At 70.9% G+C, this 230,686-nt stretch carries 194 protein-coding genes, 5 tRNA genes, 4 pseudogenes and 2 riboswitches (2 of these 205 cut by a window edge); of the genes and pseudogenes, 145 read left to right on the plus strand and 58 right to left on the minus strand.

Annotation, left to right across the window (positions count from 1 at the left end; genetic code table 11):
• Positions 1–296 carry the 5' end (the start) of a GNAT family N-acetyltransferase gene (locus tag AVL59_RS08225; protein ID WP_067300962.1) on the minus strand. Its footprint begins 364 nt before the window's first position, so only the first 296 of its 660 coding nucleotides appear in the window; its start codon is at positions 294–296; the stop codon falls past the left edge of the window.
• 304 nt (positions 297–600) lie between these two features.
• Between AVL59_RS08225 and AVL59_RS08230 the strand changes: the two genes are divergently transcribed.
• Complete coding sequence (locus AVL59_RS08230) at positions 601–813, plus strand: EF-hand domain-containing protein (protein WP_067300965.1); 213 nt, start codon at positions 601–603, stop codon at positions 811–813.
• Between the two features lie 63 nt (positions 814–876).
• Here the strand turns inward: AVL59_RS08230 and AVL59_RS08235 are convergent, their stop codons facing one another.
• A complete protein-coding gene (locus AVL59_RS08235) occupies positions 877–1,839 on the minus strand; it encodes an AraC family transcriptional regulator (RefSeq protein WP_067300968.1) in 963 nt (320 codons plus the stop codon).
• A gap of 116 nt (positions 1,840–1,955) precedes the next feature.
• Between AVL59_RS08235 and AVL59_RS08240 the strand changes: the two genes are divergently transcribed.
• Both AVL59_RS08240 and AVL59_RS08245 read left to right on the plus strand, forming a co-directional pair.
• A complete protein-coding gene (locus AVL59_RS08240) occupies positions 1,956–2,948 on the plus strand; it encodes a zinc-dependent alcohol dehydrogenase family protein (protein ID WP_067300971.1) in 993 nt (330 codons plus the stop codon).
• 103 nt (positions 2,949–3,051) lie between these two features.
• Positions 3,052–3,729: an NADPH-dependent F420 reductase gene (locus AVL59_RS08245; protein WP_261340677.1), complete on the plus strand. Its 678-nt coding sequence runs from the start codon at positions 3,052–3,054 to the stop codon at positions 3,727–3,729.
• A gap of 16 nt (positions 3,730–3,745) precedes the next feature.
• Here AVL59_RS08245 and AVL59_RS08250 read toward each other — a convergent pair whose 3' ends face one another.
• A complete protein-coding gene (locus tag AVL59_RS08250) occupies positions 3,746–4,303 on the minus strand; it encodes a GH25 family lysozyme (protein WP_067300975.1) in 558 nt (185 codons plus the stop codon).
• Positions 4,304–4,396: 93 nt separating this feature from the next.
• Entirely contained in the window at positions 4,397–5,428 is a 1,032-nt protein-coding gene (locus AVL59_RS08255) for a phosphatidylinositol-specific phospholipase C domain-containing protein (protein WP_067300978.1), read from the minus strand.
• A 461-nt stretch (positions 5,429–5,889) separates the two neighbouring features.
• Between AVL59_RS08255 and AVL59_RS08260 the strand changes: the two genes are divergently transcribed.
• The 3 genes from AVL59_RS08260 to AVL59_RS08270 all read left to right on the plus strand — a co-directional run bounded on the left by AVL59_RS08260 (position 5,890) and on the right by AVL59_RS08270 (position 12,150).
• Complete coding sequence (locus AVL59_RS08260; RefSeq protein ID WP_067300981.1) at positions 5,890–7,659, plus strand: exonuclease/endonuclease/phosphatase family protein; 1,770 nt, start codon at positions 5,890–5,892, stop codon at positions 7,657–7,659.
• Between the two features lie 29 nt (positions 7,660–7,688).
• Positions 7,689–9,641 (plus strand): phosphocholine-specific phospholipase C, encoded by a 1,953-nt coding sequence (locus AVL59_RS08265; protein WP_067300984.1) that lies wholly within the window; start codon positions 7,689–7,691, stop codon positions 9,639–9,641.
• Positions 9,642–9,753: 112 nt separating this feature from the next.
• Positions 9,754–12,150 carry a tetratricopeptide repeat protein gene (locus AVL59_RS08270; protein WP_237281459.1) on the plus strand — a complete coding sequence of 799 codons (2,397 nt, stop codon included), beginning with the start codon at positions 9,754–9,756 and terminating at the stop codon, positions 12,148–12,150.
• 3 nt (positions 12,151–12,153) lie between these two features.
• Here the strand turns inward: AVL59_RS08270 and AVL59_RS08275 are convergent, their stop codons facing one another.
• Positions 12,154–13,950, minus strand: a complete 1,797-nt coding sequence (locus AVL59_RS08275; RefSeq protein WP_067300989.1) for a hypothetical protein — start codon at positions 13,948–13,950, stop codon at positions 12,154–12,156.
• A gap of 555 nt (positions 13,951–14,505) precedes the next feature.
• On the opposite strand from AVL59_RS08275, the gene AVL59_RS08280 reads away from it, so the two are divergent.
• From AVL59_RS08280 to AVL59_RS08345, 14 genes are all read left to right on the plus strand, one after another.
• A complete protein-coding gene (locus AVL59_RS08280; protein WP_067317032.1) occupies positions 14,506–14,919 on the plus strand; it encodes a MerR family transcriptional regulator in 414 nt (137 codons plus the stop codon).
• A 70-nt stretch (positions 14,920–14,989) separates the two neighbouring features.
• Positions 14,990–16,804, plus strand: coding sequence for an FAD-dependent oxidoreductase (locus AVL59_RS08285; RefSeq protein WP_079146577.1), 1,815 nt, complete (start codon positions 14,990–14,992; stop codon positions 16,802–16,804).
• A gap of 106 nt (positions 16,805–16,910) precedes the next feature.
• On the plus strand, positions 16,911–17,570 hold the full coding sequence (locus AVL59_RS08290) for an O-methyltransferase (protein ID WP_067300995.1): 660 nt from the start codon (positions 16,911–16,913) through the stop codon (positions 17,568–17,570).
• A gap of 93 nt (positions 17,571–17,663) precedes the next feature.
• Entirely contained in the window at positions 17,664–20,462 is a 2,799-nt protein-coding gene (locus tag AVL59_RS08295) for a LuxR C-terminal-related transcriptional regulator (protein ID WP_159399879.1), read from the plus strand.
• Positions 20,463–20,478: 16 nt separating this feature from the next.
• Positions 20,479–21,507, plus strand: coding sequence for a ketoacyl-ACP synthase III family protein (locus AVL59_RS08300; protein ID WP_067301001.1), 1,029 nt, complete (start codon positions 20,479–20,481; stop codon positions 21,505–21,507).
• A gap of 242 nt (positions 21,508–21,749) precedes the next feature.
• Positions 21,750–26,060 carry a non-ribosomal peptide synthetase gene (locus AVL59_RS08305; RefSeq protein ID WP_067301004.1) on the plus strand — a complete coding sequence of 1,437 codons (4,311 nt, stop codon included), beginning with the start codon at positions 21,750–21,752 and terminating at the stop codon, positions 26,058–26,060.
• 4 nt (positions 26,061–26,064) lie between these two features.
• The gene (locus tag AVL59_RS08310) at positions 26,065–33,540 is read left to right on the plus strand and encodes a hybrid non-ribosomal peptide synthetase/type I polyketide synthase (RefSeq protein ID WP_067301006.1); all 7,476 of its coding nucleotides are present in this window, start codon (positions 26,065–26,067) and stop codon (positions 33,538–33,540) included.
• Positions 33,541–33,559: 19 nt separating this feature from the next.
• A complete protein-coding gene (locus AVL59_RS08315) occupies positions 33,560–36,706 on the plus strand; it encodes a non-ribosomal peptide synthetase (protein ID WP_067301008.1) in 3,147 nt (1,048 codons plus the stop codon).
• Positions 36,699–37,889, plus strand: a complete 1,191-nt coding sequence (locus tag AVL59_RS08320; RefSeq protein ID WP_067301011.1) for an FAD-dependent monooxygenase — start codon at positions 36,699–36,701, stop codon at positions 37,887–37,889. Before AVL59_RS08315 ends, AVL59_RS08320 begins: the two co-directional genes overlap by 8 nt.
• On the plus strand, positions 37,879–39,063 hold the full coding sequence (locus AVL59_RS08325) for an acyl-CoA dehydrogenase family protein (RefSeq protein ID WP_067301013.1): 1,185 nt from the start codon (positions 37,879–37,881) through the stop codon (positions 39,061–39,063). Before AVL59_RS08320 ends, AVL59_RS08325 begins: the two co-directional genes overlap by 11 nt.
• Positions 39,060–39,830 carry a thioesterase II family protein gene (locus tag AVL59_RS08330; RefSeq protein WP_067301015.1) on the plus strand — a complete coding sequence of 257 codons (771 nt, stop codon included), beginning with the start codon at positions 39,060–39,062 and terminating at the stop codon, positions 39,828–39,830. Before AVL59_RS08325 ends, AVL59_RS08330 begins: the two co-directional genes overlap by 4 nt.
• The gene (locus AVL59_RS08335; RefSeq protein ID WP_159399880.1) at positions 39,827–40,858 is read left to right on the plus strand and encodes a methyltransferase; all 1,032 of its coding nucleotides are present in this window, start codon (positions 39,827–39,829) and stop codon (positions 40,856–40,858) included. Before AVL59_RS08330 ends, AVL59_RS08335 begins: the two co-directional genes overlap by 4 nt.
• 2 nt (positions 40,859–40,860) lie before the next feature.
• Positions 40,861–42,120, plus strand: a complete 1,260-nt coding sequence (locus AVL59_RS08340) for a metal-dependent hydrolase family protein (protein ID WP_067301021.1) — start codon at positions 40,861–40,863, stop codon at positions 42,118–42,120.
• Positions 42,121–42,232: 112 nt separating this feature from the next.
• Positions 42,233–43,804, plus strand: coding sequence for an MFS transporter (locus AVL59_RS08345; RefSeq protein ID WP_067301023.1), 1,572 nt, complete (start codon positions 42,233–42,235; stop codon positions 43,802–43,804).
• A gap of 40 nt (positions 43,805–43,844) precedes the next feature.
• Here AVL59_RS08345 and AVL59_RS53970 read toward each other — a convergent pair.
• From AVL59_RS53970 to gcvT, 5 genes and pseudogenes are all read right to left on the minus strand, one after another.
• Positions 43,845–44,138: pseudogene (locus AVL59_RS53970) on the minus strand (type II toxin-antitoxin system VapC family toxin); the annotation flags it as partial.
• Positions 44,139–44,411: 273 nt separating this feature from the next.
• A complete protein-coding gene (locus AVL59_RS08350) occupies positions 44,412–45,779 on the minus strand; it encodes an L-serine ammonia-lyase (RefSeq protein ID WP_067301025.1) in 1,368 nt (455 codons plus the stop codon).
• Positions 45,780–45,874: 95 nt separating this feature from the next.
• Positions 45,875–47,140, minus strand: coding sequence for a serine hydroxymethyltransferase (gene glyA, locus AVL59_RS08355; protein WP_067301028.1), 1,266 nt, complete (start codon positions 47,138–47,140; stop codon positions 45,875–45,877).
• Between the two features lie 14 nt (positions 47,141–47,154).
• Complete coding sequence (gene gcvH / locus AVL59_RS08360) at positions 47,155–47,535, minus strand: glycine cleavage system protein GcvH (protein ID WP_067301030.1); 381 nt, start codon at positions 47,533–47,535, stop codon at positions 47,155–47,157.
• Positions 47,536–47,650: 115 nt separating this feature from the next.
• On the minus strand, positions 47,651–48,778 hold the full coding sequence (gene gcvT / locus AVL59_RS08365; protein ID WP_067301033.1) for a glycine cleavage system aminomethyltransferase GcvT: 1,128 nt from the start codon (positions 48,776–48,778) through the stop codon (positions 47,651–47,653).
• Between the two features lie 43 nt (positions 48,779–48,821).
• A riboswitch (glycine riboswitch) is annotated at positions 48,822–48,934 on the minus strand.
• A riboswitch (glycine riboswitch) is annotated at positions 48,935–49,032 on the minus strand. It lies immediately after the preceding riboswitch.
• A 178-nt stretch (positions 49,033–49,210) separates the two neighbouring features.
• Here gcvT and AVL59_RS08370 point away from each other — a divergent pair.
• The 10 genes from AVL59_RS08370 to AVL59_RS08415 all read left to right on the plus strand — a co-directional run bounded on the left by AVL59_RS08370 (position 49,211) and on the right by AVL59_RS08415 (position 60,588).
• Positions 49,211–49,885, plus strand: a complete 675-nt coding sequence (locus tag AVL59_RS08370) for an AAA family ATPase (protein WP_067301035.1) — start codon at positions 49,211–49,213, stop codon at positions 49,883–49,885.
• A 90-nt stretch (positions 49,886–49,975) separates the two neighbouring features.
• Entirely contained in the window at positions 49,976–50,770 is a 795-nt protein-coding gene (locus tag AVL59_RS08375; protein ID WP_067301037.1) for an enhanced serine sensitivity protein SseB, read from the plus strand.
• 168 nt (positions 50,771–50,938) lie between these two features.
• Complete coding sequence (locus AVL59_RS08380) at positions 50,939–51,718, plus strand: enhanced serine sensitivity protein SseB C-terminal domain-containing protein (RefSeq protein WP_099053024.1); 780 nt, start codon at positions 50,939–50,941, stop codon at positions 51,716–51,718.
• Between the two features lie 351 nt (positions 51,719–52,069).
• Positions 52,070–53,068 carry an ABC transporter permease gene (locus AVL59_RS08385; protein ID WP_067301041.1) on the plus strand — a complete coding sequence of 333 codons (999 nt, stop codon included), beginning with the start codon at positions 52,070–52,072 and terminating at the stop codon, positions 53,066–53,068.
• A gap of 53 nt (positions 53,069–53,121) precedes the next feature.
• Entirely contained in the window at positions 53,122–54,876 is a 1,755-nt protein-coding gene (locus tag AVL59_RS08390; RefSeq protein ID WP_443732249.1) for an ABC transporter substrate-binding protein, read from the plus strand.
• Positions 54,877–54,948: 72 nt separating this feature from the next.
• Positions 54,949–55,956, plus strand: a complete 1,008-nt coding sequence (locus AVL59_RS08395) for an ABC transporter permease (RefSeq protein WP_067301045.1) — start codon at positions 54,949–54,951, stop codon at positions 55,954–55,956.
• Positions 55,953–57,047 carry an ABC transporter ATP-binding protein gene (locus AVL59_RS08400; RefSeq protein ID WP_067301048.1) on the plus strand — a complete coding sequence of 365 codons (1,095 nt, stop codon included), beginning with the start codon at positions 55,953–55,955 and terminating at the stop codon, positions 57,045–57,047. Before AVL59_RS08395 ends, AVL59_RS08400 begins: the two co-directional genes overlap by 4 nt.
• Complete coding sequence (locus tag AVL59_RS08405) at positions 57,044–58,393, plus strand: ABC transporter ATP-binding protein (RefSeq protein ID WP_067301051.1); 1,350 nt, start codon at positions 57,044–57,046, stop codon at positions 58,391–58,393. The genes AVL59_RS08400 and AVL59_RS08405 overlap by 4 nt, the downstream gene beginning before the upstream one ends.
• Positions 58,394–58,489: 96 nt before the next feature.
• Positions 58,490–59,881 (plus strand): M1 family metallopeptidase, encoded by a 1,392-nt coding sequence (locus AVL59_RS08410; RefSeq protein ID WP_067317034.1) that lies wholly within the window; start codon positions 58,490–58,492, stop codon positions 59,879–59,881.
• Positions 59,882–59,928: 47 nt separating this feature from the next.
• Positions 59,929–60,588 (plus strand): trimeric intracellular cation channel family protein, encoded by a 660-nt coding sequence (locus AVL59_RS08415; protein WP_067301054.1) that lies wholly within the window; start codon positions 59,929–59,931, stop codon positions 60,586–60,588.
• Here the strand turns inward: AVL59_RS08415 and AVL59_RS08420 are convergent.
• Entirely contained in the window at positions 60,497–61,780 is a 1,284-nt protein-coding gene (locus AVL59_RS08420; RefSeq protein ID WP_067301057.1) for an alpha/beta hydrolase, read from the minus strand. The genes AVL59_RS08415 and AVL59_RS08420 overlap by 92 nt on opposite strands.
• 206 nt (positions 61,781–61,986) lie before the next feature.
• On the opposite strand from AVL59_RS08420, the gene AVL59_RS08425 reads away from it, so the two are divergent.
• Complete coding sequence (locus AVL59_RS08425; RefSeq protein ID WP_067301059.1) at positions 61,987–62,883, plus strand: thioesterase family protein; 897 nt, start codon at positions 61,987–61,989, stop codon at positions 62,881–62,883.
• 25 nt (positions 62,884–62,908) lie between these two features.
• Here AVL59_RS08425 and AVL59_RS52025 read toward each other — a convergent pair whose 3' ends face one another.
• The gene (locus AVL59_RS52025) at positions 62,909–63,082 is read right to left on the minus strand and encodes a hypothetical protein (RefSeq protein ID WP_159399881.1); all 174 of its coding nucleotides are present in this window, start codon (positions 63,080–63,082) and stop codon (positions 62,909–62,911) included.
• Positions 63,079–63,678: a TIGR03086 family metal-binding protein gene (locus AVL59_RS08430; RefSeq protein ID WP_067301061.1), complete on the minus strand. Its 600-nt coding sequence runs from the start codon at positions 63,676–63,678 to the stop codon at positions 63,079–63,081. The genes AVL59_RS52025 and AVL59_RS08430 overlap by 4 nt, the downstream gene beginning before the upstream one ends.
• A 104-nt stretch (positions 63,679–63,782) precedes the next feature.
• Here AVL59_RS08430 and AVL59_RS08435 point away from each other — a divergent pair, with 104 nt between their 5' ends.
• Both AVL59_RS08435 and AVL59_RS47580 read left to right on the plus strand, forming a co-directional pair.
• On the plus strand, positions 63,783–64,763 hold the full coding sequence (locus AVL59_RS08435) for a helix-turn-helix transcriptional regulator (protein ID WP_067301064.1): 981 nt from the start codon (positions 63,783–63,785) through the stop codon (positions 64,761–64,763).
• A 141-nt stretch (positions 64,764–64,904) separates the two neighbouring features.
• Positions 64,905–65,276 (plus strand): hypothetical protein, encoded by a 372-nt coding sequence (locus AVL59_RS47580; protein WP_079146581.1) that lies wholly within the window; start codon positions 64,905–64,907, stop codon positions 65,274–65,276.
• Positions 65,277–65,309: 33 nt separating this feature from the next.
• On the opposite strand, the gene AVL59_RS08440 is transcribed toward AVL59_RS47580, so the two are convergent.
• Positions 65,310–65,939 carry a TetR family transcriptional regulator gene (locus tag AVL59_RS08440; protein ID WP_067301067.1) on the minus strand — a complete coding sequence of 210 codons (630 nt, stop codon included), beginning with the start codon at positions 65,937–65,939 and terminating at the stop codon, positions 65,310–65,312.
• A 147-nt stretch (positions 65,940–66,086) separates the two neighbouring features.
• Here AVL59_RS08440 and AVL59_RS53175 point away from each other — a divergent pair, with 147 nt between their 5' ends.
• The 3 genes from AVL59_RS53175 (at position 66,087) to AVL59_RS08450 (ending at position 68,005) form a co-directional block, all read left to right on the plus strand.
• Positions 66,087–66,254, plus strand: coding sequence for a hypothetical protein (locus AVL59_RS53175; protein WP_099053025.1), 168 nt, complete (start codon positions 66,087–66,089; stop codon positions 66,252–66,254).
• 33 nt (positions 66,255–66,287) lie between these two features.
• Positions 66,288–66,566, plus strand: a complete 279-nt coding sequence (locus tag AVL59_RS08445) for a DUF4190 domain-containing protein (protein WP_067301070.1) — start codon at positions 66,288–66,290, stop codon at positions 66,564–66,566.
• A gap of 269 nt (positions 66,567–66,835) precedes the next feature.
• Entirely contained in the window at positions 66,836–68,005 is a 1,170-nt protein-coding gene (locus tag AVL59_RS08450; protein ID WP_067301072.1) for a cysteine desulfurase family protein, read from the plus strand.
• 309 nt (positions 68,006–68,314) lie between these two features.
• Here AVL59_RS08450 and AVL59_RS08455 read toward each other — a convergent pair whose 3' ends face one another.
• A complete protein-coding gene (locus AVL59_RS08455; protein ID WP_067301074.1) occupies positions 68,315–68,998 on the minus strand; it encodes an N-acetylmuramoyl-L-alanine amidase in 684 nt (227 codons plus the stop codon).
• A 59-nt stretch (positions 68,999–69,057) separates the two neighbouring features.
• Between AVL59_RS08455 and mnmA the strand changes: the two genes are divergently transcribed.
• Positions 69,058–70,185 carry a tRNA 2-thiouridine(34) synthase MnmA gene (mnmA, locus tag AVL59_RS08460; RefSeq protein WP_067301076.1) on the plus strand — a complete coding sequence of 376 codons (1,128 nt, stop codon included), beginning with the start codon at positions 69,058–69,060 and terminating at the stop codon, positions 70,183–70,185.
• 100 nt (positions 70,186–70,285) lie between these two features.
• Here the strand turns inward: mnmA and AVL59_RS08465 are convergent, their stop codons facing one another.
• Positions 70,286–71,068, minus strand: coding sequence for an alpha/beta fold hydrolase (locus AVL59_RS08465; RefSeq protein WP_067301079.1), 783 nt, complete (start codon positions 71,066–71,068; stop codon positions 70,286–70,288).
• Between the two features lie 37 nt (positions 71,069–71,105).
• Positions 71,106–71,429, minus strand: coding sequence for a DUF427 domain-containing protein (locus AVL59_RS08470; protein ID WP_067301081.1), 324 nt, complete (start codon positions 71,427–71,429; stop codon positions 71,106–71,108).
• A gap of 52 nt (positions 71,430–71,481) precedes the next feature.
• Between AVL59_RS08470 and AVL59_RS08475 the strand changes: the two genes are divergently transcribed.
• The 5 genes from AVL59_RS08475 (at position 71,482) to AVL59_RS08495 (ending at position 78,515) form a co-directional block, all read left to right on the plus strand.
• Positions 71,482–72,021 (plus strand): LOG family protein, encoded by a 540-nt coding sequence (locus AVL59_RS08475; RefSeq protein ID WP_067301084.1) that lies wholly within the window; start codon positions 71,482–71,484, stop codon positions 72,019–72,021.
• 7 nt (positions 72,022–72,028) lie between these two features.
• A complete protein-coding gene (locus tag AVL59_RS08480) occupies positions 72,029–72,727 on the plus strand; it encodes an SDR family oxidoreductase (protein ID WP_079146582.1) in 699 nt (232 codons plus the stop codon).
• A gap of 69 nt (positions 72,728–72,796) precedes the next feature.
• Entirely contained in the window at positions 72,797–73,804 is a 1,008-nt protein-coding gene (locus AVL59_RS08485) for a methionine synthase (RefSeq protein WP_067301088.1), read from the plus strand.
• Between the two features lie 15 nt (positions 73,805–73,819).
• Positions 73,820–76,018, plus strand: a complete 2,199-nt coding sequence (ligA, locus tag AVL59_RS08490; protein WP_067301091.1) for an NAD-dependent DNA ligase LigA — start codon at positions 73,820–73,822, stop codon at positions 76,016–76,018.
• A 262-nt stretch (positions 76,019–76,280) separates the two neighbouring features.
• Positions 76,281–78,515 (plus strand): putative bifunctional diguanylate cyclase/phosphodiesterase, encoded by a 2,235-nt coding sequence (locus AVL59_RS08495; RefSeq protein ID WP_067301094.1) that lies wholly within the window; start codon positions 76,281–76,283, stop codon positions 78,513–78,515.
• A gap of 88 nt (positions 78,516–78,603) precedes the next feature.
• Here the strand turns inward: AVL59_RS08495 and AVL59_RS08500 are convergent, their stop codons facing one another.
• Positions 78,604–79,182 carry a TetR/AcrR family transcriptional regulator gene (locus AVL59_RS08500; RefSeq protein ID WP_067301096.1) on the minus strand — a complete coding sequence of 193 codons (579 nt, stop codon included), beginning with the start codon at positions 79,180–79,182 and terminating at the stop codon, positions 78,604–78,606.
• 87 nt (positions 79,183–79,269) lie between these two features.
• Here AVL59_RS08500 and AVL59_RS08505 point away from each other — a divergent pair, with 87 nt between their 5' ends.
• The 6 genes from AVL59_RS08505 (at position 79,270) to gatB (ending at position 83,832) form a co-directional block, all read left to right on the plus strand.
• Positions 79,270–79,641 carry a DUF4267 domain-containing protein gene (locus tag AVL59_RS08505; RefSeq protein ID WP_067301098.1) on the plus strand — a complete coding sequence of 124 codons (372 nt, stop codon included), beginning with the start codon at positions 79,270–79,272 and terminating at the stop codon, positions 79,639–79,641.
• 32 nt (positions 79,642–79,673) lie between these two features.
• Positions 79,674–80,168 carry a cupin domain-containing protein gene (locus AVL59_RS08510; protein WP_067301101.1) on the plus strand — a complete coding sequence of 165 codons (495 nt, stop codon included), beginning with the start codon at positions 79,674–79,676 and terminating at the stop codon, positions 80,166–80,168.
• Between the two features lie 104 nt (positions 80,169–80,272).
• A complete protein-coding gene (gene gatC, locus AVL59_RS08515) occupies positions 80,273–80,569 on the plus strand; it encodes an Asp-tRNA(Asn)/Glu-tRNA(Gln) amidotransferase subunit GatC (RefSeq protein WP_067301103.1) in 297 nt (98 codons plus the stop codon).
• Positions 80,570–80,571: 2 nt separating this feature from the next.
• Positions 80,572–82,065, plus strand: a complete 1,494-nt coding sequence (gene gatA, locus AVL59_RS08520) for an Asp-tRNA(Asn)/Glu-tRNA(Gln) amidotransferase subunit GatA (protein WP_067301106.1) — start codon at positions 80,572–80,574, stop codon at positions 82,063–82,065.
• Positions 82,062–82,301 (plus strand): hypothetical protein, encoded by a 240-nt coding sequence (locus tag AVL59_RS08525; protein ID WP_020942391.1) that lies wholly within the window; start codon positions 82,062–82,064, stop codon positions 82,299–82,301. The genes gatA and AVL59_RS08525 overlap by 4 nt, the downstream gene beginning before the upstream one ends.
• Positions 82,302–82,317: 16 nt before the next feature.
• Positions 82,318–83,832: an Asp-tRNA(Asn)/Glu-tRNA(Gln) amidotransferase subunit GatB gene (gene gatB, locus AVL59_RS08530; RefSeq protein WP_067301109.1), complete on the plus strand. Its 1,515-nt coding sequence runs from the start codon at positions 82,318–82,320 to the stop codon at positions 83,830–83,832.
• Positions 83,833–84,027: 195 nt separating this feature from the next.
• On the opposite strand, the pseudogene AVL59_RS08535 reads toward gatB, so the two are convergent.
• Positions 84,028–84,445 (minus strand): annotated as a pseudogene (locus AVL59_RS08535) (SAM-dependent methyltransferase); the annotation flags it as partial.
• Positions 84,446–84,628: 183 nt separating this feature from the next.
• On the opposite strand from AVL59_RS08535, the gene AVL59_RS08540 reads away from it, so the two are divergent.
• From AVL59_RS08540 to AVL59_RS08570, 7 genes are all read left to right on the plus strand, one after another.
• Positions 84,629–84,994 (plus strand): hypothetical protein, encoded by a 366-nt coding sequence (locus AVL59_RS08540; RefSeq protein ID WP_067301111.1) that lies wholly within the window; start codon positions 84,629–84,631, stop codon positions 84,992–84,994.
• 203 nt (positions 84,995–85,197) lie between these two features.
• Positions 85,198–87,429, plus strand: coding sequence for an MMPL family transporter (locus tag AVL59_RS08545; RefSeq protein WP_067301114.1), 2,232 nt, complete (start codon positions 85,198–85,200; stop codon positions 87,427–87,429).
• Positions 87,407–87,982: a GNAT family N-acetyltransferase gene (locus AVL59_RS08550; protein WP_067301117.1), complete on the plus strand. Its 576-nt coding sequence runs from the start codon at positions 87,407–87,409 to the stop codon at positions 87,980–87,982. The genes AVL59_RS08545 and AVL59_RS08550 overlap by 23 nt, the downstream gene beginning before the upstream one ends.
• Before the next feature lie 35 nt (positions 87,983–88,017).
• Positions 88,018–88,611, plus strand: a complete 594-nt coding sequence (locus AVL59_RS08555; protein WP_067301120.1) for a hypothetical protein — start codon at positions 88,018–88,020, stop codon at positions 88,609–88,611.
• A gap of 197 nt (positions 88,612–88,808) precedes the next feature.
• Positions 88,809–89,000 (plus strand): hypothetical protein, encoded by a 192-nt coding sequence (locus tag AVL59_RS08560; RefSeq protein ID WP_067301123.1) that lies wholly within the window; start codon positions 88,809–88,811, stop codon positions 88,998–89,000.
• A 158-nt stretch (positions 89,001–89,158) separates the two neighbouring features.
• Positions 89,159–92,197, plus strand: coding sequence for a helix-turn-helix transcriptional regulator (locus tag AVL59_RS08565; protein ID WP_099053026.1), 3,039 nt, complete (start codon positions 89,159–89,161; stop codon positions 92,195–92,197).
• A 36-nt stretch (positions 92,198–92,233) separates the two neighbouring features.
• Positions 92,234–92,431, plus strand: a complete 198-nt coding sequence (locus AVL59_RS08570; protein ID WP_067301126.1) for a DUF6191 domain-containing protein — start codon at positions 92,234–92,236, stop codon at positions 92,429–92,431.
• A gap of 9 nt (positions 92,432–92,440) precedes the next feature.
• Here AVL59_RS08570 and AVL59_RS08575 read toward each other — a convergent pair whose 3' ends face one another.
• Positions 92,441–93,589 (minus strand): PQQ-dependent sugar dehydrogenase, encoded by a 1,149-nt coding sequence (locus tag AVL59_RS08575; RefSeq protein WP_372450388.1) that lies wholly within the window; start codon positions 93,587–93,589, stop codon positions 92,441–92,443.
• Between the two features lie 101 nt (positions 93,590–93,690).
• Positions 93,691–94,689: an aldo/keto reductase gene (locus tag AVL59_RS08580; protein ID WP_067301130.1), complete on the minus strand. Its 999-nt coding sequence runs from the start codon at positions 94,687–94,689 to the stop codon at positions 93,691–93,693.
• Between the two features lie 74 nt (positions 94,690–94,763).
• On the opposite strand from AVL59_RS08580, the gene AVL59_RS08585 reads away from it, so the two are divergent.
• The 6 genes from AVL59_RS08585 to serA all read left to right on the plus strand — a co-directional run bounded on the left by AVL59_RS08585 (position 94,764) and on the right by serA (position 104,860).
• Positions 94,764–95,714, plus strand: coding sequence for a 2-hydroxyacid dehydrogenase (locus tag AVL59_RS08585; RefSeq protein WP_067301133.1), 951 nt, complete (start codon positions 94,764–94,766; stop codon positions 95,712–95,714).
• Between the two features lie 222 nt (positions 95,715–95,936).
• The gene (locus tag AVL59_RS08590; protein WP_245383607.1) at positions 95,937–99,158 is read left to right on the plus strand and encodes a putative bifunctional diguanylate cyclase/phosphodiesterase; all 3,222 of its coding nucleotides are present in this window, start codon (positions 95,937–95,939) and stop codon (positions 99,156–99,158) included.
• Positions 99,159–99,509: 351 nt separating this feature from the next.
• The gene (locus tag AVL59_RS08595; protein WP_208870335.1) at positions 99,510–101,357 is read left to right on the plus strand and encodes an acetolactate synthase large subunit; all 1,848 of its coding nucleotides are present in this window, start codon (positions 99,510–99,512) and stop codon (positions 101,355–101,357) included.
• A gap of 30 nt (positions 101,358–101,387) precedes the next feature.
• Positions 101,388–101,912 (plus strand): acetolactate synthase small subunit, encoded by a 525-nt coding sequence (gene ilvN / locus AVL59_RS08600; RefSeq protein WP_055708145.1) that lies wholly within the window; start codon positions 101,388–101,390, stop codon positions 101,910–101,912.
• 124 nt (positions 101,913–102,036) lie between these two features.
• Positions 102,037–103,035, plus strand: coding sequence for a ketol-acid reductoisomerase (ilvC, locus tag AVL59_RS08605; RefSeq protein ID WP_067301141.1), 999 nt, complete (start codon positions 102,037–102,039; stop codon positions 103,033–103,035).
• A gap of 235 nt (positions 103,036–103,270) precedes the next feature.
• Positions 103,271–104,860: a phosphoglycerate dehydrogenase gene (gene serA, locus AVL59_RS08610; RefSeq protein WP_067301143.1), complete on the plus strand. Its 1,590-nt coding sequence runs from the start codon at positions 103,271–103,273 to the stop codon at positions 104,858–104,860.
• 74 nt (positions 104,861–104,934) lie between these two features.
• Here serA and AVL59_RS08615 read toward each other — a convergent pair whose 3' ends face one another.
• Positions 104,935–106,500, minus strand: a complete 1,566-nt coding sequence (locus AVL59_RS08615) for an MFS transporter (RefSeq protein WP_067301146.1) — start codon at positions 106,498–106,500, stop codon at positions 104,935–104,937.
• 97 nt (positions 106,501–106,597) lie between these two features.
• Here AVL59_RS08615 and AVL59_RS08620 point away from each other — a divergent pair, with 97 nt between their 5' ends.
• Positions 106,598–107,173: a TetR/AcrR family transcriptional regulator gene (locus tag AVL59_RS08620; protein ID WP_067301149.1), complete on the plus strand. Its 576-nt coding sequence runs from the start codon at positions 106,598–106,600 to the stop codon at positions 107,171–107,173.
• A 343-nt stretch (positions 107,174–107,516) separates the two neighbouring features.
• Here AVL59_RS08620 and AVL59_RS08625 read toward each other — a convergent pair whose 3' ends face one another.
• Positions 107,517–108,740: an MFS transporter gene (locus AVL59_RS08625; protein WP_067301151.1), complete on the minus strand. Its 1,224-nt coding sequence runs from the start codon at positions 108,738–108,740 to the stop codon at positions 107,517–107,519.
• Between the two features lie 47 nt (positions 108,741–108,787).
• Here AVL59_RS08625 and pdxR point away from each other — a divergent pair, with 47 nt between their 5' ends.
• Positions 108,788–110,191 carry a MocR-like pyridoxine biosynthesis transcription factor PdxR gene (pdxR, locus tag AVL59_RS08630; RefSeq protein WP_067301154.1) on the plus strand — a complete coding sequence of 468 codons (1,404 nt, stop codon included), beginning with the start codon at positions 108,788–108,790 and terminating at the stop codon, positions 110,189–110,191.
• On the opposite strand, the gene AVL59_RS08635 is transcribed toward pdxR, so the two are convergent.
• A complete protein-coding gene (locus tag AVL59_RS08635; RefSeq protein WP_067301157.1) occupies positions 110,188–111,408 on the minus strand; it encodes a PucR family transcriptional regulator in 1,221 nt (406 codons plus the stop codon). The genes pdxR and AVL59_RS08635 overlap by 4 nt on opposite strands.
• A 182-nt stretch (positions 111,409–111,590) precedes the next feature.
• Between AVL59_RS08635 and AVL59_RS08640 the strand changes: the two genes are divergently transcribed.
• The 3 genes from AVL59_RS08640 (at position 111,591) to AVL59_RS08650 (ending at position 114,854) form a co-directional block, all read left to right on the plus strand.
• Complete coding sequence (locus AVL59_RS08640; RefSeq protein ID WP_067301160.1) at positions 111,591–112,517, plus strand: proline dehydrogenase family protein; 927 nt, start codon at positions 111,591–111,593, stop codon at positions 112,515–112,517.
• A gap of 39 nt (positions 112,518–112,556) precedes the next feature.
• On the plus strand, positions 112,557–114,188 hold the full coding sequence (gene pruA, locus AVL59_RS08645) for an L-glutamate gamma-semialdehyde dehydrogenase (RefSeq protein WP_067301163.1): 1,632 nt from the start codon (positions 112,557–112,559) through the stop codon (positions 114,186–114,188).
• Between the two features lie 126 nt (positions 114,189–114,314).
• On the plus strand, positions 114,315–114,854 hold the full coding sequence (locus AVL59_RS08650) for a GNAT family N-acetyltransferase (protein WP_067301165.1): 540 nt from the start codon (positions 114,315–114,317) through the stop codon (positions 114,852–114,854).
• A gap of 7 nt (positions 114,855–114,861) precedes the next feature.
• Here AVL59_RS08650 and AVL59_RS50320 read toward each other — a convergent pair whose 3' ends face one another.
• Positions 114,862–115,047: a hypothetical protein gene (locus tag AVL59_RS50320; RefSeq protein WP_067301168.1), complete on the minus strand. Its 186-nt coding sequence runs from the start codon at positions 115,045–115,047 to the stop codon at positions 114,862–114,864.
• Between AVL59_RS50320 and AVL59_RS53975 the strand changes: the two are divergent.
• Positions 115,040–115,424 (plus strand): annotated as a pseudogene (locus tag AVL59_RS53975) (hypothetical protein); the annotation flags it as partial. The gene AVL59_RS50320 and the pseudogene AVL59_RS53975 sit on opposite strands and share 8 nt — an antisense overlap.
• A 197-nt stretch (positions 115,425–115,621) precedes the next feature.
• Positions 115,622–115,753 (plus strand): hypothetical protein, encoded by a 132-nt coding sequence (locus tag AVL59_RS55525; RefSeq protein WP_015493350.1) that lies wholly within the window; start codon positions 115,622–115,624, stop codon positions 115,751–115,753.
• A gap of 89 nt (positions 115,754–115,842) precedes the next feature.
• Here AVL59_RS55525 and AVL59_RS08660 read toward each other — a convergent pair whose 3' ends face one another.
• The gene (locus AVL59_RS08660) at positions 115,843–117,429 is read right to left on the minus strand and encodes a purple acid phosphatase family protein (RefSeq protein WP_067301171.1); all 1,587 of its coding nucleotides are present in this window, start codon (positions 117,427–117,429) and stop codon (positions 115,843–115,845) included.
• Positions 117,430–117,572: 143 nt separating this feature from the next.
• On the opposite strand from AVL59_RS08660, the gene AVL59_RS08665 reads away from it, so the two are divergent.
• Together AVL59_RS08665 and AVL59_RS08670 are read left to right on the plus strand one after the other, a co-directional pair.
• On the plus strand, positions 117,573–118,616 hold the full coding sequence (locus AVL59_RS08665; protein ID WP_067301174.1) for a 3-isopropylmalate dehydrogenase: 1,044 nt from the start codon (positions 117,573–117,575) through the stop codon (positions 118,614–118,616).
• A 240-nt stretch (positions 118,617–118,856) separates the two neighbouring features.
• Positions 118,857–119,945 (plus strand): branched-chain amino acid aminotransferase, encoded by a 1,089-nt coding sequence (locus AVL59_RS08670; protein WP_067301177.1) that lies wholly within the window; start codon positions 118,857–118,859, stop codon positions 119,943–119,945.
• On the opposite strand, the gene AVL59_RS08675 is transcribed toward AVL59_RS08670, so the two are convergent.
• Positions 119,942–121,441, minus strand: a complete 1,500-nt coding sequence (locus tag AVL59_RS08675; RefSeq protein ID WP_079146584.1) for a cytosine permease — start codon at positions 121,439–121,441, stop codon at positions 119,942–119,944. The genes AVL59_RS08670 and AVL59_RS08675 overlap by 4 nt on opposite strands.
• Positions 121,442–121,587: 146 nt before the next feature.
• Here AVL59_RS08675 and ureA point away from each other — a divergent pair, with 146 nt between their 5' ends.
• From ureA to cimA, 5 genes are all read left to right on the plus strand, one after another.
• Positions 121,588–122,295, plus strand: coding sequence for an urease subunit gamma (gene ureA / locus AVL59_RS08680; protein WP_067301180.1), 708 nt, complete (start codon positions 121,588–121,590; stop codon positions 122,293–122,295).
• Positions 122,292–124,016, plus strand: a complete 1,725-nt coding sequence (locus AVL59_RS08685; protein ID WP_067301183.1) for an urease subunit alpha — start codon at positions 122,292–122,294, stop codon at positions 124,014–124,016. The genes ureA and AVL59_RS08685 overlap by 4 nt, the downstream gene beginning before the upstream one ends.
• An 11-nt stretch (positions 124,017–124,027) precedes the next feature.
• On the plus strand, positions 124,028–125,068 hold the full coding sequence (locus tag AVL59_RS08690; protein ID WP_067301186.1) for an agmatine deiminase family protein: 1,041 nt from the start codon (positions 124,028–124,030) through the stop codon (positions 125,066–125,068).
• Positions 125,069–125,086: 18 nt separating this feature from the next.
• On the plus strand, positions 125,087–125,698 hold the full coding sequence (locus AVL59_RS08695) for a TetR/AcrR family transcriptional regulator (RefSeq protein ID WP_067301189.1): 612 nt from the start codon (positions 125,087–125,089) through the stop codon (positions 125,696–125,698).
• 300 nt (positions 125,699–125,998) lie between these two features.
• Complete coding sequence (gene cimA / locus AVL59_RS08700) at positions 125,999–127,609, plus strand: citramalate synthase (RefSeq protein ID WP_067301192.1); 1,611 nt, start codon at positions 125,999–126,001, stop codon at positions 127,607–127,609.
• A 6-nt stretch (positions 127,610–127,615) separates the two neighbouring features.
• Here the strand turns inward: cimA and AVL59_RS08705 are convergent, their stop codons facing one another.
• From AVL59_RS08705 to AVL59_RS08715, 3 genes are all read right to left on the minus strand, one after another.
• Positions 127,616–128,230: a GPP34 family phosphoprotein gene (locus AVL59_RS08705; protein ID WP_067301195.1), complete on the minus strand. Its 615-nt coding sequence runs from the start codon at positions 128,228–128,230 to the stop codon at positions 127,616–127,618.
• A gap of 22 nt (positions 128,231–128,252) precedes the next feature.
• Positions 128,253–128,543: a muconolactone Delta-isomerase family protein gene (locus AVL59_RS08710; RefSeq protein ID WP_067301198.1), complete on the minus strand. Its 291-nt coding sequence runs from the start codon at positions 128,541–128,543 to the stop codon at positions 128,253–128,255.
• 1,023 nt (positions 128,544–129,566) lie between these two features.
• Positions 129,567–131,432 carry a ricin-type beta-trefoil lectin domain protein gene (locus AVL59_RS08715; protein ID WP_067301200.1) on the minus strand — a complete coding sequence of 622 codons (1,866 nt, stop codon included), beginning with the start codon at positions 131,430–131,432 and terminating at the stop codon, positions 129,567–129,569.
• Between the two features lie 126 nt (positions 131,433–131,558).
• Between AVL59_RS08715 and AVL59_RS08720 the strand changes: the two genes are divergently transcribed.
• Both AVL59_RS08720 and AVL59_RS08725 read left to right on the plus strand, forming a co-directional pair.
• Positions 131,559–134,570: a glycoside hydrolase family 3 protein gene (locus tag AVL59_RS08720; RefSeq protein WP_067301202.1), complete on the plus strand. Its 3,012-nt coding sequence runs from the start codon at positions 131,559–131,561 to the stop codon at positions 134,568–134,570.
• 59 nt (positions 134,571–134,629) lie between these two features.
• Entirely contained in the window at positions 134,630–135,985 is a 1,356-nt protein-coding gene (locus AVL59_RS08725; protein ID WP_067301205.1) for a hypothetical protein, read from the plus strand.
• A gap of 69 nt (positions 135,986–136,054) precedes the next feature.
• Here AVL59_RS08725 and AVL59_RS08730 read toward each other — a convergent pair whose 3' ends face one another.
• The gene (locus AVL59_RS08730) at positions 136,055–136,495 is read right to left on the minus strand and encodes a MarR family winged helix-turn-helix transcriptional regulator (protein ID WP_067301208.1); all 441 of its coding nucleotides are present in this window, start codon (positions 136,493–136,495) and stop codon (positions 136,055–136,057) included.
• A gap of 107 nt (positions 136,496–136,602) precedes the next feature.
• Here AVL59_RS08730 and AVL59_RS08735 point away from each other — a divergent pair, with 107 nt between their 5' ends.
• Positions 136,603–137,595: an FUSC family protein gene (locus AVL59_RS08735; RefSeq protein WP_067301211.1), complete on the plus strand. Its 993-nt coding sequence runs from the start codon at positions 136,603–136,605 to the stop codon at positions 137,593–137,595.
• On the opposite strand, the gene AVL59_RS08740 is transcribed toward AVL59_RS08735, so the two are convergent.
• Positions 137,568–137,786, minus strand: coding sequence for a hypothetical protein (locus AVL59_RS08740; protein WP_067301214.1), 219 nt, complete (start codon positions 137,784–137,786; stop codon positions 137,568–137,570). The two genes, AVL59_RS08735 and AVL59_RS08740, sit on opposite strands and share 28 nt — an antisense overlap.
• 233 nt (positions 137,787–138,019) lie before the next feature.
• Positions 138,020–138,628, minus strand: a complete 609-nt coding sequence (locus tag AVL59_RS08745; RefSeq protein ID WP_067301217.1) for a YceI family protein — start codon at positions 138,626–138,628, stop codon at positions 138,020–138,022.
• Positions 138,629–138,896: 268 nt separating this feature from the next.
• Here AVL59_RS08745 and AVL59_RS08750 point away from each other — a divergent pair, with 268 nt between their 5' ends.
• From AVL59_RS08750 to AVL59_RS08760, 3 genes are all read left to right on the plus strand, one after another.
• The gene (locus tag AVL59_RS08750) at positions 138,897–141,248 is read left to right on the plus strand and encodes a polysaccharide lyase 8 family protein (RefSeq protein WP_067317038.1); all 2,352 of its coding nucleotides are present in this window, start codon (positions 138,897–138,899) and stop codon (positions 141,246–141,248) included.
• A gap of 154 nt (positions 141,249–141,402) precedes the next feature.
• A complete protein-coding gene (locus tag AVL59_RS08755) occupies positions 141,403–142,998 on the plus strand; it encodes an acyl-CoA carboxylase subunit beta (protein ID WP_067301220.1) in 1,596 nt (531 codons plus the stop codon).
• 57 nt (positions 142,999–143,055) lie between these two features.
• Entirely contained in the window at positions 143,056–143,250 is a 195-nt protein-coding gene (locus tag AVL59_RS08760; RefSeq protein WP_067301222.1) for an acyl-CoA carboxylase subunit epsilon, read from the plus strand.
• A gap of 394 nt (positions 143,251–143,644) precedes the next feature.
• Here AVL59_RS08760 and AVL59_RS08765 read toward each other — a convergent pair whose 3' ends face one another.
• The 8 genes from AVL59_RS08765 to AVL59_RS08800 form a co-directional block, all read right to left on the minus strand.
• Positions 143,645–144,226 (minus strand): GTP-binding protein, encoded by a 582-nt coding sequence (locus AVL59_RS08765; protein WP_026248371.1) that lies wholly within the window; start codon positions 144,224–144,226, stop codon positions 143,645–143,647.
• Entirely contained in the window at positions 144,207–144,776 is a 570-nt protein-coding gene (locus tag AVL59_RS08770) for a DUF742 domain-containing protein (RefSeq protein WP_067301224.1), read from the minus strand. Before AVL59_RS08770 ends, AVL59_RS08765 begins: the two co-directional genes overlap by 20 nt.
• Before the next feature lie 96 nt (positions 144,777–144,872).
• Complete coding sequence (locus tag AVL59_RS08775) at positions 144,873–145,286, minus strand: roadblock/LC7 domain-containing protein (RefSeq protein ID WP_003993185.1); 414 nt, start codon at positions 145,284–145,286, stop codon at positions 144,873–144,875.
• A gap of 10 nt (positions 145,287–145,296) precedes the next feature.
• The gene (locus AVL59_RS08780; protein WP_208870337.1) at positions 145,297–148,566 is read right to left on the minus strand and encodes a nitrate- and nitrite sensing domain-containing protein; all 3,270 of its coding nucleotides are present in this window, start codon (positions 148,564–148,566) and stop codon (positions 145,297–145,299) included.
• Positions 148,567–148,943: 377 nt separating this feature from the next.
• On the minus strand, positions 148,944–149,519 hold the full coding sequence (locus tag AVL59_RS08785; protein ID WP_067301226.1) for a GTP-binding protein: 576 nt from the start codon (positions 149,517–149,519) through the stop codon (positions 148,944–148,946).
• Positions 149,500–149,898 carry a DUF742 domain-containing protein gene (locus AVL59_RS08790; protein WP_067301228.1) on the minus strand — a complete coding sequence of 133 codons (399 nt, stop codon included), beginning with the start codon at positions 149,896–149,898 and terminating at the stop codon, positions 149,500–149,502. Before AVL59_RS08790 ends, AVL59_RS08785 begins: the two co-directional genes overlap by 20 nt.
• A gap of 110 nt (positions 149,899–150,008) precedes the next feature.
• A complete protein-coding gene (locus AVL59_RS08795; protein WP_023546525.1) occupies positions 150,009–150,422 on the minus strand; it encodes a roadblock/LC7 domain-containing protein in 414 nt (137 codons plus the stop codon).
• 9 nt (positions 150,423–150,431) lie between these two features.
• The gene (locus tag AVL59_RS08800; protein WP_099053029.1) at positions 150,432–154,229 is read right to left on the minus strand and encodes a sensor histidine kinase; all 3,798 of its coding nucleotides are present in this window, start codon (positions 154,227–154,229) and stop codon (positions 150,432–150,434) included.
• A 566-nt stretch (positions 154,230–154,795) separates the two neighbouring features.
• Between AVL59_RS08800 and AVL59_RS08805 the strand changes: the two genes are divergently transcribed.
• The 10 genes from AVL59_RS08805 to AVL59_RS08850 all read left to right on the plus strand — a co-directional run bounded on the left by AVL59_RS08805 (position 154,796) and on the right by AVL59_RS08850 (position 159,362).
• Positions 154,796–154,984: a hypothetical protein gene (locus tag AVL59_RS08805; RefSeq protein ID WP_067301230.1), complete on the plus strand. Its 189-nt coding sequence runs from the start codon at positions 154,796–154,798 to the stop codon at positions 154,982–154,984.
• A gap of 189 nt (positions 154,985–155,173) precedes the next feature.
• On the plus strand, positions 155,174–155,959 hold the full coding sequence (locus AVL59_RS08810; RefSeq protein WP_067301233.1) for a fumarylacetoacetate hydrolase family protein: 786 nt from the start codon (positions 155,174–155,176) through the stop codon (positions 155,957–155,959).
• Positions 155,952–157,436, plus strand: coding sequence for a glutamate--tRNA ligase (gene gltX / locus AVL59_RS08815; RefSeq protein WP_079146586.1), 1,485 nt, complete (start codon positions 155,952–155,954; stop codon positions 157,434–157,436). Before AVL59_RS08810 ends, gltX begins: the two co-directional genes overlap by 8 nt.
• A 92-nt stretch (positions 157,437–157,528) precedes the next feature.
• Positions 157,529–157,864 carry a hypothetical protein gene (locus tag AVL59_RS08820; RefSeq protein ID WP_067301239.1) on the plus strand — a complete coding sequence of 112 codons (336 nt, stop codon included), beginning with the start codon at positions 157,529–157,531 and terminating at the stop codon, positions 157,862–157,864.
• 212 nt (positions 157,865–158,076) lie between these two features.
• Positions 158,077–158,808 carry an HAD family hydrolase gene (locus tag AVL59_RS08825; protein ID WP_067301242.1) on the plus strand — a complete coding sequence of 244 codons (732 nt, stop codon included), beginning with the start codon at positions 158,077–158,079 and terminating at the stop codon, positions 158,806–158,808.
• Between the two features lie 92 nt (positions 158,809–158,900).
• A tRNA-Gln gene (locus tag AVL59_RS08830) sits at positions 158,901–158,972 on the plus strand.
• Between the two features lie 21 nt (positions 158,973–158,993).
• Positions 158,994–159,066 (plus strand) — tRNA-Glu (locus AVL59_RS08835).
• Between the two features lie 29 nt (positions 159,067–159,095).
• A tRNA-Glu gene (locus AVL59_RS08840) sits at positions 159,096–159,168 on the plus strand.
• A gap of 21 nt (positions 159,169–159,189) precedes the next feature.
• Positions 159,190–159,261, plus strand: a tRNA-Gln gene (locus AVL59_RS08845).
• 28 nt (positions 159,262–159,289) lie between these two features.
• Positions 159,290–159,362 (plus strand) — tRNA-Glu (locus AVL59_RS08850).
• Positions 159,363–159,415: 53 nt separating this feature from the next.
• Here the strand turns inward: AVL59_RS08850 and AVL59_RS08855 are convergent.
• Positions 159,416–160,060, minus strand: coding sequence for a MerR family transcriptional regulator (locus AVL59_RS08855; protein WP_067301244.1), 645 nt, complete (start codon positions 160,058–160,060; stop codon positions 159,416–159,418).
• Positions 160,061–160,141: 81 nt separating this feature from the next.
• Here AVL59_RS08855 and AVL59_RS08860 point away from each other — a divergent pair, with 81 nt between their 5' ends.
• Complete coding sequence (locus tag AVL59_RS08860; protein ID WP_067317043.1) at positions 160,142–160,660, plus strand: DUF4188 domain-containing protein; 519 nt, start codon at positions 160,142–160,144, stop codon at positions 160,658–160,660.
• Positions 160,661–160,774: 114 nt separating this feature from the next.
• On the opposite strand, the gene ndgR is transcribed toward AVL59_RS08860, so the two are convergent.
• The gene (gene ndgR, locus AVL59_RS08865; protein ID WP_067301246.1) at positions 160,775–161,491 is read right to left on the minus strand and encodes an IclR family transcriptional regulator NdgR; all 717 of its coding nucleotides are present in this window, start codon (positions 161,489–161,491) and stop codon (positions 160,775–160,777) included.
• Positions 161,492–161,684: 193 nt separating this feature from the next.
• Between ndgR and leuC the strand changes: the two genes are divergently transcribed.
• The 4 genes from leuC to AVL59_RS08885 all read left to right on the plus strand — a co-directional run bounded on the left by leuC (position 161,685) and on the right by AVL59_RS08885 (position 164,993).
• Positions 161,685–163,115 carry a 3-isopropylmalate dehydratase large subunit gene (leuC, locus tag AVL59_RS08870; RefSeq protein ID WP_067301249.1) on the plus strand — a complete coding sequence of 477 codons (1,431 nt, stop codon included), beginning with the start codon at positions 161,685–161,687 and terminating at the stop codon, positions 163,113–163,115.
• Between the two features lie 5 nt (positions 163,116–163,120).
• Complete coding sequence (gene leuD / locus AVL59_RS08875) at positions 163,121–163,714, plus strand: 3-isopropylmalate dehydratase small subunit (protein ID WP_067301253.1); 594 nt, start codon at positions 163,121–163,123, stop codon at positions 163,712–163,714.
• Between the two features lie 264 nt (positions 163,715–163,978).
• Complete coding sequence (locus AVL59_RS08880; RefSeq protein ID WP_067301256.1) at positions 163,979–164,209, plus strand: SCO5555 family protein; 231 nt, start codon at positions 163,979–163,981, stop codon at positions 164,207–164,209.
• Between the two features lie 136 nt (positions 164,210–164,345).
• The gene (locus tag AVL59_RS08885; protein WP_067301259.1) at positions 164,346–164,993 is read left to right on the plus strand and encodes an HU family DNA-binding protein; all 648 of its coding nucleotides are present in this window, start codon (positions 164,346–164,348) and stop codon (positions 164,991–164,993) included.
• A gap of 112 nt (positions 164,994–165,105) precedes the next feature.
• On the opposite strand, the gene AVL59_RS08890 is transcribed toward AVL59_RS08885, so the two are convergent.
• Positions 165,106–165,309, minus strand: a complete 204-nt coding sequence (locus AVL59_RS08890; protein ID WP_067301261.1) for a hypothetical protein — start codon at positions 165,307–165,309, stop codon at positions 165,106–165,108.
• A gap of 9 nt (positions 165,310–165,318) precedes the next feature.
• Complete coding sequence (gene cofC / locus AVL59_RS08895; protein WP_067301263.1) at positions 165,319–165,957, minus strand: 2-phospho-L-lactate guanylyltransferase; 639 nt, start codon at positions 165,955–165,957, stop codon at positions 165,319–165,321.
• A gap of 199 nt (positions 165,958–166,156) precedes the next feature.
• Here cofC and AVL59_RS08900 point away from each other — a divergent pair, with 199 nt between their 5' ends.
• The 3 genes from AVL59_RS08900 (at position 166,157) to AVL59_RS08910 (ending at position 169,345) form a co-directional block, all read left to right on the plus strand.
• On the plus strand, positions 166,157–167,110 hold the full coding sequence (locus AVL59_RS08900) for a lysophospholipid acyltransferase family protein (RefSeq protein ID WP_079146587.1): 954 nt from the start codon (positions 166,157–166,159) through the stop codon (positions 167,108–167,110).
• Positions 167,107–168,117, plus strand: a complete 1,011-nt coding sequence (locus tag AVL59_RS08905; RefSeq protein WP_067301266.1) for an NAD(P)H-dependent glycerol-3-phosphate dehydrogenase — start codon at positions 167,107–167,109, stop codon at positions 168,115–168,117. The genes AVL59_RS08900 and AVL59_RS08905 overlap by 4 nt, the downstream gene beginning before the upstream one ends.
• A 70-nt stretch (positions 168,118–168,187) precedes the next feature.
• Complete coding sequence (locus tag AVL59_RS08910) at positions 168,188–169,345, plus strand: D-alanine--D-alanine ligase family protein (protein ID WP_067301268.1); 1,158 nt, start codon at positions 168,188–168,190, stop codon at positions 169,343–169,345.
• Positions 169,346–169,360: 15 nt separating this feature from the next.
• On the opposite strand, the gene AVL59_RS08915 is transcribed toward AVL59_RS08910, so the two are convergent.
• Both AVL59_RS08915 and AVL59_RS08920 read right to left on the minus strand, forming a co-directional pair.
• Complete coding sequence (locus tag AVL59_RS08915; RefSeq protein WP_067301271.1) at positions 169,361–169,876, minus strand: DUF3515 domain-containing protein; 516 nt, start codon at positions 169,874–169,876, stop codon at positions 169,361–169,363.
• A gap of 20 nt (positions 169,877–169,896) precedes the next feature.
• A complete protein-coding gene (locus AVL59_RS08920; RefSeq protein ID WP_003997603.1) occupies positions 169,897–170,130 on the minus strand; it encodes an Lrp/AsnC family transcriptional regulator in 234 nt (77 codons plus the stop codon).
• A 205-nt stretch (positions 170,131–170,335) separates the two neighbouring features.
• Here AVL59_RS08920 and AVL59_RS08925 point away from each other — a divergent pair, with 205 nt between their 5' ends.
• Entirely contained in the window at positions 170,336–171,301 is a 966-nt protein-coding gene (locus tag AVL59_RS08925) for a thiamine-phosphate kinase (protein ID WP_067301273.1), read from the plus strand.
• Entirely contained in the window at positions 171,298–172,089 is a 792-nt protein-coding gene (gene thiD, locus AVL59_RS08930) for a bifunctional hydroxymethylpyrimidine kinase/phosphomethylpyrimidine kinase (RefSeq protein WP_067301275.1), read from the plus strand. The genes AVL59_RS08925 and thiD overlap by 4 nt, the downstream gene beginning before the upstream one ends.
• A 219-nt stretch (positions 172,090–172,308) precedes the next feature.
• On the opposite strand, the gene rpmB is transcribed toward thiD, so the two are convergent.
• Positions 172,309–172,494: a 50S ribosomal protein L28 gene (rpmB, locus tag AVL59_RS08935; RefSeq protein ID WP_009190838.1), complete on the minus strand. Its 186-nt coding sequence runs from the start codon at positions 172,492–172,494 to the stop codon at positions 172,309–172,311.
• 257 nt (positions 172,495–172,751) lie between these two features.
• On the opposite strand from rpmB, the gene AVL59_RS08940 reads away from it, so the two are divergent.
• Complete coding sequence (locus AVL59_RS08940; RefSeq protein ID WP_067301277.1) at positions 172,752–174,494, plus strand: DAK2 domain-containing protein; 1,743 nt, start codon at positions 172,752–172,754, stop codon at positions 174,492–174,494.
• 48 nt (positions 174,495–174,542) lie between these two features.
• On the opposite strand, the gene AVL59_RS08945 is transcribed toward AVL59_RS08940, so the two are convergent.
• Positions 174,543–177,677: a hypothetical protein gene (locus AVL59_RS08945; RefSeq protein WP_067317045.1), complete on the minus strand. Its 3,135-nt coding sequence runs from the start codon at positions 177,675–177,677 to the stop codon at positions 174,543–174,545.
• The gene (locus AVL59_RS08950; RefSeq protein WP_067301279.1) at positions 177,677–179,503 is read right to left on the minus strand and encodes an HSP90 family protein; all 1,827 of its coding nucleotides are present in this window, start codon (positions 179,501–179,503) and stop codon (positions 177,677–177,679) included. Before AVL59_RS08950 ends, AVL59_RS08945 begins: the two co-directional genes overlap by 1 nt.
• A 224-nt stretch (positions 179,504–179,727) precedes the next feature.
• On the opposite strand from AVL59_RS08950, the gene recG reads away from it, so the two are divergent.
• The 8 genes from recG (at position 179,728) to mutM (ending at position 187,225) form a co-directional block, all read left to right on the plus strand.
• A complete protein-coding gene (gene recG, locus AVL59_RS08955; protein ID WP_067301282.1) occupies positions 179,728–181,950 on the plus strand; it encodes an ATP-dependent DNA helicase RecG in 2,223 nt (740 codons plus the stop codon).
• A 136-nt stretch (positions 181,951–182,086) separates the two neighbouring features.
• Entirely contained in the window at positions 182,087–182,674 is a 588-nt protein-coding gene (rsmD, locus tag AVL59_RS08960; protein ID WP_067301285.1) for a 16S rRNA (guanine(966)-N(2))-methyltransferase RsmD, read from the plus strand.
• A gap of 26 nt (positions 182,675–182,700) precedes the next feature.
• A complete protein-coding gene (gene coaD, locus AVL59_RS08965; RefSeq protein ID WP_067301286.1) occupies positions 182,701–183,180 on the plus strand; it encodes a pantetheine-phosphate adenylyltransferase in 480 nt (159 codons plus the stop codon).
• 56 nt (positions 183,181–183,236) lie between these two features.
• Positions 183,237–184,370, plus strand: coding sequence for an ATP synthase F0 subunit B (locus AVL59_RS08970; protein ID WP_067301289.1), 1,134 nt, complete (start codon positions 183,237–183,239; stop codon positions 184,368–184,370).
• 163 nt (positions 184,371–184,533) lie between these two features.
• Positions 184,534–185,187, plus strand: coding sequence for a YceD family protein (locus AVL59_RS08975; protein WP_067301291.1), 654 nt, complete (start codon positions 184,534–184,536; stop codon positions 185,185–185,187).
• Positions 185,188–185,189: 2 nt separating this feature from the next.
• Positions 185,190–185,363, plus strand: a complete 174-nt coding sequence (rpmF, locus tag AVL59_RS08980) for a 50S ribosomal protein L32 (RefSeq protein ID WP_003951102.1) — start codon at positions 185,190–185,192, stop codon at positions 185,361–185,363.
• A gap of 7 nt (positions 185,364–185,370) precedes the next feature.
• Positions 185,371–186,195, plus strand: coding sequence for a ribonuclease III (rnc, locus tag AVL59_RS08985; protein ID WP_067301294.1), 825 nt, complete (start codon positions 185,371–185,373; stop codon positions 186,193–186,195).
• A gap of 169 nt (positions 186,196–186,364) precedes the next feature.
• A complete protein-coding gene (mutM, locus tag AVL59_RS08990; RefSeq protein WP_067301295.1) occupies positions 186,365–187,225 on the plus strand; it encodes a bifunctional DNA-formamidopyrimidine glycosylase/DNA-(apurinic or apyrimidinic site) lyase in 861 nt (286 codons plus the stop codon).
• On the opposite strand, the gene AVL59_RS08995 is transcribed toward mutM, so the two are convergent.
• Positions 187,198–187,608, minus strand: a complete 411-nt coding sequence (locus AVL59_RS08995) for a winged helix-turn-helix transcriptional regulator (protein ID WP_067301297.1) — start codon at positions 187,606–187,608, stop codon at positions 187,198–187,200. The genes mutM and AVL59_RS08995 overlap by 28 nt on opposite strands.
• A 126-nt stretch (positions 187,609–187,734) precedes the next feature.
• Here AVL59_RS08995 and AVL59_RS09000 point away from each other — a divergent pair, with 126 nt between their 5' ends.
• The gene (locus AVL59_RS09000; RefSeq protein ID WP_067301299.1) at positions 187,735–188,319 is read left to right on the plus strand and encodes a flavodoxin family protein; all 585 of its coding nucleotides are present in this window, start codon (positions 187,735–187,737) and stop codon (positions 188,317–188,319) included.
• A 25-nt stretch (positions 188,320–188,344) separates the two neighbouring features.
• On the opposite strand, the gene AVL59_RS09005 is transcribed toward AVL59_RS09000, so the two are convergent.
• Positions 188,345–189,487, minus strand: a complete 1,143-nt coding sequence (locus AVL59_RS09005; protein ID WP_067317046.1) for a CAP domain-containing protein — start codon at positions 189,485–189,487, stop codon at positions 188,345–188,347.
• Between the two features lie 185 nt (positions 189,488–189,672).
• On the opposite strand from AVL59_RS09005, the gene AVL59_RS09010 reads away from it, so the two are divergent.
• The 5 genes from AVL59_RS09010 to AVL59_RS09025 all read left to right on the plus strand — a co-directional run bounded on the left by AVL59_RS09010 (position 189,673) and on the right by AVL59_RS09025 (position 196,485).
• Positions 189,673–189,954 (plus strand): acylphosphatase, encoded by a 282-nt coding sequence (locus tag AVL59_RS09010; RefSeq protein WP_067301301.1) that lies wholly within the window; start codon positions 189,673–189,675, stop codon positions 189,952–189,954.
• 383 nt (positions 189,955–190,337) lie between these two features.
• Positions 190,338–190,541 carry a hypothetical protein gene (locus tag AVL59_RS09015; RefSeq protein ID WP_023546484.1) on the plus strand — a complete coding sequence of 68 codons (204 nt, stop codon included), beginning with the start codon at positions 190,338–190,340 and terminating at the stop codon, positions 190,539–190,541.
• Positions 190,542–190,786: 245 nt separating this feature from the next.
• On the plus strand, positions 190,787–192,091 hold the full coding sequence (locus AVL59_RS56270; protein ID WP_418361201.1) for an AAA family ATPase: 1,305 nt from the start codon (positions 190,787–190,789) through the stop codon (positions 192,089–192,091).
• Positions 192,092–192,354: 263 nt separating this feature from the next.
• Positions 192,355–194,865: an AAA family ATPase gene (locus AVL59_RS56275; protein WP_418361214.1), complete on the plus strand. Its 2,511-nt coding sequence runs from the start codon at positions 192,355–192,357 to the stop codon at positions 194,863–194,865.
• A 201-nt stretch (positions 194,866–195,066) separates the two neighbouring features.
• Positions 195,067–196,485: a sugar porter family MFS transporter gene (locus tag AVL59_RS09025; protein ID WP_067301303.1), complete on the plus strand. Its 1,419-nt coding sequence runs from the start codon at positions 195,067–195,069 to the stop codon at positions 196,483–196,485.
• Positions 196,486–196,649: 164 nt separating this feature from the next.
• On the opposite strand, the gene AVL59_RS09030 is transcribed toward AVL59_RS09025, so the two are convergent.
• The gene (locus tag AVL59_RS09030; RefSeq protein WP_067301306.1) at positions 196,650–197,027 is read right to left on the minus strand and encodes a hypothetical protein; all 378 of its coding nucleotides are present in this window, start codon (positions 197,025–197,027) and stop codon (positions 196,650–196,652) included.
• Between the two features lie 53 nt (positions 197,028–197,080).
• A complete protein-coding gene (locus AVL59_RS09035; RefSeq protein ID WP_067301308.1) occupies positions 197,081–198,052 on the minus strand; it encodes an LLM class flavin-dependent oxidoreductase in 972 nt (323 codons plus the stop codon).
• Positions 198,053–198,144: 92 nt separating this feature from the next.
• Here AVL59_RS09035 and AVL59_RS09040 point away from each other — a divergent pair, with 92 nt between their 5' ends.
• On the plus strand, positions 198,145–198,345 hold the full coding sequence (locus AVL59_RS09040; RefSeq protein WP_067301310.1) for a hypothetical protein: 201 nt from the start codon (positions 198,145–198,147) through the stop codon (positions 198,343–198,345).
• A 6-nt stretch (positions 198,346–198,351) separates the two neighbouring features.
• Here the strand turns inward: AVL59_RS09040 and AVL59_RS09045 are convergent, their stop codons facing one another.
• Positions 198,352–199,806, minus strand: a complete 1,455-nt coding sequence (locus AVL59_RS09045; RefSeq protein ID WP_067301312.1) for a cytosine permease — start codon at positions 199,804–199,806, stop codon at positions 198,352–198,354.
• A gap of 173 nt (positions 199,807–199,979) precedes the next feature.
• On the opposite strand from AVL59_RS09045, the gene ftsY reads away from it, so the two are divergent.
• Positions 199,980–201,191, plus strand: a complete 1,212-nt coding sequence (gene ftsY / locus AVL59_RS09050) for a signal recognition particle-docking protein FtsY (RefSeq protein ID WP_067301315.1) — start codon at positions 199,980–199,982, stop codon at positions 201,189–201,191.
• Between the two features lie 96 nt (positions 201,192–201,287).
• Here the strand turns inward: ftsY and AVL59_RS09055 are convergent, their stop codons facing one another.
• On the minus strand, positions 201,288–201,950 hold the full coding sequence (locus tag AVL59_RS09055; RefSeq protein WP_067301318.1) for a bifunctional DNA primase/polymerase: 663 nt from the start codon (positions 201,948–201,950) through the stop codon (positions 201,288–201,290).
• A 489-nt stretch (positions 201,951–202,439) separates the two neighbouring features.
• On the opposite strand from AVL59_RS09055, the gene nsdA reads away from it, so the two are divergent.
• The 6 genes from nsdA to ftsH all read left to right on the plus strand — a co-directional run bounded on the left by nsdA (position 202,440) and on the right by ftsH (position 212,125).
• Positions 202,440–203,918 (plus strand): transcriptional repressor NsdA, encoded by a 1,479-nt coding sequence (nsdA, locus tag AVL59_RS09060; RefSeq protein ID WP_067301320.1) that lies wholly within the window; start codon positions 202,440–202,442, stop codon positions 203,916–203,918.
• Between the two features lie 333 nt (positions 203,919–204,251).
• Positions 204,252–205,595, plus strand: coding sequence for an ammonium transporter (locus AVL59_RS09065; RefSeq protein WP_067301323.1), 1,344 nt, complete (start codon positions 204,252–204,254; stop codon positions 205,593–205,595).
• Positions 205,592–205,930, plus strand: coding sequence for a P-II family nitrogen regulator (locus AVL59_RS09070; protein WP_030990174.1), 339 nt, complete (start codon positions 205,592–205,594; stop codon positions 205,928–205,930). The genes AVL59_RS09065 and AVL59_RS09070 overlap by 4 nt, the downstream gene beginning before the upstream one ends.
• Before the next feature lie 27 nt (positions 205,931–205,957).
• Positions 205,958–208,459 (plus strand): [protein-PII] uridylyltransferase, encoded by a 2,502-nt coding sequence (locus tag AVL59_RS09075; RefSeq protein WP_067301325.1) that lies wholly within the window; start codon positions 205,958–205,960, stop codon positions 208,457–208,459.
• A gap of 83 nt (positions 208,460–208,542) precedes the next feature.
• Positions 208,543–210,093, plus strand: coding sequence for a signal recognition particle protein (gene ffh, locus AVL59_RS09080; RefSeq protein ID WP_067301328.1), 1,551 nt, complete (start codon positions 208,543–208,545; stop codon positions 210,091–210,093).
• 94 nt (positions 210,094–210,187) lie between these two features.
• Positions 210,188–212,125: an ATP-dependent zinc metalloprotease FtsH gene (gene ftsH / locus AVL59_RS09085; RefSeq protein ID WP_079146589.1), complete on the plus strand. Its 1,938-nt coding sequence runs from the start codon at positions 210,188–210,190 to the stop codon at positions 212,123–212,125.
• Between the two features lie 94 nt (positions 212,126–212,219).
• Here ftsH and AVL59_RS09090 read toward each other — a convergent pair whose 3' ends face one another.
• Positions 212,220–213,080, minus strand: a complete 861-nt coding sequence (locus tag AVL59_RS09090; RefSeq protein WP_208870338.1) for an SAM-dependent methyltransferase — start codon at positions 213,078–213,080, stop codon at positions 212,220–212,222.
• A gap of 500 nt (positions 213,081–213,580) precedes the next feature.
• Here AVL59_RS09090 and AVL59_RS09095 point away from each other — a divergent pair, with 500 nt between their 5' ends.
• The 17 genes and pseudogenes from AVL59_RS09095 (at position 213,581) to AVL59_RS09170 (ending at position 226,630) form a co-directional block, all read left to right on the plus strand.
• A complete protein-coding gene (locus AVL59_RS09095) occupies positions 213,581–214,183 on the plus strand; it encodes a hypothetical protein (protein ID WP_067301333.1) in 603 nt (200 codons plus the stop codon).
• 337 nt (positions 214,184–214,520) lie between these two features.
• Positions 214,521–214,940: a 30S ribosomal protein S16 gene (rpsP, locus tag AVL59_RS09100; protein WP_061925778.1), complete on the plus strand. Its 420-nt coding sequence runs from the start codon at positions 214,521–214,523 to the stop codon at positions 214,938–214,940.
• A gap of 5 nt (positions 214,941–214,945) precedes the next feature.
• Positions 214,946–215,185: an RNA-binding protein gene (locus tag AVL59_RS09105; RefSeq protein ID WP_003973401.1), complete on the plus strand. Its 240-nt coding sequence runs from the start codon at positions 214,946–214,948 to the stop codon at positions 215,183–215,185.
• An 82-nt stretch (positions 215,186–215,267) separates the two neighbouring features.
• Positions 215,268–215,810 (plus strand): ribosome maturation factor RimM, encoded by a 543-nt coding sequence (rimM, locus tag AVL59_RS09110; RefSeq protein WP_067301336.1) that lies wholly within the window; start codon positions 215,268–215,270, stop codon positions 215,808–215,810.
• Complete coding sequence (gene trmD, locus AVL59_RS09115) at positions 215,810–216,643, plus strand: tRNA (guanosine(37)-N1)-methyltransferase TrmD (protein ID WP_067301340.1); 834 nt, start codon at positions 215,810–215,812, stop codon at positions 216,641–216,643. Before rimM ends, trmD begins: the two co-directional genes overlap by 1 nt.
• Before the next feature lie 135 nt (positions 216,644–216,778).
• Entirely contained in the window at positions 216,779–217,129 is a 351-nt protein-coding gene (rplS, locus tag AVL59_RS09120) for a 50S ribosomal protein L19 (RefSeq protein ID WP_067301343.1), read from the plus strand.
• A 45-nt stretch (positions 217,130–217,174) separates the two neighbouring features.
• Positions 217,175–217,885: a signal peptidase I gene (lepB, locus tag AVL59_RS09125; RefSeq protein ID WP_067301346.1), complete on the plus strand. Its 711-nt coding sequence runs from the start codon at positions 217,175–217,177 to the stop codon at positions 217,883–217,885.
• Positions 217,878–218,966, plus strand: a pseudogene (gene lepB / locus AVL59_RS47605) (signal peptidase I); the annotation flags it as partial. The gene lepB (AVL59_RS09125) and the pseudogene lepB (AVL59_RS47605), both read left to right, overlap by 8 nt.
• The gene (gene lepB / locus AVL59_RS09130; protein WP_067301349.1) at positions 218,857–219,846 is read left to right on the plus strand and encodes a signal peptidase I; all 990 of its coding nucleotides are present in this window, start codon (positions 218,857–218,859) and stop codon (positions 219,844–219,846) included. The pseudogene lepB (AVL59_RS47605) and the gene lepB (AVL59_RS09130), both read left to right, overlap by 110 nt.
• Before the next feature lie 66 nt (positions 219,847–219,912).
• Positions 219,913–220,686, plus strand: a complete 774-nt coding sequence (gene lepB, locus AVL59_RS09135; RefSeq protein ID WP_067301352.1) for a signal peptidase I — start codon at positions 219,913–219,915, stop codon at positions 220,684–220,686.
• Positions 220,676–221,212, plus strand: coding sequence for an NUDIX hydrolase (locus AVL59_RS09140; RefSeq protein ID WP_067301355.1), 537 nt, complete (start codon positions 220,676–220,678; stop codon positions 221,210–221,212). Before lepB (AVL59_RS09135) ends, AVL59_RS09140 begins: the two co-directional genes overlap by 11 nt.
• Positions 221,213–221,268: 56 nt before the next feature.
• On the plus strand, positions 221,269–221,577 hold the full coding sequence (locus AVL59_RS09145; RefSeq protein ID WP_003965949.1) for a DUF2469 domain-containing protein: 309 nt from the start codon (positions 221,269–221,271) through the stop codon (positions 221,575–221,577).
• A gap of 115 nt (positions 221,578–221,692) precedes the next feature.
• A complete protein-coding gene (locus AVL59_RS09150; protein ID WP_067301356.1) occupies positions 221,693–222,058 on the plus strand; it encodes a YraN family protein in 366 nt (121 codons plus the stop codon).
• 1 nt (position 222,059) lies between these two features.
• Complete coding sequence (locus tag AVL59_RS09155) at positions 222,060–223,685, plus strand: YifB family Mg chelatase-like AAA ATPase (protein ID WP_067301358.1); 1,626 nt, start codon at positions 222,060–222,062, stop codon at positions 223,683–223,685.
• Complete coding sequence (dprA, locus tag AVL59_RS09160) at positions 223,682–224,842, plus strand: DNA-processing protein DprA (RefSeq protein WP_067301361.1); 1,161 nt, start codon at positions 223,682–223,684, stop codon at positions 224,840–224,842. Before AVL59_RS09155 ends, dprA begins: the two co-directional genes overlap by 4 nt.
• Positions 224,843–225,164: 322 nt before the next feature.
• Positions 225,165–226,007: an RNA polymerase sigma factor WhiG gene (gene whiG, locus AVL59_RS09165; RefSeq protein ID WP_030649029.1), complete on the plus strand. Its 843-nt coding sequence runs from the start codon at positions 225,165–225,167 to the stop codon at positions 226,005–226,007.
• A gap of 65 nt (positions 226,008–226,072) precedes the next feature.
• Positions 226,073–226,630 (plus strand): TetR/AcrR family transcriptional regulator, encoded by a 558-nt coding sequence (locus AVL59_RS09170; RefSeq protein ID WP_067301362.1) that lies wholly within the window; start codon positions 226,073–226,075, stop codon positions 226,628–226,630.
• Here the strand turns inward: AVL59_RS09170 and AVL59_RS09175 are convergent.
• Positions 226,627–227,289: a M23 family metallopeptidase gene (locus tag AVL59_RS09175; protein ID WP_079146590.1), complete on the minus strand. Its 663-nt coding sequence runs from the start codon at positions 227,287–227,289 to the stop codon at positions 226,627–226,629. The genes AVL59_RS09170 and AVL59_RS09175 overlap by 4 nt on opposite strands.
• 272 nt (positions 227,290–227,561) lie before the next feature.
• On the opposite strand from AVL59_RS09175, the gene rpsB reads away from it, so the two are divergent.
• The 4 genes from rpsB to frr all read left to right on the plus strand — a co-directional run.
• On the plus strand, positions 227,562–228,479 hold the full coding sequence (gene rpsB, locus AVL59_RS09180) for a 30S ribosomal protein S2 (protein ID WP_067301365.1): 918 nt from the start codon (positions 227,562–227,564) through the stop codon (positions 228,477–228,479).
• A 153-nt stretch (positions 228,480–228,632) separates the two neighbouring features.
• Positions 228,633–229,469, plus strand: a complete 837-nt coding sequence (gene tsf, locus AVL59_RS09185) for a translation elongation factor Ts (protein WP_067301370.1) — start codon at positions 228,633–228,635, stop codon at positions 229,467–229,469.
• A 203-nt stretch (positions 229,470–229,672) separates the two neighbouring features.
• Positions 229,673–230,431 carry a UMP kinase gene (pyrH, locus tag AVL59_RS09190; protein WP_067301373.1) on the plus strand — a complete coding sequence of 253 codons (759 nt, stop codon included), beginning with the start codon at positions 229,673–229,675 and terminating at the stop codon, positions 230,429–230,431.
• A gap of 184 nt (positions 230,432–230,615) precedes the next feature.
• Positions 230,616–230,686 carry the 5' portion of a ribosome recycling factor gene (gene frr, locus AVL59_RS09195; protein ID WP_067317050.1) on the plus strand. 487 nt of this gene lie beyond the right edge of the window, so only the first 71 of its 558 coding nucleotides appear in the window; the start codon lies at positions 230,616–230,618; its stop codon lies beyond the right edge, outside the window.

Below are 230,686 nucleotides of genomic sequence, written 5' to 3' on the forward strand. Positions count from 1 at the left end.
GGGGACCCGGCCAGCATCACGTCGATCGTGTCCGCGCGGCGCCCCGTGCGGTCCATCAGGGCGGTCAGGAAGCGTGCGTTCATCGTGGCGGACAGCGCGTCGCACTCGTCACCGGTCCCGCGCAGCGTCTCGCGCACCCAGTCCGGATCCTCGTCGGTGAAGACGACCGAGTGCGCGGTGAAGGCGAGAACGCCGGCGTCCCGGGGCGAGGGCTGGGACACCACCGTCGTGCCGCCGTCGGCCGGCGGAAAGACACCGCGAGTGGCCGCGTCGAGAATGCCCCGCAAGGTCTCCAAACCGCGCTCCTCGAGTCTCCGCCGACCGGACGGCCCAGACTCGCAGACGTGACCGGCGACGGCACCCGACTTCTCACCATCGGCGAGCCGGCTCACACCATGCGGTACCGGTCCGACGAGGGCGCCCACGAGGTCACCCGACCGCGAGCCGGCGGCCGCGGTCAAGGGGGTGGAAGAGCCCCCCGAGGCACCAGGAGGGGTTCAGCCGGGTGGGCGCTGCGCTCGCAGCCCGGCCGGGCCGTTAATCTGACCTGCGACAGTACGCCGGCACGGCATGAGAAACGCGAATAAAAGGGGCGGATCGGTGGCGGACATCGAGGAAGCACGCGAGCAGTTCAAGCGGATCGACGCGGACGGTGACGGGTTCATCACCGCCGCCGAGTTCAAGTCCGCCCTGGCCCAGGAGGGTGACTGGAACGTCACCGAGACGGTCGCCGCGGCCATCATCAAGCAGCGGGACCTCAACGGCGACAAGGTCCTGTCGTTCGACGAGTTCTGGGCCTACCTGAACAAGTGACGCGACCGAAGGGGGTGCCCGTCCCGTGGGGAGGGGCACCCCCTTCGTCGTGCCGTCACGCCGTCATGCGCGGGAGCGGACGTCCGGGTCCGTCCGGTGCGCCCGCGCCGCCCCTCGCCGGTACTGCCCCGGCGCCACCCCGTACTCCCGCTTGAAGGCCTTGGCGAAGGCGAACTCCGAGGTGTAACCGGTGCGCCCGGCCACCTGGCGCATCGTGAGGTCGTCGTGGCGCAGCAGCCGTCCGGCGACCGTCATCCGCCACCAGGTCAGGTACGTCAGCGGCGGCTCGCCCACCAGTGTGCTGAAGCGGCGGGCGAAGGCCGCCCGGGACAGTCCGCCGGCCGCGGCGAGTTCCGCCACCGTCCAGGCGCGCGCCGGATCGCCGTGGACAGCGCGCAGGGCCGCGGCGACCGCCGGGTCGGCCAGCGCGGACGCCCAGCCCCCCGCCCGGCCGGCCGCCCGCTCGCTCTCCCACCAGGCCCGCAGGATGTACAGCAGCAGGGTGTCCAGCAGCGAGGTGACGATCGCGTCCGTCCCGGGCCGCAGCTCCTCCAGCTCCATCCCGAGCAGCTCCACGGCCGCCCGCAGCGAGCGGTGGCTGCCGACCCTGGCCGGCAGATGCATGACCTCGGGCAGTTCGGCCAGGAACCGGTGGGCACGCTCCCGGTCGAGCCGGTAGGTCCCGCACACCGTGACCGTGTCCGGGCAGTCCGACCGCGGCTCGCCCGAGTCCGGGGGGCCGATCCAGGTGCCGTCGGGCAGCAGCCGTACCTCCCTGAGCGGCACGTCGAGCGCGCTGGCCAGCGCGTGCCGCTGCCCGTGTGCGAGGAAGACGACATCGCCGGGCGCCAGCGCCACCGGCTCGCCGTCCTCGGGGATCAGCCAGGCCGAGCCGCGCAGCACCACATGGAACCCGGCCTCGTCGGTCGCGGCGAACCGCAGCCCCCAGGGCGCGTACTTGTCCCGGCGCGCGGAGTGCGGGCGCCCGGTGCGCATGGCCGCGACGACATCGCTGAGTACGTCCATGACGCCAGCGTAGGCGGGAAGTTCCGCCGCTGAGGATGTATGGGAAAGACGTACGGACATGAGACCGAGACAGGAGGACATGGATCGTCTTCCCACCGGGTCCTAGCGTCGACGGCATGACAACTTCCGCACGCACAGTGCTCTTTCACGAACTCGGCGGCCCCGACGTGCTCACGGTCGAGGAGGTCGAGCTGCCGGATCCCGGGCCGGGCGAGGTCCTGGTGAAGGTCGAGGCGCTCGGGCTGAACCGGGCCGAGGCGATGCTCCGCTCCGGGACCTACTTCTACCAGCCGACGCTGCCGGGTTCCCGTAACGGCTACGAGGCCGCGGGCGAGGTGGCGGCGGTCGGCGCGGGCGTGACGGCGTTCGCGCCCGGCGACCCGGTCCTGACCGCCGCGAACTTCAACCTCAGCTCCCACGGCGTGTACGGCGACCTGGTGCTGCTGCCGGAGACCTCGCTCGTGCCGCGCCCCGCCGGCGTCGACGCCGTCACCGCCGCCGCCGTCTGGCTCACCTATTCGACGGCGTACGGCGCCCTGGTCCAGCGGGCGGGCCTTGCGGCCGGGGACCGAGTGCTGATCACCGGGGCGTCCAGCGGGGTCGGTACCGCGGCGATCCAGGTGGCCCGGCGCGCCGGAGCGGTCCCGATCGCCGCCACGCGCACCGAGGCCAAGCGGCGGACGCTGCTCGACCTGGGCGCCGAGCACGTCATCGTCACCGACCGGGAGGACATGGTCAAGGAGACCCGGCGGCTGACCGACGGCCGGGGCGCCGACATCGTCCTGGACGCGATCGGGGGTCCCGTCTTCCGGGAGCTGGGCGGAGCGGCCGCCGAGGACGCCACCATGATCAGCTACGGCTGGCTGTCCGAACAGCCCATCGAACTGCCCAGGAACTGGCCGGTCACCGTCCACGGTTACAGCAACCTCGCCGTGACCGGCACCGCCGACGGCCGCCGCCGCGCGGCCCACTACATCGGCTCGGGTCTCACCGACGGCACGCTCCGTCCGGTCGTCGGCGAGGTCTTCGAGGGCCTGGACCGGACCCGGGACGCCCACCGTCTCATGGAGTCCAACCGGCACACGGGCAAGATCGTGGTACGGGTCTGATGCGTCCATGCGTGAGGGGGTTGCTTCTTTTGCCGTAGCGCCGGAATAGCCCCGCTTCCCGTGAGGTTGTCGCCCACGACGGAAGCATGCACGTGCATCGATCCTGGAAGGGTCTGTCATGAAGATCGGCATCATCGGCGCGGGCAACATCGGCGGCAACCTCACCCGGCGGCTCACCGCCCTCGGCCACGACGTGTCCGTGGCCAACTCCCGAGGCCCCGAGACCCTCGAAGGGCTGGCCGAGGAGACCGGCGCGACCCCGGTCCCGGCGGCGGAGGCCGCCAAGGGCGCCCAGGTCGTCGTGGTCACCGTCCCGCTGAAGCGGGTCCCCGACCTCCCTGCCGGACTGCTGGACGGCGCGGCCGAGGGCGCCGCGGTGATCGACACCGGCAACTACTACCCGCAGCAGCGGGACGGCCGGATCGCCGGCATCGAGGACGAGGGCCTGACCGAGAGCCGCTGGACGGAACGGCACCTCGGCCACCCCGTGATCAAGGCGTTCAACGGCACCTACGCGCAGGACATCCTGGAGCGGCCCCGCCCGGCCGGCGACCCCGAACGCCTGGCCCTGCCGGTGGCCGGCGACGACGCGGCCGCCAAGCGGATCGTCCGCGATCTCATCGACGAGCTGGGCTTCGACACGGTCGACGCGGGCGGCATCGACGACTCCTGGCGCCAGCAGCCGGGCACCCCGGTGTACGGCCTGCGGGCGGGCGCCGAGGCCGTGCGGAAGGCCCTGGCGGACGCGTCCCCGCAGCGGCCGGCGGACTTCCGGGGCTAGGCCGCCGAAGAACGGTTCAGGCGTCCTCGGCCCACGCCCGAAGGGCCGCCTTGCTCTCGAAGGCGGCCAGGTCCTTGTCGTGGGGCTCGCTGCTGTACTGGTGGAAGCGCCACTTGGCCTTGATGCGGGGCTTGCCCGCGGTGACGTAGTCGGCGATCCACAGGCCGTCGCCCGCGTAGGAGGTCGTGTCGATGTTCAGCCAGTAGTCCCGGTTCGTGTACAGGATCACCTGGTTGTTCGGCCGGAGCTCCTTGAGCGTCCGGATGAACATGTCCTTCTCCGCGTTGCTGGCGTGCGTGCCCTCGCTGGTGGTCTCCCAGTCGACGGCGAGCAGGTCGCCCGCCTTCTCCGGGGCGTGTTCGACGAAGTACTCGGCCTGGGCGGTGATGTGGCCCGGCCACAGAAAGTGGTAGAAGCCGACGACGAGTCCGGCGTCGCGGCCGTGCTTGGTCTGGGCGGTGAGCCTCGGGTTGATGTACGAACGCCCCTCCGTCGCCTTGACGAAGACGAAGGAGAGGCCGTCCGTGTCGTACGACGACGACTGGAACGCGCTGACGTCAATGCCGTGGATCATGGGGGGACTCCCGGAAGTGTCAGTGGGGGTACAGGAGTTGACTGATATATGCCCCACCCTGGCACGCGGGATCCGCCCGTGTACCCGGAATTGTCAGCCTCGGACTGTCACCGACCCCAGCACCGACGCGGGCTTGGCCGACCAGTCCGAGGTGATGATGCTCGCGTGGTCCTTGGCCAGCAGGGCGAGCCGGGCGGCGACTTCGGCGTCCGTGGGGTTGGTCGAGGAGATCGCCGGGGACACGCCGTCGGCGCCCGTCGTGATCAGGATGTAGTGGTTCGCGGAGTAGAAGGACGTGGCGTAGCCGTTGTTCACGTACGTCGCCGCGTCACCGTCGAAGAACACGAACCACGGGCGGATCGAGGCGTCGTAGCGGCTGGTGCGCGGGTCCCCGTTCTCCGCGCCCAGGACGGCCGGGAAGGCCTGCGCCTCGCCGGTCTTCCCCGCCGCGTACAGGTCGCGCAGGTGGTCGCCGTACTCCTGGTCCGTCCAGTAGTGGTCGAACGGGTTGGCCTGCTCCACCGTGCCCGGGATCAGTTCGAAGAGGAACTTGCCCTTGAGGGAGTCGCGCGAGGGCCAGGCGTTCGCCCTGGCCGCCGCGTCCAGGGAGGAGTACGTGCCGCCCAGCAGGTCGGCCGGCTTGTAGACGCTGTTGCCGAGCTTCTGTGACACCAGGGTGTCGAACTCGTCCGGGCCGAGGCCCGCGTTGTTGTTGAAGCCGACCTTCATCTCGACCTTGAACACGATCGGCGGGTGGTCGGGGTGGAGCTGGTTCCAGGCCGCGATGTTGTCCAGGCAGCCGCCGAGGTCCTGGTTGCGGCTCTTGCTGTACAGCTCGCCCGGGGTCTTCGCGGCCTCGCAGTTGTTGTCGTTGCCGAACGGGTTGCTGTGGCTGACCCGCCACCGGTGGGTCAGGCTGTCCACGTACACGTCCAGCTCCAGCAGCGAGGCGCCGGAGTCCAGCGCCTGTGCGAAATACGTGTACTTGGCCTTGTCGTAGGCGTTGTGCGTGCCGATCGCCGTCGTCTCGGAGAACCTGGGCGCCGCCGCCTGGGCGTGCGCCGGTATCACCGCCAGCAGGGCGGCGGCGCCCACGAGCGCCGCCAGCCGTCTCACGATGCGCATGTCTCAATTCCCCTTCTCTGTCACCGAGTTGGCGGCAGCGTAGGGGGAAGCGGTTACTGCGTGGTAGCCCCAGGGGCAACATCAGTCGTCCCGTGCCGTCTCCTTGTGTGCGCTCGTCCCTCTTCTGTGCACAGCTCGCTCGTCGGCCCGTGAAGGTTGCGAGAGGTCGTGTCCGCCCGGGCGGCTACTCGGCGGTATGCGGCCGAGACGGCCTTGATGTGTCGCGACGGAAGCTCTGGATCGCAAGAAATTGCAGGTCAGGAGCCATTCTCTGATCCGGCGGCGAAACTCCGACCCGCATCTGGAGACTTCAGATCTCCGTCTTCCTCCCAGGCGGTGGCCACCTCTCGTTCACGGGGACGTCGCCGGAGGACGGCTTGCTATGGGGCGAAGTTATCTAGACAACTTTGCTCACCCGGGTGTCGCCGCGGCGGTGCCCGGGGCGGAGAGGATCCAACACCGTGTCATCCCTCTCACAGGCCGACGCGTCCGGGAGCACCCTCGCGATCGCCTCCACGACGCCCCCGCGGCGCGGCGACAAACTGACCCTCACCTGGGCGACGGACGCCCCCGACCCCAAGAACTGGATCGGCGTCTACCCCGCCGACCGGCAGCCCGCGAGCGGCAGCAGCTCGCTGGTGTGGGCGTACGTGCCCGGCACGTCCGGGCAGACCACCCTCGACACCTCCGGCCTGAGCGGCGGGCCGTACATCGTCTATCTGCTGGCCAAGGACGGCTACGGCGTCCTCGCCAAGACCGAGCCGTTCAGCTTCGAGGGCGGCGCTCCCGCCGGCGACTCCGTCGAGCTGACGACCCCCGCACCGCACGAGGGCGACAAGCTCTCCTTCCACTGGACGACGGACACACCCGACGCGAAGAACTGGATCGGTGTGTACGACGGCGACCGGCAGCCGGGGCACGGCTCCTCCCTCGCCTGGCAGTACACCCCGGGCGGCTCCGGCGACATCACCATCGACACCTCCGGACTCAGCGGCGGCCCGTACACCGCCTACCTGCTGGCCAAGGACGGCTACGGCATCCTCGCCAGGACCGCCCCGTTCAGCTTCGTCGTCCGCCCGGTGATCCCGCGCCCGCACGCCGTCGTGGACGCCGTCACCACCGAACCGCAGACCGCGGGCACGGACGTGACGGTGCAGCTGGGCGGCCTGTGGATCAGACCCGAGGGCAACGTCTCGGGCAGCGCGACCTTCGAGCGGGTCGGGGGCGACTCCTGGCTGTCGGTCGCCGCGGACGGCACCGTCACCGGCAAGGCCCCGCTCCTCGCACCCCGCAGGCCCGGCCGGGTGGTGGCCGCCGTCACCGACAGCGTCGTCGGCAGCGACACCGTCACCGTCCAGGTGCCGGTGCGCACCTCCCGGGAGCGGCTGCGGCTGAAGGTGGCCACGCTGAACCTCTGGGACGCCGGGACTCATGTCGAGGGGTTCCTGGAGAAGCAGCTGCGGCTGGTGCTCACCCAGGGCCTGGACGCCGTGGCGCTGCAGGAGTGCGGTGACAAGGGGGCCGAGAACCTCGCCGGTGCGCTCGGCTGGCATGCGCACCGGGCCGGCGGCCTCGGCATCGTGAGCCGCTACCCGCTCACCGACGTCGTCGCCCCGACCGAGGCGCTCCCGGCCGCGGCGGCGACCCTGCGCCTGCCCGGCGGCCGCACCGTACGCCTGTGGACGGCCCAGCTGGACGAGGCCGACTACGGGCCGTACGCGTTGTCGGCGGGCAAGACACCCGCGCAGGTCGAGGCGGCGGAGAAGGGGACGGTCCGCTACCGGCAGGCGCTGGCGCTGGTGGCCGCGCTGCGCCCGGAACTCGCCTCCCGCACCCCTCTCGTGCTGGCGGCCGGACTCGCCTCGCCGTCCCACCTCGACTGGACGAGCCGGACGGCGTCCGCGCACGGGGGAGTGGGCCGTCTCCGCTGGCCCGTCACCGAGGCGCTGGAGAAGGCCGGTCTCGTCGACGCCTTCCGCGAGGCCCACCCCAGCCCGGTCAAGGAGCCCGGCATCACCTGGTCCCCCGTCAGGCCGCAGCGCGAGGGCGGCGGCGGGGCGGAGCCGCAGGACCGCATCGACCAGATCCAGTTCGCGGGACGGATCAAGGTCCTCGAGGCGCACAGCCTGTTCACCGGCTGGCCCCGGCCGGTGCCGGACACCGCCGCCAACGGCTGGCCCTCCGACCACGCGGCCGCCGTCGTCACCTTCTCCCTGTCCGCCCGCGGCTGAGCCCGAACGACCCGAAGGACCTTCCTGTCATGACCGAGATCAGCCGCCGCACCTTCATCGGCACCACCGCGGCCGGAGCCGCCATAGCCGCCGGACTCCCCGGCACGGCGGAGGCCGTCGGGGGCGGCGCCCGCCACGGCAGCATCGCCGACGTCAAGCACGTCGTCATCCTGATGCAGGAGAACCGCAGCTTCGACCACTACTTCGGCACCCTGAGCGGTGTACGCGGCTTCGGCGACCGCCAGGCCTCCGTCCTCGCCGCCGGCGACTCCGTGTTCCGCCAGCCCGCCCGGGGCCGCAAGGAGGGCTACCTGATGCCCTTCCGCATGGACACCACGAAGTACAACGCGCAGAACGCGGGCGGCCTCGCGCACGACTGGGACAGCGGCCACAGCGCCGTCAACAACGGCGCCATGGACAAGTGGGTCTCCGCCAAGGGCGAGCGGACCATGGGCTACTTCACCCGGGACGACATCCCCTACCAGTACGCCCTGGCCGACGCCTTCACCCTCTGCGACGGCTACTTCTGCTCGCTGAACGGCCCCACCGACCCCAACCGCCTCTACCTGTGGACCGGCACCGCGGGCCCCGGCGTCGACGGCACCACCGGCCCGTGGACCGACAACACGCCCGTCACGAACAACCCGGTGGCCGACTGGACGACGTACGCCGAGCGCCTGGAGAAGGCCGGCATCACCTGGCGCGTCTACCACAACCCCGACGGCTCGGACGACCGGAACGGCGACTACGACGACAACGCGCTGTCGTACTTCAAGCAGTTCCACGAGTTCCCCAAGGACGACCCGCGCTACGTCAACGCCATGACGAAGTGGGACCTCACGGCGTTCGACCAGCACTGCAAGGACGGCACCCTGCCCACGGTCTCCTGGCTGGTGGCGCCCTACCTGTTCTGCGAGCACCCGAACGCCAGCCCCGACTACGGCGCCCACTGGGTCGACACCGCGCTGCGGTCGCTGTTCTCCAACCCCGACGTGTGGAAGCACACCGTCTTCCTGCTCATGTACGACGAGAACGACGGCTACTTCGACCACGTCATCCCGCCGTTCCCGGAGCCGGGCACCAAGGACGAGTTCGCGAACGGCAAGCCGATCGGCCTCGGCAGCCGGGTGCCGCTGTGGGTCGTCTCGCCCTGGTCGCGCGGCGGCTGGGTCAACTCCCAGGTCTTCGACCACACCTCGGTGCTGCGCTTCCTGGAGCGCGTGACCGGCGTGCAGGAGCCCAACATCTCCGACTGGCGGCGCACCGTCTGCGGCGACCTCACCAGCTGCTTCGACTTCACCAAGCCCGACTACAGCATCCCCTCGCTGCCCGACACGGTCGCCCTGATGGCCAAGGCCGACGCCGGCAGCTCCCTGCCGGGGGTCAAGGTGCCGGACCAGCAGTCCATGCCGGCACAGGAGGAGGGACATCGGCCGCACCGCGCACTGCCGTACCGGCCGTGGGCCGACGTGAAGGCCGACCGGGTCACCGGCAAGGTCACCTGCACCCTCACCAACGACGGCGGCGTCGGCTACCACTTCACCGTGCTGCCCAACGTCGCCCTGCCGTTCACCGGCACACCGTTCACCGTCCCGGCGCGCTCGTCCCGCACCTACGTGTGGGACGCCGCCGACACCGACGGCCGCTACGACTTCTCCGTGTACGGCGCCGACGGGTTCGTCCGCCGCTTCTCCGGGACGCTCGTCCGCGAGGGCCAGGACGATGTGGCGGTGCCGTCGGTGACGGCGGCCCCGCGCGGCACGTCCGTGGAACTGGAACTGCGCAACTCCGGCGGCACCGAGGTGGCCTTCACCCTCACGCCGAACGACTTCTCGGGCAAGGAACGCACCGTGTGGGTCGGGGCCGGTGACCGCACACGGCTGACGTGGCCCACCGACGAGGGGCGCTACGACGTCACGGTCACCGCGGGGACCGGCACCCGGTTCGCCCAGCGGTACGCGGGGACCGTGCACGCGGGCTGATCCGGCTCCGGGTGGGACCGGCGACACCCCGCACGGTCCCACCCGGCATGCCATGCCCCCGCCCTGCCTCGTCGATAGCATTGCGGGGACGGCGAGTTGGGGGGAGCCCGTGGTGGAACCGTTGATGGGCATGGCGGTCTCGGCCGTCGGCACGGTCGTCTCCAGTGCCCTCTCCGGAGCGGGCGGCGAGGCGGGCAGACGGATTTCCGAGAGGCTTTACGATCTGCTCGGCCGCAACCGTGCCGGAGACGGAACGGATGAGCCCGGCCGGCCCTCCCTGCCGGTCACCGAGCCCGAGCGGACGGCGGCCGCCGCACGGCTGCTGGAACTCGCCCGCAGCTCCCCGGAGTCGGCCCGCGAGGTGACGGAGTGGGTCCGTGAGGCCTCGCGGCTCGCGCCGCGCACGGTACCCGCCGTGGCACCCGGTGCCTCGCGTCCGCGGATGCTGCCGCCGACGACCACGCTCTTCACCGACCGCGCGGACGTGCTCGCGTGGATCACGGGGCTGCTGGAGGAGGGCCGTACACCGGGTGCTCCGACGATCGCCGTTCTCACCGGGCCGGGTGGCATGGGCAAGACCGCCGCGGCTGTCCATTGCGCGACCGAGCTGCGGGAGCGGTTCCCCGACGGTGCCCTGTTCGCGGACCTGGGCGGCGCGTCGGCCGCCACGGCGCTGCCGTCTTCCGATGTGCTCGCGCGGTTCCTGGAACGGCTCGGGGTTCCGCCCGCCATGGTGCCGGGCGACGAGGCGCGGCAGCGGGATCTGTACCTGGACTGCATGTCCGAGCGGCGCATGATCGTCGTACTGGACAACGCTCGTGACGACACCCAGGTCATCCCGCTGCTCCCGGCCTCGCCGGAGTGTCTCGTCCTGGTGACGAGCCGGCATCGGCCGGCCCGCCTCGTGGGCCGTCACGGTGCTCGGCCGTTCCCCCTGGGACCGCTGTCCACCGAGGATTCCGTCCGTCTGATCAGACGGGTCGCCGGCAGTGACCGCCCGCCCGCTCCGGACGCGGTCGTGCAGGCCGTGGCGGAAGGCACGGGCGGGATTCCCCTCGCGGTGTGCACCACGGGCGCCGGCCTGGCCGTCCGGGAACACCTGACGTGGGAGCGTGTCGCGCGGCAGCTGTCCGACCGGATCCACGGCCGGGACCAGGGAGGTGCCGTCATGGAAGAACAGAACCCCGACGCCCCGGACGATCCCGTCCGTCTCGTCCAGAACGTCTCCTACGGCGAACTGGCCCCCGACTGTGCCGCGTTCTACCGCGCGATCGCGGTGTGGCCCTGGCCGACCGTGACCGTCCTGTGCGCCGCCCATGCCGCCGGGGTCGGCGAGGACGAGGCCCGTGCGCTGCTGGAGCGGTTGGCCCGGGTGCATCTGCTGGAGGAGGTCGACCAGGAGCGCTACCGGTTCCACGACCTGACCCGGGCGCACGCCCGCGAGCTCGCGGCCGCCGAGGACGGCCATGGCCGTATGGCGGCCGCGATCCGCCGGGTGGCGGTCGCGCAGCTGCGCTTCGCGGCGGGCAGGGACTTCAGGGTCATGCCGCTGCGGTGGCGGCTCGGCCCCGCCTATCAGGGACTCGCCCTCCCGGAGGGGCGCGACCGCGCGGACGGCAGGCACGCGCTGGTCGACCTGCGCGATGAGCGGGAGAACCTCGCGGCCGTCGTCCGGGCCGCGGCGCACCACGGCTTCGACGACCTCGTCTGGCAGCTGTGCGAGGCCCTGTGGAGCCTGCATCTGATGCTCGGCTTCCACGCCCAGTGGATCGACACACATCTGCTCGGAGTCGAAGCCGCCCGGCGCAGCGCGGCGGAGTTCGGTGACCGGCGCGCCGAGGGCCGCATGTGGACACAACTGGCCTTCGGCTACATGGGAGCCGAGCAGGTGGACAAGGCCGCTGACGCCCTCCGGCAGGCGAGGGAAGCGGACCGGGCCTGCGGCCACCACCGTGGGGAGGCCACCGCGGTCGAGGCGCTGGGGCTACTCCGCCTCAAGCAGTGGGAGTTCGTGGCGGCGCAGCGGTGTTTCGAGGAGGCACAGGAGATCCTGTGCCGGATCGGACCGGGTGAGGACGGACGGGCGGACGTGCCGCGTGCCACCGCCCTGTTGGAACACCACATCGGCCGCGCCCGGACCAGGCAGGGGCACTTCGCCGATGCCGTCGCCCGGTTGAACGACGCCCTCGCACAGTTCCGTCGCCTGCCCGGCGGCGACCCCTACAACGCGGGCCGTGTCTACATGAGTCTGGGCGACGCACACCTGGGTGCGTCGGACGCGGAGCTCGCGCGCGTGTGCCTGGACGAGGCCGTGAAGACCATGACCGAGGCGGGCGCGGGGCTGCAACTCGCCGACGCCCTCGAAGCGAGGGCCGAGTGCCACCGCCGCTCGGGCCGCCGTGCGGAGGAGGCGGAGGATCTCCGCGCCGCCGCCGCGTGCTACGAGGAGAACGGCGGCCGGCTCGGCCTCGAACGGGTGCGGGCGCGACTGGCCGAGCTGGAGGCGTGAGGCTCAGGGGGCGAGCGGCTCGACGGCTACGCGGTGCGCCGTGGCACCCGTGCGTACGGTGATGCCGGGGACGGCCCCGGCCAGGGACCTGCCGTCGGCGAGCCAGGCGTGGAGCGCGGAGGCGTAGGCGGCGGGATCGCACAGGTCCGGCCGCCCGTCGGGGGCCGTCGCCGCGGACAGCCGTACGAGGTCTCCCTCGCGGGTGCGTACGACACAGCGGTCCGGCCCGTCGACATAGGCGACCAGACCGCAGTACGGGTAGCGGTCGAGCGCCTCCACCGTCCAGGCGGCCGGCGGGCCGAGCCGTGGGTCGTCCGCGGCCGCGTACCGTACGACGACGTCGGCGATGCGCAGCCGACCGGCCTCCCGTGTCTCCTCGTCGACCAGCGTGTGCGCGGAGTCGATCCGCACCCCAGGGTCGTCCGCGGGGTCGGGCTCGTCACCCGGGACCGCGTACCGGACGACGCGGACCTCCGGCGGATCCGAGCCGACGGCGCCGGTGAGGACGCGGACCGGGGCGGTGCGACGGGCGGGCAGGTGGGGCGGAAGCGGCAGCGGGTCGAGCAGCGCGGGCTGTCCTGCGGGTTCGGCGATGCCCATGAGGCCGTAGAACAGGCGGCGCAGGAGAACTGCCGACTCTCCCGGTGACGAGCTGGTCTGCTCCGCGAGCTCCTTGTACCGGCCGGGGTCGTGAGCTGCCATGACCCGGTCGATCTGGGCGCGGAGGCCGCCCCGGCCGACGAGCCGGGGAGCGGTACGGCCGAGGGCGGCGACCGGCGAGAGCGGGTCGAGGTCCTGCTCGGGGAAGGCTCCGAGGAGGACGGGGGTGCCGATCGACGCCGCGTAGTACGTGACGCTCGAATGATCCCCGAGGACGCAGTCGGCCGCGATCAGGGCCTGTCTCCACCCGTCGAGGGGAGGGATCGCGTCGAGGCCGGCCCGTCGCGCGTTGTCCAGCCAGGCGCGGACCTGCCCCGGCCCATGGCCGTACCAGATGTTCGGATGCAGGACCGCGACGGTCCGGTACTCGTCGGCCGGAAGCTCGGCCGAGAGGCGGGACAGCAGCCAGGGCAGCAGGTCGTCCCCGTCCGGCTCCCCGGCTCCGCCGAAGAGGGAACGCGGTGCCCAGGTGGAGCTGACGACGATCAGCCGCTGGCCGGGCGTCACACCCAACGCGCGGCGGAAGAGGGCGCGTTGGGGGAGGGCGGCGAGGATGCGGTCGTAGCACGGGTCCCCCGCGAGGACCGCGGTGGGCGCCGCCTCCGGGCAGGCCGAGCGCAGTCTCTCCTCCTGCTCGGGGTGGGAGAGGACGGTGGCGGTGGCGAGGGGACGCCCGTCGTCCAGGAGCCAGTCCGGCGACAGGCCGAAGACGGGCGCGGGCGACGGGTGTCCGGTGTCCGGTGTCCGGTGTCCGGTGTCCGGTGTGGCCAGCCTTTTATTGTATCCAGCCCCGTGGGACAGGATCACCAACTCCGCCTGGACCGAGGCGAGTTCACCGCCGTAGCTGGCCGACACCGCCAGATCGAACGCCGTGTCCTTGGCCTGCTCCCAGGGGAGGACCGGCAGCCCCGCCCGCGCCAGCAGCTCGGGCACACCGGCCAGGAACGGGGACGAACCGGTGCAGGTGGCGAACATCTGCACGCGAAGGTCGCCGGAGAACAGCGGGAGTACGTCCAGCAGACGCGTCGCTGACGTCACGTTGTGCACGATGAACAGGACACGGCGACAGCCCACGCGCGTGATCCAACGCTCCGCGTCCTCCCCCACCGGCACGCGCACCCGTGCTACCCCACCCGTCACGCGGTTTACCTCAGCACTCGATGATGTTCACCGCAAGCCCGCCCCGGGCCGTCTCCTTGTACTTCACGGATATGTCGGCGGCTCTTGATCATGGCGTTGACCTGGTGTTTTGGCATGGCAAAAGCGGCTCGGGAGGCGCCGGGGACTTTTCGGGGACTTCTTGCGAACGCTTACCTACAAGGTATCCGGCGGCGCTCGACATCCGTTGTGCAGGGCGGAACCAAGAACGGTGTTGATGTCCGGGTGAACATTCGCCCGAGGTTGGGAACGGCCAACTGAAGCCTCCGGCTGTATCAGCGGAGCCAGGGCGGCACCATTGGCGCCCTGATGCCAACTTGAAGCCACTGCAACTAACATGCAATAGATGCTGCCATGGAGCCCCCGCAGACGAGAGGGGCCGACGCGTCAGTACGCGCGGCCCGGCTGTACGCCGCAACATCCGCTCCGACTGCCAGGGGGGCTGCTTAGCCAGGTCGTCTCGTGGCGGGCGGATCGGTTCAGGGTGGCCGCTTATCCGATACCGCGTGTGAGCAAGCCGGATGGATGATGTTGACCATGCACACGGACGCGAATCTTCTGCCCATCGGTGAGGTCGCTGCGCGGTTGGGTCTGGCCACCTCCACCCTTCGCTACTGGGAGGAACGAGGGGTCCTTCAGCCGACGGCACGACAGTCGGGGCGGCGGCTCTACGGTCCCGAGCAGCTCCGCCGGATCGCGCTCATCCAGATCTGGCAGGAGAGCGGGATGATGAGTCTGGACGAGATCGCGATCGTGCTGGCCGGCCGAACCGAGACCGGTCACTGGCGGGACACCATACGGGGCCGCATGGCTGCCATAGACGAGCAGATCGACCGCCTCACCCAGGCGAAGGCCTACCTTGCCCACTACCTCAGCTGTCCCCGTGACCATCCTGCGGATGACTGCCCGATGGTGAGCGAAGAGGTCGATGCCCACATCCGCCCTGTCTGACCCAGCCGGAGGCCGTCCTGCCGTGAGCTCGTGACTCATACCGTTTCGTCTCCATTGACTTCAAGGCGACTTGAGGCGACACGCTGACGACGAGCTGGCGAAGGGAGCCGAAGTGATCGCGTGTGACGCTGTGGTCATCGGGGCGGGACCTGCCGGGCTGGCGACGGCGCTCGGCCTCGGACGCACCGGAGTGGACGTGCTGCTCGTCGAGCGGCGCACCGGGGTCTCCAAACTGCCGAAAGCCATGGCCGTCAGCGCCCGGTCGATGGAGCTCCTGCGGCAGTGGGGATGCGACCGTCCCATTCGGCAACGGGGACTGCCCCCGTGGCGCAGTGAGAGCATCGAGTGGCGAACCTCGCTGGTGAACGGACGCCACATCGTCTCGCTGCCCCAGGTGGGGGACACACGGGACGTCCTGTCGTCGCTGGCCGTGAGTCCGCAGGCATGGATCAATGTGCCGCAGTATGTCGTCGAGAACGTCCTGCGTGATGCGGTCGGGCGACTGCCCAACGTGCGGTTCTGTGAGGGCACGGAGGCGACCGTCGAGGAACAGGGCCCCGACGGCGTGTTCTTGCGGCTGGTCCGGGCGACGGCGGACGCCCCGACGCAAGGGGAGCAGCGGGTGCGCGCGCAGTACGTCGTGGCGGCCGACGGCTCGCGTGCTTCGACGCGTCGTCGACTTGGTGTGGGTGCCCATGGAGCGGGACCCCTGGGAACGGCGCTGAGTATCGCCTTCCACGCGGATCCGGCGGCCTTCCGGGATCTCAGGAGCGCCTTCCACTGGGTGGCGAACGCGGACCTTGTCGGCATGGTGACCCTGGTCTCGCAGGACTTCGCCGTCCTGAACATCCTTGATGACCCGTCACTGGCCGACGTGCACCAGCCGACGCCGCGATGTGAGCACCTGGTCGGCCTTGTCCGCAGGGCGTGCGGAGTTCCGGATCTCGAGGTCGGCATCGAGGCGGCGGAGCGGTGGAATATCACTCAGGACCTGGCCGACACGTACCGCCGCGAACGGACGTTCCTCGTCGGTGACGCGGCTCACCGGTTCCCGCCCACCGGAGGCCTCGGGCTGAACACCGCCCTGGCCGAGGCCCACAATCTCGCCTGGAAGCTCGACGCCGTTCTGGCCGGGTGGGCGGCCGACGAGCTCCTGGACACCTACGAGCACGAGCGTCGGCCGTACGCACAGGCGGCGTCCGTCATGGCGGTGCGCCACTTCAGGTCCATGCTCGCGGTGATGGAACGGATCCGGCGGCTGCCGGGGCGTGTGGAGTCCGGAGGGCGGCAAGGGCGGGCGTTCCGTCATGCGCTGGCCGGCATCGTCGCCAGGACGGGACGGAACTACTCCGCTGACGCCGTCTCGTTCGGGTATTCCTACCAGGCAGGTGGGGACCCCGTGTCTGATGGGAGAGAGGGCCGGTCATGGCCAAGTGATGGATATGTTCCGGACGCACGCCCAGGTGCGCGTGCTCCGCACGTCTGGCTCCTGAGGGACGGTAGGCCGGTGTCCTCGCTTGATTTGTTCGAGGACGGCTTCACGCTGCTCGCGGGCCCCGAAGGGCATGTGTGGATGCGGGCCGCTCGACGGGCAGGGGTGCGCTACGGAGTCCCGCTGAGCGCATTCACCGTCGGGGGAGGTGGCCCGCTGGAGGATCCGTGCGGGCGTTGGACCGTGATCTACGGCGTCGGTCCCGGGGGCGCGGTACTCGTGCGGCCGGACGGACACGTGGCATGGCGGGCCACGGGGGCGATGGGTTCGTCGGGCGAGGAAGAGCCTGCCCGCATGCTCGTAGCCGTGCTCAAGGAGGCCACGTACGCGAGCGGCACGCCCCAACGCCTGAATGCAGCGGACCTCGATGCACCGGGTGCCCGCGTGGCCTGATCTGTTGCCTGTGGGTTGACTTCAACCCAGGTTTAACTCGCAAGCTTGTGCGGCTATTGCGTGCGACGACCTTGCATGCGAAGCATTCGTCTGGCTTGGAGGAGTCTTGGAACTCAAGCACGTCGTTCTCACGCCGGAGCTCTACGACTACCTGATCGCGCATGGCACGCCTCCGGACCCGGTACTCACGGAAATCGAGGAGCGCACCAAGGAATTCGGCCGCTACCAGATCATGCAGACCGTCCCCGAACAGGGCGCTCTGCTGCACATGCTCACCAAACTCATCGGTGCCCGTAAGGCTATAGAGGTCGGGACATTCACCGGATATTCCTCAGTCTGCATCGCCCGTGCTCTTCCGAAGGACGGACATCTTCTCTGTTGTGACGTCAGCGAGGAATGGACACGCGTGGCCCGTGACGCCTGGGAGAAAGCCGGCGTCACCGATCGGGTCGACCTGGTGATCGGTCCCGCCCTGGACACGCTGAGGAGTCTGCCGCAGGAAGCCGATGCCGACCTCGCCTTCCTTGACGCAGACAAGGTCAACTACTGGTCCTACTTCGAGGAACTGCTGCTCCGCGTCCGCCCGAACGGGCTGATCATCATCGACAACACCCTCTTCCAGGGTGAGGTCGTCAACCCGGACACCGAGCATGAGAGCGCTCGCCTGGTCCATGCCTTCAACGAGCGGCTCGCCGCGGACGACCGGGTCGAGGTCGTCATGCTGCCGATCCACGACGGGATCACACTCGCTCGCAAGCTCTCCTGACCAAAGAGCCGGCCCATAGCGCATGGGTCTCACAACACCAGCCTGATGGGGGATCGCGGAGCTGCCTCTCGCCAGCTCCGCAGAGGAGGCGGCGTGATATTCGGTCGGCGCCCGGAACTGGCTGCCATAAGCAGTCTTCTGGACGACGGACAATCCAACGGCGGCCTTGTTGTCATCGAGGGCGCCTTCGGAAGCGGAAAGACGGAATTGCTGCGCGAGGCCGGTGAACGCGCCGGACAGCGTGGATTCTGTGTGCTCTCCGCATCCGCTGACATCGAGGAACAGTCATTCGGCTTCGGGGTGGTCCAGCAGCTCTTCGAGTCCTGGGAAGAAGAGTTTACCGATGCCGAGATGCGCGGCGAAGTGTCGTTCGAAACACTGCATGGTCTCCACCGGAGACTGGTCGGCCTGTCAAGAAAATCGCCGGTGCTCGTCACCGTGGACAACCTGGAATTCACTGACGAGCCTTCGCTGCGCTGGATCGACTATGTGGTCCGGCGGACGCACGACATGCCGGTGTCTGTCATCGCCACCCTCAATCCCGGAGAAAAGCCGCAGGAGCCGCATGTCCTTTCCGGACTGCTGCTGAGCCGGCTGTGCCGAGAGCGGCGGCGGCTTCTGGACCTGGGGCTGCAGGAGACCGCCGGCCTGATGGAGGCCTTCGCCGGAGGCCCCGTCCCTCAGGCGGCGGTGGAGGGCTACCACCGCGTGACAGGCGGCAACCCGCTGTTACTGAGGGAGTGCCTCCGCGTGTCGGGAGCCGCCTGCCAGGCAGGGGACATCCCACCGGTGGATCCTGTCTCTGCGGATCTGCTGGCAGGGCTGATGCCAATGCGTGACCGCTTGCTTGCCCAACTGCACCGTGCCGATCCCCGGGCACTGACAGTCGCCGGCGCCGCCGCCCTGCTGGGAGACGCGGCGGACGAGGGGCTGATCGCGGTGCTCGCGAATCTCTCGCCCGGTCAACTGGACAGCATCCGGGCTAAGTTGGCTGCACTGGGCATCCTGCGCATCAACAGTGCTGCCATCCGGTACCCGCTGATCGGCGCTCTGTTGGAGAATGCCGTTCCACCGGCGGAACGCACCCAACTGCACGCCAGGGCTGCCAGAGCGCTCCACGAGCGGGGCGCCGCACCGGAGGAAGTCGCAGTACACGTGGTCGAGGCCGGATCGTTCGACGAGCCATGGGCTGGGCACGTGCTTCTGCGGGCCGGGGAATCGATGGCCGCGTCCTGTCCGCAAAGTGCCGTCCGGGTCTACGAGCGGGTCCTTCAGGAGCCGATCGACGCCCAGGAGCGGGTGAAGGTCCTGGCCCGTCTGGGCATGGCGCAGCTCAACGCCAATGTGCCGGCCGCTGTTCGACGTCTTGAAGTGGCGATGGACATGGCCTCCGAGCCGGAGGAGCGCGCTGAGATTGCACTCGGCTTGTCCTGCGGACTGGCCGTAACCGACCGCCATCAGGAGGCCGTTCGACTCCTGGACGAGACGATGGCCAAGGAGGAACTGCGACGCGACGAACTCGCTGAGCGCATGGCCGAGCAGTTCGTTGTCGCGGGTGCGGAATGCCGTTCCACTCTCGATGCCGTATTCGCGAGGATCAGGTCGTACGAGCGTGAGCGGGGGAGTACCGGGCGATGTCCCGGCGGTCTCGAACCCCTGATCCGAGCCTGGCTCGGCCGCTCGGCAGAGCAGGTGCTACGCCCCGTGCAGGACGTGCTGTCATGGGGGCGGGATCGACGGGGAACGACCTTCTGGTACACAGCCGCCACCAGTCTCCTCTGGTGCGAGGAGTTCGAGCTGGCCTCCTGGTATGCGGAGGAGGAACTACGGGCCACCCGAAGCGCCGCGTCACTGCGCCGGGTGCGAGCGCTCTTGCTGCGGATGCAGGCTCTTCATGGGCTTGACCACCTGGAACCGGCCCGGCAGTGCGGTGTCGAAGCGCTCGACCTACTCGACCGGCTGGGCATCGGTGATCAGGCAGTGGCTGCCGCCGTCCTCGCACCCCATGTCATGGTCCTCGCCGAGCTGGACGAACGGGAGGCCGCAGCCACCCTGCTGGCGGAGAGGGGATGGCAGGACATCCATCCGACGCACTGGCACAACGTCGCACTTCTGCATAGTCGCGCCCGCCTCCGTATCGCTGCCGCGGATCACGTGGGAGGTCTGGCCGACACCCTCGTCGTCCAAGAGGCCTGCCGGCACTGGCATATGAGGAACCCGGCGATCGTGCCCTGGCAGGTAACGGCTGCGGAATGTCAACAGGCGCTCAAAGCCAGACCCGCGGCACAGGAAGCCGCTGCCGAAGGACTTGCCGCCGCCCAGCGATGGGGCAGCCCACGGCTGCTGGGGCAGGCGCTGCGCACGATGGGCCTGTCACTCACCGGGCCGCGGCGAATCGAACTCCTCCAGCAGAGTGCTGAGCTCCTGAAGTCGTGCGGGGCCCGGCTGGAACTCGCCAGGACGCTTGGAGTCCTCGGCACCGCGACCCGGGAGAAACGCTCCGCCGAAGCAAGGCGTACCCTCCGCGAAGCCTACGAACTGGCTGTGTCATGCGGTGGCAAGGCTCTGGCACGTTGCATTCAGGAAGAACTGGTGCATGCCGGTGGACGGATCACCCAGAGCGCCGAGCGCGGGGTCGACCTGCTGACAGGCAGTGAGCTGCAGGTCGCGGAAATGGCCGCGTCCGGCATGACCAATCAGGCCATCGCACGGCGGCTCAAGGTCAGCTTGCGCAACATCGAAGCTCATCTCACCCACACCTACCGGAAACTCGGCGTGACCGGCCGCAGAGAACTCGCCGATCTCCTGCGCAGGTCCTCTGCCGGCGCGAGGGCTTTCGGCGCCGCGAGCCGGCCGGCGGCCGCACTGCCCGGGGCGGGGTGGACCATGTGAAGGCACGAGGTGAAACATGCGTTGGCACGATCTCTACATCGCCGGACTGGGAGCCTTCCTCCCCCCGCCCGTACCGACAGAAGAAGCGGTCGAACGCGGCTGGTACGACCCGGAAGAAGCGGAGGAGAACGAGCTGACCGCGGTATTGGTGGCGGAGCACGAATGCGCCCCCGACATGGCCGTGGCAGCCGGACGACAAGCCCTGGCGCGTTCTGGTCATGCAGCGACCGAGGTGATACTCAACCTCCACGCGAACATCTACCACCAGGGGCAGGACTTCTGGACTCCCGCTTCGTACGTCCAGCGTCATACCGTGGGCGGCAGCGGCCTGGCGGTGCAGATCCAGCAGGGGTCCAACGGAGGTATGGCCGCGCTCGAAATGGCAGCCGCGCACCTCTCCGCGGCGCAGGCCGGGCCCTCGGCATTGATCACGACGGCGGACAGGTACTGCCCTCCCGGTTTCGACCGCTGGAACAGCGACACCGGACAGATCTACTCTGACGGAGCCGCCGCATTGCTGCTCTCCCGCCGTTTCGGTTTCGCCCGCCTCCGGGCCATGGTGTCCACATCCGACCCCGGACTCGAGGAAGTGTGCCGCGACACGGCCGGCTTCTCCGCCGTGCCGCACGAGGACGGTGAGCCCCTCGACCTGCGCTCCCGGAAGAAGCGCTACGTCAAGAACCACGGCTACGACGAACTCCTCGAGCGGCTCGCCGCAGGTACGGCCGCGAACGTCCGGCAGACCCTCACCGACGCGGAGTTGACGCTGGACGACATGACCTGGGTCGTTCTGCCCAACCTGGGCCGAGCCCTGCTGGAATGGGAGTTCCTCGAACCACTGGACATCCCCCTGGAGCGGACGACTTGGGACTGGGGGCGCCAGGTCTCGCATCTGGGACCGGGAGATCAGTTCGCCGGCCTCGATCACCTGGTGACCAGCGGCCGGGTCCGGCCAGGAGACCATGTTCTGCTGGTCGGCGTGGGGATCGGGTTCAACTGGACCAGCGCAGTGGTGGACATCGACTCGGTGCCCGACCTGACATAGACAGGCGACGCGCACGTGGTGCGCCAGAGCAGACCAACCGGACGGCCCGGCAGCGTACCCGCGTTGCCGGGCCCTCGCCTTTCCCGGCGTCACCGCCCGCGGTGACCGTAGTGACCGCTGTCTGTATGGACCATCGGTAGATGCATCGGTGTGACCGTAATGAGTCTCCGACCGCGCCGACCTAGCGTCCTTGGCAAGGCACAGAGCCGGTTCGCCGAGTCTTGGGAAAGGGGAACCCACCGATGACTGTCCCGGCAGGCCGCCACTCCGAGCAGACCAGTGCGGAGGATCTACGCGGCCTCGATTCACACGACCGGCGAGCCGCGGTGGAGGACTGGCTGCGCGGCCGGATCAGCCACCTCGGCAAAGCAGCTCCACAGGACATCGACGGTACGGCGCCGCTGACCGCCGCAGGGATCAGTTCCTTGCGGCTGCTGCGTCTGCGCGCTCAACTGACCCGGGAGCTCGGCGTCACGCCGCCGCTGCGCGTCGCATCGCTGGACGCACTGGCCGACTGGGTCACCGACGCGCTGGGCGGCGGACAGGAGGGGGCCGGTGAACCGGCGGGGACCCACATCACCCCCGATCCCGGCAAACAGTTCGAACCCTTTCCGCTCACCGACCTCCAGCATGCATATCTGATGGGCCGCAGCCAGGCCTTCGAGCTGGGATCGCTCGGCGGCCACGCGTACTTCGAGCTCACGCCCGCCGACGGGGACGTCCAACGACTGGAGACCGCCTGGCAACGCGTCGTCCAGCGGCACGGTGCCCTGCGCATGACAGTCCTCCCCGACGGCAGCCAGCAGACCCTCGAGCAGGTGCCGCCCTACCGGTTCGACGTCCTCGACCTGCGTGCGGAACCCGAGGACAAGGCCCTCGAGTGGCTCGAGGAAGTCCGGGCCAGGATGTCGCACGAGGTCTTCGTCCTGCAGCAGTGGCCGCTCTTCCACATCGCCGTCACCCAGATGCCGAGTGGGGCCACCCACGTGCACTTCAGCATCGATCTGTTCGTCGCCGACCTGTGGGCGCTCCGTGTCCTGCTGGGCGACTGGTGGCGGCTGTACGCGAACCCCGAGGCGGACCTGCCCGCCCTCGAACTCACCTTCAGGGACGTGGTGCTGGCTGAACGGGCCACCCACGGCTCCGGGGCCTTCGAGCAGGCCAGGCGGTACTGGGACGAGCGACTCGATGATCTCCCGCCCGCTCCGCAACTGCCGGCCGACACCGCTGCGGCGCGACCCCACTTCACCCGGCGCATGGCGCGCATCCCGGCCCCGGTGTGGTCCACCGTGAAGGAGCTCGCAGGAGGCCGCGGAGTCACCCCGTCGGGAGTGCTGCTCGCCGCCTACTCGGTCGTACTGGGAGCCTGGAGTTCGAGCCAGCGGTTCACGGTCGATGTCACTCTCTTCAACCGGCCGTCCATCCACCCGCAGATCGACAGCCTGGTCGGGGACTTCACCAACGTGGATCTGCTCGCGGTCGATCTGGTCGACGCGGACACGTTCCAGGACTTCGCCGACGCGGTCCAGCAACGGCTGTGGATGGACCTGCAGCATGCCGCTGCCGGGGGCGTGCAGTCGCTCCGTGAGCTTGCCGCCAGGCGAGGTACGGGAACAGCGGCACTGGCCCCCGTGGTCTTCACCAGTGCCCTGGGCAACGACGACGACGGGTTCTCCTCCCTCTTCGGCGGCTTCGGGACACCGGTCCACGCCATCACCCAGACCCCACAGCTCTACCTCGACCACCAGGTCTTCGAGGAGCAGGGCGAGGCTGTACTCGTCTGGGACACGCGGGACGGCGTGCTCTCCGAGAGCCTCCTGGAGGACATGTTCGAGGCCTATCAGCGGCTGGTTCTCTCCCTTGCCGAACCTCGGACGTGGTCCGGTCCGCCGGAGATCGAGCTGCCTGTCTGGCAGCGCGAGGTGCGTGCGCGCGTCAACGAGACCTCCGGGCCGCTCCCCTCGGGCGTGCTGGCCACACGGATCCTCGAGCGCTCCACAGCCGCGGACTCGGCAGGGACCGCCGCCGTCATCACCGCGGAGCGGGTTCTCACCTTCGAGGAACTCGGCCGCCAGGCCGTCGGCATCGCCCGCGCGTTGCACGCACGGGGGCTGGCCCGAGGGGCGCTCGTGGGTATCGGAGCCGTCAAGGGATGGCGGCAGATCGCGGCCGTGCTGGGTGTCACGGCAGCCGGATGCACCTATGTACCGATCGACCCGGTGCTGCCGCCGGCCCGCCGTGCCTGGATGATCGAGCATGCGGGCATCGAGCTGCTGGTCACCGATCACCTCCAGGACGTCGAGTGGCCGCCGACGCTGCCGCTGATGGCGGTGGACGACGTACTGCCGACAAGCGCCGAAGAGCTGGCCCGCTGGCAGTGCCCGGCCGAGCCGGAGGACATCGCCTACGTGCTCTACACCTCCGGCTCCACGGGCACCCCCAAGGGCGTCGCGGTCAGCCACCGGTCCGTCCTCAACACCCTGATGGAGGTGAACCGGCGCTTCGGGGCCGGGCCGCAGGACCGCATCCTCGGCCTGTCGTCGCTCAGCTTCGACCTGTCTCTGTACGACACCTTCGGCGTGCCCGCGGCCGGAGGCGCGCTGGTGCTGCCGGAGCCCGAGGCCGTACGCGACCCGGCTCGCTGGCTGAAGCTGATACGGAGCCACCGCGTCACTCTCTGGAACAGTGTTCCCGCGTTGATGGACATGCTCGCCACCTACTGCGAGGCGGGCAGCTCCACAGACGCGCTCCCCCTGCGTACGGTGATCCTCAGCGGAGACTGGATCCCGGTGCGGCTGCCCGACCGGATCCGGTCCCTCGGCGACGGCATCCAGGTCGTCGCGGCCGGCGGCCCCACCGAGACCTCGGTCTGGTCGAACGCCTACGCCATCGAGGAGGTTGACAGCGGGTGGACATCCATCCCCTACGGATTCCCGCTCCGCAACCACCGGCTGCACGTCCTCAACGAACGGCTGGCGCCCGCCCCTGCCTGGGTGCCGGGTCCCCTGTACGTCGGCGGAGCCGGCCTGGCCGCGGGATACCACCGCGACCCCGAGCGCACCGCCCAGTCGTTCATCAGCCACCCGGTCACCGGCGAACGGCTGTACCGCACAGGAGACCTGGCTCGCTACCGCCCCGACGGATGCCTGGAGATCCTCGGGCGGGAGGACTTCCAGGTCAAGATCGGCGGCTTCCGGATCGAACTCGGTGAGATCGAGCACGCGCTGAACGAGCAGCCGGAAGTGGACCAGGCGGTCGTCGTCGCGGCGGCATCCGGTGATCAGCGCCACCTCGTCGGCTTCGTGGTGCCGGCGGCTGCGGCCGCGGATCACGCGGATCCCGTCGAAGACGACTTCGGGGACATCGAACGCGACCCGGTGGCCCGGCTCCGGTTCAAGCTCGCCCGACCCGGACTGCGGGGCATCGATGGGCCCTCGGTCGCACTCGCCGACAGCTCCTCACCCGCCTCGCAGCGGCGAAGCTGCCGGACCTTCCGCGCCGACCCCGTGCCGCGGCAGGCGCTCGCCGAACTGCTCGCCGCACTGCGCTCGACCGAACAGGACGGCCACTTCCTTCCCCGGTACGCGTACGGCTCTCCCGGGGCGCTCTACCCGGTACAGGTCTACGTGCAGATCCACCCCGGTCGCGTGGAAGGCGTGGCAGGTGGCAGCTACTACTACGACCCCCGCCGCCATGCCCTCACGCTGTGTTCCTCCGAGACCTCCCTGCCTGCCGAGCTCTTCGCCGCAGCCAACCAGGAACTCGTGGACAAGGCCGCCTTCGTCGTCTTCCTCGTGGCCCAGCGACGCGCCATCGACCCGCTCTACGGCAAGGTCGCCCGCGACTTCTGCCTGCTGGAGAGCGGACTCGTCACCCAACTGCTGGAGATGACGGCCTCGCTGGGCGGCCTCGGCACGTGCCAACTCGGCGCGACCTCGGACGGCCCCGCCCTGCGCGCGGCCTTCGACCTCGACGAGGGACACGAGCTGCTGCACACGCTCGTCGGCGGACTGCCCGCCGACCTCGACACCGCACCGGCGCCGGTGACCGAGCAGGCCCTGGCCGACGAGTTGCGCAGCAGGCTGGCCGAGCGCCTCCCGTCCTACCTCGTGCCCGGCCGACTGGTCCTGCTGGACCGCCTGCCGCTCAACCAGCGCGGCAAGGTCGACCGGGGAGCACTCGTCCGACGAGCCGAAGCCGCCGACGCGGGCACCCGTGTCCGCCAGGCTCCTCGAGACGACATGGAGCGGCTGATCACCGACGTGGTGTGCCAGGTGCTGGGGCTGGAGAGCGTCGGCGCCACGGACAATTTCATGGAGATCGGAGCGGGTTCGGTACATCTCACCCGGATGTACGGCCTCCTGCGGGACCGTCTGCCCCAGGACTTCGGCCTTCTCGCCCTCTTCGAACACCCCAGCCCCCGCGCCCTGGCCGCATGGCTGCGCGGCGACATCGACGACACGGCCGCCGTCGCGAAGGGCAGGGCACGAGCCCAGCGGCAGCGTGCCGCACGACAGCGGACCATTCGACGGACTCCCGGAACGGAGGAGTAGAACCATGAGCGCTCCGATATCGGACTCCAGCTCCACAGACGCCGTACCGGACTCCACCGACATCGCCGTCGTGGGCATGGCCTGCCGCTTCCCGGGCGCCTCGGACCCGGAAGCCTTCTGGCGGAACCTGCGTGACGGCGTGGTGTCCATCGAGCGGCTCGACGAGGCGGATGTGCTGGCGGGAGGCGTGCCGCGTGAACTGTTCGAGCGGCCCGAATACGTCAGTGCGGCTCCGGTGCTCGACGGTATCGACCTGTTCGACGCGTCGTTCTTCGGCTTCACCGGCCGTGAGGCCGCGCTCCTGGACCCCCAGCAGCGGCTGTTCCTGGAGTGTGCGTGGCAGGCCCTGGAGGGCGGCGGCTTCGACCCGGCACGGACCGGCCGTGTCGGCGTCTACGCCGGCGCCGGGATGTCCGCCTACCTGATGTCCAACCTCCTGGGCGGCGGCCGGTTGCTGATGAGCGCCTCCGGCTTCGAGCTGCAGATCCACAACGACAAGGACTACCTGTCGAGCCGGACCGCCTACAAGCTCGGGCTGACCGGCCCGGCGGTGACCGTGCAGACCGCGTGCTCGAGTTCGCTGGTCGCCGTCCACCAGGCGTGCCAGGCGCTGCAGGGCTACGAGTGCGAGTTCGCGCTGGCCGGTGCCGCCTGCGTCCGGGTGCCCCATCGCGTGGGCTACCTCTACGAGGCCGGCCTCATGTTCTCGCCGGACGGTTCCTGCCGGCCGTTCGACGCCGACGCCGCCGGCACGGTGTTCGGCAGCGGGGTCGGTGTGGTCGCGCTGCGCCGGCTGGCGGACGCCGTCGCCGACGGCGACACCGTACTCGCCGTGATCAAGGCCACCGCGACCAACAACGACGGCTCGGCCAAGGTCGGTTTCACCGCGCCCAGCGTCGAAGGTCAGGCGGAGGTCGTCACCACCGCGCTGGAACTTGCCGAGATCGACGCGAGGACGGTCACGGCGCTCGAAGCACATGGGACGGGCACCCCCCTCGGGGATCCCATCGAAGTGACCGCGCTCACCCGCGCATTCCGCGCACACACCGAAGACACGGGCTACTGCGCGCTCAGCTCGGTCAAGGGGAACGTGGGACACCTGGAGGCGGCCGCAGGCATGGCCAGTCTCATCAAGTCCGTCCTCCAGCTCCAGCACCGCCAACTAGCGCCCACCGCCAACTTCCGCACACCGAACCCGCAGCTCGGCGTCGAGAAGACCCCGTTCCAGATCACCGACAGGCTGACCGACTGGACGGCCGCGGACACGCCGTTGCGCATCGGCGTCAGCTCGTTCGGCATCGGTGGCACCAACGCGCACCTCATTCTCGAGGAAGCCCCGGAACCCTCCCGGAACGTCCCGCCGGGCCGCGAGCGGCAGTTGATCACCATCTCCGCACGGACGCCCCAGGCGCTGGACGATGCCGCAGGGCACCTTGCCGCGCACTTCGCCGCCCTCGACGCCGCACCGTCCGAGCCCGGGCAGTTCGCCGACGCCGCCTACACGCTGCAGACCGGGCGGCACCCCTTCCGGTTCCGCCGGACCGTCGTCGCCGGAAGCGGTGCCGAAGCCGCCGACCTGCTCTCCGGCAAACACCCCGAGCTGGTCACCACCGCCGATGCGGGGGCAGCGCCCTCCGACATCGTCTTCCTGTTTCCGGGGCAGGGAGCCCAGTACGCCGGCATGAGCCGGGGCTTGTACGACAGTGAGCCCGGTTTCCGTACCCGGCTCGACGAATGCGCGGAGCTGCTCCGCCCGCATCTCGGAGCGGACCTGCGAGAGGTGCTCTACGAAGACGCTTCCGGCCCCGCGGCAGCCGCGCGGATCACCGCCACCGGGTTCGCGCAGCCCGCACTCTTCTGCGTCGAGTACGCCCTCGCGGGCCTGCTGAGGGACTTCGGCGTCGAGCCGTCCGCCATGGTCGGCCACAGTGTCGGCGAGCTGGTTGCCGCCTGCCTGGCAGGTGTCCTCGAACTCCCGGACGCGCTCCGCCTCGTGGCCCTGCGCGGCCGCATGATGCAGGAGCAGCCTGCCGGAGCCATGCTCTCGGTCGCCGCACCCGAGGAAACGGTCCGCGCTCTGCTGCCATCCGGCGCGGACATCGCCGCGGTCAACGCCCCTTCCCTGTGCGTGGCCTCCGGTCCGGAAGAGGCGATCGCACGCCTCGAGGGCGAACTCGCCGGACAGGACATCGGGCACCGCAGGCTGCATACTTCCCACGCCTTCCACTCCGCGATGATGGACCCGATCGTCGCTCCCTTCACGGAAGAAGTCCTGCGGACCCGGCTGTCCCCACCGAACCGGCCGTTCATCTCGGACGTCACCGGCACCTGGATCACCGAAGAGCAGGCCACCGACCCCTCGTACTGGGGGTCGCACGCCCGAAAGCCGGTCCGCTTCGCCGACGCGGTGGCCACCGCGTCCACCGGCCGCGCCGCCTTCATCGAAGTGGGTCCCGGCAACACCCTCGCCTCGCTCACACGGCAGGCCCTGCGGCCCGAAACGCGCGCCGCCGTCGTCACCACGCTGCCACGCCCCGACGAAAGCCGCTCGGACACCGACGCACTGCTCGCGGGACTCGGCGGTCTGTGGCAATGCGGCCGAGACCTCGACTGGGAGGCGCTGCACGCCGGGGCGCGGCGCCGGGTGCCGCTGCCCACCTACCCCTTCCAGCGCCAGCGCTACTGGGTCGAGCCGCGCGGCACCGAGACGGCAGCCGACCTGGACGTCATCGCGCCTGCCGAGCCGGCCGGCGCGGACGCCGACACAGCCACCCGGCCCGAGGTCCTCACCGCCCACGCCCCGGCCCGCAACGAGGACGAGCGTGCGGCCCTGGCCCTGTGGGAGGAGTACTTCGGCTACACCGGCCTCGGCATCCACGACAACTTCTTCGAACTCGGCGGTCACTCGCTGCTCGCCACCCGGATGCTCGCCCGGTACCGGGAACTGACCGGCCGCACCCTCACTCTGTCCGAGCTGCTGGCCGCCCCCACCGTCGCCGGTATGGTGGCCGCCGCCAGGAAGGCGGACACCCGGCCCGCGACCCTTCAGGTGGTGCCGGACCGTGAGCACCGATTCGATCCGTTCCCGCTCACCGAGATGCAGCAGGCGCAGTGGATCGGCCGGCTGGGCAGCTTCGACCTGGGCGGCGTCGCAGCGCACGTCTACCTGGAGTTCGACAGCCAGGGACTGGACCTGGCCCGGGCGGAGCGGGCGTGGCAGAAAGTGGTCGACCGCCACGACATGCTCCGCGTCGTGGTCCTGCCGGACGGCCGCCAGCGCATCGTGGAGACGGTGACGCCGTACCGCTTCCCGACCCTTGACCTGCGCGACGCCGGCGCCTCCGCGATCGAGGACGAGCTGGCAGCCGTCCGCAGTGCCATGGAAGCCGAGGTTCGTCCGGCGGACACCTGGCCCCTGTGGGAAATCCGGGCCACCCGGCTGCCGGACGACCGGACCCGCCTCCACATCAGCTTCGACCTGATCGTCGCGGACGTGGCCGGGTTCTTCTTCCAACTGCTGCCAGAGTGGGGCGCCCGCTACGCCGATCCTGACCGCCGGCTCGATCCGCTGGAACTCACCTTCCGCGACTACGTTCTGGCCGAGCAGCAGATGCGGCAGACGCCCGACTACGAGCGCGCCCTGGAGTACTGGCGGAGCCGGGTGGCCGAACTGCCGCCCGCGCCGGATCTCCCCGTCCGCAGGGCCGGCCGGGGAACGGGCGACTCCCGGTTCACCCGCCGGCATGTCTCGGTGCCGCCCGAGGTCTGGCAGCGGATCCGCGCCCAGGCCACCGAGCACGGCATCACCGCTTCCACCGCACTGATCGCGGCGTACGCGGCCGTGATCGGCGCCTGGAGCAAGAGCCAGCACTTCACGTTGAACCTGACCGCGGTCGACAGGCTTCCCGTCCACCCGCAGATCCGCGACATCGTGGGGGAGTTCGCATCCTTCGACCTGCTGGAGGTGGACCTGCGTGGTGTCGCCGGCTTCGGGGACCTAGCGCGCCAGATCCAGCAGCGCAGCTGGGAGGACTTCGAGCACCGCAATGTCAGCGGCGTCCGTGTCCTGCGCGAGCTGGCCCGCGAACTCGGCAACAACGCCACCATGCCCGTCGTCGTCACCAGTTCCCTCACCGAGAGCGAGGACCGCTCAGACGACACCTTCGGCTGGCTCGGGGAGCAGTCGTACTTCATCTCGCAGACCCCGCAGGTCACCCTCGACCACTTCATCATGGAGGTGAACGGCGCCCTCGAACTCGCCTGGCACGCCCTGGAGGACCACTTCCCGGAGGGCATGCTCGACGACATGTTCGGCGCCTACCACGCTCTCGTGGTCGGCCTCGCCGACTCCGACGGATGGTCCGCCGCGCCGTGCCCCGACCTCCCTTCCCACCAGAGGGAGGCGCGCGCCCTGGCCAACCGGACGACCGGCACTGCCCCGCACGGACTGCTGACCGACAGTCTCCTGCACACCGTCGTGGACCCCGCCCTGGCCGAGCGCCCGGCGGTCATCGCTCCCGATCGCACGCTGACCCACACGGAACTGGTCACCCGGGCCTGCGCGCTCGCTCAGGAGCTGCAGTCCCGCGGCCACGGGCGGGCAGGCGTCATCGGCGTACGCCTTCCGAAGGGTTGGCGGCAGATCGTCGCCGCGGTCGCCGCATCGTTGGCCGGGGCTCTTTACGTGCCCATCGATCCGGACCTGCCCGAGGCACGCCAGCGCTGGCTCGTCGAACACGCGGGTGTCGACTGCCTGCTCACCGGTGACGACGACACGCTCGACCTCGGCGTCGAGGCCGTCCCGGTCCGGGACGCGGCGATCCCCGCCCAGGAGGCGGCGAACTGGCAGTGCCCGGCGCAGCCCGAAGACGTCGCGTACGTCATCTACACCTCGGGTTCCACCGGCACGCCCAAGGGCGTCGCCGTCACCCACCTCGCGGCCCTCAACACGATCAGCGACATCAACGAGCGGTTCCGCGTGGGCCCGGGCGACACGGCCCTCGGCCTGTCCTCGCTCAGCTTCGACCTGTCCGTCTACGACGTGTTCGGAGTGATCGCCGCAGGAGGCACGCTGGTGCTGCCCGAGCCGGAGGCGCGACGCGACCCCGCCCGCTGGCTGGACCTCGTCCGCACCCACAAGGTCACGGTCTGGAACACCGTGCCCGCGCTGATGCAGATGCTCGTCGAACACGCAGAGGCGGTCGGCACCACGGGCCTGCCCCTGCGCGTGACCCTGCTGAGCGGTGACTGGATCCCGGTCACCCTGCCGGACCGGATCCGCAGCGTGGCGGCAACCGAGGTGATCAGCCTTGGCGGGGCCACCGAGGCGGCCATCTGGTCGATCGCCCACCTCGTCGACGAGGTCGCACCCGACTGGTCGTCCATCCCCTACGGCCGGCCTCTGCGCAACCAGCGCTTCCACGTCCTGAACGAACGTATGGAACCGGCCCCAGTCTGGGTCCCCGGCCACCTCCACATCGCCGGCGCCGGGCTCGCCGAGGGCTACTGGAACGACCCCGAACGCACCGCCGAGTCCTTCCTCCCCCATCCCGCGACGGGTGAGCGGCTCTACCGCACCGGCGACCTCGGCTGCTACCTGCCGGACGGCACGATCGAGTTCCTGGGACGCGAGGACTTCCAGGTCAAGGTCGGCGGGTTCCGGATCGAACTCGGCGAGATAGAGCACGCGCTCGACGAGGTGCCGGGATTGCGGCAGAACACGGTCGCGGCCATCGGCCCCCGCCACCAGCAGCGGCTCGTGGCCTATCTGGTCCCGGAACCCGAAGCTGACGGCGATCTCGTCGAGCAGGCCCGCCGGCGGCTGACCGAGGCTCTGCCCTCCTACATGTGCCCGTCCGACTTCGTACTCCTCGACGCCCTGCCGCTCAGCTCCAACGGCAAAGTGGACCGGGCGGCACTGCCCGAGCCCGGGCGGCACGGCGGACGCCGGGACGTCCCGAAGGAGACGGACGCCGCGGTGCAGGCGACGGCTGTCCGCTTGGCTGCCATCGCCGCCGAACTGCTCGGCATTGAGCTGGTGGGAGCGGGCGACAACTTCTTCGAGCTCGGCGGCGACTCGATCCTCGGCATCCAGCTCGTGGCGAAGGCCAATGCACAGGGCCTTGCCCTCACCCCGCAGGACATCTTCGAAGCCGACAGCATCGCGGCCCTCGCCGCCGCATGCCATCGGGCCACCGGAGTGGAGACCAGTGAACGCCGGTCGGCGCTCACGACCCACCAGCGAGCCCTTGCCTTCCAGGCCGGCGGCACCGATGCCGACCCGGTACCGGGCTGGCTGCTGTACGAGGTCGACGGTGCCTTCGACCCCGCGATCGCCGAGACGGCCCTCGGCGCGCTGATGAGTCGGCACCCGGCACTCCGTCTGCGCATCGGCCATGGACCGGACGGCCCGGCCCAGTGGCCCGGTGACAGTCCCGACTCCTACGTGCCGGACATCGACCTGCGCTCCCTCCCGGAGGCCACCCGCCACAACACCATCCGGTCCATGCTGAGCGACATGGCCGGCGAGCTGGACCTGGCCGACGGTCCCGTCATCAAGCTCGCCCTGATCAAGGCCGACGACGCATCCGGGCTGCTGGCCTGGGCCGGTTCCAGGGCAGTGATCGACGACGGCTCCTGGCCGCGGCTGATCCGCGATTTCCACCACGCCCACTCCCAGCTGGCCGCCTCCGGAGCGGTGGAATGGGACCTGCCGACCGGCGACTTCCTGGACTGGGCCGACGAGACCACCGTCCAGAGCCGAACCGTGGACGCGCGGCTCGACGACACCCCGAGGCCGACGCACACCCTGGACGGCGAGCTCGTCAGCGAACTCACCGCCGAGGACTTCGACCGCGTCACGCAGCACGCGCACCGCGCGTACCACCTCGAACCGCACGAGGTGCTTCTTGCCGCACTCGCCCGGGCTCTGAGCCAGGTCGGCGGCACAGAGGTACAGGCGACCCTCGTCGCGGAGCGCACCCAGCGGCCGTCCGATGCCACCGGCCATCTGCTCGTCTCCACCGTCGGCCGGTTCACGGAGTTGGTCGCTCTCCCCGCCGGGACGGGAGCGGGTGACTGCCGCGACACGGCGTCGGCCGTGAAGAGCGGCTACCGAGCCGTGGCCGGGGACCTGCCGCCCGGGCCGCGCGTCGCGGTGCGGGAAGGGTTTCTCTGGACGGGCGACGACCCCGTCTCCGGGACTCCGTGGCCCGATGGCGCCCGTAACCGACCCAGCGACACCCTCGTAGAGATCACCCCGGCCATGGTCGACGGGACCCTGCGTCTGCGCTGGTGGTACGCGCCGGAGGCCGAAGCCCGCGTACGCGCGGCTGCCGCGGAGCTGCCCCACCGACTGGCAGAGCTCACCGCGCACTTCGAGGCGACGTCGGACCGCATCGTCGACACCTCCGACTTCCCCCTCGTCGACATGACCGACGAGGACCTGCAGCAGTTCATCGCCGGCCTGGGCGATCAGTAGCGCTTGTCGGGAGAGAAACGTGACAAAGAACGGCAAGGACGCCAGGGATATCGAAGACATTTACCCCCTGTCGCCCATTCAGCAGGGCCTGATGTTCGAGCAGCTCTACCGCGGCGGCACGGGCATCTACATCGAACAACTGCTCATCACCCTTGAGGGGGAGATGGATCCCGTCGCCTTCGAGCGGGCGTGGCAGACAGTCGTCGACCGCCATCCGATCCTGCGCACCACCTTCCACTGGCAGGGCGACCGGGCACTGCAGGTCGTCCACCGGTCGGCGCAGTTGCCCCTGGAGGTGCTGGACTGGCGCGACCTCTCGACCGAGGAGCAGGACCGGCGGCTCGGCGAGTGGCTGACCCGCGAACGGATCGAAGGATTCCCGCTGGAGCGGGCCCCGCTGATGCGCACCACCGTGATCCGCCGCTCGGAGACCGGCTGGACCTTCGCCTGGCGGTTCTCCCACCTGCTCATGGACGGGTGGTCCTTCGGACTCGCCATGCAGGAGTTCGCCCACTGCTACCGCGCCCTCCGCCGAGGCGAGCAGCCCACGCTCCCGCCTGCTCCGCCCTACCGCAACTACCTCGCCTGGTGGCAGGCCCAGGACCCCGCCAAGGATGCCGAGTTCTGGCGAGAGGAACTGGCGGGTCACCTTCCGCCGGAGCCCCTCCACCTCGATGGCGAACCCGTGCCGGAGAACACCGCCACGCACGCCTTCCTGGAACTGGAACTGGACGACCTCGCGCCCGGCCTGCGCACCCTCGCCCGGGAGCGCCAGCTCACCCTCAACACCCTGGTCCAGGGAGCCTGGCTGCTCGTCCTGAGCCGCTACCACGGCACGGAGGACGTGACGTGCGGTGCGACCATCGCGCACCGCCCGGCGGACCTGGCGGCCGGGCAGTCCGTCCTCGGCCCGATGATCGTCACCCTCCCCGTCCGCGAACGGCTCGAACCCAACCGCGCCCTTCTGCCCTGGCTCTCGGATTTTCAGACTCACATGGCCGCCGTCCGCGAGCACAGCCGGCTCCCTCTCGCCGAGATCCAGCGACTGGTTGGTCAGGCGCCCGACGCACCCCTGCTGGAGACCAGCGTCTCGTTCGAGAACGTCCCGATGCCCGATCTGGCACTGGACGACGCCGGCCTCTCCGTACACGGCATCTTCTACGACGGCCGCCCCCACTTCCCGATCACCATGGTCATCATGCCGGGGGAGCAGATGCCCTTGCGCATCGTCCACGACCTGCGCCGCTTCGCCCCCGAAGCGGCGCGGCGGATCGCCGGCCAGCTCGTGTCCGTCCTCCGACAGGTGGTCCGGCGTCCGGAGCTCACCCTGGGAGAGGTGCGTCTGGACGACAGCGAGACCGCGCAGCCCCATGGCGAGTTGCTGGCCGGCCCCGCTGAGACACTCGCCGAGTCCTTCGCCCGGCAGGTACGCAGCCGCCCGGATGAGATCGCCCTGCGCTGCGGGGACCATGAGCTGACGTACCGCCGACTGGACCGGCTGGCCGACGGCATCGCGGCACGGCTCACGGCGGCGGGAGCAGGTCCGGGCAACCGGGTCGGCCTCTGCCTGGAGCGCTCCGCGGAGCTGGTCGCCGCGATGGTGGCCACCTTCAAGGTGGGCGCGGCCTATGTCCCCTTGGACCCGCAGTACCCGGCTGAGCGCCTTCGTGAGCTCCTCGGTGACGCCGAGGTGCACATCGTCGCCACGTCCGAGGCCCTGGCCGACCGCCTGCCTTCCTTCCCTGGGACGACTCTCGTCCTCGATATCGAACATCGGCCCGGCACCGGCGCGGCCGGCATCACACCCGCAACCGACCCGGACGCTGCCGCCTACGTGCTGTACACCTCGGGCTCCACGGGCCGTCCCAAGGGAGTGGTCGTCAGCCACGCCAACGTACAGAGCCTCCTGGCAGCCGGCCGCGCCGAATTCGGCTTCACCGCGGACGACACCTGGACCTTCACGCACTCTCACACCTTCGACTACTCGGTCTGGGAGATCTGGGGTGCGCTCGCCAACGGAGCCCGCCTCGTCATCGTCCCGCACTGGACGGCCCGCTCTCCCCGGGATCTCCTCGGGCTGGTCCGCCGGGAAGCGGTCACGGTTCTGAGCCTGACCCCCGCTGTCTTCGAACACTTCGCAGAGGCGACTCTCGACAACGACGAGACGGACACCGGAGCACTGCGTCACATCTTCCTCGGCGGCGACCGACTGCAGCCCGCTGCACTCCGTCCGTGGGCCGAACGCTTCGGGATCGACCGTCCGGCCATCCACAACCTGTACGGAGTCACCGAGGCCACCGTGGTATCCACGAGCCACAGGGTGACCGAGGCGACCCTCGCGGCACGCGCGCCCGTGCCGATCGGCGCTCCGCTGCCCAACCAGCACGTCGTACTGTGCGACTCCCGCGGGCGACCGGTCCCTGCCGGTGCGCGCGGCGAACTGCGCCTGATCGGACCGGCGGTGGCACGCGGCTACCTTTCCCGGCCAGAACTCACCGCCGAGCGCTTCGCCGCCGAGCCGGCCTCGCAGGGCGGCCCCGGCTACCGGACCGGCGATCTCGCCCGCTGCCGCGCCGACGGCACGATCGAGTTCCTCGGGCGCTCCGACGCCCAGGTGAAGGTACGCGGCTTCAGGATCGAACCGGGCGAGGTCGAGGCCGTCCTCCGCGAACACCCAGCCGTGCGCACCGCCCTGGTCCTACGGCGGGACCAGCACCTCGAGGCATACCTCGTGCCCGCTTCCGATGCTGTGCCGGAGAGCGCCGTCCGCGAGTATGCCGCGGAGCGACTGCCCGGCCACATGGTGCCGAGCGCTGTTGGCTGGGTCGACCGTATCCCCACGAACCTCAGCGGCAAGGTGGACCTCGCCTCACTGCCTCCGCTGGAGCGAACCGGCGCCGCGGAGTTCGTCGAGCCGCGTACACCGATCGAACGCCGCCTCACCGAACTGCTGACAGACATCCTGGAGACGGAGCGGATCGGCGTCTACGACCGATTGGCCGACCTCGGCCTGCACTCCCTGGCCGCCATGAGGCTGACAGCGCGGCTTCGCCACGAGGCCGGGACGGAAATCCCGATCCGATCGGTACTGGAGGCACCGACCATCGAAGCCCTGGCCCGAGCGGCCGACGCTGGCGCCGCGCAGCAGGGAGGGCACCGTGGTTGAGCTGACAGGTCCCGTCATCGTGGCCGGAGCCGGTATCGGTGGACTCACCGCCGCCCGCGCGCTGCGGCAGCACGGATACCGCGTGATCGTGATCGAACGCGCCGACGAGGCCCGCGGCTTGGCCGGCTCCGGACTCACGATCTGGACCAACGCACTGTCGGCTCTCGACCGGATCGGGCTGGCTGAAGCGGCACAGCGCGCAGGGATGCGCTTGGACTGGCAGCGTCTCCACTCCGCCGACGGCGAGCCGATTCACGAGGTGCCCGTCGGCCGGATCGGTTCCTCTGTCGGCCGCCAGGGCATCGGCATCCGCCGACAGGCCCTGCTCCGCGCGCTGCTCGACGGCTGCGCGGACGTGGAGGTGCGTTACCGGTGTCGCTTGGTGGACATCCAGCAGAACGCCGAGGGCGTGCGGGTACGGCTGGACGGCGGCGCAGAGATCAGTGGCGCCCTGCTGGTGGCTGCCGACGGCTTGAGGTCACGCACCCGCTCGGTGTTGTACGACGACGGTCCCCCGGAGCCCGAGGGACACATGATCTGGCGCGGTATCAGCGACAGCCACGCAGGCTTCCCGGAACACACCTCGTACATGGTGTACGGCAAGGACGGAGCCCGCTCGGTGGCCTGGCCGGTCGCTCCCGACGCCGTCTGCTGGTCGGTCAGCCGCAACGGCCCACCCAGCCATGGAGAGAGCACGGACCCGCACGAGATCAAAAGGGCGCTGCTGGCCATGACCGCCGGATTCCCCGAGCCGGTCACCGCCGTCATCAAGGCCACGCCAGCCGAACGGATGCTGCGCACGGATCTGTTCGGGCGCCCGGAAGCCGTCTGGGGCACCGGCCGCGTCGCGCTGCTCGGGGACGCGAGCCACGCCATGCCCACCGTCTACGGTCAGGGCGCCTGCCAGGCCATCGAGGACGCCGTGGTGCTCGCCGACGCCCTTGCCGCCGCCGCGACCCCCGAGCAGGGGATCGAGGACTACGCACGCCGCCGCCGTGACCGCGTCGGGTGGATCCGGCAGCGCACCTTCCAGCTCAGCCGATACCAGGGCTGGGAACTGCCGCTGTTGATAGCCCTGCGCAACTCCACCATGCGGGCACTGCCGACGGAGGCCACCGAGCGCACCTGGCAGACCCTCCTCACGTTCGACGACGGAAGCCCGGAGAGCCGCGATGCAGCCTGAGCCCCTCGTACCCGGTCCGCCGCCACCCCCTCTCACCCGTCTCAGCGCCGCCGACGAGCGCTGGCGCGCCCTGGTGCGCGCGTTCGCGGAGAAGGAGATCCGCCCGCTGTCGGCCGAGATGGACCGCACAGGCACCCTCGATCCCGGGCTGCGGCAGGAACTGTTCGCCTCCGGACTGACATCCATCGCGATACCGCCCGAGTACGGCGGCCTGGGCGGCAGTCTCTTCCAGGTGGTCCTTGCCATCGAGGAGATAGCCCGCGTGGACGCGGGGGTGGCGGTCGCGGTCGACGTCCACAATGCCCTCGTCGTCGCGACGATCCTCAGGTCCGCAGGCGGTGACCAGCGCAGGCGCTACCTCCCGCTGCTGGCCTCCGCGAAACTCGGTGCCTTCGCCATCTCCGAGGAGCAGGCAGGCAGCGACGCCTTCGCCCTGCGGACCACAGCCCACAGCGAACCCGGAGCATTTGTTCTCAACGGACGCAAGAGGTGGACCAGCAACGCCGCCCAGGCCGACGTCTTCCTGGCCTTCGCCACCGACCCCGAAGGGAGGGGGATCTCCGCCTTCCTGGTCGACCGGGACACCCCGGGCCTGTCCGTCGTGCACCGCACAGAACAACTCGGTGTGCGGGCCGCCTCCACCGCCGACCTCGTCCTGTGCGACGTACGCGTACGCGCGGGGCAGTGCCTGGGAGGCGTGGGAGGCGGCCGGACGCTCGCCGCGGAAGCCCTGGACGTCGGACGCCTGGGCATCGCCGCGCAACTCGTCGGACTGGCTCAGGGCGCCCTCGAACAGGCCACGGAGTACGCGAGGACACGCGAGCAGTTCGGGCAGAGGATCGCCGGCTACCAGGGTGTGCAGTTCACCCTGGCCCGGATGCGTGTCGACATCGAGGCAGCCCGCGTCCTGCTCTACAACGCCACACGGATCTTCGAAGAAGGCGCGAACCGTCTCGAACAGGCCAGGCAGGCCGCCATGGCCAAGTACCTCGCGGCCGAGGCTGCCGAGCGCACCGCGTCCTCGGCCGTCGAGATCCTCGGCGGGAACGGCTACACCCGCGACTATCCGGTCGAGCGGATCTACCGGGACGCCAAGGCCGGCAAGATCTACGAGGGGACGAGCAACATGCTGTTGCGCACCATCGCAGCGACACTGACCGGTGAGGGCTCATGACCGGCTCCAAGCAGCCGGTCCGCCTCTTCTGCCTGCCGTACGCCGGCGGCTCCGCCCGCGCTTACCTTCCTTGGGCACGGCAACTCGCCGACGCCGCCGACGTGACTCCGCTTGAACTACCCGGCCGGGGTGAGCGGATCCGCGAACTCCCCTGCGGCCGTATGGAACCGCTCCTCGACGACCTGCTCCCGCGCATCGCCCGGTCCGCAGACGAACCCTTCGCGCTGTTCGGTCACAGCCTCGGTGCGGCCATCGCCTACGAACTCGCCCACCAACTGCGTGACCGCCACGGCGTTCAGCCGGTCCGGCTGTTCGTCTCCGCCCACCGCGCACCCCATCTGCCCCTGCGGGAGCGCCGGATCACCCATCTGTCGGACGACGCCTTCGCCGCCCATCTGCGGGACCTCGGCGGCACCCCGGCAGAGGTCTTCGACAGCCCTGACCTGATGAGGCTTCTGATGCCCGTGCTCCGTGCCGATTTCGCCCTGTCCGAGGGCTACGGCCACATGGCCGACGATCCGTTGGACTGCCCCGTCACCGCCTTCGGCGGCACCCAGGACCCGGACGTCTCGGTGGAGGAACTCAGCGCCTGGCAGCGCCACACGCGCGACCGCTGCCGTGTGCGCATGCTCGACGGGGACCACTTCTTCGTCCAGACCGCCCAGACGCAGCTTCTCCAAGTCGTTCGGGAGGAACTCGACCCACACCGCTCCGAAGACCAGCCCCGCTCGATCGCCACCGCATGCCCCGGAGGGAAGCACCGATGACCCCGCCCGCACGCGCCGCAGCTCCCGGTGCCTCGGAACGCATTCTTGTCATGGGCCTCCTGAAAGGAGCTTGGCTCGCCCACGCCTGCTGCACCATCACCGAACTGCGTGTTCCGGACATCCTCGGAGAGAACACCCGCCCGGTGACCGAGATCGCCGCCGAGGCCGGAGCCGACTCCGAGACCCTCTATCGCGTGCTACGCGCCCTCACCACGGTGGACATCGTCACCGAGTTCCCGGGACGGCGTTTCGCCCTCACACCCGCCGGGTCCCTGCTGCGCTCCGACACCGAGGGGTCCCTGGTGCCCGTCGTCTCCATGGTCCGAGACGAGGTGATGGGACTGTTCGGCGAGCTCACCCACGCCGTCCGAACCGGTGAGCCAGCCTTCGAGAAGATCTACGGCAAGTCGTTCTACGACTACCTCGCCGCGAACCCCGACCGAAACCGCTCGATGACCTCAGGTCTCGCCGCCTCCCGCAGGATCCCGGCGATGCTGGCATCCTGCAGGTTCGGCGGCGCGCGCATCGTCGCCGACATAGGAGGAGGGAACGGAGCCCTGCTGGCCCGCGTGCTGACGGACCATCCCGGCCTGAGGGGAACACTGCTGGAGTTGCCCGAAGCGGCGCGGCATGCCAGGCACGTACTGGCGGAGGAAGGCGTCGCGGACCGAAGCGAGGTCGTCGAGGGGGACTTCTTCGAAGCCGTCCCGACTGCGGACGTCTACGTGCTCGCCCGGATTCTGCGGAACTGGGACGACGAACGTGCTCTGGCCTTGCTCACGCGTGTCCGTGAGACCTGCCGCGCCGGGGACCGGCTTCTGCTGTTCGAGAAGGTCATCCCCGACGAGCCCGTCTTCCACCCGGCGAAGATCGACGACCTGCTGATGCTCGTTCTCGTCCGCGGCCGTGACCGGACCGAGAGCGAGCACCGCAAACTGCTCGGCACCGCGGGATTCCGCATCCAGGAGGTCCGCACCCCCGTGACCGACCTCGACGCCGAAGCGGTCATCGAGGCGGTGGCCGAATAGGCATGACGTACCTCTCCGCAGACCGGCTCATCCCTGGCCGGGGTGAACCGGTCGCCGATGCCGTCCTGGTCATGTCCGAGGGAACCATCACCTACGCCGGTCCCCGGGCGAGCGCGCCACCGCCCGGCCAAGGCGAGGACGTCCTCCATGTTCCCGTGCTGATGCCGGGGATGTGGGACTGCCACACCCACCTCGTCGGCAGCCGAGCCGGACTCGGTCTCGACGCCGTGCTGCTCACCCCACCGGCCGTGGCCGCGGCCAGGGCGGTCGGGGATCTCGCTGCCGCACTCGAAGCCGGCATCACGAGTGTGCGCGAACTCGGCGGCTACGGACCTGAACTGGCACAGGCGGTCGCCGAGGGAAGCGTCATAGGCCCGGACATCTACGGAGCCGGCGCCGCGCTCAGCCCCACCGGCGGACACGGCGACGCCCACCGAGTTCCCTACCCCTGGGTCCGTGACTGCTCCGAGCGCGGAGGAGTCCTCCAGACCGCCGACGGAGTGGACGAATGCCTCCGAGCTGTCCGGTTGCAGCTAAGGCGGGGCGCACGCGTGATCAAAGTGTGCGCCTCCGGCGGTGTGATCAGCGACCTCGACCATCCGGAGCACCGTCAGTTCTCGCCCGCCGAACTGCGGGCCATCGTCGAGGAAGCCGAACGCGCCGACCGGATCGTGGCCGCCCACTGCCACGGCAAGGCCGGCATCATGGCGGCCCTCACCGCCGGATGCCGGACCATCGAACACGGCAGCTGCCTGGACGAAGAGGCGGCTGCCCTGATGAAGGAGTACGGCGCCGTCCTCGTTCCGACGAGGACCATTTTCGAGGGCATCCTGGCTGCCCGGCACCTGTTGGGCGAGCAGTCCTACGCCAAGGCCGTCGCCATGGCCGATCGCCACTGGGAAGCCATCGCCACCGCCCACGAGGCAGGCGTACGCATCGCCGCGGGAACGGACCTGGGAACCAGTAAGCCCGGCACCGCCCTCTCCTGGGGCCGCAACGGCGCAGAGGCGTCCCACCTCGTCGCCGCAGGCCTCACGCCACTCGAGGCGATCGAGGCCTGCACCGCGAACGGTCCTCTGACGCTCGGTCCCCAGGCCCCCAAGGCCGGGCAGCTCGCAGTCGGCCATCAGGCCGACGCCCTGGCGCTGTCCGCGTGCCCCCTGGAGGACATCACCATTCTCACCGACCCGCAGCGGATCACCCACGTCTGGAAACACGGCGAACCGGTCAAGCAACCCACGCCGACACAAAGCCTTGGTTGACTTCAAGCCGACTTGAGGTGGAACGGTGGAACCGCCGCTCGGGCTCAATTCCCCCGCGGGCCCGGGCGGCGTTCGCACAGCTGCCCTCATCCTCTCCGAAGCAGGAGTACGCGTGTCCACACAGCGCCGTCCCGCCGGGCTGATCACGGCCGTCTTCCTCGGAACCTTCATGGCCCTGCTCGACATGAGCGTCGTCAACGTGGCGCTCCCGGCCATGCAGAGCCACCTGCACGCCCGGATCACGGACATCCAGTGGGTGGTGGACGGCTACACCCTGTGCCTGTCCGCCTTCATGCTCACCGGCGGCGCGCTGGGCGACCGCTTCGGGCGCAAGAAGGTCTTCCTGGCCGGCCTCGCCCTGTTCACTCTCAGTTCGGTGCTGTGCGCGGCGGCGCCCAATACCGCCACCTTGGTGATCGGGCGGCTGCTGCAGGGCACCGGAGCCTCCACCGTCACTCCGGGTGCACTGTCGCTGCTGGCACAGGGATTCCCGGACCAGGCCAAGCGGGCGCGGATGATCGGCCTTTGGGGTGCGTGCAGCGCCCTGGCCGTGGTGCTCGGGCCCCTCCTCGGCGGAGCGCTCACGGACTCCGTCGGCTGGCCCGCCATCTTCCTGATCAACGTGCCCCTCGGCCTCATCGCCCTCACCGCTGGTGTCAAGGGCATCGCCGAGTCCGCCGACCCGGAGCACGCGGCCACCGACCCCGTCGGCCAGATCCTCGGCATCGTGTGGCTCGCCGCGCTCACCTACGCAGTGAACGAGGCCGGCCGCGACGGCTGGACCGCGACACAGAACCTGGTGCTGTTCGCCGTGGCAGCCGTCGCCTTCCTCGCCTTCGTCGCCGTCGAGCGTCGTGTTTCGCGCGCCATGCTGCCGGTCTCGCTCTTCTCCAACCAGCGCTTCGTCATCACCAACATCGCGTCGTTCATGCTCGGCTTCGGAGCTTACGGCACCTTCTACCTGCTGTCGCTCTACCTGCAGCAGGTCCAGGGCACCAGCGCGGCGATGACCGGCGTGAAGTTCCTCCCGTACTCAGCGGCCATCGCCATCGGCTCGACCCAGGCCGGCAAGCTGACCGCCCGTTTCGGCCCTCGAGGCGTCATGGTCGCCGGCTACGGCCTGGTCAGCGTCGGCCTGCTGGGCCTGCTCACCCTCACCCCCAGCACTGGCTACGGTCAGGTGGGCGTGCTCTTCGCGGTTCTCGGCCTGGGCATGGGCCTCGGCATCGCCCCCACCAACGCCGCCGCCATGGCGGCCGTACCCCGGGAGCGGTCGGGCGCGGCCGCCTCCACCGTCAACGCCACCCGCCAGGTGGGAACGGCCCTGGGTATCGCCGTGCTCGGCTCCCTGCTCAACGCTCGCGCCGAGACCTCGGTCGCCAGCAACCTCGCCCACTCCGGCAGCGTGCTCGACCCGAGCGAGCGCAGCACTGCGGCCCACCTCATCGTCACCCAACACGGAGTCGCTCCCTCCCACCTGGGCCTGAACCTCCGTACAGCACTGCGGTACTTCGCCTCCGGCTTCGTGGACGGACTGCACACCACCCTGCTGGTGGCAGGGGTCGCCACCGCGCTCGCCACCGTCGCGGTCCTCCTCCGCCTCCGGACGCCCCAGTCCGCGCCCGCCCGGGAGCCGCAGCGCCCCGCAGAGCAGGCGCGAGAGGAAGGGCGGACCAAAGCCTGATCGGCGCCCGGCGTTCCCGCAACGCCCACGCGTGGCGCCGCAGCACACGTCTACGTGCGGGTGGGAGTTGGCCGGTGGTCTCAGGGCTCACGCCGAGGGCGTACTTGTGGCCGTGCAGGCCGGCTGCGGCGAGGAGCTTGCCAGCGTGGCGGGCGATGGCCTCGGTGGGTGGGGTGACGTTCACGCGGGAGACGACGTAATCGAAGCGAGCCTGGTCATGGGGCCGCAGGCTTCGACGAGGGTGACGAAGTTGGTGACGGCGTGGATGTCCTCGGCCTCGGCTGCAGCGAGCCACTCGGTGAGTTCGGGGGGTGCGTCGTACGAGTTTGGACAGACCTTCGCAGCGTCGCCGCGCAGGACAGCTCGCTCGGCCTCGACGGCGGCCTGGTCGACGGGGCCATGTTCGGCTTCGGCGTCTTCGATGAGTTCACGTAGCTGGTCGCGTTCCAGTTGGCGCTGGATGAGGGCTTCGACGTCGGGGCCTGTGCCACGAACCTCCGGGCCAGAAGACCGCCTCGGGGGATTTGCCGGGGACTTTCCGCCGGGTGAGCAGAGAAGGCCCTGACAGCGCCGAAAGAAGCGAACGCGCTGGTCAGGGCCTGTTTCCCTAGCACTCGATGATGTTCACCGCAAGTCCGCCCCGCGCTGTCTCCTTGTACTTCACGGACATGTCCGCGCCGGTGTCCTTCATGGTCTTGATGACCTTGTCCAGGGACACCTTGTGCGAGCCGTCGCCGCGCATCGCCATCTTCGCGGCCGTGACCGCCTTCACCGCGGCCATGCCGTTGCGCTCGATGCAGGGGATCTGGACCAGGCCGCCGACCGGGTCGCAGGTCAGGCCGAGGTTGTGCTCCATGCCGATCTCGGCCGCGTTCTCCACCTGCTCGGGAGTGCCGCCGAGCACCTCCGCCAGCGCGCCCGCGGCCATGGAGCAGGCGGAGCCGACCTCGCCCTGGCAGCCGACCTCGGCGCCGGAGATGGAGGCGTTCTCCTTGAAGAGCATGCCGATGGCGCCGGCGGCCAGCATGAACCTGACGATGCCGTCCTCGTCGGCGCCGGGCACGAAGTTGATGTAGTAGTGCAGGACCGCCGGGATGATGCCGGCCGCGCCGTTCGTCGGGGCGGTCACGACCCGGCCGCCCGCCGCGTTCTCCTCGTTCACCGCCATCGCGTAGAGCGTGATCCACTCCATCGCGTGCGCCAGCGCGTCGCCCTCGGCGCGCAGCTGGCGGGCCGAGACGGCCGCGCGGCGGCGGACCTTCAGACCGCCGGGCAGGATGCCCTCGCGGGACATGCCGCGCGAGACGCACTCCCGCATCACGCGCCAGATCTCCAGCAGGCCCGCCCGGATCTCCTCCTCGGTGCGCCAGGCGCGCTCGTTCTCCATCATGAGCGAGGAGATCGACAGACCCGTCTCCTTCGTGAGGCGCAGGAGCTCGTCGCCGGTGCGGAAGGGGTACTTCAGGACCGTGTCGTCCAGCACGATGCGGTCCGCGCCGACCGCGTCCTCGTCCACGACGAAGCCGCCGCCGACCGAGTAGTACGTCTTGGAGAGCAGTTCCGTGCCAGCGGCGTCGAACGCCCACAGCGTCATGCCGTTGGCGTGGTACGGGAGCGCCTTGCGGCGGTGGAGTATCAGGTCGTCGTCGAAGGAGAAGGGGATCTCGTGCTCGCCGAGGAGCGAGATCCGGCCCGTCTCCTTGATCGCGTCCACCCTCTCGTCGGCCGTCTCCACGTCCACCGTGCGCGGCGAGGCGCCCTCCAGGCCGAGCAGCACCGCCTTCGGGGTGCCGTGGCCGTGGCCGGTCGCGCCGAGCGAGCCGTACAGCTCGGAGCGGACGGACGCGGCCTTCTCCAGGAGGCCTTCATTGCGCAGGCGGCGGGCGAACATGCGTGCCGCGCGCATCGGGCCGACCGTGTGGGAGCTGGACGGGCCGATGCCGATCGAGAACAGGTCGAAGACCGAGATGGCCACGGGAACTCCTCAATGCGGGGTGGTGCGGGGGTGGTGCGGGGGTGGGGCACCGCGCTCTGTTCTTCCAGTGTGCGCGGTGCCCCGCAAAAGATGACTTACTTGTTCAGAACCGGGTACAGCGGGTGCTTGTCGGCCAGGGCCTTCACCCGGGCCTTGAGGGCCTCGGCGTCGTAGGACGGCTTCAGCGCCTCGGCGATCACATCCGCGACCTCGGCGAAGTCCTCGGCCGTGAAGCCGCGGGTCGCGAGGGCGGGCGTGCCGATCCTGAGGCCCGAGGTGACCATCGGGGGACGCGGGTCGTTCGGGACGGCGTTGCGGTTGACCGTGATCCCGACCTCGTGGAGACGGTCCTCGGCCTGCTGCCCGTCCAGCTCGGACTCGCGCAGGTCCACCAGGATCAGGTGCACGTCCGTACCGCCGGACAGCACGTTCACGCCGGCCTCACGGGCGTCGGCGGCGGTCAGCCGCTCGGCGAGGATGCGGGCGCCCTCGACCGTACGGCGCTGGCGCTCCTTGAATTCCTCGCTCGCCGCGACCTTGAAGGAGACCGCCTTGGCCGCGATCACGTGCTCCAGGGGACCGCCCTGGAAGCCCGGGAAGACGGACGAGTTCAGCTTCTTCGCGAAGTCCTTCTTCGCGAGGATGATGCCGCCGCGCGGGCCGCCCAGGGTCTTGTGGGTCGTGGAGGTGACCACGTCCGCGTGCTCGACCGGGTTCGGGTGCAGACCGGCGGCGACCAGGCCCGCGAAGTGCGCCATGTCGACCCACAGGTACGCCTCGACCTCGTCGGCGATCCGGCGGAAGGCGGCGAAGTCCAGCTGGCGCGGGTACGCCGACCAGCCCGCGATGATCACCTTGGGGCGGTGCTCCTTGGCCAGGCGCTCGACCTCGGCCATGTCGACCAGCCCGGTCTCCACGTCCACGTGGTACGCGACCACGTTGAACTGCTTGCCGGAGAAGTTCAGCCGCATCCCGTGGGTCAGGTGGCCGCCGTGCGCCAGGTCCAGGCCGAGGATGGTGTCCCCGGGCTGCGCCAGCGCGAACAGGGCCGCCTGGTTGGCGGAGGCGCCGGAGTGGGGCTGCACATTGGCGTACTCGGCGCCGAACAGTTCCTTGATCCGGTCGATGGCGATCTGCTCGGCGACGTCGACGTGCTCGCAGCCGCCGTAGTAGCGGCGGCCCGGGTAGCCCTCGGCGTACTTGTTGGTCAGGACCGAGCCCTGGGCCTCCATCACCGCGAGCGGCGCGAAGTTCTCGGAGGCGATCATCTCCAGCGTCGACTGCTGGCGGTGCAGCTCGGCGTCGACCGCGGCGGCGATCTCCGGGTCGAGCTCGTGCAGGGACGTGTTCAGGACAGTCATACGGCTACGACTCCTCAGCCGGCGTTCTGGGCGGTGTACTCGTCGGCGGAGAGCAGGTCGGCCGGCTCCTCGGTGACGCGGACCTTGAACAGCCAGCCGCCCTCGAAGGGGGCGGAGTTCACCAGCGACGGGTCGTCGACGACGTCCTGGTTGGCCGCGACGATCTCACCGGTGACCGGGGAGTACAGGTCGGAGACCGACTTGGTCGACTCCAGCTCGCCGCAGGTCTCGCCCGCGGTCACCGTGTCGCCGACCTCGGGGAGCTGGGCGTAGACCACATCGCCGAGCGCGTTGGCCGCGAACTCGGTGATGCCGACCGTCGCGACGCCGTTCTCGTCGGCGGCCGACAGCCACTCGTGCTCCTTGCTGTAGCGCAGCTGCTGGGGGTTGCTCATGGCCTGAATTCTCCTGTACGCGCGGGAGTGCTGATGAATGGGGGACTACTGGAACTGCTGGTGAGCAGTTGAATGTGCGCAGGGTCACGTGCCGGGCACGGACCGCGCCCAGTGTCTACTTCTGGCGCTTGTAGAAGGGCAGTGCCACGACCTGGTACGGCTCGTGGCTGCCCCGGATGTCCACGCCGACGCCCTCGGTGCCCGGCGCCGCGTGCGCCGCGTCGACGTACGCGATGGCGATCGGCTTGCCCAGGGTGGGGGAGGGGGCGCCGGAGGTGACCTCGCCGATCACCGCGCCGCCCGCGACGACCGGGTAGCCGGCGCGCGGCACCCGGCGGCCCTCGGCGATCAGGCCGACGAGCACCCGCGGCGGGTTCTGCTCGGCCCGGGAGGCGGCCTCGGCGAGCGCCTCGCGGCCCACGAAGTCGCCCTCCTTCTCGAACTTCACCACCCGGCCGAGCCCGGCGTCGAAGGGGGTGAGTGCCGTGGTCAGCTCGTGCCCGTACAGCGGCATGCCCGCCTCCAGGCGCAGGGTGTCCCGGCAGGACAGGCCGCACGGCACCAGGCCGACGCCCTCGCCGGCCTCGGTCAGCGCCTGCCACAGCTGAACGGCGTGCTCCGGCTTCACGAACAGCTCGAAGCCGTCCTCGCCGGTGTAGCCGGTGCGCGCGATCAGCGCGGGGACGCCGGCGACCGTGCCGGGCAGGCCCGCGTAGTACTTCAGGCCGTCCAGGTCGGCGTCGGTGAGGGACTTCAGGATCCCGGGGGACTCGGGGCCCTGGACCGCGATCAGCGCGTACGCGTCACGGTCGTCACGGACCTCGGCGTCGAAACCCTCGGCACGCTTGGTCAGCGCGTCCAGCACCACCTGCGCGTTGGAGGCGTTGGCGACGACCATGTACTCGGTCTCGGCCAGCCGGTAGACGATCAGGTCGTCCAGGATGCCGCCGTCGGCCTGGCAGATCATGGTGTAGCGGGCGCGGCCGACGCCGACGGAGGCGATGTTGCCGACCAGGGCGTGGTTCAGGAGGGCGGCGGCCTGCGGCCCGGTCACGGTGATCTCACCCATGTGGGAGAGGTCGAAGAGACCGGCCTTGGTCCGCACGGCCAGGTGCTCGTCGCGCTCGGAGCCGTAGCGCAGGGGCATGTCCCAGCCCGCGAAGTCGGTCATCGTCGCACCGAGCGAGCGATGCAGCGCGTCCAGCGCGGTGTGGCGCAGCTCGGTGGGTTCGGTACTGCTCATCGGTCGGTCGTCTCCCAGGGCAGGTATGACGGGCGAGGAACGTTCCTCCCCATCTGTCATCGGAACCTGAGAGGTTCGCCGAGACCGCCACAGGGACGATCACGGCTTGCACCTTGGGTGGAGCCACTGACACAGCGGCCCGCTTTTCAGATGTGCCTCGCCCGCGCGGTAACGGGGCCTGAGAGATTCAAGGGAGGGACTTGCTCCTTCGGCGCCCCAGCGAAGGCTGCTGGGGACTCTCCCGCGCGGATTCAAACGGCCGGTATGCAGTTGGCGGGCACATCATTGCACGCCACACCCCCGCCCGTCAGGGGCCGCATCTGTAACCGACCTGTGGCAGTACGCGCACCGAACCACCGGACACCGCACATTACCTTCTCTTTACATCCGAAGGGCAGGACCTTTGCAAGCCCACAGGGGAGGACGATCACGGTGAACAGGACCACGGCCTACGCCACCACCGGCATCGCGGTGCCGGGGCAGCGCTCCGCCCCGGCCCGGGAGCGCTGTGCCGAGCGGCCGGCCCCGGTCGTCCGCGACCTGCGCGACCGTGCCGGGCGCGGCCCGCACGCCCTGCTCTTCGGCCCCCGTGACCTGGTGGTGATCACCGGCCTGCCCGGCAGCGGCAAGTCCACCCTGATGAACCGCGCGGTCCGCGGTCACCGCATCGACTCCCAGGACGCCCGTGACCGCTGGGCGGCCCGCCTGCCCCGCCTCCTGCCGTACGCCCTCTACCGCCCGCTGGTCCGCCTCGCCCACTACGCCGGACTGCGCCGCGCCCTGCGCACCGGCGAGGGAGTCGTCGTGCACGACTGCGGCACCCAGGCCTGGGTGCGCGCCTGGCTGGCCCGCGAGGCCCGGCGCCGCGGCACCACCCTGCACCTGCTCCTGCTCGACGTGCCGCCCCGGGCGGCCAGGGAGGGCCAGTACGAGCGCGGCCGGGGCGTGTCCCACTACGCCTTCCGCCGCCACCGCCGCACGGCGGCCCGCCTGCTGCGCGCGGTGGAGCGGGGCGAGCTGCCGGCCGGCTGCGGCTCGGCGGTGCTGCTGGACCGCGCCGCGGCGGACGTTGTGCACCGCATCGGCTTCGCCGGCCGGTCGGGGTGAGGGCGGAGCGGTGTCGTCGGGCCGACCGGTGTCACAGGCACCCGCTAGCCTTTTGAATCACAGCAGTGGTTCCCGGCAGGCGGCAGGCAGATGGACTTCTCGGCGGCGGACTTCTCCGCGGACATTCCGGCACAGACACACCCCCACCCGCACAGCGGTTGGCCCGGCAACGAGCTGGAGGAGGTGCTCTCGGCCTCCCTCGGCATACCCTCCGCGGGCGGCCGGATCATCGAAGTCCTGAGCCGGAGCTTCCTGTGGATCCCGCTGCCCAACGGCGGCGGACCCGACAGCGGCCCGCTGGACCTGCCCACCATGGACATCGAAGGCCAGGTCCACGTCCCGGTCTTCAGCTCCGAGGAGCAGCTCCGCCAGGTGACCGGCTCCCACATGTCGTACACCATCGCCCCGGCGGTGGAGTTCGCCCGCGGCCTGCCCCCGCAGGTCGGCATCGCCGTCAACCCCGACGGCGTGGTCGGCATACCGCTCCCGCCCGAGGCGGTGGCCGAGCTGTGCCGCACGGGCCGCACCCCGCTGGACGGCCCCAGCAGCGGCGGCCGGGTCCGCCTCTTCGAGCCCGACTGGCAGGACGACCCGGTCGACTTCCTCTCCGCCGCCTCCGCCGAGTTCGCCGCGACGGGCGTGGTCCTCACCGCCCGCCGCTGCCTGGCCGCCATCGAAACGGCCGACCCGGTGATGTTCGTCGGCGTGGAACTGTCCCAGTGGGAGGGTGATCTGCGGGCCCTCCCCCTGGAGGCCCTGGGTAAAGCTCTCGGCAAGGTCCCGGTCCGGTGGCCGGTCAACCTGGTCCTCCTGGACGTGGCCGAGGACCCGGTGGGCCACTGGCTGAAGACAAACGTGCGCCCCTTCTATCAGTACGGCCACTGAACGGCTTTCAAGGGGCGCGGGGAACTGCGCGGCAAGCCCCCACGCGCCCGCACCCGCGAACGACCACAAGGCCCCGACCCACTGGGCGCTTAAGCTGTTCCCGAACGAGGGGCACTCCGAAGAAGGGCAAGACAGGTGAGCGCGAGCCCAAGCGGCAGCGTCGAGCACATGCTGCGCCAGGTCACCCCCGGGCGCTACGACGCCTACGAGGCACTGCTGCGCGCCCTCGCCACCCCTTCCTCCGGCCAGATCTGGATGCTCCTGTGGCACGGCCAGGCCGGCTCCCCGGACGCCCAGTACGGAAACATGGAGGTCGACGGCTTCAGCTACGCCCCCTGTGTGACCTCGGCGCAGGAGCTCTCGGCCAGTGGCTGGAACCGCTCCTATGAAGTGGTCGACGGCCTGGACGTGGCCCGCACCCTCTATCCCGACCACTACGGCCTCTGGCTCAACCCGCACGCCCCCGGCGGCGGCGTCGGCATCCCCTGGCTGGACCTGCGCCGCATCGCCACCGGTCTGGACCGCCAGCCCGCCGGTCCGCTGAGTCTCGCGGAACCCGCCATCGAGATCCCGCAGTTCTACGCCCTGCTCGCGCAGCACGCCCATCGCACCCCGGCCCTGCGCGCCCTGCGCCGCGCCTGGGTGCAGCCCGCGCTCGGGGCGCCGTACCTCGCCATCGGCCTGGACGTGTACGACACCTCGCCGGCCGCGGTCGACTCGGTGCGCGCGATGATGCAGCAGTCCATCGGCGCGGTCCCGGAGGGTCTGCCGGTCTCGACGGTCGCGATGACGGACGACTACGACCCGGTCGTGATGTGGATGCGGGCCAGCGCCCGCCCCTTCTACGACCGCGAGTCCCACGCGCCCGCGCCCCAGCCCCAGCTCCAGGCATCGCCCCAGGCGCCGGCCGCCGGCTACGGGTACCCGCCCGTCCACGGCGGCTACTGATCGACGGGGCCGCGAAGCCCGCTTCTCGGCCCTGAGCGCAGAATGTGCGGGGGCAACGCCGTTCTGCGCGCGTAGACGGCGGCGGTACGTCCGCAACCGCGCAAAATCGACGTTCTGTCCCAACTGGACCGCGTCCGAGAGCCGTTACCCGTTGTTCGGATAACGGAATCCCCCGCACTGCATCACGGTTGCGCATACTTTCGCTGTCAGCTCTGGCGGGTGATCACAACGACGCTGAAGACTCCCGACTCAAGACACGAGGTGGAGATCTCGTGATCGATGGCAAGTCGACAAAGCCGCAATCCGCGGCAGGCGCAGGCCGGTCACCACCGGCGAGAGGGGTCGCTCACCGTGACCGCACCGATCGAGACCACCGGAGCGGCAGCCGAGGCGCAGCCGGAGGCTGTGCTGGAGGGTGTCCAGAAGGGGCAGATCGAGGGTCGTTCCCTGGGTCAGATCGCCTGGTCCCGGTTCAAGCGGGACAGAGTCGCCGTCGCCGGCGGCGTCATCGTGATCCTGCTGATCCTCCTCGCGATCCTCTCGCGCCCCATCCAGGCCATGTTCGGCCTGGACCCCAACGCGTTCCACCAGGACCTGATCGTGCCCGACACCTCGCTGCCCAAGGGCGGTTGGGGCGGCATGAGCATGGACCACCCGCTGGGTGTGGACCCGAAGTTCGGCCGCGACATCGCCACCCGCGTCCTGGAAGGCTCCTGGGTCTCGCTGGTGGTCGCCTTCGGCGCCACGATCCTGTCCAACGTCATCGGCGCGATCATGGGTGTCGTCGCCGGCTACTACGGCGGCCGGGTCGACTCGATCATCAGCCGGCTGATGGACGTCTTCCTCGCCTTCCCCCTTCTGCTGTTCGCGATCGCCATCTCCGCCACCCTGCAGGGCGGCGCCTTCGGCCTCAACGGACTGCCGCTCCACCTGAGTGTGCTGATCTTCGTCATCGGCTTCTTCAACTGGCCCTACCTGGGCCGGATCGTGCGAGGCCAGACCCTCGCCCTGCGTGAGCGCGAGTTCGTGGACGCCGCCCGTGGCATGGGTGCCAAGGGCCCGTACATCCTCTTCCGCGAGCTGATGCCGAACCTGGTCGGCCCGATCATCGTCTACTCGACGCTGCTCATCCCGACCAACATCCTGTTCGAGGCATCCCTGAGCTTCCTGGGTGTGGGCATCCAGCCCCCGCAGGCCTCCTGGGGCGGCATGCTCCGGGAAGCCGTCACCTACTACCAGGTCGATCCCCAGTACATGATCGTGCCGGGCCTCGCCATCTTCATCACCGTCCTGGCGTTCAATCTGCTCGGCGACGGTCTCCGAGACGCTCTCGACCCCCGCAGCCGCTAGGCAGCCCCGAGAGTCCTTCAAGTTTCCGATCAATGGAGGGGAAGCAGACCATCATGCGAAGGTCAGCGCTGGCCGCGGTCGCGGCCATCGGCTCCGCCAGTCTGCTGGTTGCAGGCTGCAGCAAGGCCGATGACAACAATGACGGTGGCACTCCGAAGGCGGCCGGTGCCAACAAGGCGACCACGGGTGTCGTCAACGCGTCCGACAAAAAGGGCGGCACGGTCACCTACGAGATGTCGGACGTTCCGGACTCGTTCGACCCGGGCAACACGTACTACGCGTACATGTACAACTTCAGCCGGCTCTACGCGCGCCCGCTGATGACGTTCCAGCCCGGCCCCGGCGAGAAGGGCAACACCCTCGTCCCGGACCTCGCCGCGAGCAAGGGCGTCCCGAGCGACGGCGGCAAGACCTGGACGTACAAGCTGCGTTCGGGCCTGAAGTACCAGGACGGCTCCCCGATCACCTCGAAGGACGTCAAGTACGCCGTCGAGCGGTCCAACTTCGCGCGTGACGTGCTCTCGCTCGGCCCGAACTACTTCCAGCAGTTCATGAAGGACGGCGACAAGTACAAGGGTCCGTACAAGGACAAGAGCGCCAAGGGCCTGTCCTCGATCGAGACGCCGGACGCCACCACGATCGTCTTCCACCTGAACCGCGCCTTCCAGGAGTTCGACTACCTGGTCGCGGCTCCGCAGACGGCTCCGGTGCCGCAGGCCAAGGACGACGGCGTCGACTACGTCAAGCACATCGTCTCCTCCGGTTCCTACCAGTTCCAGAGCTACGAGGAGGGCAAGCAGGCCGTCCTCGTCCGCAACAAGAACTGGGACCCGAAGACCGACCCGCTGCGCAAGCAGCTGCCGGACAAGATCGTCGTCAACCTGAAGGTCAACCCGGAGACGATCGACAAGGACCTGCAGTCCGGCGACGCCACCGTCGACCTCGTCGGCGGCGGTGTCCAGGCCTCCACCCAGGCCCAGCTGATCAACTCGGCCGACGGCAAGGCCGCCACCGACAACACCTACGGTGGCCGCCTGGTCTACATGGCGATCAACACCAAGGTCGCCCCGTTCGACAAGGTCGAGTGCCGCAAGGCCGTGCAGTACGCCGTCGACAAGGTCTCCGTGCAGACCGCCGAGGGCGGCCCGATCCGCGGTGAGATCGCCTCCACCGTTCTGCCGCCGGACATCACCGGCTACCAGAAGGCGGACGCCTACCCGTCCGCGGGCAACAAGGGTGACGTCGCCAAGGCCAAGGAGCAGCTGAAGGCCTGCGGCAAGTCGTCGATCTCGACGAACATCTCGGCGCGCTCCGACCGCCCGCAGGAGATCGACGCGGCCACCGCGATCATCAACTCGCTGAAGAAGGTGGGCATCAACGCCACCCTGAAGCAGTACCCGCAGGGCAAGTACTTCACCGACTACGCGGGTGTGCCGAAGTTCACCGAGAAGCAGAACATCGGCCTGATCATGATGCAGTGGGGCGCCGACTGGCCCTCCGGCTACGGCTTCCTGCAGCAGATCCTGAACGGCAAGGCGATCAGCCAGTCCGGCAACACCAACCTGTCGCAGTACGACAACAAGAAGGTCAACGACCTGCTCGGCCAGGCCATTGGCACCGAGGACGTCGCCAAGCGCAACGAGCTGTACGCGCAGATCGACAAGCAGACGATGGACGACGCCGTTCTGGTCCCGCTGACCTACTTCAAGGTCCTGCTGTACCGCTCGCCGTACGCCACCAACGTGGTCTCCACTGCCGCCTTCAGCGGTCAGTACGACTACCTCAACCTCGGCACCACGAAGAAGTAGCAGCCCCGGAAGGCAGGTGAAGGCATTGGTGCCCGCGGGCTTCGCGGCCCGCGGGCACCAGCGCCGGTCCCCGTGATCTCGTACATCCTCCGCCGGACGTTCGCGGCAGTGATCCTGCTGCTGGTCGTCACCGCGGTCACCTTCGCCATCTTCTTCCTGCTGCCGCGACTCGCCGGCCAGACAGCGGACCAGTTGGCGCAGCAGTACATCGGCAAGAGCCCGTCGAAGGCGGACATCGCCGCGGTCAAGCACAACCTCGGTCTGGACCAGCCCGTCTACGTCCAGTACTGGCACTTCATCAAGGGGATCGTGGCCGGCGCCACTTACGACCTCGGCCCCACCACGGTGCACTGCAACGCACCGTGCTTCGGCTACTCGTTCAAGACCCACCAGGCGGTCTGGCCGCAGCTCACCTCCCGCCTTCCGGTGACCCTCTCGCTGGCCGCGGGTGCCGCGGTGATGTGGTTGATCTCGGGTGTGGTGATCGGCGTCATCTCCGCCCTGAAGCCGCGCTCGTTCTTCGACCGCACCTTCATGGGCGTCGCCCTCGCGGGTGTCTCGCTGCCCATGTTCTTCACGGGCAACCTGGCGATCCTGCTCTTCACCTACACCTGGCCGATCTTCGGCCGCACCTACGTCCCGTTCACCGAGAACCCCTCGCAGTGGGCCAACACCCTCTTCCCCGCGTGGTGTTCGCTCGCGCTCCTGTACTCGGCCATCTACGCGCGGCTCACCCGCTCGGGCATGCTCGAGACGATGAACGAGGACTTCATCCGCACGGCCCGTGCCAAGGGCCTGCGCGAGCGCAACGTCGTGGTGCGGCACGGACTGCGCGCCGCCCTCTCCCCGCTCATCACGGTCTTCGGCATGGACCTCGGCCTGCTGCTCGGCGGTGCCGTCATCACCGAGACGGTGTTCTCGCTGCACGGCGTCGGCCAGTACGCGGTGCAGGCCATCGACGACAACGACCTGCCGCCGATCCTGGGTGTGACCCTGCTGGCCGCACTCTTCGTCGTGATCGCAAATCTCCTGGTGGACGTGCTGTACGCGGCCGCCGACCCGCGCGTGAGGCTCTCGTGACCGAACTCTCCAAGACCGGCGCAGCTGTGGGGGAGCCCACTTCCCCCGGCAAGACGCCCGAAGCCTTCCTCGAAGTCCGCGACCTCAAGGTGCACTTCCCGACCGACGACGGCCTGGTCAAGTCCGTCGACGGGCTCAGCTTCTCGCTGGAGAAGGGCAAGACCCTCGCCGTCGTCGGCGAGTCCGGATCCGGCAAGTCGGTGACCTCGCAGGCCATCATGGGTCTGCACCGGCTCGGCACCCGTGGCAAGAACGTGCAGATGTCCGGCGAGATCTGGCTGGACGGCAAGGAACTGGTCTCCGCCTCCCCGGACGAGGTGCGCAGGCTCCGCGGCCGCGAGATGGCGATGATCTTCCAGGACCCGCTGTCCGCGATGCACCCGTACTACAAGGTCGGCGACCAGATCGTCGAGGCGTACCGGGTCCACCACAACGTGAGCAAGAAGGTCGCCCGCACCCGGGCCATCGAGATGCTCGACCGGGTCGGCATCCCCGAGCCCGCCAAGCGCGTCGACGGCTACCCGCACGAGTTCTCCGGCGGTATGCGCCAGCGCGCCATGATCGCCATGGCGCTGGTCAACAACCCCGAGCTGCTCATCGCGGACGAGCCGACCACCGCCCTCGACGTGACCGTCCAGGCGCAGATCCTCGACCTGATCCGTGACCTGCAGAAGGAGTTCGGCTCCGCGGTCATCATGATCACCCACGACCTGGGTGTGGTCGCCGAGATCGCCGACGACGTCCTGGTGATGTACGGCGGCCGGTGCGTGGAGCGCGGCCCGGCCGACGAGGTCTTCGAGAAGCCGCAGCACCCGTACACCTGGGGCCTGCTCGGTTCCATGCCCCGCATCGACCGTGAGACCTCCGAACGGCTCATCCCGGTCAAGGGCCAGCCGCCGAGCCTCATCAACGTCCCCTCGGGCTGTGCCTTCAACCCGCGCTGCCCGTACGCGGACATCCCCAAGGGGAACGTCACCCGCACGGTGCGCCCCGAGCTGGAGCAGGTGAGCAGCGGGCACTGGTCCGCATGCCACCTTCCGGCCGAGGACCGTGAGCGGATCTGGACCGAAGAGATTGCGCCGAAGCTGTGAGTGAGACGAAGAAGACGGACACCGTCGCCGACGCCGAGGTCCCGCAGCAGGCATCGTCGTCCGAGGACCGCGAGGTGCTGCTCAAGGTCGAGGGGCTGACCAAGCACTTCCCGATCAAGAAGGGCATCCTCCAGCGCCAGGTCGGTGCGGTGAAGGCCGTCGACGGCATCGACTTCGAGGTGCGCAAGGGCGAGACCCTGGGCGTCGTCGGCGAGTCGGGCTGCGGCAAGTCGACCATGGGCCGGGTCATCACCCGCCTCCAGGACCCGACCGGCGGCAGGATCACGTTCGAGGGCCAGGACATCACCACGCTGTCCACCGGGCAGATGCGTCCGCTGCGCCGCGACATCCAGATGATCTTCCAGGACCCGTACGGCTCCCTGAACCCCCGCCACACCATCGGCTCGATCGTCTCGGCGCCGTTCCGGCTGCAGGGTGTGGAGCCCGAGGGCGGCGTCAAGAAGGAGGTCCAGCGGCTGCTGTCGCTGGTCGGCCTGAGCCCCGAGCACTACAACCGCTACCCGCACGAGTTCTCCGGCGGTCAGCGCCAGCGCATCGGCATCGCCCGCGCGCTCGCCCTGAAGCCGAAGCTGGTCGTGGCCGACGAGCCGGTCTCCGCGCTGGACGTGTCCATCCAGGCCCAGGTCGTCAACCTCATGGACGACCTCCAGGAGGAGCTGGGCCTGACCTACGTGATCATCGCCCACGACCTGTCCGTGGTGCGGCACGTCTCGGACCGGATCGCGGTGATGTACCTCGGCAAGATCGTCGAGCTGGCCGACCGCTCCTCGCTGTACGAGTCGCCGATGCACCCGTACACCAAGGCGCTCATGTCAGCCGTGCCGGTGCCGGACCCGAAGCGCCGGGGCCAGAAGAGCGAGCGCATCCTGCTGCGCGGCGATGTGCCCTCGCCCATCGCCCCGCCCTCCGGCTGCCGCTTCCACACCCGTTGCTGGAAGGCGACGCAGATCTGCAAGACGACCGAGCCGCAGCTGATCGAGCTGAGGCCCGGCCAGCGGGTCGCCTGCCACCACCCGGAGAACTTCGCCGACCAGGCTCCCGAGGACACGGTCCTGCTCACGGCGGCGAAGGAGGCGTCGGAGCTGGTCCCGGACGCGGTGCTGGAGGCGTCGGCGAGCACCTCCGGCGGTTCGGCGGAGAAGGAGCCGGCGGCCGACGAGACGCCGGTGTCCGAAGAAGCGGCCGCCGCCACAGAGGAAGCCGCCACAGAGGAGGCCGCCGCAGAGGAGGCTTCCGAGGAGACGGCCTCCGCGGAAGCCGCGTCCACGGAGGAAGCCGAAGCCGAGCCGACGGCGGCCAAGTCCGAGGAGTCGACCGACAAGTAGCACATGACAACTGGGCAAAGTCATGTGCATGTCCGAGCGGGAGAGTTCAGAGTCGTCCGTGTCCGCATGATCGACACGGGCTCGAAGGGACGACTCGTGAAACTCTCCCGTCCGGCACGCTTAGGAGCCGTCGCCACCGCGGCGGCTTCCTTCTTCGTCGTCGCCGCCTCCTCCGCCCCCACCCCAGGCGCGGCCGGCATCGGCGATTCCTACTTCCCACAGCTCGGCAACGGCGGCTTCGACGCCCGCCACTACGACCTGGGCATCGCCTACGACCCGGGCAGCGGCCGCCTGGACGGCCGTACGACCCTCACCGCCCGCGCCACCCAGCACCTCTCCTCGTTCGACCTGGACTTCCAGCAGCTTCGGATCACGAGGGTCGAAGTGAACGGCAGACGCGCCGGATTCACCCGTCACGGCGACGAGGTCACCATCACCCCGCGCGACGCGCTCCGCAAGGGCCGGAACTTCACCGTGACCGTCACCTACGGCGGCATACCGAAGCCCCTCGGCGGACCCATCGTGTTCGGCTCCAAGTACGGCTGGATGAAGACCGCCGACGGCGTCTTCGTCGGCTGCGAGCCCAACGCCGCCTCCACCTGGTTCCCCTCCAGCGACCACCCCTCCGACAAGGCCACCTACGACATCCGGATCAAGGCGCCCAAGGGCCTGACCGGCGTCTCCAACGGCCGGCTCGTGTCGACGTACGACCGGGGCGGCTCGACGTACACGCACTGGCGGGAGAGCCGGCCGATGGCCACGTATCTCGCCACCGCCACCATCGGGAAGTTCGACGTGCGCACCGGCCGCACCCCGGGCGGCATCCCGGTCTACGTCGCCGTCGACCCGGCCCTGAAGAACACCAACAAGGTCGACGTGTACGGCGTCACCGCCGCGGCCACCGACTACTGGTCGAAGGTCTTCGGGCCGTACCCCTTCGAGGAGACCGGCGCGATCGTCGACGATCTGCCCGAGGCCGGGTTCTCCCTGGAGGTGCAGAGCAAGCCCATCTACTCGGGCGTGCGCAGCGAGACGACCATCGTGCACGAGCTGGCCCACCAGTGGTTCGGCGACTCGGTGAGCGTGGCCCGCTGGAAGGACATCTGGCTCAACGAGGGCTTCGCCACCTACGCCCAGTGGCTGTGGGCCGAGCACCAGGGCACCCGCACGGCCCACGACTCGTTCCTCGCCGCGTACAACTCCCAGTCCGCCGACGCGGCCTTCTGGAAGATCAAGGTGGCCGACCCGCAGCGCGACACGATGTTCGCCGACGCCGTCTACGACCGCGGCGCGATGACGCTCCAGATGCTCCGGGAGCGGATCGGCGACCGGGCGTTCTTCAAGCTGCTGCCCACATGGACCCGGCTCCACCGGTACGGCAACGCGGACACGTCCGACTTCATCCGCCTCGCCGAGCGGATCAGCGGGCAGCAGCTCGACGACCTCTTCGACACCTGGCTGTTCACCACAGGTAAGCCGAGCCTGTAGGCCTGGCTTTGTAAGGTTCACACCCCTTGACAGGTGAGAATGTCAGGGTGCAGCTCCAGCAACTCTTCAGTCCCTCTGTCCAGCACACGCTCGATGTCATCGGCATCTTCGTGTTCGCGATCTCCGGCGCCCTGCTGGCCGTCCGGAAGAACTTCGACGTGTTCGGCATGGCCGTGCTCGCCGAGGTCACCGCGCTGGGCGGAGGGCTGTTCCGCGACGTGGTCATCGGGGCCGTACCCCCGGCGGCCTTCACCGACCTCGGGTACTTCCTCACCCCGCTGATCGCCACGCTCGTCGTCTTCTTCCTGCATCCGCACGTGGAACGCATCCAGGCGGCGGTCCTCGTCTTCGACGCGGCGGGCCTCGGTCTGTTCTGCGTCACCGGGACGACGAAGGCGTACTCCTACGGCCTCAACCTGACCGCCTCCGCGACCCTGGGCCTCGCCACCGCGGTCGGCGGTGGCGTGCTCAGGGACGTGCTCGCCAACGAGGTCCCCTCGCTGCTGCGCTGGGACCGAGACCTGTACGCGGTCCCGGCGATCGTCGGCGCCACCATGGTGGTGCTGTGCATCCGGTACGACGCGCTGACCCCGTTCACCAGCGGTCTCGCGGTCGTCACCGCTTTTGTCCTGCGCCTGCTGGCGATGAGGTTCCACTGGCGAGCGCCGCGTGCTTGGAACCGCCGGTCGACGGTGTCCGAGGAGTAGACCCGGGGGTTCCCGCGGTCCCGGCGGAACCCGCGGCCCCGGTCAGCGACCGGTCCTGGCCCTTGGCGTGGTTCTGGCCCATCTGCAGCGTCAGCCACCGGAAGACCGTGTCGACCTGGGGCTTCCACAGCGTCATGTTGTGCCCGCCCGCGCTGCGCGGCAGGAACTGCACGTGCACGGTCGTCGGCGCCTTGGCGATGGACTCCATGGCCACGCCCGCCTGGTAGCCGTCGCCGGACTCACCGGAGAAGTACAGCGCGATCCGCGGCGGCGTGGCCGACTTCTTGAGAATCAGGTAAGGGTTGTTCGCGGCGCGCAGGGCGGGGTTCTGGGCGGCCAGGGAGTTGCGCTCGCCGATCGGGTCGTTGTAGCCGGACATGCTCACCGCGGCCCGGTAGCGGTCCGGGTGCGCCACGGCCAACTTGACCGCGCAGTGCGCGCCGGCCGAGTAGCCGCCCACCGCCCAGCCCTGCGGCGCCGGAAGGGCCCGGAAGTTGTCCATGACCATCTTCGGCACATCGATGCTGAGCCAGGTGTCGGCGTTGACCTGGCCGGGGATGTTGGCGCAGCCGGTGTCGACGCCGGCCAGCAGGTTGGTGCGCGGGGCGACCAGTATGAAGGGGGCCACCTGGCCGCTCTGCATCAGCGGCAGCAGCTGCTCGTGCGCCTTCATCGTGCCGAACCAGGCCTTGGCCGAGCCGGGGTAGCCCGGCAGCAGCTCCACGACCGGGAACTTCTTGTGACGGTAGGCCGGGTCGTTGTACTGCGGCGGCAGCCAGACGTAGACCTCGGCGTTCACGCCCGACACCCGGCCCTTGAGCTGGGTCTCCTGCACCCCGCCGGCCGCGTGCATCCCGGGCCCGTCGGCCTGCTTGAAGTCCTGCTTGACCTTGGGCAGCTTCTTGAACGCTATGCCGCCGGTGCCGTCCCGGCCCAGGTCGGCGGCCTGCTGGACGTGATTGCCGGTGCCGAGCAGGTCGGCCCAGTTGTCGTACAGGTTGTTCTGGTTGTTGACCAGTACGAAGACCAGCGTGACGGCCGTGCCCTGGGCGAACAGCAGCATCAGCACGCGGGCCGCGGTACGCAGGGCTTTGGGCCCCCGCATCCTCGACCAGAGGACGAGCGGCAGTATCAGGGCCACCATGGAGAGCACGATGGTCGTGTAGAGGAACGGAGTCCCGGTGAGGCTCATGTCCCCATAGAGGGAAATCAGGGGCTCGGGGTTGTGGACGTGTCCGGACACTTACCGAGAAATTGCCGGAACCTCACCCTGTAGAGGGGATCCGGCCGCAACTCGGCGGGGATCCGAACCCTCCCGAGGTGATCCTGCCGCAACTCGTCATCCGACCGCAACATACAAAGCTACCGCTTAGTAATTTCCTGTTGTACCGTTCGCTCATGCCAGAAGCAGCTTCCGCACCCTCTCCCACTCTCGGCTTCGCTCGAGCGGGGGGACCCGCATCGCGGGCCGTGATCGGCGACAGCGAGTTCGACCGCGACACGGCGGTCACCCGCCGCGAGCCCGGTGTCTACGACATCGACCTCTCGGCCGGCTGGACCATCTTCGACGCCGTCAACGGCGGCTTCCTGCTGGCCGTCCTCGGCCGGGCCCTCGCGGACGCCCTTCCGCACCCGGACCCGTTCACCGTCTCCGCGTACTACCTGACCGCGTCGAGGCCCGGTCCGGCGGTCGTCCGCACCCAGACGGTCCGCACCGGCCGCACCCTCTCCACCGGCCAGGCCTCGCTCTTCCAGTACGACGACGAGGGCAACGAGGTCGAACGCATCCGCGTCCTCGCCTCCTACGGCGACCTCTCCGACCTTTCCGAGGACGTCCGTACGACGGCGACGCCTCCCGCGATCCCGCCGCTGGAGCAGTGCTTCGGCGCCGACGACGCACCCGAGCCGTTGCCGGGCGGCTCGGCCATCGCCGAGCGGCTGATGCTGAAGCTGGACCCGGCCACCCTCGGCTGGGCGGTCGGCGCCCCCTCCGGCAGGGGCGAGATGCGCGCCTGGTTCGGGCTCGCCGACGGCCGCGACGCCGACCCGCTCTCGCTCCTGCTCGCGGTGGACGCCCTGCCGCCCACCGCCTTCGAGATCGGCATCGAGGGCTGGGTGCCCACGGTCGAGCTGACCGTCCACGTCCGCCGGCGCCCGGCCCCCGGCCCGCTGCGGGTGTCGATCACCACGCGCAACCTGGCCGGAGGCTTCCTGGAGGAGGACGCCGAGGTCTGGGACAGCGAAGACCGGCTGGTCGCCCAGTCCCGTCAGCTCGCCCGGGTCAGCCGCGGCTGAGCGACGCGCGCCCCGTCCGGGCCGCCTACCGCTCGTGGACCCCGGCCCCCTCGGGCGCCTCCCGGCGGGCGCCGTAGAAGGCCTCCGCATCACGGGGACGGAAGTCCGGCAGTGCCTGGCGGGCGGTGACGAGGGCGGACTCGGGCGTGCGGCTGCCGCCGCGTCGCCGGGCCCGCCCCAGGTCTTCGGCCGGGGTCACGTCCGGATGAGGGGGGTGCGGCCCAGCCAGGCGGCCAGCTGCTCGTGGACGTCCGCTCCTTCGGGTGCCCGGCGGCGGGCGGCGAAGGGGGTGCCGGCGTCGCGGGGGAGGGAGTCGGGGAGCACCTGGCGGGCGGTGGCGAGGGCGAACTCGGCTGCTTCCGGGTCGAGTTCGAGGGGGTGGCCGAGGGCCTCGGCGAGGTCCCAGGTGTGCGTCACGAGTTCCATGACATAGCCCGAGAGTGCCGCGTGGCCGGGAGCTTCGCCCCAGGGCACGCGCACCGGGCTCGTCATCCGCTCGTCGGGCTCCCAGGCCTTGAGGACCCGCAGGCGCACCTCCTCGTAGGCGGCCGCCCAGCCGTCGTCCCGGACTCCCTCGGCGAAGGGATGCACCGCGAGCCCGTCGCCGCCCTCGCCGACCACGGCGATCCGCAGGGTGCCGCCGACGATGTGGCTCAGCAGGGTCCGTACGTCGAACTCGGCACAGGGCGTCGGGCCGTCGAGCTGCTCGGGACGCACCGTCCCGATGAGCTCGGCCGCCTGCTCGGTGGCGCGTGCGTAGACGGGGCGCGGGTCGGTGAATCCGGTGGTGGTCATGGTGTGCCTCTCCGTTGGTCGGTACGGAGCGGATCATGCGCGGATAACCTGACAGAATCCGTCAACATTTGCGACCGGATCCGCCGCGGCGGGATTCTGGGGGCGTGAAGTCCGACCGGCTGCTGTCGATCCTGCTGCTTCTGCAGACCCGGGGCCGTGTGCCCGCGCACGAACTCGCCGACCGGCTGGAGGTGTCGGTCCGCACCATCTACCGGGACATCGAGGCGCTGTCGGCCTCCGGCGTCCCCGTGTACGCCGAGCGCGGGCGGCGCGGCGGCATCGAACTCCTCGCCGGATTCCGTACGGACGTCACCGGCCTGACCGCCGACGAGTCCCGTGCCCTGTTCATCCTCGCGGCCCAGGGCGCGCACGCCGCCCTCGGTCTGGACGCGGCGCTCGGCTCGGCCCTGCGTAAGGTGATGGCGGCCCTGCCCGCCCCGCACCGGCCCGCCGCCGAGGTCACCAGCCGGCGCATCCTGGTCGACGCCACCCGCTGGCGCGGCGGCCCGCACCAGAGGGTCGACCTTGAGGTGCTCCAGGACGCGGTGTTCTGTGACCGGCGGCTGCGGCTGCACTACCGGCACAGCGGGGAGCGGGAGCCCAGGACGTACACCGTGGATCCCTACGGCCTGGTCGCCAAGGCCGGGGTCTGGTACCTGGTCGCCGACCGGCGCGGCGCGCCCCGGCTCTTCCGGGCCGACCGGGTGCGCTCGGCCCGCCTGCTGGACGAACCGGTGCGGCGCCGGACCGGTGTGGAACTCGCCGACGTCTGGGAGGTGCTGCGCCGCCAGGTGGAGGAGCGGCCGGAGGACGGGATCGAGGTCACGGTACGGGTGAGGCGCGAGCGTCTCGACATGTTCCAGCGCATAGCCGCCCCGATGCTGACCGAGCCGCCGGACGACGACGGCGAGAGCGACTGGGTCACCGCCCGGCTGTCGTACCCGGCCCTGGTCGCGGTGCGTCAACTGCTGGCGTTCGCCGACCAGGTGGAGGTCCTCGACCCGCCCGAGGCCCGCGCGGAACTCGTCCGGGCGGCGCGTTCCGTCACGGCCTTGTACCAGGCGAAGGACCGCGAGCACGACTGAAGTCCCACGTCGGCGGCGGTACTTGGGGCGTGCTTTACCCGATTGACAGGCGACGGACAGGGCGGGCCCAAGAACGCCCTGGCCGCCGTTGGTTGAGTGGCTCGCCTCAGGAACCCCTCATCTTTCGCGGAGCTGTCTCTCATGAAGCGTGTACGTCTCCTCCCCGCCGTCGCCCTGCTGGCGCTCTCCCCGCTGCTGCTGACCGCGTGCGGCTCGGGCGACTCGTCCTCCTCGGGCGGCGGCACCTCCGGACAGCGGCAGGGCTGCCGGGCCCCGTCCGGCATGCCGACGGGCGGCGCGGGCCGGCGCCGGCCCGGTGGGTCGCCCTCCGGCGCCCCCTCGGGAGCCTCCACGGTCAAGCCGTCGGGCCGCCCGAGCGGTGCGCCTTCGGGCATGCCGACCGGCGCGCCGGGTGGGGGTCAGGGCGGTCCCGGGGGCGGTCAGGGCGGCTGTGGTGGTCCGGGCGGCGGCCGGGCGGCGGGGCAGAGCGGGGGCCGGGATCGGCAGGGCTGACCGGAAGGGAGTGTCGGGAGGGGCGGGAGCGGCTCAGTCCAGCCAGTGCCGCCGGCCGATGGTGATGAGCCGCATCTGCCGGGTGGCCAGCTGGGTGACCCGCTCCCGCTCGTCCTGCGGGGCCTCCAGCGCCTCCAGGAAGAGGGAGGCGGTGATGAGCATCTGGTCGACGTAGAGGTGCGCGAGCATCAGCAGGTCGTCGTCGTTCCAGCCGTAGGCCTGCGGGTCCTTGGCCAGCTCGGCCTTCACCTCCTCGGCGAAGCGGGCCAGTTGGTCCCGGATGGCCTCCCGCACCGGCTGGACCCCGCCGTGGCGCTCACGGGCGATGAAGCGGATGTGGGCGGGGTGGGCGTCCACATGGCGGGCGATCAACTCGATGGCGCGTGTGATGCGTTCCTCGCTGCCGCCCGCCGTGCCCACCGTCGTGCGCACCATCGGGTGCAGGCTGCCCAGTGCCTCGTCGACCAGGGCCACGCCGAGGTCGGCGGTGGAGCGGAAGTGCCGGTAGAAGGCGGTCGGAGCGACCCCGACGGCACGGGTGACCTCGCGCAGACCCAGGCTGCTCAGACTCTGCTCCTCCAGCAGTGCGAGCGCCGCGTCCAGGAACGCCTGCCGGGTCTTCTGCTTCTGGGCCTGCCGGATACCGAGGGGGATGTGACTCATGTCATCCAGTTAACAACTGTTCTCTGGAATTTTAAAGCCGCGGGAGGCGCTAGACTCAAAGTCAGTGAACAAGTGTTACTACAACTGTTCACCGAAGCTTCACGAGAGGCTTTCACATCAGGCATCCCGGAGGGGGGATCTGAACCCATGGTTTTCCTCGTCGCCGCACTCATGCTGCTCGGTGTCGTGCTGGGCACCGTGGCCCACGCGCCGCTGGGCGTCACCGCCACCGTGGCCGCCGTCATCGCCGTCTGGCTCGGCATCTTCGCGATTCGCGAGCGTCAGGGCCGCCGTCGCCGCACTTCGGCCAACTGACCGTCCGTATCGACTTTCCAGGAGCTGAGCACCATGCAACTCACCGCACCGGCCACAGGCCGCACCGACACCGGCTCACGCACGCGGGACGCCGACGGCATGGCCGTGGCGTCCTTCATCCTCGGCCTTCTCGGCCTGCTCGTCCTCAACGTCTTCCTCGGCCCGATCGCCATTGTCCTGGCCTCCGTCGCCCTGTGGCGCGGCACCTCCCGCCGCGGCCGCGCATACCTGGGTCTCGGCCTGGGCGTGGCCGACCTGGCGGTCCTGGTGATCGCCATGCAGATGTCCCACACCGTGTCGTGGAGCCTGTGAGCCCGGGTTCCACGACCTGACGCGGCAGGGCCCCGAGGACGACGGGGCGCGACCGCACAACTCCCCATCCCGCCGCGGGCAGCCGTTCCGCAGGGCGATGGGGGTCCCCCGCTCGAGCGGAGCCGGGAGTGGGGGAGGGTGGGCACGGTCTGCGGTGCCGGGTGCGCCGCCACCGACCTCGGGTGCGGCCCACGCATGGCGCCCCTGTGGCCGACGGCAACCACACTCGGCGGAGGCCGACGGCAAGGGCCCCGTAGAATCGCACCACCATGGCTTACCTCGACCACGCCGCCACGACCCCGATGCTCCCGGAGGCGGCAGAGGCACTGACCGCCCGACTGAGCATCACCGGCAACGCGTCCTCCCTGCACGCCTCCGGCCGCCGGGCCCGCCGTACGGTCGAGGAGTCCCGCGAAACCCTCGCGGAAGCGCTGGGCGCCCGCCCCAGCGAGGTCGTCTTCACCTCGGGCGGCACCGAGGCCGACAACCTCGCGGTGAAGGGCCTGTTCTGGTCCCGCCGCGACGCCGACCCGGCCCGCACCCGCGTCCTGGCCAGCCCCGTCGAGCATCACGCCGTACTCGACGCCGTGCACTGGCTCGGTGAACACGAGGGCGCCACCGTCGAGTACCTCCCCGTCGACTCCTGCGGCCGCGTCCACCCCGAGGCCCTGCGCGAGGCGATCTCCCGCAACCCCGACGACGTCGCCCTGGCCACCGTGATGTGGGCCAACAACGAGATCGGCACGATTCTGCCGGTGCGTGAACTCGCCGATGTGGCAGCGGAGTTCGACATCCCGCTGCACGCCGACGCGGTCCAGGCCTTCGGTCAGGTTCCGGTCGACTTCGGCGCCTCGGGCCTCGCCGCGATGACGGTCTCGGGCCACAAGATCGGCGGCCCCTACGGCATCGGCGCGCTGCTGCTCGGCCGCGAGTACACCCCCGTACCCGTGCTGCACGGCGGCGGCCAGGAGCGCCATGTCCGCTCCGGCACCCTCGACGTCCCGGTCATCGCCTCCTTCGCGGTGGCCGGCCGGCTCGCCGCCGAGCGGCGCGAGTGGTTCGCCCGCGAGATCGGCGCCCTGCGGGACCAGCTGATCGCCGCCGTCCGTACGGCCGTCCCGGACGCGATCCTGGGCGGCGACCCGGCACCCGGGGGCCGTCTCCCGGCCAACGCCCACTTCACCTTCCCCGGCTGCGAGGGCGACTCCCTGCTGCTCCTGCTGGACGCCCAGGGCATCGAGTGCTCCACCGGCTCCGCCTGCACCGCGGGTGTGGCCCAGCCCAGCCATGTCCTGCTCGCCATCGGTACCGACCCCGATCTGGCCCGCGGCACCCTGCGCTTCTCCCTCGGCCACACCTCCACCCAGGCCGACGTGGAGGCGGTCGCCAAGGCCATCGGGCCGGCGGTGGAGCGGGCCCGGGCGGCGGGGCTCAGCTGAGCGACGGAAGCGGCCCCGCGGCGCACACGGAAAACCCGACCCGCAAGGGTCGGGCGCACGGAAAACCTACGAGACGGGTTCCCTTCGCCGGTATTGTCCGGATCAGGTGGCTGGGGGTCGCCTTCCAGTCCAGTACTTGCGACTTTCGGGCCTCTCAGTCCGACCGTCGACGTCGGCCCCAGCGGAAGCCTTGTGCCTCTCGCCGAAGTCGGCTACTCCGCTCGAACTCCCTCACTCGCCCCGTAGGCTCTTTCAGCATAGAACGTCTGTAGCGATCCGGCATGTGGTGAAGCATGATTCTTTGTCCCGTTATGCCCCTGCTGCTCTCGCCTGTCGCACCAGCCCCATGTATCGCTTCCAGTCCCAGTGCGGCCCCGGATCGGTGTGGTCCGTCCCCGGCACCTCCACATGCCCGATGACGTGCCCCCGGTCCACGGAGATGCCGTAGCGCCCGCATATCGCGGCCGTCAGCCGCGCCGAGGCCGCGTACATCGCGTCCGTGAACGAGGAGGCGTCCTCCACGAAGCCCTCGTGCTCGATGCCGACGCTGCGCTCGTTGTAGGCCCGGTTGCCCGCGTGGAAGGCCACGTCGAGCTCGCGGATCAGCTGGGTGATCCGGCCGTCCTTGCGCACGATGTAGTGCGCCGCCGCCCCGTGCGCCGGATCCTGGAAGGCCTTCACCGCGCTGCGGTAGCCGCCCTGCGTGACATGGATGACGACCCGGTCGACCGCGTAGTCGTCCGGCCGGTCCGCCCGCCGGTAGTTCGCCGGTGACGCCGCCACCCACCGCGCACCCCTGAAGTCGACGGCCCCCGCCACCCGGGGCCTCGCCACCCCCGGCAGCCGCCACCACAGATGGGACAGCTCCTGCCGGGCCAGCACGGCCGTGCCCACGGCGGCCGCGGCCCCGCCGACGAGCAGCGCCCGCCGCCCCAGCCGCCGGTCCGCGTCCCCGCCCGCCGCCTGTGCCGTCCGCCCGGTCGTCGCCCCCATGTGATCGTCAACGGATGTCCGGCGGCCTCGGTTCCCGCGCCCCGTACCCTGGAAGGGCTATGACTGACACCCCGCAGCGCACCCGCCCCCTCCGCGTCCTCGCCGCCATGTCGGGCGGTGTGGACTCCGCCGTCGCCGCCGCCCGCGCGGCCGAGGCGGGCCACGACGTGACCGGCGTCCACCTCGCGCTCTCCGCGAACCCCCAATCCTTCCGCACCGGCGCGCGGGGCTGCTGCACCATCGAGGACTCGCGCGACGCCCGCCGCGCCGCCGACGTCATCGGCATCCCGTTCTACGTCTGGGACCTCGCCGACCGCTTCCGGGAGGACGTCGTCGAGGACTTCGTCGCCGAGTACGAGGCGGGCCGGACCCCCAACCCCTGCCTGCGCTGCAACGAGAAGATCAAGTTCGCCGCGCTGCTGGACAAGGCGCTGGCCCTCGGCTTCGACGCGGTCTGCACCGGTCACTACGCGCAGGTGATCACGCACGAGGACGGCTCCCGCGAACTCCACCGCGCCTCCGACATGGCCAAGGACCAGTCCTACGTGCTCGGCGTCCTGGACGAGCGGCAGCTCGCCCACGCGATGTTCCCGCTCGGCGACACGGTCACCACCAAGGAGGAGATCCGCGCGGAGGCCGAGCGCCGGGGCCTGGCCGTCGCCAAGAAGCCCGACTCCCACGACATCTGCTTCATCGCCGACGGCGACACCCAGGGCTTCCTGGCCAAGCGTCTCGGCACCACGGAGGGCGACATCGTCGACGAGTCCGGCGCCAAGCTGGGCACGCACGAGGGGGCGTACGGCTTCACCATCGGCCAGCGCAAGGGCCTGCGCATCGGCACCCCGGCCGCCGACGGCAAGCCGCGCTACGTCCTCGACATCTCCCCGGTGAACAACACGGTGACCGTCGGACCGGCCGCGGCTCTGGACGTCACCGCCCTGACGGCGATCAAGCCGCGCTGGTGCGGCACCGCCCCGGCCGGCCCCGGCACCTACACCGCCCAGCTGCGCGCCCACGGCGGCGAGACCGAGGTCACCGCGGAGACGGCCGACGGCGAACTGCGCGTCACCTTCACCGAGCCGGTCCGCGGCGTCGCCCCCGGCCAGGCGATCGTCCTGTACGACGGCACGCGCGTGGTGGGCTCGGCGACGATCGCGTCGACCACGCGCGCGACAGCGACGGTGTGACCCTCTGAGCCCGTCGGCGATCGCGTCGACCACGCGCGCGACAACCACGGTGTGAACCTCTGAGTCCGGTCACCCGATGACTGTGACCTGCTGAGCCGGGTCACCCGATGACGAACTCGGCGAGCACGGGGCCGAGTACGTCGGGCTCCACCATGTGCGTCTGCCCCTCCAGGACGCGGTATTCGCCCTGCGGTGCCGCGTCCGCGACCGCCCGGTTCGCCGCGCGCATCCACTCCGGGCTCGCCCCGCCCGCGACCACCAGGACGGGCACGGAGACGGCGGCCAGCCGTTCCCGTGGCAACAGGCCGTCGCCCATGACCGTGTCGTCGTACGCCAGGCTCGGCGCGACAGCCTCCATGCCCGCCCACATCGGGGACTGGCGGGCGCCCCGGATCATCTCCTCGCCGAGACCCGTCAGCCGCAGGAACAGTTCCACGGCGTCCCCGCGGCGGCCCTCCGCGAGTGCCGTGCGCAGGTTCTCCTTGTACGCGGCCTCCCGCTCGGCACCGCCGGCCAGGAAGTCCGCGTACGGCGCCTCGTACACGGCCGCCCGGCGCACCGGCAGGCCGCTCGCCGCCGCCTCCAGCACCAGCGCGCCGCCCGAGGAGACGCCGAACAGCACCGCGTCGCCGCCCACCGCGTCGATCAGCGCGGCCAGGTCCTCGACCTCCCGGGCCACCGCGTACGGCGCCGTGTCGCCGCTCCCGCCACGGCCCCGGCGGTCGTAGACCACGGCCGCGCACCGGTCGGCGAGCCGGTGGGCGAGGGGCGCCATGGTGCCTCCGGTGGACATCGCGCCGCTCACCAGGATCACCGTCGGCCCCTGGCCGATCACTTGGTACGCGAGGGAGGTGCCGTCGCGGGAAGTCGTCTTCTTGTCCATGCCGGTGCAGACTGCCGCACGGCACCGGCCTCATCGGTCACGACACGTCGACGTCGTAGAAGCAGAAGTGATCCCTGATCTCCGCCACCTCCGGCTTCGGGTCCGGGTACGCCCACACCAGGTCGGGCGCGTCCGGCAGTGACCAGTAGGAGGCCGTGCCCTTGAAGGGGCAGACCGTGTGCGTCTCGGACGGAGTGAGCAGGTCGAGGCGTACGTCCTCGGCGGGGATGTAGTACCGCACGGGAGAGCCCGTCTCGCGCAGGACGAGGGGCCGGTCGGTCTCAGCGAGCACCTGGTCGCCGCGTACCGCGCGCACGTGCCGCTCGCTCTTCTCGATGGTGATGCTGTGTCCGTTGGCCATGACAGGAACAGCACCGCAGGGCCGGAAGTTCTTCCCGCGTACGGTGGGGCACATGAACATCTGCGTCTTCCTCTCCGCGGCCGATCTCGACGAGCGATACACGCGCCCCGCGCGCGAGTTCGCGAAACTCCTCGGCAAGGGCGGGCACACCCTGGTGTGGGGCGGTTCCGACGTCGGACTGATGAAGGTCGTCGCCGACGCTGTGCGGGAGGCGGGCGGCAGGCTGCTCGGCGTCTCGGTCGAGTTCCTGTCGGCGAAGGCGCATCCCGGCGCCGACGAGATGGTCATCGCCTCCGACCTCGCCGAACGCAAGAAGCTGCTGCTGGAGAAGGCCGACGCGGTGGTGATCATGGTGGGCGGTACCGGGACGCTGGACGAGGCCACCGAGATCCTGGAGCTGAAGAAGCACGGCCGCACCGACAAGCCGGTGGTGCTGCTGAACACGGCGGGCTTCTACGACGGCCTCGAGACGCAGTTCCGCCGTATGGAGGACGAGGGCTTCCTGCCGCGTCCGCTGTCCGAGCTGGTGTTCTTCGCCGAGGACCCGGCGGGCGCGCTCGCCTACCTGGAGGCGTCGTCGCGCATCCGGTGATGCGAGCATGGCGGGCATGGCTACTCATGTGATCACCGGGGCCGGTTCCGGCATCGGCGCGGCCGTCGCCCGCCGTCTGCACGCGCGCGGGGACGAACTCGTCCTGCACGCGCGCGACGCGGGCCGCGCGAAGGAACTGGCGGCCGAGTTCCCCGGGGCGCGCACCCTGGTCGGCGATCTGTCCGACCCGGACAGGCTCTCCTGGGCCTTCTCCCATCAGACGCTCCCGGACCGGATCGACTCGCTGCTCCACATCGCCGGCGTCGTGGACCTCGGTGAGGTCGGCGAGCTGACCCCCAAGTCCTGGCGTCACCAGCTCAACGTCAACCTGATCGCCCCCGCCGAGCTGACCCGGCACTTCCTGCCCCAGCTTCGCGCCGCCCAAGGCCATGTGATCTTCGTCAACTCCGGTGCCGGACTCAACGCCCACGCCGGCTGGTCCGCGTACGCCGCCTCCAAGCACGGCCTCAAGGCCCTCGCCGACTCCCTGCGCCAGGAGGAGCACGGCAACGGCGTCCGCGTCACGTCCGTCTACCCCGGCCGCACGGCCAGCCCCATGCAGGCCAAGGTCCACCAGCAGGAGGGCAAGGACTACGACCCCGCCCGCTGGATCGACCCCGAGTCGGTGGCCACGACGATCCTGATGTCCCTGGACCTCCCGAGGGACGCGGAGATCAACGACATGACGGTGCGCCCGGGGCGCTGACCGTGTGGTGGGCAGGTGCTGGGGGTCCAGGGGGCGGAGCCCCCTGGTGCGGCGGCATACTCTGCCGGGGTGAGTGAGAAGAGCGAGTTCAGGTTCTCCGGAGCCACCGGCGTCGGGTCCATGCCCGGAGGGGACGCGAGGGAGGCCGTCAAGACGGTCACCGGCAGCTTCGAGGACTTTCCGTATCTGCCCGAGCTCCCCGCCCGAGGCCCCGGCGCCGACATGATCGGCCGTACCGCCGGCATGCTCGTCGAGCTGTACGCGCGCGTGGAGCCCAGCGGCTGGCGGATCGGGGACCGGCCGGGGCGGGACACCAAGCGGGCCCGGGCCTGGCTGGGCGAGGACCTCGACGCCCTGGAGGAGTTCACCCAGGGCTACGAGGGCGACCTCAAGGTGCAGGCGGTCGGACCGTGGACCCTGGCCGCCGCACTGGAGCTGAGGAACGGCGAGGCCGCGCTGTCGGATCCCGGAGCCTGCCGCGACCTCGCCGCCTCCCTCGGCGAGGGCCTGCGCCTCCACCTCGCCGAGGTACGGCGGCGGATCCCCGGCGCCCGGATCGTCCTCCAGCTCGACGAGCCCTCCCTCACCGCCGTACTGCGCGGACAGGTCCGCACCGCCAGCGGCTACCGCACGCATCGGTCCGTGGACCGGCAGATCGTGGAGTCCACCCTGCGGGACGTCATCGGCGTCCACGACGGCGGACCCGTGGTCGTGCACTCCTGCGCCCCGGACGTCCCCTTCGCCCTGCTGCGACGGGCCGGCGCGGCCGCCGTCTCCTTCGACTTCTCGCTCCTCACCGAGCGTGACGACGACATCATCGGCGAGGCCGTGGAAGGCGGCACCCGGCTGTTCGCAGGTGTCGTGCCGGGCACGGACGGCCCATTGTCAGACCCTGCCGGTAGCGTCATGGGTGTCAGGACGCTGTGGCGCAGGCTGGGGCTGCGTCCCGGGCTGCTCGCGGAGGCGGTCACGGTCACCCCGGCGTGCGGTCTCGCGGGCGCTTCCCCCGCCTACGCGCGCCAGGTGCTCGCCCACTGCGTCCGGGCGGCGAGATCCCTCGCGGACAACCCAGAGTAACGGGAGGACAACACGGTGGCCGGCGACAAGCAGCAGGCGGAGACGGCAGTGCCCGCCGAGGCACGTGACAAGCACGCGCAGCTCGCTGAGCAGATCGAGGAGCACCGCTTCCGGTACTACGTGAAGGACGCTCCGGTCATCAGCGATGCGGAGTTCGACCAGCTCCTGAAGACCCTGGAGACGCTGGAGGAGCAGTATCCGGAGCTGCGCACGCCGGACTCGCCGACCCAGAAGGTCGCCGGGTCCTACGCGACGGAGTTCACGGCGGTCGAGCACCGCCAGCGGATGCTCTCGCTCGACAACACCTTCAACGACGACGAGCTGGCCGCCTGGGCCGACCGCATCGCCAGGGAACTGGGCGAGCAGGAGTACCACTTCCTGTGCGAGCTGAAGGTCGACGGCCTCGCCGTCAACCTCACCTACGAGCGCGGCCGCCTCACGCGCGCGGCGACGCGCGGCGACGGCCGCACCGGCGAGGACATCACCCCCAACGTGCGTACGATCGCGGAGATCCCGGACCGTCTGCAGGGCGACGACGTCCCCGACCTCGTGGAGATCCGCGGCGAGGTCTACTTCCCGATGGAGAAGTTCGAGGAGCTGAACGCCCGTCTGGTCGCGGCCGGCGACAAGCCCTTCGCCAACCCCCGTAACGCGGCAGCGGGTTCGCTGCGCCAGAAGGACCCGCGCGTCACCGCCACCCGCCCGCTGCACATGGTGGTGCACGGCATCGGCGCCCTGGAGGGCTTCACGGGCATGACCCGCCTCTCCCAGGCCTACGACCTGCTGAAGACCTGGGGCCTGCCCACCTCCTCGCACAACCGCGTGGTCGACGACCTCGACGGCGTACGGCAGTTCATCGCTTACTACGACGGCGAGATGCGCCATTCCGTGGAGCACGAGATCGACGGCGCCGTCGTCAAGCTGGACGAGATCCGGCTCCAGGGCCGCCTCGGCTCCACCGCGCGCGCCCCGCGCTGGGCGATCGCCTACAAGTACGCGCCGGAAGAGGTCAACACCAAGCTCATCGACATCAAGGTGGGCGTCGGCCGCACGGGCCGCGTCACGCCGTACGCGCAGGTCGAGCCGGTCACGGTGGCCGGCAGCGAGGTCGAGTTCGCCACCCTGCACAACCAGGAGGTGGTCAAGGCCAAGGGCGTGCTCATCGGCGACACCGTGGTCATCCGCAAGGCCGGTGACGTCATCCCGGAGATCCTCGGCCCGGTGGTGGACCTGCGCGACGGCAGCGAGCGGGAGTTCGTGATGCCGGGCGAGTGCCCCGAGTGCGGGACGCCGCTGCGGCCCATGAAGGAGGGCGACATCGACCTCCGCTGCCCCAACGCCCGCACCTGCCCGGCCCAGCTGCGCGAGCGTGTCTCCTACCTCGCGGGCCGCGAGTGCCTGGACATCGAGCACTTCGGTGACGTGGCGGCCGCCGCGCTCACCCGTCCGTTGGAGCCGGCCGACCCGCCGCTGGTGGACGAGGGCGACCTGTTCGACCTGACGGTGGAGAAGCTGCTGCCCATCAAGGCCTATGTCCTCGACCAGGACAGCGGTCTGCCCAAGCGGGACCCCAAGACGGGCGAGGAGAAGGTCGTCACGGTCTTCGCCAACCAGAAGGGCGAGCCGAAGAAGAACACCCTCGCGCTGCTGGAGAACATCGAGGCGGCCAAGCAGCGGCCCCTCGCCCGGTTCCTCAACGGTCTGTCCATCCGGCACGTCGGCCCGGTGGCCGCGCAGGCCCTCGCGCGCGAGTTCCGTTCCATCGACCGCATCGAACAGGCCAGTGAGGAGGAGCTGGCCACCACCGACGGCGTCGGCCCGATCATCGCCGCCGCCCTCAAGGAGTGGTTCGCCGAGGACTGGCACCGCGAGATCATCCGAAAGTGGAAGGCCGCCGGGGTCCCGATGGAGGACCAGTCGTCCGGCGAGGACGAGGGGCCGCGCCCGCTGGAGGGGCTCACCGTCGTCGTCACCGGCACGCTGGAGAACTTCACCAGGGACGGCGCCAAGGAGGCGCTGCAGAGCCGTGGTGCCAAAGTGACCGGTTCTGTTTCCAAGAAGACCTCGTTCGTTGTCGTGGGCGACAATCCGGGATCGAAGTACGACAAGGCCATGCAGCTGAAGGTTCCGGTTCTGAACGAGGACGGTTTCGGCGTCCTTTTGGAGCAGGGCCCCGAAGCGGCGGCCGAAGTCGCGCTTCCGACCGGGGAGTAGCGGTTGAAGGCCACCCGTTCGGCGCATATCAGATGCATACGGGTGGCCCGGGCGCATTCGGGCAACCGTCGACGACCGCTGCCCGAGGAAGCCTTCCGCGGCCTACTGTTGAGGTGTGCGCCTGCCGTGCCCAGCTGCGGTTGGGGCATCTCCCTGCTGCTCGCCCAGGGCACGGGGAAGGGTTCTTCGACGCGGAGCCGCTGATGGTTGTCGGGCATCGGGCCGCGTGGCGTGGGCACCGCCGGCTGTGAGAGGGACGGGAATGGAACCGACCGAGAGCGCCGCCCCGGACGCACGGCTGCGCCGCCACGCGGGCGCGTGGCGGGGGATCCGGTGGACCTGGCGGTTCGCCGAGCGCACGGGCACCCGCGCACGCCCCGCCGCACCGGGCGGGGCGACCGAGGCACACACCCCGATCCCGCTGGCCATCGAGCCCGCTCCCGCACTGTCCGGCACCGACTCCGAACGGCACCTTTCCTGGCCCGCGTTGCCCGCGGCCGTCGTGGCCGCCGCCGGATTCGCCCTGGGCGCGGGCTTCTACCGCGCCTTCACCGGCCACCACGCGCTCTTCCCGTCCGGCACGGTCGGCTGGTCGCTGGCCGTGCTCACCGGAATCATCGTCGGCCACCTCGTGATGCTCGGCCGCGCCCGCTGGTGGGGCGGCACCGGTTCCGGCGCCGCCCTCACCCTCGCCGTCCTGCTGCTGTACGGCTGGGTGCCGGCCTGGATGGTCAGCCTGACCGTCGTCGTCCTGGTCGGCATAGCCAGGCGGCACCGCTGGCGGCAGGGCGTGCTGCACGGCGCCGTGGACATCCTCGGGATCAGCGTCGGTGCCCTGGTGCTCGGTTGCTTCGGACGTGTACCGAGCGTCGAGGAGCCCTGGCGTCCGGACACCTGGAGCATCGCCACGGCCCCCGAGGTGGTGCTCGTCGCGGCCGCCTACCTCGCGGTGAGCCGCGGCCTGCTGTGGTACCTGCACGCGCCGCGCGGCGGAGGACTGCCCACCGTCGCCCGCACCGCTCTGGTCAGACAAGGCCTGGTCGCCGTCGCGCTGCTCGGCATCGCGCCGCTGGTGTGCGTGGTCGCCGACGCCCAGCCGGTCCTGCTGCCGCTGTTCGCCATCCCGCTGATCGCCCTCGACTCCACCCTGTGGATGGCCCGGGCCCGTGCCGAGGAGCAGCTGCGCGACCCGCTGACCGGACTGCCCAACCGGCAGTGGCTGCTGGAGCGCATCTGGACCGCCCTCGACGACGCCGAGCGGATAGGCGCGCGCACCGCGCTCATGCTGATCGACCTCGACCGTTTCCGGTCGGTGAACGACACCCTCGGTCATCTCGCCGGTGACCGGCTGCTGTTGCAGATAGCCGACCGGCTCCGGCTCGCCCTGCCGCGCGGCGCGGAGGCCGCCCGGCTCGGCGGTGACGAGTTCGCCGTCTTACTGCCCGTCGCCGACTCCACCACGTCGGCCACGCGGGTCGCCCGCGGCCTCGTCGCCGCCCTCAGCTCGCCGCTCGACCTCGACGGGCTCACCCTCGTCCTGGAGGCCAGCGCGGGCGTCGCCGTCTTCCCCGATCACGCCCTGGACGCCGAGGGGCTGCTGCGGCGGGCGGACGTGGCGATGTACCAGGCGAAGCGGGACCGTACGGGCGTCGAGGTCTACGAGTCCAAGCGGGACTCCAACACCCCGGACCGGCTGGGTCTGCTGGGTGATCTGCGCCGGGCGCTGGACGCGCACGAGGTGCAGCTGCACTACCAGCCCAAGGTCCGCTTCGACGGCCAGGTCGCCGGCCTGGAGGCGCTGGTGCGCTGGGTGCATCCCGAGCGCGGGAAGGTGCCGCCGGACGAGTTCATAGCGATCGCCGAGTCCTCGGGGCTGATGCCCCATCTGACGGAGTACGTGCTGGAGACCGCGCTCGCGCAGGTCGCCCGCTGGCGGGCCCAGGGGCTGTACGTCCCGGTCGCGGTCAACGTCTCCCCGCGCGATGTCCACACACCCGGTTTCGCGGGCTCGGTCGCCGCGCGCCTGGCCCGGCACGGAGTTCCCGCGGGCGCGCTCCAGCTGGAGATAACCGAGCATGTGCTGCTGGAGGATCCGCAGCGGGCCGCCGACACCCTCGCCGGGCTCACCGGGCACGGCGTGAAGATGTCCCTGGACGACTTCGGCACCGGGTACTCCTCCCTGGTGCATCTGCGCCGGCTGCCGGTGAGCGAGCTGAAGATCGACCGGTCCTTCGTGGCCCGGCTGGCCGTGGACACCGAGGACGCCGAGATCGTGCGCTGCACGGTGGACCTGGCGCACTCGCTGGGGCTGCTCGTCGTCGCCGAAGGGGTGGAGGACGACGAGACGTGGGAGCGGCTGCGGGATCTCGGCTGTGATGCGGTGCAGGGGTGGCTGGTCGCCGCGGCGATGCCGCCGGAGGAGACGACGGCGTGGCTGCGGGCGAGGGGGTCCCGGGGCTGGCAACGACCGCGCGCCGCGCTGCCGGCCGCCGAATAGCCTTTCCCCCGCCTGCCCGTTCGACTCGGCCGGATCGTTGCCGTTCCCCGCGTAGTCAGAGGCTGCCGCCGGAGGCGGTCGCCGCTGCTCAGTCGCCCGTGAAGTGGGCGATCAGCAGGGCCAAGCGGCTCTCGTGGCCCTCCTTCGGCAGTCGTCCGCTGCGCATCAGTGTCGTCAGGCCGTGCAGGCCCGACCAGAACGTCTCCGTCAGCAGGCCGGGGTCGTCGCCGTCGGCCGCGATCGGCTGGACGGCGAGGAGCAGCTCGCCGAAGGCTTCCCGCAGGGGCGCCGGCGCCTCCTCGGTGGCGAACGGCAGGTCCACCAGGTGGGTGAACATCGCGTCGTAGAGGGCCGGCCTGCGCCGGGCGAAGGACGTGTACGTCCGCGCCACCTCCGCCAGCGTCTCCCGGGTGCCGTCGGCCGCCGTGCGCGCCGCCCGCAGCTCCGCCGCCAGGTCGGCGAAGCCCTGCACCGCGACCGCCGCCATGATCGCGTCCTTGCCCTTGAAGTGGCTGTAGAGGACCGGCTGGCTGTACTCGATCTCGGCGGCCAGCCGGCGCGTGGTCACCGCGTCCCAGCCCTCCGCCTCCGCCAGCTCCCGCGCGGCCGTCACGATCAGCCGCTCGCGTTCCGCTCGTTCGCGCTCCCGGCGCGTCTGGATCGTCATGGCCGCGATTCTAGCATTGCTAGTGATTCTGTCGTCGCTCTGCTAGCGTAGCTCTTGTGCCTAGCGCTGCTAGCGAGGAGAAGAGAAGTGACCGTCACCGCGTACACCCTGGCCGTCGTACTCGATCTGTTCTGCGTGTTCCTCGGCTACCGGTTCCTGTTCCAGCCCGCCTCCGCCGCGGCCGGCTACGGCGTCCCCGCCCGGCCGGACGGCGACGCGGGCGCCTACCTCACGGTCAAGGGCCTCAAGGACGGCACCTTCGGCGTGCTGGGCCTGGTCCTGCTGGCCTTCGCCGGCGCCCGTGCCGAGGCGCTGTTCATGCTCTGCGTGGCCCTCGTTCCGCTCGGCGACACGCTGATAGTCCTGCGCAACGGCGGTACGAAGGCCGTCGCCTTCGGGATCCACTTCGCCACCGCGATCGTTGTACTGATCGGTGCCGCGCTGCTCTTCGTCGTCTGACCAGGGCACCACCGTCATCAGGGGGTTATGAGATGTCGCTGTTCGTTCCGAAATTCGACGAGTCCGTGATCGTCCGGGAGGCGGAGGCCGAGGTCGTCGGCCGCGCGCCCACCACCGTGCGGCTGCTGGCCGACAGCAGCCGGACCGGCGGCGCCCTGTCCACCCAGCGCGTCACCCTCACGGCGGGTGCCGACGGCGCCAAGCCGCACTGGCACGACAACTCCGCCGAGATGTTCTTCCTGCTCGACGGCGCCGCCGACATCCTCTCCGGCGAGGACGTCGTCACCGCGGGCCCCGGCGACCTCGTCATCGTCCCGCCCGGCAAGCCCCACGCCTTCGCCGCCGTCCCGGGCGCCGACGCCGACCTGCTCATCGTCATCACCCCGGGCGTCGAGCGCTTCGAGTACTTCCGCCATCTGCAGCGCATCGCCCTCGGCGAGGCCACCCCGGAGAGCCTGCTGGAGGTGCAGGAGCTGTACGACAACCACTTCCTGAGGAGCGAGGTCTGGGACGCGAGGCGACGCTGAAGGAGTGCTGACGGCAGGGCCCCGGTCATCCGTTTCACGGCTACCGGGGCCCGCCCCATAGGATTGGGCCCTAACCACACACACTCACCCCAGAGGATCGCTGCATGCCTGGCATCACGCGCGAGGAGGTCGCCCACCTCGCCCGGCTGGCGCGTCTGGAGCTGAAGCCCGAAGAACTCGATCACTTCGCAGGCCAGCTGGACGACATCATCGGCGCGGTCGCCCGCGTCAGCGAGGTCGCCGACCAAGACGTACCGCCGACCTCCCACCCGCTGCCGCTGACGAACGTCATGCGCACGGACGAGGTCCGTCCCTCGCTCACCCCCGAGCAGGCGCTCTCCGGCGCCCCGGCCCAGGAGCAGCAGCGTTTCAAGGTGCCGCAGATCCTGGGGGAGGACTGACCATGACGGACATCATCAAGCTCACGGCCGCCGAGACCGCCGAGAAGATCGCCTCCGGCGAGCTGACGGCCGTCGAGGTGACCGAGGCCCATCTCGCCCGGATCGAGGCCGTGGACGAGAAGGTGCACGCCTTCCTGCACGTGGACCGCGAGGGTGCCCTCGCCCAGGCCCGCGCCGTGGACGAGAAGCGTGCCCGTGGCGAGAAGCTCGGCCCGCTGGCCGGCGTCCCGCTCGCGCTCAAGGACATCTTCACCACCGAGGGCGTGCCCACGACCGTGGGCTCGAAGATCCTCGAAGGCTGGATCCCGCCGTACGACGCGACGCTCACCAAGCGGCTCAAGGCCGCCGACGTCGTCATCCTCGGCAAGACCAACATGGACGAGTTCGCCATGGGGTCCTCCACCGAGAACAGCGCCTACGGCCCGACCGGCAACCCCTGGGACCTCACCAAGATCCCCGGTGGCTCCGGCGGCGGCTCCTCCGCCGCGCTGGCCTCCTTCCAGGCGCCGTTGGCCATCGGCACCGACACCGGCGGCTCCATCCGCCAGCCGGCCGCCGTCACCGGCACGGTCGGCGTGAAGCCGACGTACGGCGCGGTCTCCCGCTTCGGCATGGTGGCGTTCTCGTCCTCGCTGGACCAGGGCGGCCCCTGTGCCCGTACGGTCCTGGACGCGGCGCTCCTGCACGAGGTCATCGCCGGGCACGACCCGCTCGACTCCACCTCCATCGACGCCCCGGTCCCGCCGGTGGTCGAGGCCGCCCGCAACGGCAGCGTCGAGGGCATGCGCGTCGGCGTCGTCAAGCAGTTCCGCGGCGAGGGCTACCAGGCCGGCGTCATCCAGCGCTTCGACGAGTCGGTCGAGCTGCTCAAGGAGCTGGGCGCCGAGATCGTCGAGCTGGACTGCCCGTCCTTCGACCTCGCGCTGTCGGCGTACTACCTGATCGCGCCGTCCGAGTGCTCCTCCAACCTCGCCCGCTTCGACGGCCTGCGCTACGGCCTGCGGACCGGCGACGACGGCGGCCACTCGGCCGAGGAGGTCACCTCCCTGACCCGCGAGGCCGGCTTCGGCCCCGAGGTCAAGCGCCGCATCATGCTCGGCACGTACGCCCTGTCGAGCGGCTACTACGACGCGTACTACGGCTCCGCGCAGAAGGTCCGCACGCTCATCACGCGCGACTTCGAGAAGGCCTTCGAGCAGGTCGACGTCATCGTCTCCCCGACGACGCCGACCACCGCCTTCGCGATCGGCGAGCGCGCCGACGACCCGATGGCGATGTACCTGGCCGACCTGTGCACCATCCCGACCAACCTGGCGGGCAACGCGGCCATGTCGCTGCCCTGTGGCCTCGCCCCGGAGGACAACCTCCCGGTCGGTCTGCAGATCATCGCCCCGGCCCTCAAGGACGACCGGCTCTACAAGGTCGGCGCCGCCGTCGAGGCGGCCTTCGTGGAAAAGTGGGGGCACCCGCTGCTCGAGGAGGTTCCGTCGCTGTGAGTGCACTGAACAAGGCCAAGGGCTTCAAGAAGTCGAAGTCCGGCACGTACCTGTCGATGGCCGGGACCGCGTTCGGCGCGTTCGGTGTGGCCAAGCAGATCAAGAAGGCGCGTGCCGAGCACGACACGCTGCGGCTGATCGACGCCACCGTGTCCGCCGTCGCCATCGTCACCGGCCTCGCCATCCTCTACCGCGAGCTGAAGCGGCTGGGCGACGACGACGTCCTGCTGGGCTGAGAGGGAAGTTTTCACCGTGACCACCACGACCGACCTGGTGTCGTACGAGGACGCGCTGGCGTCGTACGACCCCGTCATGGGCCTCGAGGTCCATGTCGAACTCGGCACCAAGACCAAGATGTTCTGCGGGTGTTCCACCGAGCTGGGCGCCGAGCCCAACTCGCAGACCTGCCCCACCTGCCTCGGCCTGCCCGGCGCGCTCCCGGTCGTCAACGCGACCGGCGTCGAGTCCGCCATCAAGATCGGTCTCGCGCTGAACTGCGAGATCGCCGAGTGGTGCCGCTTCGCCCGGAAGAACTACTTCTATCCGGACATGCCGAAGAACTTCCAGACCTCCCAGTACGACGAGCCGATCGCCTTCAACGGCTACCTCGACGTGCAGCTGGAGGACGGCGAGACCTTCCGCGTGGAGATCGAGCGCGCCCACATGGAGGAGGACACCGGCAAGTCGACGCACGTCGGCGGTGCCACGGGCCGCATCCACGGCGCGCAGCACTCGCTCCTCGACTACAACCGTGCGGGCATCCCGCTCATCGAGATCGTCACCAAGCCGATCGTCGGTGCCGGCGACCGTGCCCCCGAGGTGGCGAAGGCGTACGTCCGTGAGCTGCGCGAGCTCATCCGGGCCCTCGGTGTGTCCGAGGCCCGCATGGAGATGGGCCAGATGCGCTGCGACGTGAACTTGTCGCTGCGCCCGCACGGCCGCGAGAAGTTCGGTACGCGGAGCGAGACGAAGAACGTCAACTCGCTGCGTTCCGTGGAGCGCGCGGCCCGCTTCGAGATCATGCGGCACGCGGCCGTCCTCGGCGGCGGCGGGACGATCATCCAGGAGACCCGCCACTTCCACGAGGACACGGGGTCGACGACCTCGGGCCGGGTGAAGGAGGAGGCCGAGGACTACCGGTACTTCCCGGAGCCCGACCTGGTCCCCGTGGCGCCCTCGCGCGAGTGGGTCGAGGAGATCCGCGCCGCGCTGCCGGAGATGCCGCTGGCCCGCCGCACCCGCCTGCTCGAGGAGTGGGGCGTCTCGGCCACCGACATGCAGGCGATCCTCAACGCCGGCGCGCTGGACCCGATCGTCGCCACGATCGACGCCGGTGCCGACGCGGCCTCCGCCCGCAAGTGGTGGATGGGCGAACTGGCGCGCAGCGCCAACGAGTCGGGCAAGGCGCTGGACGAGCTGGCCATCACGCCGCAGCAGGTCGCCCGGGTCACCGAGCTGGTGACCTCCGGCGACCTGAACGACAAGCTGGCCCGCCAGGTCATCGAGGGCGTCCTCGCGGGCGAGGGCACCCCGGACGAGGTCGTCGAGAAGCGCGGCCTCAAGGTCGTTTCCGACGACTCGGCCCTTGGCACGGCCGTCGACGAGGCCATCGCCGGCAACCCGGGCATCGCCGACAAGATCCGTGGCGGCAAGGTGGCCGCGGCCGGCGCCCTGGTCGGCGCGGTCATGAAGGCGACCCGGGGTCAGGCCGACGCGGCCCGCGTCAAGGAACTGATCCTGGAGAAGCTGGGTGTGAGCGAGGGCTGAGCCCCCGCTCGGTACGCGGCGTACGGCCCCGGAGGGATGCCCTCCGGGGCCGTACCGCTGTCTGCGGCGCCCCGCGCCTACCTGCGGCGTCCGACCACCCGGGCGAACCCGAGCAGGCGCCCCTGGCCGGCGTTGATCAGTTCCACCGAGTCACGTGCCAGGCCGGCCATGAACTCGCTCGGGCTCTCCTCGGTGGTAGGCGTCGACGGACACGATCGCGTCGAAGGTGCCCTCCCCGAACGGCAGGTCGTGCGCCTCGGCGTAGACGGGTAGCACCCGGTCGGCCACGCCCGCCTCGGCGAGGCGTACGGCGTTGTCGTCGGGCTTGACCCACAGGTCGGCGGCGGTGACCTGGACGTCGTACTCCCGGGCCAGGAAGACGGACGTCATGGCACGCCCGCAGCCGAGGTCGAGCACCCGGGCGCCGGGCGCCGGGCGGCAGTTGGCCGAGGCCGAGCGTGGGGGCCGGCCACTCCAGCAGCCACAGCGCGTGCGGGCCCATCTGGTTGTCGATGGTCCAGCGGGCGTCGTAGCGACCGCTGCGCGGGTAGCGGGGGTGGGTGAGGCGGTCAGCGAGCGAGGCGTCCGGGGTCCTTGGGGTGATGTCGGACATCGTTGAACGGGCTCCTTGGTTCCTTCGTACGGGAGAGGGATGTGTGGGAGCTCGGTCGGACCGTCAAAAAACGCACCTGCTTCGGTCGGCGGCGATGTGCCGGGAACGGACTGCGGGACGCTGACAGCCGCCCGGGCGCACCGCATCCGAATTGTTCGGCCGTGGGTACTACGCTCGGCCGACATGAGTGGACGCACGGATTCCGGCACCGACACCGACCTCGCCATATCCGAAGCGGAGGGCCTGGTGGACGAGGATCCGGCGGACGGGGAACCGGGGGACGAAGGCCTGGAGGACCACGGCGGAGAGGCCCGCCGGGCCCGCTGGACGGCGGCCGGCACCGGCGCCCTGCTCACCCTGGCCGGGCTCGCCGCCGCGCTGCTCCGGCTCACCGGCTCCGAACCGGCCCTCGTGCCCGCCGCCTACGCGCTGGGCGCCGCCGTGTGCGCGTTCGCCGCGTTCCTCGGATTCCGCGGCCGTACCCGCCGGGCGCTGTGGCTGCTGATCGTCGGCACCATGATCATGGCTCTCGGAGACCAGTTCGACTGAAGTGCCCGCCGGGACGACAGAGTTCGCCGAATTGTCCTGTGACCTGCCTCGCACTCTTGTGGATAACCCCATGAACGCGGCAAACGATCACTTTCGCCTGCAAGAGTGTCACCCGATTGCTCATGCGTTCTTTGCGGGCTGTTCAATTCATGGACGATGGTTCCCGGTCAAAGATCGACGAATCGTCCTCTGGGAGCACGTCCGTGGCAGCCCTCGCACGTTGGTGTGTCCGGCACCGTCTGCTCGTCGTCCTGCTGTGGCTTCTCGCCTTCGGCGGGGTCACCGCGGCCGCCACGGTGGCCGGTTCGGCCTACTCGAACGACTACGAGGTCCCCGGCACCGAATCGGGCCATGCCGCCCAGCTGCTCAAGGCGGGGTTCCCGGGCCTGGCCGGTGACAGTGACACCGTCGTCTGGCACACCACCGACGGCACCGTCCGCGCGCACGGCGTCGAGCGGACCATGACCCGCACCCTCGACCGGATCGCCGACCTGCCGGGGGTGGCCTCGGTGGCCGGTCCGTACGGCCGTCACGGCGCCCACCGGATCAGTGCCGACGGCCACACGGCCTACGCCACCGTCACCTTCACCCAGCAGGCCGAGGACATCAAGAAGTCCGAGGCCGAGGCCGTCGTACACCTGGCCAAGGCCGCCGAGCGCGACGGCCTCGGGGTGGAGTTGGGCGGCAGCGCCATCGGGCTCACCCAGTCCCCCCGTGGGCACACGGCCGAGGTGGTCGGCGTGGTCGTCGCCGCGGTCGTGCTGTTCCTCGCCTTCGGCTCGCTCGCCGCCTCCCTGCTGCCGATCGCCACCGCACTGATCGGCGTGGGCACGGCGTACGCCGGTATCGGGCTGCTCGGGCACGTCATGACCGTGGCCGACTTCGCGCCCATGCTCGGCATGCTGATCGGGCTCGGCGTCGGCATCGACTACGCCCTGTTCATCGTGACCCGGCACCGGCGCGGTCTGAAGCGCGGCCTGAGTGTCACCGAGGCCGCGACGAACGCCGTGGCCACCACGGGACGCGCGGTCGTCTTCGCGGGTGCGACCGTCTGCATCGCCCTGCTGGGCATGGTGACACTGCGCCTGGGCTTCCTCGACGGCGTCGCCGTCGCCGCCTCGTCGACGGTCGTGCTCACCGTCGCGGCCTCCGTCACCCTGTTGCCCGCCCTGCTGTCCTGGATCGGACCGCGCGCCCTCAGCCGCCGCGAGCGGCGCCGGCTCGCCAGGCGCGGGCCGCGGCCCGAACTGCCCACCGGTCTCGCCGCCCGCTGGTCCGCGTTCGTGGAACGGCGGCCGGGGCTGCTCGGCTCGCTCGCCGTCGCCGTCATCGCGCTGCTCGCGCTGCCCACGCTCTCCCTCCGCCTCGGCACCTCCGACCAGGGCAACGATCCCCGCTCGTCCACCACACGGCAGGCCTACGACCTTCTCGCGCGGGGCTTCGGGCCGGGAGTGAACGGTCCGCTGACCCTGGTGACGCGCGTCGGCGGCGGCGCCGACGAGCTCGCCCTGGACAGCCTCGACACCACCCTGCGCGCCACCCCGGGCGTCGCCTCTGCCACCCCCGTCACCTACGACTCCGGCGGCGACACCGCGTATCTGACCGTCGTCCCCGACTCCGCGCCCCAGTCGCAGCGGACGAGCGACCTCGTCGACCGGCTGCGCGAGCGGGTGCTCCCGCGCGCGGAGACCGGCACCTCACTCGACGTGCACGTCGGCGGGGTCACGGCGAGCTATGACGACTTCGCGGACGTGATCATCGGCAAACTGCCGTTGTTCGTCGGTGTGGTCATCGGGCTCGGCTGTCTGCTGCTGCTGGTCGCCTTCCGCTCGCTCGGCATCCCGCTGAAGGCCGGCGTGATGAACATCGCCGCGGTCGCCGCCGCCTTCGGCATCGTCGTCGCCGTCTTCCAGTGGGGCTGGGGCAGCGAACTGCTCGGGCTCGGCCGCGCGGGCCCCATCGAGCCCTTCCTGCCCGTGATCATGGTCTCGGTCCTGTTCGGGCTCTCCATGGACTACCAGGTCTTCCTGGTCAGCCGGATGTACGAGGAGTGGCTGGAGACCGGCGACAACCGGCGGGCCGTGCGCGTCGGCCTCGCCGAGACCAGCCGGGTGATCAACTCGGCCGCCGTCATCATGATCTCGGTCTTCCTCGCCTTCGTCCTCAGCGGCGACCGGGTGATCGCCATGTTCGGCATCGCGCTCGCCTCCGCCGTCGCCCTCGACGCCTTCGTGCTGCGCACCCTGCTCGTGCCCGCCCTGATGCATCTGCTCGGCGCCGCCAACTGGTGGCTGCCCGGCTGGCTGGAGCGGAGGCTGCCGCGCGTCAGCATCGAGCCGCCCGAGTGCCGCGCCGCCCATGAGAGGCTCGTCGAGGTCTCGATGGAGGAACTGCGGGAGGAGCAGCAGCGCGATGTACGCGATATCCCTGGGTGACGACGGCGCCGAACTGCGGCCGCTGGAGGTCTGGCACGCGCCGGAACTCCTCGCCAACATCGACCGGGGACGGGAGTTCATCGGGCGGCACATCGGTCTGCCGGACGCGGTGCCGGACCTGGACGCGGCCCGTGCCTACCTGAGGTCGTACGCCGACAAGCGGGCCGTCGACGCGGGCAGCCTGCACGGCGTCTGGCTGGACGGAAAGCTCGTCGGCGGCCTGCTGTTCCGCGTCTGGGACACCCCGAGCGGGGTCTGCGAGGCCGGCTGCTGGCTGGAACCGGCGGCGGCCGGGCGGGGCCTGGTCACGCGCGGCATGCGGGTGCTGCTGGACTGGGCGTTCGACGAGCGCGGCATGCACCGCGTGGAGTGGTACGCATCCTCGGCCAACGAGGGCAGCCTCAAGGTGGCCAGGCGCCTCGGCATGATCCGCGAGGGCGTTCTGCGGGAGAACTATCCGCATCGCGGCGTGCGCACGGACACCGAGATCTGGGCGGTGCTGGCCCCCGAGTGGCGTGCGGCACGCGCGCGCGGTGCCGAAAACGATCATTAAGGGACCTCTCAGACTGCGCCCCTACGGTGCCGGGCATGGCAACGAAGACAGACGACGTCACCAAGACCGACGACGAGCGGGCACCGGAGGAGACAGCGGCCGCCGAGGCCGGGGCGAAGACCGGGCCCGCCGATGAGAACGCGGCCGAGGGGCTGACCGAGGAGACCGAGGAGAGCGAGCAGTCCGGGGAGCCGGGGGAGCCCGAAGAGGCCGAGGCGCTTCAGGAGAAGGGCCCCTCCGGGGTCGGCCAGGGTGCCGCCGCCGTCGTCTCCGCCGCGCTGGGCCTGGTCTCGCTGAGCGGCGGCTGGATCGGCACGGTCGCGGCCGCCCGGGAGACCCTCGTCGGCCAGCTCCAGACCGCCTCCACCGCGAGCGTCGGCAAGCAGGTCAAGGAGGTCTACGGCGACGCCTGGCACACCACCGCGCTGTGGGCCGGCCTGTTCGCACTGGCCGCGCTGATCACCGGCGTGGTCGTGCTCGCCCGGCCCGCGTTCGGCGCTCCCGGCCGTCCGCAGGCCGCCTGGATCAAGTCCGTCGCGTGGGCGGGCGTCTCGCTCGGTGTCCTCGGCCTGCTCCTGGCCGTCCTGAAGTACTCCGACGTCCTGATCGCCCTGCCCTCGACCGGCTGAGGAAACCGCAGGCCGCCAGGGGCCTTAGGGAATCCGTGAGCACCTTACGGAGTTCCTGAGGCCCCTTACGTGTGTCCGGGGCCCGCCGCCCGCCCGAAGATGCGGAACTCTCCCGATGTGGCGCACCCCCCTGGGAGACGAAGGTGGAGGCATCGCGGAAAGCGAAGCACGACACCACCTCTCCCGAAGGACACACCATGTATCAGCTCGAACTCCACCGGCTGCGGACCGCCGAACTGCGCCGCGAGGCCGAACAGGAGCGCCTGGCCCGCGAGGCCGTGCGCTCCCGGCGCACCGCGCGCCGCGAGGAGGCCGCCCGCCACAGCACCTCGGGTGCCGAGACCCATACCGGCGTCCCCGGCCGTCACCGGCACCCGCGCGCCGCGTGAGCGCGGGGCCGGCGGAAGGCGGCCGCACGGGGGTCGGCCGCCTTCCGCCCCAGGGTCGTACGGCTCTCTCCGAGCGTCGTACGACCCTTTCGCCGATCAGTACGACCATCGCACCGCGACTGTGGAAAACGGGTGCCTCGCCGTCCGGACCCCGTGCGATGCTCGGGCTCGTGGAGACCAGGACCGTCAGTCCCGTGTTCGTCGGCCGTACCGACGAGCTGGACGCGCTGAGCGACGCGCTCGCCCGTGCCCGAGCGGGCGAGCCGCAGGCGCTGCTGCTCGGCGGTGAGGCCGGGGTGGGCAAGACCCGGCTCGTCGAGGAGTTCGCCGTCGCCGCCCGCCCGGACGCCGTCGTCGCCGTGGGCGGCTGCGTCGAGATCGGCGCCGACGGACTGCCCTTCGCCCCCTTCTCCACCGCCCTGCGCGCACTGCGCGAGGCCCTGCCCGAGGAGTTCGCCGCAGCCGGAGCGGGCCAGGAGGAGGAACTGGCCCGGCTGCTGCCCGAGTTGGGGGAAGCCACCGCCGGCCGCCACGACGAACAGGGCATCGCCCGGCTGTTCGAGCTGACCGTACGGCTGCTGCAGCGGGTCGCCGCCGAGCACCCGGTCGTGCTCGTCCTGGAGGACCTGCACTGGGCCGACGCCTCCACCCGCAACCTCCTCGCCTACCTCGTGCGGACCCTGCGCACCGGCCGTCTCCTCGTCCTCGCCACCTACCGCTCCGACGACATCCACCGCCGCCACCCGCTGCGCCCCCTGCTCGCCGAACTCGACCGGCTGCGCACCGTCCGCCGCCTCGAACTCGCCCGTCTCACCCGCGAGGAGGTCGCCCGGCAGATCGCCGGCATCCTCGCCGCCGAGCCCGATCCCGCCCAGGTCGACGACATCTACGAGCGCTCCGACGGCAACGCCTTCTTCGTGGAGGAACTCGCCGTCGCGGCCTGCGAGGGATGCCGCACCGGCCTGACCGACTCCCTGCGCGATCTGCTCCTGGTCCGGGTCGAGGCCCTGCCCGAGAGCGCCCAGCGGATCGCCCGGATCGTCGCCGAGGGCGGCTCCACCGTCGAGCACCGGCTGATCGCCGCCGTCGCCCGGCTCGCCGAGGACGACCTCATCGAGGCGCTGCGGGCCGCCGTCGGCGCCCACATCCTCACCGCGGCCCCGGACGGCGACGGCTACCGCTTCCGGCACGCCCTGGTCCGCGAGGCCGTCGCCGACGACCTGCTGCCCGGCGAGCGCTCCCGTCTCAACCGCCGCTACGCCGAGGCCGTGGAGGCCGATCCCGCGCTCGTCCCGGCCGACGCCCGCGTGCTGCGCCTGGCCAGCTACTGGTACCACGCGGGCGACGCCGCCCGAGCCCTGCCCGCGGTCCTCGACGCCTCCGGCGTGGCCCGCCGCAGGTACGCCCACACCGAGCAACTGCGGCTGCTGGAGCGCGCGATGGAGCTGTGGGACTCCGCCCCCGACGACGTCCGCTCCGCCCTGCGCGCGGCCGATCACACCGAGGTCTGCCTCCCGGGCGCCGGCGATCCCGCCACCGCGCTGTGCTACCTCGACCTCATGGCCGAGGCGGCGGCAGCCGGACGCCTGGCCGGCGAGCGCGAACGCGCCCTGAAGATCACCAAGCGGGCGCTCCGGCTGCTGGAGGACGAACCCGACCCCCTGCGCGCCGCCTGGTTCTGGGTGCAGCGCTCACACCTCGTCCAGGCACAGGCCCGCGGCGACGGCTGGCAGGAGCTGGCCACCGCACAGGAACTCGTCCGTGGGCTGCCGCCGTCCGAAGTGCACGCGGAGGTGCTGGCCCACGTCGCCACCTGGCGCATGCTGCACCAGCCCGGACCCGACGCGTTCGCCGCCGCCGAGCGGGCCGTGCAGTACGCGCGGATGGTGGGCGCCCGCGAGATCGAACTGCACGCCCGGCTCACCCTCGGCGGCCTCATGATCGACGCGGGCGACACCGAGTCCGGGTTCGCCGAGATGTTCCACGTCAAGGAGGACGCGCTCCAAGAAGGCGTGCGGGGCGTGGCGGGCCGGGCCTTCGTGAATCTGCCGTCCGCGCTGCAGGCCGTCGGCCGCTCCCGGGAGTCCGTGCCCCTGCTGCGCGAAGGCATCGCCTTCACCCGTGAGTTCGGGCTGCGGGACACCGAGGCATGGGTGTGGGGCAACCTCTCCGACTCGCTGTACGCGATCGGCCGGTGGGACGAGGCCGCGGACGCCGCCGCGAACGCGCTCCGGACGGGCCACGGCGCCAAACCCCAGGGCTCGGGCGCCCTCCGCCTCGCCCAGCTCGCACTGGCCCGGGGCGACCTCGCCGACGCGGCCCGTCACCTGGCCACCGCCGACGCGCGCTACGGCTCCCACGACCCCATGCCCCAGCAGTCGCTGCGGGTGGCCCGTGTCGCCATCGGCGTCGCCGCCGCACAGGGCCGGATCCACGACGCCCGCGCCGAACTGTCCGGGGTACTGGAGACAGGATTCCCGCCCGGCACCCACCGTTACGCCTGGCCCCTGCTGCTGGCCGCGGCGACCGCCGAAGCCGACGCCCGCACGCTGCACGCCGCCGCGGCGGACCGCGCCGAGGTCCTCGGCCGCCTGCACGAGACCGCCCGGAAGCTCACCATCGGCGCGCCCCTGTGGGGGGCCTACGAGCGGTGGATCCGCGCCGAACTCCAGCGGGCCGAGGGCACGGACACCACCGACACCTGGTCGGAGGTGGTCACCGCCTTCGAGTGCCTGGACCGCCCCTACGACCTGGCCCGCGTCCGGCACCGCCTCGCCCAGGCCCTTCTTGCCGAAGGCGGCGAGGACGAGCGTGAGCGGGCCGTGGAACTGCTGAGGCTGGCCGGGGCGGTCGCGGACCACCTCGGTGCCCGCCCGCTGGCCGACGAGGTGGCCCGGCTCGCCCGGCGCGCGCGTCTGACCCTCACCCACGCCCCGCACCAGGCCCTCACGCCCGCCGACCCGGCCGAGGCGCTCGGCCTCACCGGCCGTGAACGGGACGTCCTGCGGCTGGTCTCGGCCGGCCGTACCAACCGCCAGATAGCCGAGGAACTCTTCATCTCCCCGAAGACGGCCAGCGTCCACGTCTCCAACATCCTGTCCAAGCTCGGCGTCTCGGGCCGGGGCGAGGCGGCGGCGGTGGCGCATCGCCTGGGGCTGTTCCCGGCCGAACCGCTCGCCGCCCCGACAGCGGGCTGACCGTACGCTGGAGAAAACCGGCAAGGGGGAGAAACCGTGTTCGACGCCTTCGCGGAACTGTTCACGCCCGGACGCAAACACACCCGAGACGAACAGAATCGACTGGAGCTGACCCGGGAGGACGTCGGGGACGCCGACCCCGGCCGGGGTCCCATAGACCTCGCCTCGGGAAAGGTGGTCGTACGCCCGCCCGCGCCGCCGTCCGCCGAAGCGGAGCCCGCGGACGACGAGTGAGCGGCGAGGCTACTTCACCTCCGCCTCCAGCACCCGGTCGTCCCCCTTCTTCGGCGCACCCCTGCCGTCCGTGTTGCTCGTCACCAGCCAGACCTTGCCGCCGCCCGCCGGGGCCACCGTGCGCAGACGGCCGTAGTCGCCGGTGAGGAAGGCCTGCGGGGCCGCCGAGGCCGCGGTGCCCCGCAGCGGGATGCGCCACAGCCGCTGTCCCTTCAGAGCCGCCATCCAGATCACGCCGTCGACGTAGGCGATACCGCTGGGGGAGGCGTCGTCGGTGTGCCACTGGGCGATCGGATTGCGGAAGCCGGCGTGGGAGGACCGGCCCTCGGCCTCGGGCCAGCCGTAATCGCCGCCCGGCACGATCGCGTTCAGCTCGTCCCAGGTGTCCTGGCCGAACTCGGAGGCGAACAGGCGCTGCCGGGTGTCCCAGGCCAGGCCCTGCACGTTCCGGTGGCCGTACGAGTACACCGCGGAGCCGGGGAACGGGTTGCCCGGGGCCGGCTCGCCCTCCGGGGTCATCCGCAGGATCTTGCCGCCCAGGGACTTCGTGTCCTGGGCCAGGCCCCGCTCGCCGCTCTCGCCCGTGCCCGCGTAGAGCATTCCGTCCGGGCCGAAGGCGATGCGGCCGCCGTTGTGGATGCGCCCCTTGGGGATGCCCTTGAAGACCGTGTCCGGGGCGCCCAGCTGCTCACCCGCCGGCTTCCGCTCGTCGTACAGCATCCGGACGACGCGGTTGTCCGAGGCGGAGGTGAAGTAGGCGTAGATCATGTGGTCGGAGGAGTAGCCGGGCGACAGGGCGATGCCCAGCAGGCCGCCCTCGCCGGCCGGGGAGACCCCGGAGACACTGCCCAGCTCGGTCTTCGTGCCCGTCTTCGGGTCGATCCGGGTGATCGTCCCCTCGTCACGGGAGGAGACCAGCAGCCCGCCGCCCGGCAGTTCGGCCAGCCCCCACGGCGTCTTCAGGCCCTCGGCCACCGTGCGCAGCACCTTCACCGATCCCTTGGCCGGCGCGGCCGACTCGGTGGCCCGCGCGGCGGGGCCGGTGCCCGGGGCCGTGGTCCCGCCGCCGGTCGGCGAACCCCCGCCGCGCGAGGCGCAGCCGGCCGTCAGTACGAGCGCGGTCGCGGCCAGTACGGCCGTCACAGCTCGACGTTGCACGATCAGGTCCCTTCGACGCGGCGGTGCCGGCGGCAGCCTCTCTCCACTCATACTCCGCTCGCCCTGTACGGGGTTCCCGGTCGTGCGACCCGAACGCGGCGTCAGTCCCACGAGCCCCGCGCGGGCGGCAGCTCGGCGAGCGCCGTCAGGTCCCGCGCGGTCAGCCGTACGTCCACCGCGTCCGCGTTCTCGGTCGCCCACCGGTACCGCTTGGTACCGGGCACCGGGACGACATGTCTGCCCTGGGCGAGTACCCATGCCAGAGCCACCTGGGCGGGGGTGACCTCCTCCCCGTGGCGGCGTGCCACCCGTCGCAGACCCGCGACGATCGGCTGATTGGCGGCCATCATCTCGGCCGTGAAGCGCGGATGGCGGGCGCGCAGGTCGTCGGGTTCGAACCCCTCGCCCGGAGTGAGCGTGCCGGTCAGGAAGCCGTTGCCCAGGGGCATCGCGGCCAGGAAGCCCACGCCCCGCGCCTCGCACCACGGCAGCAGCGCCTCCAGGGCCTCCGGCGACCACACCGACAGCTCGGCCTGCACCGCACTCACCGGGAAGACCTGCTGCGCCCGCTGCAGCTGGCGCAGCGTCGCGTCGTGCAGCCGGGTGCCGGACCGGCGTCCGCCCCGCGCGCCCACCGCACAGAGCCCCAGCGCCCGCACCTTTCCGGCCCGCACCAGCTCGGCCATCGCGCCCCACGTCTCCTCGATCGGGACCTCGGGGTCGGCGCGGTGCAACTGGTAGAGGTCGATCACGTCCGTCTGCAGGCGTCGCAGCGAGGCGTCGCAGGCCCGCTTCACATATCCCGGACGGCCGTTGGCCACGATGTGCTGCTCTCCCACGAGCAGCCCCACCTTCGTCGACACGAAGGCCTCCGCGCGCCGCTCCTTCAGCACCCGGCCCAGCAGCAGCTCGTTGGTGAACGGACCGTACATGTCCGCCGTGTCCAGGAGGTTCGAGCCCAGGTCCAGCGCCCGGTGCACGGTCCTGACCGACTCCTCGCCCCGCTGCCTCGACCCGCTGTACGCCCAGCTCATCGGCATGCACCCGAGTCCGACGGCCCCCACCGCGAGTCCCCCCGCGCCGATCGTCCTGCGCTCCACCTGCTCGTGAACCTCCCTCTCCTGAGCCCCCAACCTAACCTCTGCGCACCGGCCGTCTGACATAGCCTCCTGCCATGACCGCAGACATATGGCTTCCCATCGCGCCGCAGGAGATCGAGGGGCTTCCCGAGGGGCCCCGGTACCTGTTCTGGGACGGCGGCGAGGAGTTCCCCGGCGACCCGGGCGCCTGCGTCTTCTACGCCGTGCCGTACATGAAGCCGGTCCGGGTGAGCGTGCGCCCGCTGCCCGCGATGGGCGCGGTCCAGGTCGTGCAGACGCTGTCGGCCGGCGTCGACCATGTGCAGCCGGGTCTGAAGTACCTGCGCCCGGGGGTGCGGTTGTGCAACGCGCGCGGGGTGCACGAGACGAGCACCGCCGAGCTGACGCTGACGCTGATCCTCGCCTCCCTGCGCGGCGTCCCCGACTTCGTGCGGGCCCAGGACCGGGGGGAGTGGCTCGGCGGGTTCCGCCCGGCGCTCGCCGACAAGACGGCCCTCATCGTCGGCTACGGCTCCATCGGGGCCGCCATCGAGGACCGGCTCGCGCCTTTTGAACTCACGCGGGTGGCGCGCGTCGCGCGCTCAGGGCGCACCACGGCGCGCGGTCCCGTGCACCCGCTCACCGAATTGCCCTCTCTGCTTCCGGACGCCGACATCGTGATCCTGTGCACGCCCTTGACGGAGTCCACCAGAGGCCTGGTCAGCGGTGATTTCCTGGGGCGGATGAAGGACGGCGCGCTGCTCGTGAACGTCGCCCGCGGACCCGTCGTCGACACCAAGGCGCTGCTCGCCGAGCTGGAGAGCGGCCGCATCACCGCGGCACTGGACGTGACGGACCCCGAGCCGCTGCCGCCGGGACATCCCTTGTGGCAGACGCCCGGCGTGCTGATCAGCCCGCATGTGGGCGGTCCCACCTCGGCCTTCATGCCGCGCGCCAAGCGCCTGCTCGTCGACCAGTTGAACCGCTTCGTGAACCACGAACCCCTGCGGAACGTGATCCTTACGACGGAAGAGAACGGGGCGTAGATGCCGGGAGAGAACGGGACTTAGTCCACTTCCGGCACCCTCCGCAACCTTTCGGATGCGGGCCGTACCCGCATACCCGCTGGTCGTCACGGAGCGTAGAGAGGCTATGTCCCTGAGTGACGATACTGGTGTATCGTCCCGACAGGGGTTGCGCCGCCTACGTTCGGCGCCGGGGATGGATATTTCAGATTTGTGAGGGGGGCGACGGGCGATGCACGGCCTATGGACGAACGATCCGACGCGGCGGAGCCGCCGACGGCGACCCTGGCGCGCGGCGGCGCGCAGACGCGGCCATCACACGAGCCATCACAGCCACCGCCACCGCAGCCCGGCCGGCCGTCGCAGGCATGTCCTCCGGGACCCACGGGACCCGGGAGCGGCACTGACCGGGAGGCCCCGGTGAACGCGCCGCCCTCCGTGACGACCGTGACGAGCGCCCTGGACGGCTTGGTGCGCGCACCGCTCGCGCCGGGGGCTCCGCCGCAGTCCCGTCCGCCGGCCGTCGGCGCCGGGTCGCGTCTGGTCCAGCAATTGGTCCTGGCCCTCGTCTGCGGGGCCTACGCCATCGGGTCCACCTTCGACTGGGGCTCGGGCCGCCTCGCGCTGATCATGGGCGACTTCGGGCTGAGCGCCGCGGCGGGCGCCGCCGCCGTCTCCTGCTTCTGCTACGCCCGCAGCCCGCGGGTCCGCTTCCGGCCGGCCTGGCTGCTGTTCGCGCTCTCCTCGGCGATGGCGGCCCTGGGCAACGCGGTCTGGGGCTGGTACGAGGTCGTGCTGGGGCGGAGCGTGCCGAGCCCGAGCTACGCCGACCTGTTCTTCCTGTGCTTCGCGCCGCCCGCCATCGTGGGCCTGCTGGTCCTCGCCAAGCGGCCGATGACCCGGGCGGGCTGGATCTGCCTGGCGCTGGACGCCTGGCTGATCGGCGGCTCCCTGCTCACCCTGTCCTGGAGCCTCGCGCTCGCCCAGGCGGCGCGGTTCGACGGACCGAGCGTGGCGCACACCGCGCTGTCGCTGGCCTACCCACTGCTCGACATCGCGCTCGTCAGCATGGTGCTCGCGCTGCACTTCCGCCGCTCCTCGGGCAACCGCACGGCGGTCAACACCGCGATCGGCGCGCTCGCCCTCACCGTGATGTGCGACGCGCTGTTCACCTCGCCGCTGCTGCACAGCAGCTACCGCTCCGGGCAGCTGCTGGACGCGGGCTGGTTCGCCGGGTCGCTGCTGCTCGCCTACGCCCCCTGGGCCGCTCCGTCGCGTCCGGGAGCACGGGAGGCCGACCGGCACGTACCCGACGGGCACACGCGCGTGGTGCACGAGCACGTGCCCGGACAGCGCGGCACAGGCCATCCCCACGTGCCCGCACCCGCCCCCGGAGGCGAACACGGCCGCTACCCGGCCGGCCGGCCGCTCTCCGGCTCCCTCGCCGCGCTCACCCCGTACCTCGCCGCCGCGGTGTGCACCCTGGGCATCCTGTACAACGTCCTCAACGGCCGCAGGCCCGACCATGTCGTGCTGATCACCGCAGGCGCCGTCGTACTGGCGCTCGTCATGCGCCAGGGCATCATGCTGCTGGACAACATCACCCTCACCCAGGAACTGGCGCAGAAGGAGAACCACTTCCGCTCCCTGGTGCAGGGCTCCAGCGACGTCATCATGATCGCCGCACCCAACGGCATCCTCCGGTACGTCTCCCCGGCCGCCGCCGGGGTCTACGGACGGTCCGCCGAGGATCTGGTGGGTACCGAACTGGCCGGTCTCATCCACCCGGAGGACCTGGGCTGTGTGGTGCACGAGGTGCGCCGGTTCCTCGCCGTCAGCCCGCTGGAGGAGGCCACCACACGCATCGAGTGCCGCTTCCGCTCCGGGGACGGCGGCTGGCTCAACGTCGAGTCCACCGTCAACCGGCACCACGGCGGCCTGATCTTCAACAGCCGGGACGTGACCGAACGGGTGCGGCTGCAGGCCCAGTTGCAGCACAACGCCGAGCACGACCCGCTCACCGACCTGCCCAACCGCGCGCTGTTCACCCAGCGCGTCCAGCAGGCCCTCTCCGGCCGCCGCGCCACCGACCGGGGCGCCGCCCTGCGCGGCACCGCCGTTCTCTTCATCGACCTGGACGGCTTCAAGGCCGTCAACGACACGATCGGGCACCAGGCCGGGGACGAACTGCTCGTCCAGGCCGCCCGCAGGCTCCAGGACGCCGTCCGGCAGGGGGACACCGCCTCCCGGCTCGGCGGCGACGAGTTCGCGGCCCTGATCGTCGGGGACGGCACCCGTGACCGTGCCGCCCGGGAGCGCAACATCCTGGAGCTCGCCGACCGTCTCAGAATGACCCTCTCCCAGCCCTACGCCATCGGCGGCAACGATGTCCGGGTCAACGCCTCCATCGGCGTCGCCTTCGCCGAACAGGGCCTCGGCGCGGGCGAGCTGCTGCGCAACGCCGACCTCGCGATGTACCGCGCGAAATCGGCCGGCAAGGGCCGCGTCGAGCTGTACAAGCCGCAGATGCAGCAGGACGTCGTACGCAAGGCGGAGCTGGCCACACGGCTGCGCGCCGCGCTGCACGACGGCGAGTTCGCCCTGCTGCACCAGCCCGTGGTCTGCCTGGAGAAAGGCCGGATCACATCGGTTTCCGCACAGGCGCGCTGGCGCTCCTCCCAGGGGGTGCTCTTCACCCCGGCCGAGTTCCTGCGGGTGGCCGAGGACGGCGACAAGACCGCGGAGCTGGACCGCTGGATCCTCCAGGAGGCGGTGGAGCAGGCCGCCGAGCGGGCCGCCACCGGGAACGTGGTGCCGGTGGCCGTGCGGGTGAGCGCCCGCCGGCTGCTGGACCGCTCGATGCCGCTCGGCTCCGTGGAGGCGCTGCTGACCCGGCACGGGCTGCCGCCCGGCGCGTTGGTCGTGGAGCTGTCCGGCACCGACCCCATGGCCGCGCTGGACGAGCTGGAGCGGCGTCTGACCGCGCTCAGCCGGCTCGGGGTACGGATCGCCCTGGACGGCTTCGGCAGCGGCTACGCGGCGATCACGGCCCTCAGAAGGCTCCCCGTCGACATCCTGAAGCTCGACCGCAGCCTGGTCGAGGGGGTCGTGGAGTCCGCTCGGCTGCACAAGATCACCAGCGGGCTGCTGCGGATCGCCGGCGATCTCGGGCTCCAGTCCGTCGCCGAGGGTGTGGACCTGCCGGAACAGGTCGTCGCGCTGCGCGCGATGGGCTGCACGCACGGGCAGGGCATGGCGTTCGCGGGGCCGCTGGACGAGTACCGGCTGCGCCGGGCGCTCGGATCCGGTCACTATCCCGTGCCGCACGCGCCGGCCGAGCCGGCGTTCGCGGGCGGCGCGCGAGAGCCGCAGGCGCGCGTCGGCGTCGAGAGCGGGGGCGCGCGAAGGTCCGAAGAGCTGAGCGCGGTCGTCGCCTCGACCCCGACCGCGGCGCCCCGGAGGTGACGAGCTGTGGAAAGGGCCGCGGGGGTGTACACCGGAAGGGTGTCCGCCGTCTTCGGAGGTGGCAGTGCCCTTCGCTCACATAATGAGACTCCCGTCCCACCCACTTGACACGTGGTGCGTGCCGGGGGGAGGGTCAGTGCCATGCGCACCCGAATTCTCGTACTTGGACAGCGCGTCGGCTGAGCTGGGACCCACCGGAGGACGATCCGGAATCCCCAGCGACCACACCGGCGCGCTCCCCTCGCTTGCCCTACGGCACGAGGGGTTTTTTGTTGCACGAGCACCTTTCGTGCAGCGCTTGAACTCCGCCCAAACCTCGCAAAAACCCTCAGCATCGAGAAGAGAATGCCGATGACCGAGCAGGCCACCGGGGCCCATCCGCAGCCGCGGCCCCGATCCGGAGGACAGCAGTCCGCCCCCGTCGAGCACGTCACGGGTGCGCAGTCCCTCATCCGCTCCCTCGAGGAGGTCGGCGCTGAGACGGTATTCGGTATCCCCGGCGGCGCGATCCTGCCGGCGTACGACCCGCTGATGGACTCCACCCGGGTGCGCCACGTCCTGGTCCGCCACGAGCAGGGCGCAGGCCACGCGGCCACCGGCTACGCGCAGGCCACCGGCAAGGTCGGCGTCTGCATGGCGACCTCGGGGCCGGGTGCCACCAACCTGGTCACGCCGATCGCCGACGCGCACATGGACTCGGTGCCGCTGGTCGCGATCACCGGTCAGGTCGCCTCGAAGTCGATCGGCACGGACGCCTTCCAGGAGGCGGACATCGTCGGCATCACCATGCCGATCACCAAGCACAACTTCCTGGTCACCAAGGCCGAGGACATCCCGCGGACCATCGCGCAGGCGTTCCACATCGCCTCCACCGGCCGCCCGGGCCCGGTCCTGGTCGACATCGCCAAGGACGCCCTCCAGGCGAAGACCACCTTCTCCTGGCCGCCGGTCATGGACCTGCCCGGCTATCGCCCGGTGACCAAGCCGCACGCCAAGCAGATCCGCGAGGCGGCCAAGCTGATCACCTCCGCCAAGCGGCCCGTCCTCTACGTCGGCGGCGGCGTCCTCAAGGCCCAGGCCACCGCCGAGCTGAAGGTCCTCGCCGAACTCACCGGAGCGCCCGTCACCACCACCCTGATGGCGCTCGGCGCGTTCCCCGACAGCCACCCGCTGCACGTGGGAATGCCGGGCATGCACGGTGCGGTCACCGCCGTCACCGCGCTGCAGAAGGCCGACCTGATCGTCGCCCTCGGAGCCCGCTTCGACGACCGCGTCACCGGCAAGCTGGACAGCTTCGCGCCGTACGCCAAGATCGTCCACGCCGACATCGACCCGGCCGAGATCGGCAAGAACCGCGCCGCCGACGTGCCGATCGTCGGTGACGCCCGCGAGGTCATCGCCGACCTGGTCCAGGCCGTGCAGAAGGAGCACAGCGAGGGCCACCAGGGCGACTACACCGCCTGGTGGAGCGACCTGAACCGCTGGCGCGAGACCTACCCGCTCGGCTACGACCAGCCCGAGGACGGCTCGCTGTCCCCGCAGCAGGTCATCGAGCGCATCGGGCAGCTCGCTCCCGAGGGCACGATCTTCGCCGCGGGCGTCGGCCAGCACCAGATGTGGTCCGCGCACTTCATCCAGTACGAGAAGCCCGCCACCTGGCTGAACTCCGGCGGCGCCGGCACGATGGGCTACGCGGTCCCGGCCGCCATGGGCGCCAAGGCCGGACAGCCGGACCACACGGTCTGGGCGATCGACGGTGACGGCTGCTTCCAGATGACCAATCAGGAGCTGACCACCTGCGCCCTGAACAACATCCCGATCAAGGTCGCCATCATCAACAACGGCGCCCTCGGGATGGTCCGCCAGTGGCAGACCCTCTTCTACAACCAGCGTTACTCCAACACCGTGCTGCACTCCGGCCCCGACGACGTCAACCCGGAGGCCAGGGGCACCCGCGTGCCGGACTTCGTGAAGCTGTCCGAGGCCATGGGCTGCGTGGGCCTGCGCTGCGAGCGCCCGGAGGACCTGGACAAGGTCATCGAAGAGGCGAACTCCATCAACGACCGCCCGGTCGTCGTCGACTTCATCGTCCACGAGGACGCGATGGTGTGGCCGATGGTCGCCGCCGGCACCTCCAACGACGAGATCATGGCCGCCCGGGACGTCCGCCCCGACTTCGGCGACAACGAAGACGACTGACCTTCAACAGGCAAGGAAGAGCAACCAGACATGTCCAAGCACACGCTCTCCGTCCTGGTGGAGAACACGCCGGGCATCCTCGCCCGGATCGCCGCCCTGTTCTCGCGCCGCGGCTTCAACATCGACTCGCTCGCGGTCGGCGTCACCGAGCACCCCGACATCTCCCGCATCACCATCGTGGTGGGCGTCGAGGACCTGCCGCTGGAGCAGGTCACCAAGCAGCTCAACAAGCTCGTCAACGTGCTGAAGATCGTGGAGCTGGAGCCCGGCCAGGCGGTTCAGCGCGAACTCGTTCTGGTGAAGGTGCGCGCCGACAACGAGACGCGATCCCAGATCGTGGAGATCGTCCAGCTGTTCCGCGCCAAAACGGTCGACGTCTCCCCGGAGGCCGTCACCATCGAGGCCACCGGATCCAGCGAGAAGCTGTCCGCCATGCTCAAGATGCTGGAGCCGTTCGGCATCAAGGAGCTGGTCCAGTCCGGGACGATCGCGATCGGCCGCGGCGCCCGCTCGATCACGGACCGCTCGCTGCGCGCGCTGGACCGATCCGCGTAAGGCTGAACGCGTAAGGCTGAATACGGGCGGTCCCGCCGCCCGTATGCCGAGACCCCGAAACTTCCCCTCCCCTCACCGGCATACGGTGGGACGCACAAACTGCACACCAAGGAGAGAACCCAAAGTGGCCGAGCTGTTCTACGACGCCGACGCCGACCTGTCCATCATCCAGGGCCGCAAGGTCGCGGTCATCGGATACGGCAGCCAGGGCCACGCCCACGCGCTGTCGCTGCGTGACTCGGGCGTCGACGTGCGAGTCGGTCTGCACGAGGGCTCCAAGTCCAAGGCCAAGGCCGAGGAGCAGGGCCTGCGCGTGGTGACCCCGGCCGAGGCCGCAGCCGAGGCCGACGTCATCATGATCCTCATCCCGGACCCGATCCAGGCCCAGGTCTACGAGGAGTCCATCGCGCCGAACCTGAAGGACGGCGACGCGCTGTTCTTCGCGCACGGCTTCAACATCCGCTTCGGCTTCATCAAGCCCCCGGCCGGCGTCGACGTCGCCCTGGTCGCCCCGAAGGGCCCGGGCCACCTGGTGCGCCGCCAGTACGAGGAGGGCCGTGGCGTCCCGGCGATCGCCGCCGTCGAGCAGGACGCGACCGGCAACGCCTTCCCGCTGGCCCTGTCGTACGCCAAGGCCATCGGCGGCACCCGCGCCGGCGTCATCAAGACGACCTTCACCGAGGAGACCGAGACCGACCTGTTCGGCGAGCAGGCCGTGCTGTGCGGCGGCACCTCCGCCCTGGTCAAGGCCGGCTTCGAGACCCTGGTCGAGGCGGGCTACCAGCCGGAGATCGCCTACTTCGAGTGCCTGCACGAGCTGAAGCTGATCGTCGACCTCATGTACGAGGGCGGCCTGGAGAAGATGCGCTGGTCCGTCTCCGAGACCGCCGAGTGGGGCGACTACGTCACCGGTCCGCGCATCATCACCGACGCCACCAAGGCCGAGATGAAGCAGGTCCTCGCGGAGATCCAGGACGGCACCTTCGCCCAGACCTGGATGGACGAGTACCACGGCGGTCTGAAGAAGTACAACGAGTACAAGCAGCAGGACGCGGAGCACCTGCTGGAGACCACCGGCAAGCAGCTGCGCAAGCTGATGAGCTGGGTGAACGAGGAGGCGTAAGCCTCGTGTCAGGGGGTCGGGGCAGACTGCTCCGGCCCCCTTTGGCCACTCCGTCCAGCCCCGGACGGGTGATCCTTCCGCAGAGGCGCAAGACGGTCTCGGCGGCGCCACTACACTGCTGCACAACATACGCGTCAGGCCCACAGCGTCGTGCGTCTTCCGCGGCTAGCCCCCCTCCTCCGCCTGCGGCCGTCGGGACGGCCGTCCGCATGCATTGGACTAGTGAGGACCTCACGTGAGCTCGAAACCTGTCGTACTCATCGCTGAAGAGCTGTCGCCCGCGACCGTCGACGCGCTCGGCCCGGACTTCGAGATCCGGCACTGCAACGGAGCCGACCGCGCCGAACTGCTCGCCGCCATCGCCGACGTCGACGCGATCCTGATCCGTTCCGCCACCAAGGTCGACGCGGAGGCCACCGCCGCCGCCAAGAAGCTCAAGGTCGTCGCTCGAGCCGGCGTCGGCCTGGACAACGTCGACGTCTCCGCCGCCACCAAGGCCGGCGTGATGGTCGTCAACGCCCCGACCTCCAACATCGTCACGGCCGCCGAGCTCGCCTGCGGTCTGCTCGTCGCCACCGCCCGCAACATCCCGCAGGCCAACGCCGCGCTGAAGAACGGCGAGTGGAAGCGCAGCAAGTACACGGGTGTCGAGCTCGCCGAGAAGACGCTGGGCGTCGTGGGCCTCGGCCGTATCGGCGCCCTCGTCGCGCAGCGGATGTCCGCCTTCGGCATGAAGGTCGTCGCCTACGACCCCTACGTGCAGCCCGCGCGGGCCGCGCAGATGGGCGTCAAGGTGCTGTCCCTGGACGAGCTGCTCGAGGTTTCCGACTTCATCACCGTCCACCTGCCGAAGACCCCCGAGACCCTCGGCCTGATCGGCGACGAGGCGCTGCGCAAGGTCAAGCCGAGCGTGCGCATCGTCAACGCCGCGCGCGGCGGCATCGTGGACGAGGCGGCGCTCTACGCGGCGCTGAAGGAGGGCCGCGTCGCCGGCGCGGGCCTCGACGTGTACGCCAAGGAGCCCTGCACGGACTCCCCGCTCTTCGAGCTCGACCAGGTCGTCTGCACCCCGCACCTCGGCGCCTCCACGGACGAGGCGCAGGAGAAGGCGGGCATCGCGGTCGCCAGGTCGGTGCGCCTCGCGCTCGCCGGCGAGCTGGTGCCGGACGCGGTGAACGTCCAGGGCGGTGTCATCGCCGAGGACGTCAAGCCCGGTCTGCCGCTGGCCGAGCGGCTCGGCCGCATCTTCACCGCGCTCGCCGGTGAGGTCGCCGTCCGCCTGGACGTCGAGGTCTACGGAGAGATCACCCAGCACGATGTGAAGGTGCTGGAGCTGTCCGCGCTCAAGGGCGTCTTCGAGGACGTCGTCGACGAGACGGTGTCGTACGTCAACGCGCCGCTGTTCGCGCAGGAGAGGGGCGTCGAGGTGCGCCTGACCACCAGCTCCGAGTCCGCCGACCACCGCAACGTGGTGACCGTGCGCGGCACGCTGGGCAACGGCGAGGAGGTGTCGGTCTCCGGCACGCTGGCCGGTCCGAAGAACGTCCAGAAGATCGTGGCGGTCGGCGACTTCGACGTCGACCTGGCGCTCGCCGACCACATGGTCGTCCTGCGCTACGAGGACCGCCCGGGTGTCGTCGGCACCGTCGGCCGCATCCTCGGCGAGGCCGGCATCAACATCGCCGGTATGCAGGTCGCGCGTGCCGCGGTGGGCGGGGAGGCGCTGGCCGTGCTGACCGTGGACGACACGGTGGGCTCCGCCGTTCTGGCCGAGGTCGGCTCGGAGATCGGGGCGGCGTCGGCCCGTTCGGTGAACCTGGTCTGAGACACACATGGCGAAACGCCGGACGGGCTGGTGCGATGCCGGCCCGTCCGGCGTTTTCCGTGCTCCGAGGGGTCTCAGAGGGCGGCCTGTTCGGCCTGAGCCACCGGTGCCTCCGTCTCCGCCACCGGCGTCTGCCGCACATGGATCCGGCGCAGGGTCGTCGCCGCCGCGATCGCCGCGAGGACCAGGATCGCCGTTCCGGCGAGGGCCGCGCCGTGCATGCCGGTGGTGAACGCCTCCCGGGCCGTCGTCGCCAGGGCGCCTGACGCACGCCCCGGCAGGTGACCGGCGACGGCGAGCGCGCCGCCCAGGGTCTCGCGGGCCTCGGCCGGGGCCGACGCCGGCATCTCGTGGCGGTAGACGGCCGTACCGATGGAGCCGAGGACCGCCATGCCCAGCGCGCCGCCGAACTCCGCGCCCGTCTCCAGCAGTGCGGAGGCGGAGCCCGCCTTCTCCACCGGGGCGGCGCTCATGGCCAGGTCGGTCATCTGCGAGATCACCATGACGATGCCGGAGGACAGGACGCCGCAGGCGGCGAGGGCGAGCCAGAGGGAGTCCGTGCCGAGCAGGGCCAGCATGCCGTAGCCCGCCGCGCCGATGGCGAAGCCGGCGGTGACCACATAGGCGCGGTTCACGCCCTTCTGGACCAGGGCCGTGGCCGCCGGGGCCGCCATCCCGATCGGTACCGACGGCAGGAGCGCCCACAGGGCCGCCTCCATCGCGCTCTTGTCGAGCACCGACTGCAGATACTGCGTGGTGAAGATCGCCGAGCCCATGATCGCCAGCGAGGAGACGAGGTTCAGGACGACGGCGGGGCCGAAGCCCCGGCTGCGGAAGAGGGCCGGCGAGATCATCGGAGAGGCGGTCGTGCGCTGGCGGTGTACGAAGAGGGCCGCGAAGAGCAGGCCGACGGCGACGGACACGACGTACAGCGGGTGCCAGCCCTCGGACGGGATCTCCTTGAAGCCGTAGATCAGGGGGAACACCGCCGCCATCGACAGCGGCACGCTCAGGAAGTCGAAGCGGCCGGGCTCCGGGTTCTTGGACTCGGGCAGCAGGATCGGGCCGAGGACCAGCAGCAGCACCATCGCGGGCAGGTTGACCAGGAAGACCGAGCCCCACCAGAAGTACTGCACCAGAACTCCGCTCAGCACGGAGCCGAGGGCGATTCCGCCGGTCATCACGCCGGACCAGATGCCGATCGCCTTCGCCCGCTCCTTGGAGTCGGTGAACATCGTGCGGACCAGGGCCATCGTCGAGGGCATCAGGGTCGCCCCGCCGATGCCGAGGACCGCGCGGGCCGCGATCAGGGTCTCGGCGCTGTTCGCGTAGGCCGCGACCAGGGACGCGGCGCCGAAGGCGGCGGCGCCGAACAGGAGCAGCCGGCGCCGGCCGATGCGGTCGCCCAGCGAGCCCATCGTCATCAGCAGGCCGGCCAGGACGAAGCCGTACATGTCGAAGATCCACAGCTGCTGGGTGCCGCTCGGCTGAAGGTCCACGCTGATCGCCGGGATGGCGAAGTAGAGGACCGAGACGTCCATGGAGACCAGCAGCAGCGGCAGCATCAGCACGCCGAGCGCGGTCCATTCGCGGCGACCGGCGTGCCCGGCAGGGGAGTTGGTGCTCGTCGAGTTCGTCATGCCAGAGACTGTACGGGCGTCTTAAACGCTTGTCTAGAACGCTTGTGTAAGTCGTGCGTCTAGGACGTCTGTATGGATCGGCGGTAGGGTGATTCGCATGGGACACCGTGAAGATCTGCTGGAAGGCGCCAAGCGCTGCCTGCTGGAGAAGGGCTTCGCGCGGACGACGGCGCGCGACATCGTGAAGGAGTCGGGGACCAACCTCGCCTCCATCGGCTATCACTACGGCTCGAAGGACGCGCTGCTCGCGCAGGCCTACGTCGCGCTCGTGGAGACCATGTCCGACGACTTCGGCTGGGACGGCCCCCAGATCGAGGGCGCGCCCGGTTCGCTGGAGCGCTTCCGCGGGGTGTGGTCGAGCGTCGTCGCCAGCATGCGGGAGCCCGGTTCGGTGTGGCGGCTCAGCATGGAGGTCATGACCATCGACCTGCCCGAGGTGCGCGAGTCCTTGGCCGCTGCCCAGCGCGAGGGCGGGCGCGGCATGGTGGCGCTGCTGATGGGTGTGCCCGAGGAGGAGGTCACGGACGAGACCGCGGACACGCTCGGCAAGTTCTACATGACGCTGATGACCGGCCTCATCGCACAGTGGACCTTCGACCCCGGGACCGCGCCCGACGGCGACGCCCTCACCGAGGGCCTGCGGCAGATCGTCGAAGCGGCCGCGAAGGGCTGACCCCGCCGTCCCCCCTCTCTCACACACGCCCGGTCCGCGAAGTGCGAGCGGGCGGCGCGGGGCGAACGCGCGGCCCGGCACCCGCGTGCCCGGCGCGAAAGGCCGGCGGGCCGGCGGTGCAGGGGGCGTGCGGGCGGCCCGGCACCGCCACCACCGGGTCGAGTTCGACGGCCCGTCCGGCACAGAACCGGCAGCAGTGGAAGCGGCCCGCTGCCCGGCGAGGGCCCACCCGCCTTCGAGGGCGATCGGGTCGATGGCCCGCTGTCCTGCGAGGGCCGCGAACCGGGCCTGAGGCAGAGCGGGAACACGGTGGGCGGGCCCCGGTCCGGCCGGTGCCGATGACTCACCCGGCGGTGCCGCGCGGGTCTTGCCCGGCTCCCGCGCTGCGCCCCTCACCGGCACGCCGGTCCCGCATCGCCGGGGCCAGCGCGCCCAGCATCGAGGCTGCCGTCAGCGTGAACGCCCACGGATACCCCGTGTGCCCCGCCAGGAGGCCGAAGCCCGCGGCGCCCGCCCCCATGCCCCCGTCGTAGGCGAGGTTCCACAGCGCGGTGACCGTGCCGTAGGAGGGGCGGGAGACACGGGTGTACATGAGGGCGAGGGTCGCGTTCTGGGCGACGCCGAATCCGGTCCCGAAGACCACCGCGCCCACGAGGACGGCGACCGGACCGGAGACCGCCGCCATGAGCGCCGTACCGGCGGCCGACAGCAGCAGCCCCGGGGTGATCAGCTGCCCGGAGCCGCGCCGGTCGCCGTACCGCCCCGCCGCCCAGCGGGCCGCGGTCGCGGTGGCGCTCTGCACCAGCAGCGCCGCCGTCGCCACACCGGCCGACCCGTGCGGCACGGCCAGCGGCAGGAACGTGACCAGGATGCCGGCGGCGAGCGCGGTGGTGGCGAAGACCGCCGCGGGGCGCCGCAGTCCGGTGTCGCGCAGGGCCTCCGCCATGCCGAGGGGCTTCGAGGCGGCGCCTTGCGCGGGCGCGGCCTCCCGCAGCCCCGGCACCGAGGGAATCGCCGCCAGCGCCGCCACGGCCGCGGCCACGGTGACCGGCCCGTACCCGACGTTCTGCGCGAGCCACACGCCCAGCGGCAGGGCGACCAGCGACGGGACGCCCCCGACCACGCCGACGAGGGCGAGCCCCTCGCCCCTGCGCTCCGCGGGGATCAGCGCGGCGGTCAGGGCGCCGCCCGCGACGAGGGTCAGGGCGAACCCCAGACCGCGCACCAGACAGAGGGCCGCGGTCCAGGCCGGCCCGTCGACCACGGACAGCGCCGGCGCGGGCGCGCCGAGCAGGAACAGCCCGGCCGTCAGCGGCCCCCGGTTCCCCCATCGGGCGACGATCCAGGGCCCGGCCAGCTCGCCCAGCACCGTGGACAGCATCAGCGCGCCGGTGGCGAGGCCCGCCCCGTCCCGGCCGGCGTGCGCGGGCACCGCCGACAGCAGCAGAAAGAAGTTCACCGTGGCGCCGACCATGCTCACGAACCGCAGCAGCAGAGGACGGGTCAGCAACGGTGGCCGCCCGCCCGAAGTCGCCGTTCGTGCAGGTGAGTTGGCATGTGTGGTCATGCGGTCGACGCTAGGGGGCGACCGGCCCCCCGGTAAGCTCCAATTCCATGCGTGTGCAGTGGGCCGGTCTGTCCCCCGAGTTGCTGCTGACCGTCGACCGGAGCAGCGGTGAACAGCTGCGCGCGCAACTGGAGAGGCAGTTGCGCGACGCGATACGGACCGGACGGCTGCGCGAGGACGAACGCCTGCCCTCGTCCCGCGAACTCGCCCGCAGTCTGGGCCTGTCCCGCGGCCTCGTCCAGGACTGCTACGCCCAGCTGCAGGCCGAGGGTTACCTGGTCACCCGCGTCGGCTCGGCCACCCGCGTGGCCCCCTGCGCGGGGCCCCCGGCACCGCCCGAACCCGCACCGCCCGCCGAACTCCCGCGCCTCGTCGCCGACTTCCGGCACGGCGTCCCCGACCTGGCCTCCTTCCCGCGCGCCGACTGGCTGTGGGCGATCAGGGAGGCGGCCCGCCGCATGCCCACGGCCGACCTCGACTACGGCGACCCGCGCGGCAGCCTGGCCCTGCGCACGGTCGTCGCGGGTTACCTGCGCCGGGTCCGTGCGGCCGCGGCCGCCCCCGCCCACATCCTCGTCTGCTCCGGCTACGCCCAGGGCCTCGGCCTCGCCCTCCAGGCCCTGGCCCGCACCGGCGTCCGCGCCGTCGCCCACGAGGACCCCGGCAGCCCCGCCACCGTGACGGCCTCCGTACGGGCGGCAGGTCTCACCCCGGTCCCGGTCCCGGTGGACGCGCACGGCATCGACGTACGGGCCCTGGACGCGACCGGAGCGCGCGTGGTGATCGTCACCCCCGCCCACCAGTGGCCGACGGGTGTCGTCCTCGCACCCGAACGCCGCCGAGCGCTCCTCGACTGGGCGCGGCGGCGCGACGCCTGCGTCATCGAGGACGACTACGACGCCGAGTTCCGCTACGACAAGGAGCCGGTCGGCGTGCTCCAGGGCCTCGCGGCCGACCGGGTCATCTCCATCGGCACGGTCAGCAAGTCCCTCGCGCCCGCCCTGCGCATCGGCTGGCTGCTGTGCCCGCCCGCGCTCACCGCGGGGCTCACCGAGCTGAAGCGGATCGCCGACCGCGGCACCCCGACCCTCGACCAGCTGGCCCTCGCCCTGCTCATCGAGTCCGGCCGCTACGACCGTCATCTGCGCCGCATGCGCACCCTGTACGCGGCCCGCTCCAAGGCCCTGCGCGCCGCCCTCGCCGCGCACGCCCCGGCGGTCCGCCTGACCGGGCTGGACGCGGGCTTCCACGCGGTGGCACACCTGCCCGGCGGGGCCGGGGAGGAGACGGTGATCGCCGCCGCGCGGGCCCGGGGCGTCGGCCTCTACGGCATGAGCGCCTGCCGCGCCGCGCCCGCTCCGGAGCCGCCCCGTCTGGTCCTGGGTTTCGGTGACGTCCCCGAGCGCGCGATCACGGAAGGCATCGCGGCGGTGGGGGACCTGCTCGGCTAGAGCCGCGCCCGCTTCAGCGCCATGTGCAGCAGCAGGCGGTCCTCGCCGTCGTCCAGATCCAGGCCGGTCAGCTGCTCCACGCGGGACAGACGGTAGTAGAGGGTCTGCCGGTGGATGCCGAGTTCGGCGGCCGTGCGGCCGGCCTGCCCCGCGCGGTCGAGGTAGACCTCGGCGGTGCGGGCCAGCTCCTGGTGGACGGGGGAGAGGAGCGGGCCCGCCACCGGGTCGTGGGCGGCCCCGGGCGGCAGTGCGGTCAGCAGCCGGTACGGCCCGATGCCCCGCCACTCGGCGACGGGCCCGAATCGCGGCTCGGCCAGCGCGGCCCGCGCGGCGGCGGAGGCCTCCTGCCAGAGCGCCCCCAGCTCGGCCAGCCCGGAGCGGGGTTCACCGACCCCGGCGGCGACCGCGGCACCCGGACCCGCCCTCCTCGTGGACGCGGGTACGGCGGCCCCCCGCGCCCCCTCCGCCTCCTTCAGCAGCCGCGCGGCCACGGTCAGCGCGGGCGCCCGCACATCCGCCGAGCGGAGCCGCACCAGGACCGCGAGGCTCTGCGTCGTCGCCCCCCACGCAACCGTGCACAGCGCCGTGGCGTGCGGGACCGTACGGGCGGACGGGGCCTCCTCGGGGTCGGCCGAGGGCCAGGGAGCGACGCAGACCAGGGTGTGCGGGGCGGCCGCGCGGGGGCCGAGGGCCGCGCGGAGTTCGCCCACCGCCATGTCCCGCTGCCAGCCGCTCTCCGCGGTCAGCACCGCCCGCAGCTCCCGGCTCAGACCGGCCCCCGCCTGCGCCTCGTCGGCGAGCAGCGCGCCGATCCGCTCCGTGACCCGCATGGCGGCCGTCAGCTGCGCGTCCGTCGGGCCCGGATCGTCCTCCAGCAGCCAGACGTAGCCGAGGACGACACCCCGATGGCGTACCGGCAGACAGATGCGCCCGCGGTAGACGCCGGCCTCCGGGGTCGGCGGAATCCGTACCGGTCCGCTCGCGCGCGTGATCCCGAAGCCCTCGAACCACGTCCGCACCGCGGCCGTGGACCGCCGGGTCAGGATCGAGCGGGTGCGCACCGGGTCCAGGGCGGACGGATCCAGGTCGCCCTCACTGTCGTACGCACCGAAGGCGATCAGCTCGAAGTCCCGGTTCTCCAGGGTCGCCGGGGCGCCCAGCAACTCCGAGATCTCGTCCACCAGCTCTTGGTAATCACCCTTGTAATCGGACGCCATTGGGGCATTCTCGCGCATTTTCGAGCCGCCTTCATACATCTGTCTGAGATCCAGTGCACTGATGCGTGACAGCTGTCGATGGCCGACGATCGGAGAGATCCTTAGGTTTCACGGTGGTTCTCCGTGCCGTACCCGAAAGGTCGGGTCACGGCCGTTTTGATGCTTGTCTGTGGAGGTGCCCCGTGCTGGGTCCCGTGATTCTCGCCGCGTCGCGCAGCGACCGGATGCGACGCCTTATCTCGGCGGCTCCGGTGACCAAGCAGGTCGTCGACCGCTTCATCCCCGGCGAGTCCGTGGCGGACATCGTTCCGATCATCAAGGACCTGACGGTCCAGGGTCTGGAGCTGACGATGGACGTCGTCGGCGAGGACATCACCACCCCCGAGCAGGCCACCGCCGCACGGGACGCCTACCTGGAGCTGATCGACCACCTCAGGCAGCTGGAGCTGGGCGAGAAGGTCGAGATGTCCGTCAAGCTGTCCATGTTCGGCCAGGCGCTGGAGGGCGGCCACGAGCTGGCCCTCGCGAACGTCCGCCCGGTCGTCGAGGCCGCCGCCGCCATCGGCACGACCGTCACCCTCGACGCCGAGGACCACACCACCCTCGACTCGATGTTCGCCATCCACGAGGAGCTGCGGAAGGACTTCCCGCAGACCGGCTGCGTCATCCAGGCCTACCTCTTCCGCACCGAGGCCGACGCCCGCCGCCTCGCCGCCGCCGGCAGCCGCGTGCGCCTGGTCAAGGGCGCCTACAAGGAGCCCGCCGAGGTCGCCTTCCAGCAGAAGCACGAGATCGACAAGGCCTACGTGCGCATCCTGAAGACGCTGATGGAGGGCGAGGGCTACCCGATGATCGGGTCCCACGACCCCCGCCTGATCGCCATCGCCCAGGAGCTGGCCCACCAGGCCGGGCGCAAACTGGACGAGTACGAGTTCCAGATGCTCTACGGCATCCGCAGCGACGAGCACCTGCGGCTGGCCGCCGAGGGCCACCGCATGCGCGTCTACACCGCCTACGGCACCGACTGGTACGGCTACTTCATGCGGAGGCTCGCCGAGAAGCCGGCGAACCTGCGCTTCTTCGTCCGCTCGATGATCAGCAAAGGCTGAGCCCGAACACCCGCTCACGTACAAGGAGTCAAGGATCTCATGGACGCTGTGACCCAGGTCCCCACCCCCGTCAACGAGCCGGTGCACGGCTACGCCCCCGGCTCGCCCGAGCGCGCCCGCCTGGAGGCCAAGCTCAAGGAGCTGGCCGAGAACCCGATCGACCTGCCGATGACCATCGGCGGCGAGCGGCGGATGGGCGGCGGCGAGGCCTTCCAGGTGGTCCAGCCGCACAACCACAAGGCCGTCATCGGCACCCTGCGCAACGCCACCCGGCAGGACGCCCAGGACGCCATCGACGCGGCCCTGGCCGCCGCGCCGGCCTGGCGCGCGATGTCCTTCGACGACCGCGCGGCGATCATCCTGCGCGCCGCCGAGCTGCTGGCCGGCCCGTGGCGCGAGACCATCGCCGCCTCCACCATGCTCGGCCAGTCCAAGACCGCCCAGCAGGCCGAGATCGACACCCCCTGCGAGCTGGTCGACTTCTGGCGCTTCAACGTCCACTACGCCCGCCAGATCCTGGCCGAGCAGCCCCCGGCCAACTCCCCGGGCGTCTGGAACCGCATGGACCACCGCCCGCTGGAGGGCTTCGTCTACGCGATCACGCCGTTCAACTTCAGCGCCATCGCGGGCAACCTGCCGACGGCTCCGGCTCTCATGGGCAACGTCGTCGTCTGGAAGCCGAGCCCGACCCAGACCCACGCGGCCGTCCTGCTCATGCGGCTGCTGGAGGAGGCGGGCCTGCCCAAGGGCGTCATCAACCTCGTCACCGGTGACGGCATCGAGGTCTCCGAGGTCGCCCTGGTCCACCGCGACCTCGCGGGCATCCACTTCACCGGCTCGACCAAGACCTTCCAGTACCTGTGGAAGACGGTCGGCAACAACATCGAGAAGTACCGCACCTACCCGCGCCTGGTCGGCGAGACCGGTGGCAAGGACTTCCTGGTCGCCCACCCGAGCGCCGACCGCGCGGTCCTGAAGACCGCCCTGACCCGCGGTGCCTTCGAGTACCAGGGCCAGAAGTGCTCGGCGACCTCCCGCGCCTACATCCCGGCCTCCATCTGGAACTCGGGCTTCAAGGAGGAGTTCGCGGCCGAGGTCGACTACCTGACCATGGGTGACGTCACCGACCTGTCGAACTTCATCGGCGCCGTGATCGACGACCGTGCCTTCGCCAAGAACAAGGCCGCCATCGACCGTGCCAAGGAGGACCCGACCTGCACGATCGTCGCGGGCGGCAGCTACGACGACTCGGTCGGCTACTTCGTCCGCCCGACCGTCATCGAGTCCACCGACCCGGAGAACGAGATCTTCCGCACCGAGTACTTCGGTCCGGTCCTCGGCATCCACGTCTACGAGGACGACAAGTACGACGAGATGCTGGAGCAGATGGAGTCGGTCTCCGACTACGCCCTGACCGGCGCGGTCATCTCCGACGACCGCGCCGCGGCCGCGTACACGATGGACAAGCTCCGCTACGCGGCGGGCAACTTCTACATCAACGACAAGTCGACCGGCGCCGTCGTCGGCCAGCAGCCCTTCGGCGGCGGCCGCGCCTCCGGCACGAACGACAAGGCCGGCGCCCCGCAGAACCTGCTGCGCTGGACCCTGACCCGCGCCATCAAGGAGACGCTGGTCCCGCCGACCGACTACACGTACCCGCACATGGGCTGATCAGCCCCCACGAACACGGGCCGGGAAGCCTGCCGCAGGAGCAGGCTTCCCGGCCCGTTCCCATCTTCCGGCGGTCGAGGAAGTTTCCGGAGGACGCCAGGGCGTGGGCCGGGAGATAGTGGGGCCATGGCCCACCGACTCCGCCTCGCCCACACCGCTGACCTCGACCCCGCCGAACTCCACGCCGCCCGCTCCTTGTTGGACACGGCGTTCGAGGGGGGCTTCTCCGCCGAGGACTGGGACCACGGGCTCGGCGGTCTGCACGTCCTCGTCCAGGACGGCGCCGGGCTCGCCGCGCACGGCGCCGTCGTGATGCGGCGCATCCGGCACCGGGGGCGCTGGCTGCGCACCGGGTACGTCGAGGCCGTCGCCGTACGTCCCGATGCGCGACGCAAGGGGCTGGGCGGGCGGGTGCTGGGAGAACTGGAGCGGGTGATCGAGCGGGCGTACGACCTCGGTGCGCTCTCGGCCAGCCCCGAAGGGGCCCTGCTGTACACCGCCCGGGGCTGGCAGCGGTGGGCCGGCCAGGTGCACGGCCTGTCGCCGGACGGGATCGTACGGCTGCCGGAGGAGGAAGGGGACATGTACGTGTGGCCCGCGCTCGCCGGGCCGCTCGACCCCGCCCGGGAGTTCGTCCTCGACTGGCGCGACGGAGACGTCGCCTGACGGGAGTTCAGGGCGTCGCGCGGACCAGGAGCTCGAACCCGTCCACCACCGTCTCGTCCGGCACGAGCGCCCCGCTGCGCAGATGCGGCACGGCGAAGTCGTACAACTCCACCTGCGCGTCCCGGTGGCCGCGCACCACGAAGCCCTCGATGCGCAGCCTCTTCTCCGCCGCGACCGCCCGGCTCGGCGCCACCCGGTCCGCCGGGAACGGCGAGATCGCCGGGCCGCTGCGGATCGCCGCCTTCCGCGGCGCGTCCCTATCTGCTGCCGCCCGCCCTGGAACGGCCGGCCGCCCTGCACCCCGGCCTCGACGCGAGCGTCACCGTCGTACGGGAACTGGGGTCCGGCACCGCGGGGCCAGCGCTCTCCCTGACCGCGGCCCCGCCCACCGTGGTGGTCACCGAGCTCGGACCGGACCGCCCGCACCGCTCGGTCGGCTATGTCACCACCCCCGAGCCGGCCGCGACGTCCGCCGTTCGGGCGCTCGTCCGGGAGTTGCGCTCCCCCCCCACCCCCGTATGGGAAAGGCGCAGTTCACAGCGGTGTGACCCGATCCGCCGTCTCAGATAGTAGGAAGTCCGAGTAATTGTGGAGACAGGCGCGGCCCGCTCCCTTACTTTTGTAGGAGCCGAACGTCTCGCTCGATCAAGCGAATGGCGGTCGTGAGCCGGGCCCCGTGCAGGCAACCCCTGCGGCACCGCTCCCCGCCCTCCGGCGTCTCGTAACCCCCCTTGCCGCACTCCGGTTTGCCGAAGGAGTCGATTTTCATGGCCGAGACGACCGTCCGCCGCCGAGTCCGCCACGTGTCCCGCACGAGCGAGTCCGACCGCAAGAACGCCGCCGCCGCGCTCCAGCGCGCCCTCGACCGCCGCGACAACGGCGGTGAGACCGGCCACTGAGCCGCCACTGATCCGGGAGCCGCACCCTCCCCCCCCACTCCGGGCTTCGCTCGAGCGGGGGGAGGAACCCCATGAGGTGCGGCGCGGTCTCACCCGCCGCGCCGCACCTCGAAGTGGTCGATCCGCCGCCCGTCCCCGGCGAGCGCCGACACCGTGAGCCTCGGGGACGGACCCGGCCGCGCCTCCACCGCGAGGAGCGAGAAGCCGGTGTACCGCACCCGCGACCACTGAGCCGTCTCGGGAGCGCGCTCCTTGTCCTTGGTCCAGTGGAAGGTCTCCACCGCGTCGTGCCGGGTGACGTGGCCCTCGTAGCTGTCCTTGACGCCCGAGGGGAAGGAGTACAGATCCCGGCCGCCGCCGCCCGCGGTGACGTACACGATCCCGTCCCGCGCGGGGTCCGTGGAGCCGCCGACCGGCACCTCCCGGCCGACCTGTCCGTCCTTGATCGCGTCCGTGCGCTCGTAGACGTGGTTGTGTCCGTTGATCACCAGGTCCACCCGGTGCCTGGCGAACAGCGGCAGCCACTCGGCCCGCACCCCGCCGTCGGAGGCGTGCTGCGAGGTGGAGTACGCGCAGTGGTGGAAGAAGACGACCACGAAGTCCACGCCCGGCGTCGCCCGCAGCTCGCCGAGCCGCGCGTCCAGCCACTTGGTCTGGCGGCCGCCGCTCAGCCCGAGGTTGACGGGAATCTCGTAGGACACGTCGTTGGCGTCCAGCGCCACGAAGCCCGTGTTGCCGTAGACGAACGAGTAGGCGCCCGGTGTCCCGTGCGGGTCGAAGCCGTTGTCCGGCAGGGAGAAACGGGCCAGCTGGCCGCCGTAGCCGTCCGGCGAGTACCAGGCCTCCATGTCGTGGTTGCCGGTCGTCACCATCCACGGCACCGACCTGGCGACCGGCTCGTTCTGCTTCAGGAACCGGTCCCAGAACGTGGGGTCGTAGCCGTCGGAGGTCTGCCCGGTGCCGTTGACGTCCGCGTAGCAGATGTCGCCGGCGTGCAGATGGAAGGCGGGGTCCTGGCGCAGCACCAGGTGGTCGTTGGCGCTCGCCGCCTGCCCCACGCCCTGGTCGCCGAAGGCGGTGAAGACGAAGCGCTCCGTGCTCGCGGGTGCCGTACGGAAGGCAGCGATGGCGGAGCGGTGCGCGGGAGCGGACGGGTCCCAGCCTTCGTGGCCCACGCCGTAGTAGTACGTCGTGCCGGGCCTGAGCCCGTCCAGGGCCGCGTGCACGTAGTACTGCTCGACGGCCGGCCGCACCCCCTGCACACCGGGCGTGTGGAGTTCGCGCACCTCGGCCTCCACCCTCCGGCCGAGGTCGTCGGGGCGCAGCCCGACGCGCACGTACGGCCGCCTCACCGCGAACGGCACCTGCCAGGAGACACGCATCCGCGTCTTCGGATCGGCGCCGAAGGCCAGATGGCGGCCGAAGGGGCGGACCACCGAGCCGGACACCCGCGAGGCGGCCCGGGCCGGGCGCCCCGTCGCGCCGGATCGGCCGGAGCAGCCGGTGAGCAGGCCGCCCGCCACCGCGCCCGCCGTCACCAGGGTGCGGCGGCGCATCAGCCGGGTGCGCAGGTACTCGTACTGCTCGGCCATGCTCATCCGCTCCGCGAGCGGGCGCGGGATGCCGACGTCGGGTACGGGGGGTTCGGGGGGTGTCCCCCCGGAAAACGCAGCCATGCCGGGGAATTTTCCACGGGGTCCCAACACCCGTGCCACGTACGGGTGAACGCCAGCCGACGGGGGGACACCCGCAACCCGTCCGGGTGTCCGCATGGCGGACATGGCATGTCATCACCTGGGACGAGGAGTAGGGTGCCGACATGTCTCGCAGCATCAATCTCGCAGTGATCCCCGGTGACGGCATCGGTCAGGAGGTCGTGGCCGAGGGTCTGAAGGTCCTCTCCGCCGTCCTGCCGCAGGATGTGAAGCTGGAGACCAAGGAGTACGACTTCGGCGCCAAGCGCTACCACGCCACCGGTGAGACCCTCACCGACGCCGACCTCGCCGCCCTCAAGCAGCACGACGCCATCCTGCTCGGCGCCATCGGCGACCCGTCGGTGCCCTCGGGCGTCCTGGAGCGCGGCTTCCTGCTCAAGCTCCGCTTCGCCTTCGACCACCACGTCAACCTGCGCCCGTCCAAGCTGCTCCCCGGTGTCGCCACACCGCTGGCCGGCCAGCCGGAGATCGACTTCGTCGTGGTCCGCGAGGGCACCGAGGGTCCCTACACGGGCAACGGCGGCACCATCCGCAAGGGCACCGAGCACGAGGTCGCCACCGAGGTCTCCGTCAACACCGCCTTCGGTGTCGAGCGGGTGGTCCGCGACGCCTTCGCGCGCGCCCAGGCCCGCCCGCGCAAGAAGCTCACGCTGGTCCACAAGAACAACGTGCTGACCTTCGCCGGGCATCTGTGGACGAGCGTCTTCAACAAGGTCGGCGCGGAGTACCCCGAGGTCGAGACCGACTACATCCACGTCGACGCGGCGACCATCTACCTGGTCACCCAGCCCGAGCGGTTCGACGTGATCGTCACCGACAACCTCTTCGGCGACATCATCACCGACCTCGCCGCGGCCGTCTCCGGCGGCATCGGTGTGGCCGCCTCCGGCAACATCAACCCCAGCGGCGCATTCCCGTCCATGTTCGAGCCGGTCCACGGCTCGGCCCCGGACATCGCCGGTCAGGGCAAGGCCGACCCCACGGCCACCGTGCTGTCGGTCGCCCTGCTGCTGCGCCACCTCGGCTACGAGGCCGAGGCCGACCGCATCGACGAGGCGGTCGCCGTGGACCTCACAGAACGCGTCGGGAAGCCGGTCCGCAGCACCTCCGGGATCGGCGACGCGCTCGCCGTACGTGTAGCCGGCTGACCCGCGCTGCACACCAAGCCGCCGGGTCGCATCCGCACCCGGCGGCTTTTCCTATCCGGTCGCCGGGTGCCACCATCAACCCTGGGCCGCGTTCACCCCGATTCCTTCCGGCCGCGACTCCGCGCGATAATCGAACGCGGAGCCGCGTTATGAGGGAATGCTCGGACGTCCTACCACTGGCCACCGGTCGTGCGGGCGTGTATTGCGGCCGACACTACAACCGGTGAAGGACAACCACTCATGACGACGCCCACGATCGAGCTCAAGCCGTCCGCCCATCCGCTCGCCGCCGCGGAGCGCGAGGCGATCCTGGCCAGCCCCGGATTCGGCCGCCACTTCACCGACCACATGGTGACGATCAAGTGGACCGAGGGCCGCGGCTGGCACGACGGCCAGCTTGTTCCGTACGCGCCGATCCCCCTCGACCCGGCCACCAACGTCCTGCACTACGCCCAGGAGATCTTCGAGGGCCTGAAGGCCTACCGCCAGCCCGACGGCTCGGTCGCCACCTTCCGCCCCGACCAGAACGCCAAGCGCTTCCAGCGCTCCGCGCGCCGCCTGGCCATGCCGGAGCTGCCGGTCGAGACGTTCGTCGAGGCCTGCGACGCCCTGGTCCGGCAGGACCAGGACTGGGTGCCCGCGCACGGCGGCGAGGAGTCCCTCTACCTGCGCCCGTTCATGATCGCCACCGAGGTCGGCCTGGGCGTCAAGCCCGCCAACGAATACCTCTTCATCGTCATCGCCTCCCCGGCCGGCGCCTACTTCCCGGGCGGCGTGAAGCCGGTGTCGATCTGGGTCTCCGAGGACCGCGTCCGCGCCGTCCCCGGCGGCATGGGCGACGCCAAGACCGGCGGCAACTACGCGGCCTCCCTGCTCGCCCAGGCCGAGGCGGCCGCCAAGGGCTGCGACCAGGTCTGCTACCTCGACGCGGTGGAGCACCAGTGGGTCGAGGAACTCGGCGGTATGAACCTGTACTTCGTGTACGGGAACAAGATCGTCACGCCCACGCTCACCGGCTCCATCCTGGAGGGCGTCACCCGTGACTCCCTGCTGGCCGTCGCCCGCGACCTCGGCTACGAGTCCGAGGAGGGCCGCGTCTCCGCCGCGCAGTGGCAGCGCGACGCCGAGAACGGCACCCTCACCGAGGTCTTCGCCTGCGGTACCGCGGCCGTGATCACGCCGGTCGGCACCGTCAAGCGCGCGAGCGCCGAGTGGAAGCAGTCCGGCTCAGAGCCCGGCGAGGTCACTCTGCGCCTGCGTCAGGCTCTCCTGGACATCCAGCGCGGTACGGCCGCGGACCAGCACGGGTGGATGCACAAGATCGGTTAAGTACGCGGTTCGAGGTGGCGCGAAGGGGCGTCGGGCGTCTGCGGGTCTGTTGTGGTTGATCGCGCACCCGCGGCGGTGGCCGCACAGGGGACACGGCCCCGCGCCCCTTCGGGGCGCTGCTCGGTGAACGTCAGCAGCAGGTACACCGCGCCGCCGACCGCCCCCGACAGCAGGAAGCTGCAGTCCACGCCGCCGGTCAGGCTCAGCAGCGGGCCCTGGTACGACGGCAGGGACACGGCCAGTAGGCCGACCCCGGCGCCCAGCGCCCAGGAGACGGTCGCCCGCGTGTTCCAGCCGGCCCGGTACCAGTAGATCCCGCCCCGCGAACGGCGGTTGAAGACCTGTATGGCGTCGGCGTCGTACACCCCGCGGCAGCGGGCGAAGCCGATGAGGGTGATGACCGCCCACGGCGTGCCGATGGCGGTGAGCAGCAGCACGAAGGACGTCATCGCGGACTGCGCGTTCCAGGCGTAGTGGCCGGCGAAGACACAGACGGTGGCCACGATCGCGACCGTGCAGGTGGCGCGGGCCCGGGAGGCGCGGGGCAGGATCGCGTCCAGGTCCAGGCCCATCGAGTACAGCATCAGGCCCGCGTTGCCGACCGAACCGGCGGAGGCTGACAGCAGCAGCGGGACCAGGTACCAGGCGGGGGAGGCGGACACCAGCGGCCCCGCGTAGTCCGTCGCCGCCCGGGCCGCGTACGCGGTGAACGTGCCGAACAGCTGGGGGACCAGCAGGCCGAGGACCAGGCCGAGCCAGGTGGCGTGCAGGACACGGCGGCCGGAGTGGCGGGCGGGGGAGATGTAGCGGGTGTAGTCGCCGAGCAGGGTGATGAAGGCGATCGGCCCGGACAGCCCGGCGGCCACCGCGGCCAGGAACCAGGTCGGCCAGAAGGAGCCCAGCAGGTAGCCGCCCGCGCCCGGCAGCGCCGAGGTGGTGAAGTGCGGGGCGTAGGCGAAGATCCCGAGGGCCAGCAGGGCCGTCATGCCGATCGCGAGGACGCGGGACATGGCGAGCAGCACCCGGTAGCCGTAGACCGCGCCCGCGACGGTCGCCGCGGCGAGCACCGCGTAGACGACGGCGTACGACACCCCGTCCGCGGGCAGCCCGAAGAGCCGGCCGAGGACGCCCAGCATCACGTCCCCGCCGATCCACACCGTCAGCGCGGTGTAGCCGAGGGCGAGCAGCAGACCCACGACCGAGCCGACCAGCCGGCCGCGCACGCCGAAGTGGGCGCCGGAGGAGGTGGAGAGGTTGGTCGCGGTCCGCAGGGAGATCAGCGCCAGCGGGGCCGTGAACAGCGTGCCCACCACCGTGCCCGCCACGATCGCGCTCACCGACGCCCACCAGCCGAGCCCGAAGGACGGCGGCAGCCAGCCGAAGATGATCACTCCGAGGCAGAGGTTCGAGCCGAGCAGGATCGAGACGAGATCGCTCGGACCACTGGTCCGCTCCTCGTCCGGGATGGTGTCGACTCCGCGCTGTTCTATCGGCATGGGCCGGTCTCCTTCGACTGCCGCCTTCAGTGTTTGAGCGACGTTCAATGTGACGTGAAGCCTGGCCCTGGGTCAATGCTTCTGTTTCATGAATTCTGCGTTTAGAGTGATGCTCTAAATTGAGGAAGGCAAGGAGGTGCCGCGTCGTGAGACTCACTCCCACGGAACGTGACCGGCTGCTGCTCTTCGGAGCCGCCGAGCTGGCCCGGGCCCGCCGGGCGCGCGGCCTCAGGCTCAACGTGCCGGAGGCGACCGCGCTGATCGCGGACACCGTCTGCGAGGCCGCACGGGACGGCCGGCGGCTCGCGGAGGCCATCGAGGCGGCCCGGTCGGTCCTCGGTCCCGCGGACGTGCTGCCGGGCGTCGCCGACGTCGTCACCGAGGTGATGGTCGAGGCGGTCTTCGACGACGGCTCCCGGCTCGCGGTGGTCTGCGACCCCATCGGAGGCGGCCTCGGCGAGCACGCTCCCGGCGCGCTGCTCCCCGGCCCCGTGCACGCCGACCCGGAGCCGGCCGTCCGGCTCGCGGTCACCAACACCGCGACCGTGCCGGTCTCCGTCACCTCCCACTTCCACTTCTTCGAGGCCAACCCGCGCCTGGACTTCGTACGGGAGCACGCCTACGGCATGCGGCTCGCCGTACCCGCCGGGTCCTCGGTCCGGTTCGGGCCCGGGGAGAGCGCGGAAGTCGGTCTCGTACCGATCGGCGGCGAGCGGATCGCGATCGGCTTCGCCGGGCTGGTCGACGGGCCGCTGGACGCACCGGGAGCCCGGGAAGAGGCCCTGCGCAGGGCCGCAGCCTGCGGATATCTGGGAGTCACGCACACCGTCACGCAGGAAGGAGGCGAGCGATGAGCCGCTCGAAGGGACGCGAGATCGACGAGTCGATCCACGTTGACCCGCATGCCTACGCCGCCACCCACGGCCCCCGCGCCGGCGACCGTGTCCGTCTCGGTGACTCGGGGCTGGTGATCCGGGTCGAGTCGGACGCCCAGAAGTACGGCGACGAGTTCCTGGCCGGCTTCGGCAAGACCGCCCGCGACGGGCTGCACCTCAAGGCCGCGGCCGTCCGCGAGACCTGTGACGTCGTGATCAGCAACGTCGTCGTGATCGACGCGGTGCAGGGCATCCGCAAGGTGTCCGTCGGGATCCGGGAAGGCCGCATCTGCGGCATCGGGCGCGCCGGCAACCCCGACACCCTGGACGGTGTCGACGTCGTCGTCGGCACGGGTACCTCGATCGTCTCCGGCGAGGGGCTGATCGCCACCGCCGGTGCCGTGGACACCCACGTCCACCTGCTGTCGCCGCGCATCATGGAGGCATCCCTCGCCTCCGGTGTGACCACGATCATCGGGCAGGAGTTCGGCCCGGTGTGGGGCGTCGGCGTCAACTCGCCCTGGGCGCTGCGTCACGCCTTCAACGCCTTCGACGCCTGGCCGGTCAACATCGGCTTCCTGGGCCGGGGTTCGTCCTCGCACAGCGCTCCGCTGATCGAGGCGCTGGCCGAGGGCGGCGCGTCCGGCTTCAAGGTGCACGAGGACATGGGCGCCCACACCCGCGCGCTGGACACCGCCCTGCGGGTCGCCGAGGACCACGACGTCCAGGTGGCCCTGCACAGCGACGGCCTGAACGAGTGCCTGTCGGTCGAGGACACCCTGCGTGTCCTGGAGGGCCGCACGATCCACGCCTTCCACATCGAGGGCTGCGGCGGCGGACACGTCCCCAACGTCCTGAAGATGGCCGGTGTCCCGAACGTCATCGGCTCCTCCACCAACCCCACCCTGCCCTTCGGCCGGGACGCGGTCGCCGAGCACTACGGCATGATCGTCTCCGTCCACGACCTGAAGACCGACCTGCCCGGCGACGCGGCGATGGCCCGCGACCGCATCCGGGCCGGCACCATGGGCGCCGAGGACGTCCTGCACGACCTGGGCGCGATCGGCATCACCTCCTCCGACGCCCAGGGCATGGGCCGCGCGGGCGAGACGGTCCGCCGCACCTTCGCCATGGCCGGGAAGATGAAGGCCGAGCTCGGCCCGATGGAGGGCGACGGCCGGGGCGACGACAACGCCCGCGTCCTGCGGTACATGGCCAAGCTGACCATCAACCCGGCCATCGCCCACGGCCTCGCGCACGAGGTCGGCTCGATCGAGGTCGGCAAGCTCGCCGACATCGTGCTGTGGCGCCCCGAGTACTTCGGCGCCAAGCCGCAGCTCGTCCTCAAGTCCGGCTTCCCGGCCTACGGCGTGGTGGGCGACCCCAACGCGGCCACCGACACCTGCGAACCCCTCGTGCTGGGCCCGCAGTTCGGCTCGTACGGTGCCACGGCCGCCGACATCTCGGTCGCCTTCGTCGCGCAGGCCGCCGTCGACCAGGGAGGCGACGCGATGCCCACGCGCCGCCGCAGGGTCGCCGTGCGCGGCACCCGGGGCATCGGCCCGGCCGACCTGCGGCTGAACGCCCGCGTCGGCGCGGTCGACGTCGACCGGCGCACCGGCCTGGTCACCCTCGACGGCGACCCGCTCAGCTCCGCGCCCGCCGACACCGTCTCCCTCAACCGCCTCTACTTCCTCTAAGGACCCGCGAGATGACCACCCCCGCAGCCGACGGCTTCCGCATGCCCGCCGAGTGGACCCCGCACGAGCGCACCTGGATGGCGTGGCCGGGCCCCAACCCCACCTTCGACGACCCGGACGACCTCCGTCTGTCCCGCATGGCCTGGGCGTCGGTGGCCCGGGCGGTCCTCCGCTTCGAACCGGTGACGGTCGTGTGCGGCTTCGGCCAGTCGGCGCAGGCGCAGACGCTGCTGGGCCCGGGCGTCGAGACCGTCGAGCGCGACCTGGACGACGCCTGGATGCGCGACATAGGCCCCACCTTCCTCACCGACGGCAAGGGCGAACTGGCCGCCGTGGACTGGACGTTCAACGGCTGGGGCGCCCAGGACTGGGCCCGCTGGGAGCACGACTCCAAGATCGCCGCGTACGTCAGCGACCTCGCGGGCGCGAAGACGTACGCCTCGAAGCTGGTCAACGAGGGCGGCGCGATCCACGTCGACGGCGAGGGCACCGTGCTGCTCACCGAGACCGTGCAGCTGGGCCCCGAGCGCAACCCGGACTGGACGAAGGAGCAGGTCGAGGCCGAGATCCACGCCCACCTCGGCACCAGCAGGGCGATCTGGCTGCCGCGCGGCCTGACCGGCGACTACCCTCCCCACGGCTTCGGCACCCTCGGCCACGTCGACATCGTCGCCGCCTTCGCCCGCCCCGGCGTGGTCGTCGCGCACCACCAGCCGGACCCGGCCCACCCCGACCACGAGGTCACCAAGGAGGTCATCGGCCTCCTGAAGTCGGCGACCGACGCGCGCGGCCGCAAGCTGGAGGTGGTCGAGGTGCCCGCCCCGACCGTCCTGGAGGCCGACGGCCACTGGGCCGACTACTCCTACATCAACCACTACCTCTGCAACGGCGGCGTCGTGCTGTGCGGCTTCGACGACCCGCGTGACGAGATCGCCGCCGGGATCTTCCGCCGTCTCTTCCCGGAGCGGACGGTGACCCTGGTGGACGCCCGTACGATCTTCTCCGGTGGTGGTGGCATCCACTGCATCACCCAGCAGCAGCCGAAGGTCTGACACACACAGGAGCAGCAGATGGCCGGTGCGGCCCGTGCGCGCAGGAACGCGCCGCCGCGCGAGGAGGTTCTCGCCGCCGCCATGGACATGATCGCCGAGCGCGGTCTGGAGAAACTCACCATGGCGGGGCTCGGCCGCGAGGTCGGGATGAGCAGCGGCCATCTGCTGTACTACTTCCGCTCCAAGGACGAACTGCTGCTGCGGACCCTGGAGTGGAGCGAGGGCAGGCTGGGTGCCGAGCGCGGCCGCCTGCTCACCCGGGAGGGATCCGCCGCGGAGCGCCTGGAGGCGTACGTCGACCTGTACGTCCCCGACGGCCACCGAGACCCGCACTGGACGCTGTGGCTGGAGGTGTGGAACCGCTCGCAGAACGCCGACGACGAGGCCCGCGAGCGGCAGGCCGCCATCGAGGGCGCCTGGCATCGCGATCTGGTCGCCCTGATCGCGGAGGGCATCTCGCGCGGCGAGTTCCGCCCGGTGGACGCCGACCGCCACGCGGCCCGGCTGCGCGCCCTGCTGGACGGCTTCTCCATCCATGTCGCCATCGGTCTGCGCGGCACGGACCGGGAGCAAGTGATCGCCCACGTCCGGGAGTTCCTCGCGGAGACACTCCTCGCGACGGACGCCTGACGACCGCATCCTGAGACGGTCGGTGAGCCGGGGGCGACGTTGTGCGAGACTTCCCCCGTGCTCTCGTTCGCCATGATTATTGGCAGCAGGCGCGCCGGTCCGCAGTGACCACACGTACGACCAGGTACGGGTGGCCACCGTCGTCCTCGACCCGCGCGCAGACCTCTCGCACCCGCGAGGGGTTTTTTCGTTTTCCGGCCCACCATCAGCCGGGGAGCGGGGCGCGAGGGAGTATTGGGGGGATGGTGGAGCCGGTCATTCCGGTAAGACCGAAGATCCACAATCAGGAGCCTTGAGACCATGACCGAGACGGCAACCAGCGAGCTCGACGACTCGTTCCACGTCTTCGACACCACGCTGCGCGACGGCGCGCAGCGCGAGGGCATCAACCTCACCGTCGCGGACAAGCTCGCCATCGCCCGGCACCTGGACGACTTCGGCGTGGGCTTCATCGAGGGCGGCTGGCCCGGCGCGAACCCGCGGGACACCGAGTTCTTCGCCCGTGCCCAGCAGGAGATCGACTTCAAGCACGCCCAGCTGGTCGCCTTCGGCGCCACCCGCCGCCCCGGAGCCAAGGCCGCCGAGGACCCGCAGGTCAACGCGCTGCTGCAGTCGGGCGCCCCGGTGATCACACTGGTCGCCAAGTCGCACGACCGGCATGTGGAGCTGGCGCTGCGCACCACCCTGGACGAGAACCTGGAGATGGTCCGGGACACCGTGTCCTACCTGCGCGAGCAGGGTCGCCGGGTGTTCGTGGACTGCGAGCACTTCTTCGACGGCTACCGCGCCGACCCCGAGTACGCGAAGGCGGTCGTCCGCACGGCCTCGGAGGCGGGCGCGGACGTCGTCATCCTCTGCGACACCAACGGCGGCATGCTCCCCGCCCAGGTCCAGGCGGTCGTCTCCACCGTCCTCGCCGACACCGGCGCCCGGCTCGGCATCCACGCCCAGGACGACACCGGCTGCGCGGTCGCCAACACCCTCGCCGCCGTCGACGCGGGCGCCACCCACGTCCAGTGCACGGCGAACGGCTACGGCGAGCGCGTCGGCAACGCCAACCTCTTCCCGGTGGTCGCGGCCCTGGAGCTGAAGTACGGCAAGAAGGTGCTGCCCGAGGGCCACCTGCGCGAGATGACGCGTATCTCGCACGCGATCGCCGAGGTGGTGAACCTCACCCCGTCGACCCACCAGCCCTATGTCGGCGTCTCAGCCTTCGCGCACAAGGCCGGCCTGCACGCCTCCGCGATCAAGGTCGACCCGGACCTGTACCAGCACATCGACCCCGAGCAGGTCGGCAACACCATGCGGATGCTGGTCTCCGACATGGCGGGCCGCGCCTCCGTCGAGCTCAAGGGCAAGGAACTCGGCATCGACCTGGGCGGTGACCGCGAGCTGGTGGGCCGCGTCGTCGAGCGGGTCAAGGAGCGCGAGCTCAAGGGCTACACCTACGAGGCCGCGGACGCCTCCTTCGAACTCCTCCTGCGCGCCGAGGTCGAGGGCAGGCCCCTGAAGTACTTCGAGATCGAGTCCTGGCGGGCCATCGTCGAGGACCGCCCCGACGGCACCCACGCCAACGAGGCCACGGTCAAGCTGTGGGCCAAGAGCGAGCGGATCGTCGCCACCGCGGAGGGCAACGGCCCGGTCAACGCCCTGGACCGGGCGCTGCGCGTGGCCCTGGAGAAGATCTACCCGCAGCTCGCCAAGCTGGACCTGGTGGACTACAAGGTCCGCATCCTGGAGGGCAAGCACGGCACGTCCTCCACCACCCGGGTGCTGATCTCCACCTCCGACGGCGCGGGCGAGTGGTCCACGGTGGGCGTGGCGGAGAACGTCATCGCCGCCTCCTGGCAGGCCCTGGAGGACGCCTACGCCTACGGCCTGCTGCGCGCCGGGGTCGAGCCGGCGGAGTAGTCCGCCTCAGGGGGCACGCCAGACATTGTCGAAGGCGTCCTCCTCGATGCGCCGCCGCTGCCGTACGGCCTCCAGTTCCGTGAGGGCGTTGCCGACGGCGGCCAGGACGGTCTCCAGCGTGTCCGGATCGATGGCGGTGCCGGACTCCGTCCGTTCGGCCGGCGGCGCGTCCTCGATGCCCAGGGCCGCCGCCAGGCCCACGAGGACGGGTTCGCGCGCGTTCCAGCGGTCGGCGGCACGGTGCCGTTCCGGAGAGTCGGCGGGCGCGGTGCGCTCGCCGCGCCAGGGCAGCCAGTGGCGGTGCTTCCCGCCGCCCTGCTCATCCTCCACGGCGTCGGCATAGGCCGAGGCCAGCCCGCGTCCGCGCCGCCACAGCCAGTCCTCGACGGTCTCGTACGGTTCCTGCCGGACGAGCCGGGCCTGAGCCTCGTCCAGCAGACGGTCACCGGTGACGCGCTCGGCGGAGGGGGCGAGACGATCGCCCCGGAGGACGAGGGCCTGGGCTTCGAGGAGGTCGAGCACCTCCGCTCCCGCGAGGGCGAGCGAGAGGTCCCCCTGGCCCACGGGCCGGGTGGACGGCACGTCCAGGGCGACGATCAACAAGTCCCGCGCTGTGGTCATGTCGCGCTCCAGGTCGGAGGGGTCAGGCGGGGCCCGGGTCGTTCGGGTGGGGCTCCAGCGCCGTGACACGGGCGGTCATCCAGGGCCGCAACGGAAGCGTATCGAGCACCTTCTCGTGCAGTTCCCGCTCGTCGGCGGCCCGCCACACGCCGATGCTGCGCTTCTCGCCGACCGGGCGCCACAGCCGTGCCAGATGACCGGCGGCGGCCAGCTCCCGGGCCCGCACGGCCTCGGCGGCCCGCCGCTCCTCGATCTCGTCCTGGCTGGTGCCCTCGGGCACCGAGGTGGTGATCTCGACCAGGAACTCGCGCATGCTCCCGCTCCCTCACTGAGGCCTCCGGCAGGCACCCGCCCCCCTCATCGTCCCCCACCCACCGCACCCCCGCCCCTCAGCCCCCACCCCGGACACCCTCGCCCGAGCCCCCACTCCGCCCACCGTCTAGTCGTCGAGCCCGCGCCCCGCGGCCCCTCCGGCCGCCGAGGATCCGCTCCGGTCGTCCTCCGGCTGCCGAGCGCTTGTTCAGTCGCCTCTTCGGTCGCTGAGCCGCCGCTCCGCCCACCGTCCAGGCGTCGAGCCCGCGCCCCGCGGCCCCTCCGGCCGCCGAGGATCCGCTCCGGTCGTCCTCCGGCTGCCGAGCGCTTGTTCCGTCGCCTCTTCGGTCGCTGAGCCGCCACTCCGCCCACCGTCCAGGCGTCGAGCCCGCGTCCCGCAGTCCCTCCAGCCGCCGAGTTCCTCCGGCTGCCGAGCGCTTGTTCCGTCGCCTCTTCGGTCGCTGAGCCGCCGCTCCGCCCACCGTCCAGGCGTCGAGGCCGGGCCCCACGGCCCCTCCGGCCGCCGAGTTCCTCCGGCCGCCGAGCGCTTGTCCCGCCGCCCCTTCGGTCGCTGAGCCGCCGCTCCGCCCACCGTCCAGGCGTCGAGTCCGCGCCTCGTGGCCCCTCCGGCCGCCGAGTTCCTCCGGCCGCCGAGCGCTTGTCCCGCTGCCCCTTCGGTCGCTGAGCCGCCGCTCCGCCCACCGTCCAGGCGTCGAGCCCGGGCCCCGCGGCCCCTCCGGCCGCCGAGGATCCGCTCCGGTCGTTCCCCGGCCGCCGAGCACCTCCCCGGCCGCCCCCAGCATTCGCCCCCACCCTCTCCCCGTGGCCCTCGCTGAGCATTCGCTCCCGCTCATCCTCCAGCTCCCGAGCGTGCGCCCCACCCGCCCCTTCCAGCTCTCCCCGAGCCTCATCCGCGTCCGCCTTCCAGCTCACCGAGCACCCGCCCCGCCCGCCGCCCTCCAGCCCACCGAGGCGGGTGGCGGGTGGGCGGGGGACGGGGTTCGGGCGGCGGTGCCCCTCGGGCCTACTGGAGCTTCCACTTCTGGTTGGCGGCACCGGTGCAGGACCAGATCTGCGCCCTCGCCCCGTTCGCCGACGAGTTGTCCGTCACGTCCAGACACTTGTCCGCCGCCGTGTTCACCACATCACCGGTGGCCGCGTTGTACGCCCACCGCTGCGCACCGCTCCCATTGCAGTCGTACAACTGCACCTTCGCCCCGTTCGCCGTCGCCCCCGACGTCACGTCCAGACACTTGCCGAGCGCCTGCACGGACCCGTCGTCCCGCACCGTCCACCGCTGAGCCGCGCTCCCGTTGCAGTCGTAGAGCTGCACCGCCGTACCGTTCGCGCCGGAAGCCCCCGCCACGTCCAGGCACTTGCCCGCGAGCCCCACGAAGGCCCCGCTCCGGCCACCCTCGCCGGACTGCGTGCCGGACCAGGTGAAGGTCGCCGAGGTCTTGCCGGGCAGCGAGTAGGTGGCGTGCTGCGAACCCCAGTCGATCGTCACCGTCCGGGCCGCCGACGAGTCGTTGTACGCGATCAGCGCCTTGCTGCCGTCCAGGTTGCGCCACGCCACGTTCGGCACGGCGGAGGACGCCGTCGAGGCGATCCGCAGCGCGCCCGGCCGTACGAACTTCGTCAGATGACCCATGTCGTAGTACTCGACCGTGTAGTCCACCGTCCCACTCGCGCCGTCCCCGTTGTGCACGGTGATCAGCCCGGTGCAGGTGCCGCAGCCCCCGTTGTGCGGGCCCATGTTCTGGTCCACCGCCAGCGACCACTTGGTCACCGACTTCGCCCAGTTGCGCGTGTAGTCGATGATGTCGGCCATGTCCTCGCGCTGCTGGTTCGCGATCCAGGTGCCGCCGGAGTGCTCGGTGCCGAAGGCGTCCAGGCCCGGGTACTGGTTGTGCACGGAGGTCTGCTCGGCGACGTCACCGCCGTAGCCGTGCCAGGCGATCCCGCCGAAGTTGGGGTGGTCGCGCACCGCCGCGTCGTCCACGGTCCGGGCCGCGTAGGAGTCGTAGACGTCCCAGTTCCAGTCGTGCGCCAGCACCTTGGTCGCGAGGCCCGCCGCCTGCAGCTTCGGCAGCAGCTCGTTCTTGGTGAAGTACGCCAGCCCGTCGGCGTTCCAGCTCATCGACGGATAGCCCGAGCAGCAGGTCGGCTCGTTCTGCGCGGTGACGTACGAGACGCCGACGCCCTGGTCCTTGTATGCCTGGAGGTACTTCACGAAGTACGAGGCGTAGGCGCCGTAGTCCTCCGCCTTCAGCCAGCCGCCGTCGAGGGACCCGCTGTCCTTCATCCAGGCCGGGGCCGTCCACGGCGAGGCCATCACCGTCAGGGAGGGGTTCAGCTGCAGCGCCTGCCTGGTCAGCGGAACGACGTCGGCGAGATCGTGCGCGACGGAGAACTTCGCGAGGGAGGGGTCCGTCTGCCCGGCGGGCACGTCGTCGTACGTGTACCCGTACCGCGCGAGGTCCGAGGCGCCCATCGGATTGCGCAGGAACGACAGCCCGATGCCGTCCGCCGGCGAGAACAGCTTGCGCATGGTCGCGTCCCGTGTGGACTGCGACAGCGCTCCGCTGCTGTTCATCAGCCAGGCCGCGGTGTCCGTGAAGGACGCCCCGCCGCCGGTGAAGCTCTGGTAACGGGTGTTCTCGTCGACGGTGATGTTCTCGCCGCTGCCGCCGGTCCCGGACTGGAAGGCGAACGGCGTCTGCGCCTGCAGCCCGCGCACGACATGCCGTCCGGCCGAGTCGTCGGTGGTGGTGAGCCAGGCGGTGACCTGCTCACCGGCCGCGTGGGCGGGAGGTACGACGGCGGTGAAGCCGCCCGCGGTGAGCAGCCCGGCGAGCAGCAGCCGGAAGGTGTGGGGGGTTCTTCTCATGGACACATCGCCCTTCCTGACGGGACGTCTTGACGGGTGTGCGAGCCGTTAGTTAACTCACGCCGTGATCTAAGTCATGAGTGAACTGGGAGAGCCTGAGTGAACCAGAGAGTTGAGGGAAGGTCCATGCCAAGAACCGCCCTGCTCGTCTCCGCCGCACTGCTCGCGGCTCTGGTACCCCTGTCGTCGGCCCGCGCCGACGCCGACCCGCCCCCGACCCCCGTCGACCGCTTCGAGGGCGAGGTCCCCTTCGCCGCCCAGCCCGCCGAGGGCATCTTCACCTGGGGCGGCGACAGCGACGACCCGCCGTCCCTCCGGCTCGCCGACCGCGCCGACGCCCCCGAGGGCGCCAAGGTCCTCGCCGGTAGCTACGACATCAGCGGCTACGGCGGCTTCACCCATGACTTCGCCGCCACCGGGCCCGCCCACGACTGGTCCGCCCGCCGGGGCGTCCGCTTCTGGTGGGACGGCCAGGACAACGGCAGGAAGATCGCCTTCGAGATCAAGGACGGCGGCACGAACGGCGAGGCCTCCGAGCTGTGGACGACGTCCTTCACCGACGACTTCACCGGCTGGAAGCAGGTCGAGCTCCCCTTCACCGACTTCACCTATCGCACGGACTACCAGCCCGTCGGCGGCATCGACCACGTCCTCGGCCTCACCCGGATGTGGGGCTACGCGGTCACCCTCCCCACCGGGATCGAGGGCCGGTTCGCGATGGACGGCGTCGAGCTGTACGGCACGGCCGACCAGTCACTGCGGGCCTCGGTCACCACCGACTCCGCCGTCCGCCCGGTCGAGGCGGGCGGCACGGCCACCGTCGAGGTCGGTGTCGCCACCACCGGCTCCGCCCCGATCGACGAGCCCGTGACGGTCAGGTACGAGACGGCCGGTGGCACCGCGACCCCCGGCAAGGACTACACGCCGGTCTCGGGCACCCTCACCTTCCCGGCCGGGACGGCATCCGGCGCGACACGGGCGATCCAGGTGCCCACCTCGAAGGGCACCGGACCCTCGGCCGCCAGGACGATCCCCCTGAAGCTCACGGTCACCGGCGCCAAGGCCCCCGCCGAGACCCCGCTGGTCGTCATCGACGCGCACGGACTGCCGTACCTGGACCCGAAGTTGCCGGTGCGCAGGCGCGTCGCGGACCTGGTGTCCCGCATGTCCCTGACGGAGAAGGCCGGCCAGATGACCCAGGCCGAGCGCGGGGCCGTGGCCGACGGCGGCGACCTCACGACGTACGCCCTCGGGTCACTCCTCTCCGGCGGCGGCTCGACCCCCACGCCCAACACCCCCGAGGCGTGGGCGAAGATGATCGACGGCTTCCAGCTGCGCGCCGAGGCGACGCGCTTCCAGATCCCGCTGATCTACGGCGTCGACGCGGTCCACGGCCACAACAACCTGGCCGGTGCCACGATCATGCCGCACAACATCGGCATCGGAGCCACCCGCGACCCCCGACTGGCCGAGCGGACGGGCGCGGTGACGGCCGCCGAGGTGCGGGCCACCGGCATCCCCTGGGACTTCGCGCCCTGCCTCTGCGTCTCCCGCGACGAACGCTGGGGCCGCTCCTACGAGTCCTTCGGTGAGGACCCGGCGCTGGTCGAGTCCATGGAGACCGTCGTCCAGGGGCTTCAGGGCCGCGCGAACGGCGCGGACCTGAGCCGTGACGACAAGGTCCTCGCCACCGCCAAGCACTTCGTCGGCGACGGCGGCACCGAGTACGGTTCCTCGACCACCGGCACGTACAAGATCGACCAGGGCGTCACCAAGGTCACCCGGGCGCAGCTGGAAGCCGTCCACCTGGCGCCGTTCCGAACCGCCGTGGACCGGGGCATCGGCACCGTCATGCCGTCGTACTCCTCCCTGGACGTGCTCGGCGACGGGCGGGGCCCGGTGAAGATGCACGCCCGGGCCGACATGATCAACGGTGTCCTCAAGGGCCGGATGGGCTTCGACGGCTTCGTCATCAGCGACTGGAACGCCATCGACCAGCTGCCCGGCGACTACGCGTCCCATGTGCGCACGGCGGTGAACGCGGGCGTCGACATGATGATGGTGCCGTACACGTACAAGGACTTCGGCTCGACGCTCGCCGACGAGGTCGAGGCGGGCCGGATCAGCGAGCGGCGGATCGACGACGCGGTCTCCCGCATCCTGACGCAGAAGTTCCGGCTGAGCCTCTTCGAGCACCCGTACGCGGACACCACCGGCGCCGCGCGGATCGGCTCCCCGGCGCACCGGGCCGTGGCCCGCGAGGCCGCCGCCGAGTCCCAGGTACTGCTGAAGAACAACGGCGGACTGCTGCCCCTGAAGAAGAGCGAGAAGGTGTACGTCGCCGGGTCCGACGCCGATGACATCGGCAACCAGACCGGCGGCTGGACCATCACCTGGCAGGGCTCCTCCGGGAACATCACCCGGGGCACGACGGTCCTCCAGGGCATGCGTGCGGCGGGCGGGAACGTCACCTACTCCAAGGACGCCTCCGCGCCCACCGACGGTTACGACGCGGGTGTGGTCGTCGTCGGCGAGACCCCGTACGCCGAGGGCGTCGGCGACGTCGGCAACGGCCACGACCTCCAGCTGTCCGCCGCCGACAAGGCCGCCGTGGACAAGGTGTGCGCGGCCATGAAGTGCGCCGTGCTGGTCGTCTCCGGGCGCCCGCAGCTGATCGGCGACCGGCTGGACAGGATCGACGCGCTCGTGGCCTCGTGGCTGCCCGGCACCGAGGGCGAGGGCGTCGCCGACGTCCTCTACGGCACCCGGCCCTTCACCGGACAGCTCCCCGTCACCTGGCCCCGGTCCGAGGCCCAGCTGCCGATCAACGTCGGCGACCCGTCGTACGACCCCCAGTTCCCCTACGGCTGGGGCCTGACCACCCTCACCCATGTCCCGCGGGGCGGCGCGGCGACCCTGCGCGCGCTCGGCGTGGCGGCAGCGGCGGCCGAGCGGGCGGGCGCCGACCGGACCGGACGGGAGCTGGTCGCCGAGGCACGGCTGATCGTCCAGCAGAAGGCCGGACAGCGGATCACGGCGGCGGTGGCCGGGCCGTTCGCCGACGCCGACCATCTGCTGCTGACCGGCGGATACGCGGAGGCGGTGCGGAAGCTGACGCAGGCGTACCGGGCATCGTAGGTCCGCTCGCCGATCGATATGTATGACCCATTTCGGGAGGCTTCGGGTAGCTTCGAAGGATGAAGGCCGTCCTGCGGACCCGAAGCCTCCCAGCCCTGCTGCTGGCCGCCCTCACCCTCGTGATCGTCACAGCGCTGACGCCCGGCGCGATGGCGGCCACCAGCATCTCCACGATCGCCGAGGCCCTCCGCAAGAGCCCGGTGTACGTCGACCCGGCGGCCTCCGCCCAGCTGTCCGCCGCCGACGCCGACACCCTCGCCAAACAGATCAAGGGCGCCGACAAGCCGTTGTTCATCGCGGTCCTGCCGGCCGGTTACCCCACCCAGAACCTCTTCTCCGGCCTGCGGACGGCCACCGGTGTCACCGGTCTGTACGCCGTCCGCCTCGGCGACCGTTTCGACGCCCGCGCCGATGCCTCGGTCCTGCCGCGCAGCGCGGTGCATAACCTCGTCACCAGCGTCCAGGGCGAGAGCGCCAAGACCCAGCTCACCGACTTCACCGGCCGCGCCCTGGCCAACATGGGCGGCCACGCCCCCGCGTCCTGGGGCTCCTCCGGTTCGGGCGGCGGAGTGTCCGGTACGGCACTGATCACCACGGCCGCGGTCCTGGTGGCCGGCGGCGCCGGCGCCTACGCCCTGGTCCGCCGCAACCGCCGCCGCCGCACCGAGGAGCAGCGGGCCGCCCTGGACCGGTTGCGGGTGGTCGTGGACGAGGACATCACCGCCTTCGGCGAGGAACTCGACCGGCTGGACTTCCACCCGGCCGAAGCGGGTGCCGACGACGCCATGCGCGCGGACTACGAACGGGCCCTGGACGCGTACGAGAAGGCGAAGCAGTACATGGCCGACGCCCGCAGACCCGAGGACGTGCGCACGGTCACCCAGGCCCTGGAGGACGGCCGGTTCTCCCTCGCCCAGCTCGCCGCCCGCCGCGAGAGCCGCCCCCTGCCCGAACGCCGCCCACCCTGCTTCTTCGACCCGCGCCACGGCCCCTCGGTCACCGACGCCGCCTGGGCCCCGCCCGGCGGCGCCGCGCGCGAGGTCCCGGTCTGCGCGGCCGACGCCACCCGGCTGGCCGACGGCCGCGACCCGGTGATCCGCGAGGTCGACACGGACTACGGCCGCCGCCCCTACTGGGACGCGGGCCCGGCCTACGGTCCCTGGGCGGGCGGCTACTTCGGCGGCGGCATCCTGCCCGGCCTGCTCGTCGGCACCCTGCTCGGCGGCATGATGGCCACCCCGTCCTACGCGGCCGACTACGGCACCGGGTACGGCGACTTCGGCAGCGGCGGTTACGAGGGCGGCGACGTGTCGGGCGCGGACTTCGACCCCGGGGACTTCGGGGGCGGCTTCGGCGACGGCGGGGGCTTCGACGGCGGCGGGGACGGCGGCGGCGACTTCGGCGGGGGCTTCTGAAGCGCGGCGCGAGCCGACGGCGGGCCGGCCCCGCCGCACCGCCGCGTCAGGTCCCGCCGTGCCGTCGGGTCAGTCCCGCCGCACCGGCACCTCCACCGTGGCCAGCCGCTCCATCAGTGCCGCCGCCAGGTCCAGCACCCCGCGCTCCGTCTCGCCGAGCGTGCCCAGCGCCTCGGCCAGCCAGGCGTCCCGCTCGGCCATGTCCCGCTCCAGCGCCCGGCGCCCCGGGTCGGTGAGGGTGAGCAGGGACTGACGCCGGTCCACCGTGTCCGTCTCGCGGGCGATCAGCCCCTCCGCCTCCAGCTCCGCGAAGACCCGGGTGAGCGACTGCGGCCGCTGCCGCTCCTCCGCCGCGATCTCGCCGGGTGTCGCCGACCCGTACCGATGCAGATACCCGAGCACGGCGAGCTGGTTGGGGCTGAGACTCCCGTCCCCGCGCTCCTGCCTGAGGCGCCGGTTCAGCCGGACGGCACCACGCCGGAGGCGGGCGGCTTCGGAAAGGTGATCCATAACGGAGAATGATAAGTGATGCGTACTTATGATGAGGGCTTGGCGGGCCCTAATCTGGGCCAGTGTCCCATAAACTAATACGCAATGCTTATGAATCTGCTCTGGTGATGACGGCTGTCCTGCTCTCCTGGTCGATCGCCCTGTGGCTGGAGGGCGCGGCCGGGCTGCACACGGACTCGGTCGTTCTCGCGGTGGTGCTGACCGTGACGCTGGCGAGGACGCAGCGGACGGCCGCAGGGCGCGGGCGCCTGACCGCACTGGTCCTGCTGCCGGCCGTGGCCGCGGTCTGCGCCCTGGTCGGCCGTCTGATCGCCGCCCACTACTGGCTCGGCGCGGCGGTCTTCACCGCCGGCATCTCCCTGGCGATCTGGATCCGCCGCTACGGCCCCGCCGCGACCGGGGCGGGCACTTTGATCACGCTCCCGCTGGTGGCACTGCTGGTCGTGCCGGGCCCCACGCTGCCCGCGGACGCCCGGCACGCACTGGTGAACTGGGCCTGGTCGGCGCTGATCGGCGTCCTGGCGTGGTCGTCCGTCTGTCTGACCCAGACGCTGGCCGACCGATACGGCCCCCGGCCCGCCGAGGCCGATCCGGCGAGGCCGCGGCGCGCATCCCGCCTGCGCCCGCGCCCCAGCACCCGCATGGCCGTACAGATGGCGGCGGCCGTGGCCGCGTCCTTCGCCCTCGGCCGGCTGCTCTACGACGACCACTGGCCCTGGCTGGTCCTGACGGCGTACGTCGTGGCGAGTGGCAACCGCGGCCGAACCGACGTAGTACGCAAGGGAGTCGAGCGTCTGGTGGGCGCCTGTGCCGGCACCCTCCTCGCCACGGGCGTGGCGGCGGCCGGCATCGGCGGGCACGCGGCGGTGGCGGTGCTGCTGGCCGTCCTGGCGGTCGCCCTGTGGCTGCGCCCGCTCAACTACGCCTACTGGGCGGCCGGCATGACGACCGCCCTCTCCCTGCTCCTCGGCTACTTCGGCCAGGACGCGGCGAGCCTGCTGCCCACCCGGCTGGCCGCGATCACCGTCGGCGCGGCCCTGTCCGTGTCGGCGGCATGGTGGCTCCTGCCGGTTCAGGAGCGCCGGCCCCGCCGTGCGTAGCGCTCACCGGCGGCGTGCCACCAGGCGGGCGGGGAGGGCCCGTCGACGGCGGAGGCCGGCTGGTCGGGATGGAGTCCGAGCCGCCGCAGCGCCCGGGCGTCCGCGTTCAGTGCGACCGTGCCGCGCCAGTGCCCGTCCTCGTCCATGCGGCACATGAGATCGATCCGCAGCTCTTCCTCGGCGAACGGCATCCAGTCGATGCCGCGTTCGCGCAGTCAACCGAGGAGAGCGGCGCCGGGGCGTGGACACCCCGGCAGGTTCTCGTACGACATGAGGTGGACCCAGTCGGTCTGTTCGTACGGTCCGGAGGATGACGTCATCGGGCCATCCTGGCACCCGGACGCGAGCGCCCGCCCTCCCTTTTCCGGGGGAGCGAGGGCGGGCGCGGTCACGGTGCGGGGGCACCGGCCGGGCCGCCGGAGGCTCACGCGTTCTTGATCGCCGAGATGTCGAAGTTCAGCTTGATCTTGTCGGAGACCAGGAAGCCGCCGGTCTCCAGCGCTGCGTTCCAGGTCAGGCCCCACTCGGAGCGCAGGATCTCGGCCCTGCCCTCGAAGCCGACGCGCTCGTTGCCGAACGGGTCCTTGGCGGAGCCGTTGAACTCCAGGTCGATGGCGAGCGGCTTGGTGACGCCCAGGATGGAGAGGTCGCCGGTGATGCGGTAGTCGTCGCCGCCCAGCGCCTCGACCCTGGTGGAGCGGAAGGTCATGGCCGGGAACTCGTCGGTCTTGAAGAAGTCCGCGGACTTCAGGTGGCCGTCGCGGTCGGCGTTACCGGTCTCGACGCTGGCCATCTGCACATCGATGGAGGCGGTGGACTTGGCGGGGTTCTCGCCGTCCAGGTGCAGCGCGCCGGTGAAGTCCTGGAAGGCGCCCTTGACGTTGGTGACCATCGCGTGGCGGGCCACGAAGCCGATCGTGGTGTGGGCCGGGTCGATCGTGTAGTCACCGGTCAGCGCGGCCAGCCCGGGGCTGACGGCGGCGGGCGCCGGGGTGGCGACGGGGGTGCTTTCCTTGCGGCTGAAAATGCCCATGACGTGCTCCTTGGGGACGGTCGAGGTCGGCGGGCGTCTGACCCGCGAACCTTCTGTTTAACGTTCAACGAACTCAACGGTTTCGACCGTAGACCTATTCCGTTCAGTTTTCAACATCATCCGTAACGTGTTTTCGCGCCTACGGAGAGTCGTCGTGCGTGCCCTCTGGTGAGCGGGTGCGGAGCTCGGGCACCATCTGCGTGCACCACCTGCACAGCCGACCCGCAGGAAGCACGGCCGACCGCAGGAAGGGGCGGTGACCGGCGACATGGGCCCGATCGGACCGACCCGGCGCACACTTCTGCTGGCCACCGCCCTGGCGGCCGCCCTCGCCCCGAGGGCCCGCGCGGCCCCCGCCGACCCCTACGACGCCCTCCGCCGCCGCTGGCTCGACCTCACGCTCGGCACCGGCTACGACGCGACTGCCGAGCCGTACGCCTCCCGTCTCGCCCGACTCGGCGAACTGGCACGGGGATTCCAGGCCACCATGGCGCCGTCCCCGGACTCCCTCTGGCCCGGCCGGCCCTTCGACCCGCCGGCCGGCATCACCTTCAGCTACGGCCGTCTGTGGACCATGACCCAGGCCCACGTCCAGCCCGGCACCGGCGCCACCGGGGACGACGCCCTCCTCGCCGCCGTCCTGCGCGGCCTCGACCACCTCCGGGCCACCGTCTACAACCCCGCCACCACCCGCTACGGCAACTGGTGGGAATGGCAGATCGGCAGCCCCCGGCTCCTCATGGACATCACGGCCGTCCTGTACGACCACCTCGGCGAGGCCCGCGTCGCCTCGGCCTGCGCGGCCGTCGACCACTTCATCCCGGACGCGATGCTCACCGACTACTCCGGCACCTCCACCGGCGCCAACCGCGTCGACCTGTGCCGCTCCGTCGCCCTGCGCGGCATCCTCGGCCGGGCCGGCGACCGCATCGCGCTCGCCCGGGACGCCCTCTCGCCGGTCTTCCCGTACGTCACCCGGGGCGACGGGCTCTACGCCGACGGCTCCTTCCTCCAGCACACCTGGGTCGCCTACTCGGGGACGTACGGGCAGGTCCTGCTGGACGGCCTCGGCCGGCTCTTCGCCCTGCTCGCCGGGTCGGACTGGGCGGTCTCCGACCCGGCCCGGCAGAACGTCCTCGACAGCGTCGAGCACGCCTACGTCCCGCTGATCCACGACGGACTGGTGATGGACTGCGTCAACGGACGTGCCATCAGCCGGGGTTGCCTGCGCGACGACGACCTGCGGCTGATGCGCTCCGACCACTACCACGGCCAGGCCCTGATCGCGGCCGTCGCCCTGCTCGCGGGCGGCGCGAGCGCCGCGGAACGGGAGCGGTGGTACGGCCTGATCAAGGGCTGGGCCGAACGGGACACCGTGACCCCGGTCCTGACGGCGGGCCAGTTCGACGTGGCCGACCTCGCCAGGCTGCACACGGCCGCGTCCGCGCCCGTCCCCGCGACTCCGGAACCCCCCGGCCACCGCCTCTTCCCGGCCATGGACCGGGCCGTGCACCGCGGCCCCCGCTTCACCGCCGCCCTCTCCATGGCCAGTGACCGCATCGCGCACTACGAGTGCGGCAACGGCGAGAACCCGCGCGGCTGGCACACCGGCTCGGGAATGCTCTGCTGGTGGCCCGAGGGGCGCGGCGGCCGGTCCGGTCGGTCGGATCGGTCCGATCGGTCCGACCAGTACACAGACTGGTTCTGGCCGACGGTCGACTGGTACCGGCTCCCGGGCACCACCGTGTCGACCAAGCGCCTCGCCGACCGGGCCGGCGGCGAGTGGGGTGCCCCCAAGCCCGACGTCCGCTGGGTCGGGGGCACGACCGACGGCACCTGCGCGGCCGTGGGCCAGCACCTCAAGGGACTCGGCTCGACGCTGCGGGCGCGCAAGTCCTGGTTCTTCCTCGCCGACGCGGTCGTCTGCCTCGGCGCCGGGATCAGCTGCGCCGACGGCGTCCCGGTCGAGACCGTCGTGGACAACCGCAACCTGGGGGAGAACGGCACCCAGGCCTTCGCCCAGGGGCCCGGCTGGGCCCACCTGGAGGGCCACGGAGGCTGGATCCTGCCCCGCGGCGGCGCCCTGCGCACCCTGCGCGAGGACCGCACCGGAGCCTGGTCCGACATCAACACCGCCGGCACCACCGAGCGGCGCACCCGCCGTTGGCAGACCCTCTGGCTCGACCACGGCACCGACCCGGCCGGCGCCGCCTATGTCTACGTCCTGCTGCCCGGCGCCTCCCGTGCCGAGGTCGCCGCCCGTGCCGCCGACCGCCACTGGCTGTGCGTCCTCGCCAACGACGCCCGCCACCAGGCCGTGGCCGTGCCCTCGTGCGGCGTGAGCGCCGCCAACTTCTGGGAGGCCGGCGCGGTGGCCGGCCTGACCGCCTCCGCGCCCGCGAGCGTGCTGGTCCGGCGCCGGGCCCGCACCGCTACCCTGAGCCTGAGCGAGCCGCCCCGCACGGGCACGCCGCTGGAGATCGTCTGGGACCGTCCGGTGCGCTCGGTCCTCCGGACGGACGACACCATCGAGATCCTCTCCACGGGGGGCCGTCTGAGGCTCCGTGTCACTCCAGGGATGGCATGTGCCACCCACGAATGTGAGGTGGCTCTCAGGTGACGCGTTTGTCGCCCCCCTACAACTCGTGCGGCCTCTGAGCAGTCGGAACGGCTGCATGCCGTTCTGGTTCTGTTCGGTGGTACCAGGAAAACGGGCTGGAGACTGTACGGAGTCGACGGCTGGCAATCCTTGGTGTCCTTCGTAAGGTCGCTACATGACCGTTTTGGAAGAGACGACGGGTGAGCCGGCCGGCGAGCCGACGGACGCGCGCGGACGGGTCGCCGAGCTGCACGAGATCCGTGCGCAGGCCGTGGCGGGCCCCAGCGAGAAGGCGACCGAGGCGCAGCACGCCAAGGGCAAGCTGACGGCGCGGGAGCGCATCGAGCTGCTCCTGGACCCGGGGTCCTTCCAGGAGGTCGAGCAACTGCGCCGGCACCGGGCGACCGGGTTCGGGCTGGAGGCGAAGAAGCCGTACAGCGACGGTGTCATCACCGGCTGGGGCACGGTCGAGGGCCGTACGGTCTTCGTCTACGCGCATGACTTCCGCATCTTCGGCGGCGCCCTCGGCGAGGCCCACGCCACGAAGATCCACAAGATCATGGATATGGCCATCGCGGCCGGTGCCCCGCTGGTCTCCCTGAACGACGGCGCGGGCGCCCGTATCCAGGAGGGCGTCAGCGCGCTCGCCGGTTACGGCGGCATCTTCCAGCGCAACACCAGGGCGAGCGGTGTCATCCCGCAGATCTCGGTCATGCTCGGCCCGTGCGCGGGCGGCGCGGCCTACAGCCCCGCCCTGACCGACTTCGTCTTCATGGTCCGCGAGACCTCGCAGATGTTCATCACCGGCCCGGACGTCGTCAAGGCGGTCACCGGCGAGGAGATCACCCAGAACGGCCTCGGCGGCGCGGACGTGCACGCGGAGACCAGCGGTGTCTGCCACTTCGCCTACGACGACGAGGAGACCTGCATCGCCGAGGTGCGCTACCTCCTCTCGCTGCTCCCGCAGAACAACCGCGAGAACCCCCCGCGGGTGGAGTGCGCCGACCCGGCGGACCGCCGCTCCGACGTCCTGCTCGACCTGGTCCCGGCGGACGGCAACCGGCCGTACGACATGGCCAAGGTCATCGAGGAGATCGTCGACGACGGGGAGTACCTGGAGGTCCACGAGCGCTGGGCGCGCAACATCATCTGCGCGCTGGCCCGCCTGGACGGCCAGGTGGTCGGCATCATCGCCAACCAGCCCCAGGTCCTCGCCGGCGTCCTGGACATCGAGGCGAGTGAAAAAGCTGCACGCTTTGTCCAGATGTGTGATGCTTTCAACGTCCCGATCGTGACCTTCCTGGACGTGCCGGGGTTCCTGCCCGGTGTCGACCAGGAGCACGGCGGAATCATCCGGCACGGCGCGAAGCTGCTGTACGCCTACTGCAACGCGACCGTGCCGAGGATTTCGCTCATCCTGCGCAAGGCGTACGGAGGTGCCTACATCGTCATGGACTCCCAGTCGATCGGCGCCGACCTCACCTACGCCTGGCCCACCAACGAGATCGCCGTGATGGGCGCGGAGGGCGCGGCCAACGTCATCTTCCGCCGTCAGATCGCCGACGCCGAGGACCCCGAGGCGATGCGGCAGAAGATGGTCAAGGAGTACAAGGCCGAGCTGATGCACCCGTACTACGCGGCGGAGCGCGGCCTGGTGGACGACGTCATCGACCCCGCCGAGACCCGCGAGGTCCTGGTCAAGTCCCTGGCGATGCTGCAGTCCAAGCACGCCGACCTGCCCTCCCGCAAGCACGGCAACCCCCCGCAGTAACCGAGCGGACCCGCCGCGGCAACCCCGCGGACCCCTCTCCCACGGAGACTGACATCCATGAACACGCCTGACATCCGCGTCGAGAAGGGCCACGCCGACCCGGAGGAAGTCGCCGCCATCACGGCCGTCCTCCTGGCCCGTGCGGCCGCCCAGTCCGAGCCCTCGGCCCAGACGCACCGCGGCCGCGCGAAGGCCGGCTGGCGCCGCCTGGAGCGCGAGCCGGGCTTCCGGGCGCCGCACAGCTGGCACTGAGTTTTCCGAGCGTGAACACGGCCCCGCCCTCCTTCGGGAGAGCGGGGCCGTTCGGCTCCGAGAACCCACGGGGGAGACAGGACTCCGCGGCCGACAGGTACACGAACTCGACGGCCGGATGGCCGGTCGACACCGCCAGATCCGTGTCCGCGGAGATCCGGATCAGCGAGAAATGACCGGCGGCGGAACTCGGCGTCCCGGTCGATGCCCTCCGGTGCGAACAGGGAGCGGTGCGGGAGACGTTCGAGAGCGCGGGAGGCCCGCTCCTCGAACACCGGCAGGGTCCGCACGATGCTGACGTAGTACTCGCAGCACTCGGCGAGGAGAGCCTCGAACGACAAAGGCCCCCGCTCATCCCGGAGGAAGAACGAGGGCCGTGCCGAAATCGTGCCGGTTACCGCAGCCGTGCCATCAGCGCGTGCTCCACCAGCGTGATCAGCGCACTCTTGGCGTCCGCGCGGTGGCGGGCGTCCGTCGTGATGATCGGGGTGTCGGGGCCGATCTGCAGCGCCTCGCGGACCTCGTCGGGGTTGTACGGCTGGTTGCCGTCGAAGCCGTTGAGGGCGATGACGAAGGGGAGGCCCGAGTTCTCGAAGTAGTCGACCGCGGGGAAGCAGTCGGCGAGACGGCGGGTGTCGACCAGCACGATGGCGCCGATCGCGCCGCGCACCAGGTCGTCCCACATGAACCAGAAGCGGTCCTGGCCGGGGGTGCCGAACAGGTACAGGATCAGGTCCTGGTCCAGGGTGATACGGCCGAAGTCCATCGCCACCGTGGTGGTGGTCTTGTCTCCGGTGTGGGTGAGGTCGTCGATGCCGGCCGAAGCGGACGTCATCACGGCCTCTGTGCGCAGCGGGTTGATCTCCGAGACGGCGCCGACGAACGTGGTCTTGCCCACGCCGAAGCCGCCCGCCACCACGATCTTCGCGGAGGTGGTGGAGCGGGAAGGACCGCCGCTAGAGCTTGCGAAGTCCACTGAGCACCCTTTCGAGCAGTGTCACGTCTGGCTGGCCACCGGCGTTCTCGTCGCCGCCGGGCTGATGGATGGCGACCAGGCCCGCCTCCGCCAAGTCGGCGACGAGGATCCTGGCCACGCCGAGGGGGATGGTCAGCAGCGCCGAGACCTCGGCGACCGACTTGATCTCCCGGCACAGGTTGCAGATCCGCTGATGCTCGGGCAGCTGGCCCTGCATCTGGTGCGGAGCGGCGGTGGTGTGCACCAGTGCCTCGATGGCGAGCTGGTAGCGCGGGCGGGTCCGGCCGCCGGTCATGGCGTACGGACGCACCAGGGGGTTGTTGGCGGCCGTCGCCGGCGCCGGCTCGGGGCGGCGCTGCGGCTGAACCGGCTGGATACGCGGCGCCGACGGCTGGTCGTACGGCGAAGGGCCGGGGCCCTGCGGCGTGTACGGCTGCCGGTGGCTCGGGGCGGAGGGGAAGTTGTACCGGTTCGCCGAACCGTCGCCCTGGCCCTGGGCAGGGCCGTACGACCAGTTACCCGAAGACGAACCGCCTGGGGGTGTTGCCACTTTTTCTCCTCCTCCGACTGCGCCGGGCACCCATCCCTGTGGAGCCGCGTCCCGAAACCTTACGGCCACGGGACGCGAATACGCACCGTCTGACTATTAGTTGAGAAGGCTTCCCTGGAGTTCTGCACGCAGATCCGGGGTGAGAACCGTGCCCGCGCGGTCCACCAAAAGCGCCATCTCGTACCCGATGAGGCCGATGTCCGCCTCGGGGTGGGCCAGGACCGCCAGTGACGAACCGTCGGATACGGACATGATGAAGAGGAATCCCCGCTCCATCTCCACAACCGTCTGGTTCACGGCGCCCCCTTCGAAGATCCGGGAGGCGCCTGCCGTCAGCGACGTCAGACCGGAGGCGACGGCCGCGAGCTGGTCGGCGCGGTCGCGGGGGAAGCCTTCGGACATCGCCAGAAGGAGTCCGTCGGCGGAGACCACCACCGTGTGGGACACCCCCGGGGTGTTGTCCACGAAGTTGGTGATCAACCAGTTCAGGTTCTGTGCCGCCTGGCTCATCGGGCTCACACTAACGCTCCTGGTTGTAGGTGCTGTCAGGACCGAAGCCCTGGCCGTTCGTTTCACTGCCTGCGTTGCGTCCGCGCTGGACGCCTCGACGCAGGTTGCTCAGCCTGCCCCGGACGTCCTCCGGGGCGCGGGAGACCTGTGGGCCTCCCTGAGGGGTGTTCTCGGCGGCGCCCTCGACCAGGTTGGCCTTGGGCACCCGCCGCGGCAGGCCGGAGGAGGTCACTCCGCCCGCCTTGGGTTTCCGCAGCTGGGAGGCCTGCTGCCAGCGCTCGTCGTTCGCCGAACGCCAGGCGCTGTCGTCACCCGCCGCCGGAGTGTTCCGGGGCGTGGGAGCCGGCGTTTCCCGCTGCACGCGCGCCGTGCCGTTCGTGGCACTCGAGCCGTTGGATCCGCTCGCGATGGATCCGCGGCGGGGCAACCCGGCGTCGGTCAGCCCGTGGGCGGCGGGAGAGGCCGGTCCCGGACGGTCGAAGCCTACGCGGTTCCGCTCACTCGCGTCACCGGCCTGCGAAGATTCCGGTTCCGGAGCGTACTGGGCCGGACGGCCGTTCTGGTAGCCGTCCTGCTGCGGCTGCTGCGGCCAGTCGTCCTGGTAGGACTGCCCCTCGTAGGAGCCGAAGGCGTCGGACGCGGAGGCGTGCGCCGGGGCGTGCTCCTCCTGGGCGGGCTCCGCATACCCGGGTTCGGGGTAGCCGCCGCCGTTCGGGGCGAAGCCGTCGTTCTGCGGCAGGCCGCCGTTCGGCGCGTAGTACTGGTTCTCGTACTGCTCGTCGTACGCGGGGCGCTGCTGCTCCTCGTACGTCTGCTCCTGGTACGCCTGCTGCGGCTGCTCCTGGTACGCCGGCCGCTCGGTGTAGCCCGTGCCGTTGCCGTCGTAGCCCTGCGGTGCGTCGAACTGGTCCTCGAACGCGGGCTGACCGGAGTGCTCCTGCTGCGGCTGGCCGTGTGTCTGGGCCTCCAGGGCCGCGCGGCGCTCCTCGCGCATCAGCGAGCGGCCGACGGGGTCGAGATCGCGGATGTCGTCCGGGACCTCGGTGTAGCGGCTGTCGTCGAAGCCCAGCTCGGCGGCGGTGCGCATGGGCGCCACCTGGCCGAAGCTCTCACCCTGGAACTGCTGGTCCGGGATGATCTGGGAGACGGTGAACTCTTCGCGGTCCAACGGCGTCTCCGCGCCACCACCGTGCGTGATCGCGTCCGGCAGCATGACCAGGGAGGTCGTGCCCGCCTGCTCGCCCGAGGGGCGCAGCTGGACGCGGATGCCGTGCCGGTCGGACAGCCGGCCGACCACGAACAGACCCATGCGCTGGGAGATCGCGGCGTCCACGGTCGGCGGGTTGGCCAGCTTGTGGTTGATGTCCGCGAAGTCCTCGGCGGTCAGGCCGATGCCCTTGTCGTGGATCTCGATCATGATCCGACCGTCGGGGAGACGGGTGGCGGTGACGCGAACCTTGGTCTGCGGGGAGGAGAACGTCGTCGCGTTCTCCAGCAGCTCGGCGAGCAGGTGCACGAGGTCGGTGACCGCGCGGCCGTGGATCTCGGCCTCCGGGACGCCGGACAGCTCGATGCGCTCGTACTGCTCCACCTCGGAGGAGGCGGCGCGCAGGACGTCGACCAGCGGGACCGGCTGGTCCCAGCGGCGGCCGGGCTCCTCGCCGGCGAGGACCAGGAGGTTCTCGCCGTTGCGGCGCATACGGGTGGCGAGGTGGTCCAGCTTGAAGAGGTTCTCCAGCTGGTCCGGGTCGGCCTCGTTGTTCTCCAGGTCGGTGATCAGGGTCAGCTGGCCCTCGATCAGCGACTGGTTGCGGCGCGAGAGGTTGGTGAAGATCGCGTTGATGTTGCCCCGCAGCAGGGCCTGCTCGGAGGCGAGCCGGACCGCCTCGCGGTGGACCTGGTCGAAGGCGCGGGCGACCTCGCCGATCTCGTCCTTGGTGGTGATCGGGATCGGGGCGACCCGGGTGTCGACCCGGCCGGGGTCGGTGCGGGAGAGCTGGTCGACCAGCATCGGCAGGCGCTGCTCGGCGATGCCGAAGGCGGCGTTGCGCAGCTGGCGCATCGAGCGGCTCATCTGGCGGGCCACGGCACCGGCGAGGATGAACGCGAGGAGCAGGGCGACCACGACCACGGCACCGGTGATGATGGCGGAGGTCTTGGCGTTGTCGGCGATGCTGGAGGCCTCGTTCACGGCCTTGTCGGCAAGATCCGACTCGATCTGGCGGTAGGCGTCGTACCTGAGGGTGTTGACCGCCCACCAGTTGTCGACGGTGATGCCCTTGGTGGCGAGCCCCTCACGGGTGAGGAGCGTGGTGTCCTTCAGCGTGGCCAGCGCCGAGATCATCGTGGTCGGGTTGGACGGCGGAGGGACGTAGTTCGGGTTCTTCTGCTTGGCCGCGGTGGCCATGGCGGCACCGTCGGTCTTCATCTTCTGCTCGGCGTCGGCGAGCTTCTGCGCGTCCGCGTCGGTGCCGCCGCCGAGGTACTCCTCCTTGGCGATGCGCTCCAGGTAGGCGTACGAGGACAAGGAGACCCGCTGGGTCGCCAGGTTCGGGGCGTCCGGACCGGGCTTGACCAGCAGGTGCGTGCCGATGGACCGCTCCAGCGAGAGCGCCGCCTTGGTGAGCGAGATGGCGTAGACGGTACGGCCGTAGGAGGTGATGTTGCCGGTGCCCAGACCGAGCTCGTTGGCGAACTCCATCAGCGGGTGGCTGATGTCGACGTAGCCCTCTTCGGACTGCACGCCGGTGAGCTTGGACGTGTACGCGACCTGGCGCAGCGTCGCCAGCTTGGGCTCGGCCGCGCGGAAGAGCCTCAGCCGGCGCTCCAGGCCGGACTTGTGCGGCATGTTCTGCGCCGCCTGATTGAAGGCGTCGGCGGCCTCGTCCGTCTTCTTGCGGGCCTGGGTGACGACGCTCTTGTTCTTGCTCAGCAGGATCGGCGCCGCGGTGACGTCACGCTCGGTCTCCAGAGCGTCGGCGTAGCCGAGGGCGGCGCGCACCAGGCGGGCGGTGTTCTCGGCGTCCCGGGCCTGCTGCCAGGTGTCGATCGAGCTCTTCACCTGGAAGCCGCCCATGACGAGGCCGACCGCCACGGGTATGAGCAGAATCGCGTTCAGCCGGGTCGGCACGCGCCAGTTGCGCATGGAGAAACGGCCGCCGCTCTTCGCGGGAGTGGCCGCCGGCTCCGAACCGGGCACAGGGGTGGGCGCCGCAGCGCGCGGCGGCGGGGTGAAGTTGCCCCGCGCCGACGGCTCGGGACCGTTCTTGCTTCGCCTCACTCGACCAACAACCTCTCGGCGGTCGGCACCTTCGTCGTGCCGCAGTCTCTCAGAGCCCGGTTCGTCATCGACCAGTGAGTACGTCTTTGACTATTGGGCAGTTCAGGCATTCCAGCACGTGGACCAGCGCACTTCCAAACAGTGGAAACCCCGCGGGGGCGCTCCTGTAAGCCCTAGATAAAACGGTCATAAAGAACGAGCCCCGCCAAAAGGCGGGGCGTTCGTGAGCACAGTGGTACCGCTCGACCGCGTCGAGTGGTGAAGCCGGGCGATTCCTCTGCCGAACTGTTATGAACACCGGAGCCGACCGTGTCAAAGGCCACAGTCGGCTCCGATCTCATTACGACAACTGCCGTATCGCACGTCGCACTTGAGTGCTATCGCAGCCGTGCCATCAGTGCGTGCTCCACCAGCGTGATCAGCGCACTCTTGGCGTCCGCGCGGTGGCGGGCGTCCGTCGTGATGATCGGGGCGTCGGGGCCGATCTGCAGGGCCTCGCGCACTTCGTCGGGGGTGTAGGGCTGCTGGCCGTCGAAGCCGTTGAGGGCGATGACGAAGGGCAGGCCCGAGTTCTCGAAGTAGTCGACCGCCGGGAAGCAGTCGGCCAGGCGCCGGGTGTCCACGAGCACCACCGCGCCGATCGCACCGCGCACCAGGTCGTCCCACATGAACCAGAAGCGGTCCTGGCCGGGGGTGCCGAACAGGTACAGGATCAGGTCCTGGTCCAGGGTGATACGGCCGAAGTCCATCGCCACCGTGGTGGTGGTCTTGTCTCCGGTGTGGGTGAGGTCGTCGATGCCGGCCGAAGCGGACGTCATCACGGCCTCTGTGCGCAGCGGGTTGATCTCCGAGACGGCGCCGACGAACGTGGTCTTGCCCACGCCGAAGCCGCCCGCCACCACGATCTTCGCCGAGGTGGTGGCCCGGCCCGCGTCAGAGCTTGCGAAGTCCACTGAGCACCCTTTCGAGCAGCGTCACGTCCGGAGCGCCGCCGTTGTTCTCGTCGCCGCCTGGCTGGTGGACGGCCACCAGGCCGGCCTCGGCGAGGTCGGCCACCAGGATCCGGGCCACGCCGAGCGGCATGGCCAGCAGCGCGGAGACCTCCGCGACCGACTTGACCTCACGGCACAGATGGCAGATGCGCTGGTGCTCCGGGAGCAGTCCCATGAGCGCTGCCGGGTCGGCCGTGGTGCTGATCAGCGCCTCGATGGCGAGCTGATAGCGCGGCCGCGTCCGGCCACCGGTCATCGCGTACGGACGTACCAGCGGCTGGTCGCCCTCGTCCCCGTACGGCTCTGCGTACGGATCATGAGAGGCGGTGGGCGGGGTCATGAATCCTCCGGGCGGGACAGCAAGTCGGTCAGTCGTGCCGTCTGACGGGGCCGTGGGGGGATTGTGGCGGCCGGACGGTGTTTTCGTGAGGTGGGTAGTGCCGGGGCGGGTCAGTGAAGCAGACTGCCCTGGAGTTCGGCGCGCAGATCCGGGGTGAGTACCGCACCCGCGCGGTCGACGAGCAGTGCCATCTCGTAGCCGACGAGACCGATGTCGCACTCGGGGTGGGCCAGTACCGCGAGGGAAGACCCGTCCGAGACGGACATCAAGAAGAGGAAGCCGCGCTCCATCTCGACGACCGTCTGTGCCACGGTGCCGCCCTCGAAGATCCGGGAAGCCCCGGCCGTGAGGGAGGTCAACCCGGACGCGACGGCCGCCAGCTGATCGGCGCGGTCCCTCGGAAAACCTTCGGACATCGCCAGCAGAAGGCCGTCGGCGGAGACCACCACCGTGTGCGACACCCCGGGGGTGTTGTCCACGAAGTTGGTGATCAACCAGTTCAGGTTCTGTGCCGCCTGGCTCATCGGACTCAACTAACGCTCCTGCTGGTGAGTGGGGCTCGGGTAGCTGCCGGTCTGGCCGCTGCCGGCCTGACGGCCCTGAGCGATGCCCCGACGGAGATTGGTCAGCCGCCCGCGTACGTCGTCAGGCGCACGCGAGACCTGCGGACCGGCTTGGTGCTGTTGCTGCTGAGCCGTGCCCGGGACGAGGTTCGCCCGGGGCACCCGGCGCGGCAGGCCGGAAGTGGTGACACCGCCCGCCGCGGGCTGCCGTACGCGCTCCGCCTGCCGGACGAGTTCGTCGTTGGGCGAGGTGCGCCAGGAGCCTGTGGGGGAGGCGGGACGCTGGGGGGCCGACGCGGGCGCCGACTGCTGCTGCTGCGGGGCCGGGGCGTTGTCCTGCTGGCCCTGCTGACCGCCGTGGAACCAGTTGGTCTCCAGCGTGTCGTACAGCGGGGTACGGCCGTCGCCCGGGCCGGAGGCCGGGGGCAGCGCCTCGGGCTCCGGCCTCGCCGGACGCTGCGGGGCCGCCGGGCGCTGGGCGGCGAAGCCACCGCGGCCGCCGGGCTGCGGGCGCTCGAACTGACCGGTGTTCGCCGGGCCCTGTCCCTGTCCCTGGCGGCCGGGCAGCGCGTGCTGCCCGGTGGAGCTGCCGTCGAAGCCGGCGTCGTAGGCCTGCGGGGCCGCGAACTGACCGGTGCTCTGCGGGTCCTGCTGGCCGGGGGCCGACGTGCCGAAGACGTCCGAGCGGACGAACGAGCCGTTGTCGCCCTGCTGGCCGAACTGGCCGCCCTGCTGCTGCGGGGTGAACTGGCTGTTGCCCTGCTGGGTGCCGGGACGTGCGAACTGGCCGGTGCTCTGGGAGCCGTTCGCGCCGTTCAGGTCCTGGCGCGGGAACTGGCCCGTGGAGCCGTCCAGGCCGAAGTCCGGGCGGGGGAACTCGCCCGTGGCGGCCGCGCCCTGCGCGTCGTTGCGGGGTATCGCCGGTATCTCGGAGGTCGCGCCCGGGCCGTGCCGGTCGTCGACGCGCGGCATCGGCGCGGTCTGCGTCGGGTCCTGCTCGTCGTGGCCGCGAGGGGCGTCCAGCGAGGCACGGGAGAGCGGGGCCTGGGCGTTGTCGCTCCAGTCCGGGGTGCGCGCGGACGGGTTGCCGCCGGGCAGCTCGGCCCGCGGGCCGCCGCGCGGCGGCAGCTGGGGCTGACGGTCCTGGTCCGAGGCGCCCGCGCCGTGGCGCGGCGCGGCCGGGCCACGGCCGCCGAAGGCGTCCTGCTGCGGTCCACCCGGGTTCGCGGCCTGCAGGCCCTGCGGGGCACTCGGCGTCTGACCGCCGCCGAAGGCGCCCGCGCCCGCACCGGCGGGGGCCGGACGGCCCTGCTGCGGAGCACCCGGACCCTGCGGGCCGCGTGCCACGCCCGGACGGCCGCCCTGGCCGGCGCCGGGCAGCGCGGCCCGGGGACCCTGGCCCGCGCCGACCTGGCCGCGCGGACCGGGACCGGCGCCGAGGAGACCGCCGCCGGACGGCGCACCGCCGAGGGCGCCGCCGGGGCCGTTGCCGCCGTTGCCCCGCCGTGCGGCGGCGGCACCCGCCGCGGCCTGCGCGGCGGCCGGACCGCCGGTCGACGCCGGGACGCCGGGCTTGCCCGGAGCGGGCTTCTTGCCGCCCTGGGCGACATCGACGGGCAGCATGACCAGCGCGGTCGTACCACCGGAGTCGGACGGGCGCAGCTGGATGCGGATGCCGTGCCGCTGGGACAGACGACCGACCACGAAGAGGCCCATGCGGCGGGAGACGGAGACGTCCACGGTGGGCGGCGAGGCGAGCCGCTCGTTGATCGCCGCGAGGTCCTCGGGGGAGAGGCCGATGCCGGTGTCGTGGATCTCGATCAGCACACGGCCGTCGGGCAGCGCGTGACCGGTGACCTTGACCTTGGTCTGCGGCGAGGAGAAGGAGGTCGCGTTCTCCAGCAGCTCGGCGAGCAGGTGCACGAGGTCGTTGACGACGCGGCCCGCGACCTCGGTGGTCGGGACCGCGGCCAGCTCGATGCGCTCGTACTGCTCCACCTCGGAGGCGGCGGCGCGGAGCACGTCGACCAGCGGGACCGGGCGGGTCCAGCGGCGGCCCGGCTCTTCACCGGCGAGAACGAGGAGGTTTTCACCGTTACGGCGCATACGCGTCGCGAGGTGGTCGAGCTTGAAGAGGGAGGACAGCTGGTCCGGGTCGGCCTCGCGGGACTCCAGTTCGGAGATGAGCGAGAGCTGACGCTGGATGAGGCCCTGGGAGCGGCGCGAGAGGTTGGTGAACATCGCGTTGACGTTGCCCCGCAGAAGGGCCTGCTCGGCGGCGAGGCGGACCGCCTCGCGGTGCACGTCGTCGAAGGCCGCGGCCACCTGGCCGATCTCGTCCCGGGAGTGCACACCGACCGACTCCACGGACGTGTCCACGTCCTGCGGGTCGGACTCGGACAGCTGCTTGACCAGCTCGGGCAGACGGTCCTGGGCGACCTTGGTCGCGGTCTCCTGCAGCCGGCGCAGCGAGCGGATCATGGACCGGGCCACGACGAAGGCGCCGACGAGCGAGATGCCGAGCACGATGAGGATCAGGACACCGGAGATGATCGCGTCCTGCTCGGAGGCGCTGCGCAGCTCGCGGGCCTTCTGCTCCATGTCCTCGAGCAGCGTGTGCTCGATCTTCTTCATCTGCTCGATCTTGGTCGAGCTGTCGTCCACCCAGTCCTTGTAGGAGCGGGCCGGCAGTCCGTCGAGGCCGTCACGGGACTCGAAGGTGCGCTTGGCGTACAGGTCCGCGGCCTGGATGGTCGGGTTGCCCTCCTCGATCGGCTTGAGGAGTTCGTCCGGGTTCTCGTTGCTGTAGATCTTCCGGAAGATCGCGATCTCGGAGCCTTCGCTCTCGTAGGCCGACTCGCCGTAGAGGCGGTCGTTCTCGGAGAGCTTGCCCTTGGAGGTGTTGCCGGAGGTCAGGGCCGCGGCGATGACGGCACGTTGCACCGAGGCGTACTCCTTGGCGGTGGAGAAGGCCGCCAGGGCGCGGGTGCGCGTGATCATCTCCGGGTTGCTGGACGCCTCGGCCATGGACTGGGAGAGGTCGACCAGCTGGGTGATCAGCCGGTGGTACGACTCGACCGTCTGCGTCGAGTTGTCCTTCGACTGGTAGGCCGTCTTGCGGATCTTGGCCAGGTCGTCCAGCTGGTTGGCGAGGCTGACCAGGGTGTCGCGGACACCCTGGAGGTTGCCGTCCTTGCTCGCCGAGTCGATCTGCTCGGAGGCGTCGAGGAAGTTCTCGCGGGCGCGGTCGGTCTTGTCCTGGTAGGCCTTGACCGTGTAGTCGCTCGGCGTCAGGCCGTGGGCCAGCGGACCGGCGGACTGGTCGCGCTCCTCCTGGAGCGCGGCGGCCAGCTCGGTGGCCTGCTTGGTCATGTCCGTCAGCAGCTTCATGTTGTCGAGCTGCTGGATGTCGGTGATGTTCTGGTCGATGCGCAGCGCGCCCAGCGAGGTCGCGGCGACCACGGGGAGCGCGAGCAGCGAGACCAGACGCGTGGAGATGCGCCAGTTGCGCAGGGCCATGCGCGAGCCGGGGCCGGTGGGGCCCTGGGCGGGCTTCGCGGCCGGGGCGGGGGTACCGGCCTTCGTGCTGTTGATGGGGGACGACGCGCCGGGGCGCCCGGGGCGGTCACCGCCGTCTCCGGACGAGGCCGGGCCCTGGCCCGGGTTCTGGGCGTGCTGGGGCGAGGAGCTGCCCTTCATAGGGCCAGTCCCGTCGTGCGACTCCGGCTCCGCCGAAGCGCTGCCATCCCTCTTGAAACGTCCCTGCACTAGCGTCGCAACCTCTGGACCAGGCACCCCCTCGCGTGAACGAGGGGACACAGTGTCGGCGTCTTTGGAGAGCGCCCTGAATACGCCCCCCGGTCTTGAGTGACCGGCGCTGGTTCCCCCTATCTCGCCGCCACTCGGCGCTGAGTTGCGCCCCCTGCGCGCCGGCTCGATCCTGCGGCGGTCCGTGGAATTCCAGCACAGTGCCGGATCTCCAACAAGGGCCGTACCCCGAGCTGTGACCTCCGTGACGGTTTGTGAGGGCCGAGTCACGAACTGTGGAGGCTATTACCCCGCAAAGTGGACTTTTCTCTGCGAGTCGTCGCCTGGTGCCTGGTGTCCCAGTCGCCATGATCAGGAGCGGAATGGTGGGTTCAGGTGGTCAATGTCCGTTTCGTTGGGGAGAGTTGCGGGCCGGAATTGACCGGTTTGCCCATGGATAAGTGAGCAAACTCACACGCTCATCATGGTCAGTTCACGTCTGTGGCGGGGAATCGGATGTTTAGCCTGGCGCTTTACAAGATGAACGGCTCTGCCAACCCCACTCACGAGGCCACAGGACGACAACGGTGAAGACGACGATGATGTTCCGCAACATAGCCAACCCGCGGCGCACGACTCTGGCGCACCTCGATGACGCCGACGAACTGCAGACGCCCGAGCTGCCGGAGCACTCCGTCGATCTGCCCGCGCAGACCGCCAACCCCAGGCGCACGGTCCTGATGGAGGTTCCCGTCGGGGCGGCGGCCGGCGAGTAGCCGACCGGCACCACGCGCGAGAGGGTGCGGCCCGGAGATCACCTGATCTTCCCGGCCGCGCTCCGCTTTTTGCCTGCGAATTCCCCGCGCGCCGAGACTCCGGAATTCAAAAAAACGCAGGCCGGGCGGTCCGACCGGTTAACCTGGGGCGTCAGTACGCCGGTTCTCAGTAAGGGGCGCAAGGATCCCGTGCGCATCGCCAGGTTCTCCATCGACGGGAACGTAGCCTTCGGCGCGGTCGAGGGCGACAAGCAGGGCGAACTCGTCCTCGACATCATCAAGGGCATCCCGTTCGCCGACCACGAGCTGTCCGGGACGAAGGTGCCGCTGAGCAAGGTCAGACTGCTCCCGCCGGTGCTCCCCAACAAGGTCGTGGCGTTCGGCCGCAACTACGCCGACCACGCCAAGGAGCTGGGCAACGAGGTGCCCGACGCCCCGTTCGCCTTCTTCAAGCCGTCCACCTCGGTGATCGGCCCCGGCGACGAGATCCGGTACCCGTCCTTCTCGCAGGACCTGCACCACGAGGCCGAGCTGGCCGTCGTCATCGGCCGGATGTGCCGCGAGGTCCCCCGCGAACGCGTCAAGGACGTGATCTTCGGCTACACCTGCGCCAACGACGTCACCGCCCGCGATGTGCAGAAGCGCGAGAAGCAGTGGGCCCGGGCCAAGGGCTTCGACACTGCCTGCCCGCTCGGCCCCTGGGTGGAGACGGAGCTGGACCTCGAGCGCGCGAACGACCTGACGATCCAGCTCACGGTCAACGGCGAACAGCGCCAGCTGGGCCGGACGAGCGAGATGATCCACCCCATCGAGGATCTGATCGTGAACATCTCCGAGGCCATGACCCTGCTCCCCGGCGACGTCATCCTCACCGGCACCCCCGCGGGGGTCGGCCCCCTGAACGTCGGCGACGAGGTCGCCGTCACCATCGAAGGCATCGGCACTCTCACCAACAAGGTTGTCAAGCGTGGCTAGCGCACCCGGCTCTCCCGTTCGCGTACGTTTCTGTCCGTCGCCCACCGGTAACCCCCACGTGGGCCTGGTCCGCACCGCCCTGTTCAACTGGGCGTTCGCCCGGCACCACCAGGGCACTCTGGTCTTCCGTATCGAGGACACCGACGCGGCCCGCGACTCGGAGGAGTCGTACAATCAGCTGCTCGACGCGATGCGCTGGCTGGGCTTCGACTGGGACGAGGGCCCGGAGGTCGGCGGCCCGCACGCGCCGTACCGCCAGTCGCAGCGCATGGACATCTACCGGGATGTCGCGCAGAAGCTCCTTGACGGCGGTCACGCCTACCACTGCTACTGCTCCCAGGAGGAGCTGGACACCCGCCGCGAGGCCGCCCGCGCCGCCGGCAAGCCCTCCGGCTACGACGGCCACTGCCGTGACCTGAGCGCCGAGCAGGTCGAGGAGTACAAGGCCCAGGGCCGCGCCCCGATCGTCCGCTTCCGTATGCCCGACGAGACGATCACCTTCACCGACCTGGTCCGCGGCGAGCTGACCTTCACCCCTGAGAACGTCCCGGACTACGGCATCGTCCGTGCCAACGGCGCCCCGCTGTACACGCTCGTCAACCCGGTCGACGACGCCCTGATGGAGATCACCCACGTCCTGCGCGGCGAGGACCTGCTCTCCTCCACTCCGCGGCAGATCGCCCTGTACAAGGCGCTGATCGAGCTGGGCGTCGCCAAGGGGACCCCCGCCTTCGGCCACCTTCCGTACGTGATGGGCGAGGGCAACAAGAAGCTGTCGAAGCGCGACCCGCAGGCGTCCCTCAACCTCTACCGCGAGCAGGGCTTCCTGCCCGAGGGCCTGCTCAACTACCTCTCGCTGCTCGGCTGGTCCCTCTCGGCCGACCAGGACATCTTCACGACCGACGAGATGGTCGCCGCCTTCGACATCTCCGACGTGAACCCCAACCCGGCGCGCTTCGACCTCAAGAAGTGTGAGGCGATCAACGCCGACCACATCCGCATGCTCGAGGTGAAGGAGTTCACCGAGCGCTGCCGCCCGTGGCTGAAGGCCCCCTTCGTCCCCTGGGCGCCGGAGGACTTCGACGAGGCCAAGTGGCAGGCCATCGCCCCGCACGCGCAGACCCGCCTCAAGGTCCTCTCCGAGATCACCGACAACGTCGACTTCCTGTTCCTCGCCGAGCCGGTCCTCGACGAGGCGAGCTGGACGAAGGCGATGAAGGAGGGCTCGGACGCGCTGCTGGTCACGGCCCGCGAGAAGCTGGAGGCGGCCGACTGGACCTCGGCCGAGTCCCTCAAGGAGGCCGTGCTGGCCGCCGGCGAGGCCCACGGCCTCAAGCTCGGCAAGGCCCAGGCCCCGGTCCGCGTGGCCGTCACCGGCCGCACGGTCGGCCTGCCGCTGTTCGAGTCCCTGGAGGTCCTGGGCAAGGAGAAGACCCTGGCCCGCATCGACGCGGCGCTGGCGAAGCTGACCGCGTAGCCGACGCGCGATGAGGGGCGGCACCGGGAGTTCCGGGTGCCGCCCTCGGTGCGTCCACCGAGTCGTCGCCCGGAGTTCCCCCTTCCGGTCAAGTGCCCCTTCCTGAGCGCACGGTCGACTTCCCGGGCGTCGTACCGCCCGCGCACGCCGGCCCGGACGACCTGGCCACGGGCACCGACGTGATCATCAGCCGGAGCGGCTCCACCGTCACGCTCCCCGCCGGCCGGACCTGCAAGACCTCGTCCGGCTGGAGCGTGCTCACCCAGGACGCCTCCGGCACCCCGCACGTGCTGCGCGCCGCGGCCGGCACCTACACCTGGAAGCTCGGCGCCCACCCCCGAGACGGCCAGGGCCCGGACCTCGCCCTGACCGGCACGATGACCTTGGGCCGACCTCCCGGCCGTACTCCGGTACCTCCGGTGGCATGAGGATCAGAGCAGTCGTCCGGGACGTCGACGACATCCTCTTCGACGCTGCGTTCATCGGGGGATAACCCCCGAACCCCCGGCCGCTTGGCGGTACCGTCGGTCGTATGACGATCAGAGCAGTCGTCCGGGACGTGGACGACATCCTCTTCGACGCTGCGTTCATCGGGGGATAACCCCCGAACCCCCGGCCGCTTGGCGGTACCGTCGGTCGTATGACGATCAGAGCACTCGTCTGGGACGTCGACGACACCCTCTTCGACTACACGACCGCGGATCGCGAGGGCATGCGCGCCCATCTCGCCGCGGAAGGCCTGCTTGCCGGGTACGACACCCCTGAGCAGGCCCTTGTGCGATGGCGGGAGATCACCGACCGGCATTGGGCGCGCTTCTCGGCCGGGGAGGTCTCCTTCGAGGGGCAGCGGCGCGACCGCGTACGGGCCTTCCTGGGCGAGGAGCTGCCCGACGCCGAGGCCGACGCCTGGTTCCGGCGTTACATCGGTCACTACGAGGCCGCCTGGAGCCTGTTCCCGGACGTGCTGCCCACCCTGGACGCCCTCGCCGCCAGCCACCGGCACGCGGTGCTGTCCAACTCCAGCCTCACCGTCCAGGAACACAAGCTGAGCACCCTCGGCCTCCGCGACCGCTTCGAGAGCGTGCTGTGCGCCGCCGAGCTGGGCGTCTCCAAGCCGGAGGCGGGTGCCTTCCGCGCGGCCTGCGAAGCGCTGCGGCTGCCCCCGCGCGAGGTGGCGTACGTCGGCGATCACCCGGAGATCGACGGGCGGGGCGCGGCCGAGGCGGGGCTGCTGTCCGTCTGGATCGACCGCGGCGGGCCGTACGCGCAGGGCGCGGACGGCGGGTTCGCGCACCGGATCTCGACCCTCGCCGAACTCCCGGCGCTCGTCCGCGCGGATACCCGTTTTGGAGCCCCGTCCACCTTCGGGTAATGTTCTTCCTGCGCCGCCGGAGAGCGGGCCGAAAGGCCGGGACCCGGAGGAGCGAACTAGAACGAGAACCCCTCAGGGGGCTTGAGTTCCAGTGGCCTATGGTGTAATTGGCAGCACGACTGATTCTGGTTCAGTTAGTCTTGGTTCGAGTCCAGGTAGGCCAGCTCGCAGAGCTCATCTGCAAAGCCCCCGTTGTGTAGCGGCCTAGCACGCTGCCCTCTCAAGGCAGTAGCGCCGGTTCGAATCCGGTCGGGGGTACTGATCCTGATCCTGTCGGGATCGCTAGGGCCCCCGTTGTGTAGCGGCCTAGCACGCCGCCCTCTCAAGGCGGTAGCGCCGGTTCGAATCCGGTCGGGGGTACTGACTGGTCTAAACCATCATTGGTCTATGGTGTAATTGGCAGCACGACTGATTCTGGTTCAGTTAGTCTTGGTTCGAGTCCAGGTAGACCAGCTCGGATCTGCGGAAACGTAAGATCCTCGCCCCCGTTGTGTAGCGGCCTAGCACGCCGCCCTCTCAAGGCGGTAGCGCCGGTTCGAATCCGGTCGGGGGTACAACGGGAAGGCCCTTCGCTTCGGCGGAGGGCCTTCGTCGTGTCCGGCGCCGGCTACTCGAAGCCGTACCGCCGCGTCGTCTCCTCCTCCTGGGCCAGCCGGTGCAGCGCCTGCAGCACCGGCTCGTTGAGGATCGCCCCCAGGACCGCGAACTCGACCCGCTCCGCCTCCGACGCGTACGTCTCCATGTTGTCCAGGTCGAGAACGGCCGTTCGGTGCATCAACTCGGCGTACGGCGCGAGCAGTTCGGCCCCGAAGTCGTAGCCGAGCCGGCGGAACGCGGCCACCGCCACCACCAGCGAGCGGTACGCGGGGGAGATGGTCGCGAGCTGCTTGGTGTTCTCCCAGCCGAGCCGGTCCAGGAGCCTGGTGACCTCCCGGTGTGCGGTCTGGACGTACTCGTCGTCCTCGTCCGGCTCCGGCACCTGCGGCAGCGCCCACACCGCCGCGCCCAGGCGGATCGCGCGGCCCAGGGAGTCGTCGTCCACGTGCCCGAGCACCTCGCGCACCTTCGCCACCGGCACCCGGCCCACCTGGATCATCGCCCGCACCAGCCGCAGCCGGCGCAGATGCTCCTCGTCGTACTCGGCGGTCCTGGCGTTGATCTGGCGGCCCGGCGGCAACAGTCCTTCGCGCAGGTAGTACTTGATCGTCGCCGTGGACACACCGCTGCGCTCGCTCAGCTCCGCCAGCCGCATCTCTTGCGCCTCTCCTTGGGAAGTGCCACTATCCAAGCATCGCCAGAAGGATAGTGGCGCTATCTGATGAGGGGGATCGTCATGTTCGCGAAGCCGGTGCCGGGCCTTACGACCGCGGCGGCCGAGGGCGATGTGGTGGTGCTGCTCATCGGCATGCGGATCAACCACTTCTGGGCGGTGCACCAGTGGCTGCCGGTCATGCTGTCGATGGTCCGCATGCTGAGGGAGCTTGCGCGGGACCGCGACCGGGGGCTGCTGGGGCACGTGATGCTGACAGCCTCGCCGCGGACGTACTACGTCGTCCAGTACTGGGAGTCCAAGGAGAAGCTGTACGCGTACGCGACCTCGCCGGACATGTTCCACCACCGGGCCTGGGCGGTCATCAACCGCCAGGAGCGCCAGGGCAAGCTGCGGGGACACGTGGGCCGGTGGCACGAGACGTACATCGCCTCCGAGGGCTCGTACGAGTCCATCTACGCCGACATGCCGCCCTTCGGTCTCGCGAAGGTGCACGGCCAGGTGCCCGTCGCCGCGCGCGGCCGGTACGCGAAGGACCGGTTCGCTCATCGGTCGGCGGGCGCGGCCCGCGAGGCGGGGTGATCGCAGGGGCTGCGGGAATCGGGGGGATCGGGGGATTCGAGGAGGGCCTGCCGCGGCGTTGGGGCAGGCCCTCCTCGGATGCGCTGGTGACGTGTTCCGGTGATGCCGTGGCCCTCAGCCCGAGCGGCGCAGGGCCTCCGACAGGCGGCCGGCCGCGTCGATGACCGCCTGGGCGTGCATGCGGCCCGGGTGGCGGGTCAGGCGCTCGATCGGGCCGGAGACGGACACGGCGGCCACCACGCGGTTGGACGGGCCGCGTACGGGCGCGGAGACCGACGCCACGCCGGGCTCGCGCTCACCGATGGACTGGGCCCAGCCGCGGCGCCGTACGCCCGACAGGGCCGTCGCCGTGAAGCGGGCGCCCTGGAGGCCGCGGTGCAGGCGCTCCGGCTCCTCCCAGGCGAGCAGGATCTGCGCCGAGGAGCCCGCCTTCATCGTCAGCGTGGAGCCGACCGGGACGGTGTCCCGAAGGCCGGACAGGCGTTCCGCCGCGGCCACACAGATCCGCATGTCACCCTGGCGTCGGTAGAGCTGTGCGCTCTCGCCGGTGACATCACGGAGGTGGGTGAGCACGGGGCCCGCCGTGGCGAGCAGGCGGTCCTCGCCGGCCGCCGCCGCCAGTTCCGAAAGGCGCGGGCCGAGGATGAACCGGCCCTGCATGTCGCGTGCCACCATGCGGTGGTGTTCCAGGGCCACGGCCAGGCGGTGGGCCGTGGGTCGTGCCAGTCCGGTGGCCCCGACCAGACCCGCGAGGGTGGCCGGACCGGACTCCAGAGCGCTCAGGACGAGGGCCGCCTTGTCCAGAACGCCGACGCCGCTACTGTTGTCCATGCAACGATATTCACGTCTCACTCTGTGAAACGCAAGTTCAATTTTCCGTGGAACGCGCCACCCTGGAATCACACAGCGGCCCGTGAACCGTCAAGGGCCCGATGGCGGACGCCCGAAAACACCGGGGCGCGGGCGCCGTCTTCTCAAGATCTCTAGTTGGGCCGGTGCACGCTTGCCGGCCGAAGGGAAAGCGATGGGTAGGACACTCGCGGAGAAGGTCTGGGACGACCACGTCGTCCGGCGCGCCGAGGGCGAGCCCGACCTCCTCTACATCGATCTGCACCTGCTGCACGAGGTCACCAGCCCGCAGGCCTTCGACGGGCTGCGCAAGAGCGGCCGTCAGGTGCGCCGGCTCGACCTCACCATCGCGACCGAGGACCACAACACCCCGACCCTCGACATCGACAAGCCCATCGCCGACCCGGTCTCCCGCGCCCAACTGGAGACGCTGCGCAAGAACTGCGCCGAGTTCGGCGTGCGCCTGCACCCGCTGGGCGACGTCGAGCAGGGCGTCGTCCACGTCGTCGGCCCGCAGCTCGGCCTGACGCAGCCCGGTACGACCGTCGTCTGCGGTGACTCGCACACCTCCACGCACGGTGCCTTCGGCGCGCTGGCGTTCGGCATCGGCACCTCCCAGGTGGAGCATGTGCTGGCCACCCAGACGCTGCCGCTGGCCCGCCCGAAGACCATGGCCATCACGGTCGACGGCGAGCTGCCCGAGGGCGTCACCGCCAAGGACCTGATCCTGGCGATCATCGCGAAGATCGGCACCGGCGGCGGCCAGGGCTACGTCCTGGAGTACCGCGGCTCCGCCATCGAGAAGCTCTCGATGGAGGCCCGGATGACCATCTGCAACATGTCGATCGAGGCCGGCGCCCGCGCGGGCATGATCGCCCCCGACGAGACCACCTTCGCGTACATCAAGGGCCGCGCCCACGCTCCCGAGGGCGAGGACTGGGACGCCGCGGTCGCGTACTGGAAGACCCTGCGGACGGACGAGGACGCGGTCTTCGACGCCGAGGTCCGCATCGACGCCGCCTCGCTCTCGCCGTTCGTCACCTGGGGCACCAACCCCGGCCAGGGCGCGCCGCTTTCGGCGTCCGTCCCCGACCCGGCTTCGTACGAAGACGCTTCGGAGCGCCTCGCCGCCGAAAAGGCCCTGGAATACATGGGGTTGGAGGCCGGGCAGCCGCTGCGCTCCATCAAGGTGGACACCGTCTTCGTAGGTTCCTGCACCAATGGCCGCATCGAGGACCTGCGCGCCGCCGCCGACCTCCTGAAGGACCGCAAAGTCGCCGACGGCGTACGGATGCTGGTCGTCCCGGGCTCCGTGCGGGTGGGTCTGCAGGCCGTCTCCGAGGGTCTGGACGTGGTCTTCAAGGAGGCCGGCGCCGAGTGGCGGCACGCGGGCTGCTCGATGTGCCTCGGCATGAACCCCGACCAGCTGGCCCCGGGCGAGCGCTCCGCCTCCACCTCCAACCGCAACTTCGAGGGCCGGCAGGGCAAGGGCGGCCGTACGCACCTGGTGTCGCCGCAGGTCGCGGCCGCTACCGCGGTCCTGGGCCACCTCGCGTCCCCCGCCGACCTGTCCGACGCCGACACCCGTACGCCCGCTGGAGTCTGAGAATCATGGAAGCCTTCACCACCCACACCGGCCGGGCCGTCCCGCTGCGCCGCAGCAACGTCGACACCGACCAGATCATCCCTGCTCACTGGCTCAAGAAGGTGACCCGGGACGGCTTCGAGGACGGGCTGTTCGAGGCCTGGCGCAAGGACGAGTCCTTCATCCTCAACCGGCCCGAGCGGCAGGGCGCCACCGTCCTGGTGGCCGGCCCCGACTTCGGCACCGGCTCCTCCCGTGAGCACGCCGTCTGGGCGCTGCAGAACTACGGCTTCAAGACCGTGATCTCCTCCCGCTTCGCGGACATCTTCCGGGGCAACTCGCTGAAGAACGGCCTGCTCACGGTGGTGCTCGAGCAGAAGGTCGTGGACGCGTTGTGGGAGCTGACCGAGCAGGACCCGACGGCCGAGATCACCGTGGACCTCGAGGCGCGTGAGGTGCGTGCCGAGGGCATCACCGCCTCCTTCGAGCTGGACGAGAACTCCCGCTGGCGGCTGCTGAACGGGCTGGACGACATCTCCATCACCCTCCAGAACGAGGCGGACATCGCCGCTTACGAGGGCAAGCGGCCCTCCTACAAGCCGCGCACGCTCCAGAGCTGATCCCGGGCGGCCGAACAAGCCGGTTTCGGCCACCGCGACGCCTTCTCCGTACCCCCGATCGCCACGATTGGGGGTACAGCCATGTCTGCACCCGAACGGCCCTGAGCGTTCCCGCAGGTCCGCTCAACTTCCCGCGTTACGAAGGCTGTTGCCGGGGTAGGCGAGTGCCGTGAACGCGACTTCCGCAAGTGCCCGGAAGGCCGTTTGAGGCGGCAGTTGCACCCTGCGCAGGCGACAACTCGCCCCAGATGGCACAATCTGTGCATGGAACACGACGGCCAACTCGAGCTCTATGCGGCGGTCGCGGACCGACTGAAGGAAGCGCACACAAGAGTGCGCGCACTGCAAGTCCCGGAGGGCGTACGGATGGCGCTGACCCGGAAGCTGCTGGTCATTACGGCCGCGGCCAAGCACGATCTCGCCGATGCGGCAAGGCGGCTGGAGCGGTTCATGACGGACCTCGACGAGGGTCGGATCCCCGAAGAGGACCGCTGAACAGTCCGAGACAGCCGAGTCCGTTGCGGCACAAGGGTGATAAGCCCGTTTCGTGTTTGATTTGCGGTATATATCTGCCTAACGTGCGAAAAAGCTTGAACACTTTCGTTCTGGCGATGTCTCCGAAGGGGAAGACGTGAACAAGGCGCAGCTCGTAGAAGCGATTGCCGACAAGGTGGGTGGCCGCCAGCAGGCCGCCGAAGCTGTCGATCATGTCCTGGACGCCATCGTCCGCGCGGTCGTCGCGGGCGAGCGGGTCTCGGTCACCGGCTTCGGGTCCTTCGAGAAGGTGGACCGTCCCGCCCGTTACGCCCGTAACCCCCAGACCGGCGAGCGGGTTCGGGTCAAGAAGACCTCCGTGCCGCGCTTCCGTGCGGGTCAGGGCTTCAAGGACCTGGTGAGCGGCTCGAAGAAGCTCCCGCGCGGTGGCGAGGTCTCGGTCAAGAAGGCGCCCAAGGGCAGCCTGACCGGCGGTGCCGCGGCGACCGTCAAGAAGGCCGCCGCCAAGAAGACCACCAAGGCCGCCGCGAAGAAGGTCACGGCCAAGAAGGCGGCACCGGCGAAGAAGGTCACGGCCGCCGCGAAGAAGGTCACCGCCAAGAAGACGACGGCGAAGAAGACCACGGCCGCCGCGAAGAAGACGACCGCGACGAAGGCGGCCGCGAAGAAGACGACGGCCAAGAAGGCCCCGGCGAAGAAGGTCACCGCCAAGAAGGCCCCGGCCAAGAAGTCGACGGCCCGCAAGACCACCGCCAAGAAGACCACCGCCCGCAAGGCGTCGTAGGTCACCAGGGCTCTCATGCCGGGCCGGACTCCCCTCGGGAGCCCGGCCCGCGGCGTGTGCGCCGACCGCGCGAAGGGGTCCGACGCCCCCGGCGTCCCCGGCCGGAGGGTCTCTAGAGGGTCTGGAGCGTCACGAGGGTGATGCGGACGGCCGCGCCCTCGCCCTCCGTCTCGATCCGCACCCGCTGTCCGGGCCGCAGCAGCCGCAGCCCGCCCGCGTCGAACGCCGCCGCGTCGAACGGCACCGGGGTGCCGTCGTCGAGCAGCACCTGGCCGCTGCGGGTCTCGGGGTCGTACGTGTATGCGGTCGCCTGCATGACCGCAGCCTACTGCCCGGAGATCAGCAGGCGCGCGCTCACCGCGGCCGTGTGCGGGCCCACGCCCAGCGCCAGCGCCGCCCGCAGGTCCGCGCCGGTGTCCACGTCCTGCCGCACCGAATCCACGCCGGTGAGCCGGAGTTCCGTCGCACCGGAGGTGCGGTGCCGGACGCGGGAATCGGTGCCGAAAACCGGGCGCAATGCCCGGCCGGGGGACGCGGCCAGCACAGTGGTGCCGAGTTCGGCCGCGTCCGGCAGAAAAGCCCGCGGGAATTCGGCCGCCGCGTCCAGCACCCGGGACAATTCCATTGGGCGCAGGGCCGGGAGATCGGCGTTCAGAGCGGCGACCGCGGCGCCCGGTCGCATTTCCCGTACGGCGTCCGCGCCGTGCGTGAGGGCGGCGTTCAGACCGCTTCCCGGCGTGTCCGGGACGATCCGCGCGCCGAGCGCCGCCAGCTCCCGGCCGGCCAGCGCGTCGTCCGTGACGACCGCCACATCCGCGACCACGGGACACGCCAGGGCCGCGGCCACCGTGTCCTGGGCGAACGCGAGGGCCAGCCCGGGGCGCACCCCGTCGGCGGCCGTGTCCGCGAGCCTGCTCTTGGCCCGCGCCAGAGGCTTCAGGGGGATGACCAAGGTCCACTGCACCGGCGTACCGTCCCTCTCTCGTCGCGCTCATTGTCACCCGGGGCATCCGGTACGCCGGGAACGGGCGGGGGCGCGAAGCCCTGTCCAAGGACGGTGACGGGTGACGGGCGGGCGTACGGTGTTCTCGACAGACCGGCGGTCCGGGGCGACACTTGTGCGGCCCCCGGGCCCTGAGCAAGTCCTAGAGGAAGGTGTCCGCGTGTCCCGCCGCAGAATCGGGTTCTGGTACCGCTTCGCAGCGGTCCTCTGTAAACCGCCCCTGGTGGTTCTGATCAAGCGGGACTGGCGTGGAATGGAGAACATTCCGGCCGAGGGTGGATTTATCACCGCGGTGAACCACAATTCCCATGTGGACCCCTTCGCCTACGCGCACTATCAGTACAACACCGGACGGGTTCCGCGATTCCTGGCGAAGAGCGGGCTTTTCAAGAAGGGATTCGTCGGTGCCGCGATGCGCGGCACCGGACAGATCCCCGTCTACCGCGAGAGCACGGACGCGCTCAGCGCCTTCCGGGCGGCCATCGACGCGGTGGAGCGCGGCGAGTGCGTCGCGTTCTACCCCGAGGGCACCCTGACCCGCGACCCGGACGGCTGGCCGATGACCGCCAAGACCGGTGCCGCCCGCGTGGCCCTGCAGACCAAGTGCCCGGTGATCCCGGTCGCCCAGTGGGGCTGCAACGAACTGCTGCCGCCCTACGCCAAGAAGCCCCACCTCTTCCCGCGCAAGACCCACCGCGTCCTCGCGGGCCCGCCCGTGGACCTCTCCCGCTTCTACGACCAGGAGATGACCGCCGACCTCCTGAAGGAGGCCACCGAGGTCATCATGGCGGCCATCACCCGCCAGCTGGAGGAGATCCGCGGCGAGAAGGCCCCCGAGACGCCCTACGACCCGCGCCGCGAGCGGATCGAGCAGCGCCGCAAGACCCGCGCGCAGACCGGGCGGGAGGTGCCGGGGCACGGCGGGGAGAGCGCACCGGCCGACGAGGAGCCCTCCGGGGCCGGCACGGAAGCGTACGTGACAGGTGTGGAGGCGCCGCGGCGCGGTAAGGACTCTGCGCAGGCGGGCACGGAAGTCTCGCTGACCGGTGCGGAAGCCGCCCAGGCGGGCACGGAGATCTCGCGTGGCGGCACGGAAGAGGAGAGCGGCAAGTGAGCAAGCCAGTCCGGGCGGCAGTGATGGGCACCGGCTCCTGGGGCACCGCCTTCGGCATGGTCCTCGCCGACGCGGGCTGCGACGTCACCCTGTGGGCCCGCCGTCCCGACCTGGCCGAGGCGGTCAACTCGACGCGGACCAACCCCGACTACCTGCCCGGCGTCGAACTCCCGGAGAACCTGCGCGCCACCGCGGACGCCGCCGAGGCCCTGCGGGACGCCGACTTCACGGTCCTCGCGATCCCCTCCCAGACGTTGCGCGCCAACCTCGCCGAGTGGACCCCGCTGCTCGCGCCCGGCACCGTCCTCGTCTCCCTGATGAAGGGCGTGGAACTCGGCTCCACCATGCGGATGAGCGAGGTCGTCGAGGACGTCGCCAAGGTCGGCGCGGACCGCGTCGCGGTCGTCACCGGACCCAACCTGGCCCGTGAGATCGCCGCCCGCATGCCCGCCGCCGCCGTGGTGGCCTGCACCGACGAGACGGTCGCCCAGCGGCTCCAGGCCGCCTGCCACACGCCGTACTTCCGGCCGTACACCAACACCGACGTGGTGGGCTGCGAACTGGGCGGCGCGGTCAAGAACGTCATCGGCCTCGCGGTCGGCATCGCCGACGGCATGGGCCTCGGCGACAACGCCAAGGGCTCGCTCATCACCCGCGGCCTCGCCGAGACCACCCGGCTCGGCATGGCGCTCGGCGCCGACCCGCTGACCTTCTCCGGACTCGCGGGCCTCGGCGACCTGGTGGCCACCTGCTCCTCCCCGCTGTCCCGCAACCACACCTTCGGCACCAACCTCGGCAAGGGCATGACCCTGGAGGAGACCATCGCGGTCACCCGGCAGACCGCCGAGGGCGTCAAGTCCTGCGAGTCCGTGGCGGATCTGGCCCGCCGCCACGGCGTCGAGATGCCCATCACCGAGACGGTCGTGGACATCGTGCACGAGGGCAAGCCGCCGGTGGTCGCCCTCAAGGAGCTGATGTCGCGCAGCGCGAAGCCCGAGCGACGCTGAGCGACGCCCCCTTTCCGGCAGCCCGTCGACGCTGTATCCGGGCTCTACCAACGGGTACTCTCAACGCGATATGAGCACCGAGAACCTCCCCCAGAGCCCTGAGCAGCGGTCCCGCAAGCCCCGCGTGGCGGTCGTGTTCGGCGGGCGCAGCTCCGAACACGGGATCTCCATGGTCACCGCCGGCGCCGTCCTGAACGCCATCGACCGGTCGAAGTACGACGTCCTGCCGATCGGCATCACCCGGGAAGGCCGTTGGGTGCTGACGGCCGACGAACCCGAGCGGATGGCCATCGCCGACCGCCGGCTGCCCGCCGTCGAGGAGCTGGCGGAGTCCACCGAGGGCGGCGTGGTGCTCCCCGTCGACCCCGCCAGCCGCGAGGTCGTCTACAGCGAGCCCGGATCGGTGCCCAAGGCCCTCGGCGAGGTCGACGTGGTCTTCCCGGTGCTGCACGGCCCCTACGGCGAGGACGGCACCCTCCAGGGACTCCTGGAGCTGTCCGGGGTGCCGTACGTGGGCTCGGGCGTGCTCGCCTCGGCCGTCGGCCAGGACAAGGAGTACATGAAGCGGGTGTTCACCTCCTTCGGACTCAAGGTCGGCCCGTACGTGGTGATCCGCCCGCGCGAGTGGGAGCGGGACGAGTCCGCCGCCCGCAAGAAGATCATCGACTTCGCCGGCGAGCACGGCTGGCCGCTGTTCGTGAAGCCCGCGCGCGCGGGCTCCTCGATCGGCATCACCAAGGTCGACGACCTCTCCGGCCTGGACGACGCGATCGCCGAGGCCCGGCTGCACGACCCGAAGATCCTGGTGGAGGCCGCGCTGCGCGGCCGCGAGATCGAGTGCGGCGTCCTGGAGTTCGAGGACGGGCCGCGCGCCTCCGTCCCGGCCGAGATCCCGCCCCCGGACGCGCACGCGTACTACGACTTCGAGGCCAAGTACATCGACTCCACGCCCGGCATCGTCCCGGCCCCGCTCACCGACGAGGAGACCGCCGAGGTGCGGCGCCTCGCGGTCGACGCGTTCGAGGCGGCCTCCTGCGAGGGCCTGGTCCGCGCGGACTTCTTCCTCACCGAGGACGGCGAGTTCGTGATCAACGAGATCAACACCATGCCCGGCTTCACGCCGATCTCGATGTACCCGCAGATGTGGCAGGCCACCGGAATCAGCTACCCGGAGCTGGTGGACCGCCTGGTGCAGGCGGCGCTGCGCCGCTCGACGGGGCTTCGCTGACCCGCACCACAGCTGTCACCGCATGGAGGCGATCCCCTTGGGGATCGCCTTCTTCACGGCGGGCGCGAGGCTGGTGAGCACCGGTGTGCCGTCCTGTGCGGACATCCCCTTCGGCAGGGTGACCTGGGCGTAGGCCACGCGGTTGGCCGTGGTGAAGCGCCAGGTGCCGTCGCTCTGCTTCTCCATCAGCCAGTCCACCCCGTTCACCCCGCCCGCCAAGGCGTCCGCGTCACCGCCCTCGGCCACCTTCGGATCGACCATCTTCGGGGGCCGTACGACGCCGCAGCGCAGTATGATCGCCGGGCTTCCCCAGCCCGCCGTGTAGGCGGACCGGGGCGCGGGGTCGTTGCGGCTCCGTCCGTCGAGCTTCTCGGGCAGCGCCCGGTGCAGATCCCGGCACACCGGCGCCGTCCTGGCGTCGGGGCTGGGAACCGCGACCGTGGCGCTGTCGTCTGCTGAGGAGCAGCCCGCGACCGCGATCAGCAGTGCGGCCGCGAGCAGGCCGAGGGGCCGGTGACGGAAGATGTCCACCGGCCAAGGGTAGACGGGGGCTACAGATGCACGACCGGACAGGTCAGAGTGCGGGTGATGCCGTCCACTTGCTGGACCTTCGCGACCACCATGCGACCGAGGTCGTCGACCGTGTCGGCCTGGGCGCGCACGATGACGTCGTACGGTCCGGTCACGTCCTCGGCCTGGATCACTCCAGGGATCTTGCTGATCGTCTCGGCGACGGTCGACGCTTTGCCGACCTCCGTCTGGATCAGGATGTACGCCTGTACCACGGAACCTCCAGGGCGGCCACGAGGATCATGTGGGGAAAAGGAACGCCACGGTATCGCGTCGCCGCTCCCCGCGGGGAGACCTGCGGGAACCGGGCTTGCGCGCCAGGGTGCAGGCAAGACAGAAGTTGACGGTCACCTCGACCGTATCGGGGACACTGATGACGCGCGACCGGGCACGGCAAGGGACAGAAGGGGAGCAAGGGTAATGAAGGGCACTGTTGGTGAGCTCGGGGAGTTCGGGCTCATCAGGGAGCTCACCTCCCGTCTCACCACCACTCCGGCGGTCCGGGTCGGCCCCGGCGACGACGCCGCGGTGGTCGCCGCGCCCGACCGGCGGGTCGTGGCGAGCACCGACATCCTGCTGGAGGGCCGGCACTTCCGCCGCGACTGGTCCACGGCCTACGACGTCGGCCGAAAGGCGGCGGCGCAGAACCTCGCGGACATCGCCGCGATGGGCGCCGTACCGACCGCGCTGCTGCTCGGCCTGGTCGTCCCGGCCGAACTCCCGGTCACCTGGCCGAGCGAGCTGATGGACGGGCTGCGCGACGAGTGCCAGGTCGCGGGAGCCTCGGTGGTCGGCGGGGACGTCGTACGCGGGGACACGATCATGGTGTCGATCACCGCGCTCGGCGATCTGCGCAACCAGGAGCCGGTGACCCGGGCGGGCGCCCAGCCCGGCGACCTCGTGGCCGTCACGGGCTGGCTGGGCTGGTCCGCGGCCGGATACGCGGTGCTGGCCCGCGGCTTCCGCTCCCCGCGCGCCTTCGTGGAGGCCCACCGGCGCCCCGAGCCGCCGTACCACGCGGGCCCGGCCGCCGCCGCGCTCGGCGCGACCGCGATGTGCGACGTGAGCGACGGGCTGATCGCCGACCTCGGGCACATCGCCGAGGCCAGCAAGGTCCGCATCGACATCCGCTCCGGAGCGATCGACATCCCCACGCAGATGAACGACATCGGTCAGGCCGTCGGCGTGGATCCGCTGCAGTGGGTGCTGACCGGGGGAGAGGACCACGCGATCGTGGCGACCTTCCCGCCGGACGCCAAGCTGCCGGCCCGCTGGAAGGTCATCGGCGAGGTCCTCAACCCCTCGGCGCTGCCCCAGGTGACCGTCGACGGGGCGCCCTGGACCAGCAAGGGCGGCTGGGACCACTTCGGGGACATCGAGTCATGATCCCCCGGGTCCTCACGGTCGCGGGGTCGGACTCCGGCGGCGGGGCGGGCGTCCAGGCCGATCTGAAGACGATGCTGGCGCTCGGCGTGCACGGGATGAGCGTGATCACGGCCGTGACCGCGCAGAACTCCCTGGGCGTGCAGGGCGCTTGGGAGCTGCCTGTGGAGGCGGTACGGGCCCAGTACCGCAGCGTGGCCGACGACATCGGCGTACAGGCCGTGAAGACCGGGATGCTGGCCTCGGCCGAACTGGTCGAGGCGGTCGCCGAGTTGATCTCCGGCACGGACGCACCGGCCGTGGTGGACCCCGTGGGCGTCTCCAAGCACGGCGACCCGCTGCTGGCCGCCTCCGCTCTGGATTCGGTCCGCACGAAGCTGCTGCCGGTGGCGACCGTGGCGACCCCGAACCTTGACGAGGTGACCCAACTCACCGGGGTCCGCGTCGAGTCGGAGGACGATCTGCGACGGGCCGCGGGCGCGGTGCTGGAGTACGGGCCGCGCTGGGCGCTGATCAAGGGCGGACATCTGTCCGGGGACGCGCTGGACCTGCTCACGGACGGCTCCGAGGAGCACTGGCTGCGGGCCCCGCGTCACGACAACCGGCACACCCACGGTACGGGCTGCACGCTGGCGTCCGCGATCGCGTCGGGACTGGCGAAGGGGCTGACCGTGCCGGAGGCGGTGGGCGCGGCCAAGGAGTACGTCACCGGGGCCATCGCGGCCGGGTTCGCGCTGGGGGCGGGGATCGGGCCGGTGGACCACGGGTGGCGGTTCAGGTCGGCTGAGTGATCTCGCGCTGATGTGATCTCGCACTGGGCGGTCCTGCACTGAGCGATCTTGCGCTGGGGCAAGGAGTGATCTTGCGCTACCTGCTCTTGCGGTCTTGCGCTGGGGCAAGGAGTGATCTTGCGCTACCTGCTCTTGCGGTACGGCAAAAAGCCGGCCCACCCTGAGGTGGACCGGCTCAGTGCAGCGAACCAAGCAGTGGCCGCGCGCTCAGCGATTGCGTCAGCGCGAGACCTTGCCGGCCTTGATGCACGAGGTGCAAGCGTTCACGCGCTTCGGCGTCCCGCCGACCACGGTACGCACACGCTGGATGTTCGGGTTCCAGCGGCGGGACGTACGGCGGTGCGAAAACGAGATGTTGTTGCCGAAGCCCGGCCCCTTGCCGCAGACGTCGCAGTTGGCAGCCACGGGTCACTCCAAAGACTTCAGATGCACTTACGGATGATCCCGGCATGCCGGGATCGAGATCGCAGGATCAGAGATCTGAGTGGCGTTGCCAGGGGAATAGCCCGATCTGGATCGGGCAACCGGAGCAGCATACAACGACTGCGCCAGCACAACGAAACTACCATGGCAGCTCAGGGGCCCGCTCCCGGCCCTCTTCCGGAGGACACCACTCCGGGGTCTACGCTGCGTCCGACGTCCAGCCAGCCAGGGAGGCGCAGGTGCCGCAGGTGCCGCAGACATTCTTCGATGCTCTCGCGGTGCGCACCTGGTGCGGTCTGGCGCTCGGGGCACTGGGGCGGGCGCGCGAGGAGATCGACGCGATCAACGTCTATCCGGTCGCCGACGGGGACACCGGGACCAACCTGTACCTGACCCTGGAGTCGGCGGCCACCGCCGTGGAGGCCGTGTTCGCCGGGTACGGGACGGGTGTGCGGGAGCCGTCGCTCGCGGATGCCGTACGGGCCATGGCCCACGGCGCGCTCATCGGGGCCCGGGGCAACTCCGGGACGATCCTCGCCCAGCTGCTGCGGGGCATGGCCCAGGTGCTCGCCGCACGGGAGGCCGGTGGGGCGTCCCACATCGACGGTGCGGGGCTGCGGCTGGCACTGCGGCACGCGGCCGAGTCCGCCCGCCAGGCCGTGGCCCACCCGGTCGAGGGCACCGTGCTGACGGTCGCCTCGGCGGCCGCGGACGCCGCCGAGGCGGCCGAGGGGGACTGCGGGACGGTCGCGCGGGCCGCCTACGAGGGCGCCAGTGCGGCCCTGGCGGCGACTCCGGGCCAGCTGGCCGTGCTGGCGCGGGCCGGGGTGGTCGACGCGGGCGGCAGGGGGCTCGTGGCGGTGCTGGGGGCGCTGGTGGAGGCGTTCACGGGGGAGGCGGTGAGAGAAACCGCCGAGGCGGGACGGGAAGCCGCCGCCAGGCAGTCGGGAGCTCTTCCCCAAGTCGTTCCGGATTCGGCCTCGGACGCCGGTGCCGGTCCGCACGCGCGCGTGGCGGCCGCTTCCGGGGGCGCGCCCTGTGCGGAGGGTGCCGAGGCCGGCGGACCCGCCTATGAGGTGATCTATCTCCTGGAGGCGGGCGACGAGGCCGTGGCCCGCCTCCGGAGTCGGCTGGACACCCTCGGGGACTCCCTCGTCGTGGTCGGCGGCGACGGGCTGTGGAACGTCCATGTGCACGTCGACGACGCGGGTGCCGCCGTGGAAGCGGGCATCGAGGCCGGGCGACCGTACCGGATCCGGATCACCCACTTCGGGCTCGGTGACGTGCACACCGGCGGCGAGCGGCCGCCGCGCGAGCGCGCGCAGCGAGCCGTCGTCGCCGTCGTGCCCGGGGAGGGCCTGGCGGGGCTGTACAGCGAGGCGGGCGCGACCGCGGTCCTCGCGCGCCCCGGGGAGCCGCCCGCCAGCGGGGAGCTGGTGCAGGCCGTACGGCGCGCTCACGCGCGCGAGGTCGTGCTGCTGCCCAACGACGCCGAACTGCGCCACACGGCCGCGGCGGCCGCCGAGCAGGCCCGCGCCGAGGGCATCCGCGTGGCCCTGATCCCGACCCGCTCGGCGGTCCAGGGCATCGCCGCGCTGGCCGTGCACGAGCCCGAGCGCCGCTTCGACGAGGACGTCGTCCAGATGACCTCGGCGGCGGGCGCCACCCGCTACGCCGAGGTGCTCGTCGCCGAACGCCAGTCCTGGACGACGGCCGGCATCTGCCAGGCCGGGGACGTCCTCGGCCTGATCGACGGCGACGTGGCGGTGATCGGGGCGGACGTCACCGCCACCGCCGAGACCGTCCTGGACCGCATGCTCCAGGCCGGCGGCGAGCTGGTCACGCTGGTCGTCGGCGACGAGGCGCCGCCGAGCGTCGCGGACCGCCTGGAGGCACGGGTACGCGAGTCCTACCTCGCCGTGGACACCGTGGTGTACCGCGGCGGCCACCAGGGAGCGCTGCTCCTCATCGGCGTGGAGTGAGCGGTCCCGCGCCGCCCGCTGTCCCGCCGCGGCCGGCCGAAGCGCCGCTCACCGGTCCGTTTCCGTCTGCTGGAGCATCTGGGTCGCCTCCGCCCGTCGTGCCTGGGCCGTCTCGTCCGTCTCGTCGACGGCCTCGTAGGCGGCGAGTACGCCACGCGCGCGTGCCGCCGCCTCGGCGGGACGGCCGAGGTCGGTCTCCAGCCAACCCGCCGCCAGTTCGGCGCCGCTGCGGCTGTGCAGCCCGCTCGCGCCGAGCGAGCCGAACAGCGCGGCCGCGCGGTCCATCTGGGTCAGCGCGTCCTCGAACGCGGCCTGGACCGCCTCGTCCTCGGCTTCTTCGGCCTCCTCGGCGGCCGAGCGGGCCAGAAGGTCCCCGAACTGCCGGTGCGTGTGGCCGAGCTCGGCGGTGAGCTGCTCCCGGGCCGCCGGGTCCTGGGCGGCCTCCAGCGCGCGCTCGCTCTCCCGCACCGCGTCCGCCATCGTCTCCCGCGCGGACGCCGCCCCGGTCTCCCCGCGCAGCGCCAGCCACGCGCGGGCGCGCAACGAGCGGACGAGGAAGTGCGGGTTGCCGAGCGAGCGCCACAGCTCGCCCGCGCGCGCATAGGCCCGGTCCGCCTCGTCGAGGAGCCCGGCGTTGCTCAGGGACTCGGCGGCGAGGTGCGCGAGCGTGGCGTGATCCTGCTGCTCGGGCCAGTGCCGGGCGATCTCGGCGGCCTGGAGCCTGCGTTCGGCGGCCGCCCGGTGCTCGCCCAGCTCGCTCAGACAGTCCCCCAGCCACCACCGCGCCTGGACGACGACCCCGTCGCCGTGCGTGTCGGCGGACAGGTCGGGCAGCGCCGACTCCAGCACCTCGGCGGCCTCCGCGCACCGCCCCTGGCGCAGCAGGAAGCCGCCCAGCTGGTGCCGTGCCCAGGCACCCAGCGTGGCGCTCTCGCCCGCCTCGTCGGCCCAGTGCGCGGCCTCCAGGGCGTGCTCCGCGGCCTCGACGGGCTCCCCCCGGCCGCCGACCACCTCGGCGAGCTGGAGATGCAGCTGGGCCCGCCCGGCCGGCTCCACGTACGGCGCGCCGTGCTCCAGGGCGGCCCGCAGCGCCCGCTCGGCCTCGCCCAGGTCGCCGAGCTGGTGGGAGAGCGCAGCGGCCCGCACCTCGTGTTCGACCGCGAACCACGGCAGCCCGGCCGCCACGTACTCGGCGGCGGCCCGCCGGAGCAGCCGCGTCGCCCGCTCGGCCGCGCCGGACCGCTCGGCCAGTTCGGCCAGCATCGCCCGCGCCTCGGCGGCCCGCGCCGCCAGCCGCACATCGTCCCCGGCCCGCCCGTCGACGAGCGCCAGCACCTCGCACACGGCCTGCTCGGCGTCCGCGAGGGGGCCTTGGCCGTGCCCACCGGCCGAACCGGTGCCAGAACCCGGCACTTGGGCGCCCCCGGCAGCGGTCGGGGCATCCGAGCCCGCATGCCCGGTGTCCGTGCTCGTGTCCGTGACGTCCGAGTCCGCAGGCCCGGCGTCCGAGCCGGCATCCTCGGTGTGCGCGCCCGCCGAGTCGGCCCTCGCTCCCCGAGCGTCCGCCTCCTCCGTGGCCCCGGGCGCCTCCGGCGGCATCTCCTGCACCCTGCGCATCAGGATCCGCGCCCGGCTCATCACGACCGACGCCGTCTGCCGGACCCCGGTGGCTTCCTCGGCGTACAGCGCGAGTGCCTCGTCGTAGAGCACGGCGACCGTGGTCAGCGCCGCGTCCACTTCGCCCGTCAGGGCGCGTATGTACGCGCCACGCGCGCGTGCCGCCAGCGCCTCTCCGGGGTCGCCCGCCTCCGCGTACAGCGCGGCCGCCCGCTCGAACAGGGCGATGCCCTCGGGGCCGCGGGCCATCGCCTCGTGGTCGGCGATCTGCGCGCGGTCGCGCGCGTCCAGTTCGACGCCCTCGGCGGCCCGCGCGACCGCCGCCCACGCCTCCAGGGCGTGCGGCCGCAGGGTGTCGGCCAGCCGGCGTGCCTCGGCGAGCAGCTCGGGCAGGTCGGGCGCGGAGGGGACCTCGGGCGCCCGGGGCGCGGCCAGGGGCGCCGGCGCGGAGCGCACCGTCCGCACCCCCAGCGGCAGCCGCTCCACCAGCGGGCGCTGCGCCATGCGCGCGCGGACGCGGTCGCCGACGTACGACGTGCCGTTGCGGGTGTCGAACCGCTCGGCCAGCTCCAGGGCCTCCGCGCGCGTGTGAGCGGCCAGTTCGTGGGCGGCCCAGGACCGCCCGGCCGGGCCCGGCACCTGCCGCTCGCCGAGTCCCAGCCCGGTCAGCCGGTCCATCAGCAGGGCCACGACGGCCAGGAAGTCCAGCCGGCTGCGCGGATGCCCGGTGTCCGTGAAGTACGCCGGCCGCTCGGCGAGCAGTTCCAGACCGCGTGCCTCGTTCCCGGTCAGCGCGCAGAACTCCACATGGTCGGCGTAGGCGCCCCGCATGCTCTCCATGGGGCGGACGAGACGGAAACCCCGCAGATGGTGGGCGCGGGCCTCGTCCGGGCGGCCGAGACGCAGCAGCGGCGCGAGCGAGGAGGCGAGCACCGTGTGCGGCTCGTGGGCGCAGCTGTACTCGCCCTCCAGCACCGGCCGCCACAGCTCCAGCGCCTCCGCGTCCCGGCCGCACGTGACCTGCCACACGCCCTGCCCGTGCAGCTCGCAGGCGTGGCAGTCGGCCATCCGGTCCCGGTCCGCGGCCAGCCAGGCGGCGTACGCCCGCTCCGCGCGCCCCAGGTCACCGATGTGCGCGGCCACACTGAACTCCGCGCTGCGCACGGCCCGTTCGGAGTGCCCGGCGAGCCGGTAACGGTGCTCCATCTCGTCGAGCCACTTCTCGGTCGAGGCGAGCGGGATGTGCGGCTGGTCCAGCATGCCCGCCGACACCCACTTGAAGACCCAGTGCAGGGAGTGCGCCTCGTACTCGTCGAAGTCCCCGGGCCGCTCGTCCCACATGCGCAGCAGCCGCGCGAACGGGACGAACATCCGGTCCTTCTCGGAGCTGTAGTTGTAGACCTTCAGCTGGTGCCCGAGCGCCTCGATCACGGCGAGCGGGATGTTCAGCTTCTCCGCCTCGGCGAGCAGGTGCTCCGCGCGCGCGTTGCGCGCCGGGCCCTCCGGCTGCTCGGAGTTCTCCGCCATCGCCCGGCGCAGAGCGTCGAAGTCCGTGAACTCACCCATCAGCGGCCGTCCTCCCGGTGCGTGGCCCACTCCAGGAGGCCGATGAACGCCCGGTTCAGCAGCGCGGAGTCGGCCGGCCTGAGCGGCCGCTGCGCCATCAGCAGCGCCTGTCCGTACAGCGACTCGGACGCGGTGCCGATCAGCTCCGGGTCACCCAGTGAACTGATCCTGCGGATCAGCGGATTGAGATGGTTGAGCACCAGACGCGCGCGCGGGGCGCTGCCGCGCAGCGAACCCAGGATGCCCGCCCACAGATCGTCTGCCTGCTCCTCGGCCTCCGCCCGCGCCTGCTCGTGCCGGGCGGCCCGGTCGTCCAGGTGCAGCGCGGGCACGGACAGCGGATGGAAGGCGCGCAGGACGACATCGCAGCCCAGCGGGTCGAGCTTCGCGCGCGCGGCAGCCAGGAAGCCGGACAGCGCCAGCTCCTCGGCCGGGTCCACCGCGTCCAGGTGGGCGGTCACGGTGTCCGCGTCCAGCTCGGCGACCACCGTCCCCGGCCGCACCGACGGCAGCGCCTCGACCAGCTCGCTGTCGTACGTGTAACCGCCGTTGACCACGCCGACGCCCTGGGCGGAGGCGATCGGCGCGACCTGCCGGTACTCCTCGACCGTCCGCGTGAAGTGCACCACCGGGTGCCGCTGTGCGAACTCCTCCAGGGACAGCTGCCCGTCGGTGGTCTCGAACGGCAGCCACGGCAGCATCGTGCGCAGCATCTCCCGGTCGTGCCGGGCCAGAGACTTCACCCCCAGGTGGTGCACGGCGAGGAACGCCGCCAGCCGCTCCGGGTCCCCGGCCGCGAGACCGGTCAGCCAGGACCGAATCCTCTCGCCGAGCGCCTCCCGCACCGCGCCGAGCGTCTCGTCCTCGTACAGCGACTCGCGCGAGGCCGTGGGCCGCAGGCTGTCGGTGTCCAGGACACAGCGCACGAAGAACGCCCAGTCGGGCAGCAGCTGTTCGGCCCGCTCGGTCAGCAGCATGCCCTTGAGGTGCACACGGTGCGTGGCCCGCTGCGCGGGGCTGACCGCCGCCGGCAGCACGTACGCCACCCCGCGGATCCCGGCCAGCGGCACGTCCAGGTCGATCGAGTCCAGCGGCGTGAAACCGAACAGTTCGTGGCAGTGCCGGGCCAGCGCCACCCTTTTCGTGGCGGGACTCTGATACGAGCGGTCCCAGGGCGCCGGGAGGTCGGTGACCGCCTCCTCGCCCACCCGGATGTCGTACGGCAGCAGCGAGCCGAAGTCCCGGGCGAGCGCGAGCACCCGCGGCCCGGCCAGCCACTCGGCCGCACCGGCCCGCGCCGTCAGATACACGGTCGTGCCCGGCTCGGGCCGCGCCGCGCCGGGCAGCGTGCGCACGGTGTACGAGCCGTCGTCGCTCGCCGTCCATTCGACCGGCGGAGCCTCGGGGGCACGGGCGCTGCGGCTGACCACCCGGATCCGCTCGGCGACCACGAAACAGGCCAGCAGTCCGATGCCGAACTGGCCGAGAAAGTCGGACCGGGCCTCCTGCAGGCCCTCCGCCCGCTTGGAACTGCGGCCGATGGTCGCCAGCAGACTGTGCACGTCCGACTCGGTGAGCCCGACGCCGCTGTCCTCCACCCGCAGGCCGCCGTCCGCGGCGTACAGCCGCACCCGCGCCGGGGCGCCCGGCTCCTCGGCCTGCCGGGCGGTGATGGCGTCCACGGCGTTCTGCAGCAGCTCGCGCAGATAGACCTTGGGGCTGGAGTAGAGGTGATGGGAGAGCAGGTCCACCAGACCACGCAGGTCGACCTGGAACGTATGAGGTGACTGGGATGCCTGGGATGACTGTGAGGTCTGGGAGTCCATCGTCGCAGCGCCGGTGGGGGGAGCAGGCGTTCGGCGCGGGGTCGGGCGGTCCCGGAGGGGCGGTGACCGCGGGGGATGGCCGGAGCGCGCCATCCTAGAGCCGGAACGGGCCACCTGACCAGCGCTTTCCGGGACCTGAACGACATCGCTCGACGAATGTGCAGGACAGCGTCCGGCGAATCCGCAGGGCAGCGTCTACGGCTTTGTCAGTGGTGTGGTGTGCAATGGATCTCGTGCCCGCACTGGAAGAACCACTGAAGCAGCCACTGAAGTCAGTGCTCGGCCCCGCCACCGCGAAGGTGATGGCCGAGCACCTCGGCCTGCACACCGTCGGCGACCTCCTGCACCACTACCCCCGCAGATACGAGGAGCGCGGCCAGCTCACGCACCTCGCCGACCTCCCCATGGACGAGCACGTCACGGTGGTCGCCCAGGTCGCCGACGCCCGCCTGCACACCTTCGCCTCCGCCAAGGCCCCGCGCGGCAAGGGCCAGCGGCTGGAGGTCACCATCACGGACGGCAGCGGCCGGCTCCAGCTGGTGTTCTTCGGCAACGGCGTGCACAAGCCCCACAAGGAGCTGCTGCCGGGCACGCGCGCGATGTTCGCCGGCAAGGTCTCCGTCTTCAACCGCCGCCTCCAACTGGCCCATCCCGCTTATGAGTTGCTGCGCGGCGACAGCGAGGAGGCGGTCGAGAGCTGGGCCGGCGCCCTGATCCCGCTCTACCCCGCCACCGCCAAGCTGGAGTCCTGGAAGATCGGCAAGGCCGTCCAGACCGTGCTGCCCAGCGCCCAGGAGGCCCTCGACCCGCTGCCGCCCGCCCTGCGCGAGGGCCGCGGCCTGGTCCCCCTCCCCGAGGCCCTGCTCAAGATCCACCGCCCGCACACCAAGGCCGACGTGGCCGACGCCCGCGCCCGCCTGAAGTGGGACGAGGCCTTCGTCCTCCAGGTCGCCCTGGCCCGCCGCCGGTACGCCGACAGCCAACTCCCGGCGGTGGCGCGCACACCGAAGCCGGACGGCCTCCTCGCGGCCTTCGACGACCGCCTGCCCTTCACCCTCACCGAAGGCCAGCGGAAGGTCTCCGAGGAGATCTTCGACGACCTCGCCACGGAGCACCCGATGCACCGGCTGCTCCAGGGCGAGGTGGGCTCCGGCAAGACGCTCGTCGCCCTCCGCGCCATGCTCACCGTGGTCGACGCGGGCGGCCAGGCCGCCATGCTCGCGCCCACCGAGGTCCTCGCCCAGCAGCACCACCGCTCGGTCACCGAGATGATGGGCGAGCTGGCCGAGAAAGGCATGCTGGGCGGCGCCGAGCACGCCACCAAGGTCGTACTGCTCACCGGCTCGATGGGCGCGGCCGCCCGCCGCCAGGCCCTGCTGGACCTCGTCACGGGCGAGGCGGGGATCGTGATCGGCACGCACGCGCTGATCGAGGACAAGGTCCAGTTCCACGACCTCGGCCTGGTGGTCGTCGACGAGCAGCACCGCTTCGGCGTCGAACAGCGCGACGCCCTGCGCGGCAAGGGCAAGCAGCCCCCGCACCTCCTGGTCATGACGGCGACCCCCATCCCGCGCACGGTCGCCATGACCGTCTTCGGCGACCTGGAGACCTCCGTACTGGACCAGCTCCCGGCCGGCCGCTCCCCGATCGCCAGCCATGTCGTCCCCGCCGCCGACAAGCCGCACTTTGTGGCCCGCGCCTGGGAGCGGGTGCGCGAGGAGGTGGCGGGCGGCCACCAGGCGTACGTGGTCTGCCCCCGCATCGGCGACGACATGGACGAGGCCGCCGACCCGAAGAAGGCGAAGAAGTCACCGGAGGACGAGGCGGAGAAGCGTCCGCCCCTGGCCGTCCTGGACGTGGCCGACCAGCTGGCCAAGGGCCCGCTCCAGGGCCTCCGGGTCGAGGTCCTGCACGGCCGTATGCACCCGGACGACAAGGACGCCGTCATGCGCCGCTTCGCGGCGGGCGAGACGGACGTCCTGGTGGCCACCACGGTCATCGAGGTCGGCGTGAACGTCCCCAACGCCACCGCCATGGTGATCATGGACGCCGACCGCTTCGGCGTCTCCCAGCTCCACCAGCTCCGCGGCCGCGTGGGCCGGGGCTCCGCCCCCGGCCTCTGCCTCCTGGTCACCGAGATGCCCGAGGCCAGCGCCGCCCGCCAGCGCCTGAACGCCGTCGCCACCACCCTCGACGGCTTCGAGCTCTCCCGCATCGACCTGGAGCAACGCCGCGAGGGCGACGTCCTCGGCCAGGCCCAGTCCGGCGCCCGCTCCAGCCTCAAGGTCCTCGCGGTCATCGAGGACGAGGAGGTCATCGCGGAGGCGAGACAGGAGGCGGCGGCGGTGGTGGCGGCCGACCCGGACCTGACCGGCCTCCCGGGCCTGCGCACGGCCCTGGACGCCCTGCTGGACGAGGAGAGGGAGCAGTACCTGGAGAAGGGGTGAGGGCAGTTCCCCAAGGGGCGCGGGGAACTGTGCGAACGGCCCCCAGGCACCCGCACCCGCCAATGACGATCAAGCACCCACCCCATCAGGCCTGCCAGACTGACCATACAAAGCCACCCACGAAGAAGGACCCCGAATGACCCGCGTGATCGCCGGCAGGGCAGGCGGACGGCGCCTCTCGGTGCCGCCCGGGACAGGTACCCGGCCAACCTCGGACCGCGCACGCGAAGGCCTCTTCTCCACCTGGCAGTCCCTCCTCGGCGGTCCCCTGGACGGCGAACGGGTCCTGGATCTCTACGCCGGCTCGGGCGCCGTGGGCCTGGAGGCCCTCTCCCGAGGCGCAGGCCACACCCTCCTGGTCGAAGCGGACGCCCGCGCAGCGAAGATCGTCCGGGAGAACGTGAAGAACCTCGGTCTCCCCGGCGCCGAGGTCAGAGCGGGCAAAGCAGAACAGATCATCAGGACACAGCCCCCGGCCGAGTCGTACGACCTCGTTTTTCTCGACCCGCCGTACGCCGTCACGGACGACGATCTTGGGGAGATTCTCCTCACACTCCGCTCGGAGGGCTGGCTCGCGCCGGAGGCTCTCGTCACCGTGGAGCGCAGCACCAGAGGCGGCGAATTCCATTGGCCGGACGGCTTCGAGGCCCTCCGGTCCCGTCGTTACGGCGAGGGAACGTTTTGGTACGGTCGCGCCGCCTCTACGTGCGAAGACGCACGATGACCGGACCGGAGAGCGAGGGATCACAAGTGCGCCGCGCCGTCTGTCCCGGGTCGTTCGACCCGATCACCAACGGACATCTCGACATCATTGCCCGCGCCTCCCGTCTGTACGACGAGGTCTACGTCGCGGTGATGATCAACAAGGCCAAGAAGGGCCTGTTCGAGATCGAGGAGCGGATCGAGCTGATCCGCGAGGTCACCGCCGACTACGCCAACGTCCGGGTCGAGTCCTTCCACGGCCTCCTCGTCGACTTCTGCAAGCAGCGCGACATCCCCGCCATCGTCAAGGGCCTGCGCGCGGTCAGCGACTTCGACTACGAACTGCAGATGGCCCAGATGAACGTCGGCCTCACCGGAGTCGAGACGCTGTTCGTGCCGACCAACCCGACCTACAGCTTCCTGTCCTCCTCGCTCGTCAAGGAAGTCGCGGCCTGGGGCGGCGATGTGTCCCACCTGGTCCCGGCGCCCGTCCTGGAGGCGCTCAGCAAGCGTCTGCGCAAGGACTGAAGGGCTACAGTCGTCCCGTCCGTCTCCAACACAGCTGTAGAGAGTGGCGAGCACAGGTGGACGTCCAGAAGAAGCTCGACGAGATCGTCTCCGCGGTCTCCGGCGCCCGGTCCATGCCCATGTCGGCCTCGTGCGTGGTCAACCGCGCCGACCTGCTCGCGATGCTCGAAGAGGTGCGCCAGGCCCTGCCGGGCTCCCTCGCGCAGGCGCAGGAGCTGATCGGCGACCGTGAGCAGATGGTCGAGCAGGCCCGTCAGGAGGCCGAGCGGATCATCGGGAACGCGCATGCCGAACGCGGCTCGCTGATCTCCGACACCGAGATCGCCCGCCGCTCCCAGGCCGAGGCCGACCGGATCGTCACCGAGGCCGGCAAGGAGGCCGAGGAGATCCGCGCCGAGGCCGACGACTACGTCGACTCCAAGCTCGCCAACTTCGAGGTCGTCCTCACCAAGACCCTCGGCTCGGTCGGCCGCGGCCGCGAGAAGCTGCTCGGCACCGGGCCCGGCCTGGACGAGAACGGCTACGAGGACGAGGACGCCCCCGAGCGCAGCCAGGACCCGGAGACCCTGCGGCACAACGCCGACGCCTACGTCGACGCCAAGCTGGGCGCCTTCGAGGCGGTCCTCGCCAAGACCCTGGAGGCGGTCGGCCGTGGCCGCCAGAAGCTGCACGGCCGGATCGCCAGCGACGACCTGGGCGCCCTCGCCGACGACACCTCGACCTTTCAGCACACCAGCGACGCCGACTATCTCGCCGACCTCGCGGCCCTCGGGGACACCCCGGCCGAGCGCCCGGCACAGCCCCAGCAGCAGCCGCAGCAGCCGTCGTACGAGCCGCAGCCGGCCTATTCCCCCGCCTCCGGCTACGCTCCGGCGGGAGGTGCCCCCGTCCAGCAGCAGCCCGACCCGTACGCGGGCTTCCCGCAGCAGCCCGACTACACCCAGCACGACCCCTACGGCAACGGCTACCAGCAGGCCGATCCGTACGCCCCCGCCTCCGGCTACGCTCCGGCGGGAGGTGCCCCCTTCCAGGGCTACGAAGCCCAGCAGGCCGCCTACGACCCTCAGCAGCACCAGCAGCACCAGCAGTCTCAGCAGCAGGGCTACGCCCTCGACGAGACCAGCCTCTTCGACACCAGCATGATCAGTGCGGAGCAACTGCGGGCCTACGAGCAGGGCCGGGGCTTGTAGCGAGCGGGGAAGCCGCCCCGCGCGACCGCCCGCCGACCACCGGATTGGGCCGAGAGCGAAAGGTCCAGTATCCTGGCTCTTCGGTCGCGCGTACGTCCGCGATCAACGCTGCCCGGAACACCTACGGGCCGCGTCCCTTCGAGTTCGAAGATCGAAAGCAGGAATGGCCTCCAACGCTCGCCTTGACCACCGCAACCCTCTCGTGTTCGACACGCACGAGCTGGGTCGGCGTCCTGGCGCGCTGCAGCGCCTGACCCGTGAGATCGAGGCCCCCGCGGATCTCGGCATCCAGGGAGTCATCGGAGTGCCGGAAGGCGCCCCGGTGGAGCTCGAACTCCGGCTCGAGTCGGTCATGGAAGGGGTGCTCGTCACAGGCACCGCCCGTGCACAGGCCGAGGGGGAGTGCGTAAGGTGTCTGGAGCCGGTCGGGCAGGAGCTCGAAGCGGACTTCCAGGAGCTGTTCTCGTACCCTGACGCCGACGACCGGGGCCGTGTGATCGCGGAACCGGGCGACGACGCCGAGGACGACGAGGACAGGTTCTTCCTCGAGGACGGACTCTTCGACCTCGAACCTCTGCTGCGGGATGCGGTGGTGCTCGCACTGCCGATGCAGCCGGTGTGCCAGGACGACTGCCCGGGCCTGTGCTCCGAATGCGGAGCGCGACTCGCGGACGACCGGGACCACCACCACGACGCCGTCGACATCCGTTGGGCGGCACTGCAGGGACTCGCCGGTTCGCTCGAACCCGGTGAGAAGGACGAGATGAGCGGCGGCGCGCTTCCATCAGCGCACGCCGACGAGAAGCAGGAGAAGTAGCCGTGGCTGTTCCGAAGCGGAAGATGTCGCGCAGCAACACGCGCCACCGCCGGTCGCAGTGGAAGGCTGCGGTCCCCACCCTGGTTGCGTGCGAGCGCTGCCACGAGCCCAAGCAGCAGCACATCGCGTGCCCGTCTTGCGGCACCTACAACAAGCGCCAGGTCCTCGAGGTCTGAGCGGCTGGTGAGAGGCACCGTGTCCACTGCCAAGAAGGCGGATGACGCCAAGGCGGAACCAACCGCCAGGAAAAAGTCGGACAATACAGCCTCGTCCCACACGCTTCTGGAAGGGCGGCTCGGCTATCACGTCGAGTCCGCCCTTCTGGTACGCGCACTGACCCACCGTTCCTACGCGTACGAGAACGGCGGTCTGCCGACGAACGAGCGGCTGGAGTTCCTCGGGGACTCCGTGCTCGGCCTCGTCGTCACGGACACGCTGTACCGCATCCACCCCGACCTGCCCGAAGGCCAGCTGGCCAAGCTGCGGGCCGCGGTGGTCAACTCGCGTGCGCTGGCGGAGGTCGGTCGTGGCCTCGACCTGGGCGCCTTCATCCGGCTCGGCCGTGGTGAAGAAGGCACAGGCGGCCGGGACAAGGCGTCCATCCTCGCCGACACCCTGGAAGCGGTGATCGGCGCGGTCTATCTCGATCAGGGCCTCGACGCGGCGTCCGAGCTGGTGCACCGGCTCTTCGACCCGCTCATCGAGAAGTCCTCGAACCTCGGAGCCGGCCTGGACTGGAAGACCAGCCTCCAGGAGCTCACCGCGATCGAGGGGCTCGGCGTGCCCGAGTACCTGGTCACGGAGACCGGTCCCGATCACGAGAAGACCTTCACTGCTGCCGCCCGCGTCGGAGGCGTCTCGTACGGCACCGGCACCGGCCGCAGCAAGAAGGAGGCGGAGCAGCAGGCCGCAGAGTCCGCCTGGCGGTCCATCCGGGCCGCCGCGGACGAGCGCGCCAAGGCGGCCAAGGAGGCCGCCAAGAACGACGATCCGTCGTCCGCAGCCTGACCCGAGCAACACCCGAGCGCCCCTCCCGCAGTCAGCGGGGGCGGGCGCTCGGCTCTTTCCCGGTGGGCCCGGGGACCCCGGCGGACCCGCCCGACCCCCGCGATACGCTGCCCACAGCGCTTCCGCAGCGTTTCCGCAGCCTTCCGTTGCCGCCGCCCCGAGGAGAGCCGTGCCCGAGTTGCCCGAGGTCGAGGTCGTCCGGCGCGGTCTGGAGCGCTGGGTCGCCCATCGCACCGTCGCCGACGTCGAGGTGCTGCACCCCCGTGCCGTGCGCCGGCACCTCGCGGGCGCCGACGACTTCGCGCACCGGCTCAAGGGCCGCCACATCGGCACCCCGAGCCGGCGCGGCAAGTACCTGTGGCTGCCGCTGGAGGAGACGAACGAGTCCGTCCTCGCCCACCTCGGCATGAGCGGCCAGCTGCTGGTGCAGCCGCACGAGGCGCCGGACGAGAAGCACTTGCGTATCCGCGTCCGGTTCGCCGACGGCCAGGGCACCGAGCTGCGCTTCGTGGACCAGCGCACCTTCGGCGGTCTGTCGCTGCACGACAACACCCCCGAGGGCCTGCCCGACGTCATCGCGCACATCGCCCGGGACCCGCTCGACCCGCTGTTCGACGACGAGGCCTTCCATCAGGCCCTGCGCCGCAAGCGCACCACCATCAAACGGGCCCTGCTCGACCAGTCCCTGATCAGCGGGGTCGGCAACATCTACGCGGACGAGGCCCTGTGGCGCGCCCGCGTCCACTACGAGCGTCCGACCGCGAACTTCACCCGCCCGCGCACCGCCGAACTCCTCGGCCACGTCCGGAACGTCATGAACGCGGCCCTCTCCGTGGGCGGCACCAGCTTCGACAGCCTGTACGTCAACGTCAACGGCGAGTCGGGCTACTTCGACCGGTCCCTGGACGCCTACGGCCGCGAGGGCCTGCCCTGCAAGCGCTGTGGCACCCCCATGCGACGCCGCCCCTGGATGAACCGGTCCAGCTACTTCTGCCCCAAGTGTCAGAGGGCGCCGCGCGTCTCGTCGTAACGCGTGCGTGAGGCGAGGACGTCGTCCATGGCGCCCTCCACGCAGTGGATGAGGGCCAGCAGCCGTTCGGCGACCTGGCGGCCCAGGGAGGTCAGTTCGTAGTCCACGCGGGGCGGGTTGGTCGGCTGGGCCTCGCGGTGGACCAGGCCGTCGCGCTCCAGCGCGTGCAGCGTCTGGGACAGCATCTTCTCGCTCACCCCGTCGACCCGGCGGCGCAGCTCGTTGAAGCGCAGCGAACCCTCGTACAGCGCGCCGAGCGTCAGTCCGCCCCAGCGGCCCGTGACGTGCTCCAGCGTGGCGCGCGAGGGGCATGCCTTGGCGAACACGTTGTAGGCGAGGTCGTCCTGATCCGGGGTGCCGGCCAGGTCATGGGTGCTGGTCATGGCCCAAGCGTACGCCAGTGCAGCGCTAACCAACAGGTTGCACTAACTCAAGGTTAGTGCTTTCCTGGGGTTGCTGCTTTTGAGCTGTCCGTTCGGGATATTCGAGTGCTTCGAGGAGCAATCATCGTGACCACCCCCGTTGTGTCCATCGCCTATCACTCCGGCTACGGCCACACCGCCGTACTCGCCGAGGCCGTCCGTGCCGGTGCCGCCGAGGCCGGTGCCGAGGTGCACCTGATCAAGGTCGACGAGATCACCGACGAGCAGTGGGAGGCGCTGGACCGCTCCGACGCCATCGTCTTCGGCTCGCCCACCTACATGGGCACCGCGTCCGGCGCCTTCCACGTCTTCGCCGAGGCGTCCTCCAAGCGCTGGTTCGGGCAGGACTGGAAGGACAAGCTGGCGGCCGGCTTCACCAACTCCGGCTCCAAGAGCGGTGACAAGCTGCACACCCTGCAGTTCTTCCAGATCCTCGCCGCCCAGCACGGCATGAACTGGGTCAACCTCGGCCTGCACCCGGGCTGGAACAACAGCGAGGGCACCGAGCACGACCTCAACCGCCTCGGCGTCTTCGCGGGCGCTGCGGCCCAGACCAATGTGGACGAGGGCCCGGAGGGTGTGCACAAGGCCGACATCGCCACGGCGGAGCACCTGGGACGCCGGGTGACGCAGACCGCCCAGGTGTTCGCGCGCGGACGCGCCGCCGCCTGACGGGCCTGACGCCCGGCGAACTGCCTCAGTATCCGAAGTCCTGCGTCCACCAGGGCCCGCCGGTGCCCAGGTGCACGCCGACGCCGAGGGTCTTGAAGTCGCAGTTCAGTATGTTGGCGCGGTGCCCGGGGCTGTTCATCCAGGCCCGCATCACGGCCGCCGCGTCCGCCTGGCCGCGGGCTATGTTCTCGCCGCCGAGATCGGTGATGCCCGCCTTCGCGGCCCGGTCCCACGGGGTGGCCCCGTCCGGGTCGGTGTGGTCGAAGAAGTCCCGCGCGGCCATGTCGTCGCTGAAGGACTCGGCCAGACCGGACAGCGCGGAGTTCGCCGCCAGGGGGCTGCAGCCGACTTTCGCCCGCTCCTCGTTGACGAGCTTGAGCACCTCCGCCTCGGCGGCGGCCCTCGCCGACACCGTCACCGGTGCGGAGGATGCCGTCGGCGCCTTGGTCGCCGTACGCGACGGCCCGGTCCTGGGTGCGCCGGCCTTGTCCGTCGGCTTCGGCTTCTCCGAAGGCTTCTCCGTGGGCTTCTCCGTGGGAGTGGGAGAGGCCGGGGCCGAGGACGCGGGTGCCGACGGGGAGGCGGAGACCGACGGGGAGGCGGGCCGGGCCGGCGGGGCCGAGTGCCCGGTGCCGTGGTGCGTGGCCGAGGCGCCGCCGCCCGGGCTGTCCGCGCTGCCGGAGGTGCCACCCTGCTCGCTGGCCGAGTTGCTGGGGGTGCCCGCCGCCTGCACCCGGTCGTCGCCGGTGGTGTGCGTGCTGCCGCCGAGCCGGTAGTTGTCCAGGCCGGGTATCGCGCCGGTGGTCACCGCGATCGTGCCGATGGCGACGGCGGCGGAGACCCCGAGCAGGCCGGTGCGCACCGGCGTCGCCACCCTCTTGCGGTGCCGGTGGTCCGGGGACGGGCCGCCGCCCCGGGCGAAGCCGCCGTCGCCGGGGGTCATCGGCTTGGCTTCGGCGTCCATCGCGTACAGGTAGGCCGTGCTCCGGGCGTTGGCCTCGGCGTAGGCCTCCGGGTTCAGGTAGGGAGCGATACCCATGGGCGCGTGCTCACCCGCGGACGAGTCCTGTGGGTACTCGCCGCCCGTGACCGGGCTGTGCGTGTCGGTGACCCCCGTGGCGCGGCCCTCGGCGGCGCGTCCGGCGGCGGAGCGTCGGTGGCGTCCCACCATGTCCTTGCCCTCTTCCTCGTCCTCGCGGTCGACCGGGCACCGTGCCGACGAGTAGCTCCTTCTGGCCGACCCGGCTCACTCGATCGTGTGAGTTTCATATGAGATGCATTGGGTGGGGACGGTACCGCATGGCGCCGGGGGAGGACGTGTGGCGAGTGGCATCGGCCCGTTAGGTTGCACCCATGAGCGAGGATGTACGGCTGGTCGCCTGGGTGCGCGGACGAGTTCAGGGTGTGGGTTTCCGCTGGTTCACGCGTGCCAAGGCGCTGGAGATCGGTGGGCTGAGTGGTTTTGCTCTCAATTTGGGCGATGGCCGCGTCCAGGTGGTCGCGGAGGGGGCGCGCGAGGGGTGTGAAGGGTTGCTGGACTGGCTCCAGGGCGGCGACACGCCCGGGTGGGTGGACGGTGTCACCGAGATCTGGGACACACCCCGCGGCGGCTACGACGGCTTCGCGATCCGCTGAGTCGTTTCTGTAAAGCCCCGCAGGTCGATGCGCCGCGAGTTGCCCCAGGCACCTGCTCGAAGCAGAAACGACCTGGTGGTTGCCAAGAAGAGCGCGGCATGGCAGGCTCCGCTGGTACAGCTGATCGCCACGCCCTGAGGGCCCCGCAGGAGAGGCAGCGCCGCCAGTTCCCAGGCCGCGCGCCCAGGGTTTGCCCGTCAATACAGGGCGTGATCGTGTTGACCGTCAAACTTTTTGGTGAGACGCTGAAAGCCCCGCGCACCTTAGCTGTTTGGCATGTAGGAACGGCAGAGCAACCCTCGAGTGTGCCAAGCACCGCGGGTGCGAATCCCTCACGACCCACACCGCATCGGTCGGTCACTCAGTGTGGAGGACCATCCATCATGGCAAAGGCGCTTCTCGGTTACGTCGGCGGCTCCGACCCTCGACTCCTCGCCGAGATGCGACGGCTGCAGCAGCGTGTCCAGGACCTGGAGTCCGAGCTCGTACGGATCCAGGCGGAAAATGACGCGCTGACGGCTGCCGCCTCTCAGGACAGGATCATGGAGAGCATCGACGCACACCAGGCGGAGCCTGCGCTCACCTGATCGCTGCATCGCTCCACGACAGCACTCGCAGCGGTTGGGCTGCCCGTATCAACCGCACAGTTGTCAGACAAACTGAAACCCAGTTGCCAGAGTTGCAAGGGACGCTTCGGCGTCCCTTCTTTCTTTCCCCCGCGCATCCTTTCACCGTCTTTAACGTCTGGTGTGCCCTGCATGTTCAATGGCGAAACCGTGGGGTGGCGAGTGTTCGTGGAGTGAGATAGCGGCGCCGGGTAGAGTCCAGCGGCGTGCACCTCAAGGCCCTGACCCTGCGCGGGTTCAAGTCGTTCGCCTCGGCGACCACGCTCCGGTTCGAACCGGGGATCACGTGTGTCGTCGGCCCGAACGGCTCGGGCAAGTCCAATGTCGTGGACGCGCTGAGCTGGGTCATGGGCGAGCAGGGTGCCAAGTCGCTGCGCGGCGGCAAGATGGAGGACGTCATCTTCGCCGGCACCACCGGCCGCCCGCCGCTGGGCCGCGCCGAGGTGTCCCTGACCATCGACAACTCCGACGGGGCGCTGCCCATCGAGTACGCCGAGGTCACCATCACGCGGATCATGTTCCGCAACGGCGGCAGCGAATACCAGATCAATGGCGACACCTGCCGCCTCCTGGACATCCAGGAACTCCTCTCCGACTCCGGTATCGGCCGCGAGATGCACGTCATCGTCGGTCAGGGCCAGCTCGACTCCGTCCTGCACGCGGACCCGATGGGCCGCCGCGCCTTCATCGAAGAGGCCGCCGGCGTCCTCAAGCACCGCAAGCGCAAGGAGAAGGCGCTCAGGAAACTGGACGCGATGCAGGCCAACCTCGCGCGCGTGCAGGACCTCACCGACGAACTGCGCCGTCAGCTCAAGCCGCTCGGCCGGCAGGCGGCGGTCGCGCGCCGGGCCGCCGTCATCCAGGCGGACCTCCGCGACGCCCGCCTGAGGCTGCTCGCCGACGACCTCGTACGACTGCGCGAGGCGCTCAAGTCCGAGATCGCCGACGAGGCGGCCCTGAAGGAGCGCAAGGAATCGGCCGAGCAGGAGCTGAAGAAGGCGCTCCAGCGGGAGGCCCTGCTGGAGGACGAGGTACGGCAGCTCACACCGCGCCTGCAGCTCGCCCAGCAGACCTGGTACGAGCTGTCCCAGCTGGCCGAACGGGTGCGCGGCACCATCTCGCTGGCCGACGCCCGGGTCAAGAGCGCCACCTCCGTACCCCCGAGGAGCGGCGCGGCCGGGACCCCGAGGACCTGGAGCGCGAGGCCGCCCGCATCCGTGAGCAGGAGGCCGAGCTGGAGGCCGCTCTGGAAGCGGCCCAACGCGCCCTCGACGACACCGTCGCCCACCGCGCAGAGCTGGAGCGGGAGCTGGCGGTCGAGGAACGCCGCCTCAAGGACGTCGCCCGCGCCATCGCCGACCGCCGCGAAGGGCTGGCCCGGCTCTCCGGCCAGGTCAACGCGGCCCGCTCGCGCGCCGCGTCCGCGCAGGCCGAGATCGACCGGCTGGCCGCCGCCCGCGACGAGGCCCAGGAGCGCGCGGCCTCGGCCCAGGAGGAGTACGAGGCCCTGAAGGCCGAGGTCGACGGCCTCGACGCCGAGGACGTGGACCTCGCCGAACAGCACGAGGCGGCCAAGCGGCGGCTCGCGGAGGCGGAGGCCGCGCTGGGCGCAGCCCGCGAGGCGGTCACCGCGGCCGAACGCAGGCGCGCCGCGACCCAGGCCCGCCACGAGGCGCTGGCGCTGGGCCTTCGCCGCAAGGACGGCACCGGCATACTGCTGGGCGCCCGGGACCGCCTCGCCGGAGTCCTGGGCCCGGCGGCGGAACTGCTGACGGTGACCTCGGGCCACGAGGTCGCGCTCGCCGCCGCCTTCGGCGCGGCGGCCGACGCGATCGCCGTGACGACCCCGGCATCGGCGGCAGAAGCGATCCGCCTCCTGCGCAAACAGGACGGCGGACGCGCGGCACTGCTGCTGGCGGGCCCGCCGGACGAGCCACGGCTGCCCGGTTCCCCCGCGGGAGCCATGGGCGGCCCCGGCGCACCGGAATGCGGTCGTGTCGCTGGGGCTTCGGGTACTGGTGGGCCGGGGGAGCTGCGGGCCGTTGATGCGGCGGGTGGTTTCGGCGGGTCGGGGGCGCCGGGTGCCGGTGCGCCGGAGGCCGGTCGTGTCGCTGGGGCTTCGGGTACTGGTGGGCCGGGGGAGCTGCGGGCCGTTGATGCGGCGGGTGGTTTCGGCGGGTCGGGGGCGCCGGGTGCTGGTGCGCCGGAGGCCGGTCGTGTCGCTGGGGCTTCGGGTATTGGTGGGCCGGGGGAGCTGCGGGCCGTCGATGTCCCGGGCGGTTACGGCGGCATCGGAGCGCCGGGCGACAGAGGTGGAGCGTCGGCCGGCATGGGTGGCCATGGCGACGGGCGGGCCGACGGGGCAACGCTGCCCGAGCCGGTCCCGACGGATGCCGAGGCCGGGCACGGTGGCGGTGCCGCGGCGGGGCACGGTGGCGGTGCCGTCTCCGGTGCCGCAGGCCCGGACGGGTCCCGCCCCGCCGGCCCGGCTTTCGCAGCCGACCTGGTCAGCGGCCCCGCCGAACTCATGCCCGCCGTGCGGCGGCTGCTGCGCGGGATCGCCGTCGTGGGCACGCTCGAAGACGCCGAGGATCTCGTCTACGCCCACCCCGACCTCACCGCTGTCACCGCCGAAGGCGACCTGCTCGGTGCGCACTTCGCGCACGGCGGGTCGGCCGGGGCACCCAGCCTGCTGGAGGTGCAGGCCTCCGTGGACGAGGCCGCGGCGGAGCTCGAGGAGCTGGCCGTGCGCTGCGAGGAGCTGACCGAGACGCAGCGGGTTGCGGCCGAGCGGCGCGTCGAGGCCGCCGCGTTCGTGGAGGAGCTGGGCGAGCGGCGTCGCGCCGCCGACCGGGAGAAGTCGGCCGTGGCCCAGCAGCTCGGCCGCCTCGCCGGGCAGGCGCGGGGGGCCGCCGGGGAGGCCGAGCGGTCGGCCGCGGCGGCCGCGCGTGCGCAGGAAGCGCTGGAGAGGGCCGCGCAGGAGGCCGAGGAGCTGGCCGAGCGGCTGATGGTGGCAGAGGAGATGCCGGTCGAGGAGGAGCCGGACACCTCCGTGCGGGACCGGCTCGCCGCCGACGGCGCCAACGCCCGGCAGACCGAGATGGAGGCCCGCCTTCAGGTCCGTACCCATGAGGAGCGGGTCAAGGGGCTCGCCGGACGGGCCGATTCGCTGGACCGGGCCGCCCGCGCGGAACGCGAGGCACGCGCGCGTGCCGAGCAGCGGCGGGCCCGGCTGCGGCACGAGGCCGCCGTCGCGGAGGCCGTCGCGGCCGGCGCCCGGCAGCTGCTCGCCCACGTCGAGGTGTCCCTCGGCCGTGCCGAACGGGAGCGGACCGCCGCCGAGGCGGCCAAGGCCGTACGCGAGCAGGAGCTGACCGCTGCGCGGAACGCGGGACGCGAACTCAAGTCCGAGCTGGACAAATTGACGGACTCGGTGCACCGGGGCGAGGTGCTCGGCGCCGAGAAGCGGCTGCGGATCGAGCAGCTGGAGACCAAGGCGCTGGAAGAGCTGGGCGTGGAACCGGCCGGGCTCGTGTCCGAGTACGGCCCGCACCAGCTCGTGCCGCCCTCCCTGCCCGCCGAGGGCGAGGTGCTGCCGGAGGACCCGGAGGATCCGCGCAATCAGCCCCGGCCGTTCGTCCGCGCCGAGCAGGAGAAGCGGCTCAAGGCGGCCGAGCGCGCGTATCAGCAGCTGGGCAAGGTCAACCCGCTGGCGCTGGAGGAGTTCGCGGCCCTGGAGGAACGCCACAAGTTCCTCAGCGAGCAGCTCGAAGACCTGAAGAAGACCCGCGCCGACCTCCTCCAAGTGGTGAAGGAGGTGGACGAGCGGGTCGAGCAGGTGTTCACCGAGGCGTACCGGGACACGGCCCGCGAGTTCGAGGGCGTCTTCAGCCGGCTCTTCCCGGGCGGCGAGGGACGGCTGATCCTGACCGATCCCGACAACATGCTCACCACGGGCGTCGAGGTCGAGGCCCGCCCGCCGGGCAAGAAGGTCAAGCGGCTCTCCCTGCTCTCGGGCGGCGAGCGGTCGCTGACCGCCGTCGCGCTGCTGGTGTCGATCTTCAAGGCACGGCCGAGCCCGTTCTACGTCATGGACGAGGTCGAGGCCGCCCTCGACGACACCAACCTCCAGCGGCTGATCCGGATCATGCAGGAACTGCAGGAGGCCTCGCAGCTGATCGTGATCACGCACCAGAAGCGCACGATGGAGGTCGCCGACGCGCTGTACGGCGTCTCCATGCAGGGCGATGGTGTGTCGAAGGTCATCTCCCAGCGGCTGCGCTAGCACCGACTTCAAGATCAACTGACTCTGTGTTCATTTCTTGAACGCAGAGCCCTCGGGCGTATCTAAAAACTCACAGCCGTTGAAGTATTGACTTCGAAACTTGAAGGCATAGTCTCTGCAACGTTGCTTTTACCTTCAGGTCTCACCCGTAAGGGCTGACCCCCCACTCCGGCAGCGTTGCCGGGGGCCCGAGGAGTACACGTGACCAGCACAGCGCAGGCACCCAAGACAGGAGCCGGGACGGCTCAGCCCGAACATCTCGGGCACGTCATCTTCATCGCGGCGGCGGCCGCGATGGGCGGTTTCCTCTTCGGCTACGACAGCTCCGTCATCAACGGCGCCGTCGAGGCCATCCGGGACCGCTACGACATCGGTTCCGCGGCGCTGGCGCAGGTCATCGCCATCGCTCTGATCGGCTGCGCCATCGGCGCCGCGACCGCCGGCCGCATAGCCGACCGTATCGGCCGCATCCGGGTCATGCAGATAGCCGCCGTGCTGTTCACGGTCAGCGCCGTCGGCTCGGCGCTCCCCTTCTCGCTCTGGGACTTCGCCCTCTGGCGCGTGGTCGGCGGCTTCGGCATCGGCATGGCCTCCGTCATCGGCCCCGCCTACATCGCGGAGGTCGCCCCGCCCGCCTACCGCGGCCGCCTCGGCTCCTTCCAGCAGGCCGCGATCGTCATCGGCATCGCCATCTCACAGCTGGTCAACTGGGGCCTGCTGAACGCCGCCGACGGCGACCAGCGCGGCAAGCTGATGGGCCTGGAGGCCTGGCAGGTCATGCTCGGCGTCATGGTCGTCCCGGCCGTCCTGTACGGACTGCTCTCCTTCGCCATCCCCGAGTCGCCGCGCTTCCTGATCTCCGTCGGCAAGCGTGACCGTGCCCGCGAGATCCTCGCCGAGGTCGAGGGCCAGGGCGGTGACCTGGACGCCCGTGTCGCCGAGATCGAGCACGCGATGAAGAGCGAGCACAAGTCCACCTTCAAGGACCTGCTCGGCGGCGGCTTCTTCTTCAAGCCGATCGTCTGGATCGGTATCGGCCTGTCGGTCTTCCAGCAGTTCGTCGGCATCAACGTCGCGTTCTACTACTCCTCGACGCTGTGGCAGTCGGTCGGTGTCGACCCGACGGACTCGTTCTTCTACTCCTTCACGACGTCGATCATCAACATCGTCGGCACCGTGATCGCGATGATCTTCGTGGACCGCGTCGGCCGCAAGCCGCTCGCGCTCATCGGCTCGGTCGGCATGGCCCTCGGCCTCGCCCTTGAGGCCTGGGCGTTCTCCTCCCACCTGGTGGACGGCAAGCTGCCCGCCGCCCAGGGCTGGGTCGCCCTGATCGCCGCCCATGTGTTCGTCCTCTTCTTCGCCCTGTCCTGGGGCGTGGTCGTCTGGGTCATGCTCGGCGAGATGTTCCCGAACAAGATCCGCGCCGCCGCCCTGGGCGTGGCCGCCGCCGCGCAGTGGATCGCCAACTGGGCCATCACCGCGAGCTTCCCGTCGCTGGCCGACTGGAACCTGGCCGGCACCTATGTGATCTACGCGGTCTTCGCCGCGCTCTCCATCCCGTTCGTCCTGAAGTTCGTCAAGGAGACGAAGGGCAAGGCGCTGGAGGAGATGGGCTGAGGCCCCGCAGTCCCGAGGAGACGGGCCCAGACCCCGCTGCCCTTCTCCTCGCACCGTCCGCCGCCCCTGCTCGGCCACTGTCCGAGCAGGGGCGGCGGCCTTGTCCCACCAGCCCCGTCCCACCAGCTCCGTCCCGCCGGGCCGCGTCCCGCCAGGCCCCGTCCTCACCAGATGAGGACGCCACCGCCGATCGCCAGGGCCTTGTGGGCGCTCTCCTCGATGATCCGCAAGCGGGTGTCGATCTGATGCCGATGCTCCTCCACCGTCCGCGGCCGGTCGGTGCCGTGCGCGACCGCGTCGAGACGGGTGCGCAGCAGGGCGACCTCGCGCAGCAACTCCGGCACGTCCACGGCCTCCACGTAGAGATCGTCCTCGGCCAGCAGGGGCAGGAGCCGGGCGCCGAGCCCGCGCACGAACTCGTGTCCCCACACCGTCGTGCGCCACGACTCGAAGCCGCCGGACCGGTACACGTCGTCGGGCACGTCGAGTATCCGGATCTTTCCGTCCGGCTCTCGGACGAACACCTCCACCAACAGACTCATGACGGCAGTCGATCACCGCCGGTCCCGACCGGACCACCGGTTATCGCCGCGGCTCAGCCCCTCAGCGCCGGAATCACCCGCTCCGCGAACAGCCCGAGGCTCCGCCATCCCTCCTCCACCGGCATCCCGCCCGCCAGGGGATGCAGGACGAGACTGTCCAGACCCTGCGTCACGCACTGCTCCGGCGTGAGGATCCGGTACACGCCCTCCGCGCGCAGCTCGTCCACCGTCGTGGCCGTCGACTTCACGGCCGAGCGGATCTGCTCCGACTGCCAGGAGGCATAGGTCCGCGCCTCGTGCAGAAAGTGCTCGCCGTACTCGGCCCATGCCCGGTCCGGGTCCTCGGCGATGTGCAGCAGCGGAGTCTCGGCGGCGGGCATCATCGTCCAGCCCTCGGTGCCGTACTCCGTCAGCTTCTCCTTGTAGTACGCCTCCAGCTCCGGCAGATGCGCGCTCGGGAAGAACGGCAGGCCGAGGCGGGCGGCCCGGCGGGCGGCGGCCTTCGAGGAACCGCCGACCAGGAGCAGGGGGTGCGGATCGGTGTACGGGCGCGGGGTGAGCCGTACCGCACGGCCGCGGTAGGTGAACTCCTCGCCGGTCCACGCCTTCAGCAGGGTCTCCAGCAGCTCGTCCTGGAGCCGGCCCCGCCGTTTCCAGTCGACGTCGAACAGGGCGTACTCCTCGGGCCGGTAGCCGATCCCGGCCACCGTCACCAGCCGCCCGCCGCTGAGTAGATCCAGCACCGCGATCTCTTCGGCAAGCCGCAGCGGGTCGTGCAGCGGGCCGATCACCGCCGACACCGTCACGGCGATGTTCCGGGTCGCCCCGAACACCGCTCCCGCGAAGGCGAAGGGCGAGGGCAGCCAGTTGTTGTCGGCGCCGTGGTGCTCCTCGGTCTGCACGGTGGTGATCCCGCGCCCGTCCGCGTACGCGGTCATCTCCAGGGCCGCCCGGTAGCGGGCGGCGAGCTCGGCGGGGCCGGCGCCGGGTGCGACGAGGTTGAAGCGTACGACCGTGACGGGCATGGGAAGTCCCCCTCCGGTGCGATGCGGTGGAGGGGGATGGTAGCTGACATGGCGTCAGATGGCCATGGCGGGGCGGGAGGTAGGCTCGCGGGATGACCGAAGCCGTACCCACGGATCCGCGGGCGGAGGCCGGGCGGGGCCGGGTCGACCTGTGGCTCGATCCGGACGATCTGCGGTGGCTCGCCCGCCACTGCTGCTGCCCGGACGATGCCGACCAGGAGACCCGGGACCGCTGCTCCCGCCTTCGCTTTCGCGCGAGCGCGGCCCTGCACAAGAGCGGCCTCTCCGGCTGAGCCGCCCTACGCGTCGACGGTCGCGCGCTCCTCGGCCCGCTTGTCGGCCGGGTCGGCCGGGCGGGCGACCGCCGGCTTCGGCAGCGCCAGGTACAGCAGACCGGAGATCACGATCGTGGCGACCCAGCCGAGGCCGTACTCGCCGATGACGTTGTTCTTCGCCAGCGGGCCGGTGAACCAGTCCGAGGTGGTGAACATCAGGCCCCCCACCAGGCCGACCGCCCAGGCGGCCACCGCGGCGGGGGAGAAGCCGCCCTTGTACCAGTAGGCGCTGGCGCGGGTCGTGTCGGCCATGGCCCGGCCGTCGTACTCGGTGCGGCGCAGCATGTCCGCGCCGAAGACGCCGACCCAGGCGGAGAAGGCCACCGCGAGCAGCGACAGGAAGGCGATGAACGAGCCTATGAAGCTCGTCGCCACCAGCATCAGCACGCCGCCGAAGACCAGCGAGATCACGGCGTTCACCGACACCGCCCAGTGCCGCGGCACCTTGAAGCCGAGGGTCTGCGCGGTGAAGCCCGCCGAGTACATCGACATCGAGTTGATCAGCAGCATGCCGATCAGCGCGATCAGCAGGTACGGCACCGCGATCCAGGTCGGCAGGATCTCGCCGAGGAAGGACACCGGGTCCGTGGCCGAGGCCAGGTCCGGCGTGGACACCGCCATCACCGCGCCCATCAGGACCATGGGCAGCACCACGACACCGGCACCGCCCACCGCCGTGCCCACGATCGCCTTCGAGGAGGCCGTGCGCGGCAGATAGCGCGTGAAGTCCGGCGCGGACGGGATCCAGCTGACACCGCCCGCCGCGATCATGCCGATACCGGTGATCACCGCGGCCGTGGACCCCGCGCCGTGGTCCATGACCTTCGACCAGTCGGTGTTGACGGCCAGGTAGACCAGGACCAGGACCGAGAAGACGCCGAACAGGTAGGTGGCGTACTTGTTGCACTTCTGCACGGCGTTGATGCCGAGCCCGGAGATCGCGAAGGTGGCGACGACGAAGACCAGCAGCGTCACCATGTCCAGCACGCTGTTCGCCTTGATGCCGAGCACCATGTCCAGGATGGTGAGCATCGCGTAGGCGCCGGTGACCGCGTTGATCGTCTCCCAGCCCCAGCGGGCGACCCAGATCAGCGAACCGGGCAGCAGATTGCCGCGCTGCCCGAAGACCGCGCGCGACAGCGCCATGCCGGGCGCTCCGCCGCGCTTGCCCGCGATGCCGATCAGACCGACGAGGCCGTACGACACGACGGGCGCGGTCACCGCGACGACGAGCGCCTGCCAGATGTTCAGGTGGTAGGCCACGACCAGGCTCGCGCCCATGGTGAGCAGCAGCACGCTGATGTTGGCGCCGACCCAGGTGGGGAACAGCTCGCGGGTTCTCGCTGTGCGCTCCTGGTCGGGTACCTGCTCGATGCCGCGGGTTTCGAGAGCGCCTTCGGTCTCGGCTGTCTTGCTCATGAAAGAGGGGTGCCTCGGGAGATGGGGGACAGGGGACGTCCGGACTCTACGCGCGTTGACGGAGCCGGTGCCATCGTACTTTGATCCGAGTCATACCGTGTGATGGCCTTTGTCCCTCGGAGGAAGCCACAATCAGGCTTCCGTCGGAACGCATGGCCGATACTGGTCGGGTTATGGAAACCGTCATCCTTGCTGTAGTCATCGCCGTAGTCGTGCTCGCGGCGCTCGGCGGGCTCGTCGTCGGCAGCCGGCGCCGGAAGCCGCTGCCCCCGCCGCCGCCCACGACGCCCGACATCACCGCGCCCCCGGCCGAGCCGCACGTCGGCGACGAGGCCGAGACGCCGCGCGACGAACCGCGCCGGACGATCGAGGAGGTGGATCTCCCCGGCGGCTCGGCACCCGTCGCCGTGGAGGAGCCCCCCGCCGTTCCGGCCGTCGAGGCTCCCGAGATCGAGATCCCGGAGCCCACCGCAGGCCGCCTGATCCGCCTGCGCGCCCGCCTGTCCCGCTCGCAGAACGCCCTCGGCAAGGGCCTGCTCACGCTGCTCTCCCGCGAGCACCTCGATGAGGACACCTGGGAGGAGATCGAGGACACACTGCTCACCGCCGACGTCGGTGTGCAGCCCACCCAGGAGCTGGTCGAGCGGCTGCGCGAGCGCGTCAAGGTGCTCGGCACCCGCACCCCCGGGGAGCTGCGCGATCTGCTGCGCGAAGAGCTGCTCAAGCTGGTCGGCACCGACGTCGACCGCGCGGTGAAGACCGAGCCCGAGGACCGCAGGCCCGGCATCGTGATGGTCGTCGGCGTCAACGGCACCGGCAAGACCACCACCACCGGCAAGCTCGGCCGTGTCCTGGTCGCCGACGGCCGTACCGTCGTCCTCGGCGCCGCCGACACCTTCCGGGCCGCCGCGGCCGACCAGCTGCAGACCTGGGGCGAGCGGGTCGGTGCCTACACCGTGCGCGGGCCCGAGGGCGGCGACCCCGCCTCCGTCGCGTTCGACGCGGTCAAGGAGGGCAAGGAGATGGGGGTCGACGTCGTCCTCATCGACACCGCGGGGCGTCTGCACACCAAGACCGGCCTCATGGACGAGCTGGGCAAGGTCAAGCGCGTGGTCGAGAAGCACGCGCCGCTGGACGAGGTGCTGCTCGTCCTGGACGCCACCACCGGCCAGAACGGGCTGGTGCAGGCCCGGGTGTTCGCCGAGGTCGTGGACATCACCGGCATCGTGCTGACCAAGCTCGACGGCACGGCGAAGGGCGGCATCGTGGTCGCGGTCCAGCGCGAACTCGGTGTCCCGGTCAAGCTGATCGGCCTCGGCGAAGGCGCGGACGACCTGGCGCCGTTCGAGCCGGAGGCGTTCGTGGATGCCCTTATCGGTGACTGATCGCCGAGGGGTGGTGAACCCGCCCCCTTCGAAGAAGCGTCCGCCTCCAGGTGCAGCTGGAGACGGGCGCTTCGCCTTTCGCGGCCTACGGCGCGGTCACGCCCGTGCCCGCGACCGGTGCGCCACGTACGCCAGCGTGCCCAGCAGCAGCCGGGCCGCCGGAGGGGTCGTCGCCGAGTCCAGGGCCGGTGGACGCAGCCAGCGCACCGGGCCGAGACCGCCCCGGTCGGAGGGAGGGGCGGTGATGTGACTGCCCGGGCCGAGACCGCGCAGGTCCAGGGCGGACGGGTCGTCCCAGCCCATGCGGTAGAGCAGCCGGGGGAGATCGGCGGCGGCGCCGGGAGCGACGAAGAAGTGGGCGCGGCCGTCAGGGGTCGCGGCGACCGGACCGAGCGGCAGCCCCATGCGCTCCAGGCGGACCAGGGCGCGGCGCCCGGCGGGCTCGGCGACCTCGATGACGTCGAACGCACGGCCGACGGGCAGCATCACAGAGGCCCCGGGAAACTCGGACCAGGCCTTGATCACGTCGTCGAGCGTGGCCCCGGCGGGCACCTGGGGCGCGAAATCGAGCGGGTGCGCCCCCGGCGCCGGACACTCCGCGTGACCGCAGGAGCAGGCGCCCGCCGCGGCCCGGGCGCCCGGCACCGCGTCCCAGCCCCACAGTCCGGTGAACTCGGCGACGGCGGTGCACTCCGACGAACGGCCGCGCCGACGTGTGCCGGAGCGGATCTCGCGAATGCCGCCGATCGTGAAGCCCATGCCCCCTCCAACGGGTCCAGCGCGCCGGTGGTTACGACACGGAGTGAGACGGAAACGGAAAGTGACGCTACGGCTCCGACTTCCCGCGCGGCGGTGAGGCCAATGCGGCGCCTTGCGGCATCACGGGTGGTGCACCGGATTCCGCGCGCCCTGGCGCGCATCACTCCGCCCACTTCCGGCTGTCCTCTGTCAAGTGAATCGCGTGGGCGCCGCCATGAGTTCATTCGAAGGGGTGGCGAATGGTGGCGTTTCCGGGGTCGCCATGGCTGCACCGGTGATCGTAGGATTACTGTGAGTGTGCGAGGCCTGAAGGCACATGCACCCGTGGGTATGCCGGAGGCAAGTCGTCAACTCGTTCGAACGGTGAGAACCGGGGGACGAGAGGCCGTATTTACCGGCATTCTGATAGGGCTGGCGCGTGACGGTCTCCCTCCGGGGCGACCGAGGATCGCAACGGCGACAAGTGGTCTCAGGGATGGGGGCGTTCCAGTGGGCGGCAACGGCGGAAGCGCGACGAACGCTGACAAGCGCCCCAACGAGCTGCTCGGCTCGTGGTTCGTGCGCAGCGGCTGGTCCAAGGGCGAGCTGGCCCGCCAAGTGAACCGCCGGGCACGCCAGTTGGGTGCCAACCACATCTCCACGGACACCTCGCGGGTGCGCCGCTGGCTGGACGGGGAGAACCCGCGCGAGCCGATCCCGCGGATCCTCTCCGAGCTCTTCTCCGAGCGCTTCGGCTGTGTCGTCTCCATCGAGGACCTCGGCCTGCGCGCCGCGCGCCAGTCACCCTCCGCGTCCGGCGTCGACCTGCCCTGGACGGGCCCGCAGACGGTGGCCCTGCTCAGCGAGTTCTCGCGCAGCGACCTGATGCTGGCGCGGCGCGGCTTCCTCGGAACCTCGCTGGCCCTGTCGGCGGGCCCGTCCCTCATCGAGCCCATGCAGCGCTGGCTCGTGCCGACCCCCTCCTCGCCGGCCCTGGCCGAGCCCGAGCCGGTCCTGGAGTCACGCAGGCCCGGCCGCCTGTCCAAGCCGGAGCTGGACCTGCTGGAGTCCACCACGCAGATGTTCCGCCAGTGGGACGCCCAGTGCGGCGGCGGCCTGCGCCGCAAGGCGGTCGTCGGCCAGCTGCACGAGGTCACCGACCTCCTCCAGGAACCCCAGCCCGAGGTCACCACCCGCAAGCTGTTCAAGGTCGCAGCCGAGCTCGCCGAACTCGCGGGCTGGATGTCGTACGACATCGGGCTCCAGGCCACCGCGCAGAAGTACTTCGTGCTCGCCCTGCACGCGGCCAAGGAGGCCGGTGACAAGCCGCTCGGCTCGTACGTCCTCTCCAGCATGAGCCGCCAGATGATCCATCTCGGCCGCCCCGACGACGCACTGGAGCTGATCCACCTCGCGCAGTACGGCAGCCGCGACTGCGCGAGCCCGCGCACCCAGGCCATGCTGTATGCGATGGAGGCCCGCGCCTACGCCAACATGGGCCAGCCCGGCCGGTGCAAGCGGGCGGTGCGCATGGCCGAGGACACCTTCGCCGAGGCCGACGAGTGGGACGAGCCGGACCCCGATTGGATCCGCTTCTTCTCCGAGGCCGAGCTGTACGGAGAGAACTCCCACTCCTTCCGCGACCTCGCCTACGTCGCCGGACGCAGCCCCACCTACGCCTCCCTGGCCGAGCCGCTGATGCTGCGGGCGGTGGACCTGTTCGCCAAGGACCGCGAGCACCAGCGGTCGTATGCGCTGAACCTGATCGGCATGGCCACCGTGCACCTCCTCCAGCGCGAGCCCGAGCAGAGCACGTCGTACGCCTCGAAGGCCATGGGCATCGCCAAGAAGGTCCGCTCCGAGCGTGTGAACACTCGTATCCGAAAGACGGTCGACACGGCCGCGCGCGACTTCGGCGACCTCAACGCCGTCGTCGACCTCACCGACCAGCTCGCCGCCGACCTGCCGGAGACCGCCGAGGCCGTCTGACCGCCGCAGGACACGTATGCCCCGGCCGCGGCCGGTCCTCCCGTACTGCCCGACTCGGCTCCCCCATGCCAGGTCATCGAGAGGCCCGCCGCGGCCGGCCTTTTTTCCTGCCCGAGATGGTTGCGCCACGATAACGATCGACGCGCCGGACATCCGGCAGTTCACGGACGCGTAACACGCCAGGCGCCTTCGTCACCCCGGCGAAACAACGAGGGGCTTCCACCGAAACCGCGCTGCGCCACTCTCATGGCGCATAACCGGCCCACCCCTCACTTGACCGGACCGCTCAGGCACCGCCCGCACGGGGCCGTACCAACCGACGAGGAGACGCCGATGGCTCCAGCCATCACGCTTGCCGCGGAGGCACCGAAGTTGTCCTCCGCGAACACAGGCTTCATGCTCATCTGTTCCGCCCTGGTGCTGCTCATGACCCCGGGCCTGGCCTTCTTCTACGGAGGCATGGTCCGCGTCAAGAGCACGCTGAACATGCTGATGATGAGCTTCATCAGCATGGGCATCGTCACCATCCTGTGGGTGCTCTACGGCTTCTCCCTCGCCTTCGGTGAGCACAACAGCCTGATCGGCTGGAACTCCGACTGGTTCGGTCTCAGCCACATCGGGCTGACGGAGCTCTGGCCCGGATACTCCATCCCGGTCTTCGTCTTCATGGTCTTCCAGATGATGTTCGCCATCATCACGCCGGCCCTGATAAGCGGTGCCCTTGCGGACCGCGTCAAGTTCTCGGCGTGGTCGCTCTTCATCGCCCTGTGGGTCACCATCGTCTACGTCCCGGTCGCCCACTGGGTCTGGGGCGCCGACGGCTGGGCCTACAAGCTCGGCGTGATCGACTTCGCCGGCGGTACGGCGGTCCACATCAACGCGGGTGCCGCCGCGCTCGGCGTGATCCTGGTCATCGGCAAGCGCGTCGGCTTCAAGAAGGACCCGATGCGGCCGCACAGCCTCCCGTGGGTCATGCTCGGCGCGGGTCTGCTGTGGTTCGGCTGGTTCGGCTTCAATGCCGGCTCGTGGCTCGGCAACGACGACGGCGTCGGCGCGCTGATGTTCGTCAACACGCAGGTCGCCACCGCCGCCGCCATGCTGGCCTGGCTCGCCTACGAGAAGATCCGGCACGGCGCGTTCACCACGCTGGGCGCCGCCTCCGGCGCGGTCGCCGGCCTGGTCGCGATCACCCCGTCCGGCGGCGCGGTCTCCCCGCTCGGTGCGATCGCCGTCGGCGCGATCGCCGGTGTCGCCTGTGCCGCGGCCGTCGGCCTGAAGTTCAAGTTCGGCTACGACGACTCGCTCGACGTCGTCGGCGTCCACATGGTCGGCGGCATCATCGGCTCCCTGCTCATCGGCTTCTTCGCCACCGGCAAGGGCCAGTCCGCCGCGACGGGCGTCTTCTACGGCGACCACACCTTCACCCAGCTCTGGAAGCAGTGCGCCGGTGTCGGCGCGGTCCTCGCCTACTCCCTGATCGTCTCCGCGGTCCTCGCCTTCCTGCTCGACAAGACCATCGGGATGCGGGTCACCGAGGACGAGGAGATCTCCGGAATCGACCAGGCCGAGCACGCCGAGAGCGCCTACGACTTCAGCGGCACCGGTGGCGGTGTCATCGGCTCCGCCGCCCACGCCTCCGCCCTGGCCGCCACGCAGACCAAGAAGGTGGACGCATGAAGCTCATCACCGCCGTCGTCAAGCCGCACCGGCTCGACGAGATCAAGGAAGCCCTGCAGGCCTTCGGCGTGCACGGCCTGACGGTCACCGAGGCAAGCGGCTACGGTCGTCAGCGGGGTCACACCGAGGTCTACCGCGGTGCCGAGTACACCGTGGACCTGGTCCCCAAGATCCGTATCGAGGTGCTGGCCGAGGACGACGACGCCGAGCAGCTGATCGAGGTCATCGTCAAGGCGGCCCGCACGGGCAAGATCGGTGACGGCAAGGTCTGGTCCCTGCCGGTCGAGACGGCCGTACGGGTGCGCACCGGCGAGCGCGGCCCGGACGCGCTCTGACACGACGTGAACGACAGGAGTCGCTGGGTGACGGGTACGGACGTGCGGAAAGAAGCGGATGACTCGGGACCCAGCGGCTACGCGGCGGCCCGGCTGCGCCTCCTCACCGAGGGGGCGCGGTCCGGGCCGCCGCGCCGTGCGGCACTGGCCGAGCTGACCGACGACTGGCTCTCGGGCCTCTTCACGGCGGCGGCCGAGGGGCTGGAAGGAAGGGGCGGAGCGCAGCGACCTCCGCAGAAGGGCGGTGGTGGGCGACTGGAGGGCGTCAGTCTCGTCGCCGTCGGCGGCTACGGCCGCGGCGAGCTCTCCCCGCGCAGCGACCTCGACCTCCTGCTGCTGCACGACGGCGGCGACGCGAGCGCGGTCGCCGCCCTGGCGGACCGCCTCTGGTACCCGGTCTGGGACCTCGGCCTCGCCCTCGACCACTCCGTGCGCACCCCGGCGGAGGCCCGCAAGACGGCCGGCGAGGATCTGAAGGTCCACCTCGGCCTCCTGGACGCCCGCCACCTCGCCGGCGACCTCGGGCTGACCTCCGGACTGCGTACGGCCGTCCTGGCCGACTGGCGCAACCAGGCGCCCAAGCGCCTGCCCGAACTCCAGGAACTCTGCGCCGAGCGCGCCGGACGCCAGGGCGAGCTGCGCTACCTCCTGGAACCCGACCTCAAGGAGGCCCGCGGCGGCCTGAGGGACGCGACCGCGCTGCGTGCCGTGGCCGCCTCCTGGCTGGCCGACGCCCCGCGCGAGGGCCTCGCGGACGCGCGCCGGAGCCTGCTCGACGTCCGCGACGCCCTGCACCTGGCCACCGGCCGCGCCACCGACCGGCTCGCCCTGCAGGAGCAGGACCAGGTGGCGGCCGAGCTGGGCCTGCTGGACGCCGACACCCTGCTGCGGCAGGTGTACGAAGCGGCGCGTGTCATCTCGTACGCCAGTGATGTCACCTGGCGCGAGGTGGGGCGCGTGCTGCGCTCGCGCGCCGTCCGCCCGCGTCTGCGCGCCATGCTGGGCGGCGGCAAGCAGGTCGCCGAGCGGTCCCCGCTGGCCGAGGGCGTGGTGGAGCAGGACGGCGAGGTGGTGCTCGCCCGCGCCGCGCGCCCCGAACGCGACCCCGTGCTCCCGCTGCGGGCCGCGGCCGCCGCCGCACAGGCCGGCCTCCCGCTCTCCCTGCACGCCGTACGGCGCATGGCCGCCACCGCACGCCCCCTGCCCACGCCCTGGCCGGCCGAGGCACGCGAGCAACTGGTGACCCTGCTCGGCTCGGGCCGCCCCACCGTCGACGTCTGGGAGGCGCTGGAGGCGGAAGGCCTGATCAGCCGCCTCCTGCCGGACTGGGAACGGGTCCGCTGCCGCCCGCAGCGCAATGCCGTCCACCTCTGGACCGTCGACCGGCACCTGATCGAGACGGCGGTCCGCGCCTCCGAGCTGACCCGCAGCGTCAGCCGCCCCGACCTCCTTCTGGTCTCCGCCCTGCTGCACGACATCGGCAAGGGCTGGCCCGGCGACCACTCCGTGGCCGGCGAGATCATCGCCAAGGACGTGGCCGCACGGATCGGCTTCGATGGCACGGACGCGGCGGTGCTGGCCACGCTCGTCCGCCACCACCTGCTGCTCATCGAGACGGCCACGCGCCGCGACCTGGAGGATCCGGCTACGGTCCGCTCGGTCGCCGAGGCCGTCGGCTCACAGAGCACGCTGGAGCTGCTGCACGCCCTCACCGAGGCGGACGCGCTGGCCACCGGCCCGGCCGCCTGGTCCTCCTGGCGCGGCTCCCTCGTCGCGGACCTGGTACGGCGCGTCGGCGCCGTTCTCGCCGGAGACGTCCCCGACGAACCCGAGCCCGGTGCCCCGACGGCCGAGCAGGAGCGCCTTGCCATCGAGGCATTCCGCACCGGCAGCCCGGTCCTCGCCCTGCGCGCGCAGAGGGAGCCGGTGCCGGAGGAGGAGAGCGCCGGCGGGCCCGAGCCGCTCGGTGTCGAGCTGCTCATCGCGGTTCCGGACCAGCCCGCCGTGCTGCCCGCGGTCGCGGGGGTCCTCGCCGTGCACCGTCTGACCGTCCGCACGGCGGAGCTGCGGGCCCTGAACCTGCCCGACGTCGACGACGGCTCGGTGCTGCTGCTCAACTGGCGGGTCGCCGCCGAGTACGGCTCACTGCCCCAGGCGACCCGGCTGCGCGCCGACCTGGTCCGCGCCCTGGACGGCTCCCTGGACATCGCGAGCCGCCTCGCCGAACGCGACGCCGCCTACCCCCGCCGCCGCGGCTGGGCGGCCCCGCCGCCCCGCGTGACCGTGGCCCCGGCCGCCTCCCACCACGCCACGGTGATCGAGGTCAGAACACAGGACGCCCCCGGCCTGCTGCACCGCATCGGTACGGCCCTGGAGAAGGCGGGAGTACGGGTGCGGAGCATGCACGTCAGCACCCTGGGCGCCAACGCCGTCGACGCCTTCTACGTCACCACCGGCGCGGGCGCACCCCTGCCGGCCGACGACGCGGCATCACTGGCCCGAGTACTGGAGGAGACCCTGCGGGGATGACCCTGCCCCGGTCAGTTCACCGCCGGGATACCCTGGAGGGCGATTCCCTGAAGCCATCACCGACCCCGAGGACCGCGAGCGCCGTGTTCGACACTCTCTCCGATCGCCTGTCAGCGACTTTCAAGAACCTGCGCGGCAAGGGACGGCTCTCCGAGGCGGACATCGACGCCACCGCACGTGAGATCCGCATCGCGCTCCTCGAAGCGGATGTGGCCCTGCCTGTCGTCCGCACGTTCATCAAGAACGTCAAGGAGCGTGCGCTCGGCGTCGAGGTGTCCAAGGCGCTGAACCCGGCGCAGCAGGTCCTGAAGATCGTCAACGACGAGCTCGTCACCATCCTCGGCGGCGAGACCCGGCGGCTGCGCTTCGCCAAGCAGCCCCCCACCGTGATCATGCTGGCGGGTCTGCAGGGTGCCGGTAAGACCACTCTCGCGGGCAAGCTCGGCCGATGGCTCAAGGAGCAGGGCCACTCGCCGCTGCTGGTCGCCGCCGACCTCCAGCGCCCCAACGCCGTCAACCAGCTGAGCGTCGTCGCCGAGCGCGCCGGTGTCGCCGTCTACGCCCCGGAGCCGGGCAACGGCGTCGGTGACCCGGTCAAGGTCGCCAAGGACTCCATCGACTTCGCGAAGTCCAAGGTCCACGACATCGTGATCGTGGACACCGCCGGCCGCCTGGGCATCGACCAGGAGATGATGCAGCAGGCCGCCGACATCCGTGACGTGGTCTCGCCGGACGAGATCCTCTTCGTCGTCGACGCGATGATCGGTCAGGACGCCGTCAACACGGCCGAGGCCTTCCGCGACGGCGTCGGCTTCGACGGCGTGGTGCTCTCCAAGCTCGACGGTGACGCCCGCGGTGGTGCGGCCCTGTCGATCCGCCAGATCACCGGCAAGCCGATCATGTTCGCGTCGAACGGCGAGAAGCTGGACGACTTCGACGCGTTCCACCCGGACCGGATGGCCTCCCGCATCCTCGACATGGGTGACCTGCTCACCCTGATCGAGCAGGCGGAGAAGACCTTCAGCCAGGAAGAGGCCCAGAAGATGGCCTCGAAGCTGGCGTCCAAGAAGGGCCAGGACTTCACTCTTGACGACTTCCTGTCCCAGATGGAGCAGGTCAGGAAGATGGGCTCCATCTCCAAGCTGCTCGGCATGCTCCCGGGCATGGGCCAGATCAAGGACCAGATCAACAACCTGGACGAGCGGGACGTCGACCGCACCGCCGCGATCATCAAGTCGATGACCCCGGGCGAGCGCCAGGACCCGACGATCATCAACGGCTCGCGTCGCGCCCGTATCGCCAAGGGTTCCGGCGTCGAGGTCAGCGCGGTGAAGAACCTCGTGGAGCGGTTCTTCGAGGCCCGCAAGATGATGTCCCGCATGGCTCAGGGCGGCGGCATGCCCGGTATGCCGGGGATCCCGGGCATGGGCGGCGGCCCCGGCCGGACCAAGAAGCAGCCGAAGAAGGCCAAGGGCAAGCAGCGCTCCGGCAACCCGATGAAGCGCAAGCAGCAGGAGCTGGAGGAGGCGCAGCGCCGCGAGGCGGCCGCGCAGGCCGGCGGCGCCCTCGGGCTGCCGCAGCAGGGCGGCCAGGACTTCGAGCTGCCGGAAGAGTTCAAGAAGTTCATGGGCTGACACCCGCGAAGCGATAGGTCACCGAGGGCGCCTCTCCGTCAGGGAGGCGCCCTCAGCGTGTGCCGTGCGCCGTCATGTGCCGTAACGTCCAGATATGAGCAATGCGCCGCCCCCACGCAAGGCCCCTGACCAGCCGTGGCGCGCCGAGGGCACCCCGGACGAGTCGCCCCCGCGGCCCGGCGGCGGGTTCAGGGGCGGCAAATGGTGGGGCCTGCTCGTCACCGCGGTGGTCGTCTTCCTGCTGGCCTACGTCGGGGTGAACTACCTCGGTCAGGGCAATGAGCCGACGATCTCGTACACGGAGTTCAGCAAGGAGGTCGGCGGCGGCAACGTCGCCAAGATCTACTCCAAGGGCGATGCGATCCAGGGCGAGCTCAAGAGCCCCCGTGCCAACCCCGAGGGCGGCGGCACGTACACCAAGTTCAAGACACAGCGGCCGGCCTTCGCGGACGACAAGCTGTGGCAGAACCTGAGCAGCCACGGGGTCACGGTGACCGCCCGGCCGGTCGTGCAGGAGCGCGGCTTCCTGTCCAACCTGCTGCTCTCCCTGATCCCCATCGTGCTCCTGGTCGCGGTGTGGATCTTCTTCGCGCGACGGTTCGGCGCGGGTCTGGGCGGCGCGGGCGGCATGTTCGGGCGCAAGGCGCCGCCGAAGCCGGTCGGGCTGCGGCCGGGCACCGGACGCACCACGTTCGCGGACGTGGCCGGCATCGACGAGGTCAAGGGCGAACTGGACGACGTCGTCGACTTCCTGGAGCACCCCGACGCCTACCGCAAGATGGGCGCGAAACTCCCGCGCGGGGTGCTGCTGGCAGGGCCGCCCGGCACCGGCAAGACCCTGCTGGCACGGGCGGTGGCGGGCGAGGCCGGCGTGCCGTTCTTCTCCGCCTCGGCGTCCGAGTTCATCGAGATGATCGTCGGCGTCGGCGCCTCCCGGGTCCGCGAGCTGTTCGCCGAGGCGCGCAAGGTGGCGCCGTCGATCATCTTCATCGACGAGATCGACACCATCGGACGGATGCGCGGCGGCGGCGCCTCGGTCAGCGGCCACGACGAGCGCGAGCAGACCCTGAACCAGATCCTCACCGAGATGGACGGCTTCTCGGGCTCCGAGGGCGTGATCGTCATCGCCGCGACGAACCGCGCGGACATCCTGGACCCGGCGCTGACCCGGCCCGGCCGCTTCGACCGGGTGGTGAGCGTGGCCCCGCCGGACCGCGGCGGGCGCGAGTCGATCCTGCGCATCCACACCCGGGAGATCCCGCTCGCCTCCGACGTCGACCTGACCCAGATGGCACGGGTGACCCCGGGCATGACAGGTGCGGATCTGGCCAATCTCGCCAACGAGGCCGCCCTGCTCGCCGTCAAGCGCAAGCAGTCCGAGGTGACCGGCGCGGATCTGTCCGAGGCGCTGGAGAAGGTCCAGCTGGGCGCCGAACGCACCCTGGTGATGCCCGAGGAGGACCGCCGCCGCACCGCGTTCCACGAGAGCGGCCACGCCCTGCTCGGCATGCTCCAGCCCGGCGCCGACCCCGTCCGCAAGATCACCATCGTGCCGCGCGGCCGGGCGCTCGGCGTGACGATGTCCACGCCCGAGGTGGAGCGGTACGCGCACTCGGAGGAGTATCTGCGCGGCCGCATCATCGGCGCCCTGGGCGGCATGGCGGCCGAGGACGTCGTCTACGGAGTCGTCACCACGGGCGCGGAGAACGACCTGGAACAGGTCACCAACATCGCGCGCGGGATGGTGGCCCGCTGGGGCATGAGCGAACGCGTCGGCCGGCTGTCCGCTCTCCCGAGCGACGCCCAGCAGGCGTACGGCCTCTCGGCCGCCCCGCACACCCTCGACGTGATCGACGGTGAGATGCGCCGGATCGTCGACGAGTGCTACGAGGAGGCCTGCCACAAACTCCGCGACCACCGCGGCCGCTTGGACGCCCTGGCCGAGGCACTCCTGGAGAACGAGACCCTGGAGGAGGCGGACGCCTACCGCATCGCGGGCATCACCCGCCTGAGCAAGGACAGCGAGGCGTAGCCGGCGCCCCAAAGGGGCGCGGGGAACCGCGCGACCAGCCACGACGGACCCGCAGGCAGAGCTCCCGCCGAAGTACCGCGCTCCCGGCGGAGCGCTACCGCACGCGGGCGATCAGATAGCGGAACACGTTCGGCATCCACACGGTCCCGTCCGGTCGCCGGTGCGGATGCAGCGCCTCCGTCAGTTCCTTGTCCACCTGCTTGCGGTCGGTCGCCGCGACCGCCGCGTCGAACAGGCCCGTCGACAGCAGGCCGCGCACGGCGCTGTCGAGGCCGGCGTACCCGAACGGACAGGCCACCCGCCCCGAGCCGTCCGGCTTCAGCCCGGCCCGCTGGGCGACCTCCTCCAGGTCGTCACGGCGGGCGGGCCGCCAGCTGCCCGCGCTGCGCAGAGGATCGGCCAGTTTCGTCGCCACCCGCAGGACCGAGGAGGTGGCACAGCGCTCCGGCGGCCCCCAGCCGGCCAGCACCACGGCCGCGCCGCGGCCGGCCAGCGGCAGCGCGTCCGCCAGCAGCTCACCGAGCCCCTCCGCGTCCCCCGCCAGGCAGCCGATCGGCTCGAAGACGGTCACCACGGTGTACGCGGGTGTCCGCGGGTCCGCCGCGTCCGCGGGCGCGCCGTCGACGAGCCTCGCGGCCCCCCGCGCGCGGGGGCCGCGCGCCGGGTCCGGCAGCAGGCGCTCGCGGGCGAGGGCGAGCCGTTCGGGGCAGGCGTCGACACCGGTGACGGCGGCCCCTCTGGAAGCCGCCATCAGCAGGGCCAGACCGGAACCGCAGCGCAGGCCCAGCAACCGGGTGGCCGGGCCCACTTCAAGTCGCTCGCAGACGGCTTCGTAGAGCGGGACCAGCATCCGCTCCTGGATCTCGGACCAGTCACGCGCGCGTGCGTACTGGTCCACGCGGACCGGTACGGAACCCGCGTGAGACAGGTGTTCCCGCACGAGCGTAGGTGTCATAGGTAAGCGCCCCAATCCGCCGACTGTTCGTCGCTGTGCCCGATTGCGTGGCCCCCGTGCCGTGCGCTCGCACCATCCACGTATGTCAGGTAACTCCCGGCTCGCGGTGCCGTCCAGGGGTCGTGGGGCCCGGCTTGGGGGCGGCACACCACTGTGGCGAGATTTCACATCCACGCAACCTCGGGGACGTTCCGGTGCCGGGGTGCTAGCGGGCACCCGGTAACGTCGCCGTCGTCGCGGGCGCTGAGTGATACAGAGGCCCGATCCACGAGAGCGGCCGAAAGGCCTCTTGTGTCGTCCGTCGCCCTCAGCCGCAGCGGGAGCGTACGCCGGACCGTACGTCAGACTACGCACCGGCTTGGTATGAGCTGTGAGGCTTCTCCGCAGATCAGCGCACCCGCCCTCGTCAGGACGCATCAGTGGCAACTGACGGGTACGTGCAAATTATTTGGGATGCCCCGGAATAGGAACACAGCGGCACCCCCGCTCGTTGTCATTACGTGAGCACGACACAGACACCACCTGTTCTCGCCGCAGAGCTGGCGCAGGCGTGGGCCGACATTCAGCGGTACCACCCCGAGCTGCCGGACCTTGCCGCGCCAGAGTCCCTGATCGGGGAGTCGTCGTCCGCGTGCGGTCACGAACTCTCCTTCGAGCGACTGCTCCATGAGGCAGTCCACGGCATCGCCGCCGCCCGCGGCGTACGAGACACGTCCCGGGCGGGCCGTTACCACAACCGCAGATTCCTCGCGATCGCCGAGGAGCTGGGCCTGGACCACCCCGAGGAGCCGCATCCCAGCAGCGGTTTCTCGCTGGTCACGCTCAACCCCGAGGCCAAGCGGCGCTACCGCCCGACGATCGAGCGGCTCCAGCGCGCCCTGAAGGCCCACACGGTGGCCACCTCCGCCGACACCTCGCGCACCTTCCGCGGCCCGGCCGCCCGGCACGGCTCCTCCGGCGGCGGCGTCCGCGTGAAGGCGGTCTGCGACTGCGGCCGCAACGTCCGGGTGGTCCCGTCGGTCCTGGCCCAGGCTCCCATCGTGTGCGGCGGCTGCGGCAAGCCGTTCCGCATCCCGGAGGTCGTGGGAGCGGTGGCGAGCTAGCACTACGGCTGCTCGTGGCAGCCGTAGTGCTACGCACGCCGTGCCGCAGGCGACCGCCGGCGGCACCTGGTCGTCGTCCCGCGGGCGACCGCGGGCCGCAGCGCACCCGACGTGACCTCACCTCCACGCCGGGTGCCCCACCGGCCTGCCCGGGCGCGGTCGACCCCCTCGGCCGGAAGTGACCCGCGGGGTGTGGCACAATGGCTAGCTGTACTCGACAGCCGCACAGGACCCCTCTCTCCTCCGGCTGACGCGTCCATCGGGCACTCGGGTACCGCAACCCCACGCGGCATTCTCGCCGTGCCCAACCACGTCAAATCCAGGAGAATCCACTCCCGTGGCAGTCAAGATCAAGCTGAAGCGTCTGGGCAAGATCCGTTCGCCTCACTACCGCATCGTCGTCGCCGACTCCCGTACCCGCCGTGACGGCCGGGCCATCGAGGAGATCGGCAAGTACCACCCGACCTACAACCCGTCGGTCATCGAGGTGGACGCCGAGCGCGTGGCGTACTGGCTGGGTGTCGGCGCGCAGCCGACCGAGCCCGTCCTCGCCATCCTGAAGAAGACCGGCGACTGGCAGAAGTTCAAGGGCGAGCCGGCTCCCGCGCCGCTGCTCGTCGCCGAGCCGAAGGCCACGCGTCCGTCGTTCGAGGCGCTCGGCGGTGACGACGAGGGCAAGGGTGAGGCGATCACCCAGAAGAAGAAGGCTGAGAAGAAGGACGAGGCTGCGGCTGAGTCCGAGTCGACCGAGGCCTGAGCAGCATGCTCGAAGAGGCGCTTGAGCACCTCGTGAAGGGCATCGTCGACAACCCTGACGATGTGCAGGTCGCCTCGCGCAACCTGCGCCGCGGGCGCGTGCTGGAGGTCCGGGTCCACCCCGACGACCTCGGCAAGGTGATCGGCCGCAACGGCCGTACCGCGCGCGCTCTGCGCACCGTCGTGGGCGCCATCGGCGGCCGCGGTGTCCGCGTCGACCTCGTCGACGTGGACCACGTCCGCTGACGCTTCATCGCAACCGGCTCGGGCCGGGGAGGGCCACTGGGCCGTCCCCGGCCCGCAGTCGTATGACAGGAGATCTGTACACGTGCAGCTGGTAGTCGCACGGATCGGCCGTGCCCATGGCATCAAGGGCGAGGTCACCGTCGAGGTACGTACGGACGAGCCCGAGCTCAGGCTCGCGCCGGGCGCCGTCCTGGCCACCGACCCGGCCTCGACCGGGCCGCTCACCATCGCCACCGGCCGCGTGCACAGCGGCCGCCTGCTCCTGCGCTTCGAGGGTGTCGGCGACCGCAACGGCGCCGAGGCCCTGCGCAACACCCTGCTGATCGCCGAGATCGACCCCGAGGAGCTTCCCGAGGGCGAGGACGAGTACTACGACCATCAGCTCATCGACCTCGACGTGGTCACCGAGGACGGCACGGAGGTCGGCCGGATCACGGAGATCTCGCACCTGCCCTCCCAGGACCTGTTCATCGTGGAGCGCCCGGACGGCAGCGAGGTGATGATCCCCTTCGTGGAGGAGATCGTCACCGAGATCGACCTGGAGGAGCAGAGGGCGGTCATCACGCCTCCGCCGGGTCTGATCGACGACCGTGCGGTGATCGACTCGAACCGGGAAGAGTCCTGATGCGCCTCGACGTCGTCACGATCTTCCCCGAGTACCTGGACCCGCTGAACGTCTCCCTGGTCGGCAAGGCACGCGCGCGTGGGCAGCTCGACGTCCATGTGCACGATCTGCGGTCCTGGACGTACGACCGTCACAACACGGTCGACGACACGCCGTACGGCGGCGGCCCCGGCATGGTCATGAAGACCGAGCCCTGGGGCGACGCCCTGGACTCCGCCCTCGCCGACGGCTACGAGACCGGCGCCCGGGCCCCCGCGCTGATCGTCCCCACCCCGAGCGGCCGCCCCTTCACCCAGGAACTGGCCGTCGAACTCTCCGAGCGCCCCTGGCTGATCTTCACGCCGGCCCGCTACGAGGGCATCGACCGGCGCGTCATCGACGAGTACGCCACCCGGATGCCGGTGTACGAGGTGTCCATCGGCGACTACGTCCTGGCCGGCGGCGAGGCGGCCGTCCTGGTGATCACGGAAGCCGTCGCCCGGCTGCTGCCCGGAGTCCTCGGCAACGCGGAGTCCCACCGGGACGACTCCTTCGCGCCCGGCGCGATGGCGAACCTCCTGGAAGGCCCCGTCTACACCAAGCCGCCCCTGTGGCGCGGCCGGGACATCCCGGACGTGCTGCTCAGCGGCCACCACGGCAAGATCGCCCGCTGGCGCCGCGACGAGGCCCTGAGGCGTACGACGGCCAACCGGCCCGACCTGATCGAGCGCTGCGACCCCAAGGCCTTCGACAAGAAGGACCGCGAGATGCTCTCCATCCTGGGCTGGGCCCCGGACCCGGCGGGCGAGCCGCACGGCCGATTTTGGCGCAGGACCGAGGCCGTGGAAGAATAGGACGCTGCTGTGCGCCCGTCCGGCGAGCGCCCCTGCCACAGGGGGACACGACGCCCGCGCCGACCCGTGCGGCAGACCTCTTGTACACCTAGTTCCCGTTGATGACCTGTGGCATCAGCGAAGAAAGCAGACGAAATGTCTCACCTGCTCGACTCCGTCGACGCCTCGTCGCTGCGCAGCGACATCCCGGCCTTCCGCCCGGGTGACACCGTCAACGTCCACGTCCGCGTCATCGAGGGCAACCGCTCCCGTGTGCAGCAGTTCAAGGGCGTTGTGATCCGCCGCCAGGGCTCCGGTGTCCGCGAGACCTTCACGGTCCGCAAGGTCTCGTTCTCCGTCGGCGTCGAGCGCACCTTCCCGGTGCACACCCCGATCGTCGAGAAGATCGAGCTGGTCACCAAGGGCGACGTGCGCCGCGCCAAGCTGTACTACCTCCGTGACCTGCGCGGCAAGGCCGCGAAGATCAAGGAGAAGCGCGAGAACTGAGCGCTTTCCCGGAGTCACAGCGGGGCCGGATAGCATCTGGCCTCGATGGACACCGAAGCACAGCCGACGGAACGCGACCGCTCCTCCCGCCCCGGTACTCCGGGGGTGGAGGGCCGGTCGCGTTTCGCGTTGGTGTCGCGGATCACCGAGTGGCTGCCGGGCGGCAGGATCACCCTCACCCTCTTCGTCTGCCTGGCGTTTTTGCTGCTCCTCAACGCTTTCGTGGCGCAACCGTTCCAGATTCCGAGCGGATCCATGGAGCAGGGATTGAGGATCGGCGACCGCGTTCTCGTAAATAAGTTGGCGTACCGTTTCGGTGCCCAGCCGCGCCGCGGCGACGTGGTTGTCTTCGACGGGACCGGGTATTTCGGGGACGCCGACTACATCAAGCGTGTTGTAGGGGTGGGGGGAGACCGCGTGGTCTGCTGCGACAAGGAGGGGAGGCTCAAGGTGAACGGCCGGCCGGTCGACGAGACGACGTTCCTCTATCCCGGGGACACCCCGTCCAGCGTCCCCTTCGACGTCGTCGTACCCGCGGGCCGCCTGTTCGTCCTCGGAGACCACCGCAGCGACTCCAGCGACTCCCGTGATCACCTGGGCTCGCCCGGCGGCGGCATGATCCCGGTCGGCGACGTCATCGGCCGGGCCGACTGGATCGCCTGGCCGTACGCCCACTGGACGCACCTGACGCGGCCCTCCGCCTACGCGCGCGTACCGGCGGCGGGGCACTTGGCGGGAGCGGGCGCGCATGGGTAACCGCGGCAAGCCGCGCGGAGTGCCGAGCACGCCCGCGGAGAACCTGCTGCCCACCGGCTCCCGCCGCACCTCCGTGCCGGGCGGTGGCCGCACGCGCGCGGAGCGGCGCAAGCTCCAGCGCAAGGTGAAGCGCAAGCGCAGGCGCTCGGCCGTCCGGGAGATCCCTCTGCTGATCGGTGTCGCCGTCCTCATAGCGCTGGTCCTGAAGACGTTCCTCGTCCAGGCGTTCGTGATCCCGTCGGGCTCCATGGAGCAGACGATCCGGATCGGCGACCGCGTCCTGGTCGACAAGTTCACCCCGTGGTTCGGCTCCAAGCCGCAGCGCGGGGACGTCGTCGTCTTCCACGACCCGGGCGGCTGGCTGGGCGACGAGCAGACCGCCAAGAAGGACGACCCGGTCGGCGTCAAACAGCTCAAGGAAGGCCTCAGCTTCATCGGCCTGCTGCCCTCCGACAACGAGAAGGACCTGATCAAGCGGGTCATCGGAGTCGGCGGGGACCACGTCAAATGCTGTGACGCACAGGGCCGGGTCACCGTCAACGGCGTGCCGCTGACCGAGGGGGACTACCTGTATCCGGGGAACTCCCCGTCCTCGACCCCCTTCGACATCACCGTGCCCAAGGGGCGCCTGTGGGTGATGGGCGACCACCGGGACGACTCCGCGGACTCCCGGGCCCACCAGAACACCCCGTACGGCGGAACGGTCTCCGAGCGCTCCGTGGTCGGCCGGGCCATGGCCATCGGCTGGCCCCTCGGCCACTGGACCAGCCTCGACGAACCTAAAACCTTCGCAGGCGTCGCCAACTCCGTGTCGGGGTCGACCGCGGCCCCTCGGGCGTCGCATAGGGTTGCCTCCGACGATCCGAACGGAATGACCCGACTCCCGACCCCTGCGGAACTCCCGCTCGTTATGGGAGTGGTGGGCCTGCACCGTGTCCGGCGCAGGCGGCGGCAGAGAGTAAGGAGTTGGCGTGGGGGATGTGGCGGTTGGCGCACGGTCGGGACACGACGGCGAGGAGCACCGCGGGCACCCCGTGGACCCGAGCGGTCCCGCTCCGGACGGCGCCGTGATGTCCGGGAACTCCGATTTCTCGGCGGCCGGAGACGAGAATCCGCAGGACGAGCAGGGCCCCCGGGCCGAGGACGAGACCACGGACCGGGCGGCCGGCCGGCCGAGCAAGCCGCGCTCCTTCTGGAAGGAGCTGCCGATCCTGGTCGGCATCGCGCTGGTCCTGGCGCTGCTGATCAAGACGTTCCTGGTACAGGCGTTCTCGATTCCGTCGGACTCGATGCAGAACACCCTCCAGCAGGGTGACCGCGTCCTGGTCGACAAGCTCACCCCGTGGTTCGGCTCCGAGCCCGAGCGCGGCGAGGTCGTCGTCTTCCACGACCCGGACGACTGGCTGAGGGACGAGCCGACGCCGACCCCGAACCCGGTGCAGAAGGTGCTCAGCTGGATCGGCCTGATGCCGTCCGCCGAGGAGAAGGACCTGATCAAGCGGGTGATCGGCGTCGGCGGCGACACGGTCCAGTGCAAGGGCACCGGCCCGCTCACCGTCAACGGCAAGGCGCTGAACGAGCCGTACGTCTACCCCGGCAACACTCCGTGCAGCCAGGACGACCAGGGCGGCACGTTCAAGGTGAAGGTGCCCAAGGGCTACATCTGGGTGATGGGCGACCACCGCCAGAACTCCCGTGACTCCCGCTACAACCAGTCCGACAAGCACCACGGCATGGTCCCCGTCGACAAGGTCGTCGGCCGCGCCATCGTGAAGGCCTGGCCGATCAACCGCTGGGGCACGCTGCCGGTCCCGGACACCTTCGGCCAGGGCCTCGACCAGAAGTCCTCCGCCGCCGCGTCCCTGACGGTCGCCCCCGAGGGCGTCGCCGTCGCGGCGGTGCTGCCGGTGGCGGTGTGGCGGCGCAGGCGGACGGACCACGCGGAGCCCAAGAAGCGGTAAGCAGTGGCCCGGGCCGCTGAACAGGGGGCTCCCCCTGTCCGGTACCGCCGGGTAGGGTGCGGGTCCATGGGTGAGAGCACGACGCGTACGGCCCCGCACAGCGCGGGCGCGGGCACGGCACAGGCCGGCGGCGGCCGGGTCGGACAGCGGTTGTCCGGGCTGGCCGTGGCGCTGGGTCTGGTCCTGTTCCTCGGCGGATTCGTGTGGGGAGCGGTGGTCTACCGGCCGTACACCGTGCCCACCAGCTCGATGACCCCGACGATCGACGCGGGCGACCGGGTACTGGCGCAGCGCGTCGACGGCGACGAGGTCAAGCGCGGCGACGTCGTCGTCTTCCGCGACAAGAGCTGGGTCACCAACGCCAACGTGGTCAAGCGGGTCGTCGCGGTCGGCGGCGACACCGTCTCCTGCTGCACGGACGGCAAGCTCACCGTCAACGGCAAGCAGATCGACGAGCCGTACCTGCCCGCGGGCAGCCTGGCCGAGATCAAGAACTTCCCGACCGTCACCGTCCCCCAGGGCCGGCTCTTCCTCCTCGGCGACGAGCGCCAGGGCTCCCTGGACTCGACCGCCCACCTCACCGACGCCGCCGGCGGCACCGTGTCCCGTAACGCCGTCTCCGCCCGTGTCGACGCCGTCGTCTGGCCCATGAACGGCATGCTCAAGCGCCCCACCGGCTTCGAGGCCCTGGGCGCCCTCTCCCGGCCGGGCCCGCTCACGATCATCGAGCTGACGGTCGTCGCCGGCGCCGTCCTGGTCCTCGGCGGTGGCGCGTACGGCCCGATCGCGAAGCGGCTGGGCCGCTCCCGCACCCGTCCGGAGCCCGCCGGTGCACGCTGAGACGCCCGCCGGGACCGCGCGGACGGGCGAGGACACCTACGAGGGCGGCCTGCGCAAAGTGGCCCGGGTGGTCCTGCTCGACCCCGAGGACCGCATCCTCCTCCTGCACGGCCACGAGCCGGACGATCCGGCCGACGACTGGTGGTTCACCCCCGGAGGCGGCCTGGAGGGCACCGAGACCCGCGAGGAGGCCGCGCTCAGGGAACTCGCCGAGGAGACCGGCATCACCGACGTCGAACTCGGCCCCGTGCTGTGGCGCCGGCGCTGCTCCTTCCCGTTCGCCGGCCGCCGCTGGGACCAGGACGAGTGGTACTACCTGGCCCGTACGACCCAGACGGCGACCCGGGCCCAGGGCCTGACGGATCTTGAGCGGCGCAGTGTCGCCGGAGCACGGTGGTGGACGTGTCGGGAACTGACCCGGGCGCATGAGACGGTGTATCCGACCAGACTCGCCGAGCTGCTGCACACGCTGCTCGACGAAGGTCCCCCCGCCAGGCCCGTGACCCTGGACACGGAAATCGTCTGAGGGCTCGTCGGACTGGCGCACAATGGTGGGATCGCACGGCTGAAGGGGAACATGCCATGAGCGCCGAGGACCTCGAAAAGTACGAGACCGAGATGGAGCTGAAGCTCTACCGGGAGTACCGAGACGTCGTCGGTCTGTTCAAATACGTGATCGAGACCGAGCGGCGCTTCTACCTCACCAACGACTACGAGATGCAGGTGCACTCGGTCCAGGGCGAGGTGTTCTTCGAGGTGTCCATGGCGGATGCCTGGGTCTGGGACATGTACCGGCCGGCCCGTTTCGTGAAGCAGGTTCGGGTCCTCACGTTCAAGGACGTGAACATCGAGGAGCTGAACAAGAGCGACCTGGAACTTCCGGGCGGCTGATGACCGGCGTTGTCCCCTTTCGGGTGACGGGGATTTCCACAACCGCCAAGTAACTCACCAAGATCCACTTCTTCTCGCGTGATGCGTGACGGTTGGCGCCGGAGGTGGTGCCGACATGAGCAAGGCACGCAGTGGACTGGGCAGGTACGGCGAGGATCTGGCCGCGCGCCGGCTGGCCGAGGCCGGTATGACGATCCTGGAGCGCAACTGGCGCTGCGGACGGTCGGGCGAGATCGACATCGTGGCCCGGGACGGGGGCACGCTGGTCGTCTGTGAGGTGAAGACCCGCAGGGGCGGCGCGTTCCAGCACCCGATGGCCGCCGTCACGCCCGAGAAGGCACAGCGCCTGCTGACCCTCGCCGAACGCTGGATCCAGACCCACGGAGGGGCCCCGCCGGGAGGCGTCCGCATCGACCTGATCGGCGTCCTCCTGCCCCGCCGCGGCGCCCCGGCCGTCGAGCACGCGCGGGGGGTGGTCTGAGATGGGATTCGCCCGTACATGCTCGGTGGCCCTGGTCGGCGTCGAGGGAGTGGTCGTCGAGGTCCAGGCCGACCTGGAACCCGGAGTGGCCGCCTTCACCCTGGTGGGCCTCCCGGACAAGAGCCTGACGGAAAGCCGCGACCGGGTGCGGGCGGCGGTGGTGAACTCGGGTGCCGCGTGGCCGCAGAAGAAGCTCACCGTCGGTCTCAGCCCCGCCTCGGTGCCCAAGGCAGGCTCTGGCTTCGACCTGGCCGTCGCCTGCGCGGTGCTCGGTGCGGCGGAGCGGATCGATCCCCGGGTCCTGGCCGACATCGTCATGATCGGAGAACTCGGACTGGACGGCCGTGTCCGGCCGGTACGGGGCATCCTGCCGGCGGTGCTGGCCGCTGCCGACGCCGGCTATGAACAGGTGGTCGTACCGGAGTGCGCCGCCGCCGAGGCCTCGCTCGTCCCCGGTGTGTCGGTGCTCGGCATCCGCAGCCTGCGGCAGCTGATCGCCGTCCTGACCGACGAACCCGTACCCGAGGAGGAGCCGGACGATCAGGGACGCCCGGATCCTCTCCTGGCCGGTCTGCGCATCCCGGGCACGGGCGCGGCCACCGGCATGCACAGCGTCGGCGCCGCACAGCACGACCAGGGCCACGATCTGGCCGATGTCGTGGGCCAGACCTCGGCGCGGACGGCCGTGGAGGTGGCCGCGGCCGGCGGGCACCACCTGTTCCTCGAAGGCCCGCCGGGCGTGGGCAAGACCATGCTCGCCGAGCGGCTGCCCGCCGTGCTTCCCCGGCTCACCCGGGAGGAGTCGCTGGAGGTCACGGCGGTCCACTCGGTGGCCGGACTGCTGCCGCCGGGCAAGCCGCTCATCGATGTCGCGCCGTACTGCGCCCCGCACCACTCGGCCACGATGCAGTCACTCGTCGGCGGCGGCCCGGGCTTCGCGCGGCCCGGTGCCGTGTCCCTGGCCCACCGTGGTGTCCTCTTTCTCGACGAGGCGCCCGAGTTTCGCAGCCAGGCCCTGGACGCCCTGCGGCAGCCTCTGGAGTCCGGACACGTGGTGATCGCGCGCAGTGCGGGCGTGGTCCGGTTCCCGGCCAGGTTCCAGATGGTCCTGGCGGCGAACCCCTGCCCCTGCGGGCGTTTCTCGCAACGGGACGCCCTGTGCGACTGCCCGCCGTCGGCGATCCGTCGCTACCAGGCCCGGCTGTCCGGCCCGCTGCTGGACCGGGTCGACCTGCGGGTCGAGGTCGACCCGGTGACCCGCGCCCAGCTCACCCGGCCCGGTGCCCGGGGCGAGTCCACCGCGACCGTCGCCGACCGTGTCAGGGCAGCCCGGGAGCGGGCGGCCGCCCGTCTCGACAGGACCCCCTGGCGTACCAGCAGTGAGGTGCCCGGACGGGAGCTGCGGAGCCGTTTCCAGCCGGTCGCCGGGGCGATGGACGAGGCCGAACGGAACCTCGAGCGGGGGGTGCTCACGGCTCGCGGGATCGACCGGGTCCTGCGCGTCGCCTGGACGGTCGCGGACCTCGTCGGCCACGACCGGCCGGACGCCACCGACGTCTGCCTCGCCCTGCAACTGCGCACCGGAGTCCCCCGGGGCGTGCCCATGGCCATCGGGGCTCTGCCGTGACCGGAGAGGACGACACGGTCGAGGAACTGGTCGGGCGGGTGTTTCTTGCCCGGGTTGTCGAGCCGGGGGATGAGGTCGGGGGGCGGTGGTTGCGGGAGTTCGGGGTGAGGGAGGTGGTGCGTCGGCTGCGCGGGGGCGCGGAGCCGCTGCCGGGGGTCAGCGGGACGCGGTGGGCCGGGCTGGTGGCAAGGGCCGGGCGGGCCGAGCCGGAGCGGGATCTCCGGGTCGCGCGGGCCGCCGGGATGCGGTTCGTGTGTCCGGGGGACGCGGAGTGGCCGAGGCAGCTCGACGACCTGGGAGACGGCCGGCCGACGGGGCTGTGGGTGCGCGGAGTGCCCAGCCTGCGGATGTGGGCGCTCAGATCCGTGGCCGTCGTGGGCGCCCGTGCCTGCACCGAATACGGCGCCCATACGGCCGGCTCCCTCGCCTCGGGGCTCGCCGAGCGGGGGTGGGTCGTCGTGTCAGGGGGTGCGTACGGCATCGACGGGGCCGCCCATCGCGGCGCCCTCGCCGCCGGCGGAGCCACCGTCGCCGTCCTGGCCTGCGGCGTCGACCGGCCCTATCCCCGCGGCCACACCGCGCTGATCAACCGGATCGCCGCACAGGGGCTGGTGGTCGGCGAACTGCCGCCGGGCGATCACCCCACACCGAGCCGCTTCATCCTCCGCAACCGGGTGATCGCCGCGCTCACCCGGGGCACCGTCGTCGTGGAGGCCGCCTGCCGCAGCGGCTCGCTGGTCACCGCGCGGGCCGCCCAGCGCCTCGGCAGGTTCACGATGGGTGTACCCGGGCCGGTCACCAGCTCGCTCTCCGGCGGTGTGCACGAACTGCTGCGCGGCGAGGCGGCCCTCGTCACCGACGCCGCGGAAGTGATCGAACTCGTGGGCGACATGGGTGAGCTGGCCCCACCCCGACGGGGCCCCGTCCTCCCGCGTGACCTGCTGGAACCCGCCGCTCGGGCCGTCCTGGCCGCGCTGCCCGGCAACCGCGCGGCATCCGCCGGGGAGATCGCGCGCGGCGCCCGCACCACGCCGGACGAGGCGATCGCGAGGCTGTACGAACTCCGAGCACTTGGTTACGTCGAACGACACGGCGATGGCTGGAAGTTGACACGCCAGGCGATGATCTCCGTCCGGAGCGGTCGCAGTCCATCCTGACCGAGCGTGTTCGGCCGTCCGGGGGAAGCCCCTACACCCTTGGGGTTTCCCGGAGTTGGTGCCTTCGGCCGGTCACACAGAGCGAGCTACCCGGCGCGGCGGTGCGGACCGGGAGGGGGCCCCGCGCACGGGTGGAGCCTCGCTGTTCGCACACCGCGACTCCTCAGTCACGCTACGCTCACGAAGGCCGGGGCGCAGACCGCGCCAACTCGACACCAGACCGACAGCTCACCCAGGTGGCCCACTTCCCCCCACGACGACCCACCTCCGCTCACTTACCTCACCTCGCAGCACTTCACGGCAGAACGACACAAGGCGACGAATGCCCCAGCACACCTCCGGGTCCGACCGGGCGGCGATCCCCCCAGCCGCCCGCGACGGTGGCAGCGTGCGGCCGCCCGCTCCCTCGACGCTCGACGAACTGTGGCGGTCGTACAAGGCGACGGGGGACGACCGGCTGCGGGAGCAGCTGATCCTGCACTACTCGCCGCTCGTCAAGTACGTGGCGGGCCGGGTCAGCGTCGGTCTGCCGCCCAACGTGGAGCAGGCCGACTTCGTCTCCTCGGGGGTGTTCGGGCTGATCGACGCGATCGAGAAGTTCGACATCGACCGTGAGATCAAGTTCGAGACGTACGCGATCACCCGGATCCGGGGCGCGATGATCGACGAGCTGCGGGCGCTGGACTGGATCCCCCGGTCAGTCCGGCAGAAGGCGCGCAATGTCGAGCGGGCCTACGCCACGCTGGAGGCGCGGCTGCGGCGCACCCCGACCGAAGGCGAGGTCGCCGCCGAGCTGGGCATGGAGGTCGACGAACTGCACGCCGTGTTCAGCCAGTTGTCGCTGGCCAACGTGGTGGCCCTGGAGGAGCTGCTGCACGTCGGCGGCGAGGGCGGGGACCGGCTCAGCCTCATGGACACGTTGGAGGACACCGCCGCCGACAATCCGGTGGAGGTGGCCGAGGACCGGGAGCTGAGGCGGTTCCTGGCCCGGGCGATCAACACGCTGCCCGAGCGGGAGAAGACCGTCGTCACGCTCTACTACTACGAGGGGCTCACCCTCGCGGAGATCGGCAACGTGCTCGGGGTCACCGAGAGCCGGGTCAGCCAGATCCACACCAAGTCGGTGCTGCAGTTGCGGGCGAAGCTGGCGAGCTTCGGGCGCTGAGTCGCTCCCGTTCCCGGGGGTGCGTCCGTAAAGTGGTTGACGTGCCAAGGATTCGAGCGGCCTCCGTGGCCGAGCACCGGTCGATGCAGCGAGCCGCCCTGCTGGACGCGGCCCGGACCCTGCTGTCCGAGGGCGGGACGGAGGCGCTGACCTTTCCCGCGCTGGCCGAGCGCACGGGGCTGGCGCGGTCGTCCGTGTACGAGTACTTCCGCTCGCGGGCCGCCGTGGTCGAAGAGCTGTGCGAGGTCGACTTCCCCGTGTGGGCGGCGGAGGTCGCGGCGGCGATGGAGCGGGCGCCGTCGGCCGAGGGCAAGGTCGAGGCGTATGTCCGGCAGCAGCTGGCGCTGGTCGGGGACGGGCGGCACCGGGCCGTGGTGGCGATCTCGGCGAGTGAGCTGGATGCGGGGGCGCGGGAGAAGATCCGGGCCGCGCACGGTGGGCTGGTCGCGATGGTCGTCGAGGCGCTGGGGGAGATGGGACACGGGCAGCCCCGGCTGGCCGCGATGCTGCTGCAGGGGGTTGTGGATGCGGCTGTGCGGCGGATCGAGCTGGGGGCGGCGGAGGATCCTTCTTCGATCACGGATGCCGCTGTGGCCATGGCGCTGCGGGGTGTGAAGGGCTAGGTCGGCCGGTGCCGGGCGGGGGTGGGGGCGCTTTCCCCCGCTTGCGCAGCCGCACGGGCCGGCGCCTGCCCGCGGTCAGGCAGGTACCGGTACCCCAGCACCGGCAGCAGTCTCGACGGCCCCCTCCGCAGCAGCCACGGTGGCAGCAGGGACAACGGGTCCAGGTACGTCTTGTCTCTGAGCAGGCCCCAGTGCACGCACGTGGCCGCACCGCAGTGGGAACCGGTCGGCTCCACCGTGCCCACCGTCTCGCCGGCCCTCACCCGATCGCCCTTCTTCACCGAGGGGCTCACGGGCTCGTACGTCGTCCGCAGCCCCGTGCCCGTCAGTTCCATCGACAGCACGCCTCGTCCCGCCACCCGGCCCGCGAACGTCACCCGGCCGGCCGCAACCGCGCGTACCGGAGTGCCCGCGGGCGCGCCCAGGTCCACGCCGCGGTGGCCGGGACCGTACACCGTCGCCGGGGGCTCGAAGCCCCGTAGCACCGTCGGCCGTACGCCCACCGGCCAGGTGCCGGCGATGGCCGGAATCCGGTCCTCGGGGGGTGGCGCCGGTGCCGGAGCGGATGTGTCCGCCCAGGCCAGGGGGGCCAGTACCGTCACCGCCGCGGCCAGCGGCCAAGCCGCCGCCAGGGCCACGCATCGCCTCACTCGTCGCATGCGGGAACCCTCCCGCACCCCCTCGGATCATGGCAGGGATCTGTGGACTACTCACCGGTTGTGGAGAGCGGCGTCACCCGGTGCTCCGCCGGTCCCGTACACTTCTTCTGGCGATCCGGGTCACCGGGTCGACTTCGCACGCCCCGACATCTGGTGATCACAAGCCAGTGTCAGCGCCCCTCGGTCCTTCGTGGCACGGCGCATCGCGGGCGTCAGGCGCGGAAGCCGTCCGGCATCCGCGGCACAACCGAGAGTTTCAAGGAGATACGGCCATGGCCGTCGTCACGATGCGGGAGCTGCTGGAAAGCGGCGTCCACTTCGGTCACCAGACCCGTCGCTGGAACCCGAAGATGAAGCGCTTCATCTTCACCGAGCGCAACGGCATCTACATCATCGACCTGCTCCAGTCGCTGTCGTACATCGACCGCGCCTACGAGTTCGTCAAGGAGACCGTCGCCCACGGCGGCACGGTCATGTTCGTCGGCACGAAGAAGCAGGCGCAGGAGGCCATCGCCGAGCAGGCCACCCGCGTCGGCATGCCCTACGTCAACCAGCGCTGGCTGGGCGGCATGCTCACCAACTTCTCGACCGTCTACAAGCGTCTGCAGCGCCTCAAGGAGCTCGAGCAGATCGACTTCGAGGACGTCGCCGCGTCCGGTCTGACCAAGAAGGAGCTTCTCGTGCTCTCGCGCGAGAAGGCCAAGCTGGAGAAGACCCTCGGTGGTATCCGCGAGATGCAGAAGGTGCCCAGCGCCGTCTGGATCGTGGACACCAAGAAGGAGCACATCGCCGTTGGTGAGGCCCGGAAGCTGAACATTCCGGTCGTCGCGATCCTCGACACCAACTGCGACCCCGACGAGGTCGACTACAAGATCCCGGGCAACGACGACGCGATCCGCTCCGTCACCCTGCTCACCCGCGTGATCGCCGACGCGGTCGCCGAGGGCCTCATCTCCCGCTCCCGTGTCGCCACCGGTGACAAGGGCGAGAAGGCCGCGGGCGAGCCGCTGGCCGAGTGGGAGCGCGACCTGCTCGAGGGCGAGAAGAAGGACGAGGCCCCTGCTGCCGAGGCCCCTGCTGCCGAGGCCCCCGCGGCCGAGGCTCCTGCTGCCGAGGCCCCCGCGGCCGAGGCCGCTCCCGCCGAGGCTGCGGCCGAGGGCGAGAAGGCCGCCGAGGGCGAGCAGGCCTGACGTCAGCGTCGACGGCGGGGGCGGGTGACATGAAGTCCGCCCCCGCTGTTCACCCGTAGGTCGGTACGGCGTCCGCGATCCGCGTCTACATGTGGACGGCACACTGATACCGATCTCCGTTCTCCCACGACTTCGAGAAAGACTCACAGACTCATGGCGAACTACACCGCCGCCGACGTCAAGAAGCTCCGTGAGCTGACCGGCGCCGGCATGATGGACTGCAAGAAGGCGCTGGACGAGGCCGAGGGCAACGTCGAGAAGGCCGTCGAGGCGCTCCGCATCAAGGGCCAGAAGGGCGTCGCCAAGCGCGAGGGCCGCGCCGCCGAGAACGGCGCCGTGGTCTCCATCATCGCCGACGACAACTCCTCCGGCGTCATCGTCGAGCTGAAGTGCGAGACGGACTTCGTCGCCAAGGGCGACAAGTTCCAGGCCGTGGCCAAGACCATCGCCGAGCACGTCGCCAAGACCTCCCCGGCCGACCTCGAGGCGCTGCTCGCCTCCGAGATCGAGGCCGGCAAGACCGTCCAGGCGTTCGTCGACGAGGCCAACGCCAACCTCGGCGAGAAGATCGTCCTGGACCGCTTCGCGCAGTTCGCCGACGGCTACGTCACCGCCTACATGCACCGCACGATGCCCGACCTGCCCCCGCAGATCGGTGTCCTCGTCGAGCTGGACAAGCCGAACGCCGAGGTCGCCAAGGGCATCGCGCAGCACATCGCCGCGTTCGCGCCGAAGTACCTCTCCCAGGCGGACGTCCCGGCCGACATCGTGGAGTCCGAGCGTCGTATCGCCGAGGAGACCACCCGCGCCGAGGGCAAGCCCGAGGCCGCGATCGCCAAGATCGTCGAGGGTCGTCTGAACGGCTTCTTCAAGGACGCCACGCTGCTCGGCCAGCCGTACGCGCTGGACAACAAGAAGTCGGTCCAGAAGATTCTGGACGAGGCCGGTGTCACCCTGAAGCGCTTCTCGCGCATCAAGGTCGGCATCTGAGTCCGTACGGCGATCGACGCGCGACCCGAGGAGAATTCTCGGTAGGGTCGACAGCAGTCGTCCGCGCACACCGCCACACCCAGGCATGTGGCGGACGGCAGCAGATCTGACGAGGAGGCCATTGCCGCGCATGGGAGCGAAAAGCGACCCCATCGGCAATGGCCTTCTTCGTATGTGCAACACGTGAAAGAGGCGGGATCTCCATGACCACCAAGGCCCAGAAGAGCGACGACGGCAAAGTACGCGGCCGGTTTCTGCTGAAGCTGTCCGGAGAGGCCTTCTCCGGTGGCGGGGGCCTGGGCGTGGATCCGGACGTGGTGCACAAGATCGCCCGCGAGATCGCGGCCGTCGTGCGCGACGGGGCGCAGGTCGCGGTCGTCATCGGCGGCGGCAACTTCTTCCGGGGCGCCGAGCTCCAGCAGCGCGGCATGGACCGTGCGCGCTCCGACTACATGGGCATGCTCGGCACCGTGATGAACTGCCTCGCCCTCCAGGACTTCCTGGAGAAGGAGGGCATCGACAGCCGGGTGCAGACCGCCATCACCATGGGCCAGGTCGCCGAGCCGTACATCCCGCTGCGCGCCGTGCGCCACCTGGAGAAGGGCCGCGTGGTCATCTTCGGCGCCGGTATGGGCATGCCGTACTTCTCCACCGACACCACCGCCGCCCAGCGGGCCCTGGAGATCGACGCCGAGGCGCTGCTCATGGGCAAGAACGGTGTGGACGGGGTCTACGACTCCGACCCCAAGACCAACCCCGACGCCGTCAAGTTCGACGCCCTCGGCTACGGCGAGGTCATCACCCGCGACCTCAAGGTCGCCGACGCCACCGCGATCACGCTGTGCCGCGACAACAAGCTGCCGATCCTCGTGTTCGAGCTGCTGGCGGAGGGCAATATCGCCCGCGCCGTCAAGGGTGAGAAGATCGGCACGCTGGTGGGTGACCAGGGCAGCCGGGCCTGACCGGCACACCCCCGTCGCCCGGGGTACGACACCTGTCCGGGGGACGGGCGGGACGCACCCTGGCCGGGGGATGGACAATGTCCTGCCGGTCGGGAACCGTGCAGGAAGAAGACGCGACGCAGCCGGCCGCCGCCCGATAGAGGAACCGCAGCCGGGCCTTACTCAAGACACGCAGGAGCAAGTGGTGATCGAAGAGACCCTCCTCGAGGCCGAGGAGAAGATGGAGAAGGCCGTCGTGGTCGCCAAGGAGGACTT

The organism is Streptomyces griseochromogenes (assembly GCF_001542625.1).
In the GTDB taxonomy this organism is placed as follows: Bacteria; Actinomycetota; Actinomycetes; order Streptomycetales; family Streptomycetaceae; genus Streptomyces; species Streptomyces griseochromogenes.

Coding starts and splice junctions, on each gene's coding strand:
- AVL59_RS08590 (WP_245383607.1), top strand. CDS start 95,937: ATGGACGAACGATCCGACGCGGCGGAGCCGCCGACGGCGACCCTGGCG.
- AVL59_RS08975 (WP_067301291.1), top strand. CDS start 184,534: ATGGCCTCCAACGCTCGCCTTGACCACCGCAACCCTCTCGTGTTCGAC.
- AVL59_RS09175 (WP_079146590.1), bottom strand. CDS start 227,289: ATGCGACGAGTGAGGCGATGCGTGGCCCTGGCGGCGGCTTGGCCGCTG.
- AVL59_RS08660 (WP_067301171.1), bottom strand. CDS start 117,429: ATGGCTGCGTTTTCCGGGGGGACACCCCCCGAACCCCCCGTACCCGAC.
- glyA (WP_067301028.1), bottom strand. CDS start 47,140: ATGACTGTCCTGAACACGTCCCTGCACGAGCTCGACCCGGAGATCGCC.
- AVL59_RS08265 (WP_067300984.1), top strand. CDS start 7,689: ATGACCGAGATCAGCCGCCGCACCTTCATCGGCACCACCGCGGCCGGA.
- AVL59_RS08465 (WP_067301079.1), bottom strand. CDS start 71,068: ATGGACAAGAAGACGACTTCCCGCGACGGCACCTCCCTCGCGTACCAA.
- rplS (WP_067301343.1), top strand. CDS start 216,779: ATGTCTCACCTGCTCGACTCCGTCGACGCCTCGTCGCTGCGCAGCGAC.
- AVL59_RS08510 (WP_067301101.1), top strand. CDS start 79,674: ATGTCGCTGTTCGTTCCGAAATTCGACGAGTCCGTGATCGTCCGGGAG.
- recG (WP_067301282.1), top strand. CDS start 179,728: ATGGATCTCGTGCCCGCACTGGAAGAACCACTGAAGCAGCCACTGAAG.
- AVL59_RS08300 (WP_067301001.1), top strand. CDS start 20,479: ATGCGTTGGCACGATCTCTACATCGCCGGACTGGGAGCCTTCCTCCCC.
- AVL59_RS08615 (WP_067301146.1), bottom strand. CDS start 106,500: ATGACGAACTCGACGAGCACCAACTCCCCTGCCGGGCACGCCGGTCGC.
- lepB (WP_067301346.1), top strand. CDS start 217,175: ATGGACACCGAAGCACAGCCGACGGAACGCGACCGCTCCTCCCGCCCC.
- AVL59_RS09030 (WP_067301306.1), bottom strand. CDS start 197,027: ATGAGTCTGTTGGTGGAGGTGTTCGTCCGAGAGCCGGACGGAAAGATC.
- AVL59_RS09155 (WP_067301358.1), top strand. CDS start 222,060: ATGGGATTCGCCCGTACATGCTCGGTGGCCCTGGTCGGCGTCGAGGGA.
- AVL59_RS55525 (WP_015493350.1), top strand. CDS start 115,622: ATGGCCGAGACGACCGTCCGCCGCCGAGTCCGCCACGTGTCCCGCACG.
- AVL59_RS08720 (WP_067301202.1), top strand. CDS start 131,559: ATGCCAAGAACCGCCCTGCTCGTCTCCGCCGCACTGCTCGCGGCTCTG.
- gatC (WP_067301103.1), top strand. CDS start 80,273: ATGCCTGGCATCACGCGCGAGGAGGTCGCCCACCTCGCCCGGCTGGCG.
- AVL59_RS08440 (WP_067301067.1), bottom strand. CDS start 65,939: ATGAGTCACATCCCCCTCGGTATCCGGCAGGCCCAGAAGCAGAAGACC.
- AVL59_RS08380 (WP_099053024.1), top strand. CDS start 50,939: ATGCTGCGCCAGGTCACCCCCGGGCGCTACGACGCCTACGAGGCACTG.
- AVL59_RS08750 (WP_067317038.1), top strand. CDS start 138,897: ATGGGCCCGATCGGACCGACCCGGCGCACACTTCTGCTGGCCACCGCC.
- AVL59_RS08790 (WP_067301228.1), bottom strand. CDS start 149,898: ATGACCCCGCCCACCGCCTCTCATGATCCGTACGCAGAGCCGTACGGG.
- AVL59_RS08910 (WP_067301268.1), top strand. CDS start 168,188: ATGAGCACCGAGAACCTCCCCCAGAGCCCTGAGCAGCGGTCCCGCAAG.
- AVL59_RS08860 (WP_067317043.1), top strand. CDS start 160,142: ATGTTCGCGAAGCCGGTGCCGGGCCTTACGACCGCGGCGGCCGAGGGC.
- AVL59_RS08560 (WP_067301123.1), top strand. CDS start 88,809: ATGTATCAGCTCGAACTCCACCGGCTGCGGACCGCCGAACTGCGCCGC.
- cimA (WP_067301192.1), top strand. CDS start 125,999: ATGACCGAGACGGCAACCAGCGAGCTCGACGACTCGTTCCACGTCTTC.
- AVL59_RS09090 (WP_208870338.1), bottom strand. CDS start 213,080: ATGACACCTACGCTCGTGCGGGAACACCTGTCTCACGCGGGTTCCGTA.
- AVL59_RS08855 (WP_067301244.1), bottom strand. CDS start 160,060: ATGCGGCTGGCGGAGCTGAGCGAGCGCAGCGGTGTGTCCACGGCGACG.
- AVL59_RS08375 (WP_067301037.1), top strand. CDS start 49,976: ATGGACTTCTCGGCGGCGGACTTCTCCGCGGACATTCCGGCACAGACA.
- AVL59_RS08340 (WP_067301021.1), top strand. CDS start 40,861: ATGACGTACCTCTCCGCAGACCGGCTCATCCCTGGCCGGGGTGAACCG.
- AVL59_RS08500 (WP_067301096.1), bottom strand. CDS start 79,182: ATGACGATCCAGACGCGCCGGGAGCGCGAACGAGCGGAACGCGAGCGG.
- AVL59_RS09035 (WP_067301308.1), bottom strand. CDS start 198,052: ATGCCCGTCACGGTCGTACGCTTCAACCTCGTCGCACCCGGCGCCGGC.
- AVL59_RS08675 (WP_079146584.1), bottom strand. CDS start 121,441: ATGCCGATAGAACAGCGCGGAGTCGACACCATCCCGGACGAGGAGCGG.
- ndgR (WP_067301246.1), bottom strand. CDS start 161,491: ATGGACAACAGTAGCGGCGTCGGCGTTCTGGACAAGGCGGCCCTCGTC.
- AVL59_RS08890 (WP_067301261.1), bottom strand. CDS start 165,309: ATGCAGGCGACCGCATACACGTACGACCCCGAGACCCGCAGCGGCCAG.
- AVL59_RS08635 (WP_067301157.1), bottom strand. CDS start 111,408: ATGGCGTCCGATTACAAGGGTGATTACCAAGAGCTGGTGGACGAGATC.
- lepB (WP_067301352.1), top strand. CDS start 219,913: ATGGGTGAGAGCACGACGCGTACGGCCCCGCACAGCGCGGGCGCGGGC.
- AVL59_RS09150 (WP_067301356.1), top strand. CDS start 221,693: ATGAGCAAGGCACGCAGTGGACTGGGCAGGTACGGCGAGGATCTGGCC.
- AVL59_RS08775 (WP_003993185.1), bottom strand. CDS start 145,286: ATGAGCCAGGCGGCACAGAACCTGAACTGGTTGATCACCAACTTCGTG.
- AVL59_RS08715 (WP_067301200.1), bottom strand. CDS start 131,432: ATGAGAAGAACCCCCCACACCTTCCGGCTGCTGCTCGCCGGGCTGCTC.
- AVL59_RS08475 (WP_067301084.1), top strand. CDS start 71,482: ATGAACATCTGCGTCTTCCTCTCCGCGGCCGATCTCGACGAGCGATAC.
- AVL59_RS09065 (WP_067301323.1), top strand. CDS start 204,252: ATGGCTCCAGCCATCACGCTTGCCGCGGAGGCACCGAAGTTGTCCTCC.
- ilvN (WP_055708145.1), top strand. CDS start 101,388: ATGTCCAAGCACACGCTCTCCGTCCTGGTGGAGAACACGCCGGGCATC.
- AVL59_RS08425 (WP_067301059.1), top strand. CDS start 61,987: ATGCCAGAAGCAGCTTCCGCACCCTCTCCCACTCTCGGCTTCGCTCGA.
- AVL59_RS08710 (WP_067301198.1), bottom strand. CDS start 128,543: ATGCGCGAGTTCCTGGTCGAGATCACCACCTCGGTGCCCGAGGGCACC.
- AVL59_RS09045 (WP_067301312.1), bottom strand. CDS start 199,806: ATGAGCAAGACAGCCGAGACCGAAGGCGCTCTCGAAACCCGCGGCATC.
- AVL59_RS08450 (WP_067301072.1), top strand. CDS start 66,836: ATGGCTTACCTCGACCACGCCGCCACGACCCCGATGCTCCCGGAGGCG.
- AVL59_RS08685 (WP_067301183.1), top strand. CDS start 122,292: ATGAGCCGCTCGAAGGGACGCGAGATCGACGAGTCGATCCACGTTGAC.
- AVL59_RS08305 (WP_067301004.1), top strand. CDS start 21,750: ATGACTGTCCCGGCAGGCCGCCACTCCGAGCAGACCAGTGCGGAGGAT.
- trmD (WP_067301340.1), top strand. CDS start 215,810: ATGCGCCTCGACGTCGTCACGATCTTCCCCGAGTACCTGGACCCGCTG.
- AVL59_RS08555 (WP_067301120.1), top strand. CDS start 88,018: ATGGCAACGAAGACAGACGACGTCACCAAGACCGACGACGAGCGGGCA.
- AVL59_RS08665 (WP_067301174.1), top strand. CDS start 117,573: ATGTCTCGCAGCATCAATCTCGCAGTGATCCCCGGTGACGGCATCGGT.
- whiG (WP_030649029.1), top strand. CDS start 225,165: ATGCCCCAGCACACCTCCGGGTCCGACCGGGCGGCGATCCCCCCAGCC.
- AVL59_RS08705 (WP_067301195.1), bottom strand. CDS start 128,230: ATGACCACAGCGCGGGACTTGTTGATCGTCGCCCTGGACGTGCCGTCC.
- AVL59_RS08690 (WP_067301186.1), top strand. CDS start 124,028: ATGACCACCCCCGCAGCCGACGGCTTCCGCATGCCCGCCGAGTGGACC.
- AVL59_RS08540 (WP_067301111.1), top strand. CDS start 84,629: ATGAGTGGACGCACGGATTCCGGCACCGACACCGACCTCGCCATATCC.
- mnmA (WP_067301076.1), top strand. CDS start 69,058: ATGACTGACACCCCGCAGCGCACCCGCCCCCTCCGCGTCCTCGCCGCC.
- pdxR (WP_067301154.1), top strand. CDS start 108,788: ATGCGTGTGCAGTGGGCCGGTCTGTCCCCCGAGTTGCTGCTGACCGTC.
- AVL59_RS08880 (WP_067301256.1), top strand. CDS start 163,979: ATGGAACACGACGGCCAACTCGAGCTCTATGCGGCGGTCGCGGACCGA.
- AVL59_RS08330 (WP_067301015.1), top strand. CDS start 39,060: ATGACCGGCTCCAAGCAGCCGGTCCGCCTCTTCTGCCTGCCGTACGCC.
- AVL59_RS09055 (WP_067301318.1), bottom strand. CDS start 201,950: ATGGGCTTCACGATCGGCGGCATTCGCGAGATCCGCTCCGGCACACGT.
- AVL59_RS08995 (WP_067301297.1), bottom strand. CDS start 187,608: ATGACCAGCACCCATGACCTGGCCGGCACCCCGGATCAGGACGACCTC.
- AVL59_RS08735 (WP_067301211.1), top strand. CDS start 136,603: ATGACGGCTGTCCTGCTCTCCTGGTCGATCGCCCTGTGGCTGGAGGGC.
- AVL59_RS08280 (WP_067317032.1), top strand. CDS start 14,506: ATGCACACGGACGCGAATCTTCTGCCCATCGGTGAGGTCGCTGCGCGG.
- ftsY (WP_067301315.1), top strand. CDS start 199,980: ATGGAAACCGTCATCCTTGCTGTAGTCATCGCCGTAGTCGTGCTCGCG.
- AVL59_RS08585 (WP_067301133.1), top strand. CDS start 94,764: ATGACCGCAGACATATGGCTTCCCATCGCGCCGCAGGAGATCGAGGGG.
- AVL59_RS08240 (WP_067300971.1), top strand. CDS start 1,956: ATGACAACTTCCGCACGCACAGTGCTCTTTCACGAACTCGGCGGCCCC.
- AVL59_RS08925 (WP_067301273.1), top strand. CDS start 170,336: ATGAAGGGCACTGTTGGTGAGCTCGGGGAGTTCGGGCTCATCAGGGAG.
- AVL59_RS08945 (WP_067317045.1), bottom strand. CDS start 177,677: ATGGGTGAGTTCACGGACTTCGACGCTCTGCGCCGGGCGATGGCGGAG.
- AVL59_RS08620 (WP_067301149.1), top strand. CDS start 106,598: ATGGGACACCGTGAAGATCTGCTGGAAGGCGCCAAGCGCTGCCTGCTG.
- AVL59_RS09040 (WP_067301310.1), top strand. CDS start 198,145: ATGACCGAAGCCGTACCCACGGATCCGCGGGCGGAGGCCGGGCGGGGC.
- AVL59_RS08335 (WP_159399880.1), top strand. CDS start 39,827: ATGACCCCGCCCGCACGCGCCGCAGCTCCCGGTGCCTCGGAACGCATT.
- pyrH (WP_067301373.1), top strand. CDS start 229,673: ATGACCACCAAGGCCCAGAAGAGCGACGACGGCAAAGTACGCGGCCGG.
- AVL59_RS08445 (WP_067301070.1), top strand. CDS start 66,288: ATGCAACTCACCGCACCGGCCACAGGCCGCACCGACACCGGCTCACGC.
- AVL59_RS53175 (WP_099053025.1), top strand. CDS start 66,087: ATGGTTTTCCTCGTCGCCGCACTCATGCTGCTCGGTGTCGTGCTGGGC.
- gcvH (WP_067301030.1), bottom strand. CDS start 47,535: ATGAGCAACCCCCAGCAGCTGCGCTACAGCAAGGAGCACGAGTGGCTG.
- AVL59_RS08390 (WP_443732249.1), top strand. CDS start 53,122: ATGCGAAGGTCAGCGCTGGCCGCGGTCGCGGCCATCGGCTCCGCCAGT.
- AVL59_RS08550 (WP_067301117.1), top strand. CDS start 87,407: ATGTACGCGATATCCCTGGGTGACGACGGCGCCGAACTGCGGCCGCTG.
- AVL59_RS08740 (WP_067301214.1), bottom strand. CDS start 137,786: ATGCCGTTCGCCGAGGAAGAGCTGCGGATCGATCTCATGTGCCGCATG.
- leuD (WP_067301253.1), top strand. CDS start 163,121: ATGGAAGCCTTCACCACCCACACCGGCCGGGCCGTCCCGCTGCGCCGC.
- AVL59_RS08670 (WP_067301177.1), top strand. CDS start 118,857: ATGACGACGCCCACGATCGAGCTCAAGCCGTCCGCCCATCCGCTCGCC.
- AVL59_RS08795 (WP_023546525.1), bottom strand. CDS start 150,422: ATGAGCCAGGCGGCACAGAACCTGAACTGGTTGATCACCAACTTCGTG.
- rpsB (WP_067301365.1), top strand. CDS start 227,562: ATGGCCGTCGTCACGATGCGGGAGCTGCTGGAAAGCGGCGTCCACTTC.
- AVL59_RS09070 (WP_030990174.1), top strand. CDS start 205,592: ATGAAGCTCATCACCGCCGTCGTCAAGCCGCACCGGCTCGACGAGATC.
- AVL59_RS08495 (WP_067301094.1), top strand. CDS start 76,281: ATGGAACCGACCGAGAGCGCCGCCCCGGACGCACGGCTGCGCCGCCAC.
- AVL59_RS08950 (WP_067301279.1), bottom strand. CDS start 179,503: ATGGACTCCCAGACCTCACAGTCATCCCAGGCATCCCAGTCACCTCAT.
- AVL59_RS08430 (WP_067301061.1), bottom strand. CDS start 63,678: ATGACCACCACCGGATTCACCGACCCGCGCCCCGTCTACGCACGCGCC.
- AVL59_RS08250 (WP_067300975.1), bottom strand. CDS start 4,303: ATGATCCACGGCATTGACGTCAGCGCGTTCCAGTCGTCGTCGTACGAC.
- rsmD (WP_067301285.1), top strand. CDS start 182,087: ATGACCCGCGTGATCGCCGGCAGGGCAGGCGGACGGCGCCTCTCGGTG.
- AVL59_RS09145 (WP_003965949.1), top strand. CDS start 221,269: ATGAGCGCCGAGGACCTCGAAAAGTACGAGACCGAGATGGAGCTGAAG.
- gcvT (WP_067301033.1), bottom strand. CDS start 48,778: ATGAGCAGTACCGAACCCACCGAGCTGCGCCACACCGCGCTGGACGCG.
- AVL59_RS08310 (WP_067301006.1), top strand. CDS start 26,065: ATGAGCGCTCCGATATCGGACTCCAGCTCCACAGACGCCGTACCGGAC.
- AVL59_RS08825 (WP_067301242.1), top strand. CDS start 158,077: ATGACGATCAGAGCACTCGTCTGGGACGTCGACGACACCCTCTTCGAC.
- AVL59_RS08730 (WP_067301208.1), bottom strand. CDS start 136,495: ATGGATCACCTTTCCGAAGCCGCCCGCCTCCGGCGTGGTGCCGTCCGG.
- ftsH (WP_079146589.1), top strand. CDS start 210,188: ATGAGCAATGCGCCGCCCCCACGCAAGGCCCCTGACCAGCCGTGGCGC.
- AVL59_RS09010 (WP_067301301.1), top strand. CDS start 189,673: ATGAGCGAGGATGTACGGCTGGTCGCCTGGGTGCGCGGACGAGTTCAG.
- AVL59_RS08565 (WP_099053026.1), top strand. CDS start 89,159: ATGCTCGGGCTCGTGGAGACCAGGACCGTCAGTCCCGTGTTCGTCGGC.
- AVL59_RS09015 (WP_023546484.1), top strand. CDS start 190,338: ATGGCAAAGGCGCTTCTCGGTTACGTCGGCGGCTCCGACCCTCGACTC.
- AVL59_RS08755 (WP_067301220.1), top strand. CDS start 141,403: ATGACCGTTTTGGAAGAGACGACGGGTGAGCCGGCCGGCGAGCCGACG.
- AVL59_RS08470 (WP_067301081.1), bottom strand. CDS start 71,429: ATGGCCAACGGACACAGCATCACCATCGAGAAGAGCGAGCGGCACGTG.
- AVL59_RS08255 (WP_067300978.1), bottom strand. CDS start 5,428: ATGCGCATCGTGAGACGGCTGGCGGCGCTCGTGGGCGCCGCCGCCCTG.
- thiD (WP_067301275.1), top strand. CDS start 171,298: ATGATCCCCCGGGTCCTCACGGTCGCGGGGTCGGACTCCGGCGGCGGG.
- tsf (WP_067301370.1), top strand. CDS start 228,633: ATGGCGAACTACACCGCCGCCGACGTCAAGAAGCTCCGTGAGCTGACC.
- AVL59_RS08480 (WP_079146582.1), top strand. CDS start 72,029: ATGGCGGGCATGGCTACTCATGTGATCACCGGGGCCGGTTCCGGCATC.
- leuC (WP_067301249.1), top strand. CDS start 161,685: ATGGGTAGGACACTCGCGGAGAAGGTCTGGGACGACCACGTCGTCCGG.
- pruA (WP_067301163.1), top strand. CDS start 112,557: ATGGACGCTGTGACCCAGGTCCCCACCCCCGTCAACGAGCCGGTGCAC.
- gatA (WP_067301106.1), top strand. CDS start 80,572: ATGACGGACATCATCAAGCTCACGGCCGCCGAGACCGCCGAGAAGATC.
- AVL59_RS08235 (WP_067300968.1), bottom strand. CDS start 1,839: ATGGACGTACTCAGCGATGTCGTCGCGGCCATGCGCACCGGGCGCCCG.
- AVL59_RS08695 (WP_067301189.1), top strand. CDS start 125,087: ATGGCCGGTGCGGCCCGTGCGCGCAGGAACGCGCCGCCGCGCGAGGAG.
- AVL59_RS08745 (WP_067301217.1), bottom strand. CDS start 138,628: ATGGGCATTTTCAGCCGCAAGGAAAGCACCCCCGTCGCCACCCCGGCG.
- AVL59_RS08650 (WP_067301165.1), top strand. CDS start 114,315: ATGGCCCACCGACTCCGCCTCGCCCACACCGCTGACCTCGACCCCGCC.
- AVL59_RS08325 (WP_067301013.1), top strand. CDS start 37,879: ATGCAGCCTGAGCCCCTCGTACCCGGTCCGCCGCCACCCCCTCTCACC.
- AVL59_RS08455 (WP_067301074.1), bottom strand. CDS start 68,998: ATGGGGGCGACGACCGGGCGGACGGCACAGGCGGCGGGCGGGGACGCG.
- AVL59_RS08760 (WP_067301222.1), top strand. CDS start 143,056: ATGAACACGCCTGACATCCGCGTCGAGAAGGGCCACGCCGACCCGGAG.
- AVL59_RS09105 (WP_003973401.1), top strand. CDS start 214,946: ATGCTCGAAGAGGCGCTTGAGCACCTCGTGAAGGGCATCGTCGACAAC.
- AVL59_RS08420 (WP_067301057.1), bottom strand. CDS start 61,780: ATGAGCCTCACCGGGACTCCGTTCCTCTACACGACCATCGTGCTCTCC.
- AVL59_RS08625 (WP_067301151.1), bottom strand. CDS start 108,740: ATGACCACACATGCCAACTCACCTGCACGAACGGCGACTTCGGGCGGG.
- AVL59_RS08725 (WP_067301205.1), top strand. CDS start 134,630: ATGAAGGCCGTCCTGCGGACCCGAAGCCTCCCAGCCCTGCTGCTGGCC.
- AVL59_RS47580 (WP_079146581.1), top strand. CDS start 64,905: ATGAAGCGTGTACGTCTCCTCCCCGCCGTCGCCCTGCTGGCGCTCTCC.
- AVL59_RS08595 (WP_208870335.1), top strand. CDS start 99,510: ATGACCGAGCAGGCCACCGGGGCCCATCCGCAGCCGCGGCCCCGATCC.